The 230,182-nt window shown below is 50.3% G+C and carries 215 protein-coding genes, 8 tRNA genes, 1 pseudogene and 1 riboswitch (2 of these 225 only partly in view); of the genes and pseudogenes, 123 read left to right on the forward strand and 101 right to left on the reverse strand.

What is annotated here, in order from left to right; all coding sequences use genetic code 11:
• A protein-coding gene (locus tag QYE77_RS00255) for a hypothetical protein (RefSeq protein WP_315623126.1) crosses the window boundary here: on the reverse strand, positions 1-305 show its start. The gene continues 769 nt to the left of window position 1, outside the view; 305 of the gene's 1,074 nt are visible here — the first part of the coding sequence; it begins with the start codon at positions 303-305; the stop codon falls past the left edge of the window.
• 514 nt (positions 306-819) lie between these two features.
• Here QYE77_RS00255 and QYE77_RS00260 point away from each other — a divergent pair.
• The 6 genes from QYE77_RS00260 to bcp are packed head-to-tail and all read left to right on the forward strand — an operon-like array spanning position 820 to position 7,225.
• On the forward strand, positions 820-1,779 hold the full coding sequence (locus QYE77_RS00260; RefSeq protein WP_315623128.1) for a proline dehydrogenase family protein: 960 nt from the start codon (positions 820-822) through the stop codon (positions 1,777-1,779).
• 9 nt (positions 1,780-1,788) lie between these two features.
• Positions 1,789-2,523 carry an SDR family NAD(P)-dependent oxidoreductase gene (locus QYE77_RS00265; protein ID WP_315623130.1) on the forward strand — a complete coding sequence of 245 codons (735 nt, stop codon included), beginning with the start codon at positions 1,789-1,791 and terminating at the stop codon, positions 2,521-2,523.
• A gap of 9 nt (positions 2,524-2,532) precedes the next feature.
• Positions 2,533-3,480, forward strand: coding sequence for a prenyltransferase (locus QYE77_RS00270; protein WP_315623132.1), 948 nt, complete (start codon positions 2,533-2,535; stop codon positions 3,478-3,480).
• Positions 3,481-3,483: 3 nt separating this feature from the next.
• On the forward strand, positions 3,484-4,719 hold the full coding sequence (locus QYE77_RS00275) for a molybdopterin-binding protein (protein WP_315623134.1): 1,236 nt from the start codon (positions 3,484-3,486) through the stop codon (positions 4,717-4,719).
• 30 nt (positions 4,720-4,749) lie between these two features.
• On the forward strand, positions 4,750-6,720 hold the full coding sequence (locus QYE77_RS00280) for a molybdopterin biosynthesis protein (protein WP_315623136.1): 1,971 nt from the start codon (positions 4,750-4,752) through the stop codon (positions 6,718-6,720).
• Positions 6,721-6,763: 43 nt separating this feature from the next.
• Positions 6,764-7,225, forward strand: a complete 462-nt coding sequence (gene bcp / locus QYE77_RS00285) for a thioredoxin-dependent thiol peroxidase (RefSeq protein WP_315623138.1) — start codon at positions 6,764-6,766, stop codon at positions 7,223-7,225.
• Between the two features lie 84 nt (positions 7,226-7,309).
• Here the strand turns inward: bcp and QYE77_RS00290 are convergent, their stop codons facing one another.
• Positions 7,310-7,786: an RrF2 family transcriptional regulator gene (locus QYE77_RS00290; protein ID WP_315623139.1), complete on the reverse strand. Its 477-nt coding sequence runs from the start codon at positions 7,784-7,786 to the stop codon at positions 7,310-7,312.
• Positions 7,787-8,003: 217 nt separating this feature from the next.
• Here QYE77_RS00290 and QYE77_RS00295 point away from each other — a divergent pair, with 217 nt between their 5' ends.
• From QYE77_RS00295 to QYE77_RS00345, 11 genes are all read left to right on the forward strand, one after another.
• Positions 8,004-8,438, forward strand: coding sequence for a c-type cytochrome (locus QYE77_RS00295; protein WP_315623140.1), 435 nt, complete (start codon positions 8,004-8,006; stop codon positions 8,436-8,438).
• A gap of 100 nt (positions 8,439-8,538) precedes the next feature.
• Positions 8,539-10,344 carry a sensor histidine kinase gene (locus QYE77_RS00300; protein ID WP_315623141.1) on the forward strand — a complete coding sequence of 602 codons (1,806 nt, stop codon included), beginning with the start codon at positions 8,539-8,541 and terminating at the stop codon, positions 10,342-10,344.
• Entirely contained in the window at positions 10,341-10,997 is a 657-nt protein-coding gene (locus QYE77_RS00305) for a response regulator transcription factor (protein WP_315623143.1), read from the forward strand. The genes QYE77_RS00300 and QYE77_RS00305 overlap by 4 nt, the downstream gene beginning before the upstream one ends.
• A 166-nt stretch (positions 10,998-11,163) precedes the next feature.
• On the forward strand, positions 11,164-12,588 hold the full coding sequence (coxB, locus tag QYE77_RS00310; protein ID WP_315623145.1) for a cytochrome c oxidase subunit II: 1,425 nt from the start codon (positions 11,164-11,166) through the stop codon (positions 12,586-12,588).
• Between the two features lie 24 nt (positions 12,589-12,612).
• Positions 12,613-14,460: a cytochrome c oxidase subunit I gene (locus tag QYE77_RS00315; RefSeq protein WP_315623147.1), complete on the forward strand. Its 1,848-nt coding sequence runs from the start codon at positions 12,613-12,615 to the stop codon at positions 14,458-14,460.
• An 11-nt stretch (positions 14,461-14,471) separates the two neighbouring features.
• A complete protein-coding gene (locus QYE77_RS00320) occupies positions 14,472-14,681 on the forward strand; it encodes a cytochrome C oxidase subunit IV family protein (RefSeq protein WP_315623149.1) in 210 nt (69 codons plus the stop codon).
• On the forward strand, positions 14,681-15,250 hold the full coding sequence (locus tag QYE77_RS00325; RefSeq protein WP_315623150.1) for a cytochrome c oxidase subunit 3: 570 nt from the start codon (positions 14,681-14,683) through the stop codon (positions 15,248-15,250). The genes QYE77_RS00320 and QYE77_RS00325 overlap by 1 nt, the downstream gene beginning before the upstream one ends.
• A 7-nt stretch (positions 15,251-15,257) precedes the next feature.
• Positions 15,258-15,860 (forward strand): SCO family protein, encoded by a 603-nt coding sequence (locus QYE77_RS00330; protein WP_315623152.1) that lies wholly within the window; start codon positions 15,258-15,260, stop codon positions 15,858-15,860.
• A gap of 3 nt (positions 15,861-15,863) precedes the next feature.
• The gene (locus QYE77_RS00335; RefSeq protein WP_315623154.1) at positions 15,864-16,388 is read left to right on the forward strand and encodes a hypothetical protein; all 525 of its coding nucleotides are present in this window, start codon (positions 15,864-15,866) and stop codon (positions 16,386-16,388) included.
• Between the two features lie 7 nt (positions 16,389-16,395).
• Positions 16,396-17,178, forward strand: coding sequence for an SURF1 family protein (locus QYE77_RS00340; protein WP_315623156.1), 783 nt, complete (start codon positions 16,396-16,398; stop codon positions 17,176-17,178).
• Positions 17,175-18,953 carry a heme o synthase gene (locus tag QYE77_RS00345; RefSeq protein WP_315623158.1) on the forward strand — a complete coding sequence of 593 codons (1,779 nt, stop codon included), beginning with the start codon at positions 17,175-17,177 and terminating at the stop codon, positions 18,951-18,953. The genes QYE77_RS00340 and QYE77_RS00345 overlap by 4 nt, the downstream gene beginning before the upstream one ends.
• A 66-nt stretch (positions 18,954-19,019) precedes the next feature.
• On the opposite strand, the gene QYE77_RS00350 is transcribed toward QYE77_RS00345, so the two are convergent.
• From QYE77_RS00350 to QYE77_RS00360, 3 genes are read right to left on the reverse strand one after another with little or no spacing between them, the layout of a single operon-like run.
• The gene (locus QYE77_RS00350; RefSeq protein ID WP_315623160.1) at positions 19,020-20,261 is read right to left on the reverse strand and encodes a Xaa-Pro peptidase family protein; all 1,242 of its coding nucleotides are present in this window, start codon (positions 20,259-20,261) and stop codon (positions 19,020-19,022) included.
• Between the two features lie 28 nt (positions 20,262-20,289).
• Positions 20,290-21,666, reverse strand: a complete 1,377-nt coding sequence (gene selA / locus QYE77_RS00355) for an L-seryl-tRNA(Sec) selenium transferase (protein WP_315623162.1) — start codon at positions 21,664-21,666, stop codon at positions 20,290-20,292.
• Complete coding sequence (locus tag QYE77_RS00360; protein ID WP_315623164.1) at positions 21,656-22,075, reverse strand: hypothetical protein; 420 nt, start codon at positions 22,073-22,075, stop codon at positions 21,656-21,658. Before QYE77_RS00360 ends, selA begins: the two co-directional genes overlap by 11 nt.
• Positions 22,076-22,196: 121 nt before the next feature.
• Positions 22,197-22,314, forward strand: a riboswitch (SAM riboswitch).
• 65 nt (positions 22,315-22,379) lie between these two features.
• Here QYE77_RS00360 and metH point away from each other — a divergent pair.
• The 6 genes from metH (at position 22,380) to QYE77_RS00390 (ending at position 31,573) form a co-directional block, all read left to right on the forward strand.
• Positions 22,380-25,919, forward strand: a complete 3,540-nt coding sequence (gene metH / locus QYE77_RS00365) for a methionine synthase (protein WP_315623165.1) — start codon at positions 22,380-22,382, stop codon at positions 25,917-25,919.
• 7 nt (positions 25,920-25,926) lie between these two features.
• Positions 25,927-27,798, forward strand: a complete 1,872-nt coding sequence (locus QYE77_RS00370; RefSeq protein ID WP_315623166.1) for a bifunctional homocysteine S-methyltransferase/methylenetetrahydrofolate reductase — start codon at positions 25,927-25,929, stop codon at positions 27,796-27,798.
• 8 nt (positions 27,799-27,806) lie between these two features.
• On the forward strand, positions 27,807-28,583 hold the full coding sequence (locus QYE77_RS00375) for a type III pantothenate kinase (RefSeq protein WP_315623167.1): 777 nt from the start codon (positions 27,807-27,809) through the stop codon (positions 28,581-28,583).
• Positions 28,576-29,790 (forward strand): bifunctional phosphopantothenoylcysteine decarboxylase/phosphopantothenate--cysteine ligase CoaBC, encoded by a 1,215-nt coding sequence (gene coaBC / locus QYE77_RS00380; protein ID WP_315623169.1) that lies wholly within the window; start codon positions 28,576-28,578, stop codon positions 29,788-29,790. Before QYE77_RS00375 ends, coaBC begins: the two co-directional genes overlap by 8 nt.
• A gap of 19 nt (positions 29,791-29,809) precedes the next feature.
• The gene (locus QYE77_RS00385; RefSeq protein WP_315623171.1) at positions 29,810-30,532 is read left to right on the forward strand and encodes a metallophosphoesterase family protein; all 723 of its coding nucleotides are present in this window, start codon (positions 29,810-29,812) and stop codon (positions 30,530-30,532) included.
• A 69-nt stretch (positions 30,533-30,601) separates the two neighbouring features.
• On the forward strand, positions 30,602-31,573 hold the full coding sequence (locus tag QYE77_RS00390) for a DUF4349 domain-containing protein (RefSeq protein ID WP_315623172.1): 972 nt from the start codon (positions 30,602-30,604) through the stop codon (positions 31,571-31,573).
• A gap of 71 nt (positions 31,574-31,644) precedes the next feature.
• Here QYE77_RS00390 and QYE77_RS00395 read toward each other — a convergent pair whose 3' ends face one another.
• From QYE77_RS00395 to ftcD, 3 genes are read right to left on the reverse strand one after another with little or no spacing between them, the layout of a single operon-like run.
• Positions 31,645-34,002 (reverse strand): glycoside hydrolase family 36 protein, encoded by a 2,358-nt coding sequence (locus tag QYE77_RS00395; protein WP_315623173.1) that lies wholly within the window; start codon positions 34,000-34,002, stop codon positions 31,645-31,647.
• A 24-nt stretch (positions 34,003-34,026) separates the two neighbouring features.
• Positions 34,027-34,581, reverse strand: a complete 555-nt coding sequence (dcd, locus tag QYE77_RS00400; RefSeq protein WP_315623174.1) for a dCTP deaminase — start codon at positions 34,579-34,581, stop codon at positions 34,027-34,029.
• A 56-nt stretch (positions 34,582-34,637) separates the two neighbouring features.
• Positions 34,638-36,188: a glutamate formimidoyltransferase gene (gene ftcD, locus QYE77_RS00405; RefSeq protein ID WP_315623175.1), complete on the reverse strand. Its 1,551-nt coding sequence runs from the start codon at positions 36,186-36,188 to the stop codon at positions 34,638-34,640.
• An 80-nt stretch (positions 36,189-36,268) separates the two neighbouring features.
• Here ftcD and QYE77_RS00410 point away from each other — a divergent pair, with 80 nt between their 5' ends.
• Positions 36,269-36,943, forward strand: a complete 675-nt coding sequence (locus tag QYE77_RS00410; RefSeq protein WP_315623177.1) for an SOS response-associated peptidase — start codon at positions 36,269-36,271, stop codon at positions 36,941-36,943.
• Between the two features lie 60 nt (positions 36,944-37,003).
• Positions 37,004-37,079 (forward strand) — tRNA-Glu (locus tag QYE77_RS00415).
• Between the two features lie 22 nt (positions 37,080-37,101).
• Here QYE77_RS00415 and rsmI read toward each other — a convergent pair.
• Positions 37,102-37,788 (reverse strand): 16S rRNA (cytidine(1402)-2'-O)-methyltransferase, encoded by a 687-nt coding sequence (gene rsmI, locus QYE77_RS00420; RefSeq protein ID WP_315623179.1) that lies wholly within the window; start codon positions 37,786-37,788, stop codon positions 37,102-37,104.
• Positions 37,789-37,874: 86 nt separating this feature from the next.
• On the opposite strand from rsmI, the gene QYE77_RS00425 reads away from it, so the two are divergent.
• The 4 genes from QYE77_RS00425 to QYE77_RS00440 are packed head-to-tail and all read left to right on the forward strand — an operon-like array spanning position 37,875 to position 41,856.
• Complete coding sequence (locus tag QYE77_RS00425) at positions 37,875-38,690, forward strand: ZIP family metal transporter (RefSeq protein WP_315623181.1); 816 nt, start codon at positions 37,875-37,877, stop codon at positions 38,688-38,690.
• Positions 38,691-38,699: 9 nt separating this feature from the next.
• Positions 38,700-40,235, forward strand: a complete 1,536-nt coding sequence (gene murJ / locus QYE77_RS00430; RefSeq protein WP_315623183.1) for a murein biosynthesis integral membrane protein MurJ — start codon at positions 38,700-38,702, stop codon at positions 40,233-40,235.
• Between the two features lie 32 nt (positions 40,236-40,267).
• A complete protein-coding gene (locus QYE77_RS00435) occupies positions 40,268-41,341 on the forward strand; it encodes a hypothetical protein (protein WP_315623185.1) in 1,074 nt (357 codons plus the stop codon).
• A complete protein-coding gene (locus tag QYE77_RS00440) occupies positions 41,338-41,856 on the forward strand; it encodes a hypothetical protein (protein WP_315623187.1) in 519 nt (172 codons plus the stop codon). Before QYE77_RS00435 ends, QYE77_RS00440 begins: the two co-directional genes overlap by 4 nt.
• Before the next feature lie 4 nt (positions 41,857-41,860).
• Here the strand turns inward: QYE77_RS00440 and QYE77_RS00445 are convergent, their stop codons facing one another.
• The 4 genes from QYE77_RS00445 to rplI all read right to left on the reverse strand — a co-directional run bounded on the left by QYE77_RS00445 (position 41,861) and on the right by rplI (position 46,726).
• A complete protein-coding gene (locus QYE77_RS00445) occupies positions 41,861-43,393 on the reverse strand; it encodes a hypothetical protein (RefSeq protein ID WP_315623189.1) in 1,533 nt (510 codons plus the stop codon).
• A gap of 15 nt (positions 43,394-43,408) precedes the next feature.
• Entirely contained in the window at positions 43,409-44,737 is a 1,329-nt protein-coding gene (gene rimO, locus QYE77_RS00450; protein ID WP_315623191.1) for a 30S ribosomal protein S12 methylthiotransferase RimO, read from the reverse strand.
• Positions 44,734-46,116 (reverse strand): RodZ domain-containing protein, encoded by a 1,383-nt coding sequence (locus QYE77_RS00455; RefSeq protein ID WP_315623193.1) that lies wholly within the window; start codon positions 46,114-46,116, stop codon positions 44,734-44,736. The genes rimO and QYE77_RS00455 overlap by 4 nt, the downstream gene beginning before the upstream one ends.
• A gap of 91 nt (positions 46,117-46,207) precedes the next feature.
• Complete coding sequence (rplI, locus tag QYE77_RS00460; protein ID WP_315623195.1) at positions 46,208-46,726, reverse strand: 50S ribosomal protein L9; 519 nt, start codon at positions 46,724-46,726, stop codon at positions 46,208-46,210.
• Between the two features lie 191 nt (positions 46,727-46,917).
• On the opposite strand from rplI, the gene QYE77_RS00465 reads away from it, so the two are divergent.
• Both QYE77_RS00465 and QYE77_RS00470 read left to right on the forward strand, forming a co-directional pair.
• Entirely contained in the window at positions 46,918-47,274 is a 357-nt protein-coding gene (locus QYE77_RS00465; RefSeq protein ID WP_315623197.1) for a hypothetical protein, read from the forward strand.
• Between the two features lie 9 nt (positions 47,275-47,283).
• Positions 47,284-47,829, forward strand: a complete 546-nt coding sequence (locus tag QYE77_RS00470) for a polyhydroxyalkanoate synthesis regulator DNA-binding domain-containing protein (protein WP_315623199.1) — start codon at positions 47,284-47,286, stop codon at positions 47,827-47,829.
• A 27-nt stretch (positions 47,830-47,856) separates the two neighbouring features.
• Here QYE77_RS00470 and QYE77_RS00475 read toward each other — a convergent pair whose 3' ends face one another.
• Positions 47,857-49,539 (reverse strand): ABC transporter substrate-binding protein, encoded by a 1,683-nt coding sequence (locus QYE77_RS00475; protein WP_315623201.1) that lies wholly within the window; start codon positions 49,537-49,539, stop codon positions 47,857-47,859.
• Positions 49,540-49,722: 183 nt separating this feature from the next.
• Between QYE77_RS00475 and QYE77_RS00480 the strand changes: the two genes are divergently transcribed.
• Positions 49,723-50,271 (forward strand): phosphatase PAP2 family protein, encoded by a 549-nt coding sequence (locus tag QYE77_RS00480; protein ID WP_315623202.1) that lies wholly within the window; start codon positions 49,723-49,725, stop codon positions 50,269-50,271.
• A 61-nt stretch (positions 50,272-50,332) separates the two neighbouring features.
• On the opposite strand, the gene QYE77_RS00485 is transcribed toward QYE77_RS00480, so the two are convergent.
• Positions 50,333-51,535, reverse strand: a complete 1,203-nt coding sequence (locus tag QYE77_RS00485) for a D-alanine--D-alanine ligase family protein (RefSeq protein ID WP_315623204.1) — start codon at positions 51,533-51,535, stop codon at positions 50,333-50,335.
• Positions 51,536-51,634: 99 nt separating this feature from the next.
• Here QYE77_RS00485 and QYE77_RS00490 point away from each other — a divergent pair, with 99 nt between their 5' ends.
• The 5 genes from QYE77_RS00490 to QYE77_RS00510 all read left to right on the forward strand — a co-directional run bounded on the left by QYE77_RS00490 (position 51,635) and on the right by QYE77_RS00510 (position 55,277).
• Positions 51,635-52,333, forward strand: a complete 699-nt coding sequence (locus QYE77_RS00490; protein WP_315623206.1) for a uracil-DNA glycosylase — start codon at positions 51,635-51,637, stop codon at positions 52,331-52,333.
• A 90-nt stretch (positions 52,334-52,423) separates the two neighbouring features.
• Positions 52,424-53,179: an alpha/beta family hydrolase gene (locus tag QYE77_RS00495; protein ID WP_315623208.1), complete on the forward strand. Its 756-nt coding sequence runs from the start codon at positions 52,424-52,426 to the stop codon at positions 53,177-53,179.
• The gene (locus QYE77_RS00500; RefSeq protein WP_315623210.1) at positions 53,176-54,186 is read left to right on the forward strand and encodes an alpha/beta fold hydrolase; all 1,011 of its coding nucleotides are present in this window, start codon (positions 53,176-53,178) and stop codon (positions 54,184-54,186) included. Before QYE77_RS00495 ends, QYE77_RS00500 begins: the two co-directional genes overlap by 4 nt.
• Entirely contained in the window at positions 54,171-54,632 is a 462-nt protein-coding gene (locus tag QYE77_RS00505) for a peroxiredoxin family protein (RefSeq protein ID WP_315623211.1), read from the forward strand. The genes QYE77_RS00500 and QYE77_RS00505 overlap by 16 nt, the downstream gene beginning before the upstream one ends.
• A 9-nt stretch (positions 54,633-54,641) precedes the next feature.
• On the forward strand, positions 54,642-55,277 hold the full coding sequence (locus tag QYE77_RS00510; protein WP_315623213.1) for an SDR family NAD(P)-dependent oxidoreductase: 636 nt from the start codon (positions 54,642-54,644) through the stop codon (positions 55,275-55,277).
• 74 nt (positions 55,278-55,351) lie between these two features.
• Here the strand turns inward: QYE77_RS00510 and eno are convergent, their stop codons facing one another.
• The 3 genes from eno to QYE77_RS00525 all read right to left on the reverse strand — a co-directional run bounded on the left by eno (position 55,352) and on the right by QYE77_RS00525 (position 59,571).
• A complete protein-coding gene (gene eno / locus QYE77_RS00515; protein ID WP_315623215.1) occupies positions 55,352-56,644 on the reverse strand; it encodes a phosphopyruvate hydratase in 1,293 nt (430 codons plus the stop codon).
• Between the two features lie 105 nt (positions 56,645-56,749).
• Positions 56,750-58,390 (reverse strand): CTP synthase, encoded by a 1,641-nt coding sequence (locus tag QYE77_RS00520; RefSeq protein WP_315623217.1) that lies wholly within the window; start codon positions 58,388-58,390, stop codon positions 56,750-56,752.
• 281 nt (positions 58,391-58,671) lie between these two features.
• Complete coding sequence (locus tag QYE77_RS00525) at positions 58,672-59,571, reverse strand: S1 RNA-binding domain-containing protein (RefSeq protein ID WP_315623219.1); 900 nt, start codon at positions 59,569-59,571, stop codon at positions 58,672-58,674.
• A gap of 106 nt (positions 59,572-59,677) precedes the next feature.
• Between QYE77_RS00525 and QYE77_RS00530 the strand changes: the two genes are divergently transcribed.
• Positions 59,678-60,958 (forward strand): hypothetical protein, encoded by a 1,281-nt coding sequence (locus tag QYE77_RS00530; protein ID WP_315623221.1) that lies wholly within the window; start codon positions 59,678-59,680, stop codon positions 60,956-60,958.
• A complete protein-coding gene (locus QYE77_RS00535; protein ID WP_315623223.1) occupies positions 60,951-61,169 on the forward strand; it encodes a hypothetical protein in 219 nt (72 codons plus the stop codon). Before QYE77_RS00530 ends, QYE77_RS00535 begins: the two co-directional genes overlap by 8 nt.
• A 17-nt stretch (positions 61,170-61,186) precedes the next feature.
• Here QYE77_RS00535 and QYE77_RS00540 read toward each other — a convergent pair whose 3' ends face one another.
• The 3 genes from QYE77_RS00540 to QYE77_RS00550 all read right to left on the reverse strand — a co-directional run bounded on the left by QYE77_RS00540 (position 61,187) and on the right by QYE77_RS00550 (position 64,537).
• Entirely contained in the window at positions 61,187-62,332 is a 1,146-nt protein-coding gene (locus tag QYE77_RS00540; protein ID WP_315623225.1) for a S1C family serine protease, read from the reverse strand.
• A gap of 4 nt (positions 62,333-62,336) precedes the next feature.
• Positions 62,337-63,578, reverse strand: coding sequence for a S41 family peptidase (locus QYE77_RS00545; protein ID WP_315623227.1), 1,242 nt, complete (start codon positions 63,576-63,578; stop codon positions 62,337-62,339).
• 299 nt (positions 63,579-63,877) lie between these two features.
• The gene (locus QYE77_RS00550; RefSeq protein ID WP_315623228.1) at positions 63,878-64,537 is read right to left on the reverse strand and encodes a pyrimidine 5'-nucleotidase; all 660 of its coding nucleotides are present in this window, start codon (positions 64,535-64,537) and stop codon (positions 63,878-63,880) included.
• Between the two features lie 146 nt (positions 64,538-64,683).
• Between QYE77_RS00550 and mutL the strand changes: the two genes are divergently transcribed.
• Both mutL and QYE77_RS00560 read left to right on the forward strand, forming a co-directional pair.
• Positions 64,684-66,450, forward strand: coding sequence for a DNA mismatch repair endonuclease MutL (mutL, locus tag QYE77_RS00555; RefSeq protein ID WP_315623230.1), 1,767 nt, complete (start codon positions 64,684-64,686; stop codon positions 66,448-66,450).
• A gap of 29 nt (positions 66,451-66,479) precedes the next feature.
• The gene (locus tag QYE77_RS00560) at positions 66,480-67,340 is read left to right on the forward strand and encodes a DegV family protein (RefSeq protein WP_315623231.1); all 861 of its coding nucleotides are present in this window, start codon (positions 66,480-66,482) and stop codon (positions 67,338-67,340) included.
• Here the strand turns inward: QYE77_RS00560 and QYE77_RS00565 are convergent.
• Both QYE77_RS00565 and QYE77_RS00570 read right to left on the reverse strand, forming a co-directional pair.
• Positions 67,337-68,113: an SIR2 family NAD-dependent protein deacylase gene (locus tag QYE77_RS00565; RefSeq protein WP_315623232.1), complete on the reverse strand. Its 777-nt coding sequence runs from the start codon at positions 68,111-68,113 to the stop codon at positions 67,337-67,339. The two genes, QYE77_RS00560 and QYE77_RS00565, sit on opposite strands and share 4 nt — an antisense overlap.
• Before the next feature lie 5 nt (positions 68,114-68,118).
• Positions 68,119-69,270, reverse strand: coding sequence for a response regulator (locus QYE77_RS00570; RefSeq protein ID WP_315623234.1), 1,152 nt, complete (start codon positions 69,268-69,270; stop codon positions 68,119-68,121).
• Between the two features lie 152 nt (positions 69,271-69,422).
• On the opposite strand from QYE77_RS00570, the gene tilS reads away from it, so the two are divergent.
• Positions 69,423-70,862 (forward strand): tRNA lysidine(34) synthetase TilS, encoded by a 1,440-nt coding sequence (tilS, locus tag QYE77_RS00575; protein WP_315623236.1) that lies wholly within the window; start codon positions 69,423-69,425, stop codon positions 70,860-70,862.
• Here tilS and QYE77_RS00580 read toward each other — a convergent pair.
• Both QYE77_RS00580 and QYE77_RS00585 read right to left on the reverse strand, forming a co-directional pair.
• The gene (locus QYE77_RS00580) at positions 70,850-71,761 is read right to left on the reverse strand and encodes a tyrosine-type recombinase/integrase (protein WP_315623238.1); all 912 of its coding nucleotides are present in this window, start codon (positions 71,759-71,761) and stop codon (positions 70,850-70,852) included. The genes tilS and QYE77_RS00580 overlap by 13 nt on opposite strands.
• A gap of 112 nt (positions 71,762-71,873) precedes the next feature.
• Positions 71,874-72,902, reverse strand: coding sequence for an LCP family glycopolymer transferase (locus QYE77_RS00585; protein WP_315623240.1), 1,029 nt, complete (start codon positions 72,900-72,902; stop codon positions 71,874-71,876).
• Between the two features lie 72 nt (positions 72,903-72,974).
• Between QYE77_RS00585 and QYE77_RS00590 the strand changes: the two genes are divergently transcribed.
• On the forward strand, positions 72,975-73,205 hold the full coding sequence (locus QYE77_RS00590; protein WP_315623242.1) for a hypothetical protein: 231 nt from the start codon (positions 72,975-72,977) through the stop codon (positions 73,203-73,205).
• A 619-nt stretch (positions 73,206-73,824) separates the two neighbouring features.
• Here the strand turns inward: QYE77_RS00590 and QYE77_RS00595 are convergent.
• Positions 73,825-76,188 carry a GAF domain-containing protein gene (locus QYE77_RS00595; protein ID WP_315623244.1) on the reverse strand — a complete coding sequence of 788 codons (2,364 nt, stop codon included), beginning with the start codon at positions 76,186-76,188 and terminating at the stop codon, positions 73,825-73,827.
• A 198-nt stretch (positions 76,189-76,386) separates the two neighbouring features.
• Here QYE77_RS00595 and QYE77_RS00600 point away from each other — a divergent pair.
• Both QYE77_RS00600 and QYE77_RS00605 read left to right on the forward strand, forming a co-directional pair.
• A tRNA-Leu gene (locus tag QYE77_RS00600) sits at positions 76,387-76,471 on the forward strand.
• Between the two features lie 72 nt (positions 76,472-76,543).
• On the forward strand, positions 76,544-76,921 hold the full coding sequence (locus QYE77_RS00605; RefSeq protein WP_315623246.1) for a septum formation initiator family protein: 378 nt from the start codon (positions 76,544-76,546) through the stop codon (positions 76,919-76,921).
• Positions 76,922-76,923: 2 nt separating this feature from the next.
• Here QYE77_RS00605 and QYE77_RS00610 read toward each other — a convergent pair whose 3' ends face one another.
• Genes QYE77_RS00610 through QYE77_RS00620 form a run of 3 tightly spaced genes read right to left on the reverse strand, consistent with a single transcriptional unit; the run spans position 76,924 to position 81,508 of the window.
• On the reverse strand, positions 76,924-80,727 hold the full coding sequence (locus QYE77_RS00610; RefSeq protein WP_315623248.1) for a GAF domain-containing protein: 3,804 nt from the start codon (positions 80,725-80,727) through the stop codon (positions 76,924-76,926).
• An 18-nt stretch (positions 80,728-80,745) separates the two neighbouring features.
• Positions 80,746-81,153 carry an ATP-binding protein gene (locus QYE77_RS00615; protein ID WP_315623250.1) on the reverse strand — a complete coding sequence of 136 codons (408 nt, stop codon included), beginning with the start codon at positions 81,151-81,153 and terminating at the stop codon, positions 80,746-80,748.
• A 19-nt stretch (positions 81,154-81,172) separates the two neighbouring features.
• Positions 81,173-81,508 (reverse strand): STAS domain-containing protein, encoded by a 336-nt coding sequence (locus tag QYE77_RS00620; protein ID WP_315623252.1) that lies wholly within the window; start codon positions 81,506-81,508, stop codon positions 81,173-81,175.
• A 198-nt stretch (positions 81,509-81,706) separates the two neighbouring features.
• Between QYE77_RS00620 and QYE77_RS00625 the strand changes: the two genes are divergently transcribed.
• Together QYE77_RS00625 and QYE77_RS00630 are read left to right on the forward strand one after the other, a co-directional pair.
• A complete protein-coding gene (locus QYE77_RS00625) occupies positions 81,707-82,450 on the forward strand; it encodes a LysM peptidoglycan-binding domain-containing protein (RefSeq protein ID WP_315623254.1) in 744 nt (247 codons plus the stop codon).
• A gap of 382 nt (positions 82,451-82,832) precedes the next feature.
• The gene (locus QYE77_RS00630) at positions 82,833-84,002 is read left to right on the forward strand and encodes a TolB-like translocation protein (protein ID WP_315623256.1); all 1,170 of its coding nucleotides are present in this window, start codon (positions 82,833-82,835) and stop codon (positions 84,000-84,002) included.
• On the opposite strand, the gene QYE77_RS00635 is transcribed toward QYE77_RS00630, so the two are convergent.
• The 5 genes from QYE77_RS00635 to QYE77_RS00655 all read right to left on the reverse strand — a co-directional run bounded on the left by QYE77_RS00635 (position 83,994) and on the right by QYE77_RS00655 (position 89,527).
• Positions 83,994-85,262 (reverse strand): MFS transporter, encoded by a 1,269-nt coding sequence (locus QYE77_RS00635; RefSeq protein WP_315623258.1) that lies wholly within the window; start codon positions 85,260-85,262, stop codon positions 83,994-83,996. The two genes, QYE77_RS00630 and QYE77_RS00635, sit on opposite strands and share 9 nt — an antisense overlap.
• Positions 85,263-85,356: 94 nt before the next feature.
• On the reverse strand, positions 85,357-85,590 hold the full coding sequence (locus QYE77_RS00640) for a hypothetical protein (RefSeq protein ID WP_315623260.1): 234 nt from the start codon (positions 85,588-85,590) through the stop codon (positions 85,357-85,359).
• A 30-nt stretch (positions 85,591-85,620) separates the two neighbouring features.
• Complete coding sequence (locus QYE77_RS00645) at positions 85,621-86,040, reverse strand: vitamin K epoxide reductase family protein (protein ID WP_315623262.1); 420 nt, start codon at positions 86,038-86,040, stop codon at positions 85,621-85,623.
• 10 nt (positions 86,041-86,050) lie between these two features.
• Complete coding sequence (locus QYE77_RS00650; RefSeq protein ID WP_315623264.1) at positions 86,051-87,301, reverse strand: molybdopterin molybdotransferase MoeA; 1,251 nt, start codon at positions 87,299-87,301, stop codon at positions 86,051-86,053.
• Between the two features lie 30 nt (positions 87,302-87,331).
• A complete protein-coding gene (locus QYE77_RS00655) occupies positions 87,332-89,527 on the reverse strand; it encodes a RelA/SpoT family protein (RefSeq protein WP_315623266.1) in 2,196 nt (731 codons plus the stop codon).
• A 250-nt stretch (positions 89,528-89,777) separates the two neighbouring features.
• On the opposite strand from QYE77_RS00655, the gene pfkA reads away from it, so the two are divergent.
• Positions 89,778-90,746 (forward strand): 6-phosphofructokinase, encoded by a 969-nt coding sequence (gene pfkA, locus QYE77_RS00660; RefSeq protein WP_315623268.1) that lies wholly within the window; start codon positions 89,778-89,780, stop codon positions 90,744-90,746.
• Between the two features lie 37 nt (positions 90,747-90,783).
• Here pfkA and prfB read toward each other — a convergent pair.
• From prfB to QYE77_RS00700, 8 genes are all read right to left on the reverse strand, one after another.
• Positions 90,784-91,894 (reverse strand): peptide chain release factor 2 gene (gene prfB / locus QYE77_RS00665; protein WP_315623270.1). Its coding sequence is split into 2 segments (ribosomal slippage): positions 90,784-91,827 and positions 91,829-91,894, totalling 1,110 coding nucleotides; the frame shifts between segments, so codons are not numbered across the junction.
• A 15-nt stretch (positions 91,895-91,909) separates the two neighbouring features.
• Positions 91,910-92,821, reverse strand: coding sequence for a signal recognition particle-docking protein FtsY (ftsY, locus tag QYE77_RS00670; RefSeq protein ID WP_315623272.1), 912 nt, complete (start codon positions 92,819-92,821; stop codon positions 91,910-91,912).
• Between the two features lie 21 nt (positions 92,822-92,842).
• On the reverse strand, positions 92,843-93,910 hold the full coding sequence (rlmN, locus tag QYE77_RS00675) for a dual-specificity RNA methyltransferase RlmN (RefSeq protein WP_315623274.1): 1,068 nt from the start codon (positions 93,908-93,910) through the stop codon (positions 92,843-92,845).
• Entirely contained in the window at positions 93,907-94,704 is a 798-nt protein-coding gene (locus QYE77_RS00680; RefSeq protein WP_315623276.1) for an HAD-IIA family hydrolase, read from the reverse strand. Before QYE77_RS00680 ends, rlmN begins: the two co-directional genes overlap by 4 nt.
• Positions 94,705-94,801: 97 nt before the next feature.
• On the reverse strand, positions 94,802-95,407 hold the full coding sequence (locus QYE77_RS00685; RefSeq protein ID WP_299028337.1) for an ATP-dependent Clp protease proteolytic subunit: 606 nt from the start codon (positions 95,405-95,407) through the stop codon (positions 94,802-94,804).
• 25 nt (positions 95,408-95,432) lie between these two features.
• Positions 95,433-96,935, reverse strand: coding sequence for a trigger factor (gene tig, locus QYE77_RS00690; RefSeq protein ID WP_315623279.1), 1,503 nt, complete (start codon positions 96,933-96,935; stop codon positions 95,433-95,435).
• A 37-nt stretch (positions 96,936-96,972) separates the two neighbouring features.
• A tRNA-Leu gene (locus QYE77_RS00695) sits at positions 96,973-97,054 on the reverse strand.
• A 220-nt stretch (positions 97,055-97,274) separates the two neighbouring features.
• Positions 97,275-97,991, reverse strand: coding sequence for a hypothetical protein (locus QYE77_RS00700; protein ID WP_315623281.1), 717 nt, complete (start codon positions 97,989-97,991; stop codon positions 97,275-97,277).
• Between the two features lie 135 nt (positions 97,992-98,126).
• Here QYE77_RS00700 and QYE77_RS00705 point away from each other — a divergent pair, with 135 nt between their 5' ends.
• The 8 genes from QYE77_RS00705 to QYE77_RS00740 all read left to right on the forward strand — a co-directional run bounded on the left by QYE77_RS00705 (position 98,127) and on the right by QYE77_RS00740 (position 102,987).
• On the forward strand, positions 98,127-98,318 hold the full coding sequence (locus QYE77_RS00705; RefSeq protein ID WP_315623283.1) for a hypothetical protein: 192 nt from the start codon (positions 98,127-98,129) through the stop codon (positions 98,316-98,318).
• On the forward strand, positions 98,302-98,691 hold the full coding sequence (locus QYE77_RS00710; RefSeq protein WP_315623285.1) for an HTH domain-containing protein: 390 nt from the start codon (positions 98,302-98,304) through the stop codon (positions 98,689-98,691). Before QYE77_RS00705 ends, QYE77_RS00710 begins: the two co-directional genes overlap by 17 nt.
• Positions 98,669-100,819 carry a phage/plasmid primase, P4 family gene (locus QYE77_RS00715; protein ID WP_315623287.1) on the forward strand — a complete coding sequence of 717 codons (2,151 nt, stop codon included), beginning with the start codon at positions 98,669-98,671 and terminating at the stop codon, positions 100,817-100,819. Before QYE77_RS00710 ends, QYE77_RS00715 begins: the two co-directional genes overlap by 23 nt.
• 131 nt (positions 100,820-100,950) lie before the next feature.
• Positions 100,951-101,331 (forward strand): hypothetical protein, encoded by a 381-nt coding sequence (locus QYE77_RS00720; protein ID WP_315623289.1) that lies wholly within the window; start codon positions 100,951-100,953, stop codon positions 101,329-101,331.
• Positions 101,321-101,584 carry a hypothetical protein gene (locus QYE77_RS00725; RefSeq protein ID WP_315623291.1) on the forward strand — a complete coding sequence of 88 codons (264 nt, stop codon included), beginning with the start codon at positions 101,321-101,323 and terminating at the stop codon, positions 101,582-101,584. Before QYE77_RS00720 ends, QYE77_RS00725 begins: the two co-directional genes overlap by 11 nt.
• A 51-nt stretch (positions 101,585-101,635) precedes the next feature.
• Positions 101,636-102,304, forward strand: a complete 669-nt coding sequence (locus QYE77_RS00730; RefSeq protein WP_315623293.1) for a hypothetical protein — start codon at positions 101,636-101,638, stop codon at positions 102,302-102,304.
• Between the two features lie 56 nt (positions 102,305-102,360).
• Positions 102,361-102,582, forward strand: a complete 222-nt coding sequence (locus QYE77_RS00735) for a hypothetical protein (protein ID WP_315623295.1) — start codon at positions 102,361-102,363, stop codon at positions 102,580-102,582.
• 6 nt (positions 102,583-102,588) lie between these two features.
• Positions 102,589-102,987, forward strand: a complete 399-nt coding sequence (locus QYE77_RS00740; protein ID WP_315623297.1) for a phBC6A51 family helix-turn-helix protein — start codon at positions 102,589-102,591, stop codon at positions 102,985-102,987.
• 159 nt (positions 102,988-103,146) lie between these two features.
• Here the strand turns inward: QYE77_RS00740 and QYE77_RS00745 are convergent, their stop codons facing one another.
• Positions 103,147-104,103: a tyrosine-type recombinase/integrase gene (locus QYE77_RS00745; RefSeq protein WP_315623299.1), complete on the reverse strand. Its 957-nt coding sequence runs from the start codon at positions 104,101-104,103 to the stop codon at positions 103,147-103,149.
• Between the two features lie 304 nt (positions 104,104-104,407).
• On the opposite strand from QYE77_RS00745, the gene QYE77_RS00750 reads away from it, so the two are divergent.
• The gene (locus QYE77_RS00750) at positions 104,408-104,842 is read left to right on the forward strand and encodes a hypothetical protein (RefSeq protein ID WP_315623301.1); all 435 of its coding nucleotides are present in this window, start codon (positions 104,408-104,410) and stop codon (positions 104,840-104,842) included.
• A gap of 53 nt (positions 104,843-104,895) precedes the next feature.
• On the opposite strand, the gene ftsH is transcribed toward QYE77_RS00750, so the two are convergent.
• The gene (gene ftsH / locus QYE77_RS00755; RefSeq protein WP_315623303.1) at positions 104,896-106,755 is read right to left on the reverse strand and encodes an ATP-dependent zinc metalloprotease FtsH; all 1,860 of its coding nucleotides are present in this window, start codon (positions 106,753-106,755) and stop codon (positions 104,896-104,898) included.
• 198 nt (positions 106,756-106,953) lie between these two features.
• Here ftsH and QYE77_RS00760 point away from each other — a divergent pair, with 198 nt between their 5' ends.
• Entirely contained in the window at positions 106,954-107,892 is a 939-nt protein-coding gene (locus QYE77_RS00760) for a hypothetical protein (RefSeq protein ID WP_315623304.1), read from the forward strand.
• Here the strand turns inward: QYE77_RS00760 and QYE77_RS00765 are convergent.
• From QYE77_RS00765 to QYE77_RS00810, 11 genes and pseudogenes are all read right to left on the reverse strand, one after another.
• On the reverse strand, positions 107,889-109,109 hold the full coding sequence (locus QYE77_RS00765; RefSeq protein ID WP_315623306.1) for a DinB family protein: 1,221 nt from the start codon (positions 109,107-109,109) through the stop codon (positions 107,889-107,891). The two genes, QYE77_RS00760 and QYE77_RS00765, sit on opposite strands and share 4 nt — an antisense overlap.
• Before the next feature lie 363 nt (positions 109,110-109,472).
• The gene (gene efp / locus QYE77_RS00770) at positions 109,473-110,036 is read right to left on the reverse strand and encodes an elongation factor P (protein WP_315623308.1); all 564 of its coding nucleotides are present in this window, start codon (positions 110,034-110,036) and stop codon (positions 109,473-109,475) included.
• Positions 110,037-110,167: 131 nt separating this feature from the next.
• A complete protein-coding gene (hpf, locus tag QYE77_RS00775; protein ID WP_315623310.1) occupies positions 110,168-110,743 on the reverse strand; it encodes a ribosome hibernation-promoting factor, HPF/YfiA family in 576 nt (191 codons plus the stop codon).
• A gap of 59 nt (positions 110,744-110,802) precedes the next feature.
• Positions 110,803-111,321 (reverse strand): ComF family protein, encoded by a 519-nt coding sequence (locus QYE77_RS00780; protein ID WP_315623312.1) that lies wholly within the window; start codon positions 111,319-111,321, stop codon positions 110,803-110,805.
• Between the two features lie 21 nt (positions 111,322-111,342).
• Positions 111,343-111,567 (reverse strand): annotated as a pseudogene (locus tag QYE77_RS15300) (double zinc ribbon domain-containing protein); the annotation flags it as partial.
• 11 nt (positions 111,568-111,578) lie between these two features.
• Positions 111,579-112,529 (reverse strand): type II secretion system F family protein, encoded by a 951-nt coding sequence (locus tag QYE77_RS00785; protein WP_315623314.1) that lies wholly within the window; start codon positions 112,527-112,529, stop codon positions 111,579-111,581.
• Positions 112,530-112,548: 19 nt separating this feature from the next.
• Positions 112,549-113,517 (reverse strand): type II secretion system F family protein, encoded by a 969-nt coding sequence (locus QYE77_RS00790; protein ID WP_315623316.1) that lies wholly within the window; start codon positions 113,515-113,517, stop codon positions 112,549-112,551.
• Between the two features lie 31 nt (positions 113,518-113,548).
• Positions 113,549-114,946: a CpaF family protein gene (locus QYE77_RS00795; protein WP_315623318.1), complete on the reverse strand. Its 1,398-nt coding sequence runs from the start codon at positions 114,944-114,946 to the stop codon at positions 113,549-113,551.
• A gap of 3 nt (positions 114,947-114,949) precedes the next feature.
• Positions 114,950-116,191, reverse strand: coding sequence for a response regulator (locus tag QYE77_RS00800; protein WP_315623319.1), 1,242 nt, complete (start codon positions 116,189-116,191; stop codon positions 114,950-114,952).
• A gap of 35 nt (positions 116,192-116,226) precedes the next feature.
• The gene (locus QYE77_RS00805) at positions 116,227-117,318 is read right to left on the reverse strand and encodes an SAF domain-containing protein (RefSeq protein ID WP_315623320.1); all 1,092 of its coding nucleotides are present in this window, start codon (positions 117,316-117,318) and stop codon (positions 116,227-116,229) included.
• Between the two features lie 190 nt (positions 117,319-117,508).
• Positions 117,509-117,655 (reverse strand): Flp family type IVb pilin, encoded by a 147-nt coding sequence (locus tag QYE77_RS00810; protein WP_299028289.1) that lies wholly within the window; start codon positions 117,653-117,655, stop codon positions 117,509-117,511.
• A 539-nt stretch (positions 117,656-118,194) separates the two neighbouring features.
• Here QYE77_RS00810 and QYE77_RS00815 point away from each other — a divergent pair.
• From QYE77_RS00815 to sucD, 4 genes are all read left to right on the forward strand, one after another.
• Positions 118,195-118,737 (forward strand): hypothetical protein, encoded by a 543-nt coding sequence (locus tag QYE77_RS00815; RefSeq protein ID WP_315623324.1) that lies wholly within the window; start codon positions 118,195-118,197, stop codon positions 118,735-118,737.
• A gap of 42 nt (positions 118,738-118,779) precedes the next feature.
• The gene (locus tag QYE77_RS00820) at positions 118,780-119,814 is read left to right on the forward strand and encodes an SPFH domain-containing protein (protein WP_315623326.1); all 1,035 of its coding nucleotides are present in this window, start codon (positions 118,780-118,782) and stop codon (positions 119,812-119,814) included.
• A 126-nt stretch (positions 119,815-119,940) separates the two neighbouring features.
• The gene (gene sucC / locus QYE77_RS00825; protein WP_315623328.1) at positions 119,941-121,098 is read left to right on the forward strand and encodes an ADP-forming succinate--CoA ligase subunit beta; all 1,158 of its coding nucleotides are present in this window, start codon (positions 119,941-119,943) and stop codon (positions 121,096-121,098) included.
• Positions 121,082-121,960, forward strand: a complete 879-nt coding sequence (sucD, locus tag QYE77_RS00830; protein ID WP_315623330.1) for a succinate--CoA ligase subunit alpha — start codon at positions 121,082-121,084, stop codon at positions 121,958-121,960. Before sucC ends, sucD begins: the two co-directional genes overlap by 17 nt.
• 64 nt (positions 121,961-122,024) lie before the next feature.
• Here the strand turns inward: sucD and acpP are convergent, their stop codons facing one another.
• Positions 122,025-122,264: an acyl carrier protein gene (gene acpP, locus QYE77_RS00835; protein WP_315623332.1), complete on the reverse strand. Its 240-nt coding sequence runs from the start codon at positions 122,262-122,264 to the stop codon at positions 122,025-122,027.
• A gap of 197 nt (positions 122,265-122,461) precedes the next feature.
• Between acpP and fni the strand changes: the two genes are divergently transcribed.
• From fni to folE, 3 genes are read left to right on the forward strand one after another with little or no spacing between them, the layout of a single operon-like run.
• Complete coding sequence (fni, locus tag QYE77_RS00840) at positions 122,462-123,502, forward strand: type 2 isopentenyl-diphosphate Delta-isomerase (RefSeq protein WP_315623333.1); 1,041 nt, start codon at positions 122,462-122,464, stop codon at positions 123,500-123,502.
• Positions 123,499-124,518 carry a polyprenyl synthetase family protein gene (locus tag QYE77_RS00845; RefSeq protein ID WP_315623334.1) on the forward strand — a complete coding sequence of 340 codons (1,020 nt, stop codon included), beginning with the start codon at positions 123,499-123,501 and terminating at the stop codon, positions 124,516-124,518. The genes fni and QYE77_RS00845 overlap by 4 nt, the downstream gene beginning before the upstream one ends.
• A 44-nt stretch (positions 124,519-124,562) precedes the next feature.
• The gene (gene folE, locus QYE77_RS00850; RefSeq protein ID WP_315624906.1) at positions 124,563-125,189 is read left to right on the forward strand and encodes a GTP cyclohydrolase I FolE; all 627 of its coding nucleotides are present in this window, start codon (positions 124,563-124,565) and stop codon (positions 125,187-125,189) included.
• On the opposite strand, the gene folK is transcribed toward folE, so the two are convergent.
• From folK to QYE77_RS00870, 4 genes are read right to left on the reverse strand one after another with little or no spacing between them, the layout of a single operon-like run.
• Entirely contained in the window at positions 125,186-126,037 is an 852-nt protein-coding gene (gene folK / locus QYE77_RS00855; protein ID WP_315623335.1) for a 2-amino-4-hydroxy-6-hydroxymethyldihydropteridine diphosphokinase, read from the reverse strand. The genes folE and folK overlap by 4 nt on opposite strands.
• Positions 126,038-126,048: 11 nt before the next feature.
• Positions 126,049-126,774: an SDR family oxidoreductase gene (locus QYE77_RS00860; RefSeq protein WP_315623337.1), complete on the reverse strand. Its 726-nt coding sequence runs from the start codon at positions 126,772-126,774 to the stop codon at positions 126,049-126,051.
• Positions 126,775-126,777: 3 nt separating this feature from the next.
• Positions 126,778-127,512 carry a prolipoprotein diacylglyceryl transferase gene (locus QYE77_RS00865; RefSeq protein WP_315623339.1) on the reverse strand — a complete coding sequence of 245 codons (735 nt, stop codon included), beginning with the start codon at positions 127,510-127,512 and terminating at the stop codon, positions 126,778-126,780.
• 15 nt (positions 127,513-127,527) lie between these two features.
• Positions 127,528-128,079 carry a TlpA family protein disulfide reductase gene (locus QYE77_RS00870; RefSeq protein ID WP_315623341.1) on the reverse strand — a complete coding sequence of 184 codons (552 nt, stop codon included), beginning with the start codon at positions 128,077-128,079 and terminating at the stop codon, positions 127,528-127,530.
• Between the two features lie 179 nt (positions 128,080-128,258).
• Between QYE77_RS00870 and QYE77_RS00875 the strand changes: the two genes are divergently transcribed.
• From QYE77_RS00875 to QYE77_RS00900, 6 genes are all read left to right on the forward strand, one after another.
• Complete coding sequence (locus QYE77_RS00875) at positions 128,259-128,540, forward strand: metal-sensitive transcriptional regulator (RefSeq protein ID WP_315623343.1); 282 nt, start codon at positions 128,259-128,261, stop codon at positions 128,538-128,540.
• A gap of 5 nt (positions 128,541-128,545) precedes the next feature.
• Positions 128,546-128,755, forward strand: a complete 210-nt coding sequence (locus QYE77_RS00880; RefSeq protein ID WP_315623345.1) for a heavy-metal-associated domain-containing protein — start codon at positions 128,546-128,548, stop codon at positions 128,753-128,755.
• A 63-nt stretch (positions 128,756-128,818) separates the two neighbouring features.
• Positions 128,819-131,251, forward strand: coding sequence for a heavy metal translocating P-type ATPase (locus tag QYE77_RS00885; protein WP_315623347.1), 2,433 nt, complete (start codon positions 128,819-128,821; stop codon positions 131,249-131,251).
• Positions 131,252-131,388: 137 nt separating this feature from the next.
• The gene (tkt, locus tag QYE77_RS00890; protein WP_315623349.1) at positions 131,389-133,404 is read left to right on the forward strand and encodes a transketolase; all 2,016 of its coding nucleotides are present in this window, start codon (positions 131,389-131,391) and stop codon (positions 133,402-133,404) included.
• A gap of 15 nt (positions 133,405-133,419) precedes the next feature.
• A complete protein-coding gene (gene rpiB, locus QYE77_RS00895) occupies positions 133,420-133,875 on the forward strand; it encodes a ribose 5-phosphate isomerase B (RefSeq protein ID WP_315623351.1) in 456 nt (151 codons plus the stop codon).
• 21 nt (positions 133,876-133,896) lie between these two features.
• Entirely contained in the window at positions 133,897-136,680 is a 2,784-nt protein-coding gene (locus QYE77_RS00900; protein WP_315623353.1) for a bifunctional transaldolase/phosoglucose isomerase, read from the forward strand.
• 57 nt (positions 136,681-136,737) lie between these two features.
• On the opposite strand, the gene QYE77_RS00905 is transcribed toward QYE77_RS00900, so the two are convergent.
• A complete protein-coding gene (locus QYE77_RS00905; protein ID WP_315623354.1) occupies positions 136,738-137,739 on the reverse strand; it encodes a hypothetical protein in 1,002 nt (333 codons plus the stop codon).
• A 33-nt stretch (positions 137,740-137,772) separates the two neighbouring features.
• On the reverse strand, positions 137,773-138,672 hold the full coding sequence (locus QYE77_RS00910; RefSeq protein ID WP_315623356.1) for an ROK family protein: 900 nt from the start codon (positions 138,670-138,672) through the stop codon (positions 137,773-137,775).
• A gap of 203 nt (positions 138,673-138,875) precedes the next feature.
• On the opposite strand from QYE77_RS00910, the gene QYE77_RS00915 reads away from it, so the two are divergent.
• Entirely contained in the window at positions 138,876-140,054 is a 1,179-nt protein-coding gene (locus QYE77_RS00915; protein ID WP_315623358.1) for an aminotransferase class I/II-fold pyridoxal phosphate-dependent enzyme, read from the forward strand.
• Between the two features lie 45 nt (positions 140,055-140,099).
• Here the strand turns inward: QYE77_RS00915 and QYE77_RS00920 are convergent, their stop codons facing one another.
• Positions 140,100-140,951 (reverse strand): DegV family protein, encoded by an 852-nt coding sequence (locus tag QYE77_RS00920; RefSeq protein ID WP_315623360.1) that lies wholly within the window; start codon positions 140,949-140,951, stop codon positions 140,100-140,102.
• Between the two features lie 72 nt (positions 140,952-141,023).
• Between QYE77_RS00920 and QYE77_RS00925 the strand changes: the two genes are divergently transcribed.
• Complete coding sequence (locus tag QYE77_RS00925; RefSeq protein WP_315623362.1) at positions 141,024-142,292, forward strand: hypothetical protein; 1,269 nt, start codon at positions 141,024-141,026, stop codon at positions 142,290-142,292.
• On the opposite strand, the gene QYE77_RS00930 is transcribed toward QYE77_RS00925, so the two are convergent.
• On the reverse strand, positions 142,250-142,984 hold the full coding sequence (locus QYE77_RS00930; protein WP_315623364.1) for a hypothetical protein: 735 nt from the start codon (positions 142,982-142,984) through the stop codon (positions 142,250-142,252). The two genes, QYE77_RS00925 and QYE77_RS00930, sit on opposite strands and share 43 nt — an antisense overlap.
• Before the next feature lie 103 nt (positions 142,985-143,087).
• On the opposite strand from QYE77_RS00930, the gene QYE77_RS00935 reads away from it, so the two are divergent.
• Positions 143,088-143,651, forward strand: a complete 564-nt coding sequence (locus QYE77_RS00935) for a class I SAM-dependent methyltransferase (protein WP_315623366.1) — start codon at positions 143,088-143,090, stop codon at positions 143,649-143,651.
• A 16-nt stretch (positions 143,652-143,667) separates the two neighbouring features.
• Complete coding sequence (locus QYE77_RS00940) at positions 143,668-144,033, forward strand: SCP2 sterol-binding domain-containing protein (RefSeq protein WP_315623368.1); 366 nt, start codon at positions 143,668-143,670, stop codon at positions 144,031-144,033.
• Here QYE77_RS00940 and QYE77_RS00945 read toward each other — a convergent pair.
• Together QYE77_RS00945 and QYE77_RS00950 are read right to left on the reverse strand one after the other, a co-directional pair.
• Positions 144,027-144,380: a metal-sulfur cluster assembly factor gene (locus tag QYE77_RS00945; protein WP_315623370.1), complete on the reverse strand. Its 354-nt coding sequence runs from the start codon at positions 144,378-144,380 to the stop codon at positions 144,027-144,029. The two genes, QYE77_RS00940 and QYE77_RS00945, sit on opposite strands and share 7 nt — an antisense overlap.
• Entirely contained in the window at positions 144,331-145,002 is a 672-nt protein-coding gene (locus tag QYE77_RS00950; protein ID WP_315623372.1) for a helix-turn-helix transcriptional regulator, read from the reverse strand. Before QYE77_RS00950 ends, QYE77_RS00945 begins: the two co-directional genes overlap by 50 nt.
• A gap of 184 nt (positions 145,003-145,186) precedes the next feature.
• On the opposite strand from QYE77_RS00950, the gene sufC reads away from it, so the two are divergent.
• From sufC to QYE77_RS00985, 7 genes are all read left to right on the forward strand, one after another.
• Positions 145,187-145,969: a Fe-S cluster assembly ATPase SufC gene (sufC, locus tag QYE77_RS00955; protein ID WP_315623374.1), complete on the forward strand. Its 783-nt coding sequence runs from the start codon at positions 145,187-145,189 to the stop codon at positions 145,967-145,969.
• A gap of 37 nt (positions 145,970-146,006) precedes the next feature.
• Positions 146,007-147,422, forward strand: coding sequence for a Fe-S cluster assembly protein SufB (gene sufB / locus QYE77_RS00960; protein ID WP_315623376.1), 1,416 nt, complete (start codon positions 146,007-146,009; stop codon positions 147,420-147,422).
• Positions 147,423-147,466: 44 nt separating this feature from the next.
• Positions 147,467-148,831 (forward strand): Fe-S cluster assembly protein SufD, encoded by a 1,365-nt coding sequence (gene sufD / locus QYE77_RS00965; RefSeq protein WP_315623378.1) that lies wholly within the window; start codon positions 147,467-147,469, stop codon positions 148,829-148,831.
• 167 nt (positions 148,832-148,998) lie between these two features.
• Positions 148,999-149,295, forward strand: coding sequence for a hypothetical protein (locus QYE77_RS00970; RefSeq protein ID WP_315623380.1), 297 nt, complete (start codon positions 148,999-149,001; stop codon positions 149,293-149,295).
• A 28-nt stretch (positions 149,296-149,323) separates the two neighbouring features.
• On the forward strand, positions 149,324-150,586 hold the full coding sequence (locus tag QYE77_RS00975) for a cysteine desulfurase (RefSeq protein WP_399389105.1): 1,263 nt from the start codon (positions 149,324-149,326) through the stop codon (positions 150,584-150,586).
• A 22-nt stretch (positions 150,587-150,608) separates the two neighbouring features.
• Positions 150,609-151,016 (forward strand): iron-sulfur cluster assembly scaffold protein, encoded by a 408-nt coding sequence (locus QYE77_RS00980; protein WP_315623382.1) that lies wholly within the window; start codon positions 150,609-150,611, stop codon positions 151,014-151,016.
• A 6-nt stretch (positions 151,017-151,022) separates the two neighbouring features.
• On the forward strand, positions 151,023-151,352 hold the full coding sequence (locus tag QYE77_RS00985; protein ID WP_315623384.1) for a non-heme iron oxygenase ferredoxin subunit: 330 nt from the start codon (positions 151,023-151,025) through the stop codon (positions 151,350-151,352).
• An 86-nt stretch (positions 151,353-151,438) separates the two neighbouring features.
• Here the strand turns inward: QYE77_RS00985 and QYE77_RS00990 are convergent, their stop codons facing one another.
• Together QYE77_RS00990 and QYE77_RS00995 are read right to left on the reverse strand one after the other, a co-directional pair.
• Positions 151,439-152,092, reverse strand: a complete 654-nt coding sequence (locus QYE77_RS00990) for a PIG-L deacetylase family protein (protein WP_315623386.1) — start codon at positions 152,090-152,092, stop codon at positions 151,439-151,441.
• A gap of 5 nt (positions 152,093-152,097) precedes the next feature.
• Positions 152,098-152,898: a class I SAM-dependent methyltransferase gene (locus QYE77_RS00995; protein WP_315623388.1), complete on the reverse strand. Its 801-nt coding sequence runs from the start codon at positions 152,896-152,898 to the stop codon at positions 152,098-152,100.
• 157 nt (positions 152,899-153,055) lie between these two features.
• Here QYE77_RS00995 and QYE77_RS01000 point away from each other — a divergent pair, with 157 nt between their 5' ends.
• Genes QYE77_RS01000 through QYE77_RS01010 form a run of 3 tightly spaced genes read left to right on the forward strand, consistent with a single transcriptional unit; the run spans position 153,056 to position 156,680 of the window.
• Positions 153,056-153,757: a FadR/GntR family transcriptional regulator gene (locus QYE77_RS01000; protein ID WP_315623390.1), complete on the forward strand. Its 702-nt coding sequence runs from the start codon at positions 153,056-153,058 to the stop codon at positions 153,755-153,757.
• 23 nt (positions 153,758-153,780) lie between these two features.
• Positions 153,781-155,631: a 2-oxoacid:acceptor oxidoreductase subunit alpha gene (locus QYE77_RS01005; protein ID WP_315623392.1), complete on the forward strand. Its 1,851-nt coding sequence runs from the start codon at positions 153,781-153,783 to the stop codon at positions 155,629-155,631.
• Positions 155,628-156,680, forward strand: coding sequence for a 2-oxoacid:ferredoxin oxidoreductase subunit beta (locus QYE77_RS01010; RefSeq protein ID WP_399389110.1), 1,053 nt, complete (start codon positions 155,628-155,630; stop codon positions 156,678-156,680). Before QYE77_RS01005 ends, QYE77_RS01010 begins: the two co-directional genes overlap by 4 nt.
• A gap of 50 nt (positions 156,681-156,730) precedes the next feature.
• Here QYE77_RS01010 and QYE77_RS01015 read toward each other — a convergent pair whose 3' ends face one another.
• From QYE77_RS01015 to QYE77_RS01025, 3 genes are read right to left on the reverse strand one after another with little or no spacing between them, the layout of a single operon-like run.
• Positions 156,731-157,585, reverse strand: coding sequence for a sulfurtransferase (locus QYE77_RS01015; RefSeq protein WP_315623396.1), 855 nt, complete (start codon positions 157,583-157,585; stop codon positions 156,731-156,733).
• A 12-nt stretch (positions 157,586-157,597) separates the two neighbouring features.
• Entirely contained in the window at positions 157,598-158,245 is a 648-nt protein-coding gene (locus QYE77_RS01020) for a nitroreductase family protein (protein ID WP_315623398.1), read from the reverse strand.
• Positions 158,246-158,256: 11 nt separating this feature from the next.
• Positions 158,257-159,264: a P1 family peptidase gene (locus QYE77_RS01025; RefSeq protein WP_315623399.1), complete on the reverse strand. Its 1,008-nt coding sequence runs from the start codon at positions 159,262-159,264 to the stop codon at positions 158,257-158,259.
• A gap of 100 nt (positions 159,265-159,364) precedes the next feature.
• Here QYE77_RS01025 and zwf point away from each other — a divergent pair, with 100 nt between their 5' ends.
• Positions 159,365-160,864: a glucose-6-phosphate dehydrogenase gene (gene zwf, locus QYE77_RS01030; protein WP_315623401.1), complete on the forward strand. Its 1,500-nt coding sequence runs from the start codon at positions 159,365-159,367 to the stop codon at positions 160,862-160,864.
• Between the two features lie 78 nt (positions 160,865-160,942).
• Here zwf and QYE77_RS01035 read toward each other — a convergent pair whose 3' ends face one another.
• The gene (locus QYE77_RS01035; RefSeq protein WP_315623403.1) at positions 160,943-161,461 is read right to left on the reverse strand and encodes a zinc ribbon domain-containing protein; all 519 of its coding nucleotides are present in this window, start codon (positions 161,459-161,461) and stop codon (positions 160,943-160,945) included.
• A 60-nt stretch (positions 161,462-161,521) separates the two neighbouring features.
• Here QYE77_RS01035 and QYE77_RS01040 point away from each other — a divergent pair, with 60 nt between their 5' ends.
• On the forward strand, positions 161,522-162,145 hold the full coding sequence (locus QYE77_RS01040; protein WP_315623405.1) for an SH3 domain-containing protein: 624 nt from the start codon (positions 161,522-161,524) through the stop codon (positions 162,143-162,145).
• 6 nt (positions 162,146-162,151) lie between these two features.
• Here the strand turns inward: QYE77_RS01040 and QYE77_RS01045 are convergent, their stop codons facing one another.
• Both QYE77_RS01045 and QYE77_RS01050 read right to left on the reverse strand, forming a co-directional pair.
• Positions 162,152-162,832, reverse strand: a complete 681-nt coding sequence (locus QYE77_RS01045) for an alpha/beta hydrolase (protein WP_315623407.1) — start codon at positions 162,830-162,832, stop codon at positions 162,152-162,154.
• A 215-nt stretch (positions 162,833-163,047) separates the two neighbouring features.
• Complete coding sequence (locus tag QYE77_RS01050; RefSeq protein ID WP_315623409.1) at positions 163,048-163,965, reverse strand: patatin-like phospholipase family protein; 918 nt, start codon at positions 163,963-163,965, stop codon at positions 163,048-163,050.
• 173 nt (positions 163,966-164,138) lie between these two features.
• Between QYE77_RS01050 and QYE77_RS01055 the strand changes: the two genes are divergently transcribed.
• The 12 genes from QYE77_RS01055 to QYE77_RS01110 all read left to right on the forward strand — a co-directional run bounded on the left by QYE77_RS01055 (position 164,139) and on the right by QYE77_RS01110 (position 173,800).
• Positions 164,139-165,392, forward strand: coding sequence for an MFS transporter (locus tag QYE77_RS01055; protein ID WP_315623411.1), 1,254 nt, complete (start codon positions 164,139-164,141; stop codon positions 165,390-165,392).
• 18 nt (positions 165,393-165,410) lie between these two features.
• On the forward strand, positions 165,411-165,869 hold the full coding sequence (smpB, locus tag QYE77_RS01060; RefSeq protein WP_315623413.1) for an SsrA-binding protein SmpB: 459 nt from the start codon (positions 165,411-165,413) through the stop codon (positions 165,867-165,869).
• A gap of 20 nt (positions 165,870-165,889) precedes the next feature.
• Positions 165,890-166,600, forward strand: a complete 711-nt coding sequence (locus tag QYE77_RS01065; RefSeq protein ID WP_315623415.1) for a diacylglycerol/polyprenol kinase family protein — start codon at positions 165,890-165,892, stop codon at positions 166,598-166,600.
• A gap of 7 nt (positions 166,601-166,607) precedes the next feature.
• Positions 166,608-168,140: a histidine ammonia-lyase gene (gene hutH, locus QYE77_RS01070; protein WP_315623417.1), complete on the forward strand. Its 1,533-nt coding sequence runs from the start codon at positions 166,608-166,610 to the stop codon at positions 168,138-168,140.
• Positions 168,141-168,191: 51 nt separating this feature from the next.
• Complete coding sequence (locus tag QYE77_RS01075) at positions 168,192-169,307, forward strand: L,D-transpeptidase (protein ID WP_315623419.1); 1,116 nt, start codon at positions 168,192-168,194, stop codon at positions 169,305-169,307.
• Positions 169,308-169,332: 25 nt separating this feature from the next.
• Positions 169,333-170,052: a cytochrome c biogenesis CcdA family protein gene (locus QYE77_RS01080; protein ID WP_315623421.1), complete on the forward strand. Its 720-nt coding sequence runs from the start codon at positions 169,333-169,335 to the stop codon at positions 170,050-170,052.
• 126 nt (positions 170,053-170,178) lie between these two features.
• Positions 170,179-170,595: a TlpA family protein disulfide reductase gene (locus tag QYE77_RS01085; RefSeq protein WP_315624908.1), complete on the forward strand. Its 417-nt coding sequence runs from the start codon at positions 170,179-170,181 to the stop codon at positions 170,593-170,595.
• Positions 170,592-171,620, forward strand: a complete 1,029-nt coding sequence (locus QYE77_RS01090) for a DUF2085 domain-containing protein (protein WP_315623423.1) — start codon at positions 170,592-170,594, stop codon at positions 171,618-171,620. Before QYE77_RS01085 ends, QYE77_RS01090 begins: the two co-directional genes overlap by 4 nt.
• 31 nt (positions 171,621-171,651) lie before the next feature.
• A complete protein-coding gene (gene pgeF, locus QYE77_RS01095) occupies positions 171,652-172,434 on the forward strand; it encodes a peptidoglycan editing factor PgeF (RefSeq protein ID WP_315623426.1) in 783 nt (260 codons plus the stop codon).
• A 14-nt stretch (positions 172,435-172,448) separates the two neighbouring features.
• Complete coding sequence (locus tag QYE77_RS01100) at positions 172,449-173,174, forward strand: YggS family pyridoxal phosphate-dependent enzyme (RefSeq protein ID WP_315623428.1); 726 nt, start codon at positions 172,449-172,451, stop codon at positions 173,172-173,174.
• Positions 173,175-173,194: 20 nt separating this feature from the next.
• The gene (locus QYE77_RS01105; RefSeq protein ID WP_315623430.1) at positions 173,195-173,464 is read left to right on the forward strand and encodes a YggT family protein; all 270 of its coding nucleotides are present in this window, start codon (positions 173,195-173,197) and stop codon (positions 173,462-173,464) included.
• 6 nt (positions 173,465-173,470) lie between these two features.
• Positions 173,471-173,800: a DUF167 domain-containing protein gene (locus QYE77_RS01110; RefSeq protein WP_315623432.1), complete on the forward strand. Its 330-nt coding sequence runs from the start codon at positions 173,471-173,473 to the stop codon at positions 173,798-173,800.
• Here the strand turns inward: QYE77_RS01110 and QYE77_RS01115 are convergent.
• Both QYE77_RS01115 and QYE77_RS01120 read right to left on the reverse strand, forming a co-directional pair.
• Positions 173,790-176,270, reverse strand: coding sequence for a HEAT repeat domain-containing protein (locus tag QYE77_RS01115; protein ID WP_315623435.1), 2,481 nt, complete (start codon positions 176,268-176,270; stop codon positions 173,790-173,792). The two genes, QYE77_RS01110 and QYE77_RS01115, sit on opposite strands and share 11 nt — an antisense overlap.
• A 3-nt stretch (positions 176,271-176,273) precedes the next feature.
• Positions 176,274-176,975: a zinc ribbon domain-containing protein gene (locus QYE77_RS01120; RefSeq protein ID WP_315623437.1), complete on the reverse strand. Its 702-nt coding sequence runs from the start codon at positions 176,973-176,975 to the stop codon at positions 176,274-176,276.
• A gap of 29 nt (positions 176,976-177,004) precedes the next feature.
• Here QYE77_RS01120 and QYE77_RS01125 point away from each other — a divergent pair, with 29 nt between their 5' ends.
• From QYE77_RS01125 to QYE77_RS01145, 5 genes are all read left to right on the forward strand, one after another.
• Complete coding sequence (locus QYE77_RS01125) at positions 177,005-178,582, forward strand: hypothetical protein (protein WP_315623439.1); 1,578 nt, start codon at positions 177,005-177,007, stop codon at positions 178,580-178,582.
• A 335-nt stretch (positions 178,583-178,917) separates the two neighbouring features.
• The gene (locus tag QYE77_RS01130; protein ID WP_315623441.1) at positions 178,918-180,741 is read left to right on the forward strand and encodes a YfhO family protein; all 1,824 of its coding nucleotides are present in this window, start codon (positions 178,918-178,920) and stop codon (positions 180,739-180,741) included.
• A 112-nt stretch (positions 180,742-180,853) separates the two neighbouring features.
• Positions 180,854-183,103 carry a hypothetical protein gene (locus tag QYE77_RS01135; RefSeq protein WP_315623443.1) on the forward strand — a complete coding sequence of 750 codons (2,250 nt, stop codon included), beginning with the start codon at positions 180,854-180,856 and terminating at the stop codon, positions 183,101-183,103.
• A gap of 27 nt (positions 183,104-183,130) precedes the next feature.
• A complete protein-coding gene (locus tag QYE77_RS01140) occupies positions 183,131-184,102 on the forward strand; it encodes an AAA family ATPase (protein WP_399389866.1) in 972 nt (323 codons plus the stop codon).
• Entirely contained in the window at positions 184,099-185,406 is a 1,308-nt protein-coding gene (locus QYE77_RS01145) for a DUF58 domain-containing protein (protein WP_315623447.1), read from the forward strand. The genes QYE77_RS01140 and QYE77_RS01145 overlap by 4 nt, the downstream gene beginning before the upstream one ends.
• Here QYE77_RS01145 and QYE77_RS01150 read toward each other — a convergent pair.
• From QYE77_RS01150 to QYE77_RS01235, 18 genes are all read right to left on the reverse strand, one after another.
• Complete coding sequence (locus tag QYE77_RS01150) at positions 185,403-185,609, reverse strand: CDGSH iron-sulfur domain-containing protein (protein WP_315623449.1); 207 nt, start codon at positions 185,607-185,609, stop codon at positions 185,403-185,405. The two genes, QYE77_RS01145 and QYE77_RS01150, sit on opposite strands and share 4 nt — an antisense overlap.
• A gap of 26 nt (positions 185,610-185,635) precedes the next feature.
• Complete coding sequence (locus tag QYE77_RS01155; protein WP_315623451.1) at positions 185,636-186,145, reverse strand: MogA/MoaB family molybdenum cofactor biosynthesis protein; 510 nt, start codon at positions 186,143-186,145, stop codon at positions 185,636-185,638.
• Positions 186,146-186,148: 3 nt separating this feature from the next.
• Positions 186,149-186,520, reverse strand: a complete 372-nt coding sequence (locus tag QYE77_RS01160; protein ID WP_315623453.1) for a response regulator transcription factor — start codon at positions 186,518-186,520, stop codon at positions 186,149-186,151.
• Positions 186,521-186,528: 8 nt separating this feature from the next.
• Complete coding sequence (gene lon / locus QYE77_RS01165; RefSeq protein ID WP_315623455.1) at positions 186,529-189,096, reverse strand: endopeptidase La; 2,568 nt, start codon at positions 189,094-189,096, stop codon at positions 186,529-186,531.
• A 6-nt stretch (positions 189,097-189,102) separates the two neighbouring features.
• Positions 189,103-189,531, reverse strand: coding sequence for an Hsp20/alpha crystallin family protein (locus tag QYE77_RS01170; RefSeq protein ID WP_315623457.1), 429 nt, complete (start codon positions 189,529-189,531; stop codon positions 189,103-189,105).
• Positions 189,532-189,558: 27 nt separating this feature from the next.
• Positions 189,559-190,101 (reverse strand): thiol peroxidase, encoded by a 543-nt coding sequence (tpx, locus tag QYE77_RS01175; protein ID WP_315623459.1) that lies wholly within the window; start codon positions 190,099-190,101, stop codon positions 189,559-189,561.
• A 31-nt stretch (positions 190,102-190,132) separates the two neighbouring features.
• Positions 190,133-190,205, reverse strand: a tRNA-Arg gene (locus QYE77_RS01180).
• A gap of 120 nt (positions 190,206-190,325) precedes the next feature.
• Positions 190,326-191,309, reverse strand: coding sequence for an ABC transporter permease (locus tag QYE77_RS01185; protein WP_315623461.1), 984 nt, complete (start codon positions 191,307-191,309; stop codon positions 190,326-190,328).
• Positions 191,296-192,240: an ABC transporter ATP-binding protein gene (locus QYE77_RS01190; RefSeq protein ID WP_315623463.1), complete on the reverse strand. Its 945-nt coding sequence runs from the start codon at positions 192,238-192,240 to the stop codon at positions 191,296-191,298. Before QYE77_RS01190 ends, QYE77_RS01185 begins: the two co-directional genes overlap by 14 nt.
• A gap of 19 nt (positions 192,241-192,259) precedes the next feature.
• Positions 192,260-193,444: a COG1470 family protein gene (locus QYE77_RS01195; protein WP_315623465.1), complete on the reverse strand. Its 1,185-nt coding sequence runs from the start codon at positions 193,442-193,444 to the stop codon at positions 192,260-192,262.
• Positions 193,445-193,597: 153 nt separating this feature from the next.
• Entirely contained in the window at positions 193,598-194,260 is a 663-nt protein-coding gene (locus tag QYE77_RS01200) for a hypothetical protein (RefSeq protein WP_315623467.1), read from the reverse strand.
• A gap of 3 nt (positions 194,261-194,263) precedes the next feature.
• Positions 194,264-195,367 carry a hypothetical protein gene (locus QYE77_RS01205; protein ID WP_315623469.1) on the reverse strand — a complete coding sequence of 368 codons (1,104 nt, stop codon included), beginning with the start codon at positions 195,365-195,367 and terminating at the stop codon, positions 194,264-194,266.
• A gap of 10 nt (positions 195,368-195,377) precedes the next feature.
• Positions 195,378-195,590 carry a hypothetical protein gene (locus QYE77_RS01210; protein WP_315623471.1) on the reverse strand — a complete coding sequence of 71 codons (213 nt, stop codon included), beginning with the start codon at positions 195,588-195,590 and terminating at the stop codon, positions 195,378-195,380.
• A 15-nt stretch (positions 195,591-195,605) separates the two neighbouring features.
• Positions 195,606-195,824: a hypothetical protein gene (locus tag QYE77_RS01215; protein ID WP_315623473.1), complete on the reverse strand. Its 219-nt coding sequence runs from the start codon at positions 195,822-195,824 to the stop codon at positions 195,606-195,608.
• A gap of 9 nt (positions 195,825-195,833) precedes the next feature.
• On the reverse strand, positions 195,834-196,982 hold the full coding sequence (ftsZ, locus tag QYE77_RS01220) for a cell division protein FtsZ (protein WP_315623475.1): 1,149 nt from the start codon (positions 196,980-196,982) through the stop codon (positions 195,834-195,836).
• 11 nt (positions 196,983-196,993) lie between these two features.
• Entirely contained in the window at positions 196,994-198,328 is a 1,335-nt protein-coding gene (locus tag QYE77_RS01225) for a hypothetical protein (RefSeq protein ID WP_315623477.1), read from the reverse strand.
• Positions 198,315-198,632 carry a hypothetical protein gene (locus tag QYE77_RS01230; RefSeq protein WP_315623479.1) on the reverse strand — a complete coding sequence of 106 codons (318 nt, stop codon included), beginning with the start codon at positions 198,630-198,632 and terminating at the stop codon, positions 198,315-198,317. Before QYE77_RS01230 ends, QYE77_RS01225 begins: the two co-directional genes overlap by 14 nt.
• Positions 198,625-199,905 carry a hypothetical protein gene (locus tag QYE77_RS01235; protein WP_315623481.1) on the reverse strand — a complete coding sequence of 427 codons (1,281 nt, stop codon included), beginning with the start codon at positions 199,903-199,905 and terminating at the stop codon, positions 198,625-198,627. Before QYE77_RS01235 ends, QYE77_RS01230 begins: the two co-directional genes overlap by 8 nt.
• Before the next feature lie 82 nt (positions 199,906-199,987).
• On the opposite strand from QYE77_RS01235, the gene QYE77_RS01240 reads away from it, so the two are divergent.
• The 13 genes from QYE77_RS01240 (at position 199,988) to QYE77_RS01300 (ending at position 214,776) form a co-directional block, all read left to right on the forward strand.
• Positions 199,988-200,063 (forward strand) — tRNA-Ala (locus tag QYE77_RS01240).
• Between the two features lie 29 nt (positions 200,064-200,092).
• Positions 200,093-200,165 (forward strand) — tRNA-Ala (locus QYE77_RS01245).
• Positions 200,166-200,509: 344 nt separating this feature from the next.
• Entirely contained in the window at positions 200,510-202,981 is a 2,472-nt protein-coding gene (gene leuS / locus QYE77_RS01250; RefSeq protein WP_315623483.1) for a leucine--tRNA ligase, read from the forward strand.
• A gap of 71 nt (positions 202,982-203,052) precedes the next feature.
• Entirely contained in the window at positions 203,053-203,745 is a 693-nt protein-coding gene (locus QYE77_RS01255; RefSeq protein ID WP_315623485.1) for a creatininase family protein, read from the forward strand.
• Positions 203,746-204,137: 392 nt separating this feature from the next.
• Positions 204,138-204,779, forward strand: a complete 642-nt coding sequence (locus QYE77_RS01260) for a regulatory protein RecX (RefSeq protein WP_315623486.1) — start codon at positions 204,138-204,140, stop codon at positions 204,777-204,779.
• A 13-nt stretch (positions 204,780-204,792) separates the two neighbouring features.
• Positions 204,793-206,337: a ribonuclease Y gene (gene rny, locus QYE77_RS01265; RefSeq protein WP_315623488.1), complete on the forward strand. Its 1,545-nt coding sequence runs from the start codon at positions 204,793-204,795 to the stop codon at positions 206,335-206,337.
• 3 nt (positions 206,338-206,340) lie between these two features.
• On the forward strand, positions 206,341-208,494 hold the full coding sequence (locus QYE77_RS01270) for a bi-domain-containing oxidoreductase (protein ID WP_315623490.1): 2,154 nt from the start codon (positions 206,341-206,343) through the stop codon (positions 208,492-208,494).
• 59 nt (positions 208,495-208,553) lie between these two features.
• Positions 208,554-210,488 (forward strand): alginate lyase family protein, encoded by a 1,935-nt coding sequence (locus QYE77_RS01275; protein ID WP_315623492.1) that lies wholly within the window; start codon positions 208,554-208,556, stop codon positions 210,486-210,488.
• An 11-nt stretch (positions 210,489-210,499) separates the two neighbouring features.
• Positions 210,500-211,720: a glycosyltransferase family 4 protein gene (locus QYE77_RS01280; protein WP_315623495.1), complete on the forward strand. Its 1,221-nt coding sequence runs from the start codon at positions 210,500-210,502 to the stop codon at positions 211,718-211,720.
• On the forward strand, positions 211,713-212,426 hold the full coding sequence (locus QYE77_RS01285; RefSeq protein ID WP_315623497.1) for a response regulator transcription factor: 714 nt from the start codon (positions 211,713-211,715) through the stop codon (positions 212,424-212,426). Before QYE77_RS01280 ends, QYE77_RS01285 begins: the two co-directional genes overlap by 8 nt.
• Positions 212,427-214,190: a sensor histidine kinase gene (locus tag QYE77_RS01290; RefSeq protein ID WP_315623499.1), complete on the forward strand. Its 1,764-nt coding sequence runs from the start codon at positions 212,427-212,429 to the stop codon at positions 214,188-214,190.
• Between the two features lie 43 nt (positions 214,191-214,233).
• Positions 214,234-214,659: an SRPBCC domain-containing protein gene (locus QYE77_RS01295; RefSeq protein WP_315623501.1), complete on the forward strand. Its 426-nt coding sequence runs from the start codon at positions 214,234-214,236 to the stop codon at positions 214,657-214,659.
• A gap of 43 nt (positions 214,660-214,702) precedes the next feature.
• Positions 214,703-214,776: transfer RNA gene (locus QYE77_RS01300), tRNA-Val, on the forward strand.
• A 417-nt stretch (positions 214,777-215,193) separates the two neighbouring features.
• Here the strand turns inward: QYE77_RS01300 and QYE77_RS01305 are convergent.
• A complete protein-coding gene (locus QYE77_RS01305) occupies positions 215,194-216,126 on the reverse strand; it encodes a magnesium transporter CorA family protein (RefSeq protein ID WP_315623503.1) in 933 nt (310 codons plus the stop codon).
• A gap of 187 nt (positions 216,127-216,313) precedes the next feature.
• Between QYE77_RS01305 and QYE77_RS01310 the strand changes: the two genes are divergently transcribed.
• Positions 216,314-217,303 (forward strand): carbohydrate kinase family protein, encoded by a 990-nt coding sequence (locus tag QYE77_RS01310; RefSeq protein WP_315623505.1) that lies wholly within the window; start codon positions 216,314-216,316, stop codon positions 217,301-217,303.
• Positions 217,300-218,559, forward strand: a complete 1,260-nt coding sequence (ahcY, locus tag QYE77_RS01315; RefSeq protein ID WP_315623507.1) for an adenosylhomocysteinase — start codon at positions 217,300-217,302, stop codon at positions 218,557-218,559. Before QYE77_RS01310 ends, ahcY begins: the two co-directional genes overlap by 4 nt.
• A 63-nt stretch (positions 218,560-218,622) precedes the next feature.
• Here the strand turns inward: ahcY and QYE77_RS01320 are convergent, their stop codons facing one another.
• Both QYE77_RS01320 and recA read right to left on the reverse strand, forming a co-directional pair.
• Entirely contained in the window at positions 218,623-219,165 is a 543-nt protein-coding gene (locus QYE77_RS01320) for an NBR1-Ig-like domain-containing protein (RefSeq protein ID WP_315623509.1), read from the reverse strand.
• Between the two features lie 28 nt (positions 219,166-219,193).
• On the reverse strand, positions 219,194-220,237 hold the full coding sequence (gene recA / locus QYE77_RS01325; protein ID WP_399389869.1) for a recombinase RecA: 1,044 nt from the start codon (positions 220,235-220,237) through the stop codon (positions 219,194-219,196).
• A 232-nt stretch (positions 220,238-220,469) separates the two neighbouring features.
• On the opposite strand from recA, the gene QYE77_RS01330 reads away from it, so the two are divergent.
• Positions 220,470-220,544, forward strand: a tRNA-Pro gene (locus QYE77_RS01330).
• A gap of 172 nt (positions 220,545-220,716) precedes the next feature.
• On the opposite strand, the gene QYE77_RS01335 is transcribed toward QYE77_RS01330, so the two are convergent.
• Together QYE77_RS01335 and QYE77_RS01340 are read right to left on the reverse strand one after the other, a co-directional pair.
• Positions 220,717-221,133: a GNAT family N-acetyltransferase gene (locus tag QYE77_RS01335; RefSeq protein WP_315623513.1), complete on the reverse strand. Its 417-nt coding sequence runs from the start codon at positions 221,131-221,133 to the stop codon at positions 220,717-220,719.
• Between the two features lie 14 nt (positions 221,134-221,147).
• Positions 221,148-221,681, reverse strand: coding sequence for a protein-tyrosine phosphatase family protein (locus tag QYE77_RS01340; protein ID WP_315623514.1), 534 nt, complete (start codon positions 221,679-221,681; stop codon positions 221,148-221,150).
• Positions 221,682-221,797: 116 nt separating this feature from the next.
• On the opposite strand from QYE77_RS01340, the gene QYE77_RS01345 reads away from it, so the two are divergent.
• Together QYE77_RS01345 and surE are read left to right on the forward strand one after the other, a co-directional pair.
• Entirely contained in the window at positions 221,798-225,250 is a 3,453-nt protein-coding gene (locus tag QYE77_RS01345; protein WP_315623515.1) for a flippase activity-associated protein Agl23, read from the forward strand.
• 131 nt (positions 225,251-225,381) lie between these two features.
• Positions 225,382-226,266, forward strand: coding sequence for a 5'/3'-nucleotidase SurE (gene surE / locus QYE77_RS01350; protein WP_315623516.1), 885 nt, complete (start codon positions 225,382-225,384; stop codon positions 226,264-226,266).
• A 27-nt stretch (positions 226,267-226,293) separates the two neighbouring features.
• Here surE and QYE77_RS01355 read toward each other — a convergent pair whose 3' ends face one another.
• Together QYE77_RS01355 and QYE77_RS01360 are read right to left on the reverse strand one after the other, a co-directional pair.
• Entirely contained in the window at positions 226,294-226,671 is a 378-nt protein-coding gene (locus QYE77_RS01355) for a phage holin family protein (protein ID WP_315623518.1), read from the reverse strand.
• A gap of 33 nt (positions 226,672-226,704) precedes the next feature.
• Positions 226,705-227,625, reverse strand: a complete 921-nt coding sequence (locus tag QYE77_RS01360; protein ID WP_315623520.1) for a GNAT family N-acetyltransferase — start codon at positions 227,623-227,625, stop codon at positions 226,705-226,707.
• 167 nt (positions 227,626-227,792) lie between these two features.
• Between QYE77_RS01360 and QYE77_RS01365 the strand changes: the two genes are divergently transcribed.
• Positions 227,793-230,182, forward strand: partial view of an ATP-dependent Clp protease ATP-binding subunit gene (locus QYE77_RS01365; RefSeq protein ID WP_399389872.1) — the 5' portion only. 97 nt of this gene lie beyond the right edge of the window; 2,390 of the gene's 2,487 nt are visible here — the first part of the coding sequence; its start codon is at positions 227,793-227,795; its stop codon lies off the right edge, out of view.

The raw sequence follows: 230,182 nt of genomic DNA on the forward strand, positions 1-230,182 counted from the left end.
AAGCCCGGACGAGTATCGAGGCGGAAAATCACCTCAATTTGGGGAATTATTTCGAAGTTATCTCGTGTAACGGCGCGCGTTTCATTGCTGCGGCGTACACGGCTTTCGTATTCTGCCTGGCTTTCTTCTGGCCGACGAGGGGCAAAAGGATCTTCATTAGGTCTAGGGCCAATTATTTGACTGCAGAGCCGCAAATCTACCACATCGGCAATTTGTTCTCCAGGTTGAGTGAAAACTACGCCAGGACCCACTGCCCGAGTAAAACGCTGGTTTGTACGTAAAAGTGCTGCACTGGCCGTATCCAATACCAACAATCCAGGGCCATCGGACGTTTTGGAAATCGGCCGAGGATTTTGGCCGTTTTCAATAAATGCAAATGGACCATGAGTACCAGTAACATAGTAAATGAGGTGCAGAAAGGCATTGATTCGGTCTTGGAGACCCCGGACAGGGAGCATAAATTGAGAGAAGAAAGCCAGCCAAAGAGCTGTTCCTATCCCTAAAAGGGTTAGGTTAAAAATAAATCTCAATGACCTCTGTATAAGACCTTCAGGGGCAAGTAGAAATGACCCAAGCAGAATTACGAGTCCCAAAATTACGGGTAAAAAAATAGTTTTATAGCGTTTGAATCCGCTTCTCATGCTCTATCCCTGTCTTTGATATAGATTTTATCAAATTAGAATTGAACAGGCGGTTCAAAAACCGAGGAATTTTGTCACTGGGCAGCGATAAGAATTGGTCATACAATGATAAAGGCAACGCTTAACAAAATTTGCTTCACCATCAAAATGAATTCCTAATAGAAAAGAGGATCAATGTATGCTGCGTGCATTGTTGATTTCCCTTTCGAAAGCCGAATGGGCCAAACGCCTGGTGACACGTTGGAAAGTGGCTTGGAAGGTTGCTTCTCGCTTTATTGCGGGGGAGACCCTGGAAGAAGCCATGCAGGTTATCCAGAACCTCAATGCAGCAGGGCTCAACGCAACGGTAGATTACTTGGGAGAGCATACAACGGATGCCGAAGAGGCTCACCGAGCGACCGAAGCGACGCTAGCCATCCTCGAGGACATTGCCCGCAGGAATTTGCACGCTAATGTATCGGTCAAGTTGAGCGCCATCGGTCTGACGGTTGATCGGGCTCTCTGCCGTCAAAACCTAGAGCGTATTGTTTCCCACGCCAGGTCTTTAGGGAATTTTGTGCGCGTTGATATGGAAGATTCTTCCTTGGTGGATGCCACACTCGACCTGATCCATTGGTGCTATGATCAAGGATATACCAATGTGGGAGTAGCCATTCAGTCCTATCTTTATCGCAGTGAACGGGATACCCGACGCTTAGTTGAAAGGCGGGTTCCCATTCGTTTGGTCAAAGGGGCCTATAAAGAGCCTCCCGAAATTGCCTATCCACGTAAACAGGATGTGGATGCTAATTTCGATCGTTTAACCGATGTGTTACTTCAGGGTGTTGTGGAAGCAGGTGTTCCTCAAATCAGTGCCGATGGGCGCATTCCTCCCATTCCAGCACTGGCTACCCATGATGAAGCACGAATTCGCTATGCTCAACAGCGCGCGGAACGCCTGGGATTACCTAAAACCGCTTTGGAATTTCAAATGCTTTATGGCATTCGGCGTGATTTGCAACAGGAATTGGTCCGCGCAGGTTACCCGGTGCGCATTTATGTGCCCTTTGGTACCCATTGGTATCCCTATTTTATGCGCCGATTGGCTGAGCGACCGGCTAACTTATGGTTTTTTGTCTCTAACTTCTTCCGCCGCTGAGGCAACGATATGGCGGTGCCATCGTCTTACCCTTTAGCCTTGATCTTAGGGGCTTCGGGAACCCTGGGGAGGACAATTGCGCAGACATTGGCGGAACATGGGTATGCGATGGGGCTGCATTATTTTCGTTCTCAGGAAAACGCATCGGCGTTGGCCACCCAAATTGAGAAACAGGGGCGGCCAGTTTTTTTGGTCTCGGCCGACCTTAGAGAGGAAGAGCAAATTGGATTGTTGTTTGAACGGGTGCAGTCTTGGGGATATCCGTTGCAAGTCTTGGTTTACGCCGCTGGCCTTATTTCGCGGGGAACGCTATTAGAAACCTCTTGCGAAATCTGGGAGGATGTGTTTTCGCTTAACTTGCGCGGCGCATGGCTATGTGCTCGCGCAGCAGTTCCATTGATGCAAGCATCGGGTGGGGTTATTATTAACCTTACTGATTGTGGCGCACAACGCTTGTGGACGACATATGCGGCGTATGTGCTCTCCAAAGGTGCTTTAGATCACCTCACTCGATTGCTGGCCAAAACTCTGGCACCAACGATAAGGGTCAATGCGGTTGCACCTGGAATGATTACACCTGGAGTTGAGATGTCCAGTGAGGAATGGGATCGGTTGAAGCAACGTTTACCCTTGGGTCAGCCTGTTCGTCCGGAGGCCGTAGCGCAGGCTGTATTGTTTTTAATCGAGAATCCGCAAATCACAGGCCAAACCTTATATGTAGATGGCGGCTACCATTTGATTTAAAGGGCACCCATGCGCAGATTCCTCGCTTCTCCGTTATGGCAATGGATTCGTGTTGTTAATCCTCTCACCTTACTGGCGGGGATTTTATTCTTTGCGTTGGGTGCCGGGATCGTTGATTTTCGTAACCAGCCCTTTTCGGGGATAGATTATTGGTTGGGTCAGGCCTGCATCACGTTACTGCAGATGAGCAGTGCCTTATTGAAGGCATTTTATGATCGAGCCGGAGAGAACGAGTCGTTACTCTCATCTCGAAAACCTGAAAACGAAAAGGAAAGTGAAGAAGAGCGAGAGAAGACCCCGCGGGAGGTTGTATTGCCCCGGTCGGTTTTCTTGCAAACTGGATTAACGACCCTCAGTATCGGGGCGGCAATAACCGTTTTGCTCTTAACGCGGGGAGCTCTTAATGTCTCGGCCATGCTACTTCTGGGGATGGCGTTTGGGATAACATTCTTTTACGGTGTTCCCCCTTTACGTCTGGCATACAGCGGGTATGGGGAATTGTTGATGGCTTTTTTTCTGGCCAATCTTACCCCGGCGTTTGCATTTGCCTTACTTTCAGGCGAGATAGATGCGCATTTACTGGGTTTGCTTACCTTCCCTCTAACGCTATTGTGTCTAGCCATGATGATGGCACTATCGCTGGAACACTATTACCGCGATCTAAAGCAGGGCCATACGACTATGATGGTGCGGTTAGGATGGGAACGAGGTATGTTGGTGCATAATATCTTGGTGCCGTTAGCCTATCTCTTATTGGGAATCTCTGCCTTGATGGGCCTTTCCTGGTCGGTGCTTTGGCCTGCCATGCTGACTTTGCCATTGGGTGCCTTTCAGGTATGGCAGATGTGGCAGATTGGCAATGGAGCACCGACGCGTTGGCCTTTACTGCGACTCACCGCCTATGCGACGGTGGGCTTGACGGTTTACTTATTGACCTTTTCACTTTGGATGGGGTAACCGATGCGTGAGTTTCTCACCCTGCTTTCCCCTCAGGCTGCACTGGAACGCTGGTTGAACGCTCTTTCTGACTCCGAACCGGATGGAGAAGACATTCCATCCATAGAGGCTTTGGGTCGGGTGACTATCGCTGGCATTCGTGCGCCAGAGCCGATGCCGTCTTTTCCGCGTAGCACTGTGGATGGGTATGCGGTGCGCGCGGCGGATACCTTTGGGGCGAGCGATAGCCTGCCGGCCTACCTGAGGCTGGTGGGTGAAGTGGGGATGGGAAAGGCGCCTGATTTTATCCTACAGCCTGGGCAAGCCGCCTTGATTTATACCGGGGGAATGTTGCCGGAAGGGGCGGATGCAGTAGTCATGCTTGAGCATACCCAAGTGACACTACCGGGGGAGATCGAGGTCTTGCGCGCAGTGGCGGTGGGGGAAAATGTGCTCAAAGTGGGCGAAGATGTTCAGGTAGGCGACGAGGTGATCCCGGCGGGGGTGCGTTTACGCCCGGCGGAAATTGGTGGCCTGATGGGGTTGGGAATCACAAAATTGCGCGTAGCCAAGAGACCTCGGGTGGGAATTATTTCTAGTGGCGATGAGGTAATCCCGCCCGATCAACCTCTGGGTATGGCACAGGTACGAGATATCAATAGCTATTCTATCGGTGCCTTGGTAGACATGCTGGGAGGAATTCCCCAGCGCTATGGTATCGTCCCTGATCGCGAAGAAGCGTTGCGGGAGGTATTGACCCGTGCTCTCAGCGAAAGTCAAATGGTCATCATCTCCGCGGGCTCTTCTATTAGTACGCGTGACCTGACCGCACGGGTGATGGATGAAATGGGGCCGCCGGGGGTTTTAGTCCACGGTATCAATATCCGGCCCGGAAAGCCCACGATATTAGCCGTCTGCAACGGGAAGCCTGTGCTGGGACTGTCTGGCAATCCGGTTAGTGCCTTAGTCGTGGCCAGTTTATTTCTTCCGGCGGTATTGGATAAATTGTCGGGGGTTAAACTACAACGACCGCGAGCTCGGGTGCAGGCTCGGTTGACCATTAACCTTCCCTCTCAAGCCGGGAGAGAGGATTATGTCCCGGTGCGGTTGATGGAAACTCAGGAAGGTTATCTGGCCGAACCCATTTTTTATAAAAGCAACTTAATTTTCTCCCTCGTGCGCGCAGATGGGGTGCTGCGTATCCCCGCGGATGCCACTGGGTTGGGGTTGGGTGCTACCGCTGAGGTGTGGTTGTTATAAGTTTGTATTTTATAGATGAGGAACTTTGCGATGGCAGTCTATCTTCATGATATTCCATTAGCCGAAGCCCAAAGGCGTATTCGTGAGGCTCTCCAATCGGCAGGATTGTGGGGGGTCTTGGGGAAGGAAACTTTGCCTATATCCGAAGCCCTGGTAGGGCGAGTAACTGCTGAACCCATTTGGGCGCGCCTTTCCTCACCTCATTATCATTCCGCAGCCATGGATGGGTTTGCCATTCGTGCCGAAGACACTGCCGGGGCTATGCCAACAGCACCGATTACCTTGCTGGTTAGTTCCCAAGCCGCTTATGTGGATACGGGAGACGTTTTACCGCAATGGGCGAATGCGGTGGTACCGATTGAGCAGGTGGAAGCCTTAAACAGCGCGGGGCAGCCGGCAGATGATCCACGTCATCCTTATATGATCCGTCTTAGGGCTGCCCTGACACCCTGGAGCCACGTGCGCCCGATGGGTGAGGATATTGTAGCAACTCAGTTGGTCCTTCCAGCCGGGCATGTTTTACGAGCGGTAGATTTAGGGGCAATTGCTGCGTGTGGGCATACAGAGGTCACCGTTACCCGCAAACCACGAGTTGCGATTATTCCAACCGGGGATGAACTCATCCCGATTGGGCAGCCGGTGAAGCCGGGTGACATTATTGAGTTTAATTCCTTGGTTTTGGCTGCTCAGGTGACCACCTGGGGAGGGGAGCCAATTCGTTTTCCGATCACTCCGGATGAAGAGGAATTGATCCTGGAACAAGTGCAGGAAGCGGCTCGTGAGAGTGATTTGATTTTGCTCAATGCGGGTTCTTCGGCGGGTTCGGAGGATTTCTCGGCGCGGGTAATTGAACGGTTGGGGGAATTGCTTTTCCATGGTGTAGCCGTACGTCCCGGTCATCCGGTGATTTTCGGCATTCTCTCTCGCCCCGGCGCGCCACCGGGAGATAAAGTCCCAATTTTTGGTGTGCCTGGCTATCCGGTCTCAGCGGCTCTGACGGGTGAAATCTTCATTGAACCGCTGCTTGCTTTATGGACGGGGCGTTCCCCTGCCCAACCTGAAGAGATTGAAGCCATATTGACACGAAAGATTACCTCCCCGGCAGGTGATGAGGACTATGTGCGCGTGGTTGTTGGCGAGGTTGGGGGACGAGTCGTGGCGGCACCGTTAGCACGAGGGGCTGGTGTTATCACCTCATTGGTACGCGCCGACGGTATACTGGTGATACCATCAGGTGTTCAAGGCATCGAGGCGGGAGAAAAAGTGCGAGTACGGTTATACACCAGTAGCCGTAATCTGAATCGCACCCTTTTTGCGATCGGCTCTCATGATATGTCGCTTGATCTCTTAGCCCAGTTTTTAGCCGAGCGAGGGTTGCGACTGGTCTCGGCCAATGTGGGCAGTCTGGGCGGGTTGGTGGCTTTGCGGCGCGGCGAAGCCCATCTGGCTGGTTCTCATTTATTAGATCCAGAGACGGGGATTTATAACATACGTTATGTGCAACAATATTTACCGAATGAGAAGGTGATGATTGTGCGGTGGGTGGAACGCGAGCAGGGGTTGATCGTACAATCGGGCAATCCCAAGGGCATCCGGGGTTTAGAAGACTTAACGCGCCCCGATGTGACGTTTGTCAATCGGCAACGCGGGGCAGGGACGCGTGTGTTACTAGACTATCATTTAGGTCGTCTTGGGATCAATCCCGAGGTTATTAGGGGCTACCAGCAAGAAGAATATACTCACCTGGCGGTGGCTGCCGCCGTGGCTTCGGGACGTGCAGATTGTGGATTAGGGGTAACGGCAGCGGCAAAAGCGCTGGATTTAGATTTCATTCCCTTATTCCAAGAAGCCTATGATTTGATTATCCTGTGCAAGTATGCCGAGGAAGAGCGTATTCGCGCTGTTTTCGATTTAATGGCAGATTCACGTTTCCGCCATGCCGTAGCCCAATTGCCCGGTTACGACGTTGGACAAATGGGTGTCATTGTGCAAACCTGCTGATATGATTACTTCAATCAGCCTACAATCTTGATGGAGGTGTTTGATGACTATAGATGTGAACATGCCCGCGCCCGATTTTACATTACCGGATGAGACGGGAACGCCACGTTCACTCCATGAATTCCGTGGGAAACCGGTGGTGCTCTATTTCTACCCAAAAGATGATACCCCGGGGTGCACCAAGGAAGCCTGTTCTTTTCGAGATGATTATCAGGTCTATGTCGAGGCAGGGGTTGTGATCCTAGGGGTAAGCCCGGATTCGCCGGCTTCCCATGCCCGGTTCAAGCAAAAATATAACCTGCCCTTTACACTGCTTTCTGACGAGGATCACCAAGTGTCCCGTTTGTACGGGGTCTGGGGAAAGAAAAAGTTTATGGGGCGAGAATACGAAGGCGTCCTTCGCACCACGTTTCTGATTGATGAGAACGGTCTCATTAAGAAAATCTTTCCCAATGTAAAGCCCGAAGGACACAGCGCCGAGGTTCTCGCTGCTCTACGTGCCTGAGCATTGGTAAATCACCCGGAAAATATATGGCAGGCTCTCTTAAGGATTAGAGCCTGCCATAATTTCATGCCATTGCAAATCCATTTATACGACCGTGGTGGGTTGACAGGTCCCGACCGAGACGTTAAGGATTTGCATCTCACCCAGGAGGCTCTGAGGTGTATGTCCGGCGAGATTATCCAGAGTTAGACCTTCTAGAGTTTCGTTGATGGTTTTTTGTAGACTTGCCCAAATTGGCATGAACACGCAGGTGTCTTGGCGTGGACACGCCGAGGGGTCTTCCAGGCAAGGGGACAGTCGAATAGGCCCTTCCAAGGCTTCCATAATTTCACGCACCGAGATTGTGCCGGGGTCTCGGTTCAAGCGAATGCCGCCGCGCGGGCCGGGGGTGGTTCGAATGAGCCCCTTTTGCATCAACGTATGGATAATCTGGTGCAAGAATGGAAGAGGAATATCTAATTGCCGAGAAAGGGTAGCCGTGGCAACGGGCTGATCAGCCGTTGAAACCAATGCCAGCATGACCTGTAAACCATAATCAAAACGTCGGCTAATTTTAAGCATGTTCGATCCTCTAAGTAGAATTTATCATAAATCTTTATCAAAATAGTATGTTTTGCGGGTTTGAGGTAGTGACGAATTCACAAATTTGACACGAATAATGTCTTAATCATGATTAAGGTTGATCTAGAATTCACCCTTTCTCTCATCTTTTTCTTAATTGAACAAAGGATATAATCAATATGCAAGTGAAATCGTTCACCTGTCCAAAGGAGGACCTATGAAAAAAATTGCTTTTGTGGTGATCCTGTTGATGTTCAGTGCGCTTGTATTGGCAGCTTGCGGTAGCAGCGGGGGTGGCGGGGAAGCACAGGAGAGTCGTCCAACGCCTCCGCCCGAGTATGCCGGAAAAACCAGCCCCTATACTACCAATGATGCTAACGCAGTGGCGGCGGGAAAGACCATCTATGAGCAGCGCTGTACTTCTTGCCATGGTGAGAAAGGGCTAGGGGATGGACCTGCGGGGCAGGCTCTGGATCCACATCCCGGCAATTTGGCCGAATTGGTCAAGGTGGCTAAGGATGATTACATGTTCTGGCGCATTTCAGAGGGTGGCGCAATGGCGCCCTTTAATTCATCTATGCCGGCCCAGAAAGGCATCTTGACCGAAGACGAAATCTGGCAGGTTATTACTTACATCAAGACCTTCAAATAAACAAGAGTTCTTTACGAGAGTTAGCCCGGCATGCTATCATGCCGGGCTAACTTTATATGAAGGATCGTCAGAATACTATAAGTGGGGTTAAAATAGAAGCATGTCAAATCTAGGCAAGAGGACTATATTAGTCCGATTACGCCAAAATACATGGATTGGCTGGTTTGTCTTAGGTGCGTTTCTGATCGCCCTAAGTCTTCTGAGTTTGTTGGGGTTTCTTGAAGTACCAACGGTAGGTTTGTTGCTGGGGGTGGGTTTGGGTGTTGTGTCGTTATGGTTTTGGCGGCATCGCGAGAAGAGTCCAAATTTGAGTTCTAGGGATGATGAAGTTCAATTAAAGACGTTTGAAAATTTTCTACAGAATATAAATCACCTGCTCAGTTTGGAGGATGAAGAGCGTTTTGTTCGTTACGCATTAGAACAGGCAACTGCGCTCAGTGGGGCTAGAGGCGCAACGTTTATTCCGCTGGATGAATGGAATCACCCGCTGCGTGTTTATGCTGTTGGAATAGAAACGGAACAAGAACGGGAGACCTGGGAAAAGTCTCTGGCTCGGGGGCAGATCCGTGTCACTTGTAAACAGTGTCAGGTATATCGAGCAGGATTGGAACAAGGGTGTTTCCTGCTCCAAGGGGGAGTATCCGGAGCCAAGGTGGTTGAGTGTATTCCTTTGAAGCAAAATGGACGGATGGTAGCGGTTGTCAACCTATATATGCCGGAAGCAATCTCTGAGGTATCGGAGAGTTTGAAACATTGGCTGGAAGGCCTTTTTGCTATTGTGATGACTGGTTTGGAGTTGCGCCGCCTGAAAGCCCGTGAAGCAGCTGTCTATGCTCAGGTTCTCGGTTCCCGAGTGGGTCATCCCGATTTGGAGAGTGTGCTTAGGCCGATTTTATGGCGCGTGATGCAGGCGGCGGAATGTGAAGGTGTTGCCCTCCACCTCGGCCAGGGCGGGCTGCCAACATTTCCTGTTTTTCTCAGTGTGGGACAGTTACCATTTACAGTCCCCGAGGTTATGAGTCGAATCCATGCTCAAGTACATAGTAATACTTTGGAAGCACCTAATTATCTTCAACCAATAGCTTTCGATATAAAAGGAACTTCTGGATGGGCGCTCCCACTTGTTGGCTCAGAGGGGAAAGGAATTGGAACATTGCTACTTTACCCTGCTAAGGATCCTTCTTGGGATCCGTCCATCAATCAGGTGATGGAACTCTTATTGGACACTTTGGTTCGCATCATTGAGAACGAGCGATTGCATTACGATCTGGCGTTTCGGGTTGTGATGATGGAGCGTTCACGTCTGGCGCGAGAGATCCATGATGGTTTAGCCCAAACCTTGGCCTATCTCAAACTAAATACGGCGCAGATGCTCAACCTATTGAATCGCGAAGACTTTACGCGCTTAGAAACCGTGCTTCAGCAGCATTACCAAGCTCTAGCCGAGATTTATCTTGAGACTCGACAAGTCATGGATAACCTGCGCTTTAACCCGCAAGATGATATGAACGCTTGGATTCGTCAAGTGGCGATCAGTATGGCCGAGCGTTCTAATCTTCAAATTGAATGTTATCTTCCCGAGGAGTCCCCTGAACTTCCGCTGGAAGTCCAGGCGCAACTCTTACGAATCATTCAAGAGGCTTTGAATAATATTCGCAAGCACGCTCATGCCTCGCGGGCTTGGATCTCGCTTAGCCCCTGGAATCATGAGTGGATTTTAGAAATCGGAGATAATGGGATCGGGTTTTCCCCGGATGAGGTTCCTCATTTTTCACAGCATGGGTTGCGAGGTATGCGCGAACGGGCAGAATTGATTGGGGCTGATTTTCAGATTATCAGTCGGCCTTATCAAGGCACCGTTATTCGTTTACAGGTACCATCTCGAGTAGAGGAGTCTCTGGTATGAGTACGCGAGCAGTTCGTGTTGTAGTTGTGGATGATCATGCGCTTTTCCGGCGTGGGTTAATTGAGCTTTTACGCGATATGCCGGAACTGAAAGTCGTAGGTGAAGCCGGCAATGGGCAGGAGGCGCTCGAAGTTATTCGCCACGCCATGCCAGATGTCGTTCTACTGGATATTAATATGCCCCATATGGATGGCTTACGCACATTGGAGGTGATTCGCAAATTTCCATCTTCGCCGAAAGTCCTGATGCTAACGGTTTCACAGCATGAGGAAGACCTTATGCAAGCCATCCGCAGTGGTGCAGATGGATATTTGCTCAAGAATGTGGAACCGGAAGAATTGCGTAAGGCGATTTTGCGTGTTTATCAGGGAGAAGGTGCTCTTTCTCCTGAAGTTACTGCGCCGGTGCTCCGTGCAATCGCCTATCAATCCGAGATCGCGAATCGCCAGATCCTCAGCGATAGAGAACTGGAAGTGCTGGAATGCCTGGCAGATGGTCAAACGACGGGTCAGATAGCAGCCAAACTGTATATTTCGGATAACACGGTAAAGACTCACGTTCGTCATATCTTAGAGAAACTTGAGGCGTCTAATCGCACCGAGGCGGTGAGTAAAGCCATCGCGTTGGGTTTGATCCGCCGCCGCGAGGGCTAAATCAAAACCCGTATTTGAGTCGTAAGCGGTGATAAGAATATCCCCCATTTAGGGGGATATTTTTAACCCACTTTAATGTCTATCAAATCTCGACAATAATGGGTGAAATTGTGTATTTTATTATGTGGGCAGGTACAAAAGGTTCGGGTTAGAGGTCTTCGGAGTAATGAGTTTTCATCAGGTAGATGGAGTGCGCAGGGTATTGATTGCTTCAGCCAATCCGCTCTTCGGGCGGGGGTTAGAACGCCTGATTCATCAACAGTGGAAGGGTCGCCAATTTGAGATTCGGGTTGTGGCAACAATGGAGGAAACTCTGCTTCTTCTCGAGTCTTGGTTGCCTGACCTAGTTATCCTTGACTACGATGACCGCTCGCTTGACCGCAAACGCTTTATGGATCTATTTATCAGTGGCAACCGGGCGATGCAGGTGATGTTGGTTTCATTGCACGAGAGCGGATCGGTCGTTGTTTATGATCGCCGCATCCTTACCCCTTCCCAGGCAGAAAATTGGCTTTCGTTACCAGGTAGTCTAGACTCACAGCCTCGAACTTCAGGAAAGGAGCGCGTTTCGACGATGAAACATTTCGCGATTGCCGGGTTTTTGGTCATTGTATCTACATTCGTGGTGAATTACTTGTTAAACACGATTCGCATTCTCCCTCTCCAGGCCAGTGCCCAGGCTCAACCAATTGATCGCCTCTTCAATTTGCAGTTCATGCTCATTGCTTTCTTCTTTTCGCTGATTGTGGTTTTCCTGGGCTACAGTTTGGTAGTGTTCCGCCAACGGAGTAAAGAGGGTGAAGAGGAAGGGGCTTATATCAAGGGCTCTACCGGCCTGGAAGTGGTGTGGACAATTATCCCGATTGGAATCGTGATTTACCTCTCTTATCTTGGTTCTCTGGCATTGGCCGAAACGCGACGGGTGGATCCGCAAGCTGTTGAGGTTAAAGTGGTGGCCGGCCAATGGTTTTGGCGCTTTGAGTATCCGCAATATGGTATTGTCTCCAATGCATTGTACTTACCGGTTAATCGTCAGGCGCATTTACGTTTGACCTCGTTGGATGTCATTCACTCATTTTGGGTACCCGAATTTCGGGTGAAGCAGGATGCGCTTCCTGGCGAGAACCTTGAACGGGAATTGCGTGTTACCCCAACGATGATCGGCGAGTTCAAGGTGCGTTGTGCAGAACTTTGTGGCACCTCGCACGCTTACATGGAAAGCCCGGTCGTAGTGGTTTCCCAAGCGGATTTTGAGGCTTGGATCAGTGAACAATTGGCTGCTATTGGCACCGACCCGGCGACACGCGGGGCAAAGTGGGCGCAAACCAATGGCTGTCTTTCATGTCATTCGGTGGACGGATCACCAGGGGTTGGGCCTACCTGGAAAGGACTTTTTGGCCGTACCGATCATGAATTAGCGGATGGCTCCGTGGTTGCCGTGGATGAGGCTTATCTGAAAACTGCTATTGTCAATCCCAATGCGCAAATTGTTAAAGGATTCCCGGCAAATGTCATGCCAGGCAACTATCAGTCACTCCTTTCCGAACAACAGATCAACGACATTATTGAATATATCAAGACACTGCGCTGATTTCGACACTTGATGGAGGTCATTATGAGACGTTTATGGGCAATTGGGCTCGTTCGAGGGTTAGTTGGTCAGGTGATAGGCTTTCTTCTTGGTATCGGATTACTGAGTGCCGTGCGGATGGCATTAGGGTTGCCGTGGAAGGCTGAACCGGCCTGGGTAGTAGGCGGATTTGGAGGCGTTTTGGGCTTCATGATTGCACTTGGCGCCTTTAGGGATTGGTATGCCTGGGCTTTGGGACGCGAAACACCTGATATCGAGGATATTGAAGAGACTCCGGGCTGGCAACGTTACCTGGGCTATAGTTTGGATCATAAGGTGATTGGAGTTCAGTATGGTGTGCTCTCTCTGCTATTACTTGCGATTGGGGGTACATTTGCGCTGATCTTTCGTACCGAATTGGCTCAATCCGGGATGCAGTTTCTCTCGCTGGATTTCTTCAACACCCTGATCGGGATGCACGGTATGGTGCTGATCATCTCGATCTTACTAGGTTTCGCGGCCATGGCCAACTTCTTAGTACCGCTCTTGATTGGGGCTAGGGATATGGCCTTTCCGCGTCTGAATGCTTTCTCTTTTTGGATCGCGGTTCCGGCATCTATTACGTTGCTGAGTGCCATTTTCTTGGGGGGTTTTGATACTGGTTGGACAGCTTACCCTCCGCTGAGTATTCGGGCTCCGTTGGGGATGCAGATGTTTTTTGTTGGCGTGTTCTTCAACGGTTGGTCATCCATTTTGGGAGCTTTGAATCTGATTACTACGATCATCTGGTTGCGTGCGCCGGGGATGTCTCTCTTTCGGATGCCTATTTTCGCCTGGGCGACCCTGGCCACATCAATTATCGCGCTGACGGCGACGCAGTTGATTGGCCTTTCATTTCAGATGGTGATGTTTGAGCGTTTGTTTGGGATGGGATTCTTTGAACCAGCCAAAGGTGGAAATCCGATTTTGTTCCAACACCTCTTCTGGTTTTACTCTCATCCAGCGGTATATATCTTTGTATTGCCGGGACTGGGGGTAATCAGCGAGTTACTGCCAGTCTTTGTGCGTAAGCCGCTCTTCGGTTACCGTTGGGTGGCGATGTCTTCGTTAGGGATTGCCTTGGTGGGCTTTCTGGTATGGGGGCACCATATGTTCACCTCTGGCATGGAAGAGTACCTGCGGGTGCCGTTTATGTACAGTACGCTTTTGGTCGCCGTACCCACCGGAATCAAGTTTTTCAGTTGGGTGGCTACCTTATGGCAGGGGCGGATTCGCACGCCGGTACCAATGCTGTTTGTCCTGGGTGCAATTGTCGTGTTCCTCATGGGGGGATTGAGTGGCCCGCCTAATGGGGTAGTCGCGACCGATTTGCACTTGCATGACACCTATTTCGTGGTCGGCCATTTTCACGACACGATGTTTGGAGGGTATATCTTCCCTCTGTTTGCAGCGATCTATTATTGGTTCCCTAAGGTGAGTGGGCGCAAATTAAACGAGACACTGGGGCGGCTGCATTTTTGGTTGATGACGCCTTCGTTTCTGGTTATGACATTTGGTCAAATGTGGGTGGGTATGTTGGGCATGCGCCGCCGCATTGCCGATTATGACCCGGCACAAGGGTTTGATACCGCACATTTAGTGATCACAATTGCCGGTTTTTTGATTGGCTTATCGGTGTTGATTTTCTTTATCAACTTGGTGATTAGTCTGCGCCGCGGAGAAGTAGCGGTAGGAAATATTTGGCAATCGCGTTCACCGGAATGGCAGTTATTACCCTCGCCGGCACCGATGCACAATTACCCTCAGCCGTTCCGGGTGGTGGGCGACCCTTACGACTATGGTCTGAAGGGGTCGCGTTATGTTGAACCCTTGACGCAACCGGCAGGAGATTGAGGAGGTTGACGATGAAAACATCTTCAAAGGCAATGTCTGAAGTACGACGCGGTGTGGTGGTGTTCATCGTTTTGGCCGTCTTAACCGGTATTGAGTATTATGTTGGAATTCACGAAGCACCGAGCGTTATTCTGTGGGCTATTGCCCTGCTCAAAGCGGCGGTGGTGATTCAGTTCTACATGCATCTAATGCGCATTTTCCGCTCACAGGAGGAGCACTGATGAGCACCCATGAAATGAGCCTTGAGGCTTATCGGCAACGTGTTGCCACTAACCGCATCGGTTTATGGCTGTTTATCATTTCGGATGCTTTCATGTTCGGCGCGTTACTCGTTACTCGGTTCTATTTGCTGGGAGGTCGTCGTCCCGAACTGGATCAGACATTGGGCTTAATCGTGACCTCGGTGCTGTTAACCAGCAGTTTCTTTATGAATCGGGCTGAAGCGATGATTGCGGCCGGAAATCGGCGTGGTTTCCTGTCCAGTACCTTGATCACTATGGTGCTGGGAATAGCGTTTTTAGTAGGTGTAATTGGGTTTGAATGGCGTCTAGCTCCATTTGGGCCGGCAGATGGCGCCGAAGGTGCAGTCTTCTATATGATGACCGGAATGCATGCTTTCCATGTTTTGACCGGCGTCATCTTTCTGTTCGTTGTTTTTCGAAATGGCTTAAAAGGGCATTACTCTCCCGAACGCCACTGGGCGGTAGAAGCGTGCGCTAACTACTGGCACTTTGTCGACGTGGTTTGGATTTTCTTTTATCCCGCTCTCTACCTGATGGGAACGCTCTAGGTGGGGCATGCGCCAATATAGTCTCTTGATAGGGATTGGCATTGTAGCGGTGGCCTTGGTTGCTGTGGGGCTTTTGCTCCGCCCCCAAGGTCAGTTCCGCGGATCATTGCTTGATCCCCCGATTCCTGCGCCTGATTTTTCTCTCACTCAGGCGAATGGGAAAACCTTTACTTTAAGTGCGCAAAAAGAAAAAGTGGTTTTGCTGTTCTTTGGTTACACCTATTGCCCTGACGTTTGTCCAACGACGTTAGCTGATCTTGCTCAGGTTATGAAACGCCTTGGTCGGCAGTCAGAGCGGGTCAGGGTGGTCTTTATTTCGGTTGATCCCCAGCGAGACACCCCGGAACGTGCTCAGTCCTATGCTGCTGCATTTGACCCGTCTTTTATTGGGCTTTCAGGCACTGAAGCCGACCTGCAACCAGTATGGAATGCCTATGGTGTTTATCGGTTGGTGCGGGACAGTGAAAGTCGTGGAAGCGATTATTTAGTGGATCACTCGGCCCGGGTTTACCTGATAGATGGCAAGGGAAATTTACGCTTGACATATTCCTTTGGCACTCCGGTGGAAGATCTGGAAAATGACTTGCGTCTCATCTTGAGGGAGAAATAACGTATGACCGCGACAACCAAAGCGGTACTTGTTCGCCTTGGGGTTACTCTTCTGTTGGGATTACTGGTAGGTGTTTTGGTCGGTGAGGGGGCCTACTGGTTGTTGCGCGGAGAAAGCGAGAATGAACCGCGTGTTATTGAAATTGTCATTCCTGCCGGTACGGCGCGACAAATTGCTATGGGGGGGCCAGGCCCGGCCCTCCCCTCCATGATTTTCACCGCGGGTGATGTTTTGATGGTGCGGAATGAAGACGAGGTTAGTCATCAGTTGGGGCCGCTGTGGATTCCACCCGGAAGCACTGCCTCGCTTAATCTGGATCGTCCTAATGCGTATAGCATGGCATGTACGTTTCAATCTTCACAGGTATTAGGGTTGGATGTGCGTCCACGCATCCGTCCGATAGACCGTGTGCAGGGAATCCTGGCAGTGATGATCCCAACGTGGATGTTGTTGTGGGTCTACTCATTGGTGGCAGTTCCCCTACCGGAAAGCGGTCCAACTGCTTCGTCAATCCACCATCGGTCTTGAGAGCAATATGCGCACGCGAGGGTTTTTACATTGGGTCTTGACCACGCTGTTTGTACTGGCGGCGATGGCCGTGATGGTTCGCCTTGGTTTCTGGCAGTTAGATCGCTTGGCGCAGCGGCGAGCGTTTAACGCTCGCGTTCTGGCGGCTCAGGCTATGCCAGTCTTGAACTTAAATGAGAACGTACCTCTAAGCGATCTCGAGACCATGGAATATCGTGAGGTGATTGTCGAAGGGACGTATTTATTTGAGGAGGAGGTACTTCTGCGTAACCAGGTTTGGGAGGGACGATTGGGGTTTCATGTGTTGACGCCGTTGCAAATTCGGGGCTCGACCTGGGCGGTGCTGGTAGATCGCGGCTGGATACCTTTTGAAGAAGCCCAACTTCCGGCCCGCCTTGCCTTTCAGGAGCAGGGGAGGGTGACCGTAAGGGGGATCATTCGTCGCGGTCAGGAACACCCAGATTTTGGCGGTGTACCTGATCCTACGTTGACGCCTGGACAAACCCGCTTAGAGGCGTGGAACCTGGTCAATATTCCGCGCATTCAACAGCAAACCCGCGCTTCCCTGTTGCCAATCTATATACAGCAGGCGCCAGATCCGGCGTGGCAAGGACTACCTTATCGGGCGTTACCAGAAGTCGAAATTAGTGAAGGCCCGCATTTGGGCTATGCCATTCAATGGTTTACGTTTGCGGCAATTTTAGGGATTGGTTATCCATTTTACGTTAAACGGCAATTGCATAAGGCTGGCGGATATCCTGCAAAGCCATTGGAGGATGGGGACGAATGAAACAAAAAACCTTGAAGCAAATTTACGGCAGTGTGGTCGTTCTTCTGCTTTTGGCGGTGTACAGCGGCTATGTGGTCCGCTTTTTGGATCCTTCCGAGTTCTGCGCTCCGATTACGAAGTGCGTTTTCGTATTGGGGCGTCCGGAGACTTGGCTACCCTGGATTGCGGCGATGCATCCAAGCCTCGCATTCGTGGCCGGGCTTTTAGGAATTAGTGTGGGTTTGTGGCGATTAATTAGGGAGAGGTCTCTTTCTCCGATTGAACGGTGGGGATTAATAACTGGGATAACCACGTTGCTGCTCCAAGGCTTACAAACGTTCTGGTTTGGAAATAAACTTCGGGATTATTCTGATTTGACTCATCTTTCATTGGGGTTGCTTGCCCTAACAGCATTTACGGTGGCAGGGCTTTCTGTCCTTCCTTCATTCCAAGTCCTTTCGGATGCTCGATCCTCAAAGCGCAAATATGTGAGATTTCTGGGGATGGGACTTCTGTGGGTCACATTTCTTTTGCTTATCAGCGGTTATGCACAGGGATTAGATCCATACAGCCCGGCCTGTGGTGGTTGGCCTTTTTGTTCTAGCGGCTGGGCGTTCAGTCAGTGGGGGTGGCATATACTCTTGCATCGGTTGCTAAGTCTTCTCGCCTTAGGTGGGGTCACCGGGATGCTCATCATAACCTGGCGAGGTTATTCGCAAGACATCATAGTCCTTCCGGCAGCCACAGCCCTGGCGATCCTTTTTCTGGGTCAGGTCGGATTAGGGGGTGTCATGGTCAACCGCGGCTACCGGCAGGATCTGGTGGCTTTGCACGCTTTCAATATTGTGGCATTGTGGCTGACATTAAGCGTATTGGTTTTCAGGGTGTGGGTACGGTCACCTCATTCCGAAAGACAATCCATAGCCACAGTCTCATGGCAGACACGTTTGAAGGCTTATTTTCTCCTAAACAAACCGGTAATTGTGGCGCTTCTTTTGGTCACAACGTATACGGGCATGGTGTTAGCTGCAAAAGGGATACCGGACGCTCGTTTGACCTTCTGGACCCTTTTTGGGGGAGCGCTGGCGGCAGGGGGAGCGAGCGCCATCAACCAATATATTGATCGCGAAGCCGATAAGCGGATGCAGCGAACGGCCAAGCGTCCAATACCAGCCGGCATTATTACCCCAGCCCAAGGTCTGGCCTATGGGATAGCGGCCTGTTGGGTTGCCTTTTTTATGTTAGCGATTATGGTTAATCTGCTTACCGCGCTTTTAGCGTTGGCAGGGATGATCTACTATGTGGGGATTTACAGCCTTTGGTTGAAACCTGCTACACCTCAGAATATTGTGATCGGTGGCGGGGCTGGCGCTATTCCACCGCTAGTAGGATGGGCTGCGGTAGCGAACGATCTTCAGGTGCCGGCGCTTTTTTTGTTCGCGATTATCTTCCTTTGGACGCCGCCACATTTCTGGGCATTGGCACTGGTGCGGCGGAAGGATTATGCCCGGGCTGGGATTCCGATGTTACCAGTAGTACTGGGCGAGCAAACAACGCGACGGCAGATTTTCATCTACACTTTACAATTGGTGGCCTTGACGTTGTTGATGCCCCTTTTAAACCTGACTGGTCACCTTTTTTTGTTGATTGCATTGGTTCTAGGGGGAGGATTGATTTACGCCGCTTGGCGGGTTTTGCGCATGCCCGGCAATCGCCCGGCTTACCAGATGTATCGCATGTCTAGCATGTACCTTGCATTAATCTTTTTGGCATTGGTTGTGGATGTCCTGGTTTAGAGGGAAAGGGGCGCTCAGGACCAGGATCCGCTATCTTGAGCGCCCCAAGAACTCGCTCTCTTCCCGTCACGCTTCTTGAATTGGAATGACCAGGTCAAGAGGATATTCGGCTAATCGGGTGATTTCACCGTTAGGTAGTACAGCGTAGGTATCTTCTAAGCGAACTCCCATCTCCTTTTCTGGGTAATATAGCCCCGGCTCAATGGTGAAGACCGTCCCGGGGACAAGAATATCGCGCGATTCTTTGGCATAAGCACCACTAACCGGATACTCATGCACGTGTAATCCCAGCCCATGACCGAGACTGTGGACATAGCCTTTCTGGGTGGTCGGATCGGTGCGCACGGTGGGGTGCCCCATGGCTTCAAACAATTCGCATGTGCGATCATGATAGGTCTTGAAGAACGTATTGGGTTTCAGTTCCTGAGTAATCTGGTGATATACCGAGAGTACTTGCTCATAAAGTTTCAGAGCTTCGTCGGTTGCGTATCCCAAGCACCAGGTGCGAGTGAAATCATAATAGTAACCGCCACCAGCCTCACAAGGGAAAATATCAAAGACAATGGTCTCGCCCAGGCGAAGCACGTCATCAGGGTTACCGGTGCTGTGAGGGACTGCCGCGTCGCGTCCAATAGCAAAAATGGTGCCTTCGGGGTTGTCCACACCCTGTTCAGCCAACCATAGATTGATCTTCCGCTTAACCTCGCCGATGGTCAATGGGTTGCCGTCCGGTTTGATCAAAACGCCGTTTTTAGCGCGATGATGGGAAAGAAAATCGGCGGTTTGGGCAACGACCCATGTGGTGATCTGGCCCATACGCTCGATTCGCTTGATCTCATTTTCGTCCTTCGTCATCATGGCCGAAAGCAGAATGGGATCTTCAGAGAAGCCAAGGAATTCTACCGCGGGCAACAATTGTTGTAAGCGTTGGGTTAAATCGAACTGCGGCCCGAACTCAATCTTCCCATATAAGGCAATGCGACCATGGTCTAAGCCGAGGTCGGTTAAGATTTTTTGGAAACGCAAAGCCGATGCCTGGGCAACATCTCCACTGGCCTGCTCATAGAATGTCTTGTAAGGATACTCATCATAGCAACGAGTGGTTAGACCCGACTTAGCCGCCTCATCACGCTCCATTGAGCGATAGAAAAGCAAGGGCGGCTGGTCGCGCCGCTTGAACAGATCAGTGCTGGTGAGCGAGGCGTCACCGGTGAAATAGCGCATGGCGGGGTTGTGTGTGGTTGGCCCCATGATCCACAGCGCATCTACCTGGTAGGCATGCATCAATTGATCGAGGTCGCGCTTCATGGTAGTCTCCTGAGATTGTAGGTTTGGGTTATAACGATGGCTTTATCTGCGTCAGCAATTGACGTAATTCACGCAATAGAATGTCTTCCTGTTCTTCCAATACTGTGCGGGGGTCTAAAACGATATGGTCATTTTCAATGCGTGCGACAATAGGATAAGGGCGATGGCGTAGCCATTTGAGAGCCTGAGAAGGAGACTTCACTCCAAGCGCAAGCACATATGTGGGCAGGGTTTCGCCGGGGAGACTGCCCCCGCCAATCGTAGAACGACTCTCAATTACGCTCCCTACCTGTAGAGCGGCTTGCCAGCGATTGGCTCTGGCCTTAAGGGTTTCGGCGGATTGGGCAATCATGTGCCAGACGGGGATGGCTTGCTCCCAATCACCCTTTAAATAGTGCAGCAGGGTCGCAGAGAGAGCAACCAGTGTGATCTTGTCAGCCCGTACCGCGCGCGCGAGGGGATGGCGTTTGATTTTTTCGAGCAAATCTTTGCGTCCCAGGATGATCCCGGCTTGGGGCCCGCCAAGCAGTTTATCACCCGAAAAGCACACCAAATCGGCGTTGGCAGCCAGGGATTCTTGAACCATAGGTTCATGTGTCAGATCATATTTGGCGGTATCCACCAAGGCGCCAGATCCCAGGTCATCTACAAGCGGGATCTGATAACGGTGGGCCAGATTCGCTAACTCAGTTAGGTCGGGTTCTTCGGTGAAACCGATGATTCGAAAGTTGGAGTGATGAGCCCTAAGGATTAAGGCGGCCCCACTCTCTTGCAACGCTCTTTCGAAGTCCTCAATCCTAGTGCGGTTAGTAGTACCGACCTCAATCAAGCGCGCTCGGGATTGGTGTAGAATTTCGGGGATGCGAAAGCCACCTCCAATTTCGATAAGTTGGGAGCGGGCGACGAGAACATTCCGCCGTGCTGCTAATGCGCTGAGCACGAGCAAAACGGCAGCCGCGTTGTTGTTGACCACCAGAGCGTCTTCTGCACCGGTCAGTTGAATTAGCAATTGGGTGGCATGGAGGTTTCGCGATCCCCGGCGTCCGGTCTCGAGGTCAAATTCCAGGTTGCAGTATCCCGGTGCAATATGGGAGATGGCTTGCAGGGCGCTGGGACTTAGAGGGGCACGTCCCAAATTTGTGTGCAGGATGACTCCGGTAGCATTGATCACCGGCTTGAGCGAGAGGGTAAACCAGGTATTGAGCAAGTTCTGGGCCTGGGTTAGGATGGACTCAGGGGTGAGATCAACGATTTTCCCATGGATAAGATTATTACGCAGGGTGTTTAGCGTCTCCCGCAGGGCTTTTAAGGTCATCGTGCGACCGAACGATTCGATAAGCCAAGCGGTTGTAGATAAATGGAGCAATTGATCTACAGAAGGAATTTGGCGTGGGTCAGGAGTCATGTGGGGTATCATGAGGGCGCCATTGCGCGCGTTCAATAAGGCGGAGCGAGAATTCAAGAATGAAAACACCTAAGAATAAGATCATGCCTAACGTGAGGGTAAGAACCCGTTCCAATTGCAACCAGGCGAGTAAATCAAAGATAATGCCCATCCACAGGGCCTCGCGGACGAGAGTACCTGTTGAGGGTAGTGAGTTGCTTGAGGAAAAGCGCCAATTCAGAAAATAGACGATGGGAAGTGCAATTCCGGTGACCCCCAGAGTGCTCAAGAAAAAGAATAACCACCGCGGTAGTAGTGTGGGTAACGTTTGGGTGATCACCAGGGTTAATCCACCTAATCCTAACGCGCCTAAGATAAGAAAAGGTACGAAAATCTCAGAGAAAGGGGGGAATTGTTGACTTCGATTCACGTCTTAAACTCCTTCTCCGAAAAGATTATAACGCACTTCGAGTTAACGTTTAGACCTTGCAAATAAGGAGTTTTGTAGTAGAATTCGCTGCAACAATTAAATAGCCAGAGCCGTTCTCTGGCGCTCATCCAGAGAGGTGGAGGGACCGGCCCGATGAAGCCTCGGCAACCGCTGAAGATCTCAGCAGGTGCCAATTCCGGCAGAGCCCGCGAGATCGCGGCAACTCTGGAAGATGAGAGCCTGTTTCTTGCCATCAAGGCCTCTCTTATCCAGAGAGGCTTTTTTATTAGCGTGAGGAGTTCCTATGAACGAACAACACACACATCGCAAGTTCACAAATCGGCGTTATCTGGATGCTCTGGGCGAGCGGGTGCTGATTTATGATGGTGCTATGGGCACCAATTTGCAAAAAATGAACCTGACCCCAGAGCACTTTGGGGGTGAACGGTATTTTGGGTGTAACGATTACCTGGTGATTACCTACCCACAAGCGGTGGAGCAGGTTCATAGGTCATTTTTGGATGTAGGTGTGGACGTCATTGAAACCTGCACGTTCCGTTCAAATCGGATAACCCTGGCAGAATATGGATTGCAAGATAAAGTGATCGAAATCAATCAACGAGCGGCTCAACTGGCCCGACGGCTTGCTGATGAGTATAGTACCGAGGGGTATCCGCGCTTTGTGGCCGGCTCGATGGGACCGACGGGAAAATTGCCCTCGATGGATGACCCCGAACTTTCCAACATTAGTTTTGACGAATTGGTGGATGTGTTTCGAGAGCAGGCTGTTGGGTTGATCCGTGGCGGGGTGGATGTACTTTTGATCGAGACCTCTCAGGACATTCTGGAGGTTAAGGCGGCCATTTTGGGGATTCAGAAAGCGTTTGAGGAAACCGGCATTTATCTCCCGATTCAAGCCCAGGTGACGTTAGATACCACCGGGCGCATGTTGTTAGGGACAGATATCTCTGCTGTACTGGCAATTCTGGAAGGTTTAGCGGTGGACGTGATTGGTCTCAATTGCTCCACCGGGCCGGATTATATGCGTGAGCCTATCCGTTATTTGGGGGAACATTCCAGCCTACCGGTTTCGTGTATCCCGAATGCGGGCTTGCCGCTTAATGTGGACGGCCAGGCGGTTTACCCGCTGGAGCCAGAGCATTTTGCCGAGGAACTGGCCGAATTTGTCGAAAAGTATCACATCAACGTTGTCGGCGGTTGTTGCGGCACGACCCCCGCGCACCTCAAGCGTTTGATAGAGCGTCTGGGACGGCGTCCGGCGCCTCCACGCCCAATCTTGAACATTCCTCAGTTGGCCTCGGCGATCCAGGCAATGCCAATGCTCCAGGAGCCCAAACCCTTTCTGATCGGGGAACGCCTGAACACGCAGGGGAGTCAGAAATTCAAGCAATTGATTCTTGAGGAGCGTTATGACGAAATTTTGACTTTGGCGCGCCAGCAAGTCAACAGCGGGGCACATGCGCTAGACATTTGTGTTGCCCTTACCGAGCGCGGCGATGAGGCAGAGACGATGCGCAAGGTGATCAAACGCCTTGCTCCGCTTGTGCGGGTGCCGTTGGTGATTGATACCACCGAGCCTGAAGTCATGGAAGTGGCGCTTAAAACCGCCCCCGGACGGTGTATGTTGAACTCGACGCATCTGGAAGGGGGGCGAGCAAAGGCAGATCGCGTCTTTGAGTTAGCCAAGCGCTATAATGCCGCCGTGATCGTCCTGACCATAGATGAGAACGGCATGGCAAAGACCGCTGAAAACAAACTGGCCGTGGCTAAGCGCATTTACCAGATCGCCGTTGAGGAGCACGGCTTACGTCCGCAGGATTTGGTGTTTGATGCGCTGACCTTCACGTTGGCAACGGGGGATCCGGAGTTTGCCCGTTCGGCGATTGAAACCCTTGAAGGTATTCGTCTCATCAAGGCCGAACTTCCTGGTGTGTTAACATCCTTGGGGATCAGTAATGTGTCCTTTGGCTTAGCGCCGCGAGCGCGCGCGGTGTTGAATAGCGTGATGCTTTATCATGCCGTGCAGGCTGGGTTGGATATGGCAATTGTCAATCCGGCTCACATCAAGCCTTATGCTGAGATACCGGAGGAAGAACGCCGGCTGGCTGAGGATGTGATCTTCAATCGTCATCCGGAAGCCTTGCAGCGTTTTATTAGCTTTATGGAGAGCACTGCTGCCGAGGGGACCGAAAAGCGCGAGAGCGAACAAAGTGCACTAGGGGAGAAAACTCCCGAGCAACGCTTGCATTGGCGTATTTTGCATCGTCAAAAAGAGGGGGTTGAACAGGATATTGATGAGATCATTCAGCGAGAGGCGCCGCGCTCACAGCATGAGGTTGCTGTGCAGATTTTGAATCAGGTGCTTTTACCCGCGATGAAAGAAGTGGGGGACAAATTTGGAAGTGGCGAATTGATCCTGCCGTTTGTGTTGCAGTCAGCAGAGGTGATGAAAAAAGCAGTTTCTCATCTAGAGCGTTATTTGGAACGCAAAGAGGGTGTCAGTAAGGGGCGCATGGTTCTGGCGACTGTTTACGGTGATGTCCATGATATCGGTAAAAACCTGGTTAAGACCATTTTATCCAATAACGGCTATGAGGTGATTGATCTGGGCAAACAGGTGCCGGCTGAAACGATCATTTCTAAGGCCGTAGAAGTTCAAGCCGATGCTATTGGCCTAAGTGCTTTGTTGGTTTCTACCAGTCGGCAGATGCCCTTGATCGTCAATGAACTTCATCGCCGCGGCTTGAAGTTCCCGGTGCTGATCGGCGGGGCGGCGATTAACCCGCGCTTCGGACGGCGCATCTTGCAGACCGAGAGCGGTGAGTTTTATGAGCCGGGCGTCTTTTACTGTAAAGATGCCTTTGAGGGTCTGGAAACCATGGATGCACTAATGGAACCCGAAGCGCGCCAGCGTCTGCTTGCACGTATTCGCGCCGAGGCAGAGATGGAACTGGGACGGCAAGTACCATCCACAGCACGGGCTGGTGTGCGCCGTTCGAATGTGCCACTGATTGAACGCATTCCGCGCCCGCCCACTTGGGGTGTACGGGTGGTGCGTCAAATGCCCTTGGAAAGCGTCTTCCAATGCTTATCAAAAAACGAATTGTTCCGGCTTTCATGGGGAGCGAAGAACACCCACGGTGAAGCCTGGGAACGCCTGTTGGCGGACTATGAAGCCAGATTAGACGCAATGCGCCGCGAGGCTCTGGTCGAAGGCTGGCTTAAACCCCAGGGGATTTATGGCTACTGGCCAGCTCAAGCGGATGGAAACGATTTGATCATTTATGATCCGGCCAGCGTGCAAGCCGGCTCGCCCGAAGAAATGATGCGTTTCACCTTCCCACGCCAAAGTATGGGTGAATTTCTTTGCCTGGCGGATTATTTTGCGCCGGTGGATTCTGGGATTATGGACGTTGTTGCATTCCAAATCGTTACCGTGGGACAAATGGCTACTGAGCGAGTTGAACGACTGCAATCCCAGGGGCTTTATACAGAGGCGTATTTTACTCACGGCTTAGCTGTGCAGATGGCAGAAGCAACGGCGGAATACCTCCATCGCCATATTCGGCGCGAGTTAGGATTGGCTCCGGATCAAGGAAAGCGGTATTCATGGGGATATCCGGCGATCCCCGATTTAGCCGATCATCGCAAAGTGTTTGAATTGCTTCCGGCAGAAACAGAACTAGGGATGAGTCTAACGGCGGCGTATCAACTGGTGCCAGAGCAGTCCACGGCTGCCATTATTGTCCACCATCCTCAGGCTAAATATTTCAATATCGGTGAGAGCCGTATTGAGCAATTGATGCGGGCTCAAGAGGGGTAGGTTGCGGATGAGACGAGAGGCGTTTTTTGAATGGCTTTCTTCCCAAGGACGCCCGATTCTAGCCGATGGGGCGATGGGAACATTACTCAATCAGCGAGGGGTCAAATTTGAGGAATGCTTTGATCTGCTAAATCTACAAAAGCCGAATTTGGTAGCTGATATTCATCGCGAGTATGTGGAAGCAGGTGCTCAGATTATTCTCACCAACACCTTTGGTGCCAACCGTTATAAACTGGCCCAGCATGGTTTAGAGGGCCAGGTTTCACGCCTAAATAAGGCGGCGGTTGATATTGCGCGGCAGGTGATTTCATCGTCCTCACATCAGGTGTTGATCGCCGGGGATGTGGGGCCATTAGGGGTACGCTTAGCGCCATTCGGGCGGGTGCAACCCGAACAAGCGCGGACGGCATTTCGGGAGCAGATTGAAGCCCTGGTTGCGGCAGGGGTGGATTTTATCGTTATTGAGACTATGGCTGATCTTTATGAGGTGCGTGAAGCAGTGCTGGCGGCGCGAGAGATTGACCCTGAAGTGCCGGTGGTGGCTTCGGTCACCTTTACCCGCGATGATCGCACCTTGTTGGGTGATGACCCGATACGAGTCGCCCGATATATTCACGAATCCGGCGCCGATGTGATCGGGATCAATTGCTCGGGAGGTCCCAATCAGTTGCTTCGCATCCTCAAACAGATGCGCTCTGCCGTTCCCGAAGGACGATATTGGGTTAAACCTAATGCGGGGTGGCCGGAACGCATGGGGGATCGCATCATGTACCCAGCGGCTCCCGACTATTTCGGCGATTATGCAGTAGCCTTTTGGAAGGCTGGGGCTGCGGTAGTGGGTGGGTGCTGTGGAACAACGCCCGAGCACATTGCAGCCATGAATAAGAAATTGCAGGAAACAGATCTCACCACTTACGAGAACGGTCTCAGTATTACCATTGTCGAACGCGAGGAAGGCATCGGAGGGGTGCAACAACCAACGCGGTTGGCCCAACGTCTGGCAGAGGGAAAATTTGTCATTGCTGCCGAGGTGGACCCTCCGCGCGGGCTTTCCACACAAAAATTGCTCGCTGGGGTGCGGTTGTTGAATGAAGCCGGTGTGGATGTCATCAATGTAGCGGATAGCCCAATGGCGCGGATGCGGATGAGCCCTTGGGCTGTTTGCCGTCTTATTCAAGAAGAGGTGGGTGTAGAAACCGTCTTGCACTTTCCTACCCGTGGGCGGAATCTCCTCCGTGTTCAAGGGGACCTGTTGGCAGCCCATGCGTTAGGGGTACGTAATGTGTTTGTAGTCATGGGTGACCCAACGGCGATTGGGGATTATCCCAACGCCATGGATAACTACGATTTGGTGCCCTCAGGGCTAATTAAGTTGATCAAACAAGGTTTTAATACCGGTGTTGATCATGCGGGCATGGATATCGGCCAACCCACATCGTTCTTTGTGGGCTGTGCACTCAATCTAAATCCTCCAGACCCAGAGGCAGAAATAAAAAATCTGCGGCGAAAACTGCGTGCGGGAGCCGACTTTATCATGACCCAACCCATTTTTGATCCTGAAGCTGCGCGCGCGTTTCTGGGGTATATTCATGAGGTGTTAGGCGGGCTGAATGTACCTGTTTTAATCGGGATTCTGCCCCTGGTGAGTGAGCGACATGCGGCCTTCCTACATCATGAGGTGCCAGGTATCACTATTCCGCATGCGATCCGACAACGTGTGGCAAACGGAGGGGAGAAAGCCGCTCGTGTCGGGATAGAAATTGCGATAGAATTAGCCTTAGCGGCGAAATCTTTTGCGCAAGGCATTTACCTGATGCCGGCGTTCAATCGTTTTGACTATGCCGCCGAAATCATTGAAAACGTACGGAAAGGTGGTTGATCCCTTTTATGCTCCTGACCATTGACGTCGGCAACACTAATCTCACCATTGGTCTTTTTGAGGGCACAAAATTAGGGGCACGATGGCGTCTGGCTACAGACCATGAACGTATGCCAGACGAATATGGGCTTCAAATGTTGGGGCTTTTACAACATGGTGGGTGTTCACCGGCACAATTAGATGGCATTTGCGTGGCTTCGGTGGTGCCGCCATTAACCCCGCGAATCTTGCAGGCTTGTCGCAACTACCTTAGTGAGGATATATTGGTGATTGATGAGACCGTTGAGACGGGGATCAAAATCTTGTATGAAGACCCTCGTGCTGTTGGGGCGGATCGTATTGCCGACGCTGTTGCAGTTTGCGCCTTATATGGTGGACCGGCCTGTGTAGTAGACTTTGGTACGGCGACGACTTTTGATGCGATCACCGCCGAAGGTGAATACCTGGGCGGGGCGATTGCACCCGGTATCGGGATTGCAGCAGAAGCGCTATTCATGCGGACGGCCAAATTGCCGCGGGTAGATATTCAGGCGCCGCCGTCGGTTGTCGGGCGCAACACCGTGCATGCGATCCAGTCGGGATTAGTCTATGGCTATGTGGCTTTGGTGGAGGGGATGGTCGAGCGTTTTCGGCGAGAATTGGGGCCGGACATGAAGGTTATCGCCACAGGAGGGTTGGCTGAAGTGATCGCAAACCACACCAATGTGATTCATCATTTTGCTCCCTGGTTAACCCTGGAAGGGTTGCGTATCTTATGGGAGAGAAATCGCTCGCGCCATGAGTAATCCCGTATCTAATCGCCGCATTGTTTTGGGGGTAACAGGTTCTATTGCCGCATATAAAGCCGGAGAGATTGCATCTCGGTTAACTCAATGGGGCGCCCAGGTGGATGTTATCTTAACCTCAGGAGCCCTACATTTTATAACGCCGCTGACATTTCAGTCCCTAACCTCGCGTAAGGCTTATACCGATGATGATCTATGGGGAGGCGAAGGCCATGTGACCCACGTGGGATTGGGGCGTGGTGCTGAACTAATTGTGATTGCCCCGGCTACAGCCAATACTCTCTCCAAGTTGGCGTACGGTATTGCTGACAATCTCTTGGTGTTGACCGTACTTGCTTCTCAATGCCCTTTGCTAGTAGCGCCAGCGATGGATGCCGGGATGTTTCAGCATCCGGCCACTCAGGAAGCTGTTAGGATTTTGGAACAACGTGGCGTGATGTTTATCGGGCCAGCAGAGGGACGTTTGGCCTCTGGTCTGGTTGGGCGTGGGCGCATGGTAGAGCCGGCCGAGGTACTGGCGGCTATCCGTTGGCGGTTAGGACGTTCAGGACCTTTAGCAGGTCGCAAGGTGGTTGTCACTGCTGGCGGTACCCAGGAACCGATAGATGCGGTGCGGGTGATCACCAATCGTTCTTCGGGCAAACAGGGGTACGCACTTGCCCAGGCAGCGCTAGATGTGGGGGCTGAGGTTGTTTTAATCACAACCTCAACAGCACTAACACCACCTTATGGGGCTCGGGTGATCATGGTGCGAACCGCTGCTGATATGCTGGAAGCGGTACTCCGTGAAATCCAGGATGCCGAAGCCTTGCTAATGGCTGCCGCCGTGGCTGATTTTCGCCCACGAGTTGTCCACGGACAAAAGATAAAGAAGGAAGACGGCATCCCCGCATTGGAATTGGAGGCAACCCCCGACATCCTAATGGCCGTTGCCGAGCAGCGGGCTCAGTTGGGTTACCCGCGGCGGGTGATCGGCTTTGCTGCCGAAAGTGATGATCTCTTAATTCATGCTCAGGAAAAACTCCAACGCAAGCGCTTAGATATGATTGTGGCTAACGATATTTCAGCTACGGATGCTGGCTTTGAGGTGGATACAAATCGGGTAACTCTATTGTTTGCTGATGGACGCATACAGGCACTGCCACTGATGAGTAAGGAAGCCGTAGCGGAAGCCATTATCCAGCAACTGGTGGCTATGCTTACATAAATTATTGGGGTGTTCATCCATGCGAGTATTAATTATTTCAGACGTTCATGCTAACCTCCCTGCTTTGGAAGCCGTGCTCAAGGACGCCGGTTCGGTGGATGCGGTTTGGTGTTTAGGGGATTTAGTGGATTACGGGCCAGATCCGAACGAATGTGTAGATCTTGTTCGACAGCAACCTCATCTAGTGTGTTTACTGGGTAACCATGATGCGGCGGTGTTGGGGAGACTGGATCTTTCGTTTTTTAACCGCGAGGCCTTAATTTCGGTGCAGTGGACACAACAAGCTCTGAGCGAGGACACGCGACAATTTTTAGAGCAATTGCCGGACCGCATTGTGGTGGAGCCTTGCACCTTGGTTCATGGTAGCCCACGTAATCCGCTATGGGAGTATTTACTGGATTTGAGCGTCGTGGCAGCTAATTTCGCTCATTTTGATACAACGTATTGCTTGGTTGGGCATACGCACATTCCGGTGATCTTTCACTACAATGGTGAATGGATTGAATGGGTAATACCCAAAGATGGAGAAACGGTGTCTTTGAAAACGCCAGCGATTGCTAATCCCGGTTCAGTGGGGCAACCACGAGATCATGATCCTCGTGCGGCATATGCCATTTTTGATCCCGAGATTGGAACATGGGAATTCCATCGGGTTGAGTATCCGATTGACCAGGTTCAAGAGCGCATTATCAAAGCCGGATTACCTACCTATCATGCGCGCCGGTTGAGTGAAGGCGTTTGAAGTAGGGAACTTTGGGCGCTAAAAAACGTCTAGTAAGTAGCCACCCTACTTGGAAGAGGAGAAGATGAGATGAAAGCACAAATGCGCCCAATTCCAATGGTTGTCTTGATCTTAGGGCTGTTTGTTTTGTTGGCGTGTGCTCCAAAGAGTGTTGCTCCACTTGAAAGTGTCGCGCCAGGAGAGCGCGGTGCGGCCAACGCCGGGAGCATTGCAGCACAGCCCACAATGGCGCCGCTAGCAATGGATAAGATGGCTTACCAGGGAGCGGTAGAAGTAGCTCCAGAAAGCCCGGCTGGTGACCGAATGGTTATCCGCTCAGCAGAACTCTCAATTGTGGTGGGAAATCCTGCCCAGGCAATGGAGTCCATCATTCGTCTGGCGAGTGAAATGAAAGGGTTTGTGGTCAGTTCTAGTTTGTATCAGACCCAAACTCCAGAAGGGGCTCAGGTGCAAGAGGGAACCATTACCATTCGTGTCCCTGCTGAACGGCTGGATGAGGCGCTTGGGCGCATTCGTGCCTTGGTTGAAAACCCCGACACCGATATTCTCTCTCAGAACATTTATGGCCAGGATGTCACTAAAGAATACACCGATTTGCAATCACGGTTACGTAACCTGGAAGATGCGGCAGAACAACTGCGAAAGATCATGGATACGGCGACCAAGCCCGAGGAAGTACTTCAGATCTATAATGAACTGCGCCAGGTTAATGAGCAAATTGAGGTTCTGAAGGGCCAGATCAAGTATTATGAGGAATCAGCGGCAATGTCAGCGATCACCGTAACCCTGCGCGCTAAGGAAGCCGTTGCGCCGATCACCATCGGTACCTGGAAGCCTGAGGGGGTGGCACGGGACGCTATCCGCGCCTTAATTCGCGCTTATCAAGCGCTGGTCAGTGGTGCCATCTGGCTCGTGCTCTTCTGCCTGCCGGTGGCTTTACCGATTGCGATTGTTGGATGGTTGATCTGGCAGGGATTCCGCCGCTGGCGACGGACGCGAAAACAGATGCCAAAATCCGAGGCTAAACCGCCTGAGTCATAAATCATTCGATCCGGTGAGAAGGTCGTGATTGCCCGGCAATAGAATAAGCCGGGCAATCCTTTTGAGGCTGATTACCAAGCCATTGTCAGGGTTACGCCAGAAGTAGAAAGGCGAACTGGAAAACCATAAATATGAGGCAAAATTTTCCGCCCCTGGAGAGGGGTCTCATCTAATCGAACTTGCCAAGGAGACAAGGGTAGGTAAAAATAGGCGTTGCCTTCGGCTTCGTGGTGGATATCAATACGACAGGTTAGGAAAGAGGTTTCCACCTCCCAGGTTTTGACCTCAAGACCCTGACTAATGTGAAGTGTACTTCCAACCCAGGCTGGTTGTTCGGAGCGAAAAGGATATGCAGCCAAGAGGGCAATGCCATGGGGTGGGAGCAGGGGAAGCGTAAGGGAAGAATTGTCTTTCCATTCGTAGTGGCGGTCGTTCCAAAAATCATGTACCAGGTAGGTTTGTTGGGGATCTAGGTGATAACGCTGGTGTGTGAATTCAGGTGTGATGGGTTGATCATCCCAATTGATGAACGCCAATAGGTGCCATTCACCGAGGGCACCTTTCAAATCCAGGCGGAGGTGGGCAGGATATTCGTTCTCTAGCAGGTCTATTACCTCAGGGGATGCTTCGATTAATGGCAAGAGCGCTTGGGCAATCTTGAGCCGTTCAGGCGGAAGAGTGGTCAGGTTATCTGAAATTAGGAATGAACCGCCGCTGAGGGCTATCACGCTGGCTAGAGTTTGTACTTCCGCCAGGCTCAATTTAGTTGGGCCAAGGATTAAGCAATCAGGGTCATTGATCCACCAACGGCGGTGCAGGGGAGCGCGGGTAAGGGTGTTGCGGATGGCGTTGACCGCGGCGGGCATATGGGGTTCGCCGCGGAAAAACCATCGGTGTCCAAGATACTCGGGTTGCCAGGATCCGCTGATATCGGCACCAATGCGCGTGGCGTTAACAAGCCCAAGTACGGATCCCAATGGAGCTCCGCAGCCTAAGAGAAACGTCTCATCGCCAGCGGCTTGGCGTAAGGTCTCCATGCCGCGGCGTAATACCTGCGCGCGGGTTAGGGTGGGATTGCGATAGCGACCGGGTAGGGCGGCGGCGTAGAGAAAATCGAGTTTAAGGTAGGGGAATCCCCACTTGTGAACTGCAGTATCTATAATTTGGGCGGCGTAATCCAGTGCTTCAGGAACAGTGAGATCGAGTGCGGTGGCAAAGGTGTTCCAAACAAAGCCGGCATTCACTGGGCGGCCTGATGAGCGACGCAGAAGCCATTCTGGATGCTGACGAGCCAGTTGTGATCTGGGATGGACGATGAACGGGGCCAGCCATAATCCGGGTCTCAATCCCGCACCTTTGATCTCTTGAGCCAGTGGGGCGACACCTTGAGGAAACGAGGCCTTGAACGTTGTCCAGTCCCCGACCTGCGTCTCAAAACCGTCATCAATCTGAACCAGTTCAAGTGGTAATTGGGTCTGCCAAGCCTGAATCTGTCTCAGATTTTGGAAAATGTCCTCGGCTGAAAGTTTCGTGTAGTAATAATACCACGAGCACCAACCCCGCGGACTGGATGGAAATTGCTCTATCTGATGAAAAGAGGCAACGGCCTCGAGATAAGGGGAGAGGGGTAACTCGTGGTCGGTGGTAAAGGGATATAGCATAAACCAATCGGTTTCCATGCTTTTCCCGGGATCCAGGCGAGTGTGATCGCCGTTTGCCCAAACCTGCAAGTGTGGTTGAGGGGTGATTGAGAAAGCCAGACTACCAAAGTGGTGTTGTTGGGAAAGAAACCCCGCCACTAATCCCAGATTGTCCTTAGGGGAGAATAAAACGGTAAAGAAATCGCTACTAAAATGCCCGGATTGGCGAAAGAGGGGTGTGCCCGGATTGACCACCATGGGATTCTGGAAAGGCCCTAAGCGTGAACGCGGCATGGTTGATGTGGCACTTAATGCCGCAGTGTATGACCAGGATTGCCAGCCGTTGAGATAGAAACGTAGATCTTGAGGGGAAGAACCAAGAATAAATTGGCGTTTGGGGTTATCGTTACCCAAATCGAGCAATCTAATTTGGTCTATCCAGATGGGTTCACGACCTTGGTTGTGTAAACTGAGATGCCAAAGGGCCCAATACCCATGATTGGCTTGAGCCAGCACGAGTATGGCTTGAAGTCCCGCAGGTGGAAACGATGCGACGAGTGTCTCTATAATTTCACTGTCTACTCCTGGAAGATCAGGAGGGTCGTTGAGAGTAGGTACAGAGCGAAAATTTTGAGGCGCCCAGAGGTGTGATTTCCCATTCCATTGGAAGTAAATTTTTAGTCTGACGTTTTTTAGTTGAAAAAAGGGCTCATCCTGGGTACGAAGGGAAAAATACCCCTCGCGCGGCACAATCTCCCAGGTCAAGCGTCCTGGATACAATCCCGGCATGAGATGCTCCTGCTTTAGTTTAGGTCATAAGCGGGGGAGGTAAATTCCGCTCTGTTTTTGGTACTTGCCTTTTTTATCCGCGTAAGAAACCTCGCACACTTCATCGGCCTCAAAGAAAAGCACCTGGGCAATGCCTTCATTGGCATAAATTTTAGCCGGGAGGGGGGTGGTGTTCGAAATTTCCAGGGTGACATATCCCTCCCATTCGGGTTCAAAGGGGGTCACATTAACGATAATGCCACACCGGGCATAGGTGCTTTTCCCCAGACACACAGTGAGCACATTCCGTGGGATGCGAAAATATTCCACAGTTCGCCCCAAGGCAAAAGAGTTCGGGGGGATGACACATACCTCCCCTTTGAAGTCCACCATGGATTTGGGATCAAAGTCCTTGGGATCCACCATGGCACTGAAGACATTCGTAAAAATTTTGAACTCATCAGCCACCCGAATGTCATACCCATAGGAAGAGAGGCCGTAGGAAATGACCCCTGAGCGCACTTGGTGATCCACAAATGGCTCAATCATGCCATGTTCGAGAGCCATCTTGCGAATCCAATGATCTGGTTTAAGCCCCATCGGTGTACTCCTCTCACGTATAGATTTTTAACCCCGAGTGGTCGAGGGGAAGTGCCTTAATCTGGGATTTGAAGCCCTCCGCGATCGCGTAGTAAAGCGCGGACTTTCTTCAGGCTTTCTGCGGCTTGGTTTTCTATCGCGCCAATTTGGTCGAGTAAAGGTTGTGAAAGCGAGAGATCTAGGCCACTCAAGTTAATGCGGACATTGTACCCGGCGCACGTGATGGCACTGTGCGCGAGGGTTGCGGCTGATGCGGCGTCGGTAATGGCATTAAGGTTGCCCAAAGCAGCGACCTGATAGGCTAGTTCCATGACTGAAAAAGTGGTCTGGGCTACCTTTAGAGGTACTTCGGCAGCATGAAGATTGGCTTTCTGAAGTGCTTCTTGCTGAGCAGATTCCTGCTCGGGCGTTTCTTTAGGCAGTTTTAGCGCTGCCATGACGGTTTCAAAAGCCTGTGCATCTTCCTCGACGGCTTCAAGGAGGGTATGGCGTAAAGCCTCGGCTTCTTCTAAAATTTGCCACATTTGAGGCTTGACGTGCTCATATTTTTTCTTGCTGAGAGTTAGGCGTGCCACCATGGCCACCAACGCGGCCGCCATCGCGCCAGTAAATGCCGCAGCCGATCCGCCGCCGGGGGTGGGGGTAGGTGCGGCTAGGGCTTCGAGAAAACTGGTTTCCTGTGGCGGTGCTGTCTCGCTGCTTTGGGTTCGCATGACCTCGCTAAGGCGATTTTCTAAAATCTGTGACGGTTCAAATCCGTCTAATTGGAGATACCAGATTGCGGAGTCATTGAGCGCTTCCTGGGGGATAAGGCCGACGAGTTCACTATGGTGTACGGCTACCCCATAACGTTCACACTCGCGACGAATCATTTCCATAACACGGAAGACCGGCGTTTGACGGAAGTTGGTAAGATTCATGGATACCTGGGCTTTGCCCTCTACCATTACCCCCATTGCCTTGACGTAGCGTAAACCGCCATTTGAAAATCGAATCGCACGGGCGATCTTTTGGGCAATAGAAACATCACTTGTGTTTAGATAGACATTAAATGCAATCAGGGGATGACGAGCACCAATAACCGTAGCACCGGCAGGTCCCACACGGCGAGGTCCAAAATCCGGTTCTCGTTCGGGGTCGGTAGCGATTTCCTCTTTCAGAGCCTCATATTGACCGCGCCGGATATTTTCGAGATTAACTCGTTCAGGTCGGGAAGCGGCTTCTTCGTATAGGTAAACTGGAATCTGAAGCTCTTCTCCTACCCGTTTACCGAGCCGGCGTGCCATTTCGACGCATTCCTGCATGGTGATATCCTGGATCGGGACAAAGGGGACTACGTCGGTCGCGCCGATTCGGGGATGAGCGCCGGTATGTTTGTCAAGATCAATCAGTTCGGCAGCGCGAGCGATAGCACGGAAAGCAGCTTCTTCCACGGCTTGTGGTGAGCCGACAAACGTGATGACAGTGCGGTTGTGGTCAAAATCGGAGTGGCGGTCTAGGATATATACATTGGGGACGGAATTGATGGCTTGGATAATGGCTTCGACAACTTCGGGTCGGCGGGCTTCGGAGAAGTTGGGGATGCATTCGACGAGGGGCTGGGTCATAGGCATGCCTCGGGAAAGGGGATTGGATATATTATAATCGTCGTTGAGGTCACTAACGGCTTAAGAAAGGTTGGTGAGAAATGTGCGGTCGTTTTACACTAACGGTGGACGCTGAGCAATTGGTGCTGTCCTTTGGGCTAAAGGGGATCCCAACGGATTGGCGACCCCGTTACAACATTGCACCCACCCAGCCGGTTTTGGGGTTACGCGACGGCGAAATGCGCCAAGCAGAGTGGTTTCGATGGGGATTGATCCCCTCCTGGGCAAAGGATCCTGCCATCGGGAATAGGCTGATTAATGCCCGTGCCGAGACCTTGGATGAGAAGCCAGCGTTTCGATCTGCTTTTGCTTCCCGGCGTTGCCTTATTCTGGCGGATGGTTTCTATGAATGGCAATCTGCTGAGGGAAAACGGTCGCCCTCAAATCCTTATCTCTTTCGTCTAAAAGACGGTTCACCATTTGCCTTGGCAGGGTTGTGGGATACATGGTGGAATGAAGCCGGTGAAACAGTTATCTCATGCACGATTATCACTTGTCCAGCCAATGAACTGGTGGGAAAGATTCATTCTCGGATGCCGGTTATTCTGGATCGCACTCAATGCTGGGGATGGCTCGAGACACGTGGTCTCTCGGATTTAAAGGCGCTCTTAAAACCCTATCCGGCGGAGAATATGATGGCCTATCCCGTTGAGCGTGCTGTAAATAATCCTGCTGTGGATGACCCCGTTTGTATCCAGCCGGCAGAGAGAGGATGAATATTACGTCCCATTTGGCTTGACCCAATGCCTATCCTTGTGGTAGAATTTGTCCGCGCTGCCCCCATCGTCTAGGGGACTAGGACGCAGCCCTTTCAAGGCTAAAACGGGGGTTCGAATCCCCCTGGGGGCACCAGATGATCACGCAAATGGCGTGATCATTTTGTTTTAGAGACGTGAACGATAAGAACGAATTCAGCCTTGCGAGTTTTCAGGGTGTTGATGACGCTGCTCACCGAGCCGCGGAGAATGGTTTCTTGAGGCAAGGTAAGGTCTAGGGCTAGGGTGATGGGTATTTGATCGCCGAAAACCTGTGCGATTTCTTGTAACAAGGTAATCAGACGGTAAGGGGTATCCATGAGTATAATGGGCATGCCTATGGTTTTGAGTCTTTTTAAGGCCTGACGACGTTCTTCAGGCTTGCGAGGTAGGAAGCCCCCGAACACAAATTGCTCCAGGGGGACATCGAGCACGGATAAAGCTGCCATGAGCGATGAGGGACCGGGGACGGGGATAACTCGAACCCCGGACGCAACAGTCTGATGAATTAAAAGCGCACCAGGATCAGAAAAGACTGGGGTGCCGCAATCTGAAATAAGTGCAAAGCGTTTCCCGCTTTTTAACTGATCCACCAGGGCAGGTGTTTGTTGGGCTTCGTTATGTTCATTGAGCGGGTAGAGGGGTTTTTCGGGTAAATTCAACTGACGCAACAATCGCCTGGCGTTACGAATGTCCTCACAAATAATGCCATCTGCCTGGGAAAGAATCTCGATCGCCCGCAGCGTTATGTCTTTGGGGTGACCCAACGGTGTGGCTACGACATAAAGGATGCCCGCTTCCTGCATGATTTCGATTATACCCGTTGCCTTCGTCAGAGATGTGAAAACATGTTATATTTGGTGACGTTATCCTACAAAGTGAGGAATACGCGATGACACTGGCTTTCATGGAAGACCTAAATCCTGTCGTGCAAGCCTTGTTGGCAACGCTGTTCACTTGGGGGATTACCGCCTTAGGGGCTGCGGGTGTTTTCTTGAAACGCGAGTTAAATCGTAGACTGCTGGATGGAATGTTAGGGTTTGCCTCTGGGGTAATGATTGCGGCAAGTTTTTTCTCGCTCTTGAAGCCTGCGATTGAGATGTCACATGATATGGGAGTGCCCGGTTGGTTACCAGCGGTGATCGGTTTTCTTCTTGGTGGGGCATTTCTTTATTTAGTGGATCGTCTTTTACCCCATTTACATATTGGCATGGCGATGAATTCCGCAGAGGGGCTGAAGACGTCCTGGCAGCGGAGCGTATTGTTGGTGTTGGCAATTACTCTCCACAATTTTCCCGAAGGACTAGCTGTAGGAGTAGCCTTCGGCGCTGCCGCAGCGGGGATTCAAGAGGCAACCTTGGCGGGTGCTGTGGCGTTGGCGGTTGGGATTGGGCTCCAAAATTTTCCCGAGGGGTTGGCGGTTTCAGCCCCCTTGCGGCGAGAAGGTATATCGCGATGGAAAAGTTTTTTCCTGGGACAACTTTCTGGCATTGTGGAGCCTCTGGCGGGTATCATCGGGGCACTGGCAGTGTTTATGGTGCGTCCATTGTTACCTTATGCCTTAGCGTTTGCTGCCGGAGCGATGATTTACGTCTGCGTTGAGGAATTAATCCCTGAAGGCCATTCCGGAGGGCATTCTGACGTGGTTACCATTGGGGTGATGTTGGGCTTTGCGCTCATGATGATGCTGGATGTTGCGCTGGGGTGAGGCGTGCTTATGCGTTTAAGCCGGGTCACACGGAATACATTGTTAGTAGGCGGATTTTTCGCTTTAGATAAGGTGGCCGCGTTCATCCGTCAGGTGGTGATTGCGCGCCAGTTTGGCCTATCTGAAGCTTTGGACGCCTTTAATGTGGCTAATAATGTGCCTGATTTGTTATTTGCCTTAATCTCAGGTGGGGCTCTGGCAATGGCTTTCATCCCTGTGCTAACCGAAACCCTTACTCAACACGGAGAACGACAAACCTGGCAATTATTCAGCCGTATTGCCAATTTGGCGTTTATCGTTACCGGGTTACTGGGCGTATTAGTGGGTGTTTTTGCACACCCTTTGGTCACTTGGGAACTGGGTATTGCGCCTGGTTTTGGTGCGGAGCAACAGCGTCTTGTAATTACCCTGATGCGGCTCAATCTAATTGCTACAGTGATTTTCTCACTGAGTGGGTTAGTCATGGCCGCGTTGCAGGCTCACCAGCATTTCCTGCTACCAGCGATGGCACCACTTTTTTATAATCTGGGTCAAATTTTTGGTGCTGTGATATTAGCACCGGAACATGGTATGTCTCTGGGAGGGATGACCCTTCCGGCTCTGGGCTTGGGGGTACACGGTTTGGTTTATGGTGTGATCCTGGGGGCTTTGCTCCATTTAGGTATTCAAGTGCCAGGTTTGATACGATACCAATTTCGCTGGCAGGCTGGATTGGGATTGGGGAGCCCCGAGGTGCGCAAGGTGCTACGGTTGATGGGACCGCGTTTACTTACGGTCTTATGCATTCAATTGATCTTTATCGTGCGCGATAATTTGGCGTCTCGGTTAGCGACAGGTGCAGTTACTGCCCTCACATATGGTTGGATGATTTTTCAAGTGCCAGAAACATTGATCGGGACGGCTTTGGGTACCGCCCTTTTGCCCGCCCTCTCTGAACAGATGGCACGAGATCAGAGCGAGCGTTTCCGCGATAGCATCCAGAGAGCAGTGCGGGTTTTAGTGGCATTGACCCTCCCTTTAACGGTAGTCTTGGGCTTGGGAATGCGCCCTGTTTTAGAGATGGTGTTTGGCTTTGGTAAAGAAGGTACGGACTTGCTATGGCGAGTTTCGCAAGCCTACTTGCTGGGGTTATTGGGGCAATGCATCGTAGAAATTATGGTGCGGGCTTTCTATGCACGGCAAAATGCATGGGTTCCATTGGCTGGGGCAGGAATTACCTTGGGTGTCTACGTCCTGGCTGGGACGCAATTCTATCGCTGGTTAGGGGCACCGGGGATCAGTCTTGCTGATGCGCTGGCCTTTTCGATAGAGGCGCTCATCCTGACCCTGTGGTTGACCCGGACCTTAAATCATCGCATCATGGTTACGCCAGTGGTTCTGAGAGCGGTTATAGCAGCGTTTGTTGGTGGGGGTGCTGTTCTTTTTGGACAAAGTTTGGTTCAGGTAGGGAATTCTCTGTGGGGGGCGATAGCTCTAATGGGAGTGGGAGGGATATTGGCTTCGCCCTGGATATGGCAAGAATTGCGGTTGTTAATTCACTTGTGAGCGCAGTTTAACCCTACGGTATAATATAGGCCATGATGACAGCGCACAGTGACGAGAACATTAATAAAAACGCACGTGAAGTAAATGAAGTGGCAGAAGAACCAATAAGCCAGCGTAGAACCCGATGGTGGGTCTGGGTTTTACTGACATTGGGAGTAATTGTTGTATCTGGCCTGCTAGGCGGATGGTTGGGCTACCAGGCCAGTTTACAAGACCGGTTGGCAGAAGAGGAAAATCAGAAAGCCGTTGTCGCTGCTACACAATATCAATTGGGTGTGGCAGATCTGGCGGCTGGTCGTTTTGATTCAGCACGTAAACGCTTTGAATATGTCCTCTCGCTCAAGCCAGATTTTCCAGGCGCGATGGAAGGCCTGGCTCAGGCGATGATGGGACTGACCTTGCAAATGACCCCTACCGCTACCCCCACTCCCACTCAAGAACCCACGCCGGATACGCGTAAGGAAGAAGAACTATTTGCTCAAATTCAACAAGCCCTCTTAAACAAGGACTGGCAAACGGCGATTGACACGATCGAAGTGCTGCGCAAATTGAATCTCACCTATCGAGCGGTAGATGTAGACGGCATGTATTATCTAGCCTTGCGCAATTTGGGGGTGAAGAATATTTTAGAAGACGGATTATTAGAGGTGGGAATTTATAATCTCACCCTGGCAGAACGATTTGCGCCGCTGGATGTAGATGCTCAAAACTATCGCATTTGGGCGCGGCAGTATCTCTCCGCTGCAAGTTTTTGGGGGGTGGATTGGGCGCGGGTGGTAAATTATTTCTCTCAAATTTATCCCGCTTTGCCTAATTTACGCGATGGTTCGGGCATGACAGCTACAGAGCGTTTTAGGATTGCTTCGATAAAATATGCGGATCAGTTGGCAGCCCAAGGTCAATACTGCGAGGCGCAACTACACTATGAGAACGCCCTCGCCATTGCGCCCGACCCTCAGGTGCAGCCCACGCTTGAGGCAGTGAGAAATTGGTGTGCCAATCCCCCCGGTGTGGAACCGACTCCAACCGAAACCCCTACACCTGGAACCGCGACTTTACCGGTTCCTTCGGATACACCTACCCCTGAAACAACTCCCACATCATGAGTGCAGAAATTCCCTCCTGGGCTTTGACCTTCACCTATTGGTTGCATATGGTGGCGACGGTGGTTTGGATCGGGGGAATAGTGGCGATTAATCTTATTGTTGTGCCTTTGTCGCGGTCTATGCTCACAGAAACCGCTTACTTTTCGTTTTATGAGCGGTTATTACAGCGTTTGCAAAGCATTGGATGGGTTGCCATAGCGATCTTGACTGCTACCGGATTGTTTCAAATGAGCGCTCATCCGGCCTATCAGGGCTTTCTGGTAATTGAGAATACCTGGGCAGTGGCAATTTTCCTGAAACACATCGCCGTGGCGGGCATGGTTTTCGTGAGCATAGGGATGACCTGGGGAGTGATGCCCCAATGGAAACGATTGAATTATTTGCTTTCCATGGGGAGAATAGTGGATGAGGCGAGTAGAGAGCAATTATACCGTCGCCAGACCCGGCTTTGGCGGCTTAATTTAGCGTTCTCGGTCCTGGTGTTATTGCTCACCGCCTGGGCGAGGGTATCTTGAAGATCTAAGGAAAATCGGAAGGACGGGGGGCGGTGTAAAAAGCATAGGGGGCGTCTGGGTAATAGTGCCAGATTTTTCGCGCGGAAAATTCGTGTGCTAAGGCGTTATCGGTTTCTTCGCCGCGACTAATGGTGAAAAGGAAAGGGCTGTCCATAAAGGGGCTGCTTAGGGTCAGAAGTGTCCCGTATTCACGCCAAGATTCGCGAATGTGGACGATCACCAGCGCCGGTGTGAGGGCTTGAGCGGAGGGGGATTCAAATGGGGCGAGTTGTGATCGCGAGGCACCGTAGAGTCCGTGTAATTGCCCCAATCTCTGGGGGAGGTAAAACCATAAGTTTGCAAGGATTAATCCCATGACCAGGGCTGTGACAGTGCTAAACCGCAAGTATCCCAGCACACGTGTTCGCAAGGGTTGTAATAGGCTGGGAAGTTTACCAGCCAAAGCAGTGATTCCAGCCGACGTAAGCAGAGTGGCACCGATCATGCCTTCATAGTAATAACGCGGCCCTAACACCCAGGCACCAATCCAGTAAAAACCATAAGCCAAAATTAGGCTTATTCCGAGGGCGATAAGCAACCAAGCGGAACGATTCTTGCGTAAAGCGAATGCACCGATTGGCATAAAAAGCCACGAGAGCCGTCCCCAGCCGAAAAGATCGCTGCTGCCGGCGCGCAGACTAAATTTTGTGTTAACCCAAGCGTAGTAGATTTGATGACCATCAGGGTGTAAGCCGATTCCGGGGCCAAAACCAACCCGATCATAGGGCCACCACAGGGTGTAGGGATTCAGCCAGGGGTTGCCTGTAAGGGCGTATTGCCATAGGAATAAGAGCGAGGCAATTCCCCCGGCTGTAGCGCCAATGATCAGGACACGTCGGCGTAGTACTCCCTTTCCCCGAATGAGGAGCCATAAACCGTGGGCAATGAATGGCACGGCAATACCTAAAGCGGTTAACGGACGGGTCAGGGCAAGCAGTCCCAAACTGAGCCCGGCCAGGGGGACGGTTAAAATCGCTGAGCGAGAGGATGGGACGGTTGCATCCAACCAGGCAGAGACAAAGGTTAAGGTGAGGAAGAAAGAAAAAGTATGTGAGAGCAGGGAGCCAGCATTCATCAGGAAAAAGGGGGACGTGGCTGTTAGCAATGCTGCTAGCAACCCTTCTATCGGGGTCGTAATTTTACTCACCAGCCGAAAGGTTAACCACGTGCAGGCCATAGCCAAGAATACATTCAGCGTGGTTAAGGACCCTAAGCGCAGGGCAAGGGAAAGCGCGGCAGGCCACCCGGGTGGATACTTGCCAAAACGGAATCCATTGTAATCTACTACAAAGGGGACCAAAAAACAGCGCGGGTATGAAGGCGAAGGTACTTTGATTTCACCTCGTGCCATGACCTGCGCTTCCCACAAGTACGCATATTCATCTTCAAGATGGGGAACGCCCTCAAAAGTATTGGTGGTTACCGCCAAGGTTAGACCACCTGCTAGTAACGCGGTGCCAAGCGCCAGAACAAGGATCCAACGTGAGTGGGCACGCATAACTCGTTTGAGAGGCTAGGAAGCAGGATGTGCAATCAAGTCATTGGGCAATGCGCTATCTACTGTAACCCTTATCATTTCGCCGGGTTTGAACTGTCCGGGGATCAACACCAGCCCGTCAACTTCGGGCGCGTCACGATACGACCGTCCAACGGAAAGGTCTTGGTTGGCGCCCTCTATCAGCACTTCCAAGTGCTTGCCGATCAGAGATTGATGAATACTAAGAGAAATCTGTGATTGAAGTTCCATCAGCCGGTTATAACGCGCTTGTTTGACCTCAGGGGGAACAGGGTCGCCTAAGGGCTCACTGGCTGTACCGGGTTCAAACGAGAATGTGAAGGCACCGACTCGATCCAACCGCACCTCGGCCAGGAAATCGAGCAAGGTCTGAAATTCGGCCTCGGTCTCTCCAGGGTAACCAACAATAAAGGTGCTACGAATGGCCAGGTCAGGCATAGCGCGGCGCATTTTTTCTAAGGTGCGATAAACCCAATCAATATTCGCTGGACGGCGCATTTTGCGTAAGATATCCGGATGGGCGTGTTGAAGAGGGATATCCAGGTAATGTACGATTTGGGGCTGGGACGCCATCAATTCAATCAACCGGTCGGAGATTGCGCCAGGGTAGGTGTAGAGAAGGCGGATCCAGGGAATGTCGGGTACGGTTTTGACCAAATTTTCGAGCAGTAACGCTAGCCCGTCTTGTAATCCTAGGTCGTGGCCGTAATCGGTGGTGTCTTGAGCGATTAAAATCAGTTCTTTGACCCCGGCGGCCTGAAGTTGACGCGCTTCTTCGAGGATCACGTCCATCGGGCGACTAACCAAGGTGCCTTTGATCAACGGTATAGCACAAAAGGCGCATGGACGCCGACAACCATCGGCGATTTTAAGATAAGCGCTGGTGCCTTGTATCGCGGCTCGTAATACGCCACGTTCGTCACGACCTACAGTAGGGGTGTCAGGTAAATGGTAAAGCGGTTGTGGAGGATGGGCATTTAAGCGTTCGACCAGGTCTAAAATATCCATCCAGCGCCGTGTGCCGAGCATGCCATCAAGACCGGGCACATCGCGGGCAACTTGTTCGCGGTAGCGCTGAGTCAGGCACCCCGTCGCAATGAGGTATTGTCCCTTACGCTTTTTTCGGGCTAGCATGGTAAGAGTTTTAATAGATTCCTCTCGGGCGGGCTGGATGAATCCACAAGTATTCACAATGAGGAATTGGGCTTGGCGGGGATTGTCCACGGCTTCATAACCAGCGCGCTGGAGCAGTGCGGCCATGGAGTGCGAGTCCACGGTATTTTTGGCGCAACCTAGGGATACTAGATAAAACGTTTTTTCGCTCATGGGATCAAAGGAGTAATGGAAGGCGTTGGTTGAAGGGGTGTGGGTGTAGGAGTGGACGTCGGTGAAGGAGTAAAAGTTGGTGAGGCTGTAATTTGTGGGGTAGGGGTTACAAGCCCCTCTGCGGTGAAAATCCAGCGTATTGGCTCTCCCATGGCACCTGGGTTTCCAAGGTCGGATTGATTGAAAACAAGTCGAACGCCGGCGCCGTTACCACAATTAAATTCGATACGCTGTTTGGCGCCAAAAGCGTAGGCTTGCCCAGGGATCGTACGCCCCTCGAATACGATTTTGTCATCGGCAACCACTCGCATCCAGACCCGCAGTTGGGCGATCACGTTGAGTTGAAGTGGCGCGTTGCTAATGGCGGTAGGTAGGGCATTGGTAGGGGTGGTTTCGACTGCAACCAGGGCTTCGGTATTTTCAGGAACGACCGCCGTAATCTCTGTGGTCGGGCTTGGGGAGGGTGATTGAGCCAGGGTAGTTGGTACTTGGGCTAAAACCTCGGCAATGGCCGGTGGGGTGGACTGGGTGCGGGCTTTTTGAGCGGCGGAGATGCGCAAGGCTCCCCAAATTGTAAACCCAAGCAATGAGAGAATGAAGAACAATCCCATGATTAAGTCAGGGGAGAGAATGCGTCGCCAAGGAAGATCTCCTTCGCGGGGTTTAGTCTCAGCGTGTGGATTTTCATGAGTAATCGGTTCTTGAGGATGTTTTCCGGTTCGCTCCAAACGCCGCACTTGCAAAGCCTCGGCGAAACGCAAAAGGATCTGATCCTCGTTCACGCCCAGAAAGTTGGCATAATTTTGAAGCAAACCCCTGGCGTGGACCAGTGAGGGTAATTGGTCCATTTGGCCGCTTTCAAGTGCGGCGAGGTGGCGGGAGCGAATATGCGTGGCGGAGGCAACTTCTTCGAGGGTTAGGCCTAAACGCTCCCGTTGGTCTTGCAAAGCGCGCCCGATCTCGCGAAAGATTTGTTGGGATAATGATTCTGGTTGAAGATTCTCCGTCTTTATTTGGTTAGGTTCTGAAGTGGGGGTTGAAAGAGGCGGTGCTTCCGGTTGGGAGGTTTCTACAATAGTAATCGAGGGTAAAACTTGCTCGGATTCAAGCGGATACAGAGAAGAGTTCGAATTAGACGCAGGGGTTTCGGTTTTTCCTTCCCAAAGGTCGAGCAGGGGTTGTACGGGGATCTTTAAATAATTGGCATAAAGGCGCAAAAAGCCCCGGGCTTGGACCAGGGATGGGAGACGATCTAGATGATCGCTCTCCAAGGCCTCTAAATAAGCCAAACGAATGTGGGTTGCCTGAGATACTTGTTCCAGCGAGATGTTGCGCTCAGTCCGCGCCTTTTTTAGAAGTGACCCAACCGAATCGGTCATAGAATCCTGTTCTTCAAGTCCAAAAAAAGACCGGCCTGACAGCACAGAGCTGGTTCTGGCCGGTTAGGTGTGTTACTACAACTCATGAGAATTAAGCAGCGGTTTGATCAGCTGTTTGAGGAGCACTTTCTTCGGTAGTGGTTTCTGATTCGAGGGCGACAACCTCACCTTCACGATGGACGATGATGCGCACCTCGGGCAAAAGGTCTACCGTGAGGCGCACACGGGCAAAATGTTCGCCCAGGGTGCGGATGGGTTCGGTTTCTACCTGGTGGCGATTAATCTGGGTGCCCAACTTTTGATTGATGGCTTCAGCGATCATCTGAGGCGTGACTGAACCGTATAATTTGCCAGTTTCACTAGCGCGGGCGGCAAATGTCAGCACTAAGCCATTGATACGCTGGGCGACACCGCTCAATTCGTTATTCAACGCCTCGCGTCGCGCTGCTGCCTGAGCCCGGATGGTCTCGGCTCGTTTGAGCGCGCCCGGTGTGGCCAGGACTGCCAGCCCTTGCGGGATTAGGTAGTTTCTGGCGTAGCCGTCGGCTACTTTTTTAACGTCACCTGCACGACCTAATTTGTAAACATCCTTGATCAACAATACCTTCATGTTTTCGAGCCCTTTCTGTAAATGGATTTGTATGCCTGAATGGCAGCCCGCGGTGAAGGGTACAACACCCGGTGCAGGCGGATTTTACCAGAAGGTTGGTGATTCGTCAAATTTCAAGGCTTGACAGTTATGACGCAATGCGTTATATTATCAATAACGCATTGCGTTATACGCAAAAACGGAGGTGATTTATGGCACGGACAAGAGCGGAAACCCAGTCTGAGACCGAACGTGAGAGCACACCGACGTGGTATGAACTTTCCCGTAAAATCTTGCTGGCCAGCATTGGCGCTGCGGCTCTGGCAAAAGATGAGATTATTCAATTCATCAACCGATTGGTTGAGAAGGGGGAACTTGTGGAGCGTGATGCTCGTCGCCTAATCCAGGAGGTTTTGGAGGAACGCGAACGCTTGGAACGGGAGCGCAAGGCGAAACAGGCGGAGACGGGTGCGACCAGCCCTGTAACCAAGGCAGATATTGAAGCCTTAAATGCAAAGATTACCGAATTACAGAAGCGCATCGAAGAATTACGTAAGCAGCAGGGATAAACAAGCAACATGGGAGAGATACAGATCAAGCGCTACAACAACCGTAAACTTTACGATACTGTCAATCGTTGTTATGTGACGCTTGAGGATATTGCTGGTTATATTGCCAATGGAGACGCTGTTAGGGTTGTGGATCATGAAAGTGGCCAGGATTTAACCACAATGACTCTAGCGCAAGTTATTGTGGATCAGGAACGGCGATTGGGAGGATTGATTCCTAGAGCATTGCTGACACGTTTGATCCGCATCGGGGAGGCGCGGTTAGAAGACCTTGGTGAAAGTTTACAGGCTTTCTTGGCGCCTCAGGAATTTGTTAACCGCCACATACGCCTCCGACTTGAACGGCTTAAGGCGCGAGGGGCTCTAAGCGAAGAAGAGTTCGAACAGTGGCTGATCAGTTTGCTGGATCCTGACATTGCGAATCCCGTTGAGGTAAGTCATGAAACTGCCTTGTCCTTACCAGAAAAGCATGGTGCCGAAATTGAGCACTTGTGGCGTGAATTAGAAGCCTTGGAGAGGGCGGTGGATGCTCTCGCCTGCTCTCCCAAGGCTTAGTGTTTAGAAGGTCTTAATGTCCTCTAATTAGTGTTGTGCTTGAGGAATGAAGGCACCAAAAAAGCGCTGGAATATTTCAAACCGTCCACTACGCCCTACATGATTGGGGTTACTTTCCTCCCACATGGCACTAAGCGTAGCGACAACATCATTGGCATCTAGCGTTGAACCGTCCACAAAGCGAACACCTGAACGGAGGTAAAAAGTCCACTCGGTGGCTTCGGGGTTGGCCTCCCAGGCTTCGGCTAATCCGGGGCGGATATTGGTACCACCTGGTTCATACTCCACTAGATTGCTGTAAAGCAAGCGCGTAACCCGGAGAGTGTTGGGATCACTTTCATCTGCGGGCCATAATGAGGCCGGTTCGCGTGTCTGGGTGATTCGGATCTGGCCGTTAACGGACCGCATTTCCTCATAATTTTCGTTAATCGGTCCAATGCGTTGTCCTTGAATAGTATTCCGGAAGGCAAAAATCCCGTTGGTATGAGCAATAGGTATCGCCGGGACTAATTTGATAATCGTTTCGTTTATTTGATCATACAACTTCTGGCGTTCTTGAGGATCAGATGTTTGTGCTGCTTGTTGGATTAACCCGGTCAGTTCGGGATAAGGATCTCCCAGGGAAGTTGCCTCATGAATAAAGACACGGGAGAAAAAATCATCGGGGTCGGCATAAGTGGCGCTCCAGGTGGCTAAAAAGAGGGGAGCGTTTCCATTACGCAACACCTGGCTATAGGCTGCTGAATCGAGTGCTAAAAGTTTGACTTTTAGCCCTAATGAGTTGAGTTGTAACTTTATCTGTTGGGCCAGCATTTCTACATAAGGGGCATCCAAAGATGGGTTTGAGGGGTAAACCAAAACCAGTTCTTGATTCCAATCAAAGTTGGCTTGCTTTAGCCAGTCTTGGGCTTCCTTGGGGCTGTAATCCAGCCAATTCAAACCAGGCGTGTATCCAAGGTTCATGGCGGGAGGGAGGAATTGATTGGCTAGTATTGAATCTGAGGCTAAACCATAGGCAAGCAGGCGGGGGCGATTCAGGCTAAGGGCGATTCCGGTGCGCACTCGCACATCGTTGAAAGGTGGCATACGATTATTAAATCCCAGGTAAGTGACGTTTAGGGCCGATTGGTAGATCGGAGATATATCCGTGAAGGTTTCGAGGGTAGGTAGAAAATTGGCGCCTAGGCTGTCAATAGCATCGGTTTGCCCATTGCGCAGTAAAACGATCCGTGATATCACGGATTCGTACCAATTGATGGTAATCTTTTGACTTTTAGGCGGTACACCCCAATAATCAGGATTACGTTCCAAAATGATTTGCTGCCCGGGATCATAGCGTAAGAGGCGGTAGGGACCGCTGGCATTGGGAACTCGACTTAATTCAAGTGAATTTCCTTTGTAATGGTTCAAATAGTCGCTATCCTGAATAGCAAAAACCGGATAAGCCAGTTTGGCTGGGAGGGCGGCGTCGGGGCGACACAAGGTGATACGCACGGTAGAGAGATCTAGGGCCTCAATGGATTTAATCAACCCGCCGTAAGAACAATCGTTGGTATAGGTTCGTAAAAGTTCGGGAGGAGCTGCACCTTGAACAATCTGAAAAGTTCCATTTTGGCATGCGGTTAGTAGAAATGTAAATAATGAAACCGCTATAAAGGAGAGGAATTTCCACGATCCTGATCGTCGGCAGTGATTAGAGACATGCTTCATAGGTGTTTATCCTGGGAGAGAAATCGAAGCCGTTGGAAAAATTTACATTTTGATTATAAGGGATTGCATCATTCTTGCACCTGACAGATTGGTAAGGTGATAAAAAGGTACACCCTTGTCTATGCGTTTGGATTGTGGAATAATCATACCATTGCTCAACCATAGCATGAATTTAATGTTAGCATGAAGCCGATCCAGCGCATTCTGGAACTGGACGTTTTGCTCTCTTGTGCCTTAACTCAATGGGCTAACCGACATGGCTTGCAAAAGTTTGCCCGGTTCATCTCGCATTCGGCGGATTCTTGGGTTTGGTTGGGCATTTTTCTCTTGGTAGGGGTTCTGGTGCCGTCACAACGGTGTTGGGCGGGGATAGGATTTGGTGCCACGTTTTTGCTAGCGTCATTGGTGTTTGTGCTCAAGGTATTAATCCGGCGTGAGCGTCCACAGCCCGCGAATGATTGGATTTACGCACTCACAGATGAACATTCCTTTCCCTCTGGTCATGCGGCGCGTGGTGTTTTTATCACTATGTTTGCTCTTCATCTTGGGCGCCCTGAGATCTTCTTGGGATTACTCGTCTGGGCAATTTGGGTCAGCCTGTCACGCTTGGTGCTAGGGGTGCATTATGTTTTAGATGTTTTGATTGGAATATTTATAGGGGGTATTTGGGGAGGGATTCTTCTGAATACTTGGCCAATATTGATTTCTTTTTGTGGAATTCTGGGTTCTTAAGACGATTGAGGTGCAACCCTTATCGTGGTTGCACCTCTCTTTTTCACTCGAAAGGGATACTTTATTTGATCAGGCTTGCAGTGATCGTGGTGGCGTGAATGGGTACCCGTTGTTTGAATTGTACCAGGCGTGGAGGTTGAGCGTTTAGAAGCCCATAGCGGGCTGCTCCAAGGTAGAGGATTTCCAAAATTAAATCCCGGTAGGTTATCCCTTCAGCGGCTGCAATCATGCACAAATCACTATATCCAGGTGAGAGACCGGGCAGAGTGTTGATCTCCATTAGGTAAGGTTTGCCATCCGAGCCAAGGCGAATATCTACCCGTGAGATATCAAGGGCGCCAATAGCCTTATGGGCACGAATGGCCAAATCATTTAGTTGTTCTGCTAGGGCTTCATCTATAGCCGCGGGACAGAGATACAGCGGTGCTCCCTCTTCACCAGGGTATCGTTGTTTGGCTTCATGGCCGTAGATTCCCGGTGTTACCGAGGTCTGATGGTAGATTTCCATAATCGGGAAGCGATGAAAGCCATCTTCTGCGTACCATTCGGGGTGGCGGCTGTATTGGCGGGCATGGGGACCACCCATGACGGCAACGGTAAACTCGCGTCCGGAGAGATACGTCTCCACCAGAGCGGGCTGGTGATAAGTCTCAATAACCCACCTGACACGTTGCCGGAGTTGGAGTTCATCGAAGACCACCGAATGTTCATCGGTACCCATACCGGTACCTTCCCGAACTGGCTTGACGAAAAGTGGGTAGTGCAGGTCGGGCGAGATAGGATCATCAGGGGTCTCAAACTCCTGGAAGGCTGCTGTGGGTAGATGGTGGTCGCGCCAGATGCGCTTTGTCAGTGTTTTCTCAAGCGAAATCGCACTGGTTACGACCCGGGAGGCGGTATAGGGAATTTTGAGCATTTCCAAGAGTGCAGGCACTTGGGCTTCCCGACCGTCACCTCCAAGTCCTTCTGCGATATTAAAGCAAATATCCGGGCAATATTCGTGAAGGGCTTGTGGTAGGTTGCTATCGGCTTGCAAAAAGACGGTGGTATGTCCGTCAGATTCGATGGCCTCTCGGATGGCCTGGATCGTTCTGGGGCTGTCGAACTCCGCGCCGGCGTCAGGTGGCGCATCCTCGGGTATCGGCGTTTCCCCCTTGATATTCGCGATGACCGCTACCCGCCACGGACGCACTGGGCGCGGACGAATATCAGGAGGCTTGTCGTCTTCTGCGCTTTCCTGGTTATAATGCTTGTTAGTGGTCATGGTTCTCCCTCGACTAGAAATATTTGGGTTTATGGCTGGGCAGAGTATATCGCACTTGTCCCAAAATGCAAGAGGTAAATTAGAGGATTTTAGGAAATCATGATGACCCTAACGGACATTGTTGATTGGGAGACGTTTGAAAGGGTGCTGGTCCAGTGTCGACGTTGTGAGCGATTGGTGGCTTGGCGGGAGCGAGTAGCTCAGGAAAAGCGTAAGTCCTATCGGGATTGGGATTATTGGGGGCGACCCGTGCCAGGTTTTGGTGATCGCAATGCCCGGGTGTGGATTGTTGGACTGGCACCAGGGGCTCATGGTGCCAACCGAACGGGGCGAATGTTCACTGGAGATAGTTCGGGTGATTTTCTATATTCAGCCTTGTATCGGGCAGGATTCACCAACCAACCTATCGCCCGCCATCGTGATGATGGTCTGATTTTAAGAGAGGTCTATGTTTCGGCGGTTTGCCGTTGTGCGCCGCCCCAGAATCGCCCGACTCATGAAGAATTGATCAATTGCTTTCCCTTTCTCGTGTGGGAGTTTCGTCATCTCGCTCATCTAGAGGGGATAGTGGCATTAGGACACATTGCTTTAAAGGGGGTATTACAGCTGCTTCGCATTTCAGGCTGTCCGGAGATTGCTCTGCCCTTTGAGCATGGGGCTTTTTTACCACCGGATCAGAAGCGTCCTTGGATTCTGGCCTCCTATCACCCCAGCCGCCAGAACACTCAAACCGGACGGCTGACGGTTGAAATGTTTGATGCTATTTGGCAACGGGTGCGCGGACTGTTGGGAGAATAGGTTTGTATAGTCTTTTAGCGCATGTATGCTTGTGGGAAATAAAGGGGGTCATTACAATTCAATAAGTGAAAGGTTACTTAGAGTCTGAAGATGTCACGCAGGTTTCGAATTTTCCTGGCAGGTATCCTGGCTTTATTATTCATTGGACTGGGGGGCTTTCTAGCCTGGGCGCTTACTCCTTTGGGCCCAATGCCTGAAGTGCAGGCTGCTCTTATATCGGATACCCGAATTGAGGTTGAACAGAGTCAGTGGTTGGCTTTTGTGCCTCGTGCTAACTCACCTCGTCTGGGGGTGATCTTTTATCCTGGGGGCCGGGTGGATTACCGTAGTTATGCACCATTAATGCGGGCAGTCGCCGAGCACGGCTATCTAACAATTATTTCTCCCATGCCACTTAATTTGGCCGTCTTATCACCGGAGGAGGCTCAAAAAGTGATTGCGGCATACCCTCAAATTTCCACCTGGGTGATAGGAGGACACTCGTTGGGAGGAGCCATGGCAGCGACTTTCGTTTCTCGGCATCCTCACGAGGCGCAAGGGTTAATCCTGGTGGCTGCTTATCCGGCGAACAATGCGTCACTGCATTCTTTTCAAATTCCAGTTCTGTCTATCTCTGCCACGGCCGATGGATTGGCTAATCCTCAGAAGATTGCTGATTCACGGCCTTTGCTTCCTGAAACCACCCAATGGGTTGTGATCCAGGGTGGCAACCATAGTGGCTTTGGTTGGTATGGGGATCAACCCGGAGATGGTCAGGCTACGATTTCTCGCACAGTCCAGCGACAACAAACCGTAGAGGCCATAATCCGCTTCTTACGTGCTGTTGAAGGAATGGGTGAACAATGAAGATTTTTCGTCTTTTGATCGTGATATTTTCTGGACTTATGGCGGTAATTGTCATCGTTCCACTTCTCATTCCTATTCCTCCCTTGCCTGAGGGAGTAGATGAAGAATCCTTGGCATGGCCGGATAGCCAATTTATTGAGATTCACGGCCTCAAGGTTCATTATCAACGTTATGGAAAAGGGAATCCGGCCATGATTCTATTGCATGGCTTCGGGGCCAGCACATTTTCGTGGCGTGAGGTGATCAAGCCGTTAGGTGCTCATGGCACGGCTATTGCTTTTGATCGCCCCGGCTTTGGCTTGACGGAACGTCCTCTTCCGCAGACCTGGGAGGGCAAAAATCCTTATACCTTGGATTTCCAAGCCGATTTGGTAATTGGGCTCATGGATGCTCTGGATATCCCGCGCGCTTTTTTGATTGGTAATTCGGCCGGCGGAACAGTTGCGTTCTACACAGCACTAAAATACCCTCAAAGGGTCGAGGGTTTGGTTTTGGTAGATGCAGCTATCTATCGAGGTGGTGGCGCACCGGCTTGGATCCGTCCGCTTTTGGATACCCCTCAAATGAATCGCCTTGGGCCCTGGTTCGTTCGTTCACTCGCTGGGGAACAGGGATTAGCCTTCCTGCGTTCAGCATGGCATGATCCAAGTAAAATCACGGATGAGATCATTGCGGGTTATCGTAAGCCACTCCAAACTAAAAATTGGGATCGCGCGTTGTGGGAATTAACCAAAGCCAGTCAAGCTTCTGACCTGGCTAAACATCTCAGTGAGGTTAGTCACCCCGTTTTGGTCATCACCGGTGATGATGATCGCATCGTTCCCACCGAAGAAAGCATTCGTTTGGCTCAGGAGCTACCAAATGCGCGCTTGGTAGTTATTCCTGATTGCGGACACGTCCCGCAAGAGGAATGCCCGGCGGAGTTCTTGCACGCGGTTCTACCTTTTGTGATAAGCGAGGAAAGAAATACCAAAGACAAAGAGGTGAAGGCATGGGTAAACAATTGAGGGTTGGGGATGAAGCCCCAGATTTTGAATTAATGGATACTCAGGGTCATCAGGTAAAGTTATCTGACTTTCGAGGCCGGCGGGTGGTACTTGTCTTCAATCGTGGTTTTATGTGACCCTACTGCCTCAGGCATATGGCGCAGTTGCGTCAGGATGAAGAATCATTTGCAAAACGTAATGTGGCTGTTCTCATTATTGGCCCCGATGGACCACGGGCCTTTAAGCGCTTCTGGGAAGAACAAAACATGCCGTTTATTGGATTGGCGGATATTGGCTCCAAGGTGAGCGATCTTTACCAACAGGAAGTTAATATTCTAAAGTTGGGACGCATGCCAGCGGTTTTTGTAGTTGATGAAGAGGGTAAAATCCGGTTTATCCATTATGCTCAACATATGGCGGATATTCCCTCGAATGCTCAAATTTTGGCGGTGTTGGATTCCTGGTGAGGTTGGGCGATGACAAAAACAGCTTTGGTTTGGGGCGCGAGCGGTGGCATAGGATTGGCTTTAGTTAGCCTATTGACCGCTAATGGTTGGCAGGTGGTGGCTGTCGCTCGCAGAACAAAAAGTCTAGTGGGGCTTACTTCGCATGTCTATGAGGTGGATTTCAGTTTTCCGACTTCATTGCAGTCTATTACAACCCAAATGTTCCAGGAGGGTTTGCAGGTTGATTGGTGGATCTATGCCGCTGGTGACATTATGGTCGCGCCATTGATACAAATGAGTTTGGAACAATGGCAGCAGATCCTCAATGCAAACCTTACTGGTGTTTATTTGGCCTTACATTATAGTAGTCCGTTACTTCGTCCTGAGGCTCCTGTTTATTTTTTAGGTGCAATAAGTGAACGAATACGATTACCAGGACTTTCGGCTTATGCCGCGGCAAAGGCGGGATTGGAGGCACTAGCGGAGGTTGCGCGTAAAGAACTTAAGCGGCCGGTAGTGGTGGTAAGACCGATGGCGGTTAACACTCCCCTGTGGCAGAAAGTACCGTTCAAAATACCACCGAACGCAGTCGAGCCAGATGTGGTAGCGGCTAAGATGTTAGAAGCCTATCATTCAAATTATTCGGGTTTCCTAGATATCGCTTAACTGCGAGACCCAAGATGATAAAAGCCGCTCTTGTGTCAAGAGCGGCTTTCTTTACCTGAAACCATCCCAATTGTTTAGGCGCGCTTGAGGGCATTCCAACCGGCGTAAACAGCCGTATCGCCGAGTTCGGCCTCGATGCGCAGCAACTGGTTGTACTTGGCGACGCGGTCGGTGCGCGCAGGAGCGCCGGTCTTAATTTGCCCCATGTTTAAGGCCACGACCAGGTCGGCAATGGTGGTATCCTCGGTTTCGCCTGAACGGTGCGAGGTGACGGCACGCCAACCTGCTCGATGACAGAGTTCGACTGCCTCGATCGTTTCAGTCAGGGTGCCAATCTGATTGAGTTTGACCAGGAGGGCGTTACAGGCTTTCTCTTGAATCGCTCGGCGTACGCGTTCAGGATTGGTCACCAGCAGGTCATCACCTACGAGTTGGATACGGTGACCGAGTTCGGCAGTGAGCATCTTCCAGCCCTCCCAGTCATCTTCGGCCAGCCCATCTTCGAGGGAGACAATAGGATATTGATCAATCCAGGACTTCCAGAAGGCAATCAGTTCTTCGTTTGTCATTTGCTTGCCTTCGCGACGCATGTTGTAACGTTTGGTCTCAGGGTCGTAGAGCTCCGAGGCGGCAGGATCGAGCGCGATGGCGATTTGCTCACCAGGTTTGTAGCCTGCTTTCTCAATGGCTTCCAAAATTACCTCAACCGCTTCTGCATTAGCCTTAAGCGCAGGGGCATACCCCCCTTCGTCACCGACGAGTGTTGCATACCCTTTTGCTTTCAAGACGCTTTTCAGCGCGTGATAGACCTCGGCACCCCAACGCAATGCTTCAGAAAAGGTAGGAGCACCCAACGGGGCGATCATGAATTCTTGGGCATCAGTGGATTGCCATCCGGTATGAACACCACCGTTGAGAATGTTCATCAGCGGAACGGGCAACACGTGGGCGTACACGCCACCGATATAACGGTACAAGGGTAAGCCCAGAGCATTGGCGGCAGCTTTTGCCACTGCCAAACTTACACCCAAGATTGCATTGGCGCCTAGTTTAGACTTGTTGGGGGTGCCATCCAGCTCGATGAGTAGTTGATCAATTGCCTTTTGCTCTACGGCGTCCCAACCAACCAGGGCTTCCGCAATCTCATTATTGACGTTATCAACAGCTTTGCGCACGCCCTTGCCCAAGTAGCGTGCCTTATCACCGTCGCGGAGTTCAAGGGCTTCGTGGACACCGGTTGAAGCGCCCGATGGGACAGCAGCGCGTCCCCAACTACCATCGGCTAGCACAACTTCGACTTCAACCGTGGGATTGCCACGTGAATCAAGGATTTCTAATGCGGTAATGGATTCAATTGTCGTGTCCATAGAGTCCTCCTCAGAGTAAGAATTGAAAACAAACTTGCTTTTCATTAGTCAAAGTTAGTATAACTCAAATATTTTAGATCATGTTGTGATATTTGTCACAATTCGTTAGATGGCTTCCATTTCAAAGGGTTGTACGGTTACCCCGGCGTATTCGCAGGCAGCCTTAACGAATGCCTTGAAAAGAGGGTGTGGACGGGTGGGACGGGATAGGAATTCAGGATGAAATTGAGTTCCAAGCATAAATGGATGATCAGCCAGTTCGGCAATTTCTACCAGGCGGCCATCCGGAGAAAGTCCAGAAAAAACCATTCCAGCGTTCTCAAATATCTCACGGTAGGCGTTGTTGAATTCAAAGCGATGCCGATGGCGCTCCTGGACCAGCGTTTCTTGGTAGGCTTGGGCGGCTTTGGTACCTGGCTTAAGTTGACAAGGATAAAGCCCCAATCGCATTGTGCCGCCCATTTCAGTGATTTGTTGCTGCTCGGGGAGTAAATCAATCACGGGGTAAGGTGTGGTTCGATCAAACTCAGTTGAATTGGCGCGTTCATCGTTGAAGACATAACGGGCGAATTCAACGACCATTAATTGCATGCCTAAGCAGAGGCCAAGGTAAGGTACCTTGTGGGTGCGAGCATAGCGGGCTGCCAGGATCTTGCCCTCGATTCCACGAGACCCGAACCCGCCAGGCACCAGGATACCATGAGCCTCTTCGAGAATTTCCAATGAACGTCCCCGTTCAAGATCAGTGGCATGGATCCATAAAATTTCTACCTCGACACCAAGATGAAGAGCAGCGTGTTTTAGGGCTTCGCGGACGCTCATGTAGGCATCGTGTAATTCTACATATTTTCCTACGAGGGCAATTTTTACCTTTGGCTTTTCGCGGCGTACCTGAGCCACAAGGCGTCGCCACAAATTCCAATCGGGCTGGCGGCGCCCCTCTAAGCCCAGTCGTTCAAGGATGAAGTCAGCAACTCCGGCTTCTTCCAGCAGTAGAGGTACCTCGTAAAGCACAGGGGTCGTCGTCATTGGCACCACGGCCCGGCGATCAACGTCACAATATAATGAGATCTTGTCTAAAAGGCTGCGATCAACCGGATAGTCAGAACGAGCAATGATCATATCGGGATTGATCCCGATTGAGCGTAGCTCGCTCACAGAGTGTTGAGTGGGCTTGGTCTTAAGTTCACCCGTGGCGCCAATGTATGGGAGCCATGTCACGTGAATATACATGGTATTTTCGCGTCCCAACTCTCGTCTTAACTGGCGCAGAGATTCTAAAAAGGGTTGGCTCTCAATATCGCCGACCGTGCCACCCACTTCAACCAAAACGATTTCTGCATTGGTAGTTTTGGCAACTAGCGTAATGCGTCGTTTTATTTCGTTCGTAATATGAGGGATCACTTGAATCGTACCGCCGAGAAAGTCACCCCGACGTTCCTTGCTAATGATTTCAGCGTAAATTTGTCCGGTGGTGGTATTGCAGACACGGTTGAGGCGAACGTCCATAAAGCGTTCGTAATGTCCAAGGTCGAGGTCGGTTTCTGCGCCATCGTCCAAGACATAGACCTCCCCGTGTTGATATGGGCTCATGGTACCCGGATCAACATTTAGGTAGGGATCCAACTTTTGAGCGGTCACGGCGAATCCCCGTTCCTTCAAAGTTCGCCCGATAGCCGCTGCGGTTACCCCTTTACCAACAGATGAGACGACGCCTCCGGTGAAAAAGATATATTTTGTTGGCACGGATTTCATCCTCCCAAAGAAATCACCAGATGGGATAAGTTAATAAGTGGAGAGGGAGGGTCGTTGATCCGACTCCTCCCTCGATTGGGTTTGGGAAGTGCTCTCTGGCTTGATTATTGCGAGAATAATACCAGAGGTTCCTGTTATAGTGGTCAAGCACATTCATTGGTGCTAAGTTTACCACAACAAAAAAGAGATGGCCGGCTTTTTTAAGGAGCGAATTTTTTGTGAATTAAGCAAAAAAGGCGGGACAAATCCCGCCCTTTTTACCGTATCTTTGCTTAGGATTGGCTGATGTTAGAACGATGTTCAAGTGTACGGCTGAGGATAGCTTCTTGTTCGGCAGACAAGGTTTTAGCCTTTTTGGCTTTTGCGGCTTCTTTTCGTTGTTTGGCGCGCTCCATGGCCTCTCGTAATGCCAATTCCATCACGGTGGGCTCGGCCTCAGTTGGTTGCGATTCCTCTACCGTACTGATCAGTTCATCCAAATTGAAGATGTTTTCATCTGTGCTTCCTCGCGCTCGCTTGCGCCGTTTTTCGCGCCCTTTTTCACGCGATTTTTCTTTGCTGGCTGCTGGCTCGTGGGTTTGTGGCTCTCTCTTTTCTACGGGAGTGTGTTTCTTTTCTTCGGCTGGCTGAGGGCGTGGTTCCTGAATTGGCTCGGGTTGAAGGGCCTTCAGACTTAATTTAATTTGTTTCTTTTTGCGAATCACTTCAATGATTTTGACCTCGACCTCATCCCCTTCCTGAACAACTTCAGTAGGGGTTTTAACATAGCCATGGGAGAGTTCACTAATGTGGATTAGCCCCGGACGCTCGGCACCGATATCTACAAATGCGCCAAAGGGTTCAATACGAACCACTTTGCCCTTAACCACCATGTCGGGCTTTATATCCTTCCATTCAAGGTCAAGGGGTTTCTTAAGGGTAAGTTCTATGCGGTCCCCTTTGACCCGGCGCACCCAAACATCTAGGGTTTGCCCCTCTTGGAGCACTTCGCGAATATGCTTTATGGGCTGACCAGGCGTGGGAGAGGGGATCTGTGAGATGTGTAAGACCCCTTTGGCCACACCTAAATCTATAACAGCACCAGCGAGGTTTAATTTGATCACCTTACCGGTAAATTTCATTTTTGGTTTGATTTCGATGTGGTTCGCCTCCGCGATAACCATATTTTCCATTAGATCACACTCCCGTTTCCAATCTCAATCAGCGAAAGGGGATTATACCCCCGCTGGTACCAACTGTCAAATCGCCGCGTTCTATCAAATAAAATGTTACCGAGGTATGATCGTTCACTCAAAAGAAAATGTTACCGGAGTGAACGAGATGGCCGAAACCGATCCAATGACCGTAGATGAGCGTCGCAAGTACTTACACAAGATACGGCTGCGGTACTGGCGGGCGGAAGGGCGCAAAGAGCGCAGCCGTCTGCTGGATGAAGCCCAGGCCGTGACCGGGCTGCACCGCAAATCGCTGATCCGTTTGCTGAATGGGGAGCTAGGACGCAAGCGGCGTAAGCGGGAGCGCGGCAAGAGGTATGGGCCGGAGGTAGATGCGGCGATTGCGGTGATCGCTCGCAGTCTGGATTATCCCTGTGCCGAACGTCTGCAACCGAACCTGGTCTGGATGGCCAGGCACTTGCAAGCGCACGGTGAATTGCTCCTGAGCGAGACAACGCTGGAATTGCTGGGAAAGATCAGCATTTCCAGTGTGCGGCGGCGCTTGCCGGCTTCGCAACGGGCTGCCCAGCGCCTGGCGCATCGGGTGGGACGCCCGGCCCCGACTTCCAGCGTGAAGTCGTTCATCCCGATGCGGCGCATTGCCTGGGAGGAACGTCAGCCCGGGCACCTGGAAGTCGACCTGGTGCACCACTGCGGCTTAAGCTCCCAGGGACAATACGTCCACACCCTGCAACTGGTGGACGTGGCCAGTGGCTGGAGTGAGTGTGTGGCAGTGCTGGGACGCTCCTGGCTGGTCATGCAGGACGGCTTTGAGCGCATTCGCCAGCGTTTACCCTTCGCAATCCGCGAATTGCACCCGGATAACGGCAGCGAGTTCCTGAACGCCCATCTCCTGCGGTACTGGAAGGACAGAGTGAAAGCAGACGTTTCGCGCAGCCGTCCCTTTCACAAGAACGACAATCGCTTTGTGGAAGAAAACAACTTCTCGCTGGTGCGCGCCTATGTCGGCTATGGTCGGCTGGACACGGTGGAACAGACCCATTTGCTCAACCAACTCTATGACAAACTCTGGCTATACCATAACTTCTTCCAGCCCGTCCTGCGCCTGCAAGAAAAACGCATCCGCTCCGAACAAACGCCTGCCAAAGTCAAACGCATGTACGCTCCTGCCATCCCGCCTCTCGAACGGCTCATCCAGGCCGGTGCACTCTCCCCGGAGAAACAGGCGGCCTGCCTGGCCCTGCGTGAGCAAACCAATCCCATGCGCTTGCGTGAAGAGATCCAGGCGCTGGTTGACCGCCTCGCCCACCTGCCCTGTGCTCCAGAGGGTCAGGTGGAGGATGTCCGCCTGACCTTACAACAGCCAGAGCATTCACATGTCTGATCGGCTGGTCGTTGGCTATCAGCGCTTGTGTGGCACCCCCGAAGGCCAACTGGCCAGATTGTTCTTTGACATTCAGCTTTTCCATCCCACCTTCCCTGAAAGGAGTGGCCGCTTGGGTAACATTATCTTTTGGCAGAACAATAGCCGTTCGGTAACATTATCTTTTGGCTTGACACGATCGCCAGAGAGTGAAATTTGGCACAATATCTAAAATTAGGTAATTTTAGATTAGCGCGATTCCCCTAATGTGAGTGTGACCTGAAGAACGCGCGAGCGCCGAACCAACTCAACGGTCACTTCGTCGCCCGGTTTGAAATTGAATAGCACATTGATGAAGGGATGATTGGCATCAATGGGTAAATTCCCAATACGGGTAATAATGTCACCGGGGCGGATGCCAGCAGCCTCTGCGGGACTCCCCTCGATTACTTCAGCCACATAGATTCCCCACTCTACAGGCAAATTGTACTGTTGGGCCAAAGTGGGATTGATGGGTTGCCAGCGTACTCCAAGGTATGGGCGCGACACATAACCCTTTTCGATAATTTGTGTGGCCACGGCATGAACCGTGTTTGAGGGGATGGCGAATCCCAAACCCTCTACAGTGACACCGGTGCTTGAGGTGCGTACAATAAGCGTGTTTACCCCAACAACTTCTCCTGCCAGGTTGACCAAAGGCCCACCCGAGTTACCTTGATTGATAGCCGCATCGGTTTGGAGTAAACCTTCCAAATAATACCCCTCACCCGTGTCAATGGTACGTCCGGTGGCGCTGATTACACCGACAGTGACCGAATTTTTAAAATCCCCCAAAGGTGATCCAATCGCGATGACGGTTTCGCCGGGGCGCAGGGCATCTGAGTTGCCCAATGTGACTATGGCGGGTACATCACCTTCTATCTTCAAAACCGCTAAATCGGAAAAGCGATCCGTTCCGACCACCTGGGCAGGGCGCTCTTCTCCTGAAAGCAAAAGCACCTTTACCGACTCGGCGCCTTCAACAACGTGGTTGTTGGTAATAACGTATCCTTCGCGGGAGATAATAAAACCACTACCACTAGAGGTTCCGCCAGGAATGACCCCGAAGAATCCCATCTGATCAGGCATCTTTGCGACCACGGTTACCACGGCAGGGCTGACTTTTTCTACTACCTGGGTGATGGTGGTTTCAATCTGGGTAGTTTGAACGAAAAGATGCGCAACAGGTGTGGCTTCGGTTGTTGGAACGGGCGAGGTTATTGTGAGGGGCGGCATCGAGGTTGTCTTTTGATTTTGAAGCAGATAATAAGCTGTCAGCCCACCCCCGATCGCTCCACACAAGGTGGCCAATAGGAGCATTCCAATCAAGAGCAGAAGGGAAAACGGACGCTTCATCGCTTTATTCCTGGAGCAACAATTGAATAGCCCGATCAAGTTGTGGGTCTCGCCCGGCTTTGAGATCCTCTTCGGTTAGGGGCACCTCGACATCCGGAGTGAGCCCAACGCCGTTAATCTGGCGTTCCTGAGGAGTTAACCAGCGAGCAATCGTAATGCGGACTGCACCCTCATTATTGACCAGAGGAGTCCATGATTGCACTGAGCCTTTACCGAACGTTTTTGTTCCGACTAATTTTCCTTGTTGATAATCCTGGATTGCTCCGGCGGTAATTTCAGAGGCCGATGCCGTTCCTTCATTTACCACTACCACCAGGGGAATATCTGTGGCAATACCATTTCCTTTGGCGCGATAGGAGATTTTTCGCCCATCCCCGTAAACCTCATACATGATCACCCCATCTTTAATGAATTCTGAACTGACGTCTATGGCTGCGTTCAGGTAACCACCGCCGTTATTTCTTAGATCCAGAATGATTCCTACTGGTTTCTGATCCAACAAATCGGTCAGGGTGCGCCTGAGATCAGAGGCGGTTTTTTCACCGAAGGTAAAGAGACGGACATAGGCAATGTGCTGATCCAGCATTTTGCCTTCCACAGAGGGAATAGTAATCTTCTGGCGCACAATTCGCACTTCAAATGGCGATGGCTCCCCCTCGCGTTGAATAGTGAGGGTAACTGTTGAGCCGGCTGGGCCTAGAACTCGGCGTAGAACCAGGCTTGGGTCAACGCCGGTCATATCTTCGCCATCAACGGCAATGATTTTATCTCCGGCTTTGAGTCCCGCTTTTTCGGCTGGTGAATCGGGCATGGGGCTGATAATCGTTAAAAACTCACCACTGGTATCTACCCACGCCCCTATCCCTTCATATTCTCCTTCTAGTGGTGCATTGGCTTGCTGGAATTCAAAGGGATCCATGTAACCGGTATGAGGATCGTTGAGGGCTTCGAGCATGCCGCGGATCGCGCCACGCATGAGGGCTTCGTCGTCAACGGGCTGATCAACGTACTGCTCGTGAACCAGATCCCACGCTTGCCAAAATGGTTTAAATAGCGTTTCCAAGGAAGTACCAGGAGTGGCTGCGGGGGTGGGGATTAGTGGGAGTTGCTCTAAAACACGATTTATGAAGGCCGAAGTGGTCGCCGGTGCCCTCAAACCTACAACCAAACCAGAACCGAAACATCCTAGAGAAAAACTTAGGGCGAGTAGTACAAGTAAGGCGATGCGTACCGGTTTGGAAGACATGAGATGTGCTCCAATAATCAGGTTTTTTATAGTTGAGAATTTACCTCGTGATGGTGTGAAGGTGATGTGGTATCTGCAAGTGGCAGTTTACGTACAGCCTGCGCAAGTTGTTCCCACTCCGCCTCCTCATTGTGGCGAAGCTCACCTAAGGAAAACCTGGAGTGTACCCTGGGTCTGCCGTGGTGCGGAGGATTATGGCGCTGTCGCCACAAAGAAACCAAGGTAAGGTTTGTAGCCAGTGTGAACGCGCAGAGTAAAAGGATGATCAACCAGGCCCCAGGCGAGTCATTGTTCATCTTTTATTCCCACTCATCTTCAAACAAACTTCCTTGAGCGAGCACATAAGGGAGGTCTTCAATACGTCGAATATGAAAATGGCCTTGGTGAGGGTGACCGTTTTCGCTCACATGGACGGTCCAGAAACCTAAGCGCCGCGCAGTATGCAGGTTTGCAGGCAAATCGTCAATGAAAAGACAAGCGCTAGGGTCGGGATTGTGAAGTTTTTGCAATAGGGTCTGAAAGGCTTCCGGAAACGGCTTGCAAGAGGGTAACATATCCCAAATGTCAATGATTTGGGTAAAGCAACCCTCCAGATCCAACCTTTGCAGGACACGGTTGGCGTGATTTTTATCGGAATTAGTGAAGATGACTTTAGAGTAAGGCAGCACTTTGAGCAACGTTCTTAATTCGGGATTGGGTTGGAGATAGTGTTCCAGAGGAATGTCATGGACAAATGCTAAATATTCGGCTGAATCTATGTGATATTGCAGATAAAGGCCGCGCAGCGTTGTCCCATAGGTGCGGAATAAAGTCTTCCTAAAGGGTTCAACGTCTTCGTAGGGAAGCGCTAGTTTTTGGTGAATGAACAGATCAATTCGTTTGCCAATGGCTTCCCATACCCCTGAGGAAGCCGGATATAACGTGTCATCAAGATCGAAAATCAAAATTCTTGGCTTCATGCTTTGCAGTATAACGAGTTTGTGAAGGGATGAGAAGAGGTAAACTTTTATTTGGAGGATACCTTGTGTTTTCTCTTGATGGGGAAGGGAGAATTTCATAGATATAATTAGATCAACCCGGTGATCATTGGTAGTCCAGGTGAACGATGCCGATACAAGTTTTGTCTGAAGAGGTGGCCGCAAAAATTGCGGCGGGTGAAGTTGTTGAACGACCGGTTTCGGTCATTAAGGAATTGGTTGAAAACGCCCTAGACGCAAAGGCAACCGAGATCATCATTGAAACCGGCGAGGCGGGGAAGCGCCTAATCGAGGTTGCGGATAATGGATGTGGCATTTCTTACGAAGAGTTGCCCCTGGCTATTGCGCGCTTTGCGACCAGCAAATTGAAAACAGCAGAAGATTTGTTCAATATTCGCACCCTTGGATTTCGCGGGGAGGCTTTGGCTTCCATTGCAGCCGTCTCGCGGTTGACGTTGATCTCTTGCCCCCCTCATGCCGAACATGGTGGAAAAATTGTTGTGCAAGGGGGGAAAGTTGAAACCTATGAGCCAGCGGGTGTGCCACCAGGAACGGTTGTGCGGGTGGAGGATTTGTTCTATAACGTTCCGGCGCGGCTTAAGTTCCTCAAACAGGATTCAACGGAACGGAATTTGATCAACGCACTGATCAGCCGATATGCCGTTGCTTACCCCGAGGTGCGGTTTCGTTTAGTCCACGATGGCAAAGTATTTTTACAGACTTATGGGCACGGGGATCGGCGCGAAATTTTAGCCACGTATTATGGGGTAGATGTGGCGCGCCAGATGCTCGAGGTCATATTAGAAGAGCCTGATTTATCCATCCAGGGGTTCACCAGCCCGATCGCGCTTACCCGTTCTAATCGCAGAGATATCACCTTTTTTGTCAATGGACGGTGGATTCAAGATGTTGCGCTTACCTCTGCGTTACTTCAAGCCTATCATACCATGCTGATGGTGGGACGCTACCCTATCTCGATGTTGTTCATCTGGTTGGATCCTGAGACGGTGGACGTCAACGTTCATCCAACTAAAGCCGAGGTACGATTTCGTCAGCCCGAACGAGTCTTTTCAGCCGTTCAGCGTGCAGTGCGGCGGGCATTGCTCGCTCAGCCTGTCGGCATCCATATTGCACCTTCCGTTTGGTCGTCAGGAACGTCTCATCAGATGATAGATCCTGCCTGGCAAATGGCTGCTGATCTGAAAGGTGGAACTGCACCAAACAACGCTCAAGAAGTTCCTTCACCCTCGGAACCTAATACTTCGTTCCCCGCATCTCCGCCACTCAAACAGACCCTATTACCTGAGTCTCGCATTCCTTTGCTACGTTTAGTTGGACAAGTAGGGGCAACGTATTTGGTAGCCGAAGGTCCAGATGGGCTCTATCTGATTGATCAGCATGCTGCCCACGAACGGGTGCTGTTTGAGCGAATGTGGCGTGAACGAGAACAGGGGTTGGCGGTTCAGCCTTTATTGAATCCGCAACCCATTCGGGTACCGGGGGTTAGAGTAGATGAATTTCAACACTATGTACCGATGTTGCGACAATGGGGTTTTGAGGTCGAGCCTTTTGGAGGGGATACCTTCTTGATACGATCTGTTCCGGCTATTTTAAGAAATAGTGATCCGGTTGTGATATTGCAGTCCCTCTTGGATTCCTTTGAGGAAGACGAATCCCTGTTAGAAAAAGAAACGGAAGCAAGACTGATTGCACGGATTTGCAAACGGGCCGCGGTCAAAGGCGGACAAGTGCTCTCGCGTGAGGAACAGGAAGCCTTACTGAGAGATTTGGAGGCGTGCGAATCACCACGGACTTGCCCACATGGGCGGCCCACGATGATCCATCTCTCTGTGGAAGTGTTGGAACGTCAGTTCGGACGACGGGGAAGTCGTTAACCAATGCCAAAGAGGAGTATCGGAGATCTATGCTGGTAGTCACAGACAGCGCTGCAGATTTTGCCCCCGAGCAATTAGAGGGATTGAAAATTCATGTGGTGCCGTTATATGTGATATTTGGGGAAACCACCTATCGGAGTGGTGTGGATATCAGCCATGAGAATTTTTATCTTCGTTTGCGTGGGGGAGAAATGCCTCGAACATCTCAACCCTCGGTGGGTGAGTTTGTTTCGGTTTACCGTGAACTGGCAAAACAAGATCCGGAGATCCTTTCAATTCATTTATCCTCTGCACTCAGTGGTACGCTCAGCGCGGCCCGCACGGCTGCCGCGATGGTGCCTGAAGCGAGGGTCACTTTTTTTGATACCGGTGGCGTTTCGGTCATTGTGGGGTGGTGTGCAGAGATGGCAGCCAAAGCAGTTCAGGCTGGTTGGTCATTGGAGCGTATTCTTCAACTATTGAACCGAATCCGAGACAAAATGTTCGGTATCTTTATGCTACCAACGCTCAAGTATATTGTTGCAGGAGGCAGGGTAGGGCACCTCAAGGGATTAGTAGGTTCTCTAATGAATATTAAACCTATCATGGCGTTTGATTTGAAAGCGGGGACTATTATCGAATTGGGTAAGGAATTTTCACTGCGGCGAGCGATCTTGGCGCAAGCCGACTACATTGCCAAGCGATTTTCTCCCGGAAGCCCCTTGAGAATTCAAATTGCGCATAGCCAAAATTTGGAAGGTGTGACAATTCTGACCGAACGCCTCAAGTCGTTGTTTAAGTGTCACTTCTTACCACCGGCTACGATTGGGCCGGTGCTAGGTGCTCATGGGGGGGAAGGCATTGTGGGGGTTGGAGTAGCGCCTATGGAGATATTCGAGGATTTGGCTTAGACAGAGTTACCCAATATGAGAGTTGCGATTGGTGGAATGACTTCCAGAACATCACGGTGAAGGACGAGGGTCGCTTCGTGATCCAGATAGGTGGGGGAGAGAGTAATAATCGCCACCTTACCGCCCTTCTCGAGGGTAAAGATTGGCAGTTGAGCAGCGGGGATTACTTCAAGTGAGCTGCCGATCACCAGTAAAAGATCGGCGTTTTCACAATGTTGTTGTGCCTCTTCCCAGGCTTCGACAGGAAGCATCTCTTCAAAGAGCACAATATTGGGCTTAAGAAAAGCGCGACAATTGGGACAGCGAGGTGGAATACCTTGCGTGAGAAAGGGTTCAATGAAATTCTCCGCTTTATACTGGCGTTGGCAGTTCAGGCACGAGAGGGTGCGTAATGAGCCATGAAGTTCAATGACTTGAGTAGCGCCGGCGCGCTGATGCAGATTATCAATATTCTGGGTGATAATGGCTTTTAAGTAGCCTGCTTTCTGAAGTTCAGCCAGCGCTTTGTGAGCCGCGTTTGGTTGGGCGTACCATGATTTTTCGGCAAGTGGTCGCAGCCACTCAAAAAAACGGTGGGGGTGATGGCGAAATGCGCGCCAGGAGGCGACCTCTAAAGGATTGTCACGTTTCCAAAGGCCGGTTTGAGGGGAACGGAAATCGGGGATTCCGGAGGGGGTGGAGATACCGGCACCGGTTAGAGCCACCACATGGCGTCCGTTGCGTATCCATTCGGCTAACGTATGGATGGATTTTTCCAGTTGTGGGTCAGACATAACGGTTAGACCCGTGTGCGTTCAACATACTGGGATGCCAGCTGCATAATTTGTTGGGCGTAAAGCCCTTCAGGTTGTATGTGTAAAAGAGGCACTGAGCGCAAAGCCGCATGATAGGCTAGTTCAGGTACCGGGGATATCGTTGCACTCACAGCGTGTTCCAGAGTGTCCTGTACTTGAGTGATTGTGTATTGAAGATCAGCCCGCATGCGGTTATTGAGCACAATAGACATGATTTTAGATTTTCCAAAGCCATATCTTTCAAGATCGGTGATCAAACGGCGGGTGAGTCTTAGGGTAAAAGGTTGAGATTCGGTAACGACCATGACCTCGTCACATTGGTTGAGGATATCTATATAACCGGGGAGAAACGGGGTACCAATATCTAGGATGATCAGTGATGCTAATGTGGCCAGGTGACGAGTAATGGCAACCAATTTTTCGCCCATTCCGGAGAAGAGAGGGGTGTAACCTTCTACCTGGCGTGGGGACAATAATAATCGCACCCCCAATGTTGTGCGCAGGAGTTGATTATCCACCGTAGCACGCGTGATTTCGTGAAGAGGAAGACTGAGCAGTGCTTTCAGGGCTTGATCATCATGGAGACTTAGCATTTCAGCCCATATTCCTTCGCCAAGGCGAAGTTCAGCCAGTACGACTTCACTTTTACTACGTTGGTAGCATGCCAACCCCAGATTTAGGGCTAGGGTTGAAAGTCCTATACCCCCCTTAGCCGCGGTAAGGCCAAGGACGTATCCTCGGGGTAGAGCGGCTTCCCGGCGGGCCCGACTTCGCCCGAGTAGGGCTTTGATATGAGCAATCAACTCGGCCGGGTGAATCGGTTTAGTGAGATAATCATCGGCGCCCGCCTCGTAACCCTCAACCTTGTCTTCTACTTGAGATTTTGCGGTGAAGATTAGGATGGGAATTGAACTGGTTTCCGGATTTTGACGCAGTCGGCGAGTAACTTCAAAGCCATCCAGGCCTGGCATCATCACGTCAAGAAGAATAAGATCAGGTTGTTCGCGCAAGGCAACCTGTATCCCTTCTTCTCCTGAGGCGGCGGTGAGAATATGATAACCTTGCTTTTGCAGCATCAACCCAACCAGCCGTAAGGTTTCCAGATCATCATCAATGACTAAGATTTTTTCTGCCATGTGGAAGTCACTCCCAGATTCATCGTTCCCTTGCAGTCTAGCATAATCTTAAAAGCGAGACAAGTCCGAAGGCTTTGTAAAACTCAACACCAGCCGAAACATGAGGTCGGTAAGAAGGATTTATAATCCACTTTTAGGAGAGAGGACAAAGGATGCGGTTAGTAGACGAGTCCTTACTGTGTGAGATTTGTGGGCTGAATAAAAATTCGCCAATTTTAGTAGGCGTTTCAGGAGGTCCAGACAGTGTCTTTTTGTGGCATCGCTTGCTAGAATTGGGGTTTCCGGTTGTGATTGCTCACTTTGATCATGGCTTGCGTCCAGATTCCCGGGCAGATGCCGAGTGGGTGAAGGAACAGGCAAGTCGTCTTAATTGTCGCTTCATTCTAGGGCAGGGTGACGTTGAAACGTATGCGAAGCAATCCGGACTTTCACTCGAGGCCGCTGCTCGACAAATGCGGTATCACTTTCTCTTCGAGGCAGCGGAGGCAAATAAGTGCCAGGCAGTGGCGGTTGGGCATACCGCGGATGATCAGGTGGAAACCGTTCTGTTACACCTTTTGCGAGGAAGCGGGCTTAAGGGACTATGTGGTATGCGTTTCCGCATGATCATAGCAGAATTTTCAGCCAGTATCCCGCTTGTACGTCCACTTTTGGGGGTGTGGCGGAGGGATATCGAGGTGTATCTGGCACAAAACAAGATTGCCTTTCGTCAGGATACAACGAATCGTGATCCACGGTTCCTGCGCAATCGGGTACGTCATGAACTTCTTCCGATCTTAGACACCTATAATCCCCAAATTCGGCGTCATTTGTGGCAGATGTCTTTCAGTTTGCAGGCTGATTATCAAATTGTAGATCACGTGGTACAAAATGCCTGGCAGCGGTGCCTGGGGGAAGAAAGGCCGGATTATTTAACTTTCAAACGGGCTGAGTTTTGTGCCGAGGCTGAAGGCGTGCGGGCCAATCTAATTAAAGAAGCGGCTGGTCGGTTCTCACGCGACCTATATGGGAGTAATTTCGTTTCGATTACTCGGGTGATGCGGTTTATTCAAGATGGACAGCCAGGGCAGGTTGAAATGGAAGGTGGCGTTCAGGTAGTTCTTGACCATTCTTTGATTTATTTCTTTCCGCGTGGAAACTGGCCGGTCATACCTCAGTGGCCATTAGTTTCACCTGGGGCATTAATCGAGATTGATGTCCCAGGGAGTTTAATTCTAAATGAAGGATGGATCTTGGAGACCTCTTTGGCTCAATCCCAGGAAATCACTGTATCAGGTGGACAAGACCCTTTTACAGCCTATCTAGACTATGCCACTCTACGCCCACCGCTTCTATTAAGGACAAGAAAACCAGGTGATCGCTTTTGGCCATATGGCATGTCAGGGCCGATGCGCCTCTCGGATTTTATGGTTAACGTTCATTTGCCACGCTGGGTGCGCGATCGTTGGCCGCTCGTCTTCTCAGGAGATTCGCTGGTATGGGTTCCGGGTTTCCGCATTGCTCATCCCCATCGGCTTACACCGTTCACCCGTGAAGTGTTGAAATTGAGAATGTATCGTCAGAACAAGTCTTCTAGTGATCATTGCTGTTGAGTAACTTCATTTGCCAACCGCTGTAACTTCATTCCGATTTCCCGCCATTGAATCTTTGAGACCCCTAATTTTTGGCGAATCTGCTCACGATCCATGCCTGAAAGCCAGTCTCGAAGCGCACATGTCCAGCGACACATGTCGAAAGAAAGGTGCTTGGTAAGACCGGCCTCTTCACCTAGGTCTTCAAGCAAGTACTCCAAGCGCCGCGCAGACCAAGGAAATAATGTTTCTCTGGGTTGGTATTGTTCCAGATATTCGTGATAGGCCTCAATCCAGCTCGGGGTGAGAGAGAGTTTGCGTTCTTTATAGCGGTTACGAGGATGGCTATAGCGGACGAAGAGGAAAGGAGCCTCAGGATTAGAGGTATCAATGTGATTTAGATGAATATTGAGGCATTCCCCTTTCTTAATACCGGTTTGGAGGAGCAAACTCACCAGGGTAAAAGGACGTGCATCAGGTTTGCGGGCGTGCCGGTAAGACTCGGCAACCTCCAAAATCTTTTGCTCTTCCTCGAGGGTAAGTACTTGGGGTAGGGGGCTAATGGCAGAATATTGGATGACTTTTTCAGCCGGGTCGGTAGCAATTCGCCCATTTTGATAGAGCCAGCGGAAAAAGGCCTTGATGGCGGTGATCCGGCGGGCAAGGCTTTTCGGGCTGCAAGGGACACCGCGCCCGTATTGTAACCAACTTAAGAAATTGTTTAATTCCCGGGTGGTGACTTCCCCAACTGCGCGATCCGGAGGAAGATAACTTGCTAGCAATGAGAGGTCACTGATAAAAGATTTGATCGTGTATGGGGATTTACCCTGATCCTGAAGATATATTTCCCAAGCACGGATAATCGGGATTATAGGGGTCTGAGCCGTGATGTGAGGAGGGATTTCAAAATGTTCATTCATGAAAGGTCTCCAGGTTTTCGCATAGGTGAATTAATTATAGGAGTCTTTGACAAAATTGACCAGACCTTCCGAAAATGAGGGTCTGGTCAATTTTTTTGTTTAGGTGATAGGGTTATTGAGCGTTCAGGGCTTGGCGTAATATTTCGCGGATAGCTTCGACATTAGGAATAAGTACATAGGCGCCACTTTCGGTTGTGGTTGGCGTAACAAGGCCAGGACCGATGGTGTAACGCTGGATGCGGGAGGGGTCGGCCAGCAATTGAGGAGCGAGGGGCGCTAATGAGAGGGCGACATCAAGAGGAAGATTGGTCTCTACACTTGAGCGGTAATATTCGTAGAGTTCTGGGGCACGGGCAATCGCATTTAGGCTCATCAACTTATTGAACAATGCAATTAGGACTTCCTGCTCGCGACGTGTGCGGTCAAAGTCACTGGTGCTATAACGCGAACGGACATACCACAGGGCAGTTTGTCCGTCCATGTGAATCAAACCCGGACCAACGGAACAATAGCCGTTTTGAGCCTGAGGAAGTTTGCACTGATCCGTGAGATTCTTGGCGGCGTAGACATCAATGCCACCTAAACTATCAACGATGTTTACAAACCCCTGAAAATTGGTGAGTATGTAATAGTCAATCGTGATCCCAAAGTTCTGCTGGAAAGTAGCTACGGTCAGCGGGAACCCACCAGCTGGGTGGGCGGTGTTGATGCGGTTTTTACCTCGTCCCGGAATATCCACATAGAGATCACGGGGGAACGAGACCAGGCTGGCCGTTCCTAATTTAGGGTTGAGCGAGACTAGAAGAATAACGTCAGTGCGGTATCCGGCTCCAGGGCGCCAATCTGAGCCTAACACAAGAATATTGACCTGTCCTTCGGCGGGGGTAATCTCCCAGGGAATGCTCGTTGCGGTCGGCTCTTGGGTGGGTTGGGATAACTCCGGCGTGTTCATTACTTCGGGGGTAATGGTTTGGGGAAGGAATGGGGTCGGGGTGGCTGTGGCATCAGGAGCAACCGTAACCCATTGCTGTGCAATAGGAATCGCACCACTTTGACCGGTAATTTGGGCGGGCAAATTACAAGCCAAAATTAATGTGAAAATTATCAAAGGTAGGGCGAGAAGTAGCAAGAGTCTTTTCATAATCTGAACGCTTATAGGTGGTTGGGTTTATTATAAGACGTTTGTGGCAACTTAAAAGTTTCACCCCATTCGGTGCCACCAATTACCATCGTGGTTTCTGTTGGAGTAGGTGTCTCTGTAGGAGTAGATGTAGGTGTCTCTGTAGAAGTAGATGAAGGGGTAATAGATGCTGTTGGGGTGGGTGTGAGCGATTCTGTTGGGACCGGCGAAGAGGATGGGGTCAGAGTAGCCGTTGGTATTACTACGGTAAAAGTCGCTGTAGGGGGCATGGGGGTGCTGCTTGGGAATGTGACCTCGGGTTGAGGCGACGTTGTCGGTGTGAACGTACGTGTGGCAACGTTGGGTACTCGCAAGTATTGACCGGTAATAATTACATCGGTTTCTAGGCAATTGGCTTGTTTTAGCCACCATACACTGATTCCATATAACCCACTTATGCGCGTTAAGGTGTCTCCACGCTGAACCCGGTAAAAAATCCAGCCAGGAGGCGCCGTGCATTCCGTAGTAGTTGCACTAATCAGGTTTGAGGCTGAGGGCGTAATCATAGGAGGAGGTAGGTATAGAACGGTGCCTGGCAGAAGACTTTGGCTGATCAGGCAATTACTCGTTGTTAGTTGCTCAATGGAGATCCCTGCTTGAAGGGCGAGGTCCTGCAGCGTTTCTCCGGGTTGTACTAAGTGCGGCACCCAATTGCCTGGAATGGGGCAAGTTAGCTCGGTGTATGGGGTGTCGGTAGTCGTGGCAATCGGGAGATTCGTGCCAATGGGGAGGAGGATTGGGGTCAAATTGGGGGTTGGTAATACAGTAGGTGGGTTTGAAATAGTTGTTTTCAAATCGCTACTCGCGAGGAAGAATGCCCCAATCACGAGGAGCGTGGAAAGGATACCCCATCCCAGTCCCGGCCAAAGCATTGACCATTTTCTCATGAGATCTTATCTGCCGTATAAGTTGTTGCAACAGGTAAAAGGATATTTACAACTGTGGCATGGGTAAACGTATCGTTGTCAACATACACTCTGCCACCGTTGGCTTCAATGAGGGCTTTGACGAGACCAAGATTTAGTTCTTCTTTACCGATTTGCGCCTGTGGTTCCTCAATGGAAGAGATGCCATACAATATCCGACGCGATAAGTTCTTTTCATTTTCCCAGGAAGCAATTGAAATCTGGAAAACAAGGAAGGGTGATGCATTAGATCCCATATCAGTTAGGGCACGCACAGTGAGCTCACTTTCAGCGGACATATTCTTTGTTATTTGTTGTAAAAGTTGAATAAGGATCTGATAAAGGTTATCCGGGTTTAGACGTACTTTGGGTAATTCTGATGGGAGATCCAGGCGAATACTGATTTCATATTGCTGGAATTGGGGCGCAAGGTCATTAAGGACTTGATCAATGATCGGGCCAACTTCAGTTGTTGCACTCATAACTTCAATAGAGTGTTGAGTAAGGGAGGAAATAACCTCTAGGAGTTGTTCGAGTAAATCCCGACTTTTAATTGTGGCGACGCGGGTGCGCTCAAGAAATTTGCGTTGAAGAGCGCTTAAGATACCAATAGTTTCTCCCATCAGGAGATCCACATAGCCAAGAATAGAAGAAAGCGGTTGTCGCATTTCTTGGATCAAAGAGATCAGTACTTCTTGCTGTGCAGAAGGCAATCCATAAGGTTGTTTGGCGCTTTGCTGGAGTTTAAGGATTTGAATGTTGGCTTCTGCCAGAGCGTTTTGCAGGCGGGCAACTTCTTCGAGCGTAGAGCGGAGCTCGTTTTCGAGGTGCTCAATTTCAATGCTAGAAGGGACTTTTTGCTGGCTCTCGGCAAGCATTTCTTTGAGCGCGCGATTTTCGGCTTGGAGGGCTTCAATGGTGTCTTGAGATGTACGTTGTAAATTAAGAAGCACCTCTAAGTCATTTGCGGGAACGGCTAAAGAAGCCTGTGTCACATCAAAAGATTTACGAAGGGCTTCGTTTTCCTTCTGAAGGCGATCCAATTTATCTTGGAGCGCTTGCAACTGTTGTTCGATGAGGGCGGCGTTATCTTTTAGATAACGATATTCTGAGTCCAGGTTGAGAATGGCAGTAATTTTTTGGCTCAGCAATTGTAAGCGAGTCAATTCCTCGGGTGTCCAAGTGTGGTTAGAATAAGGGGTAAGCAAAACCACCAATCCATTGTCCGAGCCGGTGAATTGGAAAGGAACGGCGAGCATCGAGCCAATATGCTCCAAACCAAGTAGGGTGGCTAGGGCTTGGTCCTCATCCCAGGAGGAATCGCTTGGAATCAGTAAGGGTTTCTTGAGGTTTAGGGCATTGGATAATTTGGGGAAGCGCGCAGCCGGAGCGTAATTTTGCCCTATAGGCTCATCTCGTACTAAATCGTAGCCTGCCTCTAACCTCAAGCGTCCGGGATTTTCCATGTCCTGACGCAAGAGGAGGGAAAGATCCGCTTGGAAGGTGTGAGCAATTGCACGGGACAATTCCTGGAGAAGGTTGTTCTTCCCGATTTTGCAAGCCACATCACCCCAATAAAAGATGCTTTGGATGGAGGGTTTGGGTGCTGAGGTCGGGGGAGTAGCGGTTTGGTTGGGTGTTTCAGCAGAAAAAGAGGAGGCATTTAACCGCATGATACGCTGGATCAGAGCGGGTAAAAGCGGGAATGCGCACAACTGAGCCAAGCGTAAATAAGCCGGTGCATCTGACTGACGTGGATCAAGTGCAAAGAAAAGAAGTCCTCCAAGCAGAATAAGCCCCATAAAGGCGAATCCCTCACTTGCAGGGTTGTCGTTGGGGCGTATAAAAGCGACAATAAGGCTCATACCAGCAAGTGTAACGATGAGGCCGGTCCAAATTTGATCAAATCGGGAAATGGTGTAAGCCGATGATACTTTTAAGGATTGGGTGAGTAAGGTCTCGATCAAGAAAAGGAGCAGGAGGAGTATCGTGAGCGCTAAGGAGAGCCGATTTGCACGAAGGTTAGGCAATGGAAAAAGCCAAAGCCGCCCTAGCCAGAGTAACGTGATGGCTAAAACCGTTCGTTCTAGGGAGGGAAGGATAAAACGAATTGGAATTAAGTTTTGCCAGGCTAATGCAGCACTAACAAAAAGAACAATTTGACCGGCGAGGATGATGATTAGCCCGTGGTTAAGGCTCCGACGCGCAGCAGGGATCAGTTCAAGTGGCCAGGAGACAACGCTCTGAAAGGCGAACAGAACGGAAAAAGCCAGAACAAGGTGGAAGAGGAGATTGCCAGGCGGTGTGATAATGAGTGAGAGCAACTGATTAAGCGAGTTCATTGGGCTGAGAGTGAGACCTTTTTCTAGGTGAAAGATGATGCAATATTTTTGCCAATTGTAAGACTAATGTTATTTTACTATGGTAGGCTCAGGATGGTGTGAGTTGGGTTGTGTAATTGGGAAAGCAGACAAGGTCAGTTAACTTTGGGTTGACAAATTTCAGGGGCTGCCTTAAAATTTTGTCGGAAACGCCAAAGAGCCGAAGTGGCGGAACTGGCAGACGCGCTACGTTCAGGGCGTAGTGGGCATTACGCCCGTGAGGGTTCAAATCCCTCCTTCGGCACTCCCAAACAGCCCATAAAAAGTGGGCTGTTTTATCTTGTGATGGTCTCCCCTTTGGGCTATGATATAAAATATGAAATCATCTTATTGGAAACCACGCCAATTTCTTATTTTAGGCATTCTCGTTCTTCTCTTCCTTTTCTTAGTTGACTTAAATCAACGCTTGGTTCAACTAAACCGCCTTACTCAAAAACGGGATCAGATCCAGGCAGAAGTTACCGCATTGCAACAAACTATTGAGGCGCTTGGGACTCAAAAGGCATATGCAACCTCAGAAGCCGCCGTAGAAGCCTATGCACGAAACCAGGCCAATATGGTCAAGCCCGGCGAGAATCCGATCATTCTTGTCCCGCTTCGTACCGCTCCGGAGTCCGCGGGCAGCAACCCAACCCCGACTCCATCGCCCGTGCCTCCCTGGGAAGTGTGGTGGGCGCTATTTTTCGGTCGTTGAGGTTAGACTCCAGCACCGCTCTTCCGATGGATTACTAACAACGTTGAATCATCGGATGGAGGAAGAGATCCTCTGAAGTCTTCAATCGCGGTGTTTATGTGCTCGATAAGTGCCTCGGCGCTGGAACGGGGGGCGTTTTTTACAGTGTATATAAACCGCGTTTCGCCGTACACTTCCCCTTTTTCTGAAAACATCTCAGTTATGCCATCGGTATATAACAATAGGAAATCACCTGGTAAAAGGAAAGCCGTCTGATTTTCTAAGCGTATTTGTGACAAAATGCCAAGCGCTGTTCCACTTGACGCGAGGGCTTCAACATCGCCGTTTGCGCGGATAATGAGCGGCCAGTTATGTCCTGCGTTTGCAAACTCAACTCTGCCATCTTCAAGGTGGAGGATAGCATATATTGCGGTAACATATAGGCCATCAGGCGAATCAAAGAACAAGGAACGGTTGACTCTCTGCAGAACTCTTGCCGGTGATGGTTGACCCGAAAGAGCGAAGGCGCGAATAAGAGTCCTTGCAACCGTCATATACAATGCTGCTGGCACCCCTTTATCGGACACATCGCCAACGACTAATCCCCAACGGTGCTGGGGGAGGCGAATAATATCGTAAAAATCTCCACCAACCTGACGGGCTGTTTCCCAATAAACATGGACATCCCACTCGGGGTGGGTTGGAAGTCGGGTTGGAAGAAACGTTTTCTGAATCTGACGGGCAACTTGAACTTCGCGTTCTAAGCGTTCCCGCTTTAGCATTTCGCGATTCAGATGCTCATTTTGAATAGCCAGAGCCACTTGTTGAGCTATGCCCGTGATAATCTCCAAACGGCGCTCTTGGGATCTTGTTGGGTGGAGGGCATCCCGGACAAGAATTGCCCCATACCGTTCCCCCTTCATGGAAAGAGGAATGCCTAGTAGCCTAAAAGAAGCGTTGGTTTCCGTTTCTTCATCGGCCACAAGGGGATGCTTCGCCCAGTCAGCGATGGGTAAATCGTTGTGGTGAAGTGGGCAGACCACCAATGTATCATACTGGAGGAGAAAATCCAATAGCGGGGCTTCTCCCTGGGCATACCGTGTGCCTTCTACTTCGCTCAAATGATGATGATTTTGATCAAAGGCCTTAACAAGGTGATATTCCTTATGCTCTGCGTCCCACAGATAGATGGCACAGGCCTCGGTTCCAACCAGGATGGGGATGAGGTGAACCGTGGTATCCAATATGTCTTCCAGGTTGGACTGACTTACAATAGCCTGGGCCACTTGTAAAAGGGCAGCAGTAACGTAGGCTTCCTCCTGACGGGCTTCGAGGAGGCGAATGTTTTCTAACGCCATAGCGGCTTGTTGAGCAATACCTTGAAGAATGGCAAATAATTGGGGATCTATGCGGTAGTCATTAGAGACACGCTCGGGGTAGTAACCGATGAGCAGAGCACCAAGGATCTCTTCCCGACTGAGAAGGGGCAACACCAAATAAGTTCCTTGGCCGGTTTCCAAGTCAATGCCTAAAAAGGCCAATTCTTTGGCTGGGTCCTGGATAAAAATCGGGCTGTGAGTTTCAAGTAAGCGCGCCACAGCCGGAATCCGGCTGTCAAATGGAACTTGGAAATATGATGATGAGGAAAGGCCATGCTCTGCGATCAAGAGAAAGGCGCGGCGTGCTTCATCCCACAAAAAAATAGCACACTGTTTAACACCAACCAACAGTGGAATCAAGCGCGTTAAGGTCTCAGCCAACTCTTCCGCCGAACGTAGGGCCTGGCTGGTTTCGGCCACCTGAAGCAGGATGGTGGAGATCCAGGCCTGTTCTTGAGCCGAGGTGAACAGGCGATTGTTTTGTATAGCCACCGCGGCATAACTTGCCAATGTGGCGGCGATAAGAAGCGCCTCGCTCCCATAGCGACCCGCTGTATGATGACCAAGAAGGAGTAGTCCCAGAGGTTGGCCTCCTGCCCTTAACGGAGCAAGTATAGCGGAATAATCGGAGGGGAACTTTAAGGCCAACCCTAAGGGATCGTAGGGATCAAGTGGGCGGCGAATTTTCGGCTCAGTTTGGGACAAGGCGCTTCTCAGCCAAATCTGCATCTCTTCTTGAGCGGTGATCCGTTCAAGTTGCTGAGATGGAATACCATGAACCGCAGCCAATCGGATGGCGGGTGGATTTAGGGCTTCTGGCCGGTAAGGTTCTTCTAATAGCCAAATGGCTGCTGCTTCACAAGGTAAGTTACGCTCTAATTCAGCCAGAATGCGCTCGAGCAATTCATCTAAATTGATGTTCTCGGAAATCAACCCCGCGATATCACGGAAGGAGTCAGCAACCTGGCGCCGCCATGATTCGGTGCGGTATAACATGGCGTTGCGCATTGCGATCGCTATGCTGGCGCCCAGTGCCTCGAGGTAAGGGAGGTCCTCAGGGTCAAAGGCGTTGCGGTGATCGGATTGGAGGTCTAATACCCCAAGTACTTCGCCCCCATAAGCCAGGGGAATGGCCAGTTCAGATTGTGTTGTTTCGGGGGGGAGCGGTGAGGGACGGAACAAGGGATCTGACTCAACATCGTTTGCTAGGTAAAGTTTCCCCTCACGGGCTACCCAGGGAATGATACCAGTTGGGTCATCCAGATCATAACTTACCTGGTGCTCTTCAAAAGCCTTACTGCGTGCTCCGCTACCAGCTTCATAAAAAATCTTTCGTCGCCCTTGATGGACGCTAAATAAATGGACATATGGGTAACCGAACCAGCGCTGAATTGCTTCAACGACTTCCCCTAAAAGACGGTCCAGATCCAGGATGGATGTGAGTGCATGGCTGATTTCAAGCAGGGCGGAAATGCGGTCGGCACGATGGGCCAGGGTTTGGTAAAGCTTGATGCTTTCGAACGCAATTGCGATAGTATCGGCAAGGGATCGGAATAATACCAAGTCATATTCGTGAAATGCATTAGGACGCTCACTTTGTAGATCTAAAACTCCGAGTAGATGGTCACCATGCTTAATAGGGAAAGCCGCTTCGGAGAGTGTTTGAGGTAGAGCCGGGCTAAAACGATAGCGGGGTTCCAATTGGACATTTCGGGCCACTATTTCCTGGCCGGTTTGAGCCACGGTCCCCACAATGCCCTGGCCGAGGTGAATGGTGTCGTAGTCTTGATGATATTTTGGGGTATCTTTGCCGGCGCTCGCACAGAAACGCAATGCTCCTTGAACCTCATCCATCTCAAAGAGGCCTACATAGTAAAAATCGAACGTTTCTTGGATTTGGTGAGCGATTTGTTGGCATAAGGACATTACATCGGTAAAGCGTGTGATCTGAGCAGTAATCGCTCGCACCAGGCTCAGTTGCTCGGTACGCCAGATCTTAATGCGCTCTTGGCGGAAGGCCTGAAAGACCAGCGCAAGGTGTGCAGAGAGAAATTCCAGGAACCGGATTTCGTTTTGCTGGAAGGGATATTCACGGATTACAGACAGAACCCCTAAAAGGGTACCTCGTAGGCTCAGTGGAAGCGCAATGGCGTGGGGCTCAGAGGTTGGTGTGGTCGTCTCAAAGTCGGCGGCGAGTATTGGAAGCCGTAATTGAGCACAGTGTTGGATTAGAGGAGGTGTGCTTGGATCACTCAGAAGCGGAATTTCGGGTTCCCCAGGCAGGGGATACTGTGGTTGGGCAAACCAAAAAGCACATCGTCCTCCAATTTTATCTTGAAGATACCGGCCAATGGTTTCAATTTGGGCAAGGGTGTTAGGAAGTCCCAAAAGATTTTCCCCGAGGCGGATGACCTCTTCGAAGGTTAATGCTCTCTCGGGCTTGGCCATAGGATGCCCCAAGGACTTCTATTTCTTTCGTTTAACCATGGTGAGGGTATTGGTGCCCTCACCGAATTCAAAGCGAACGTCATCCATCCATTGGTAGATGAAGTAAAGTCCTAAACCATGGTTGCGGCGACGTTTCAATGGAGCCTTCTTATTGGGAGGGCGAATTTTTTGGGGATTGAAGGGCTTGCCATGATCCCGCAGCGTTATGATAAGGGCATCGGCTTCAATTCGATATTCCAATTCAATTTCACCTTGTCCTTCACCACCATAAGCGTGTTCGATGATATTCGTGCAGGCTTCATCAACGGCCATTTCGACCGTATATGAGTCTAAAGAACTTAGCCCCAATTCTTGAGTTGCTTGGCGAATCAGAGAGGCGATTTGGGCGAGGCTTTCATAACGCCCTGGAAAAGTGAATTTAGGCATTAGCGCATCGGCATGAGACTTAAACATTGGCTACGGCCGACACTACGTCGGGGTAGATCTTGAATAGCGTGGTAAATCCAGCTAAATCGAGCGCGGCCTTGATGTTTTCTGGTACGTTGGTCAATACAACTTCACCCCGATTATAACGACGACAAACCTTTTGGGCGCTGATCAGGGCACGAAGCCCGGCACTGGAGATGAATTGGAGGTCTCCCATGTCAATAACGATACGATAACGCCCCGAATTGGTTATTTGTTTGAGTTTCTCGTCGAATTCGGGTGCGCTGGCACTATCTAAGCGACCTTTAACCTTGACGAGATCACAACGTCTGTAAGTAATGTGCTCAATTTCCATCGCGAGGCCTCCAAATTTTGTCTGGGTAAATTTCTTACAGAGATTATAACATGGGCAATCCAGTGACCTGGTTTTGATTGAGGAGATGTGAGCCTTGGGTTTTTTGGTAGAATCAAGTCAGTTGACAAAATGGGTTTTACTATCTCTCTAACACGGGTGTTTCATCCATAACCTAGCACGAGGAAAAGGAAAAAAATCATGGCTGGAAAACAATCTCCCCAAAACGTCATCGAGGCTTATCGCCGTCGTCAGCAAATGATGCCGTTTATCATTTGGGGACTGGCAATCCTTCTGGTCGTTGTTGGGGTGATCATTCTCGTTGTCTCGCTGACGGGTCCCAACCGCGGTAGTCTATTGGCGCTGTTCGCCTCGCCGACCCCGTCGGCGACTGCAACGGCAACACCAAGTCCGACCCAACCCACACCTACACCTTCCAACACCCCCACAGTTACTGAAACCCCATTACCTACCGAAACTCCAACTCCCAATGCGCCTTTTGAGTACACAGTGCAGGAAGGGGATACCTGCTACGATTTAGCCATTAAGTACAATGTTGATTTGTTGGTACTGTTGGCGATTAACAACTTCCCCCTCGATCAGTGCCCAATTCGGGTAGGGGATAAAATCCTGATCCCGATTCCTGGTCAAACTTTACCCACGGCCACGCCATTGCCAACCAATTTGCCCCGAGGAACACGGATTGAGTATTATGTGGTAGCCAATGATACACTGGACCTCATTGCAGCCCGCTTTAACAGCACTGTGGATGCGATTATGCGGGAAAATAAACTCGAGGATAAAAATAAGATATTTGTGGGGCAGAAGTTAATCATCCCCGTAAATATTGTTACGCCTACGCCAACCCGCGCTCCTACCAACACCCCGTCGGGTATTACATCTCCCACCTCAACTGTGACGCCTTCTGCTACGCCTTCGCCTTAAAAAGTAATTGGAGTCTTGGTGTGGGTAGATTGTCCTATGTAACTGTCGTCATAGGCGCTTGACACGCCCTCAATTGAATAAGGTGCCAATAATGGCCTAGAAGAAGCCTTTTGGGCAAATCACGTTGGGGCTGGCCTGATAGAATTGGGCTATTTGCCCCACAACATTTTTAGGACTTGAGATAGGGTTACACGCTACAATGTTGAAACAGGTTCGCTGGTTTTGGGTGACTTTGACCATTCTTATAGGAGGATGGATCAGTTTTGGGCTTTACAGGGCCAGTGCGGATTTTCTTCCTTCTCTTCGCTTGCCTGATGATGGAAGTATTGGGGAAATGGGCCCCATTATTTTGGAGTTTCCCGGATCCGTAGAGAGATCCAAAGTGGAGGCGGCCTGGTACCTTGAGCCTTCGGTTAATGGGCGTTTTGAGTGGCATGGACGGCAGTTATGGTTTTGGCCACAGACCGGATTGCAGCCCGACCGGGTGTATACTCTGAGCCTACAAGCGGGTTGGAAGAAAGACCAAAGAGGGTCGCCGATCCAGGAAGTCCGTTTCACCATAAATGTTCGCGCACCGCGCCTACTTTATTTGGGGGCTCCCAACGAGTCCCCTGAAATTTATAGCGTTACCCTTGATGGGGGCGATGTTAAACAATTGACACATACGGGGGGACAAGTGTTGGAATTTGCCGTTTCCCGCGACGGTAAATATATTGCGTTCAGTATGCGCAATGCTCAGGGTGGGACGGATATCGGCATTGTCAGTCGTGGGGGACAAGATCAGCGCATTCTCTCATCTTGTGGGCGGGATAGTTGCCGTTATCCTGTTTGGTCTCCAGATGGCAGATGGGTAACATTTATACGCATGACTCTAGCCGGGGGCGAAAAACGCTCAGTATTGTGGAGTTACGACTTTGATGATCGCCGCTTAATTCAAGTGCTGGATGCTCCCAATGTTGTGCCGACCCAACCCACATGGTCTCCCGATGGAAATTATCTGGCCGTTTATGATGAACAAGCGCAAGGTATTCGGATTGTTGGGCAAGAAGGACGGGAAAATGCGCTCATCCCCACGAACGTGAGCCAACAGCCGCGGTGGTCTTGGAATAGCCAACGTTTGTTTTTTACTGTTGAAAATAATACTGGATTAATTCCATATCACGAGGCTTATGTGGCCGATTTAGAAAATCGGTCTACACGCCGCCTATTTGCTAATGTACCTCAAACCTTGGATGTCAGCATTCCTGCCGAATCACCAGATGGACAGTGGCTTGTGGTTGGGATGCGCATCCTCAACGGCCCGGTGAACAAGCAACTATGGTTATTCCCCGTTGAATCACTCGATACGATAGCAGAGGGGGTGCCGATCATGGCTGAGGCGATGATCAACGCTGCCGCATATCAATGGGAACCTGCAGGGCGTGCGCTAGTTTATCAACAAATTGATCTAACCTCTTCCGATGCCCAGCCCCAAATTGTCGTGTGGTGGCGGGATGACGACCAGGTTAGAGTCATCGCCAATGAGGCTGCATTTCCTACTTGGCTACCCTGAGGTGGCAGATACAGAGGCTTGACGTTCGCGTTCTGGGGAGCGGACAAAGAAGTGGAGCACGATCAGAGCCCCGAAACCCAAGAAGGCAGATGCGGCAAAGGTAGCCAAATAGCCGAATTGATCGGCTAACCATCCCCCTACAAGTGGTGATAGTGCTGCTGCCGGGGCAATCAGGGTGTTGGCGAGTCCAACATACGTGGGACGTTGATCCTCCGGCCCAAATTCCAGCGTAATGGCTAAACCAATGGCCCAGAAAACGGTGTTTGCGATACCGGTTAGGATCATTACGAAATAGAACCAGGTCAAAGATGGCGCCAGCCAGGCCAAAAGGGCGCTTAGAACAACCGCGAGGGCACCAAGTTCCAGAACCGGCTGACGCTTCCATCGGTCTGCCAACCATCCCAAAAGGGGATTGGCAATGACCTGGGTGACAAACAAAACGCTGGTCATGATACCGGCTTCAAATTTTCCGAGACCACGTTCCTGGACGGCATAAACAATATAAAAGGCGAACGCCATCATCGAAAACTGAAAGATGATTCGTCCCACCAGAAACCAGGTAAAGGACTTATCCTGCCTAAGGATAGAACGTACCTCAGACCAAAAGGTCTTGGAGTCCTGTATAGGGGCTTCGATGGTATGAGGGGGTTCGCGCGTTAGGCTGATGAAGAAAAATGAAAGTCCCATCATTATCGAAGCCAAAAGAAAGCACAAGGCGAAGTTCCCTGGAAACATCAAGCGTTCCAGGATTAAACCGGCAATGGCGGCGCCAGCGCTCCCCAAGAGGTTGGCAGCAGCTGACTGGAGGCCAAAGAACGTAGCCCGATATTCAGGTGGGATAATTTTCCCGATCATGTTTTGCCAGGCATTGGCGGTGAATCCTCCTCCTAAGCCTTGCCAGGTAAGGGCTAGGAAGGAAAGCCAAAGGGCGGTGTTCTTCCCCAATAGCGGGCTGAACCAGGCAATCAGACTCAAGAAGAGAAAGGGTATCCTCTCATGCACGGTCATGAAGAGTACCCAGGGCTTAAAGCGATTTAGAGCCCGCACTTTCTGAGCCGTAAAGAGTTGAGGTAACTGCCAACCTACGGTGTGAATTGCAGGTACTAAGCCAACCAGGAGCGCCGAATCACTCATTGTGGCAATGTAAAGGGGCAGCACTGTGGAGAGGGAGGCAAAGCCGAAGGCAAAGCCAAAAAAGCCCCCATCGAGCAGGTTGACCCAAAAATTGAAGCGAAAGTGCTTGCGGATCTCGTTATCCATAGAGTGGCTACACTTTTATACACCAAAAACCCCGGCATGGATCCCGGGGCTTGGGAGGGAAGGGGTATTTTACTTGGAAGATGTCAGGAGTGGTTTAGTACTCTTCCTCTTCATCATCCAGCCACTCTTCTTCCTCTTCTTCTAAATCTTCCAGGTCTTCCCATTCTTCCTCGAGTTCTTCCTCTTCCCATTCTTCCTCTACCGGAGTTTCGGTAGTGGGAGAGTAAGTCATGCATCCCGAGTCTGGATCAAGTTCAATGAGTGCCGCGCTGCAGTATCCATCATCCAGGAATGCGCAATCAATGTAATGGCAGCGAATCTTGGGCATGTATTTTTTCCTCCTCTATAGTGTTGCCCTTTATGCCTTGAACAGTCGGGTAGTTGCGATGATGAATAATAACCCCATAACGATTGCCGAAAGCAGGCAGAACGGGCAAATCGCTTTTATAATCGCAAATTCCAGGTAAGTCAAGTAACCTGAATAACCTGTTCCGGCTAAAGTTAAACCGAATAACGCCAGATTGGCAAGTTCCTTTCCCGAAGGATACCGCCATCCAATCCCAAGTACCAATAAAATGGTCAAGTAAGCTGCAACACCTAGCGCAGCGACAGGGATGCCCATGATCTCGGCGTAGCGACTGTTATTGACGATGTCACAATTCCCGATTCCTGGCAGACATAAGGCCTCAGTATGGCTAATCTTGATCCAGGTAAGGTAAAGTGAGTCTATTAATCCGATAAGGGCGAGAACAAGGATAAAAAGGCCTGAACGCTTCAAGGTTGCCCCTCTATATCAAAGAATCATCCAAAGGCCAGATATCTACCTCGTGGCCCGTGGGCAAGGATTTTACACCTGCCGGGACGATAAGTAAAGCATTTGCTTGGCTCAATCCAAACAAGTTCCCGGATCCCTGGTGTCCAGTGAGGCGAGCCAAACGCTGCCCATTCGTATAACTTACAATCGCTCGCAGATAACTCTCGCGCCCGTCGGACTCGATTGGGTGTTCGAGAATTGCTTTGAGACGAAGAGGCGGAACGAATGGAAGCCCTGCTAGGCGATATATAGCAGGGCGAACAAACACCCAAAACCCAACGAAGGCAGATACCGGATTACCGGGCAGAGAAAGGATAGGCATCTCATGATATCGCCCAAACAGAATGGGTTTCCCGGGGCGCATGTTCACTCGCCAGAGATGGCGTTCGCCTTCCTGCTCGATTAGGTGACGCACGACATCAAATACCCCAACGCTGACCCCGCCTGAGGTAAGAACAAGATCAACATTGTTGCGACGTGCGGTATCCAGGGCTGAACGGACGTTGTCTAGTGTATCGGTGACGATGCCTAAGTCTATGACCTCACCACCCGCTTGCTCAATCAGCATTTTTAACATCAGGCGATTAGAGTCGTAAATTTTTCCCGGGATAGGTGCTGTGCCAAGGGGAATGAGTTCGTCACCGGTGGAAAAAATGCCAAGCCGTGGCTGGCGATAGACCTCAATGTGGGAGATTCCCAATGCTGCCAGAAGACCGATATCCTGGGGGCGTAAACGATGCCCAGGTTCAAAGACAGGGTGACCACGAAGAATATCCTGCCCGCGAGGACGAACGTTATCACCGGGGTTCACTGGGTTAAAGACTTGCACGGAATAGGGGGGCTGGGTGGCTTTGTCATGGAATGACAGATTGGTGTTCTCTATTGGCACCACGGCGTCGGCGCCATTTGGCAAAGGGGCGCCCGTCATGATGCGGGCGGCATGCCCCGGCGGAAGTGTAAAGTGGGGCGAGAACCCGGCAGGGATATCAGCGAACACCTTCAATTCAATCGGATGTAATTGAGAAGCCCCTTTGACATCCAAGGCTCGAACGGCAAAGCCATCTACACTACTGTTAGTAAAGGGAGGAAGGTCAGAGGGTGCAAGAATGGGCGTTGCCAATACTCGCCGAAAGGCTTGCTCCAAGGATATGGTTTCGACAGGGAGAGGACTGAGTTGTGATAGGATGTAATGACGAACCTCATCTACCGATAATAAGGTGCTCACGCCTTAATCCTCCAGAATTGGATAGGTATACTATTCGATCAGGCGGCGCGCTTCCATGATATTGGGAAGATTCTCAATACGATTGAGAACACGACTTAGATGAACAATGTCTCTAATTTCGATGATGGCGCGAATAGATGCAAGATTGTGGGTGACGCGGGTGCTTAGGTTCAAGACATTGGCCTTCTCGTCGCCAAAAATCTTGGAAATGTCGCTGAGTAGCCCCTGGCGATCATAGGCCTTAATTTCGATCGTCACCGGGTAGGTGCGTTGCGTCTCGCCCCAAGTTACCTTAACAATTCGCTCCCGTTCCTGTATGCGTAGGAAGTTCGGACAATCACGACGATGCACTGTAACACCCCGCCCGCGGGTAATATAACCCATGATTTCATCGCCGGGCAGGGGCTTGCAACAGCGAGCAAAGTTAATCAGTAGTCCCTTTACGCCCAAGACCGAGATTTCGGCTCCGCCATCGGAAGGCTTGGGTTCACGGCTGGGTACCTGAACCAGCAGAGGGTCTTTTTTAGGGGCAATATCGCTAATGCGGTTAATCACTCGTCCCAGGGGAATATCGCCACACCCGATGGCTACATAAAGATCATCTGCATTGCGGAAGTCAAACGATTGGGCTAGATTTTCAATGTCTACGTCTTTGATGCCCAAGCGGGTGAGTTCTTTCTCCAGCATTGCCCGCCCCTGGTGGATGTTCTGCTCACGATCTTGGTGCTTGAACCAGGCGCGGATTTTGGAGATAGCCCGCTGGGTTTTGACTAACCCCAGAGCGGGGTTCAACCAGTCGCGGCTGGGGCCTCCCTGTTTGGCGGTAAGGATTTCGACTTGATCACCAGTTTTTAGGGTGTAATCCAACGAGACCAGCTTCCCGTTGACCTTTGCTCCACGGCAGCGGTGGCCGATTTCGGTGTGAATGTAGTAAGCGAAGTCAATGGGTGTAGAACCAGCCGGTAAGTCCACAATATCGCCCCGCGGCGTGAATACGTATACCCGATCCTGGAAGATATCGCTCTTAAGCCCATCCACAAATTCTTGGGCATCCATGACTTCCTGGCGCCACTCGCTCAGAGTCTTGCGTAGCCAGTTAATGCGCTGCTCGTAAAGTTCATCGCGAGGACTACGTTCTTTATAGCGCCAGTGGGCAGCAATACCATACTCCGCGTTCTGATGCATTTCGTAGGTGCGAATCTGGACTTCAAGCGGTTTACCATCATCATAGATGACCGCGGTGTGGAGAGATTGGTAGAAGTTATCTTTAGGGGCGGCGATGTAGTCATCAAACTCTTGGGGAATGGGGCGCCAGTGTCCATGGATAACGCCCAGGGCGGCGTAGCAAGTGGCTTTATCTTCGACCAGCAAGCGCACCCCACGCAAGTCGCGCACCATGTCAAAGGTTTTGCCACGATCTACCATCTTGCGGTAGATCGAATAAATGTGTTTGGGACGCCCGGTGACTTCGGCTTTTATTCCGTTTTCCTCAAGCACCTTTTTCAGGCGAACGATAATCTGCTGGATCTCGCGTTCGCGATCCTCGCGCCGCTCGGCCAGTTTTTCAGCGATCTCGCGATATTTTTCTGGATTGACATAGCGAAACGCCAGATCCTCCAGTTCCCATTTGATCTGCCAAATCCCCAGGCGGTTGGCGAGCGGAGCAAAGATATCCAGCGTCTGTTGCGCAATGCGGCGACGTTCCTCCTCTGGTAAGTAGCCCAGGGTGCGCATGTTATGCAGACGATCTGCCAGTTTTATCAGCACAATGCGAATATCGTCCCCCATTGCCAGAAAAACTTTGCGCAGCGTCTCGTTCGTCAAATCGCTCTTCTTAGGGCGGGGGTAAGTGCTGATATCCGCCGTGGTTTCACCATCGCGGGTGGGTTTCTCATCGGGTGAGATGCGAGGAAGATTAGAGAGTTTGGTTACACCATCTACCAGGTGCGCGACTTCATCACCGAATTCTCGCCGGAGGTCTTCAAGTGTGACATGGGTATCTTCAACCGTATCATGGAGCAGTGCGGCTATGATCATGACCGGCGGTACCTGTAATTCGGCCAAGATGGCGGCAACTTCTACACAGTGCGTGATATAGGGTTCCCCTGAGGCGCGCTTTTGGCCCCGATGGGCTTCTTCGGCGAAGCGATAGGCCCGCATTATGAGTTCACGTTCCACTAACGTGTAACTCTGTGGCAGTCGTTCCATCAGGGACTCAATTTTCATATCTAATTCTTCCGCACCCATTGTTCTACCGATCATACCTTTAATCGCCTGTTCTAAAAGTAAGGTCTAAATTTTCGTACCAATTCGATTTTTGATCTGCGTGATAGTATACTCCATACAAGATCAAAAGCAAGAGAGTCATCCGTAAGACATATAATTTGTTCAGACCTGAGCGTTATCTTTAGACTGACTTGAGATTTTTGTGTGTTAAAATCTACGCCGTTATGTGATTTTTTTTTCGGAGGGACTTATGAAACGGATTGCAGTACTGACAAGTGGGGGGGATGCGCCGGGGATGAATGCGGCGATCCGAGCGGTAGTGCGAACTGGGATATACCGCGGTTGGGAAGTCTATGGGGTACAGTTGGGTTACCAAGGTCTAATTGACGGTAAGGTGATCCCGCTAACTGCGCGAGATGTGGGTGGAATTATCCAACGCGGGGGCACCATCCTTGGCAGTGCGCGGTCACTGGAATTTAAGACCAAAGCGGGACAACTTAAAGCGATCCGGACGCTAAATCAACATGGCATTGAAGCGCTGGTTGTCATTGGTGGTAACGGCTCTCAAACCGGATCGTATGCGCTGCACAGTTTGGGATTTCCGGTGGTAGGGGTAGCCTCGACCATTGATAATGATCTCTATGGTTCAGATATTACCATTGGAGTGGATACCGCCCTCAACATTGCTCTGGAAGCCATTGACCGATTAAAGACAACCGCATCTTCGCATCAGCGGGCGTTTCTGGTTGAAGTGATGGGAAGAGACTGCGGCTATCTGGCGCTGATGTCGGCCATTGCCGGAGGCGCTGAAGCGGTGGTGATACCCGAGGTGGAAGTGGATCCAGAGGAAATTGCTCAGCGCCTGATTCGCGCTTATGAACGTGGTAAAGCGCATGCGTTGGTTGTGGTGGCCGAAGGTGCGCGTTACAACGCGGAAGGTTTGGCCGAATACTTCAAGCAACATCATGAGCGCTTGGGTTTTGACTTGCGGGTGACCATTCTTGGCCATGTGCAACGCGGAGGCAATCCAAGCGCCTATGATCGCATACTCGCCAGCCGCTTGGGGGCTGCAGCCACCGAAGCCATTGAACGAGGTGAGACGGGAGTATTGGTGGGATTAATTCGCGGCGAAGTGACAACAACCCCACTCGAAGAGGTGGTCAATAATAAAAAGCCAATTGACCTGCGCTTGTTTGAACTGGCTAAAGTGTTAGATTAGCAAAATCGGGCGCCGTTTTCCAGGCGCCCGATTTAGTTCACTGCGTGGTAGAAACGTAACGCGACCGTGCACTTTGGCGTAAGTAGGCTTCAATTAAGCCATCAAGGTCACCATCCAACACGGCTTGCGTGTTACCCACTTCATAATCTGTACGATGATCCTTAACCATTTGATACGGATGGAGAACGTAGGAACGAATTTGATTACCCCATTCGGCTTTTTTGTACTCGCCTTTCAGTTCCGCCAATTTACGCTCTTGTTCCTCTTGTTTTAACGCCGCTAATCGAGCGCGCAAGACGCGCATTGCATTCTCGCGGTTTTGTAATTGGGAACGTTCATTCTGACACGATACCACAATGCCGGTTGGCAGGTGAGTAATTCGGACGGCTGTGGCGTTTTTCTGAACATTCTGTCCGCCAGCGCTGGACGAGCGGAAAATATCGATACGTAGGTCATTGGGGTTAATGACGATTTCCTCACTGTCTGAGGCAATCTCCGGTAGGACTTCAACCAGAGCAAATGAGGTGTGGCGGCGGTGAGCGGCATCAAACGGCGAGAGTCTTACCAGACGGTGAACTCCTTTTTCGGCTTTTAAGTACCCATAGGCATTTCGTCCGGCGATAACCATGGTGACACTTTTAATACCGGCTTCTTCTCCCTCGGAATAATCCAGAATCTCAACCTCGTAGCCATGACGTTCTGCCCATCGCAGATACATACGCTGCAGCATGGCAGCCCAATCTTGGGCATCCACGCCGCCAGCACCAGCATGAATGGCTAAAATGGCATTGCCACGATCGTAAGGACCCGAGAGTAAAATATCCAGTTCGCGCTGTTCGAGGTCATGCTCAATATCTTCGACCTCTTGCTCAATTTCGGTGCGGAGGGATTCGTCCTCAAGTTGTGCCAAGTCTAAAAGGTCTTGAACCCGCAAGGTTAGACGATCCCAGGACTCGAGTTCTTCTTTAACCTCCGCCAGGCGTTTCATGACTTGTTGTGCATGGCTTGGGTCGTCCCAAAGCTTGGGGTCCTCGCTTATTTTTTGCAGGGCTTCGAGGTCGGCACGTTTTTTATCCAAGTCAAAGATGCACCTGTAAATCGTGGATATGTCGTTTTATGTTCTCGAGACGTTCAATCAAATCCTGCATAAAACCCTCCCTAAACTAACCTTCTAAAATTCCTTGGACAAAGGCTTCCGGGTCAAAAATTTCCAAATCGCTTGGGGTTTCTCCTAGCCCGACAAAAAGGATGGGGATACCCAGAACGCTTTGGATGGCAAAAGCCATTCCCCCACGGGCGGAGGAATCGAGTTTAGCCAGAATAATCCCGTTCACATTAACCGCCTCTTTAAAAGCGCGCGCCTGCTGAAGAGCGTTTTGCCCGGTAGTGGCATCTAAAACTAACCATACTGCATGCGGCGCTCCGGGGAGAGCCTTGCCCGCCACGCGGTGGACCTTTTTGAGTTCCTCCATAAGATTATATCGGGTGTGCAGACGTCCGGCTGTATCTATTAAGACGATATCCGTTTTTCGTGCCAGGGCAGCCTGAATACCATCGAACGTGACGGCACCTGGATCGGCATTGGGTTGGCCGGCTACAATCGGGAGATTGAGGCGTTCTGCCCAAACTTGTAACTGATCTACAGCGGCAGCACGAAATGTATCAGCCGCAACCAAAAGAACTTTCTTGTTTTGGTTTCTGAACCATTGAGCCAATTTAGCAATGGTAGTGGTCTTGCCGGAGCCATTGACCCCTACGACAAGGATAACTGCAGGTTGATGCGAGTCAAGGTCCAGGATAGGGGGAGTATCTAAACGTTTAAGCAATTCCTCACGCAAGGCTTGTTTGAGTTCGCCCGCCTTGGTTAATCCTTCCCGCTGCACGCGCTGACGTAAAGACTGCAAAATTTCTTGGGTCGTTTCTACTCCTAGATCAGATTGAAGAAGAAGTGCCTCAAGATCTTCCCAAGTGCTATCGTCAATTTCACTGACACCCAAAAGGGCTGCCAGACGACCAAAGGTGGCTTTGCGTGTGCGTTCAAGTCCTTGTTTCCATTTATTGATCAGGTCAATCATAGCGCGTAGATTATATCACTCCTATGAGTTCGAATTGTGTAATGTGGCCAATTGTCCGCATCCGGCTTGGATATCTATGCCGCGGCGAATACGCACGGTGCAGGGAATACCATGCCGTTCCAACTCTGCCTTAAATGCATTAGCACGCTCGCGAGTGCTTCCTGTCCCGGAGTAGCGGTGGGTTGGATTCAGGGGAATGACATTGACATGGCACAGTAACCCTTTGAGCAATGTTGCCAATTCTCGTGCCGTTTCTACCGAATCGTTCACGCCCTGAATAAGCGCCCATTCAAAGGTAATGCGCCGTCCCGTTTGTGCCACATAATCGCGACAGGCTGCTAAGAGATCTTGAATGGGATATTTACGGTTGATGGGGAGCAGGCTATTTCGTAATTCATCTCGGGTGGCATGCAGGCTGATGGCAAGGTTGACTTGCCGTTTTTCAGCGGCAAAACGCCGAATGGCCGGAACTAAGCCAACTGTGGAAATGGTGAAACGTCTGGCGCCTAGGTTCATGCCCAAAGGATGGTTAAGAATATCTATCGCTTTCATCGTAGCATCGTAATTGTGAAAAGGCTCTCCCATGCCCATGACAACAATATTGGTGACCTCTTCGTTTTCCTGGCGCAGTAGGCGGGCATAATACAGAACTTGTTCCACAATTTCCCCGGGTGAGAGATGGCGCTTAAAACCCATTTGTCCGGTAGCACAGAAAACACAGCCCATCGCACAGCCCACTTGGGTGGAGATGCAGAGCGTATTGCGACGTTCATACCGCATAAGAACGGCTTCAATAGCCAATCCATCAGGTAATTGGAACAGGGTCTTGGTGGTATTGCCGTCGCTAGAGCGCAATGAAGTTACCGGCTTAAGGTACCTGAATGTAAATGCTTCACCCAACTTCTGGCGCAGACTTTTGGGTAAGGTGGTAAATTGATCTGGCGAGGTCCATAGTTGTTGATAAATGCCCCGCCAGATTTGCTCGGCACGGTAGGGAGGTTCACCCCATTCTCGAAGGACAAGGTCCAATTCTGAGAACGAGAGGTCGAGAATAAACCGGCTTGGAGGGTTTAGATCTTTGGCTATCATTTTGCTTTTATACCTAATAGATGGGCAAGAGTGGGTGCGACAAGAACAGGCGGAGGTGACCAGCGACTGGCTTCCTCGGCAGTAGTAACCCCACTTAACACTAAAGCCGCTCGCAGACCTGCCTGTTGAGCCCCCTGAATATCGGTATCTAATCGGTCCCCAACAACCAGCGTTTCATGGGAATCGCAATTCAAACGTTCCAGAGCTACTTGGAACAAAAAAGGAAAAGGTTTGCCAATAATGGTGGGTTGCACATCACTGGCAGCCTCTAGGGCAGCCAATACGGTGCCTGCACCGGGCACCAATCCTTCTGGGCTTGGATAGGTGCGATCAGGATTGGTGCCAATAAAAGGAATTCCTTGGCGAATGAGAAGAGTGGCTTTGCGCAGTTTTTCATAGGTGAGTTGGCGATCCAGGCCAGCGACCACAGCGAGGACTTGCCCATCCTCAACCGGATAAAAACCGTATTCAGCGAGTGCCTTTCGAAGTCCTTCTTCGCCAATTATGTAAACCGGGCCGCCGTGTGGGAATTGCTGATGTAAGTAATATGCTGTGGCATCGGCAGACGTAACGATAAAGTGAGGATCAAATGTGACTCCAAATTTTAGGAGCTTTTGGGCGTATTGCTCAGCCGTACGGGTAGCGTTATTGGTGGCTAAGGCCACGCGCAAGCCTTGTGTTTGGATGGCCTCGAAAATGGCCGGCAGATTCCCAATGGGTTGATCGCCTCGCCAGAGGACACCATCCATGTCGAGGATCAAAGCGCGTACCGGGGGTGTGAGGTTTTGGATCATCGTTCTCTCCGATAGAGCAAGCCGGACAGCAAGGGCTATCCGGCTCGCAGTGGGCTACATAGGTGTAAAGATAACGGCAGAGCAGGTCTGTAATGCCTTACTTTTCCGGAGGTGTCAGCACCTGATCTACAATGCCGTATTCGACAGCCTGATAAGCATCCAGGTAGAAATCGCGCTCGGTATCCCGCTCGATAACTTCTAGCGGCTGTCCGGTGCACTCTGCCAGAATCTGGTTAAGTTGAGATTTGAGGCGAAGGATCTCTCGCGCCTGGATTTCGATATCCGATGCCTGCCCTTGTGCACCACCTAACGGCTGATGCATGTGAATCGTGGCATGAGGCAGGGCGTAGCGCTGACCCTTGGTACCCGCTGCAAGGAGCACGGTGCCAAAAGATGCAGTTACTCCGACCGCCACCGTGCTGATTTTGTTGGGAATCATCTTCATAGTATCATAGATGGCCAAGCCAGCGTAGATCTGTCCACCGGGGGAATTAATATACATCTGGATGCCCTTTTCAGGATCTTCTCGACTCAGATAAAGCAATTGGGCAACGATCAGATTGGCGACCTGGTCATCAATCGGGGTACCCACAAAGATAATCCGCTCTTTGAGCAGGAGCGAATAGATATCATAGGCACGCTCACCCCGCGCCGAGGATTCGATGACCATTGGAATGATTAAGTCAAAGTTATTCAAACTCATAAAATCCCTTCACTTTCCTAATCTTCTAGGTTTCAGACGCTTCGGACGTCTCTGGATTAGATTCTACTGTATTTGGCTCAACTTGGACAGCCTCTGTAGTATCTTCTCTCTCTGGTGATGATTCAGGAGTGGGTGGCTCAACCTTCTCAGAAACAGTTTCAGCGCTTGGGAGGCCTTCATTTTCGGCTTGGGCTGAGATTTGGTCGAGTTGCCCATTTGCAATCGCTTTGAGGCGCTCAATCAGTTCTCCAACCAACTCATTGGTGAGACGACGCTCCAGTTCTGCCGAGATACGGCGATTATCTAGCCGCTTTTGCTCTCGTTTGGGGAGTTGGGAGAGTTCTCCGGCCAGGCTTTCGAGCGCTCGTTGGTAGGATTCTTGCGAGAGTTGAATATTTTCTTGGGCGATAAGTTTGTCAATTAACAGCCGGCGCTCTAAGGCTTTAATCGCTTCAGGGCGTACGGTTTCGTTGACGAACGTTTGAGCGTCTTTGTTTGTGATTCGGAGATAGGAATCGAGGTTAAGGCCGTATTTCTGCAATTCGCTTTCCCATCGGGCTAGCTGGCGCTGGATCTCTTCGTCAATGAGTTGAGGGGGGTACTTGAAGGTGGCTCGTTCGTGAATGCGCGCCAGCATCTTCTCAGCCAGGTCGGCATCTGCCCGTGCGCGTTGATTGGACTCGAGCACGGTGCGGACGCGGGCTCGGAATTCATCCACTGAGTTGAGATCGGTGAAGGTGGACTTCACAAAATCATCGGTAAGCTCGGGGATGTGTAATTCTTTCACACTTTGCACGGTAATTTTGTAAGCCACCTTTTTTCCACGCAGGGTTTCATCTTCCCAATCGGCAGGGTAGTCGTGAACAATAGTGACTTCCTGATCGGCGGTCAAACCAATGAGGTGTTGGGAAAAACCAGGGAAAGGACGTTCTGTTTCAGTCTTTCGGCCCACAATATACTCGGCAGACTCGGGAGCCGAGAATTCAGCCGATTGGTTGTCACTTTCGAGGATCGCCCATTGGTACTTGACGTAAACCACATCACCTTCTTGAACTGGCCGTTCTACGGGTTCGGCTATCGAATTAGCCAATAATACGTTTTCGATGTAGTCTTCAATCTCTTCCTCAGAGACTGTTGGGGTTTCAGATTCAATTCGAATGCTGCGGTAATCACCCAGTTCAACCACTGGCTCTAGGGGTACCGTGAAAGCCAAGCGTAAGGGATCGCGACTTATAATGTCTTCTAGGCGACCCGGTGCACCGGGTGATACTTCGGCTGCAGTGAGGACATTGCCATACTCTTCGTCAACAAGCAATTCAATAGCAAGTTCTTCAACCGCCTCGTTGCCGACCACCCTGCGTACCATCTCTAATGGGGCTTTACCCGGTCGAAATCCGGGGATGCGAACCCTTTCACCCAATTTTTTTGTGGCTTTTCGTTTATAGTTTTCCCAAACCTCGGGCTCGAATTCGGCTACGATGTAAGCCTGATGATCTTCACGCAGTGTTTTTTCGATGATGGTCACCACCTAAGTTATCCTTTCACTCAAGAGTTTTTCGCATTAGTGGGGAAGGCGGGACTCGAACCCGCACGCCTTGCGGCACGTGATCCTAAGTCACGCCTGTCTGCCAATTCCAGCACTTCCCCGCATTTTGGCTTAGTGGGCGATTTTGCCCATTGTAAGCCATATATGGCGGTGCATTTTTGCCACCCGCCACCCGCAAAATGGGCTAATCATGTGCCGTAAAAGCCCATTTTTGCGGTTGTTTTTTTTAAGATTGGGTGTAAATAACCCGTTGACGCTAGCACAATTATAGCGGGTTGTCACAATGTGACAAGGGTAAGTTTTGGGTGTTTTGATCGGATACTACTCATTGCGGCTGTTTTTGGCTGGCTGCCGTTTTTCTCGGAAGCGTCTTATTCTTGCCCGGTTGGAGCAACGGCTGGAGCAATATTCCTGATTGCCATGCTCGACCTTGAAAATCCTTCCGCATTCGGTGCATGAAGCAAGCGGGGTTTTCAGGTTTATGGTTTGTGCTAGTTGATAGTAAATATATTGAAGCAAGTTATCGGGATAAACGACCCAAAGGAAATTACCCGGCGAACCGCTGACGCCGTCCGCTTCGAATGCCGCTTCAGAGATAAGACCGTGAGGAATGTCCGCAAGTTTTTCGTTGATAGTCCATGCTACAAGCACGGAGGCTTGAGCCAATAACTCATCATCATTCTTTGGTACGGCTTCAAACAATTTAGCAAAATCCGAAATATCCCAAATATCACGCAAAAAATGAATATCTCCCCTGCGGATGGCAATCACCATTTGGAACAAAAGCCTTACTGCCGCCGCTTCCGCCAAAATGTCCGTGACTTTTTCAAGCCCTTCAGTACGTTTCAAAAGTCCGTACTGGCCGACAAAAGCGGTAACGTCCTTTGGCGTCCGTAAGCCGGAAAAGTCAAATACCAGATTGGCACATTCGTAAGGCTGATACTCTTCAGGCTGGCTGATGGTGATGTAATCACCTTTCAATGTGGGCTTGCCGCGTGTCCAGGAACGGGGATAAACCAGTTGAGCATGTCCTTGCATGGGAAATCTCCAATTTTTTAAGGTTTATGTAACGGCAAAAAAATGATAACAGATTTTTTTATTGTTGTCAATCGTTGTAATATATCGTATTATAGTAACGGTAAATCAAATAATTACCGTTTTAGGAGGTGACCTATGTCCCAAAAAATTTTTGCAATTCGGCTTCCTGGCTGGCTTTGGGAAGAAGTCCAGCGCCGGGCTGAAACCGAATTCCTAACGCCTTCGGCGGTCATTCGCCGGGAACTTTCAAAGTCGTTTCAAAAAAGCAAAGAGAAAACCAAAGAAAACGCAAGCGGGGCTAAGGTGGAACATGGCAAAACCAATTGACAAAACAAAACCCGCCGTTAGTGGCGGCGGGCATGGAACGCGGGGCAGCGTTCGCTTCCTTGATTATACACTTATGAACATTTTGCGTCAATTGCCCTCTGGCCAGCGGATCAGCATGAGCAACCTTGCCGCAGCGCGGGGCTGTACGGAGCGGGAACTTCGCGCAAGGATTGAAGCCCTACGCCGGGCAGGATACCCGATTTTATCAAGCACGGCGAAGGGGGGAAGCGGCTACTGGCTTGACCCTGCGCCGGAAGCGGTGAAGCAATGGAAAGCGCGAACCGTCCGCCGGGCGGTGAAGATTATCGGTTTGGCAAATGCGGTGCAATTAGAACTTTGGGAAGGCGACGATGAAAACAATCTCGATATCTGAACTTGTGACGTATTCCTTGCGCGGATGGCGCGTTTTTCCGGTGCATTCGGTGCAAAATGGGCGCTGTACCTGTGGCAACCCTAATTGTCAATCACCTGGCAAGCACCCGATCGGCGCGCTTGTCCCGCGTGGCTTCAAGGATGCCACCATTGATCTTGACCAAATCGCGGCCTGGTGGACGATGCAACCTGAAGCCAACGTGGGCATTGCGACCGGGCGCGAAAGTGGGCTGGTGGTGCTGGATGTTGACCCGCGTCATGACGGGGACGCAACCTTGCTTGACCTTGAAGCCAAATTCGGGCGGTTACCTGCCACCCTTGAAGTCTTGACCGGCGGCGGTGGGCGGCACTTGTACTTCAAATACCCGGCGGGTGTTCAATACCTAAAATCTTCCAACGGTGCGCTTGGTCCCGGTTTGGACATTCGCGCCGACGGCGGTTTTGTGGTTGCGCCGCCGGCAACTCACATAAGTGGGAATGCCTACCTTTGGGAGGCGTCCAGCGACCCGGAAAATGACGAACCCGCCGACCTGCCCGGATGGTTGCTGAACCTGCTTACCGCCGGGCAAAGCACGCCGAACGGACACAAGCCACAGGGGCAGCAGGCACAGGGCGGAAAGGTGTTACAAGGGCAACGGAACACCTGGCTGACCAGTGAGGCCGGGCGGATGCGCCGGGCGGGGATGGATGAACCCGCGATTTTGGCAGCATTGAGGGTACTTAATCAGGCACAGTGCCAGCCGCCGCTGGATGATGCCGAAGTCACCCGGATTGCTCAATCGGTATGCCGCTATCAGCCAGGCTATGCCTTGACCGATGCCGGCAATGGTGAATTTTTTGCCGACCGATACGAAAAACAAATCTGCTACCGGCATGATACCCGCCGCTGGTATGTCTTTCGTTCGCCGGTGTGGGTGACAGATGACGATGGTGCGGTTGAGCGTTTGGCGCTGGAAGCCATCCGTGAGCGGCAGGCACAGGCGTTTGGCATTCAAGATGCCGACTTGCGGAAGAAAACGATGACGTTTTTACTGAATTCAGAAAACGGCTACCGCCTGCGTTCGATGCTGGAGATTGCCAAGAGCCGCCCGAACCTGGCCAAAAGCGGCAGGGAATTTGATCAAAAACCTTTACTGCTGGCCGTAAAAAATGGCGTGATTGACCTGGAAACGGGGGACTTTCGGGAAGGTCAGCCGGAGGATTACCTGACCCAATGCGCCGGGACGCATTACGACCCGCAAGCCAAAGCGCCGCGTTGGGAGCAGTTTTTGATGGAAGTCTTCCTGGATGACCAGGAAATGATTACCTTCATCCAACGGGCGGTTGGTTATACCCTAACCGGCCTTACCCGTGAACAGGTGTTTTTCTTCTGTCACGGGGCGCGGGGGCTGAACGGGAAATCTACGTTGCTTGATACCCTGCGCGCCTTGTTGGGTGACTATGCCAAAAGCACAAGTTTTTCAACCTTTACCACTGACCCGAACAAAGGCGGCCACCAGGAAAGCCTGATGGCGTTGGAGGGCGCGCGGCTGGTGGTTGCTGTAGAAACTTCAACGGTTGGCACACTGAATGAGGCGGTTTTGAAACTGGTTACCGGTCAAGACCCGGTAACGGGATCGCGAAAGCACGAACACGAGAGAACCTATATGCCGCAGTTTAAATTGTGGCTGGCGGCGAACGACCTGCCAAAGGTGCGGGACGTTTCACCTGCGTTCTGGCGGCGGGTGGTGCTGATCCCATTCCTTGCGCGCTTTGAGGGACAAAATCAAGACAAGAACCTGAGGGCAAAACTTCAAGCCGAACTGCCCGGTATCCTGAATTGGGCATTGGAAGGCTGTCTGGCTTACCAGCGGGAAGGACTGAACCCGCCGCCGCAGTGCGTTCAAGCCGCCGAAGCCTGGCGCGCGGACAGCGACCCACTGGCCGATTTTCTGGCGACCTGTAAACTCGACCCGCGACTTGAGACAAAGGCAAGCGACCTATTCGCCGCCTATGAGCAGCACTGCCGTTTGAACGGCGTCCCGCAGGCGGTGAAGTCCATTCAGTTATTCTCAAAACTCATGGTGGCACATGGTTTTGAACGCGAAGTGAGAAAGAACGGAAAGTTTTTCAAAGGGATCGGAGTATAACGGTTACGAGAGGTGACGAGAAAAGGCCACTTTTCAAGTTTTCTTTCTTAAGTGACCACTTAAGGGGGAAAAATCAAAAAACGCCATTTTCTCGTCACCCTTCGTCACCAAGTCAAGATCGGAGGTTAGGAATGACCACACTACGCGGCAAATACAAACAAATCTTTGAGCAAGCCTGCGAAACTGGCTACATCGTTGCGCGGGAAGGCACGCCTTTGCCGGTTTTGAACGCTTTTTACCAATATTGCAAGGCAAACCGGATGCCCTACTTGCGGGTTACGGCGCGGCGGAAATATGCTCGTATCCACTTTGACACCTTTCCGGCCGGCAGGTATTTTTCCGATGCCGAACAGGAGGCTTTGCGGGCCATTGGGTGCAGGTATCTGAAGCACGGCAAGTTTTATATGTTTGGCCGGGATGGGATCACGCTGCCCGCTGTGCCGCTGGCGGATGTTCCAGCGGTGGCTGATGAACTCTTACGGCTGGTAAGGGAGCGAACAAATGGCCGGTGACTACTGCCCACCTTTGATATTGCTGCCTGCGATTGAGCTAGACCGGCGTCAAGTTGAGCGTCTTCATCCGCTGTATCGAGCATTTTATCGGCTAGATGCCGTTGACCAGAGCGTTATCCTTGACCAGGTGCGGCGGCTTCAGGCGGCTGTACCTGGCCTGAGCGAAGGCGATTGCCTTGAACTTCTGGCGAAAATTGGGCCGTATACGGAGGTGACCCGTCCAAAAACGGCTGACGACCAAAACGTGCTATAATGGGTATAGAACACCCGTTCTGAACAATTTTTCTATATTTGGAGGGCTAAAATGGCTACTTTTGACTTTAGCACTTTGCAAGGCATTCCTGAGCAGGTGGGCAACCTGCTGTTCGGCGTGTATCCGACATACACGGAGATTGAGTTGAACTCGGCCTTGACCCGTGAAGGCAAAAACCAGGCGCATGACCAATTGATTGGCAAAGTCATCGCCGAACTCGACCGGCTTCAGCAAGTAGCGGAAAGTGAGGCCGAGCGCATTCAGAAGCAGGCCGAGAAAATTCTGAACGGCGCACAACCCGACCCGCAAACTGCCGTTCTGAACGAACTCAAGGCACAACGGGCTTGGGGGCGCATTCGGCGCAAACTGGACGCTTTCTCTGAGCCTTCCTCTCTCTTGCGTGGTATCGAAGACTTGATTGACCAGACCGCGCGAAACGGTGACCGCTTCACCCTTGCGCTGTTGCGCGAGGAACTGCCCGATTACCTGGCTGCCCGTCGTGTGAATGCGCCGCAAGTCTTCGATTGGCTTGACCAGGCCGAAGTACCGTTGTTGACGCCTGAGCAGAGAGAGGCGCGTAAGGCCCTTGCTGTCCTTGAGGAGAATTACCCCCGTGTCCAGGCGGCGATTGACATGGGCCGTCGGGCGGCACAAATGAAGTCCTTCAAGGTTGCTGCCCTGCCTGGCTGGGACGACCAGACCCTGCACTTGAACTGGTAACGGCGGAGCGGCGGATGGCTGACCGCCTGATGCCGCTCCACCCATAAGGTGACGCAATGAACCTTTGGAACTTGCCAATCGAGCAGGCACTTGAGGCCATGCCGCCAGAGCAAAGACAGTGGTTTGAGCAATACCGAGAGGCCCCCCACCTGGCGGACGCTTCGGACGCCGAGATTTTCATGATGATTTTCGTCATCGGCTATCTGCGCATGGTGCTTGATGGGAAAATACCCTTTTCTCATGAGGCCCTGCGGGACGTTTTAAACTTTGGCGGATGAGACACAATGCGTCAAAAGGCGACGATTACGGCTAAACAAAGACGCTTGATTGAGGCCTTACTTGCTGGCCAGTCGGTGACGGCCGCTACCAGGCAGTTAGGGATAAACCGCGCCACATTCTACCGCTGGGCGAAGCAGGACGCTTTTAAGGCTGCCCTTGCGGATGCGGAAGCCGAACTGCTTGCAAACGCCATGCGGAGGCTGCTCAGTATGCAGAGTGGCGCACTCGATGCGTTATCCGACCTGGTCAGCGACCGCCGCCTGCCAGGCGCACGGCTTGCGGCTGCTAAAACGGTACTGGATGCCGTCTTGCGTTTTCGGAATGCGGTTGAACTTGAAGCCCGCCTGGCGGAACTTGAACGCAAGGTTGAGGCTGCGCAGGCCGAGATGCCGCCTTCGGACTAGGTTTAGGAAAACGTCAGTTTTTTAGTTTAGTGGCCATGTCTGCCATACTGAGCAGCCAAAGCCTGAGATTTGCCCGTAGCCAGGAAAGCCCGTTCTTTGGCAAACCACTGCAAGCAGAACGGGCTTTCTAGGCTTTATGTAGGGAAAATTCAGGCTGTTTTATCCTTTCCTGGTCAAATTTTCTACAGGGCTAAACCGCTGATGGGCTTGCTGTAAGTCGTTTTCGTTCTGTGCAAGATACCGGCGCAAGACGGTTAGATCACTGTGTCCCATGAGCCGCTGAAGGGTGAACACGTCGCACCCCGATCGTAGCATATTCAGGGCAAAAGCCCGGCGAAAATCATGCGCACTGGGTGGGTTGGTGATACCGGCTTGTTTGGCACGCAAGCGTAAGGTTTTATCCAGCCCGTAGCGGGTAAGGCGTTCGCCTTTCTCGTTGACCCACAGGGCAGGATGATCATCTTCACGGCTTTTGAGGTAAGCGGTGATGGCGCGGCGGGTATTCCTGCCAAAGTAGACCATGCGGGATTTATTCCCTTTGCCTTTGCGGATCAGGACGCCGCCGGTGGCAAAGTCCACATCGGCAAGGTCAATGGCAAGGGCTTCGCTGGCGCGTGTTCCGGTATCCAGCAAGAAAAGCAGAAGGGCTTTATCCCGTAAATCGGTAAAGCGGTTGCCCTTGCATGCGTCAATCATCCGCTGAACGTCATCCAGGCTGACACCTTCGATAATCTCTTTTGGCACTTTAGGCGGTTTGACCTTGCGGATGGGGGCGCGGTAAGTATCTTCGCCTAATTCAGACTCAAGCCAAAACATGAAGGCCCGCAAAGTGCGATAATGTGCGTGGCGACCGCTGGGATTGTGGCCGTTCTGTTCCAGCCACAAAAGATAAGCCCGGATGGTATCCGGTGCGACCTGGTCAATTTGGGTGATTGCCTGGCTATCGCAAAACTGAATAAATCGCCTGAGGCAGTTTCGATAAAACTGGATGGTATTGGGAGATAGTCCGCTGGATTGCCTATCTATGATGAAGGCTTCAACGGCGGTGCTGAGGTGATCCAAACCGAAGGTAAAAACATGATTGCGGGTAATGTGCCGTATTTTTGAAGAAGACATAAGCCACCCTCCAAAATGCCGTATCTGTGTGGGTGGCTATTCGTTGTACCGCCATATTTGCGGAAGAGTGGTTGCTTGACCAGTTGACGTGATCCTAAGTCACGCCTGTCTGCCAATTCCAGCACTTCCCCTAGCAGGCGGAATTATAAGCAGAACTATCCTTAACGTCAATGACCGTGGGATGAAGGATCCCTCCTGGACAAATAAGCATGGGACGGTTTGATTACAGCCGTTTGTTTAATAATGCCAACCAATATAGGCTATAATTTGGGCAATTAAATCCTGTATCCGCATAGGAGGACCTTTGAGCCGCGTTATCCAAACCGAGGGCGTAGGAAAGCAACGCCAGACATTGATGAGAGCGTTGGCGTTAGCCGTGCGCGAATTGATGCACAGAGGGGTGATTGATGCCCAAACGCGCGATCTGGTTGCCTTTCTCGTACTTGCGCTAGAAGATATTACCCAAAATATCGATGATACCGTAAAAGCGTGGGAAAAACGGGGGTACTGGTTAAAGGCGGATCGTTTTAGACTCGATTGGGAATGGACTCAAACAATAAGCCAGAACTTAAGGAAGGCTATCACCGAGGAGGATTGGGACTTGGTTGCTCAATTGGTCGGAGATATTGCAGGAAAAGTGTCTCATGTCGAAGTTCCCGCGCGACATCGTTTGGGGACTCCCTGGAGTGGTGCCTGGGAAAAACTAAAATTGAAGTCATTTACAAAAGAAAGGGAATGAGAAGAAAAAAGAGCGCCTTTCAGGGCGCTCTTTCAATGTCAGGGGGCTTTAACTCAGTTATTAGAAACCATGCTGGGAATACCGCTATGCTTCGGCACCGGTGGTGGAAAGATGGCTTCAAATTCTTCTCGGGAGAGCGTTTCAACCTCTAACAAGCGCTGAGCCACAGCATCCAGTTTGTCGCGATATTGAATCAGCAACTGGCGTGCCTTTTGATAGGCTTCATTGACAAGGCGACGAACTTCGCGGTCAATCTGTTCGGCCACGGCTTCAGAGTAATCTCGTTGTTCAGCAATTTCACGCCCAAGGAAGATCAATTCTTCTTTCTGGCCGTAAACCATTGGCCCGAGTTCTTCGCTCATGCCTAAGCGAGTAACCATAGTTCGTGCCAGTTGGGTAACGCGTTCCAGATCGTTGCCGGCACCTGATGTGATGTCGTCAAAGACTAATTCCTCAGCAGCACGTCCTCCCAGTAGCCCTACCATCTCAGCAATAAGTTTCTTGCGCGGCATGAGGGTGCGATCCTCCTGGGGTAACGAGAGGGTATAACCTGCAGCCATACCGCGCGCGATAATCGAGACCTTTTGCACTGGGTCGGCCTCGGGAAGGGCGTTCATCACTACAGCGTGCCCGGCTTCATGATAGGCAATAATGCGTTTTTCTTCCTGGCTAATCAGGCGGCTCTTGCGCTCTGGCCCGGCGATAACGCGTTCAATCGCTTCCTCAAACTCGGCCATGGAAATGCTTTTGCGGTTGCGACGCGCGGCGAGGATGGCGGCTTCGTTAACGAGATTTTCGAGATCAGCACCGACAAAACCAGGGGTGGCGCGTGCCAGTATGGAAAGATCTACATCGCTATCTAAGGGTTTCCCTTTCACATGGACGCGTAATATTGCTTCGCGTCCTCGGACATCGGGACGATCCAGAACGACCCGGCGATCAAAACGCCCTGGGCGTAGCAGAGCGGGATCCAGGATATCTGGACGGTTTGTGGCGGCCATGATAATAATGTTTGTGTCGGTGTCAAAGCCATCCATTTCGACCAGCAATTGGTTCAAAGTCTGCTCCCGTTCATCATGACTACCGCCCAGTCCGGCACCACGCTGACGTCCAACCGCGTCTATTTCGTCTACGAAAACAATGCAGGGCGAGTGTCGCTTGGCCTGGTCAAAGAGGTCGCGTACCCGGCTGGCACCAACACCTACGAACATTTCCACAAACTCAGAACCGGAAATTGAGAAGAAAGGTACACCGGCTTCTCCCGAAACGGCTTTTGCCAGCAATGTTTTTCCCGTGCCTGGGGGACCAACCAGAAGCACACCCTTGGGGATACGCGCACCCAGAGCGATAAATTTTTGCGGCTCGCGCAGGAATTCCACGACTTCTCTGAGTTCTTCTTTGGCTTCGTCTACGCCAGCCACATCGGCAAAGGTTACCGTCGGATGGTCCCCGGTGAACATTCGCGCCCGCGATTTTCCAAATGACATGGCTGCGTTGTTAGTGCCTTGGGCTTGGCGAAAGATAAAGAAGAACGCCCCGATGAGAATGAGGAAAGGCAATATGTACCCCAAGGCTGTAATTACACCTAACCAGGGGCTTGGGGGTTTGATGATGATGCTAATATTGTTCGGATGAAGTTGCTCTTGGGTCACACCCAAATTGAGCAATTGCTCAACCAGGGTGGCATCAGCTTCCTTCGTAGAGATTGCTTCTGTCAGGTCCTTGTATACAACGCGCAGACGATTTTCATTCTCTTCGATTTTACTGACGCGCCCTTGTTTGATATCTTCAGCCAGTTGATTGATTGAAACCTCTGACGTACTTCCCCGCTGGCTGAAATTGTAGACCACCATGACAATGATGGCTACGAACAGCAGCAGGTAGATGATGTAAGATTGGTTGCGTGAATTCACACTGACCTCCGTCAGTTATTAACCTGTAAATTTTCTCCTTGCTTTCTCTAGGGAGGAATTATACCAATCTAAACACCAAGATACCAGGATAAATAAAAACTGCTTGGTGGCTCGTACAGCCTTCTTAATCCTTTCCTCGTTTGACAGCCCAATTTGGCGTGGATATACTCAAAATATCCTCAGAATAAGGAGGAAGAGATGTCCGATCAAGAGGCAAAATCAAACACAGCTGCGGCAGAGGGTATTGTTAATATTGTTTCTGGTGCCGTCATGGATCCAGTAACCTCGGAAGAAAATCCGATCGGCTCTGTGGCTTCAGAGGCTGCTAATTCTAATCCGCCTGCAACGCCAGCACCTCATTCCTCGCTCGGGGAATCGTCAACCGCTGAGGAATCTGAAAGGCAAGCAGCATTTCCACATATTTTTAGCCAACGGGTAGAGAAAGTGCGACTCAAAATCAAAACCGAACTCAACAATGCCGGAAAAGCAATGGCTTATCTCAATTTGTTAGAACAGGCCCAAAATCTGGTTAGCCAGGGAAGTTCCTACTATGAAGAAGCGGAACGTCTTTTAAGCGAAGTGGAGTATCATTTAGCCTTTCGTGAGCGGATGGCCAGAGCCTCGCGAAGGGTTGGAATACCTCTGTTTTTCTATGAGGTGATTTGGTTCATTATTCTTATCTGGATACTGATCCAGATCAACACAGTACCTACTTATGAAATAATTCGCAATTCTAGCCCGATCACTGAAGTTAACCTGGTTCATTTGTTGAGCAGTCTAATTTGGGGAGGGCTAGGTGGGGTGGTTGGAGCCCTCTATGCGTTGTGGAAGCATATCGCGAAAGAGCAGGATTTTGATCCTCAATACGCATTGTGGTATCTCACCAATCCGGTACTGGGGGTAATGTTAGGTGGATTTATCTTTCTGGTCATTCAGGCCGGCTTTTTCTCGCTTACTGCGGGGGTTGAACCCGGTTTAAATATTCGTTCGGCCTTTGTGATCTACGTTCTAGCGTGGATATCTGGCTTTAAGCAGAATGTGGTCTACGAGATTGTGCGCCGCATTTTGGATGTGTTTCGCGTTGAAACATCCCCTACGTCTTCTGGAGCCAGTGCTGAGACTGGGACAGAGCGTTAGTCCGAAGGGCTCATGCGCACTTGATCAATGGTGTTTCCGATTTGACGAATGTGTGTTTGGTCATGGGTTGCGACAAAGCCCATGAGCTCTTGCAGGGAGGTGTGACCAAAGATAGCGTGACGGGCTGTCCGTTGCCAATCGTTTGGTGTTAGGGGCTCTAATTGGTTAAGAATGAGCATTCGTGTAGCCATAAAGGAACGGAGAGCCTCGGTGCCATCCTGAGCGTGGTAGTTGCGTGCTTCCGCCCAATTGTCGGTGTCTATTCCGGCGATAAAAGGATTGTCACTGGATAAAATGGCCGATAGGCGGGGTAAATTGACTTCGGCATCTACATCCCGTAGATGACAAATAATTTCATTCACTGCCCATTCCTGCGGGGCAGGACGAACCATCCAGAGGACAGGGGGTAAGTCACGGGTCAGGTTTTCTATAGCGGCTGGTGTGACAGCCAGAACGGCTAGAATTGCGGCAGGTGTTTTTAACTCGATACCACCAGTATTGTTTTCAATCGTGCTTAACCAAGCCCCAACCCCAGAAAGGGGGCCTTGGGAACTTAGAGGATGCCTTTGGTCGGTAGGGGACTGAAAGGTCTCGTTGACCCAGTAGGTAGGTAAACCAAGAGCCTCTGCAGGGAGGATGTCTTCATCTAAACTGTTGCCGATCATTACCGCAGGATCCTCGGGCCAGCGTAATGTCGCTAGTATCTCGGCTAGAAAGGCGGGATGGGGCTTGCAGAAGTGAAACGTTTCATAATCTGGTATCAACGTAAAGGGATAGGTGTCGGGTGGTAGGTTTGCCCATCGTAACCTTTCTAAAATTGCAACCCGAGGGAATAGGGGATTGGTTGCAATAACTACCCGATGACCATGAGATAAAGCCGTTTGAATTAAGTCAATGGCTTCGAGGCGTGGTTGAGTGTAACAACTTAGAGTTGGAAAAATTTGTATATAGAATTCATCTATAAGTGGTTGTAATAAAGAAGGGGAAACCCCAAGGGCGGGATAGAAATGGGCATCGAAGGTCTCTTTTAATGTGCCCTGCGGGGTTTTCTTTTTATACATGGCACGGGTTGCGGATAAGAGTTGAGATATCAATTTCTCTGGCGGAACATATGACTTGAGATGTTCAGCCAGAGCCTTCAAGTAAATCTCTTGAAATAAATTGGCATTGTTAATTAGTAAGGTATCATCAAGGTCAATCAATATGGTTAGAGTCATCGGTGGCGCTCAAGAAAGATGGAGGTAAGGGGTGGCACTCGCCGCAACCAATTTCGGGTTGAGCAACCCCATGTTGAACTTTCTGACAGAAGGCAGTTACCTTAACATGTTTTCGCAACCCCAGCCACTGACGCTCTACGCGTGCCTGAAGAATAAGATAGGGGCAAGCATTTGCCTGAACGATTCGAGGAACAGGACACGTAGAGCATAAAGCAGGAGTCCAATGATTAGGTGGACGAGCCGGACCGATAAGGCGACATTCTTCCTGGGTTCGACCTCGAAAATAGTTCCCATAAAAGAATGGGCATTCGGTTCCGGCTGGGGTGCGCATGAGAATCACATGGTTGGGCAATAACACTTGGTTTAGGCTTGGACGCGCGTTACATACTCCCCGGTTCGGGTATCCACGCGGATGATATCACCGACTTCAACAAATGCCGGAACCTGGATCTGCATTCCAGTTTCAACGGTCACGGTTTTGGTCACACCTGTGGCCGTATCTCCCTTGACGGCAACCTCGGCCTGGACGACTTCAAGATCTACGGTAGTAGGAAGTTCAATGTCTAAAGGTTCATTATTGTAGAAAGTTAATTTCACTTCCAGATTTTCTTTTAGAAAGCCAGCCGATTCGCCCAGAATCTCGGCGCGGATAGGGTATTGCTCGAAAGTTTCGGTGTCCATAAAATAGTACGTGTCCCCATCATTGTATAGGTATTGCGCCGTATGATAATCCAGGCGAATATCCTGCACCCGTTCGCCGGACACAAAGGTTTTCTCTATGGTAGCCCCAGAGCGGAGGTTACGTGCCTTAATGCGGATAATGGCATTTCCTCGCCCGGGTTTATGATGATGATATTCCAGCACCTTATACAGATTGCCATCAAGTTCAAAGGTTACGCCTTTCCGGAGATCACTAACGTCAATCATGATAAAAACTCCTTCTTTGCCTGTTAGAGTTGCAGGGCGGATTATAGCGCATGGGTTACGGCTTGGCAAGTCAAACTCTGACGCGTGGCAAAAAATTCCCCCTCAATATTGAGGGGGATACGCTTGTGATTTTAACCTATTTTGGGCTCAATAAGCCCGTATGTGCCATCCCTTCTGCGATAAAGGACGTTGATAGCATTGGTGTTGGCATTATAAAACACAAAGAAGTTCTCGTGTCCCAAGAGTTTCATCTGTTCAATGGCTTCCATTTCGTCCATAGGAGCCAACGTAAACGTTTTGCGACGAGCAATGATCGGCATTTCCTCTTCTTCAGTCTCTTGTGCCTCGGCGGGTGATACTACTGCGGCTACTGCTGAGGCGGGTGTACCATCTCCGCGTCCACGATAGTGCTTTCCTTTATAGCGGGAGATTTGGCGTTGCATTTTATCAATAGCCTCATCGATGGCAGCAAAAAGATCATCAGAACGTTCTTCAACCCGCAGGATGAATCCCGGGCCGCGTAAAGTGATTTGAGCAACCTGACGATCTGCGGCATTGCGAGCCGATTTGACATAAGCCAGATCCACGCGCGTTTCTTCAGCTTCATTAATCAAACGCTCGAGTTTGGAAACCTTTTTATGAACATACTCTTTAATACGGTCGTTCAAGTCCAAATTGCGGGTAAATATTTCAATATTCATGCTCATAAGTCGTCCTCCAAAGTTTTTGCGCCCGCAGTATTTTCGGGGCCTAATTCAAGTATATCTTAAAGTTGGTCATCTGAATGCGATAAGGCTCGTGCTAAAGTAAGGCCATAAACAGAATGGGCACCCGCGTTGAGCAAGGCTTCGGCACATGCGCTCATTGTTGCGCCAGTGGTGACAACATCGTCAACCAATAGAATGCTGCGACCGGATACAAATCGGGGATGGGCGAAGAAGGCATTTTTGACGTTCTCCTGGCGTTCATTTGCGGAACGCCCTACTTGAGAGGGCGTTTCGCGGTTTTTAATAAGTGCGTGTGAAATTAAGGGTTTATGAATAGCCAGTGCTAATGGGAAGGCCAGAATTTCAGCCTGGTTATAGCCACGCTGACGTCGGCGATTGGGGCTGAGGGGCACGGGAATTATGAGATCAATATTCCAATTTTGTGCCGCGAGTACCTGAATCAATGCTGGAGCAAAGTAATCACCTAGGGCTAAGTTGCGATGGTATTTTAGCCCATGGATCGCTTTACGTAATGGCCCCTGATATATCGCCCATGAGCGGATTGGGGGAATTGGCACTGAGGTCTCCTGACATGCAGGGCATAACGTATCTGAAAGCGGATCAGTGGGAAAATAAGGGATACCGCACCGAGAACAAATCTGATTAAGATCAATGGATTTAATTTGTTCGCGGCAGTTTGGACAAAGACGATATCCTGCGGTACCGCACCCCACACACACGGGTGGGAAAACCCAATCTATTACGCTCCAAAACGCGTGGGATAGGGTAAAAGTTATAGGAAACGATAGGCTTTCTATTCTCAAAATTGATTCGTTTAGCGGAAGATGCCAGCCAAAGCGGAATGCATTAAACGCAGAGCCGCTGGGGTAAGCAGCACGATCATTAGTGACGGAAAGATTAATAGAGCCATTGGAATAAGCATTTTCAATGGGGCTTTGTGTGCTTCTTCCTCTGCGCGTTGTCGGCGTCGGATTCGCATTTGCTCGGACTGAATGCGTAGAACTTTTGCCAGACTTACACCTAACATTTCACTTTGTATCACGGCGGCAACGAACGAAGTCATCTCGGGAATTCCGATACGCTCAGCCATGGTACGCAGAGCTTCTCGGCGTGTTTTTCCTAATTGAATTTCCTGAATGGCGCGGGCAAACGCTAGTGAGAGTTCGCTTTGCCATTTTTCGCTTACTTTTTGCATAGCAGCATCGAATCCTAATCCGGCTTCTACACAGATAGTCAAGAGGTCTAATGCGTCAGGCATAGCTTTGCGAATCTCACGTTGCCGGCGAGAGATACGGCTGGAGAGCAGCATGATAGGGAAAACAAAACCCAATAGGGCAAAGACAAAAGAGAAAAGGAGAGCAGTTCCAAGCGGTTGGCGGTTGGGTCCGAGGGTGAAGAGAAGAAATATCAAACCGCCGAACACAACGGCAAGCAGCCCTTGTGATACTAGGATGAGACCACCATCCCAAAAGCCGGTAACGCCAGCCAATTCTAGACGCTTATTGTAATTTTGAATAATATTAGCGGGCGTAAAGCGAGATGCAAACTCGCCTAATTTTCGCGCAAGAGGGAAGATAACGCGTTCTGTGAAAGGTTGAGAGAGTTCTAGTTTGCGTAAATCTACTGGTTCTCCGGTGCGGCTGAACTCTTCGAGGCGGGCCTGGAGAGCGCGTTCGCTGGCTAATTCGGGGTTGCGTAACCCAATGACCGTTAAGATGATGACACCAACGATAATAAACACAAACAGAGCAATTACCAAACCCATACCTCACCTCCGAGATCGATTACACCTCGATGTTCCCTAATTTGTTCATTACGAAATAACCTGTAACGATCAGAAAAAGGGCTACTCCAAGTGCGATCAATCCACAAGGGAAATTTTCGGCTTTAAAGAATTCCATAATATAAGGGCGATTTATCAAATAAAGAACGGCGATCAGAATAATGGGTAGCAATGCAAGAAATCGCCCCGAATACATTACCTGAGTGGTTAAAACTCGGATCTCACCTTTTATGCGAACACGTTCGCGAATAGTGAATGAAATAGAGTCTAAGATTTCGGCTAGATTACCTCCAACTTCTCGCTGAACGTTCATGGCTGTGATGACTAGATCTAAATCGTCGCTAGGAATGCGTTGAAGCAGGTTATTCAATGCGCGATCCATCGGAACGCCTAACTGAATCTCTTGGACGACACGTCGAAACTCGTCTGAAATAGGGCTGGGCATTTCACGACTAACTGACTCCATGGCTTGAAGGGTGGAAAAACCTGCGCGTAAACCATTTACCATGAGATTTAACATATCCGGAAGTTGTTCGTTGAATTTGATCAGTCGCTTACGCTGTTGTGTCTTAACATAGAACCGAGGAATCTGACTACCAATTATGGTGCCAAGAATCGCCATAACAATCGAGCGATCACCGATATTCCAGAAAATTAACCCCACAAGAGCAGTGCAGACTATGATGATCAGGATATATTCCCCCGATTTAAGTTTGAGATCTGCGCGAGCCAGTTCGCGTGAAAGACGGTCTCCATAGGATGTGCGTTCAACTTGGCGATTTAGCCAATCAACCAAAGGGCGTGCTCTTTCTTTCTCGCTCAGAGGTTGGACGCGTTGAAGTTCCACATAACGCCCTAAGCGCTGCTCAACCAGTGCACGTTCACTGGTGATTGAAACGACAATTCCTATGAGCAAGAGGAGAAATGCTAGCCCTCCCCCGATCATCAAAACTACAAGTGGCTCGATCATAGTTCCTTATCCTAAAACCGAATGATCATTTCTACCGGCGCCTTTCCATCATTCCAAAAATCGAGGGTGGCAGGTGGATCCCGGCAGATTCAATCTTTTCCATAAACTTTGGACGTAAGCCGGTTGGGCGTAAACGTCCTATAACTTTGCCGTTTTCGTAACCGGTTTGCTCAAAGACAAAGAGATCAGTCATGGTGATCACTTCGCCTTCCATACCCGTAATTTCGGAGATGCTTACCACTTTGCGTGTACCATCACGCATGCGTTCTTGATGGATAACCAAATCAATTGCTGACGCAATTTGCTCACGAATAGCTCGACTGGGGAGATCCATACCGGCCATCATGGTCATCGTTTCAATGCGCGCCAAGGTATCACGTGGGCTGTTGGAGTGACAGGTGGTCATAGAGCCATCATGACCGGTGTTCATTGCTTGCAACATATCCAAGGCGGCTTCATCGCGAATTTCACCTACGATAATGCGATCAGGTCGCATACGGAGAGCGTTAATCACCAATTGCCGGATGGTGATCTCACCACGTCCTTCGATATTGGGCGGTCTCGACTCAAGAGTAACAACATGCTCCTGGCGCAATTGCAATTCGGCTGCGTTCTCAATGGTGATAATCCGTTCATCGGGGGGAATAAAGCCAGAGAGAACATTGAGTAGAGTGGTTTTACCGGAACCGGTACCTCCTGAGATCACGATATTAATTCGCGCTTTGACACATGCATCTAAAAATTGGATCGCCTCGGGAGTTATAGAGCCGAATTGAATAAGTTGATCAACGGTGATAGGATTGCGGGCAAACTTGCGGATGGTTATAACTGGCCCAACCAGAGAGATGGGGGGAATAACGATGTTGACGCGCGAGCCATCGGGAAGGCGGGCATCTACGTAGGGTGAGGATTCATCCACCCGCCGCCCGAGTGGTGCAACGATACGTTCAATAATGCGCATCACATGATCGTTATCCTCAAAAGAAAGTGGAACACGCTGGATCTTCCCACGTCGCTCAACATAGATGTTACGCGCCCCGTTTACCATGATTTCTGTAATAGTATCATCCTCAAGGAGGGGTTGAAGCGGGCCAAATCCCAATATCTCCGCAACAATCTGTTCGTACATTCTAGCGCGCTCTGGGCGTGAGAGGACAATATTTTCTTCATTCAGAATTTGTTCGAATAATTCCTGAATTGTCCGCCGCACCTCAGCGACTTTGGTAACGTCCATAGAAGGATCAAGCGTGGAGAGAAGTTTAGCCTGAACCCGGCTTTTTAAGTCTTGATAGGTATCGGTTCCCGTGGGTTGTACGGGAGTAGGGACTCGTTTGACAGGGGTAGAGGGGGAACGTAACATCCCCGCTCCACCATCTTGGTGATTATTGGGCGTTGAGACTTCACCAGATAAACGCTTTAATAGAGACATGGCTTATACTCCCCATTTTTTACCAACAGTTTCACGCTCTTGGGATGTCTCGTGCTGTGCAATTTTGCGTGGAATGAGCTCGGCTAAACTTAGGATGGCTTTTGAGAGAGCACTTGACCGGTCTTCTAATATGAAGGGTCGTCCTTTCAGGATGGATTGAATAACGGTACGTTCATCAAGGGGGATGACAACCTCTACGGGGTGTTTGAGGCTGTTATTAATTCTTTCGGCGTCGAGATTGATCCGTTTGTCGTATCGGTTGAGAATTAGGATAATGCGGTCTCGCTGAATGTTTGAAGCGTCCGCTAAAGTGAGGAACAGACTAACGTTCTTAAGTGAGGGCAATTCTTGAGTCGTAACCAGCACGATGTAATCAGCGGTATCTAGAATTGCCTGGGTTGTGTCGCTAAGGTAGGAGGATGTATCTACTATCACAAAGCGATAAAGGGTGGTCAAGAATTGAAGCAGTGTGGCAAATTGCTCTCCATTTACCTGGAGGGCCATTTCTGGTTTGGAAGGGGCCACCAAAATAGGGAGCTTGGTCTCACGATGGGTAACAACAACGCCTTCAACGACCTCAGCATCTAGTTCATTGGCGCGAATGGCTAGATCTACGACGCTGTTCTTGCCCCGCTCATTAAGAATAACGGCAATATCTCCAAATTGAAGGTCTCCATCTACTAATATGGACTTATGGCCTTGAATCTGCAAGGCAATTGCGAGGTTCGTCGCAAGGATCGTTTTACCGGTCCCTCCTTTTGGTCCGTAGATGGCGATGATTTTCCCCTTTGAAGTACCGCCAAGCCCACTGCTACTTGTTCCACTTTCTGTTCCGGTTAAGATAGTGCTACGTTTTTCTTCCAGCGCCATGGCCCCGGCGCGTTTTACCGCCGCTATTAACTCGTCAATATCTGGTGGTTTAGAGAGGAAATCGCGCGCACCGGCCAGCATGGCGCGCCGCATATATCCGGGGTCATTTTGCACCGAGAGAATCACAACTTGGGTATATGGAACTTTTCGGCGAATGGCTTCTGTGGCTGTAATGCCGTCCATGTCTGGCATGTTGATGTCCATAATCACTACATCGGGGCGGCTTTCATGAATCAACTCGATAGCTTCTTGACCATTTCTAGCCACTCCGACGATTTCGACACTGGGTTCGAGCTGAAGCGCGCGCCGAATCGTTTCCCTTGTTTCTAGGATGTCGTCAACGATAACAACCTTGATCTTATCAGTGCTTGCCATGAATGCTCCTAATAGAGCGCCAATTTAGAGTCGCTTTATGGCATTGGCGTGGGTGTGGCCTGGCTTTGCAATTGAGGAAATTCTAAGTGGTCCACCCGTGGTTCAACCGCGTAAGGCAATTTGGCCGGCAGGGGGATATTTTTCTGGTCCATCAGATATTGAAGGGTTACTGCATCGGTGACAATCGGCTTGGTGTCGGTTGGGTTGCGGAGGGCCAGATTGATCTTGATCCCTTCTAACATCATAAAATTCAAAATCACAGCATCCTCGGGGCTGACGACGAGAGTCACAACACTGGGAGTTGTTGTGGTAGTTGTCGTTGAAGTGGTTTCTCCAGGTTGAGGGGTTGGAGCAGGTTGCTGGGCGACGCTTGAGGTCTCTTGAGAAAACATTCCCATCCTTAGCACAACAGCATCTTGAATTATGGTTTGGCAGACTAAGCGGGGGCGCTGTGGTTCAGATGGAACGGCATAGAGTGGTTGATTAAGGGTGGGATCAAATTCGGCGCGTCCTTGGTCGGTTAAAGTAGAACTGTCTAGGAAGCCAGGGGTTAACGACTCGGGTTCATTAACCAACCCCGGCTTAATGACCTGAGGAAGCTTGTTGGGGAGTTTAGATTGAAATTGTTGATCCACATCTACTAGCAACATACACCCAATGACCATAACGTGGTCGCCGGGTTGAAGGGCGTAAGAAACGGATGTGAGGCTTGAGATGGGTACGGATAGTGCAACGTATTCTTTGGGAATATCAAACGAGACCACTGAGCCGGCGCCGGGTTCCAAGAGGACACCTGGGGTAAGGGGGATGCCTCGTTCTAAGTCATATTTAGCGCGTTTACCATAAACGGATTGAAGATCGGTGATGAAAGTGCCGGCAACAAGTTTATCACGTGGATAAGGGATTGTCGTTACTGCGCCTTCGACGATCTCTGATCCTCGGGCAATGAATTGTGTGGTCACAACAATATCTACAAGGTCTTGGGGGGCTTGAGTAGGTAAGGGTTGAGCCTGCCCCGGCAAGCCACCTTGCATTTGAAGCCACAGGTATGCGGCTCCGACCAATAAAAGAAGGATGAGTGCCACTACAATAATTAAGAGACCACCTCGCCTACTTCGACCGGCCATCTTTTATAACCTCCCAATTCTTGAAAAGTGAGGGGCTGAGAAGATACCAATGATGCATAGATAACATTATTATAAGGCAAAATGAGTAGAAAAGTATCTCTTCAAAATTGTTAGTTTATTGTCGTTATTCACGAAATAGACCCTGCCAAGCAGGGTCTATTTCGTGTTCGTGCAATGAGCGGCGGTGTATTTAGATGCTCTGCATAATTCGGCTGAAGACGTTGCCGATGGCGGGGCCGAGGAGGGCAAGGACGACAATAACAACGACTGCAACCAGAACAAGGATCAATGCATATTCGACCAGACCCTGGCCCTTCTCTTTAGGTGCAAACAACATCGCGATTCACCTCCTTTCGGTTTATGAATGGTCTTGACTATATTATATAAGTTTGCTCCCTAAAAACAATGGGGTTGACATTACAGAATGCTTACAAAATTGTCTCCAGAATATATCCCTCTATAGGTCCGCCCAGTTGTTTTTCTTGTGCCTGTTATTATGTAGAGATCCTTCTGAAACTTGTTGGTTTTTAGATGCTCTGCATAATTCGGCTGAAGACGTTGCCGATGGCGGGGCCGAGGAGAGCGAGGACGACAATAACAACGACTGCAACCAGAACAAGGATCAATGCATATTCGACCAGACCCTAGCCCTTCTCTTTAGGTGCAAACAACATCGCGATTCACCTCCTTTCGCGAAAAGTGGGGATAAGAACATGTTGATATTATAAATAAGGTCACCTGTAATGCAAATTTTTAGAGCATAATTATGAAAAGTTCAATTTGCTTTATTAAAAGCAATTGTCTCTCTCACCTTTTAGACCTATAATCAAAATGATGATGAAGTCCCATGAGTAACACCAAGGGAAAGGAGACAAGATGAGCGATATTTATGATCGCGTTAAGGGCGATCAAAACATTTTCAACCAATTGTTGAGCCGTGTTCCGGGTTTTTCCGGTTATGTGGAACGGGCTCAACGCAGAGTGGCTGATAAGATGCTGCGCGAAGCCCTTGCAAACCGCTTCGAAGCGCTGTGGCAACGGGTTTCTGCTGTTCAGCGGGCGTTGTTAGGGGAGGGCGAATTGGAACTGGTGGACGATATTGAGCAGGCCTCATTGAAACTTCGCCAATTCATTGATCGGCTCAAAACAGCGGCCTATGGCTATACCGGGTTCTTTGATGCGGTGCGCATTCGCCCCGAGGACTTGGAACGGGTATACGCCTATGATTTGGCGTTGGTGAACTTGGAGGACGAAGTCGCGCGTGCACTTGATCATGTCGAGGCTTCCATTGGCGGCGAGGGAATGGGGGCGGCCGTGCGTCATCTTATCTCCGTGGCACAATCGTGTCTGGATGCTTTTGAGAAACGGACCGAAGTTTTGATGGGGATTTCCCCTGCAACAGCGGAATCCACCCAGTAGGTTCGTCCAATTGCTTAAAAGAACGTAAGAAGGAGAAATCAGATGGCAAGAATATTTGATGTCGTTGAATATCCCAGCGAAATGGTAGACGAAATCGTGCATCGCTTTCCAGAAGAAGGAGTGGCCGATCTGCGCATAGGATCACAGGTCATTGTGCGCGAATCGCAACGCGCAGTGTTCTTCCGTGATGGACGGGCTTTGGATTCCTTCGGTCCGGGGCGGCATACGATAACCACCGCTAACATCCCTTTGCTAATTGATTTCCTGGGGAAGGCGTTTAATAACCGCACCCCGTTTACCGCTGAGGTCTATTTTGTCTCCATGCGTGAATTTGTGGATCGAAAGTGGGGCACACCCCAACCGATTCTGGTGCGCAATCCAGGTATGGGGTTGGGGGTGGCGCTTCTCCAGGGGTTTGGTACCTACTCATTCCAGGTAAGAGATGCCCAGCAGTTTGTAACCCAAGTCGTAGGGGCACAAAAAGTTTATCGCATGTCCGATATTGAGGATCGTTTGCGTGCGATCCTTCTCTCTAAATTGCAGGATTTGCTGGGTGAAACTGCGGCTAAACGTCCAGTTACCGATCTAATCGGGTTAACCGAGGAGATTGGTGCTGGCGTTAGGGCCAAGGCTCAAGATGATTTTTCTGCCCTGGGTCTAACCCTCAAGACATTTTATATTGCTAATCTGAAACCCTCTGAAAAGTCGGCCGAAGAATTACGAGCAATGGGGGTATTGGACCTGCAAACTTACACGCAATTACAAGCCGCAGATGCCCTGCGGGATGCCGCACAAAATCCAAGCGGTGGCGCGGGGTTAACAGCCGGGATTGGAGCCGGTGTGGGTTTGGGTAATGTGATTTCACAATCCCTTCAGGGCGCCGGAAAAAGCAGTGGAGAGGGAGAGAAGGCTACCGGGATCCCCGAAGTGATGACCCCGGCAGAGGCGGCAACGATCCTGCGCGTCTCGGAAGAGGATGTTTTGGCTGCGATTCAATCGGGAGAACTAAAAGCGAAAAAGATCGGTAATGCCTATCGGATCAGCCGCCAAGCCTTGGAAGATTTTCTCAAAGGGTGATTGGTTGCCTTCTGAGTTTATAAGACCTAGCCCGGCGATGCAGTCTTTTGCCGGGCTAATTAGCATTTAGGAAAGATGAGGATATAATGGTCTCGTCAATTCATGCTTAATGGGGTCAATGGATCTATGAATCTACACGAGTATCAATCCAAGCAAATCTTTGCACGCTTTGGCATTCCTATTCCCAAGGGTAAAGTCGCGCTGAACTCAACTGAGGCCAAGCACATTGCTGAAGAATTGGGTGGAAAGGTAGTCATTAAATCCCAGGTATTGGTGGGAGGACGAGGCAAAGCAGGTGGAATTCGGTTGGCACGATCCCCTGAAGAAGCGGAGGAACTGGCAACGCTGATTTTGGGGATGGAGATCAAGGGTTTACCAGTGCGCAAAGTATTGGTTGATGAGGCGGTAAGTATCGAACGTGAACTTTATCTAGGAATCACGAACGACCGAACACGGCGATGCCCGGTCATGATGGCTTCGGCGGAGGGAGGGGTGGACATCGAAGAAATTGCCCGCCGTTCTCCAGAAAAAATAATTAAGGTGCACATTGACCCTTTAATCGGATTACGCGATTACCAATCTCGCGACATTGCCGTAGCCATGGATCTACCACGGGAGTATTGGAAGACCTTTAGCGGAATTGCGGAAGGTTTATGGCGAGTGTATACCGCTCATGATGCAACCCTGGTGGAAATCAATCCTCTGGTCATTACTGCAGATAAGCGCATGTTAGCCTTAGATGGGAAGATGAGCATTGATGATAATGCGCTTTTCCGCCATCCCGACTTGGCTGAGATGCGTGACCCTGATGTAGAGGCGCCGGCAGAAGTTGAAGCCCGTAAATACGGCCTTTCTTATATCAAACTCGAAGGAGAGATTGGGTGCATGGTCAATGGTGCCGGCCTAGCCATGGCAACCATGGATATTATCAAACTACATGGGGGAGAGCCGGCCAATTTTTTGGATATAGGCGGAGGGGCCGGTGCGGATAAAGTGGCAGCGGCATTGCGGATTATCCTTTCAGATCCAAAGGTTAAGGTAGTGCTTATCAATATATTCGGAGGAATTACCCGTTGCGACGAAGTAGCACGAGGTATCCTGAGTGCTTTATCAGAGGTCAAGCCAAGAGTCCCCATGGTGATACGTTTAGTCGGTACCAATGCAGAAGAAGGGCGCAGGATGCTTGCAGATGCCCGTATGATCACTGCGGAAACTTTGGTGGAAGCCGCCCAAAAAGCCGTAGCCGTTAGCAAAGGAGATTTGATCTATGAGCATCTTGATTAACCGAAAATCTCGGGTTTTGGTCCAAGGCATTACAGGGCATGAGGGGTCCTTTCATACTCAGCAAATGTTTTCTTATGGAACAAATGTGGTGGCAGGAGTTACGCCGGGTAAAGGTGGGGAGTGGGTGTTAGATGGCAAGATTCCCGTATTTGACTCGGTCAAAGTCGCCGTAGAGGCAACAGGAGCCGATGTGAGCGTGATCTTTGTACCGGCTCGCTTTGCGCCGGATGCCATTTTTGAGGCAGCCGATGCTGGGATCGGCCTTATTTTCTGTATTACCGAGGGTATTCCAATCCAAGATATGATGCGTGTAACACGCTATTTGGAGCAAAAACAGGTGCGTTTGATTGGACCGAATTGCCCTGGTGCACTGACTCCGGGTGAATCCAAAGTGGGGATTATCCCCGGAAATATTGCATTACCGGGAAGCGTAGGGGTGGTTTCGCGTTCGGGTACATTGACCTACGAAGTGCTCTACGCTTTGAAAATGAAAGGTGTGGGGGTGAGCACGTGTGTGGGTATCGGCGGTGATCCTGTGCGTGGGACGGATTTTATTGATATTTTGTCATTGTTTGAAGCCGACCCTTACACGGAAGCGATAGTGTTAATTGGGGAAATTGGGGGCAACGATGAGGAACGCGCTGCGGAGTATATTGCCCGCCATGTTACTAAGCCTGTGATAGGGTTTGTTGCTGGTCGCACTGCCCCGCCCGGTAAGCGCATGGGACATGCAGGAGCGATTATCGAAGGAGGATCAGGTACAGCAGATCGAAAAATCGCTGCATTAGAGGCAGCGGGGGTACGTATTGCCCAACATCCCGAACAGGTGGCCGATTTGGTTGCGCCTTATTTAGGAAAATAATGTGATCTCTGAGATGAAGGATGCTAGGCACGGAAGAAATGATTCTGCTTCCGTGCCATTTTACTTATTGCTTTTTGTGAGTCTCGATATAACGCACGGCATCGGCCACGGTCTTGATTTGTCGTGCGTCTTCATCCGAGATGGCCAAATCGAACTTTTGGCTGAGACCATCAATTAGGAAGAATTGGTCCATAGAATCGGCTTTGAGGTCTTCGATGATGCGCGTCTCGGGGGTGATTTCGCTGGGATCAATTTTCAACACATCAGCGATCACCGCTTTGACCTCTTCAAATACATCGCTCATTGCAACCTCCCGGGTCTCTAAGGTTGCAGTAATTGTAATTCGGGATTAGAAGGTGTCAAGATAATTGTCCCTACCTCCTACCCCAATAAAAAGGGAGGGAGAACTTGGTCTGGATGTACAATCTTTGCCTAAGCAGGATGTGTTCCCTAACCCCTTTCCTTTGGTATACTCAAACACACACGCTCTGGTAGGTGAATATGCAGGGACATGATCCTGAATTACAGCCCCGAAAAACTGACCATATACGGATCAACCTTGAAAAGGACGTCCAATCGGGCTTGAACAATGGTTTGGATGCCTATACGTTTGAGCATATGGCCTTGCCCGAACTGGATTTTGAAACTATAGACTTAAGAAGCGAATTTTTTGGGAAACCTCTGGGGGCACCGCTCTTAATCTCTTCCATGACTGGAGGCACCTCCGAAGCCGAGGTGATCAATTTGCGCTTGGCTGAGGTAGCGGAACATTTTGGTTTGGCGATGGGTGTAGGCTCCCAAAGAACAGCGTTTCAGCATCCTGAGAGTGTCGAGACTTTCCGGGTTCGGCGTGTTGCGCCTTCCATTCTCTTGTTTGCCAATTTGGGTGCGGTGCAACTTAATTATGGTTTCACCTCCGAGGATTGCCGCAGAGCGGTTGAGATGATTGAGGCGGATGCCTTGATTTTGCACCTTAATCCGCTTCAGGAGGCACTCCAGCCGGAGGGCAATACGCGATTTAGCGGCCTGTTAAGAAAGATAGAGATCGTCTGTAAGGAAGTAGGGGTACCAGTGGTAGTGAAAGAGGTGGGATGGGGTATCTCTGGCCGGGTAGCTCGGCGCCTGGCTGATGTTGGTGTGGCGGCGATTGATGTTGCAGGGGCTGGGGGAACCTCGTGGTCGCAGGTTGAGATGTATCGCATGTCGGACGAGCGACGTGCACGGGTGGCAGCCTTGTTTCGTGATTGGGGCATACCCACAGCGCAGGCTTTGACCACGGTGCGCAATGTTGTGCCCGAACTTCCTTTGATCGCTTCAGGTGGCATTCGTCACGGACTCGATGTGGCAAAATGTATTGCATTAGGCGCTTCTCTGGTTGGCATGGCGGGCCCTTTCCTAAGGGCAGCAGCGCATTCCTTGGATGAGTTAATGGGCTTGGTGGAAGAAATTCTACTGGCATTACGTATCGCGATGTTTGGGGTTGGGGCGGGCACGATTTCAGCCCTTCGTTCTACACCTCTGATCAAAAAGGGGTTTTCATGATGAGCACATTTACGCCTTTCTTCTCACGCTATCGTCCCCAGTTAGAGGCTTTGTTACAAGAGATTCTGGATTATCCAATCCTAAAAGACTATCCTGGTATGGCGGCGATATTACGCTATCACATGGGATGGGAAGGAGAAGGTGCGGGTCAGGCGGCACAGGGAAAACGCCTTCGTCCCATGTTGTTGCTCCTGGTAACCGAGGCGGTGGGTGGGGATTGGGGAAAGGCTCTACCAGCGGCGGCAGCGGTTGAACTGCTACATAACTTTTCCCTCATCCATGATGATATTGAAGATCGAAGTCCCATGCGGCGTGGTCGCCCGACAGTTTGGGCCCGATGGGGTGAGGCGCAAGCCATCAATGCCGGTGATGCCATGTTTGCAGCCGCCTTCATGGCTTTATCCAGATTACAACAAACTCTGAGCCCAAACGCGTATTTTCGTTCCCAAGCCCTGTTTATTGAAACCTGCTTGCGACTAACCGGGGGGCAGCATCTTGATATTGCCTTTGAGCAGGATCGCGAAATCTCATTTGAACACTATTGGACTATGATTGCTGGAAAGACGGCGGCGTTAATCCAAACATGTGCCCATTTGGGCGCGCTCATTGGGGGTGCGGAAGAATCCGTGCAACACGCCTTTGCAAGTTATGGAAATGCTTTGGGCTTGTGTTTCCAGGTTGTGGATGATTGGCTGGGAATTTGGGGCAGTGCGGCACTGACCGGAAAGTCCACTGAGAGCGATCTGGTGAGCGGGAAAAAGACCCTTCCGGTTGTGTTGGGTTTGGCTCGCAATGGGCGCTTTGCTCAGCGCTGGCGAGAAGGACAAATTCAACCACATGAAGCCTCTGTACTGGCTCAATGGCTGATTGAAGAAGGTGTTCAACATCAAACGGAACTCGAAGCCGATAGACTCACTCGTGAGGCTTTGGAATGGCTGGAAAGAACCGAGTTAGAGAACGAGGTTATGGTTGCCCTAAGGGAGTTGACACATTCCTTGCTGAGTCGTCAGCAATAATACTTTTTAGATCGTAAAATGTAAGTTGAGGAGGAAAATTTATGATGAACGCTAATGTCTATGCCGCGGCCGATCTTTTAGATGGTGATGGAATTGATACTCAATCCATTCAAGAAAGTGTGCGCCGGATGTTAATCGCTTTTGGTGAAGATCCAAATCGCCAAGGCTTGCTACGGACCCCTGAACGAGTAGCAAAAATGTATGAGGAATTACTCGCCGGTTACCGTATAGATCCGGTTGAACTGATTAATGATGCCATCTTTGATGTCAATTATGACGAAATGGTCGTGGTACGAGATATAGAGTTTTATAGTTTATGCGAGCATCACATGTTGCCTTTTATCGGCCGCGCTCATGTGGCGTATATCCCCAAGGGCAAGGTGATCGGTCTTTCCAAGATTCCGCGAGTTGTGGACATGTTTGCTCGGCGGTTACAGGTTCAGGAGCGCATGACGCGCCAAATTGCGGACTTCCTAAATGAGGTTTTGCATCCTATGGGGGTCGCGGTGGTGGTCGAGGCTATTCATATGTGCGCGATGATTCGGGGCGTCAAGAAGCACAACTCGCGAATGACGACTTCAACCATGCTGGGCGCATTTCGCACGAGCATGGCAACGCGGATGGAGTTTTTGGATAATATCTCGCGCAGTGCCGAGCCCCTGCATATTTAACGCAGGCGACTCAGATGTTGCAAATCGCTACGTACAAAAGCAGAGGAGGTTGAACGGAGCCGTTGGGCGATTTCAGCCAGGCTTTCGCTGTTGGTGGAATGGCTGAGATCTGGACGTAATTCTGCCAGTGGCAGCGCGATAAAATCGCGTTGCCAAATATTGCTATCCAGGACTCGATCATCAAAGATAAGCACATCTAAATCTATGGTGCGGGGAGCGTTCTTATCGGGTGTTCGAACCCGTCCCAAGGCTTGTTCAATGGGCGCCAGGATTTGCTTTTTTAAGGCTTCCAAATCGAGGGGGGTTGAGAGCCAAACGACAGCATTTAAAAAGCGCGGACCGGGCGAGCCCACGGCCTCGGTCTCCCAAATACTGGAAATGGCGTTAATGACACAGGATTCCTTCAGACGGTGAATGGCTGCAGCGATATTGACCTCAGGCTCGATGTTGCTGCCTAAGAGGATATAAGCCTGATGCATGGCTGGGGTAGTTTTTGAATCCCGAAAACGCTCGATTTCTACCCCCACGGACCGGGCAAAACGGACGGCGCCTGGTTTTTCGACCCTCACCCGCACGCCTATAACATTGGGTTCTTCCAAGGATAAACGTGCAATATCGGCAGCGAGGGCTTCAACGGTGTAGCGCTCGGCGCGCTCAACGTAAGCCGTGATTTTCTTGGCAATGGTTCGATAGTTGATGCAGTCTTCAATGCGGTCTGTTTGGGCGGCTTTACTAACATCCCCAAATAGTACCAGGTTTATGAGGATGTCTTGAGGTTGCGAGCGCTCACGGTCACTAATACCTATGACACCGCGGACTAACAAGTCTTGGATGAAAGTAATGTCCATAGACCCTCTCCTTAGACAAGATGACGCCCACCATCAAGGTGAATAATCTCGCCAGTGATATACATTGGTGCGCTTAGGAGAAAAATGAGTGTTTGCTCTACTTCCTCTATGGAAGCCCAGCGTTGCGCGGGGACAGAGTGAAGCAAATCTTCCTCTACATGACCATCGCTAGGGGGGAGGATGGCTCCCAAGGCTATTCCATTGACCACGATGCGCGGGGCTAAAGCCAATGCCAAACTACGCGTTAGCGCCGCCAGTGCTGCCTTGCTGATGGTATAGGCAAAATGGTCACTTCCCGGTCTCAAAGCACGCCAATCGAGGATATTGATAATGCGGCCACTTTGGGGTGTGGGGAGAAGCATCGCAAAATGACGGCTGAGAAGAAAGGGGGCGGTTAGGTTGATATTCAGGTGGCGTTGCCAAGTTTCCAGGTCCGTCTCCCAGAGATCGCGAGGTTCAAAAATGGCAGCATTATTCACCAGTCCGTCGAGAGGTGCCAATCTCCAGGCTTGGTCGAGGAGCGATTCTGCGTTGGCGGGATTGGAAAGATCACTCTCAAGCACCCAGGCTTTAACCCCCATTTGTTGGGCGAATTCAGCCACCTCGTGTGCTTCGGCGGGAGAATGTCCATGATGGATAATAATGTTCCCTCCTTCTTTGGCGATAGCCAAGGCAAAGACCCGTCCTAAACGACGCGCCGCCCCCGTGACCAGGAAAGTTTTACCCAAAAGGTGCATGGATTACTCCTTAGGAATGGGTTTAATCCGTTTGGAGATCTGAAACAGGCTAATGAGCAGGACCAACCAAGCGATGATTTGAGCCTGACGGAAGATTCCAAATAAAATCACCGAGTCGCCTCGAAATGGTTCGATAATCAACCGGGCTAAGGCGCTCAACCCAATAAAAACCCAGAATTGAAACCCTGCGGGGAAGTTGTAGCGCGCTGTGTACAAAATAAAAATTACAATTCCCAAAGCCAGAATAAAGGCATAGACTTGAGTAGGATGACGACACTCACTCCAAAGATGAACACACCAAGGTAGTTGGGTGGGGGCCCCATAGGCGTTGCCTGAAGCCAAGTTGGCGAGATGAATGGTGCTGACAAAAACTGCGGCCGGAGCCGTTAGTTGATCGAGTGTATTCCAGAATTTCAGGCTGTGGCGGTAGCCGTAAACCAGCCCCGCCAGGAAGGCGACCAAAATCCCTGCAGGAGGATCTAGCATAATTGGGGACGGAGTTATTAGGGCAATGGGATTGTTGATGAAAGCAGAGATGTGTTGAGCCGCATAACCCAAACGAGCACCGATAATGCCCGCGAGTATTGCTATTAACACCAAGGTTTCGTAAGGAGAGGAAGAGTGCGCGAAGGTTGGGTTTTGCTTTACTCCCACCCAAAGCGCTATCCACAGACCAGCAAGAAGGATCAGAATAGACGTATTGATTGAAAGGGGACCGACATGGAGGACTGGGAACATTGAGGTAAATCAATACTAATGGTGCAGGATTTGCTCAATTTCGGAGCGCAGCCAGGCGGCTAAAACAGGACCACCGATCATCATACTGCGAATGCTCTTGTCACGCGCTAATAAGAACGTTGTGGGAAAGGCTTGAATTTGGTAAGCGCGGCTCACCTTTCCATCAAAATCGAGCACAACGGGGAAAGTAATGTTGTTCTCTCTCATAAATTGATGGATGTTGGAGAGATTGTCTTGGAAAGTCGCATTAACGCCGATAAAGAGTACCTGGTCTGGTTCAAATTCATGACTAAGGCGCTCGAATGTGGGCATTTCGGCGCGGCAGGGCGGGCACCAGGTGGCCCAAAAATTGAGGATAACAACCTGGGCTTGGATTTGGGCAAGATCAAGAGTCTCTCCGTTGAGTGTGGTGAGTTCGAAATGGGGGGCAATAAATCCGGTTTTGGGCGCCATGTACCGGTCGTTATGAGGAGGAAACCAGTAGGTTGAGAAGCCCAGCCACAGCAGGCTTAAAAGCGCAGTAATAACACTAATAAATCTCCACCGCTTTTGTAGACAAACTAACATACCATAATGCTATGGGTAAATTATGGGGTTGTCAAGGCGAAGGTTCGGCATTGGTTAATGTGTTTGCAAACGAGAATTGAAGGGGTGATACGAGGTTGCGGACTTGGGGTCTTGAAAATTTGGAGTAATATGGTAAAATATGATTACCCCCTCCCACCGGGGAGGGGTGGGAGTAAATTATGATACGCAACCCAGATGTTATCACCCGGTTAAAAACTGCCGAGGGTCACCTGCGTGGAATTCAGCGCATGGTGGAAGAAGGTGTTTATTGCATTGATATCATTCGTCAAATTCAGGCGGTGCAGGCTGCTTTAGATAAGGTGAGCGCGATGATTTTGGAAGATCACCTTCATTCCTGTGTTACTTTGGCCATTCAGGGCGAAGATCCTCAGGAGCGGGAGCGCGTCCTGAAAGAGATTGTTGAGGTCTTTAACGCTACTAATCTTTCCCAACGGAGGTAAATCTCATGGCAGAAGTTGAATTTTTTGTTCCAGCAATCCACTGTGCTCACTGTGTTCACACCATCAAAATGGAATTGCAGGAATTGAATGGCGTTCAAGGGGTTGAGGCTGATGTGACGAGCAAAAAGGTTCGCGTCAAGTACGAAGCTCCGGCATCCCCGGAGAGCATTGCTAAACTGCTCGAGGAGATAAATTATCCTCCCCAAAGGATTTAGGATTTGAGGCTTTACAACCTCGGGGCGTGAAAAGCGCCCTGAGGTTGCTTACTGGAGGCTGTTATGGAAAAAACACAACAGGTGGTGTTACCCATCACTGGAATGACGTGTGCCAATTGTGTCGCCACCATCGAACGCAATTTGAAGAAAGAAAAAGGAGTAAACCACGTCGCTGTCAACCTTGCTTCGGAGCGCGCTACTGTGATCTTTGATCCAACCCTAACCCGCTGGGAGGATTTGGTTGCACGCGTGGAACGGGCTGGTTATGGTGTTGCGACTGCAGACGTTCAATGGCCGATTGAAGGATTGAGCGATGATAACGATGCCCGCCGTATGGAACGCACCTTAGCACAATTGGTTGGGGTACGCGAAGTTCATGTGCTTTACCCGGCACGGCAGGTGATTATCCGTTATATACCCACCTTGATCAGTCAGCAGGAAATTCGCCACATCATTCGTCAGGCGGGTTTCGACATAGTTGAAACTACGGGGGAGTTTCAGGACGCTGAGGCTGAAGCCCGCCGAAGGGAAGTTGCGCACCAAAAGCGTTTGCTGGTTATTGGGGTGGCGTTTACTCTACCCCTTTTCCTGTTGGCCATGGGGCGTGATTTGGGAATGTTGCCGCTGACGTGGGCCCATTCTCCGAGACTGGATTGGCTTCTATGGGCGCTGGCGACCCCGGTTCAATTTTATGTGGGCTGGCAGTATTATCGGAATGGGTATAAAGCCTTGCGAAATGGGGCTGCCAATATGGACGTCTTAATCGCAATGGGGTCCTCGGTGGCTTATCTCTATTCGGTGGCAGTAGTATTTGGATGGCTCAAAGGACATGTATATTTTGAAACCGCGGCCGTGATTATCACTTTGGTGCGGCTGGGCAAGTATTTGGAAGCCCGCGCCCGTGGGTTGACCGGGGAAGCTATTCGCAAATTAATGGGATTGCAATCCCGGACGGCGCGCGTCCTCCGGGAAGGACATGAACTCGAGATTCCTATTGAAGAGGTTCAAATTGGCGACATTGTGCTGGTGCGGCCAGGTGAACGTATTCCGGTGGACGGGGTGGTTATCGAAGGACATTCAACGGTAGATGAATCTATGTTGACGGGGGAGTCTTTACCAGTGGTAAAAAAACCGGGGGACAACGTGATTGGAGGGACGCTCAATAAACAAGGTTTCCTGCGATTTGAGGCTACACGGATCGGAAAAGATACCGTTCTGGCCCAAATTGTGCGTTTGGTGCAAGAAGCCCAAGCGAGTAAAGCCCCCATCCAGCGTTTGGCAGATCGTATCGCGGCGGTATTTGTCCCTCTCGTTATCTTGATCGCAGTGATAACATTTGGCATCTGGTATTTCTTTGTACCCATTCCGGGTGATCCAAATGCAACATTTGCACGCGCTTTGATCCACATGGTGGCGGTATTGGTGATCGCCTGCCCATGTGCTCTGGGGTTGGCGACACCTACAGCGGTCATGGTTGGCACTGGCAAAGGGGCAGAACTGGGCATATTATTTCGCAACAGCGAAGCCTTGGAGCGAGCCGGGCAGGTTGATGTGGTCGTTCTGGATAAGACGGGAACGCTAACCCGAGGGCAACCTCAGGTTACCCAAATTTTTCTTGCTCCAGAAAGCCCTTTAGGTAAAGATGAAAACCGTCTTCTTCAGTTAGCAGCCAGCGTGGAACAGGTCAGTGGTCACCCATTGGGTGAAGCCATTTTAGCCGAAGCGAATGCGCGTGGTTTGCGACTGGAAAGTCCAGCTAGTTTTACGGCAGATATTGGGCAAGGTGTCGAAGCGGAAATCCAAGGTCACCGAGTAATGATAGGAAGTCCGGGAATGTTTCAGCGGCGCGGGCTTTCTCTTGATGGGCTCGAGTCGGTTGTGGAAAAAATTAAGGCAGAGGCTCAAACGCCTGTATTGGTCGCCGTGGATGGCGTTCTCAGCGGTGTAATTGGGATTGCCGATACCTTACAGGAAGGGGCTTACGACGGAGTGCGTGCGCTGCGTGATCTGGGTTTACGAGTGATAATGTTAACGGGGGATCAGCGTCCAACAGCCTTGGCGATTGCGGCACAGGTGGGTATCGAAGAAGTTATCGCCGAGGTTTTACCCCAACACAAGGCCGATGCGGTTAAATCATTACAGCAACAAGGGCATATTGTGGCCATGGTGGGGGATGGAATTAATGACGCACCTGCTTTGGCACAGGCTGATGTGGGGATTGCGATTGGCACAGGCACGGATATCGCCATGGCAACGGCACCGGTCACGTTGATCGGGAGTGATTTACGCGGCGTAGCAAGGGCGATTCTCCTTTCTCGAAAAACACTGCGCACGATTCGCCAAAACCTCTTTTGGGCCTTTTTCTACAATGTGATTCTCATTCCCGCGGCGGCGATGGGCTATCTAAATCCGATCCTGGCGGCTTTGGCCATGGCATTCAGCAGTGTTTTTGTGGTGACCAATAGCCTACGATTGCGGCGTGTGCACATAATATGAAAATCCAGATGAAAATAAAGGGCTTGCACAGACGTGTAAGCCCTTTATTTTTTTTGAGGATGGTGTGTGATTGATGGTAGAATTTTGGCAATTAGGAGTTGCCTCTTATCTTGTCATCATCCCAAGGAGCACATCCCATGATTGTCACACCTGAATTTGAATCACGTGCAATTAATACCCTGCGCTTTCTTTCGGCGGATGCAGTGCAGAACGCGAATTCAGGGCATCCGGGTCTGCCGATGGGGGCTGCAGCGATTGCCTATACTATCTGGACGCGCCACCTCAGGCATAGCCCGCGCAATCCCCATTGGCCGAATCGAGATCGCTTTATCCTTTCGGGTGGACACGGCTGTGCCTTGCTGTATTCCTTGCTTCATTTGACGGGTTACGACCTGCCTTTAGAAGAACTCAAGCGCTTTCGTCAGTGGGGGAGTAAGACCCCAGGTCATCCCGAATACGGCTTGACCCCGGGCGTAGAGACGACCACCGGTCCCTTAGGGCAGGGCTTTGCCAATGGGGTCGGTATGGCAATTGCTGAAGCCCATCTGGCAGCGGAATTCAACCGCCCTGGGTTTAACATTGTGGATCACTATATCTACGCCCTGGTCACGGATGGGGACTTGATGGAAGGAGTAGCGTCCGAAGCCGCATCGCTAGCAGGTCACCTGCGGCTGGGCAAGTTGATTTATCTTTATGATGACAACCGCATCTCGATTGACGGTTCAACGGATCTGACCTTTACCGAAGACCGTGCGCGCCGATTTGAAGCCTACGGCTGGCAAGTGTTACACGTGGCGGATGGCAATAATGTCGCTGCCCTTGACGCCGCCATCCGTGAGGCGAAAGCCGATCCGCGGCCCTCGTTGATTATCTGCCGCACCCAAATTGGGTACGGCTTACCCACGCGCCAGGGTACGGCCAAAGCCCATGGGGAACCGCCGGGTGAAGAAGAATTACGTAGTGCTAAAGAACGCCTGGGGTGGCCCTTGGAGCCGATGTTCTATATTCCCGAGGATGTGTTGGCTTTTTACCGGCAAGCTGTGGAACAGGGAGAAATGGCCGAAAAGGCATGGCAAGAGCAGTTTGAAGCCTATCGCCAGGCGTATCCAGACCTGGCGGCTGAGTTTGAGCGGCGCATGCAGGGGCGTTTACCAACCGATTGGGACAAAGACTTGCCGGAATTTGCCCCGGATTCGAAGGGGATGGCGACACGGGCAGCTTCGGGGAAAGTCTTGAATGTCTTGGCCACACGGCTGCCGGAATTGATGGGTGGATCGGCTGACCTGACGCCTTCGAACAACACCTGGATGAACTGCACCACGGCCTTTCAGGCGGATAATCCGCTGGGGCGCTATCTCCATTTTGGGGTACGTGAGCATGGTATGGGGGCGGTGGTCAATGGAATGGCCTACTATCGGGGCGTTATCCCGTTCGGTGCGACCTTCCTGGTCTTTTCGGATTATATGCGACCAGCGATCCGCCTTTCGGCCCTTTCACACCTCGGGAGCATCTGGATCTTTACCCACGATTCGATCGGTTTGGGTGAAGATGGGCCGACCCATCAACCCATTGAACAGTTACCCTCTCTGCGGGCGATCCCCAATCTGGTCGTCATTCGCCCTGCTGATGCCAATGAGGTGCGTGAAGCGTGGAAGGTAGCGATTGAGCGTCGGGATGGGCCAACGGCACTGGTATTGAGCCGGCAGGCCATTCCGGTGTTGGATCGTTCGGTATTCGCCCCGGCCAGTGGGTTGCGCCGTGGGGCGTATGTGTTGGCTGATCTGGGGGGCGGGCGCCCGCAGATCATTCTCATGGCGAGCGGCTCGGAGGTAAGCCTTATTGTTGAAGCGGGATATGCCCTGGCGGCGGAGGGATATAATGTCCGCTTGGTGTCCTTCCCGAGTTGGGAGTTATTTGAAGCGCAGGAACCAGGTTATCAGGACGAGGTGTTGCCGCCCTCCGTTGAGCGGCGCTTGGCCGTGGAGGCGGCCCGCCCTTTGGGTTGGGAGCGCTGGGTAGGGAGCAAAGGACGAATCCTGGGGATCAACCGGTTTGGGGCATCGGCACCGTACAAAATAATCTATGAGCAGTTTGGTTTGACGGTAAGCGAAATTGTGCGTGAAGCCCATGGATTGTTGGGCGTTGGTGAATAGGGAGTGGAGGCTAAAATGCGTGTAGCCATTGCGTGTGATCACGGAGGTTTTCCTCTCAAAGCGCATGTCATCGAGGCTGTGCGTTCCTTGGGGCATGAGGTGGTGGATTTTGGGGTTTTCAGCGAGGAACGAGTGGACTATCCGGATTTTGCAGAAAAAGCAGGTCGGGCGCTTCAACGCGGGGAGGTAGAAAGAGCCATTCTGATCTGCGCTTCGGGCATTGGAGTCAACATTGCGGCGAATAAAATGCGCGGCGTCTATGCCGGAGTCTGCCATGATACCTATTCTGCCCATCAAGGGGTAGAACATGACAATATGAATGCGCTGTGCCTAGGTGGGCGGATTATTGGTCCCGAGTTAGCCAAGGAAATTGTGCGCGCCTTTTTAAATGCCAAATTCTTGGGTGAAGATCGCTACCAACGTCGCTTTGAAAAGGTACAAGCCTTAGAGGAAGAGGCAAAACGTCGTTAAGTTGTTTGGGGAGAGGTAAAGATGGGCAACGAGGCTATTCAAAAGTTACATGCGTTGGGTCAATCGCTTTGGTATGACAATATTCAGCGGCGGCTTCTGGAAAACGGTGAATTGGCCAGAATGATTGCTGAGGGGCTGATCCGAGGGGTTACCTCGAATCCGACTATCTTTCATCAAGCAATTGCGCGTTCCCACGATTATGATTCCGCCATTCAGCCGATGGCTTGGGCAGGATGGTCGGCGCTACAAATTTATGATCAACTGACGGTGGAAGACATCCAGAAGGCGGCCGACTTGTTCCTGCCCGTTTATGAGGCTACCCAGGGCGAAGATGGCTATGTCAGTCTGGAAGTTGCTCCCACATTAGCCTATGATACTGAAGGTACTGTGGCAGAGGCAAAGCGCCTTTGGACGTTAGTATCCCGACCTAACTTGATGATCAAGATTCCTGCCACCGCGCCCGGAGTACCGGCCATCCGTCGAGCGATATATGAAGGAATTAACGTCAATGTGACGTTGATTTTCTCGCTGGAGCGCTATGCGCAGGTCATTGACGCGTATTTGAGCGGATTGGAAGACCGTTTGGAAACCGGATTGCCGATTGACCGCATTGCCTCAGTAGCCTCGTTCTTTGTCTCGCGTGTGGATACGAAGGTTGATAGGTTATTGGAAGAAATTATTCGACAAGAGGGCCCCGATGCTGAACAGGCTCGTTCGTTATTAGGTAAGGCGGCTATTGCAAATGCGCGTCTGGCTTATGCTCAATTCTTAGACGCATTTAAGAGTGAGCGATTTCATGCTCTTGCGCAACACGGTGCCCGAGTGCAGCGCCCGTTGTGGGCTTCGACGAGCACTAAAAATCCTGCGTATAGCGATGTGCTCTATGTAGAAGCCTTGATTGGGCCACAAACGGTCAACACGGTACCCCCTCAAACCCTGGCAGCGTTCGCTGATCATGGGAAGGCGACCTTGACCCTGAGTGCCGATGTCAATGCTGAGAAAGAGGTCATTTCAGCACTTGAGCGCCTGGGCATTTCCATGGCACGCGTCACCCAAGAACTTGAAGAAGAAGGGGTGAAGGCGTTTGCCGATGCCTTTGATGCTTTGTTGAAGACTATTGAAGAACGGCGCTCGGTGGCGGTTGCCGAATTAGGGCCGTTGGCACATCTCTTACCGGCTCAAATTGAGCGGGCCGATCATGAGCGCTACGTCCAACGCTTGTTTGAGGCTGATGCCAGTTTGTGGACTGAGAATGCTGCTGGGCAGGCCGAGATTCGTCAACGATTGGGGTGGCTGATTGCCCCGCAAAAGAGTCGTCCTTTGGTTTCTGCATGGTTCAACCTGGCTCAACAAATCGCTCAAGAGGGCTATCGGCAAGCGGTATTATTGGGGATGGGGGGATCATCCTTAGCCCCTGAGGTGTTTGCCTCGATTTTTGGGGTAGGACAACTTGGTCAATGGCCGGGTTTGAGCCTTACCGTTCTCGATAGTACGGATCCTGATCAGATTTCTGCGGTAGCACGTGATCTTGAATGGAAAGAAACTCTGTTCATCGTTTCCAGCAAATCCGGAACAACGGTTGAAGTCCACGCTTTGATGGATTACTTCTGGACCTGGGTGAAAACCCAAGGCGAACCAAACCCTGGACGTCATTTTGTGGCTATTACCGACCCAGGGACTCCGCTGGCCAAATTGGCCGAAGAGCGTGGCTTTCGCGAAGTCATTTATGGCGATCCCCATGTAGGGGGCCGTTATTCGGCGTTGACGGTGTTTGGCTTGTTTCCGGCAACTTTGTTGGGAATGAATATCGAAACCCTATTATCCCGGGCTGACCGCATGTTCGCGCAATCTTTACCCACCCAACCCGCCGGTCGCAATCCGGGTTTGGTGTTGGGGGTTCTATTGGGTGTGGCAGCCGCTCAAGGGCGGGATAAATTGACCTTCCTTGCCGATCCTGAATTATTGCCCTTAGGAGCGTGGTTGGAGCAATTGGTAGCCGAATCGAGCGGCAAAGAAGGGCGGGGAATTATTCCGGTGGATCTTGAGCCGGAGATAGACCCTAAAGATTATGGCCAAGATCGGCTGTTTGTGTATTTTCACCTTAGTGGGGCAAAGGAAGAAAGAGCAAGCGCTTTATTAGCCGCTGGTCATCCAGTGATCACTCTGCGCTTGGAAGATGTATATGATCTTGGTGCCGAAATGTATCGGTGGGAAGTAGCGATCGCCATTGCCTGTGCATTTTTACGCATAAATGCCTTTGACCAACCGGATGTTGAAGATAGTAAAATCCGCGCACGAGCCTTGCTGGCTGCTTTTCAAAACCAAGGGAAGTTGCCTTCCGAATCGCCGTGTTGGGAAGATGAACGTGTTGCAGTCTTTACCTCTCAGGATACGGGGATAGAGGGTTCGGAGCTAGCAGAGTTAATCGAACAATGGATCTCCCGAGCAGAGCCGGGGGATTACATCGCAATCAATGCCTACTTGCCCCGCAATGCTCAGATGCTGGAGCGATTACAGGCTCTACGGCGGAGAATCCTTGAAATGACACACTGTGCCACAACTCTGGGCTTTGGACCGCGATTCTTACACTCAACGGGGCAATTGCATAAGGGTGGACCGAACCGGGGACTATTTATTCAAATCACACGTGAGCCCGAAACTGATTTGGACATTCCTGGCCAATCACTACGCTTTGGGACGTTAGAACGGGCCCAGGCGATGGGTGACTTTGAGGCATTAAAGTCGCGTGGACGCCGTGTGCTCTATCTTCATTCTAAGACCCCATTCATTGAGAATATCTTATGAGATAAACAATCGTGTGAGTTAAAGCGATTACTACGAGGAGAGCCCACGGGTTCGGGGCTATTTCCGGCGGCTTCTTGAAAGCAATGCCTGAAGAATAAACACCGCGATAAAAAACACCCAGGGGTGCGAAAGCCCCCAAAGGGCTCGTCGTCCCCACCGCCGCCAGTGCTCGATTTTTTCAGCGGCTCGTAGCGGAAGCGCAGGCTTTTGTTGCCAGTCCATTTCGCGAATCAAGGGAAGAAACCCCTGGTGCACGCAGCCTTCAAGGCTGAAGATGTAAATGTAATTCGTGTGTTGATAAGCCAGTAAGAGATCACGTTGTAACTCTGCCCAACTGAGGGGCCTAGTATTGGCTACACCTTCTAAATCTACTCCCCCACCAGTACTGCCAACCCCAATGGCTTGAGCGTCAAAGGCATAACTCCATAAATAACCATCTCCCATAGGCCGAACGAAACTGGAATAAAGCATAAGGACTTCACGGTCAACGGTTAAATCCACGATCCCCAATAAACGTTGAATTAGCGACGAGTGGGCACGACGTTCATCAACAATCAGGGGAATTTGATACGATTCCACTTGGTAACCATCACGGTGGATGCGGTTAACGAGCAGTTGGTAGGCTTGGCGCCCGTAACTGCCGCGCCGACGATTGAAGGCTTGCCGAGCGAGGTACCATGCCCCGTACCAGGTACCATGCCGAAGATATTCGATGACGCGGTAATCGGGTTCGATATCCAATCCAATCGCTTCCCACTGCAAATCGTATTCCCGGCTCCAGGCCTGGAATTGCTCGTAACGTTGGTAGGCTTGGTCAACATTATCTAAATTAAACCAATACCCCTGATCTTTAGGAAGCAAGAGCCATGCATGAACCGGAATATTTTCCCTGTTTAAGCGTCTGACAATATCCGCACGCTCAGGGCTCAGGTCGAGGATGCCAAGACTGACGTGAGCGTTTAGAGTCTTTAGTTCGGGTATGAGTTCAGAAGTTTCAAACAATTTTTGTAGAGGATTATTTTCAAGTTCACAAAAGAAGGTGAGTACAGGTTTATTCATTATCGCCTCGATGAGAAGCACAGATTGGGAAGGTTAGTTTTCCGACGCTTGTTGTGCTAAGGCAATCGCACCTAGAACGCCCGTTAAACTGCCCAATTTGGGGGGGACGATGTAAGAATCCGTCTCTTCAAGGAGCGCCCTGGCCTGGATATAGCCATTTAACAAGGTGCGAGTGAGGTCTCGAATCCTGGGGAAGAGGTGGGTTTGCTGCATAACCCCACCCCCCAAGATTATCCGTTGGGGAGAAACGACACAAATAATGGTTTGTAAAGCCAAAGCAATATAGTTTGCTTCCAGATCCCAAATGGGATGATTAGAGGGCACGGTTTCTGGATTTTGTCCCAAGCGCGCTTGCAGGGCTGGGCCGCTGGCTAAACCCTCAAAGCAATCGCCGTGAAAAGGGCAAATGCCGGGAAAGGGATCTTTCGTTAAATCGTGAGGGAGGGGTATGTGCCCCATTTCAGGGTGTAATAGGCCGTGAAACGGACGTCCCTGAACGATCAGACCACCCCCAATTCCAGTGCCAACGGTAATATAAACGTAATCTGAAAGTCCTGTAGCACTTCCCCAGATACCTTCGGCTAATGCGGCGCCGTTTACGTCGGTATCAATGACCACCGGACATCCGGTACGGGCAAGGAGTACATCTCGGATAGCGACATTTTGCCAGCCAGGTTTAGGCGTGGAGGTAATAAATCCATACGTGGGTGAGTGGGGATCAAGGTCTAAGGGGCCAAAACTGGCAATTCCAATGCCATGGAGACGGGTTTGGGTTTGAACCATAAATTGGTTGAAGAATTCAGCAGCGCGGGTGAGCGTTTCTTCGGGGGTTGTGGTGGGGAAGCGCGCTTGTGCTAGGAGTTCGTCGGGGCCGGAACCTACTGCACAAATGAATTTGGTGCCACCGGCTTCGATACCACCGAAAAGGGGCATAGATCACCTCATCTAAAGAGATTGGATGAGAGAATTGCCTGCCGTAAAGGATGGGGAGAAGGGATAAACCCCAAAGGTTGGACTATTGGTATAACAGCGGGGAGCTCTTGTCCAGCCAGGCACGAGAGCATTCGAGTTGCCTTTCAGGGTAGGGCTTGTTTCAATCTTATCATAAAAATCAAAGCAGAAAGTGTGAGGGATCCATGGATATTTTTGCCAAATGTTACGACTTTACGATTGCAAAGCAAGCCATTGAGCAGGGGATTTATCCTTATTTCATCCCAATGGCGGAAAATGAGGGGACAGAAGTCGTCTTTGAAGGTAAACGTCTGATCATGTGTGGGTCAAATAACTATCTGGGGTTAACAACTGACCCGCGGGTGAAAAAAGCAGCATGTGAGGCGATTGAACGGTTTGGCACCAGTTGCACCGGATCGCGTTTTCTCAACGGCACCTTGGCATTGCATGAACAACTTGAGCGTGAGTTAGCCGATTGGGTGGGAAAAGAAGCCGCATTGGTATTTTCTACCGGTATGCAAACCAACCTGGGCACAATCAGCGCTTTGGTTGGCCGCAATGATGTGGTGATTCTGGATAAAGATGACCATGCCAGTATCGTTGATGGCGCGCGTTTGGGATTTGGGAAAATTGAACGCTTCCGCCATAATGATGTTGAGCATTTAGAGCGCGTTCTTCGCTCCCTTCCCGAAGAAAGCGGTAAATTAATCGTAGTTGATGGCTTGTTCAGCATGGGAGGAGACATAGCTCCCTTGCCTGATATTGTGGCAGTTGCACGCAAGTATGGTGCGCGAGTTATGGTGGATGATGCCCATGGCATGGGAGTTTTGGGCGGCGGACGTGGTACAGCGGCACACTTTGGAGTAACCGATGAAGTGGATTTGATCATGTCAACTTTCAGTAAGTCCTTTGCTTCATTGGGGGGCTTTGTGGCGGGTGATGAGCAGGTCATTCACTATGTCAAGCACCATGCGCGCGCACTCATATTTAGCGCCAGCATTCCGGCCTCTAATGCGATAGCGGCCTTAACGGCTTTACGCATTATGCGTGAAGAGCCCGAGCGGATTGAGCGAGTCAATAAAATTGGTGAACGCATGCGGAATGCGTTCCGCGAAATGGGATTCAATATCGGTAATTCTCAATCCCCAATCGTTCCTATTATTATAGGGGATGATGAAAAAACGTTTCTCACGTGGCGTTTGCTATTTGAAAATGGAGTCTTTGTCAATCCGGTCATCAGTCCGGCGGTTCCACCAGGAATGCAGTTATTGCGCACCAGTTATATGGCGACACACACGGATGAGCAGTTGGACCGGGTTTTAGAAATTTTCTACAGAGTTGGAAAAATGGTTGGGTTAATTTGAGTCGTTGCCCAATTGACACAAACGATAAGGAGGCGTAGGGGTTTCCTACGCCTCGGTTGTTAAGTGAGGGTCGGCAATGAAAAGAATACCGATAGTATCGGGACCACAATGACTGGAAATGGTCGCTCCGGCTTGGGTGATACAGATTTCTTCAATTGGGGCCATAGACTGAACTGCCTTGGCCAGGTAATTGGCATCCTCATCACACCCGGTATGAGTTACAAACACGCGATGAGAATCTAGGTAAGGCAGGTGAGAGCGAAAATCTTCAAGCATGGAATCTAAGGCTTTCCGACGCGTTCCGCGGATTTTAGCCTTGACGCCAAGGGTGCCATCAGGGCGTACCTCGATAATGGGGCGAATCTTCAATACACTGCCTACAATGGCCTGCAAGGCTGTACAGCGTCCGCCTTTGTAGAGGTATTCCATGGTCTCTATGACAAAGGAGGTATGGACGCGAGGCACCGTAGCCTGAATCTCTCGGACTATATCGTCGGCTGTCCAGCCCTGATTGCGCAGTTCCGCCGCTTTAAGAACCAGTAGCCCAATACCGGTTGAAAGATTTTTGGAGTCAATTATGTGAATGCGTTTTTGAGGTAGTTGGTGAGCGGCTAAAATCCCATTGGGTAGTGTCGCTGAGAGTTTTGAGGAAATCCCAATATAAATAATCTCATCTGCGGGCTCAAAAAATTCCAAAAATTCCTTAATCGAAGGGGCAGAGGTTTTTGGGAGTTCTCCGGTTTTCGATACCAGATTAAAGAGTTCTTGTGGAGAAATTGAGCCATCAGGTATGGTACGGTTATCTATAAAGACTTGCAGGGGAAGCACCCGGATATTAAACCTAGAAATTAATTCGGGGCTCAGATCAGCACAACTGTCGGTTACAATATCCACCATATAAAAACACCCTCCCTGAGGATTTCGGGCTAATTATAGTCTATGTTGGAAAATGGGTTGAGGAGAGTTGTGATGAACGAGGAATTATCTATCTATCTTTTTGACCTGGATGGGGTTTTGATTCAACCCGGGGGCTACCGCCGTGCTTTGAGAGATACGATCAATGATTGGGCTGGCCGCATGGGGATAACGCACGATGTTGCGCCAAATGAAGAGGACATTGCGTTATTAGAAGCGCAAGGTGTTACCAGTGAATGGGATATGATCCCTTTTTCATTGGCGTTGACTATTGAGTCCTGGTGGAATAGTCATCCTGAGATCATGCTTCCTGAAGATTTGAACCAGGCTATATCTGTGATGAGCCAAGCCTCTCGTAATGAAGTACCTCGGCCTAGATACAATTGGGCTTTTATGGAATTGGGCAAGCAACGGGTTTCGGGTTATCCATTAGTTGAAGGTTTGGGGTTGAAAAAAGAAGAAGAGTGGATGAAAGAGAGATTTCCGCGCTTATCCCGACACCCGTTATTGGATACGTTGTTCTCGTCAACCCGCGATATTTTACGGCATCTCCCTAATCGAGATTTTCAGGTACGCGTCTTAGGAAGTGAGATTTTTGAGTCCACATATCAGATGGCAGCGCCTTTTATGACGCATTCCTACCTGGCAACTTGGGATCGTCCGTTAGTGGAGAAGGGTCTTCTGACTGAGGTATTTAAGAGAGGTAATAGTTGGGGTGCAGTAATTACTGCACGACCCTCCCGCTCTCCTTTACCTTCCCCAAACCGCCTAGTGGGGTATAGTCCTGAGGCTGAAATCGCAGTGGGATTAATCGAACTGGACGGGATACCGGTGGTTGGCCATGGTGCGCTGACCTACATTGCTGAGCATTTGGAAATCCACGCGGAGCAATTGCTTAAGCCCTCGCCCTTCCAGGCCCTGGCGGCTATCATGGCGGCTCTAAGTGGTGATGCGTTAATAGGGCTATTATGGGCATACCAAGTTTATGCCAAGCCGTCCTGGGGCACTAATAGTTATCTGGACCTGCTGGTAGATAAATATCGCTCGCGGTTTCCACAGTTACCTTCTGGTTTAACGGTGCATGTTTTTGAGGATTCGCCTATTGGCATCCAGGCAAGCCGGCGATCAACCCAATTTTTAGGCAAGTTGGGTTGTTGGGTTGATCTTCACGCCTGGGGGATCTCACGCCAGCCCGCTAAAATTCAAGCCTTGGTGGAGCAAGGGGCGCAGGTCTTTCCCGATGTAAACCAGGCTTTGGAGGCTGTGCTGGCCCGCCAAAATCACAGAAAACGAGCACCGGTTGAGGAGGTAGACTCAACCTGAGCATCTTCATCCACATAAACAGGTTCGCGGTGTGACGGTGTGGCCTGAACCGGGGGCTTATATCGAAAAGATGCGCTTGAGGTTATTGGTACCGCAGTACGTTGAGTGTTTGCATTGGGCATGCGCTCATGTGCACGAGAACCTACCTGGGGGTGTATTGGCTTGGGGAATGACGGTTGACTTGCCAAGAGACGCTGGCCAGCGAGCGTGAGTGTGCCAATGAGGAGGATCCGGGTTACCCAAACCAAGATGGCAATAAACAACGGCACCACCTGGATCAGCAGATCAGCGTTAATGAATGCACTAGCACGGGGAGTATGTTCAACCAAAGCCAGTGAGACGCTCCACCAAGTTAGAACGGCATTCATGGTTGCCGCCAGTAGCCAAGCACCGAAGAGGAACCAGATACCCCGATTCTGAGCAACGTCGTCATCTGGGAGAAACAAACGGGCGATGCCGGCGAAGTCAATGCTGCAGAAAGCGACGGCGAGGATCATTGCCCAGGAAAGTGGCCCAAAAGAAAGGTCACCTAAGAGATCATGCAACGCTACAAAAGTAGTGCTGTAGTTAAATAGTTCAAAACCTATCAGCGCCACCAACAGCAAAACCCCAAAGAAAATCCCTCGGTGGCGGTGAAATACGGTGGGAAGGCTTTCGAACCAAGTGTTAATCGTGTGAGTCAAGAGGGTCATCTTTACTCACCTCCAAATGATCCTGTTTTTTGCAATTATAGAATATACGTTCTATTTCGTCAAGCGGTTAAAAAATATTCATTTGCAAGTACAATAAAGAGGCATGAGGGAAAATGTCCATTTTGAATGGCTAGCGCCATGGTATGAAAAAATCTTCAAGCCACCCCCTCGGGAAGAGATTGAACGTCTTTTACAATTGCCTACATCGGGTTGGTTGTTGGATGTGGGAGGGGGAACGGGGCGGGTTACTTCCTCATTGGTGGCTGTTGCTCGAAGGGTTATAGTTTTGGATTTATCTATGGGAATGTTACGTCAGGCGAGGCTTAAACCCGCTCTTTTACCAGTGCGGGCCCAAGCTGAATTTCTACCCTTTCAAGCCCATACCTTTGACCGAATTTTGATGGTAGATACCTTTCATCATCTCGCGGACCAAAGAAGAGCCCTGGAGGAGCTGTTGCGTATATTGGCCTTTGGCGGCGTGCTGATGATTGAAGAGCCGAATTATCATCACCCCTTGGTTAAACTCATTGCTCTTTTTGAGCGCGTGATGGGAATGAATAGCCATTTTGTTTATGGTGAAAATATTGAAAGCGCACTCAGGCAAATGGGTTACGCACCGGAGTACCGTATAGATGGGGCTATAATCCGAATAGTGGTGAGAACGTGAAACAAAAGGAGGGCCTATGGATGAGATTACAATTCGCGATATAATGCTGAATCTCCCTCGAGCTTTCTCCCCGGAAAACGCCCAGGATGTTCGCGCTGTTGTTCAGTTGCATGTTACTGGTGACGAGCCCGGCGATTGGGTTATTCGCATTCAGGAAGGCCAATGTGAAGTGAACGAAGGACAGGTTGCAGGTGCGGACCTTGTTTTTACAGCAGAAGCCCGCGACCTGTTGGAAATGCTGCATGGTCGGCTGAATCCCTTAAGTGCTTATATGATGGGGCGCCTTGATTTTAGGGGGAACAGCACATTAGCCATGAAATTGCCATCTCTTTTTGCCAAGGGGATGGCATATCTTAAGCAACAGCGTGGCCAGGATCAATAAAGACCCCACCCTAAGTCAATCCCTTCTTCCATCATGGAGAAGTCCCACATTTCCATGCCGAGTTCAATGAAGGTGGGAAGCCCTAATGCTTCTTCGGCTTTTTGGCGAGTCATTTCGATCAAAGCGGGGCCATAGGGGCAGAAGGGTGTCGTTAAGATCATGCGAATCATCACTTGGTCGGGTTCGATCCGAACATTACGAATCAACCCCAATTGAATAACATTTAGACCGATTTCGGGGTCAATAATCTCGCGCAGTGCATCACGTAATTTATTGCAGGCTTCAGGATGGGTGGCTTCAGCGTCCCACACGGGACGATTCGTTCCGGGTTGAGAGGGATTTTCCATGTTCTTTCTCCGATTTTATGATGTAGACACAACGTTGGTCTTTTTGAACGATACACGTGACTTTGTCAGCAGGGTGAGCCAGCAACGTTGAGATTAAGGATTGGTCAACCGAGCAGACTTCAGGATATTGCTGACTTAAGTAGTAATAGGGGCAGTTAACCTCTCGGATACGATACGTATCACCATCTTTTTCCCACTCAACTAAAAAACCTTCCTCGGCGAGGATTTTACGCAAAAATTCTAATCGTTCTTCAGTGCTCATCTTTTCTACAACGGCTTGGTAGCCTGTGGCGATTTCCTCACCGATTTGGGCAAATATTTCGCTCATAACCTGTGGGGAAAGGGTGCCTTTTAGTTGGTTTAAGAGCCGTGTTGTCAAACGAACGTAACGGGTGGGAAAGCGTTCCAAACCCGCCTCGGTCAGGTAGTAAACCAATCGCGGACGCCCGACACCATGCCGTTCCTCCTCGCTGGCTACCAAACCCTCGGCAAGTAATGAGTTCAAATGGTGGCGAACCGATATTGGGCTGATCCCAACCGCCTGAGCCAGTTCGTTAATGGTACAGCGAGGGTTAGCAAGTAACGTTTGTAGGATGCGTTCGCGGGTGCTTTTTGTGTTCATTAATTATTCCCGTTAGAAGCCACAAGTATGAAGGCCCATGATTTCTGATGAAAGTATAACAAAGGTCAATCAAATTGTCAATATATTAGAATATTATCATAAATATTGACCAGATCACAAAAACATGCTATAATGCGCTCAACTTGATCCAAAGAGGTATATTTCCTAGGAGGTAACGAAATTCATGACCGACGCATTAGTGATTCGCAACCTAAAAGTGCGTGTGGAGGGTAAGGAGATTCTAAAGGGAGTTAACCTGACCTTACCCAAGGGTGAGGTGCATGCGATTATGGGACCCAATGGTACCGGGAAATCTACTCTGGCTTATACCCTGATGGGGCACCCGGGCTACGAGGTTGTTGAGGGCGAAGTATGGTTTAAAGGTCAGAATATTTTAGAACTGGAACCGGATGAACGAGCTCATTTGGGTATCTTCTTGGCTTTTCAATATCCGGTGTCCATTCCGGGGGTAACTGTGGCTAATTTCCTGCGAACCGCGCTCAATGCCCAACGCCGCGCCCACAACCCGGAAGATAAAGGTATCCCAATTACCGAATTCCGTAAATTGCTGAAAGAGAAGATGGCTTTGCTCAATATGGATCCGTCCTTTGGGGGACGATATTTGAATGATGGTTTCTCCGGCGGTGAAAAGAAGCGTGCTGAAATTTTACAGATGGCGGTCTTGCAACCCGAGATTGCTATTCTGGACGAGACAGACTCGGGGCTTGATATTGACGCGCTGCGCATCGTTGCCCAGGGTGTCAATGCCTTGAGGGGGCCCAATCTGGGAGTGTTGGTCATCACTCATTACCAACGCATCTTGAATTACATCAAACCGGATGTGGTTCATGTGATGATGGATGGCCGGATTGTTGAAACCGGTGGCCCTGACTTAGCCTTGCACCTTGAGGAAAAAGGTTACAGTTGGGTGCGCGAGAAATTGGAAGGCGATTCGGTTCTGGCGTAACCCCGATGATTAGTGGTGAGTTTGAGCGGAGGGCAAAATGGTAGCAAAACCTCAGCAGGAAGAATTCCTGGAGCAATTAGGTGAGTACCGTTATGGTTTCGCCGCTCCAGATGTGTCGGTGTTCAAGGTTCGCAAAGGGCTTGATGAGGAGGTTGTAAAGCAGATTTCCTGGATGAAGGGTGAGCCCCAATGGATGCTTGAGTTCCGTTTACGGGCTCTGGAGCATTTCCGCAAGCGCCCTATGCCTATGTGGGGGGCTGACCTTTCTGGGCTTAACCTGGATGATATTTACTATTATGTCAAGCCCACGGATAAAGAGGGGCGTTCTTGGGATGACATCCCTGACCCGATCAAAGAAACCTTTGAGCGATTAGGTATTCCTGAGGCGGAACGGCGGTTTCTGGCTGGCTTGGGCGCTCAATATGAGTCCGAGATGGTCTATCACAGCATCCAGGAACACCTGGCCAAGCAAGGGGTGATCTTTGTTAGCATTGAGGATGGCTTGCGTCATTACCCCGATCTGTTCCGTGAATATTTCGGTAAAGTGATCCCGATTGAGGATAACAAATTCGCGGCGCTTAATAGCGCGGTGTGGTCAGGGGGGTCGTTCGTCTATGTGCCCAAGGGTGTCAAGGTTGATCTGCCCTTGCAAGCCTACTTTCGCTTGAATGTGGCCAACATTGGCCAATTCGAACGTACTCTGATCATTGCAGACGAAGGTGCGCAGGTGCACTATGTTGAGGGATGCACGGCGCCTATCTACTCAACCGATTCGTTCCACAGCGGTGTGATCGAAATTGTGGTCAAGAAAGGGGCTCGAGTGCGTTACACCACCATCCAAAATTGGTCTACCAATGTGTATAACCTGGTCACTCAGCGGGCTATTGTGGAAGAAGAGGGGACCATGGAGTGGGTGGACTGCAACTTGGGCTCAAAAATCACCATGAAATACCCATCGTGCTATTTGATGGGTCCGGGAGCCCATGGTGAAATCCTTTCTATGGCATTTGCTGGGCCTGGTCAGTGGCAAGATGCGGGCGGTAAGGTGATTCATTTCGCGCCGCACACCAGTAGCAAGATCACCTCAAAGTCCATCAGTAAGGGCGGCGGACGGGCGTCCTATCGCGGCCTCTTGAAGGTGCACAAAGGCGCCTACGATGCCCGTTCGAATGTTGTCTGTGATGCTTTGTTGTTAGATCCGAAGTCGCGATCAGATACCTATCCGTATATTGAGATTGACGAAGAGGACGTAACCATCGGTCATGAGGCTTCGGTCTCAAAAGTGGGCGAGGAACAACTATTCTACCTGATGAGCCGCGGTCTGAGCGAAGAAGAGGCGACAACCATGGTGGTTTCTGGGTTTATCGAGCCGTTGGTCAAAGAACTGCCTATGGAATACGCAGTTGAAATGAATCGGCTTATCCAATTGCAGATGGAAGGCTCGATTGGTTAATCATTGTACATCGAAGATATTGGATAGAAGAGGATGTGGAGGCTATGACGAAGGAAACCCCTGAGATTGTCATTCGAGGTCGGCGGCGCGAATCACAAGCGCCGGTTAAGACCTTTTCCTTTCAACGGTCCATGATTCGGGTGGACGGCCTGAGTTCGGGTATTCAAGCTTTTCGTGAGCGGGCTTGGAATCTCTTTGAAAATTTGCCCATGCCTGATCCCAAGGATGAGGCTTGGCGACGTACCGATATCAGCGGGCTTCAGGCCGATCTTTTTCGTCTACCTGAAACGGATGCCTATCTAGATCTTGCTCCACTAGATGAGAGTTTGCTAAGCCCTTTGGCAGGGGAGGCTCATGCCGGTCAGGTAATTCTATTGCCCGGTGGAGCGCGAACTACTCTGGATGAAAACCTTCGTGCTCAAGGTGTGGTTTTCACCGATTTGCGCACAGCGGAACAGAATTACGCAGAACTATTAGAAACCCGATTAGGGAAAATCGTTTCCCCGGAAGAAGGTAAGTTTGCAGCGTTGGCATCTGCACTGGCGCAGACCGGAGTGTTCCTCTATGTACCGAAGGGGGTTGTTATTGAACAACCACTTCACAGTTTGCTGTGGGGGCCGGGAATAGGTTTAGCCCATATATCCCACGTAGTCGTATGGTTAGAAGAAGGCGCTTCGGTGACGTATGTTCACGAATATGCTTCACCAACCGAAACCGGTGGGCAAACGCTTCACGCCGGGTTAGTTGAAGTGTTTGTGGGGGAAGGCGCGTCCCTGCGATTCGTTGAATTGCAATCCTGGGGTGAGCATGTCTGGAACTTTACCCACGAGCGGGTCCGCGTTGGCCGCCAAGGTAATGTGGACTGGGTCTTCGGTGCCATGGGAGGGCATTTGACCAAGAATTTTGCCGAGTTGGATCTGGTGGGTGAAGGAAGCAGTGGTCGTATGTCGGGATTTTACTTCACCGATGGCGATCAGCACCTCGATTATGACTCCCAGCAGAACCATCTGGCACCCCATACAACCAGCGATTTGTTATTCAAAGGGGCGTTGCTGGATCGAAGTCGGGTCGTTTGGCAAGGGATGATCTACGTTGCACCAGGGGCCTTCAAAACCGATGGTTACCAGGCCAACCGTAATCTAGTGCTCAGTCGTCAGGCGCGGGCGGACTCCATTCCCGGCCTGGAGATATTGGCAGACGATGTGCGCTGCACACACGGGGCCACAGTGGGCAAAATTGATCCTGAGCAGATTTTTTATCTGCGTACCCGCGGTATCCCTGATGTGGAGGCAAAGCGGTTAATCGTTGAGGGATTCTTTGACCCGATCATGCAGCGCATTCCGTTTGAGGGTGTACGGGCGCGCTTCCAAGAGGCGATTCAACGAAAGATGTTAAACTTTAAAGGCTGAACATCCTTGACCTTTCCCCTGGGTTGCTCTGGCAATGATTTCAGAACAATCCGGGGGATTTACACCATTTATTATAGGGTTACTCGATAGGGCACGTTCGATTCTAACTATAGATGTGCTAAAATTATATGATGTTTGTTCCAAGATCATGCGTATTGGAGGTGGATATGGCAGGTGTACCTTATATGCGTCCACCTGAGCCGGAAAAGGGCTTTGATGTAGGCGATGTGGTGGAAGTCTATTGCGATCACGAGAAAAACGGTCAGCGGGTACGCGGCTGGGTGAAGGGAATTGTGGTGCAGGTGGACTCGAAAATGGTTGCGGTGCAGTTCCGCACCAACGTCTACCTGACCGACGGTTGGATGGTGCCTGATCATATTTTATGGTTCCCAGTCAATTCGCCGCATATCCGTGTACCCCAAAAACGTTCCTCGTCTCGGGTCGAACCAGTGGGCTCGAATTAGCCTAAGGGATGAATCCGGCGAGGTAGTTATGGAGCGTGATATTTACATGCGTGCTAACCATTTAAAGGTTATTAGTGTTGAAAAGATTCGGGCGGATTTCCCGATACTCCAACGGGAAGTTCGTCCGGGGGTTAAATTGGTTTATCTCGACTCCACGGCGACGGCTCAAAAGCCGCTGGCCGTGATTGAAGCCATGGATAAATATTATCGTTGGTCGAATGCCAACATTCATCGTGGAGTGCATACCTTAGGCGAGGAGGCTACCGCGCTGTATGAAGCGGCCCGCCAGCGCGTAGCCCGTTTTATTAATGCCCGCAAGACGCGGGAAATTGTTTTTACCCGCAATACCACCGAAGCAATCAACCTGGTTGCCTATTCGTGGGGACGAAGCCAATTACACCCTGGCGATCTCATTGTACTTACCGAGATGGAGCATCATTCCAATCTTGTCCCTTGGCAAATCCTGGGGGCTGAAAAGGGTCTCCGTTTAGAGTTTGTGCCGGTAACGGATGATGGTTACCTCGACTTAATAGCCTATCAGCAGTTATTGGAACAGCGTCCTCGGTTAGTGGCCTTTACACATATGTCAAACGTGTTGGGTACCATAAATCCGGTTACCCAAATGATAGAACTAGCGCATCAGGCAGGAGCAATGGTGCTTTTAGATGGGGCTCAATCTGTACCCCACTTGCGCGTAGATGTGCAGGCGTTAGGAGTTGATTTCTTAGCCTTCTCGGCGCACAAGATGTTGGGCCCTACCGGTATTGGAGTTCTGTATGCTCGAGAAGATTTGCTTGAACATATGCCTCCGTTTTTAGGGGGCGGGGACATGATCAAGAAAGTTCAGTTGAGGTCATTTGTCCCAAACGAAATTCCCTATAAATTTGAGGCCGGAACACCTGCGATTGCAGAGGCGGTTGGCTTTGCAGCCGCAATTGATTACCTGGAAAATGTGGGCATGGAAGCCATTGCCGCTTATGAGCATGAGCTGGTTGCTTATGCACTAGAGCGTCTTGCGACTATTCCGGGATTGAAGGTTTTTGGCCCACCTGCTGAACATAGAGGGGGGGTGGTGTCCTTTTCTATTGAAGGTGTGCATCCCCATGATGTAGCCCAAATTCTTGATCGGGAGGGGATTGCCGTGAGGGCTGGACATCACTGTGCGATGCCGCTACATGAAAAATTAGGGGTTGCGGCAACAACACGGGCTTCGTTTTATCTTTATAACACCTTTGACGAAGTGGATCGTTTGGTCGAGGCGTTGCAAAAGGTACAAACTATTTTTGGCTGAAAGGCAGGCATCTAGAATTTTCATGGATGACCTTTATCGTGAACTGATTATCGAACGGTATAAAATGCCTCATCATCGAGGCCAATTAGATCCGCATGATATTTCTTATGAGGATGAAAATCCTCTCTGTGGGGATCACATCCGCATTGATTTGCGTGTAGCGGAGGATGGCACGATTACCGAAGCGGCTTTTAGTGGTCACGGTTGTGCGATTTCGCAGGCTGCGGCAGATTTACTTATGGAAGCGATCATTGGTAAGCACCTCGACGATATTAAAGGTTTAGGACGCCAGGATGTATTAAATCTCTTGGGGTTTGAAGAATTGGGTCCGGTTCGAATTAAGTGTGCTCTATTGCCACTTAAAGTATTGAAAGCCGGTGTATATGGTTTGGGTCAATCTGGGATAAAAATTGGTGATGAGGAGCTATAGAAAGCAATGAGTAATGAGGACTATGTTTTTCTAAAAGTGGCCACACGGGATGAGATTCCGGTGGGAGAGCGCTTATTTCTTGAGATCAATAATGAACCGATTGTCATTATTAATTTAGCCGGTACATTTTTCGCTGTTGGCGATGTGTGTACGCATGATGAAGGCCCACTTGGCGATGGTGAGATTGATGGTTATCAAATTATCTGCCCCCGCCACGGTGCCCGGTTTGACTTGCGAACGGGTAAAGCGCTTACTTTGCCCGCAGTGGTGGATATTCCGGTTTATCCCGTTCGCATCGAGGGCAATGACGTTTTCATCGGGATTAAACGAGCCTGAAAGAACACTGAAATGGACTTTATGATAAAAAGCGATTGCCCAATGGCAATCGCTTTTTATCAGTGGGAAATTTCCCATGCAAGCCATTATGAGTCGCTACAGCGAAATGCGCCCACAATACGCAGGATGTCAAATCCTTCCGCATATGGGCGTTCACAGATAGCACCGTTGCGAATGAGGGTAGCCCGCGTGATTTTGGGATCAAAGTAGTAGCGATTCGAGTAAGTCTTATACTCTGCCAAAGCCGCGATTTTCTTTTCGACGTCTTCCTCGGTAACCTCGACCAAGAAACTGGGGAAGAATCCGTAACTAGAGCGAATAACATCGAAGCCCAGCACAGTTGTGCCTCGAAAGGCTCGTAAGGCTTCCTCGGTTACGGTGGCGTGGTCTTGATGGATATCGGCTTTGGTGTGCACAAAAACCAGATCGGGTTGAAATGTTCGGTTGATTTGGATCAGATATTCCAAAATCTCCTGTCGCGCGTGAGGAAACCGTCGGGTTTCAAATTGGCCCAGGATGACACGATCCTTAGGCACCCCAAGCACAGCCATACTTCGGTAGTGCTCCTCAACCAGATTCTTGAGTTCGGGATTTTTTTGATTATCCGAGAGTGTTACACACAGGATCTCGGTTTGATTCACAATGTGGGCAATTAAGGCACCACAGCCCAGTTCAATATCATCAGGGTGTGCACCAATGAAGCACACCCGGCGACCGTAGAAATACATGTCTTGTCCCATAGGCGCTACTTTGTGGCAAGAATTCCACCTACAACTTTGGTCATGACCAATTTGCCCTCTTGCTCTAAGCGGCGAGAAGCAACCTGGGCGATCTGGTCCATAACACGCTGAAAATCATCTTTGCCCTCAAAAAGCCCTTTCCATAGGCGGCGATCCTCGGAAAGCGAAGCCCGTGTATATTCAAGGAAAGGCTCAACGGTTTCAAAGGTCAAAGGATTCTCGAAGATAAAAAGTTCAACTTTAGAGAACTGACGCTGTATGGTGGAGTAAATCTCTGAGGCATAGCGGGAACTACCGGGCATAGGAGGAATAGGCTTCTGGGTGGCCTCTTTAATAATGTCATAGAAAAGTTGTTTGTTGTTGGGCATAGGCCCGGTGGTGAAGAGATGACCACCAGGTTTTAGGACGCGGTGCATTTCGGAAATTGTGAAAGGAATGTCCTCGGCGTAATAAATGGCGAAACAGCATGAGAGCACGTCAAAGTTGTTATCCGGGTAAGGGAAATGACGGTTGAAGTCCAAGTATGAGAACTGAATAGTTGTCCCGCGTTTCTGATTCTCCTGGCGGGCTTGGGTGAGAAGTTCCTCGTTGACATCACCACCGATAATTTCGGCGTTACCTTCCAAATGTCTGTAAAAAACAAAACACTGTTTACCGGCGCCACAGCCTACATCGAGGATGCGGTCACCCTTTTTCAGCGGCAACACTTCGAGCATCCACTGGTCAATGTCACGACTGCCGTAGCGGGTGTGGATATCAATCCGGGTTAATAGATCACGGGATGTTTCCTGATAATCGTACTTCATGGTTGGGTCTCCTTTTAGGTCTGCATTGGGGGTAAGTATAAAGATTTGGGGCGAGTTGTCAAGGAATCACCCGCTGAACGGCTTGACGCCGATATTTTGAACGTGTTATACTGATTATGATGAATAATCAGATTAATCAGAATGATTGAGGTGTGCGGTGCTTCTAGAACGTGTAACAAACCATCACCTCTCGGAGTTTCTGCGTTACCTGGCTACTGAAGCCTGTCAAGAAAATGAGCACTTACCCTCCTTAACCGAATTAAGCGCTCATCTCGGCATTAGTATCTCGGTCTTGAGGGAACAACTAGAAGTGGCACGGGCTTTGGGTTTGGTAGAGGTGAAGCCACGCACCGGCATTCGTCGTTTGCCCTACTCGTTTCGACCGACCGTTGTTCAGAGCCTGGCTTACGCTCTTGCCCTTAATCCCGAGTATTTTAGTGCTTTTTCCGATTTGCGCAACCATATCGAAGCCGCTTATTGGTTTGAAGCCACCAGCCGTCTTAATGAGGAGGATTGTGAAAATCTCTCTCGTTTGATCGAGCGAGCATTCCAAAAACTCCAAGCCAATCCCATCCAGATTCCGCACCCGGAACATCGCGAGTTACACCTTACCATTTATCGCCGACTGAATAATCCGTTTGTTGAGGGCATCTTGGAGGCCTACTGGGAACTCTACGAGGCTTCAGGTTTGGATCTGTATGCCGATTTGGCATATCTAGAACGGGTTTGGAATTACCACCGAAAGATGGTGGAGAGTGTGTGCCAGCGTAACTATCAGGCAGGCTATGAGGCATTAATTGAGCATATGGGTTTGATCCATCAGCGGAGCAAACCCATGCCATTCCAACGCTTTGAGTGAGGTTTCTTCGGACGAGGTAACCTATGACTTCCCCTCAAATTTCTTCCCCCTTAAAAGAGCACGAGGCCCGATCTACCATCATCAATGATTTTTGTATCACAGTAGCCACGATTAATGGCTCGGGAAGCGCAACGGCGAACGGGATTTTGCTACGTGCCCTGTTCACGATGGGCATTCCAGTTTCGGGAAAGAATATCTTCCCTTCCAACATTCAGGGCTTGCCAACTTGGTATTCCATCCGCCTCAGCCGTAAGGGGTATCTAGGACGGATAGAGACGGACGATGTGATTGTCGCCATGAACCCCGCCACCTTTTTGCAAGACCTGAATTACCTCGTACCCGGCGGGGTTCTTTTTTACGACGATAGCATCAAAATGGCCATACCCCGTGAGGATATCGTGGTTTACCCAATGCCGGTCAAACAAATTGTGCGCCAGGCGGATGTACCGGCGAATATGCGCGACTATGTCGCCAACATGGTATACGTGGGTGTAGTGGCCCAAATGCTGAATATTGATTTGGGGGCCATTCAACGAGCACTAGCGGTCCACTTCAAAGGTAAACAGAAGGCCATTGATTCGAATTGGGCGATCATCAAGGCGGCGGCAGATTGGGCCGCAGGTAACCTGGAAAAACGCGATCCCTATCGCGTGGAACCTATGCCTGCACCGGAGGATCGGATCCTGATTGACGGGAATACTGCTGGGGCTTTAGGGGCAATTTACGGTGGTTTTCAATTGGCTGCTTGGTATCCGATCACCCCGGCTTCATCTTTTGCCGAAGCGTTAGGTGAGTATGCTCCCGAGTTGCGCAAAGATCCGGTCTCGGGTAAGCATACGTTTGCCATCATTCAAGCCGAGGACGAATTGGCGGCAGCAGGGATGGCCATCGGAGCCGGGTGGGCGGGGTTACGAGCAATGGCTTCAACTTCGGGGCCCGGCTTCAGTCTGATGGCAGAATACCTGGGATTGGCCTACTACGCTGAAGTTCCAGTGGTGATTTGGGATATCCAACGGGTTGGCCCGAGTACTGGTCTCCCCACACGCACCGCGCAGGGTGATTTAACCTTTGCCTATTTTCTCGGTCACGGGGACACACAATACGTGATTTTGTTGCCCGGTAATGTTAATGAATGCTTTGAAATGGGATGGCGGGCTTTCGATATCGCCGAACGTTTGCAGACGCCGGTACTGGTGCTTTCGGATCTGGACCTGGGCATGAACATGCATATTGGTCAACCTTTTGAGTACCCGAATTTGCCGATGGATCGCGGCAAGGTGCTATGGGAGGAGGATCTGGAGCGGTTCTTAAACGAACACCAGGGGCAATGGGGACGGTACCTGGATGTAGATGGAGATGGAATCCCGTATCGTACCTTACCGGGCAATACTCATCCTCGCAGTGCTTACTTTGCCCGTGGCACTGGCCACGATGAGTTTGCGCGCTACAGCGAAGAGCCCGAGGTGTGGGAACGTGTTCTGAACCGGATTGCGCGAAAGATGGAAAACGCGCGAAATTTAGTGCCGAAACCGGTGCTTCACACTTATCCGGGTGCCGAAATCGGAATCATCGCCTATGGTTCGACGGAACCGGCTATTCAAGAGGCGCGTGATTTACTCGCTGAAAAAGGGTTGGCTACGGACTTTCTGCGTTTGCGCGCCTTGCCCTTTACCGATGAAACGGCTGAGTTCTTACGAGACCATTCGCACATTTATGTCGTTGAACTAAACCGCGATGGACAAATGCGCCAATTGCTGGCGATGAATTATCCTGAATATGCCACAAAGTTGCGCCCGGTGGCCCATGTTGATGGCCTACCTCTAACGGCGCGGTGGGTAACGGAACGGATTGCGGTGATGGAGGGTTTGCAATGATCACTCAAGAGGTATCTTCACCAAAAGTTCAGGTCAATCGAGTTGGACTAAGCCGTTCGGATTATCGTGGATTGCCCAGCACCTTGTGTCAGGGATGTGGGCATAATGCCATTGCTAACCAAATTATCAGCACCATGTTTGAACTGGACGTTGTACCGGAAAAGGTGGTGAAGTTTAGTGGTATTGGTTGCTCGAGCAAAAGCCCTACTTATTTCTTGAACCGGTCCTTCGGTTTTAATGGTTTGCATGGACGAATGCCTTCTTTAGCGTTAGGCGCACTTTTTGCCGATACCACGTTGAAGGGAATTGGGGTAAGTGGCGATGGTGATACCGCCAGCATTGGTATGGGGCAATTCAAACATTTAGTGCGTCGCAATCTCCCCATGGTTTACATTGTCGAAAATAACGGTGTCTACGGGTTGACCAAAGGGCAGTTTTCGGCTACTGCCGAGAAGGGCTTAACCCTCAAACGCCAGGGAACGAACCCTTATATGCCGATAGATATTTGCCTGGAAGCGCTGGTTGCTAATGCGACTTTTGTTGCACGTTCTTTTGCGGGTGACCCTAAACAGGTTAAGGAGATTCTCAAAGCGGCGTTTAGCCATCGCGGTATAGCCGTTATTGACATTATCAGTCCTTGCGTTACCTTCCATAACCAGGAAGATTCACTTCACTCATACGCGTGGGGCAAAGATCACGAAATGCCGTTGCATGATATTACCTTTGTTCCACCGCGCGATGAAATTTATATTGAAGATTTTGAGGAAGGAACCGTTCGTGAGGTTCAACTCCATGATGGTTCAATTGTTATCTTAAAGAAATTGGATCATGATTATGATCCCACCAATCTGTTTGAAGCCTTGCGGGTTCTAGAGGAGGCAAAACAGAACAATTGGTTGATCACCGGGATTATTTATGTGAATCCTGATGCACCCACTATGTTTGATGCTTATGATTTACCGGAAGAACCGCTTAACCGCTTGAGCCAAGATCGCTTGCGTCCACCAAAGGAGACTCTGGAACGGTTGAATCGTGGGTTTGGCGTGTGACCGGTGTAACCGTTCTAGTATTTGCGAATAAGCCCCGTCCATTCCGGGGCTTATTCTGTTCCAAAAGCGATAGGACGGTTGGGGTCGCGAATCCATTCGCTCCACGAACCGACGTACAGGCGAGCCCCATGCAGCCCTGCAATTTCCATTGCCAGTATGTGGTGGCATGAGGTTACCCCAGAACCGCAGTAAACGACTACCTGCTCAGGGGGTGTGCTGCCAAGCAGTGCAGTGAATTCTTCTCGTAGTGTCACAGGAGATTTGAAGGTGCCATCTGGGTTCAGGTTGTTTTGGTGAAAGCGGTTAACGGCACCGGGGATGTGACCGGCAACTGGATCAATGGGTTCAGTTTCACCGCGATAACGTTCGGGGGCTCGCGCATCAATGAGTAAAAAGCGAGGTTGTTGGAGGTGTTGTTCAATCTCGGCAGTAGTGACAAAAAAGGACGGCTTCGGTTGAGCACGGAAAATGGACGGTGAGTTGGTGTGTACGCCTTTTTCAACCGGGAACCCTTGACGTACCCAATGATCGAAACCACCATCCAGGATGGCTACTGCCTCGTGATAGAAGAATCGCAATAACCACCACAACCGAGCGGCAAAAGCCCCGCCAACCGTATCATAGACCACGACTTGTTTGGTAGGATCAATTCCCCACTGGCTGAGCCGTCGGCAAAATACATCCGGATCCGGTAGCGGATGGCGTCCGGTCAGGGGAGTGCGAGGTCCTGAAAGGTCACGATCCAAATCGGCATAAACCGCCCCGGGGATATGACCTTCCTGATAAGAAAGAAATCCCCAATCTGGTTGCATCAGGTCAAAGCGACAATCTACAATAACCCAATCTTGGCGGTGTAGGTTGGATAGAACATCCTGCGGAGAAATGAGCGCGGTGTAGATTGCCATATGGTAAACCCTTCAATTGGATGGAGAAGTTGGAGGAATGGGATGCGTTGTGGCGGTAAATACTGAGGTCGGATACGGGTTGTCCCATGAGGTGAGGAATGCAATAGAGGAAAGCGGCAGACGCAGGCGGGGAGAATGTTCCTTTTCCAGGATATCCGCAGGGAACCCATCCGTATCTTCGGCCGGATATCCCACGGCCAACATTACCACCGGGGTATAACCGGGGGGAATGTTGAAGTAATTACGCGCTTTTTCGGCGTCAAAACCTCCCATGGGTCGAATGTTCAAACCTAGGGCAATAGCCTGGAGGATAAGATTTTCGTTAGCCATGCCTAAGTCGTGGAGGGCTTTCGGGTTGGGGCGCCCATCAGGTCGGATTTCCTCAGCAACTGCGAGGATTAATAAGGGGGCGTGATTAGCCCATTTCTGATTTCCGGGGGTTAGGCATTCGCGTGCTTTATTGAGTGCTTCTGGATTGCGTTCATCAAAGATGAGGTAGCGCCAGGGTTGCAAATTGTTGCTAGAAGGAGCAGACCGTGCAGCTTCCAGCATTAATTGAACCTTCCAGGGTTCGATTGGACGCTGTGAGTCCATCAGTCGTGAGGAACGACGCTGAGCAATTAGCGGGTGAAGTTCAGGGTGAGGCTGATAAATTTCCATAGGACGCTCTCCTATGCTTGGAGTGATGCTGCGGAGGGTAATCCTGCGGCGGGCTCGGCATATCGTACTGCGTTTAGGATGGCTTCGGCCACAACTTGGGCTGCGAAGGCACCTATAATATTAACATCGGCATTACGCTCCCCGGTGGCAAGGGCAAAAATCGTATCCCCATCAAACATGGTATGGGCGGGCCGAATGGTTTGGGCAAGTCCATCCTGAGCCATTTGGGCCACTCGAGTAACCTGCTCTTTATTCAAGCGCGCATTCGTGGCAACGACCCCGATGACGGTGTTTTGACGCGTGGCAAACTGAAATGCAGTTCGACCAACCAGGCTGCGCATCACATGTAGCGTATTGGCAAATGTTTCGGTTTCACCAATGCGTTTTGGGCCGATATAAAGTGGGCGGGCACCAGCAAGAATTTGACCGTTTGCGGGGTTGATCACGTCGCCCAAAGCGTTAACGGCAACGATAGCTCCGACGATAACGCCGCGTCCTATCTCGACGCTGGCTGTACCCAAGCCGGATTTCATGGCTTGCCGAATACCCAAAATTTTTCCAACGGTGGCGCCCATACCGGCCCCTACGTTCCCTTGGGCTGTATTTGGTGTCGTAGCATTCAAGCAGGCTTGGTATCCCATGGCTGCATCCGGGCGGACTTTGGGGTTACCCACATCTAAGTCAAAAAGAATGGCGGCGGGGACAATAGGGACGCGGGTTACACCGACATCGAAACCGATTTGGCGTTCTTCCAAGTAGCGCATCACGCCACTGGCGGCGTCTAAGCCAAATGCTGAACCTCCCGCCAACACTATGGCGTGCACTTTTTCGACCAAATGCACCGGGTGGAGTAAATCTGTTTCACGTGTGCCTGGCGCGCCGCCGCGTTGGTCAACCCCTGCAGTTGCCCCTTTGGGACAGAGAATGACGGTGCAGCCGGTCAGTGCTTCTTTGTCATGGGCATGTCCTACTAGAATTCCGGGAATATCGGTAATAGAGTGGTGAATGTGGCTCGACATTGTCAATCTTTGCACTATAATTTGGGTTTATATAGTTAATCTCATTATAATAGCCCGATTATTTTCTGAGGATGAGACATGCAATGTTTTGGAGGTAATAATGAAACCTGCACGCAATGAAGAGCCTACTAGCGGAGCCATTGCCTTTGTCGTTTTTGGGGTAACTGGCGACCTAACCCGACGGAAGTTAATCCCGGCGCTTTATGAACTGGCTTTAAGTGGCCGTTTACCTCAGCCGCTATACATCCTTGGTTTTGCCCGCCGGGATTGGTCGGATGAGTTTTTGCGTGAAACACTGCGTGAGGCGGTTGTGTCCTATGCGCGTACCCAGCCGATTAGCCAGCCAGCGCTAGAACGTCTAATGGCAAATGCTTATTATATCCGCTCGACATTCGAAGATCTCGAAGGGTATCACCGTTTGGCAGCGCTTCTCAAATCATTACGAATAGATCATGTTTTATATTATTTGGCTACTCCCCCCGAAGAATATGTGACGATTGTGCGGCGTATCGGTGAAGCACGTTTGAACAAACGGGGTAATGGTTGGACACGCATTGTCATTGAAAAGCCTTACGGCAATGATCTTGAGTCGGCACAGGCGTTGGAGGCGGAGGTACATAACGTTTTCTCCGAAAAACAAGTCTATCGGATTGACCATTATTTGGGAAAAGAAACCGTCCAAAATATCCTGGTGTTGCGCTTTGCCAACGCTATTTTTGAGCCTCTATGGAATCACAAGTACGTGGATCATGTCCAAATCACCGTTGCCGAAACAGATGGTATAGGTACCCGTGCGGGTTACTATGATCGTGCTGGTGTAATCCGTGATATGTTTCAAAATCATTTATTGCAGTTGTTGACCCTAACGGCCATGGAAGCCCCCTGGGCATTCAATGCCGACGCGGTGCGGGATGAAAAGGTCAAGGTGCTGAAAGCCTTGCGCCCCTTGCGTGGAAAAGAGGCGTTGGCGAATACATTCCGGGCTCAGTATGTCTCTGGGTTTATTGAGGGTCAGCGTGTGCCGGGCTACAAAGATGAACCAGGGGTGCCTGCGAATTCGATCACGGAAACGTATTTAGCGGTACGTCTTTTTGTTGATAATTGGCGCTGGGCGGGTGTACCGTTTTATCTGCGTTCAGGTAAACGCCTTCCGGTGCGGTGCACGGAAATTGTGATCCAGTTCCGCCAAATGCCGCTTTCGCTGTTTAACTGGCATAATGTTGCTGGCGAGGCCCCGAATGCACTGGTGCTGCGCCTTCAACCCAATGAGGGTATTGCGCTGGAGTTCGGTGCAAAGGCACCTGGGCCGGTCAACCAAATCACACCGGTTAAATTGGAGTTCAGTTATCAAGAAACGTTTGGAGTGCATCCCCCCGAAGCCTACGAGCGATTGCTTTTAGATGCTCTTCTGGGTGATGCAACATTATTCACCCGTTCCGATGAAGTGCTAGCCCAATGGGCATTTACTTCGGAGATTCTAAAAGCATGGCAGGAATACCCGGTGCGCAATCTCCCGGTTTATGAGTCGGGAACATGGGGGCCTCCGGGGGCGGATGATTTTATCCGTCAAGATGGTCGAGCATGGCGTAATTTGGTCTAAATTGCATAATTCAGAATGTGCTCGACGTTGAGGGCATACAGCGGCCTGGGGGAGAGAGTAGCCAGCCTCACAATTGAATCATGGGGGTGAGAAGGTCGCTGGTAAAGGAGCACCACAGGCTACGCAATGAGTGTTTTCGGGTGGATTAGGCGTTCGACAGTATTCGCAGACAAGGCGGCTAAGGGCTTGGCTGATCTGCTCGCTGGCACGATGAAAATGTGCGGTGGCTTCAATCGTTTCCCAGATTTCTTGCGTTAATTGCAAAGATTCAATGTCTTGAGCCAAATCATCAATGCGTTCTAGCAATCGCCAGGGATTGCGCAGCAGGCTGAGTACCGTAACCCCCAAACTGGCCGCCACATCCCATATGGCTTGTTTACCCACCTGAACGATCACACCCTTGGCGATCCTTTCAAGGGTAACACCGATAGCCGTTTGGCCTCCCGATCGCGAGTCTTCGCGGGTGGTGATTTGCAATGCGATTTTGGGGCCATCGCCAATCTGGTACACACGATAACCGCCTCGATCAAAGCGTATTCTCAAGGCTTCGGCGATGTCTTGAGGGGTAATTTCTCCATAGTAAACCCGCTGTTCCATGATTGAATTGATTATAATCGGACACAGATCAATTTGGAGTCAGGTTTAAAGAGGAATTGCATGAGAGTAAAACATTTTTGGGCACTGATAACCCTGATTATCGCAGGGGTGATGTTTTTTCAACCCGCTTTTTCCGGTTTGAGCGTACAGGCACAAATTCCTACTGTAGATATTCCGACCGTAACCAGCACGCCGAGCGGCCCCATGGTTACGGTCAAACCCGGTTTAGGTGAAGATTTTGTCAATGTGCGTTCAGGCCCAGGAGGTGTTTACCCACGGATCGGGGTTCTATTATTGGGGCAAAAGGTACCCGCCAAAGGACGTTCGCCGGGCGGAGAATGGATTATGATCGAATATCCAGGGGTTCCGGGAGGCGTGGGATGGGTCTATGCCCCGCGTGTGGATGTGACACCAGGGTTTGAATTGCCGGTAGTTGAACCGCCTCCCACAGTGACCCCGCAGATTACACCAACCATTGATCCTACCCTGGCGGCCCAGTTTGTGTTTACACCCCAACCGACCCGTCTGCCAACGTTTACCCCAGCCCCCTCGCTGGTGGTGCCAACCTTTACCGATGCCGGTGCTTCGGGTAGCGCAGTAGGGATTCCGGCAGGTTTGGTCATTGTGATTTTGCTCTCGGTGGGAATTTTGCTGGGAATTTTCGCCTTTTTACAAGGGCGTTAGGAACTCTCAGGTTATTCTAGAAGGGGTACTAGCATCAAGAAATTCGCGCATGGCTTGCAGGCAATTGGCGCTGACGCGGTGTCCAACATGGTCTAAGCAAGCCTGGATATCGGCTCCGGCGATTTCGAGCCATTTCAAGCATTCTTGGGCTCGCTCGAAAGGGACGATGTCATCATTGTAACCGTGGGCAAGAAAAATGGGTTTTCCGGAGAGCAAGCCCGGGCGGAGGGCGTTTGTCCCGCCTCGAGGTAGGAAGCCGGAAAGTAGGATCAGCCGATTGACCTGCTTTGGAAACAAAATGGTGAACGTAAGAGCCATTGCTGCCCCTTGACTGAACCCCATAATGTCGAACGGTGCTTTGGGGAAAGAAAAATACTCCCACCAGTTTTCCAGATCATCTCTTAATTTTAAGGCAGATTGTGCAAATACCTCCCAGGAGGCAGGTCTTTCAGGGGTGGGTGGAACCCAGGCGTATCCTCCAGGTTCTGCCGGGAATGGAGCGCGAGGTGCTAATATCCAGCGAGTGGCAGGTAGGCGACGGATGAAAATGTCCATGGAATGCTCATCCCCTGTCCAACCGTGGAGAGCCAACAAGGGCGGGGCTGGGTGATCATCGGACTGGGGTGGAAAGACTTTGAGGATTCGATCTTCAAACTGATAGAGACGAGCGTTTTCAAGAGCGACCATGTTTTACAATCCAATCCCAGATTGCAAGAGTTAGTAGGATCATTCCTATCGGCATCAATGCAACTAAAAGGCATAACAAGCCAAAACCGGCTGCAGGAAGTCCATACCGCCAGGCAATTAGACCCAAGCCGATAATAAACAAGATGAACAGCCCGCCAAGGATCAAGCGAAATGTTGTTTGCCGGGCGTAGTGTCTTAGATCTCGCATTTGAGCATTACTCTTCCAGGGGATGAATGATCTCAGGTGGGGGTGGGCTTTGGAAGCGACGCAGTAGGCCATGGGGCCAGGAAAGCGCATGATGAATGGCATCTAGTGAATTTTCTACGGCTTCTTCACCGGCCTTAAGTAAAACACCTGGCTCCACTTTATCCAGAATCCCAAATTGGTTGACATCAGGACGTAAGATCACATCGGGCTTTTCAACTTGCATACGAAGTTCTGCTAACATGCGTGAAGTAATATCTATGGCTTGAATATAAATGCGAAATGCTTGACTGAGACGCAAGTTAGATATTTGGCTCAAAAGAGGAGGAGGGAGCGGAGGGGTGGGGATAGGGGTGAAATCGGGTAATTCCTGCCATTTTTCTGGTACCGGTGAAAGACATACGGCGATGATTGGAAGTTTGGGGGCTAGCCAACGGGCTACAGCTACCGGGACTGGGTCAAGCACGCCTCCATCTACTAATTCGGCCGGTCCGATTTTCTGAGGGGGGAAGATACCGGGAATGGCAATTGTGGCTAATACGGCGTCTAGAACCGAACCTCGGTTTAGCACGTATTCTTGCTTCGTATGCAGATCAACCGCCGTGCAGGCGAAGGGGATAAGTAAGCGCTCGAAGGTTAAACCGGCCAGAAAACGCTCCAAAAATGGAGCAACCTGACCTAAACCCAACAATGATGGGCCGTCTTTAGGACGACGTGCAAAGTAATTAATGCGGTTTAAGTCGGCAAGAGCTTCGGTCAGTTGGCTGACAGAATAACCAGCGGCGTACAAAGCACCCACGACTCCCCCAGCACTGGTCCCGGCAATGGCCTTGATTTTGATCCCTTCTTGCTCTAAACGATGGATGACTCCCAAATGGGCAATTCCTTTAACCCCTCCGCCCCCTAACGCCAATGCAATTTCGCTCATCGCAATTACCTCCCTATGCTTTTTGACCGTCTTTGTATGCTAAGGTCATTATAATCCCAACGGTTAAGAGATATGAAAGGTGCTTGAGAGAGGGTAAAGTCCCCAAAGAGCGAGTAGAATTGAACGGTTGATTTTCAATGGAAGCGGGTAAGGTCATGAGGGGTCGTCTGTCCATGTTTCGCTGGTTGAATTTGGGAGTGCTCCCCGCAGAATATCGGGGCAATTTTAGTCATCTGATTGCCGATATTGCCTGGTATGGGGTTCTAAACGGGAGTTCCCTTTCTTTTCTCACCATTTATGCCGCTCGGGTTGGGGCTACGGCAGAGCAAATTGGATGGATCAACGCGGCACCAGCCCTAATGAGTCTACTTTTCGCCCTGCCAGCAGGTGCATTACTTGAACAACGTTTTGTGCATCCAATGGTTGTTCGAACGGCGGTTATACATCGCTTGTTATATTTGATCCTTGTCTTCCTGCCGCTCTGGGCATCAACCTCAATCCAACCTTCTGTATTAATCGGACTGATCTTTCTCTTTTACATACCTGGTGCTGCACTTTCAGTTAGTTTCAATGCCTTGTTTGCAGAAACCGTTCCAGCAAATTGGCGGGCATGGGTGGCGGGGATGCGAAATGCGGCATTTGCCATCGCTACCATTGTTTCCTCGCTGATTTGTGGTTACATTTTGAATATTTCCCCCTTTCCGACGGGGTACGTGTGGGTTTTTCTGATCGGGGTCATTGGAGCGGCAATGAGCACCGTGCATTTGTATTTTGTGCGCGTGGGAACGAAGGAAAACCATAAAGTGCCGAGAGAGAACCCCCGTCCATTGGTGGCCACTTTTTTGGGGATCATTGCTGATTACAAGCGGGTATTCCATTTTGAGATTCTTCACACCCCATTTCGTCACATCTTGTTGATTATGTTGGGATTTCACCTGGCCCAGTATTTACCTGTTCCGCTCTTTCCAATCTATACTGTCAAGGTGCTGGGAATTTCGGACCAATTTATTAGTCTGGGGAATGCGCTTTTTTTCTTCAGTGTGTTTGTGGGTTCGACCCAACTCGTGCGAATTACCCGGGTTATGGGCAACCGTGGCACTACTGGGTTTGGTTTGATGCTCCTGAGTGGGTTCCCGGCATTACTGAGTATTGCACATTCACCGGCAGTTTATCTATTGGCTAACTTCATTGGGGGGGCTGCTTGGTCATTGGCGGGTGGAGCTTTGTTTAACTATCTGCTCGATCGTGTACCGGAAGAAGCGCGAGGGCCTTCGCTGGCCTGGTTTAATGTGGTTGCTAATGCTGGTGTATTGGTCGGATCTCTGGTGGGCCCGTTAGTCGGTCTATGGTTGGGATTACCTCTGGCGCTCTTGATCTTGGCCGGAGTGCGTTTTTTGATGGGGTGGGTGATCATTCGCTGGGGCTAGATGTGTTAAAATGCAGGTATGAGTATCAAGATTGTAGCGACCAACCGCAAAGCAAAATTTGAGTACTTCCTGTTGGAACGTTACGAGGCAGGAATTGCCTTACAGGGTAGCGAGATCAAGTCTGTGCGAGCCGGGCAGGTCAACCTGACCGATTCCTATGTGCAGGTAGATGGGCGCGAAGCCTGGTTGGTCAACGCTCACATTGCCCCTTACGACAAAGCCAGTCGGTTCAATCATGACCCCAAACGACCGCGGCGGTTGCTTCTCCACCGGCGCGAAATCCTGGAACTCTGGAATGCCGTTCGTCAAAAGGGAGTGACCATCATCCCAGTTCAAATGTATCTTAAGGACGGATTGGCTAAGGTGGAAATCGCTATTGCCAAAGGCAAGAAACTTTATGATAAACGCCATGATATAGCTAAGCGTGATGAAGAACGCGAACTGGCTCGAGAAGAGAGTCGTCGCTACCGATTTTAATAATTCTCCCATTGATGATTATGCTCCATAGCAGTTTTTCGGCCTTCCTAATCACACTTTTATTGGCATTGGCTTGGTTAAGATTGAATAACTTTATGGCAGCATGGGGTTGGGTGAGCGGCCCGGTGAGTCGTAAAATCATTCATATCGGTACCGGGCCAATTTTTGTTTTGTGCTGGCTTTTGTTTCCGGAGTCCTATTCGTCGCGCTTTTGGGCCGCACTGATCCCTTTGGGAATTACGGTTCAGTTTCTATTGGTAGGACTAGGGTTGCTAAAGGATGAAGCGGCAGTAGTCGCCATGACCCGGCACGGGTTGGCGCGCGAAATTTTACGTGGTCCGCTCTTTTATGGAATCGTGTTTGTTCTAGTAACAATCTTGTACTGGTATGATACACCTATTGGCATAGTTGCCCTTATGCTTCTTTGTGGTGGAGATGGGTTAGCCGACCTTGTCGGCAAGCGCTTGCCCAGTTCCTCGTTACCCTGGTCGCGGTCGAAGACGGTGGCAGGTTCATTGGCGATGTTAGTTGGCGGTTGGGGTATAGCGGCTTTTGTTTGGGGAGTTTTCATCCTAGTGGGGGCGATTGATTCCTCCGCATCGGATCTGTTTGGTCCTTTGTTGGCCATTGCCTCCGTGGCAGCGGCGATTGAATCTTTACCCTTTCCGGACATTGATAATCTCACAGTGCCGGCAGCCGCAATTTTGGCGGGACACCTTCTTTTGAGTTGAGGTTAGCATGATCGAAATTGATGGTCATCATTTGACAATCTCGGATGTGGTAGCCGTTGCGCGTCGAAAAGAGCCGGTTTCACTTTCAACGGCAGGGAAGGAGGCCATTTTGCGGTCTCGCGGTTGGCTGGAGCAGATCTTACGGGAAGACAAACCGGTTTATGGTATCAACACGGGTTTTGGAATCTTTGCCGAACAGCGCATTAAACCTGAAGCCAGCGATCGTTTGAGCCGAAACTTAATTCTCAGTCACGCCGTTGCAACTGGAACTCCGTTTCCGGATGATATTGTGCGTGCGGCGATGCTGATCCGAGCAAATACTTTAGCCCGTGGCCACTCAGGGGTTCGTGTTGAAGTGGTTGACACTCTACTTGAGATGCTTAATCGGGATGTTGTTCCTGTTGTGCCCGAACAAGGATCATTGGGATCCTCAGGCGATCTTGCTCTACTCTCTCATTTGGCACTGGTGTTTACTACCGATCCCGAAGATCGTGCGGAAGATTCAGGGTGGGCTCGTTTCAAAGGTGAAATCCTGCGGGGAAAAGACGCAATGGAAGCGGCAGGACTGAAGCGCTTAGTTTTAGGAGCAAAGGAAGGATTAGCCATCAATAACGGGGCCACTTTTTCGGCGGCAATTGCGGCTTTAGCCCTTTATGATACCCAAAACCTTTTACGAACGGCTGAGGTGGCTTTGGCCATGAGCCTGGAAGCGATTATGGGTTGTATTGAAGCGTTTGATGTCCGGATTCATGCAGTACGTGGACATCCAGGGCAGGAGAAAGTAGCCGAGCACATATGCCATCTGACCGCCGGATCTACGCTGCTAGGTCGTGCGCAACGGGTTCAGGATGCCTATTCACTACGCTGTGCTCCTCAAGTGCAGGGGATGGCATGGGATACGTTTGATTTTGTGACTCAAATTATCGAACGTGAGATAAATGCTGCAACAGATAACCCGCTTCTTTTTGAGGGTGGAGCCGTGCTCTCAGGAGGTAACTTTCATGGGGAACCGGTGGGTATGGCGATGGATTTTTTGGGTGTCGCTATGGCGGAAGTTGCGGCGATTTCTGAACGTCGTATCTTCCGGTTGACCGATGGAAAACTCAACGGCGGTCTTCCACCCATGCTGGTGGACTTTCCAGACGCAGCGGGGTTGAATTCCGGGTTGATGATGCCTCAATATACAGCCGCCTCGTTAGTGTTGGAGAATCAGACCCTGGCCCATCCGGATAGTGTGCACTCACTCCCAACCTCAGGCGAACAGGAAGATCATAATGCGAATGCGACCACAGCTGCTCGACATGCGCGGCAAATCGTTCTCAATACCGCTCACGTGATTGCCATTGAACTCTATACTGCGGCCAGGGCGCTCGACCTTCGCCTGCGTCAATACCCCGATGCCCGGTTGGGTCAAGGAACCCAAGAGGCGTATAGCCTTCTGCGCAAATACGTGCCTTATCAGGCTGGGGATGCCTGGTGGGGGCCAGAAATTGAAAAGGTGCGACTACTGGTTGAAGAAGGCATTTTTGCGCAGTTCTAACCGCGTTTTAACCCTGGAAATTTGACAAAACCTCTAAGCCGGGGTATCTTTATGGGCATGAATTTCTGGTATCAGCCAATCTCACGACGGGATTTCTTGAAGTTAGGGGTGCTGACCCTGGGATCGCTGGCATTTCGGCCGTGGATAGAGTGGCAGCAGTTGGCTGCAGATTGGCCGGATGCAGAACGCTTAGGGCGGATTTGCGTTGGGAAAGTAGATATTCGCGCCCGACCTTCAGCAGATAGCCCTTCTGTAGGTGTGCTATATGAAGATGCGGTTGTTGTATGGTTGCGCGAAGTGGTGGGAGAGGTCCCGGCAGGGCGTCAAAGTCGCCGTTGGGTTGAAACGCCAGATGGGTATATCTATGCACCTAGCGTTCAGCCGGTGCGAAATTTACCGAACACACCGGTAAATGAATTGCCTCAAACCAGTCTGGGCAAGGGGATGTGGGTTGAGGTTACCGTTCCTCATGTTCAGATTTTCCTCGAGAATCGCGAACCTGCATCCCCATGGTTAAAGTATGTGGTTGAGCATGGGCTTATTCCGCGCTTGTATTACAGCCAAATCCTATGGGTAGATGGCATGACGACGAATTCCCAAGGTCAAGTCCTCTATCGCATTAATGAACGCTATGGCCCTGGTGATGTTTTCTGGGCTGCAGCGGAAGCGTTCCGCCCCTTGACGGTTGAGGAACTAACCCCAATTAGTCCGGAAGTTGAGGATAAACGCGTTGTGGTGGATGTAACGCCAACGCGTCAAATGCTTTATTGTTATGAGGGAAAAACTGAGGTGTATGCGTGTCAAATTTCTTCCGGCGCTAAGTGGGATGCGGCAGGAAATCTGGTTGAGAAATGGGGTACGCCGTTGGGGCCGCATCCTATTTGGCGTAAAGCCATCTCGATTCATATGAGTGGAGGGCAAACTGGCACCGGGTATGATCTGCCGGGTGTGGCATGGACAACGCTGTTTACCGGTGAAGGTGTAGCTATTCATTCCACATTCTGGCACAATGATTTTGGCACCCCGCGCTCTCACGGATGTGTAAACTGCGCCCCGGAGGATGCTAAATTTGTCTTTCGCTGGACAAAACCGATTGTCCCGTATGACCCTGGCGATGTAACCGTCAGTATGCCTGGGGGGACGATTGTTGAGGTTATTGAGGCTTAAAAATCAACCGGTTTTGAGGTGTTCGATGACAGAGGTGAGTGCAGGATTAGCGTTTTTGGCTGGATTGGCTTCTTTCCTATCTCCCTGTGTGTTTGGTCTTATCCCAGCATATGTGGGCTATCTCAGCGGGCGATCGGTTGCGAGGATTCAACAAGAGGGGGTGCCCAATCGCTTGGAAACGTTTTTACACGGTGTAGCCTTTGTTTTTGGGTTTAGTTTAGTGTTTCTTACCCTGGGTTTAGCCCTTTCTGCAGTAGGAAGTTTGTTATATGACTTACGGGTATGGATTGCTCGTTTAGGTGGGATCATTGTGATATTGCTGGGACTACATATGACGGGGTTGTTACGTATCCAATGGCTCGAGTATGACCTTCGACCGCGAACACCACTTGATCAGCGACGGAGTCTACTTTCTTCCATTTTTCTGGGGATTTCGTTTTCTGCCGGTTGGTCACCTTGCATCGGCCCTGTTCTAGGGATGATATTGACCCTGGCAATTAATCAGGGGTCGGTAGTAAATGGATTGTTCCTGTTAGCGATGTATTCATTGGGATTGGCTATTCCATTTCTAGTGGCAGCGTTGGGGATTGGGTGGGTGGTTACCATCCTCCGCCGTTACCGAAAGGTGATGCATTACGTTGAGATCGCGATGGGGGTAATTATGATTGGCGTGGGAGTTTTGCTTTTCTTGGGAATTTTTAACCAACTGGCGCAATTTGGCTTTTTTGTTGATTTAGGGTTGTGAATTGTGAACCGCCTTGTGTCTTCACGGTTATGGTTGGGGTTGGTAATAGGGTTGGCCTTAGGAGCGTTGGTGGGTGGGGAGATTTTTGGGCGCCCGGTCTATTCGTTCGCATCTGACAGAATCGAGGTGGGTTACTCCGTTCCGGATTTTAAATTATCCTCCTTGGATGGTAAGGCTACAAGCCTTATAGATTTTAGAGGACATCCGCTAATTTTGAACTTTTGGGCTTCTTGGTGCGATCCTTGCCGCGAGGAAATGCCCTTGCTTCAGCAGGTGTATGAAGATTTAGGGGATAGAATTTTCGTAGTAGGGATTAATTACGCTGAGTCGTCTTCACACGTCTTATCTTTTACCCACACCATAGAGGTGACCTTTCCTATTCTCTTGGATTCCAAGGGTGAGGTCACCGAACGCTATCAAATCGCGGGTTTTCCAACTACCTTCTTTGTGAGTTCAGAAGGAAAACTGGTGGCTTATCATTTGGGGGAACTAACCTCGGATGCACTAAGCTCTTACTTACAGATGTTAGGGGTAGAACCATGATTACTGTTACTGTGTATCGCACGTCGTCATGTCCCATGTGTGATGAGGTACAAAGGGTTTTGGAAGATCTTAGGGAGACATTTGACCTGCAAATTACGGTTATTAATGTGGATAATAGCGAGGGTTTACGCTCCCTGATGGGTGAAATTTACCCAATTGTAGAAATTGGCCCTTACCGATTGCGTCCCCCGATTGATCGCCAATCTCTTGAAATTGCACTTGGTGCAGCCCGTGATCGCCAATCTCAACTGCAACAACTGGGAGTGGGGGATAGACAAAACCAGGTGAACATGTCAACCCGATGGAGTGCTGCAGATGCCCTCTCGCTCTGGTTGAGTCACCATTACCTCGCTGTTTTCAATTTCTTTTTGCTTCTTTATGTCGGTATCCCGTTTCTTGCTCCTCTGTCTCTTAGGTTAGGTTGGAACCGTTTAGCCAATGCGATTTATACGGTTTACAGTCCCTTGTGCCATCAACTGGCGTTTCGTTCTTGGTTCTTTTTCGGTTTGCAACCCTATTATCCGCGTGAAGCAGCACATTTGGACAATATGGTTTCATATGAAGCGATTACAGGGATCAGTAGTTTGGATTTGAGGCGGGCACGGGCTCTTACGGGAGGTGAATCTTTAGGGTACGGGGTGGCTCCATTAGGCTTCAAAGTGGCACTTTGTCAGCGTGATGTGGCGATTTACGGTTCGATGCTGCTCTTTGGTCTGGTATTTGGGCTCACCGGGAGACGATGGAGGCGCCTTCCCTGGTATCTTTGGGTCCTGTTCGGTTTAGTGCCAATTGCACTGGATGGGGTTTCACAATTACCGGGTTTGATTCCCTATCTCTCCCAGTGGTCGCTCGTGCGTGAGAGCACACCGTTGTTGCGCACGATCACCGGGTTTCTATTTGGCTGGATGACGATGTGGTATCTTTATCCTATTATTGAGGAGAACATGCGAGAAACGCATGCCATTCTGCAAGGCAAGAAGAGGCTTGTGGCTCAAACAATGCAGCACGAGTCCATTTCCACATAAGAGTCTATTTCTATATTGGGTGGATAAGACGATGGGCTTTGTTCGTCAAAATGGTCTGGTCTATTATCAATTTGATATTTTTCCGCCCGCGGTTGTTCATGGGGTTTTTACCCGCCTGGGAGGTGTTAGCCCGGTACCGTGGGCCAGCCTTAACTTGGGGGGGAATCTTGGAGATACCCGTGAAAATATCATCGAAAACCGGCGGCGCATCTTTGAAGTCGTCAATCGTAAGGTCGAGACGATTTTTGATGTATGGCAAGTACATAGCGATATTGTCGTTTGCACGGATCAACCGCGTCCCTTGGATACACCGCATTCCCGAGCGGATGCGATTTTGACCCAGAACCCCAACGTGACTTTATTTATGCGTTTTGCCGATTGCGTCCCAATCTTTTTGTACGATCCCGAAAATAACGTCGTAGGATTAGTGCACGCGGGGTGGAAAGGCACACTTGCGGCGGTTACATACAAAGCAATTGAGGTTATGCGGACGAAATACGGTAGCGTTCCGTCAAATATCCTGGCTGCTATCGGTCCTTCTATCGGGCCAGATCACTATGTGGTTGGGCCCGAGGTTATTGAAGGTGTTAAGCAGACCTTTCAAGAAGACTCGGAAGCCTTGCTAATTCAGCGAAATGGGCGAACGTATTTCGACTTGTGGCAGGCAAATACACTGTGGCTGAGTAAAGCCGGAGTCGCTCAGGTGGAAATAGCAGGTTTATGCACAGCATGTGATACCCATCATTGGTACTCCCATCGCGGTGAAGCGGGCCGAACTGGTCGCTTTGGTGCATTGATTGCGTTAAATTCCTGATGGAGGCATTGAGGATGACCTTGGAGGCCGGTGTTATTCGTGAGAACTATTTCAGGGTTTTAGAGCAAATTCACCAAGCTGCAAATCGAAGTGGCCGTGATCCCACACAAATCCGTTTAATCGTTGTTACCAAAGGTCAGCCGGTTGAAGTTATCCGTGCAGTGGTGGAAGCCGGGGCAAAGGATTTGGGTGAGAATTATCCAGAAGAAGCCCTTCCAAAAATAGAGGCTCTTCAGGGTTATTTTCTTAAGTGGCATATGATCGGTCATTTGCAGAGCCGGAAAGCCAAACTTGTTGCTCAATATTTTGATTGGTTTCAGGCGCTGGATAGCCTTCGCCTGGCTCAGAAATTAGAGCGAGTGTTGACTGAACAGGGGCGACGATTACCGGTTTTGCTTGAATTTAATGTTGGGGGAGAAGAGAGCAAATCAGGGTGGCGAGCTGAAAATCCTGATTCTTGGCCAGAGTTATTACCAGAGATTGAACAGATTTTGGTTACATGTCCTCATCTTGAGGTCCGAGGTATCATGACCATGCCCCCGTTGACTGATAATGCCGATCAGACACGGCGATATTTTGCCCATTCACGACGACTGCGCGATTTTCTGGCGCGGGCGTTTCCAAGTGTGTCCTGGAATGAGATATCCATGGGAACCAGTGCAGATTTTCCGTTGGCGATTGAAGAAGGGGCAACAATGGTGCGAATTGGACAGGCAATACTAGGCCCACGGCCTGAATAAAAATATTGCGAGAGGATTAAATGATGATTTGGTTGCTAATACAATTGATCCAAGCCCTTTCCACACTTCTGGTGATTGTGGTAATTGTGGATGTTGTGCTTTCTTATTTTCTCTCCCCTTTCCATCCAATCCGTTCTGCACTTGATCGCATTGTAGAACCCTTATTGACACCAATCCGTCGTATTGTTCCACCAGTCCAGATGATTGATTTTAGTCCAATAATTCTCGTCATTCTTATCCAAGTAGTTGAGTGGATACTCGTTGGCGTGCTAAGTAATATGCTCAGGTGATGCCCGATGGGAAAGAAGGAAAAACCTCGCTTTTCTCAGCCCAAACGTGGGGCTGCGCTTACTTTATGGGTAAAAGGTGGTGCAGGTCGGGATTGCGTTGAACATATCACCGATGAGGGGGTCGTGGTTGTCGCCTTACACGCTTCAGCCACTCGGTCCGATCAATTGAATGAGGCTCTGTTGGCGTTCTTGAGCAGTGTTTTGGGGGTAAAGCGGGCTGAGTTGGAAATTGTCGCTGGCTTTGAAAGTGAGCAAAAACTCGTTGCCGTCTTTGGTAAGGAACCTGAAAAGGTAGATCAGGCGCTAAGGAGGGCACTGCAAAAACCTAGTTTGTGATCTCTGCTTTAGGTTCGGAAAGGGAAAGCACCCACAAGGTATAGTTTGCCGTATGGCGCACTTCGGGATTATCGTGGTGTAAAAGAGTTTTTAAAGGTTGGACGTAAATTAAACGGGGTTGGGCGCGAATCATGGCCATCGCAGAAAGTTTTTCATTATCATTGCCCTGAATTAGGGCTTGCTGAAGTAGCGAATCTACAGGTTCTCCGGGCGTAATGCCTTGTCCTAATTTAGCGGCAAATGCAATCAGCCATGGTGCGTCATGGGGTGGGATTGTAGATGGATGCAAATATAAATGGGCTTGGTGAAGGCTTTCTAAAGCCTGGGTGGCAGCATTTCGTACAACCCACTGGCTGTCTTCTACGGCAATACGTTCCAATTCTTCCGCGACCCAGGGAGCTGGTAAATTTGCAATACCAATAACGGCTGCCCGCCGCGTGAGCAGATCTTCAGCAGATAAGGCTTCTTTAAGATGTTCTTCACCGCTAGGGATAATGTTGGCTAATGCTTCAGCCGCGGCGAGACGGAGGGCTTCATCTCCGAAGGTAAGGGCGCGTAACACGGCTTCTTCAGCCAAAGGGTCCCGGTATTGAGCCAACGCAAAACAAGCCCCCACCCGGACCATATCTTCAGGATCATTCAATAAGACTATGAGATCCTTCAACGCCCCTGTATCCCGTAAAAAACCACACCCTAAAGCAGCGTAAAGACGATGAGCGGATGTGTGGGCTTTCAGCCATTGGCGGAATAAGAGGGTCAAGGATGGATCATTTGTAGTAGCACAGGCAGCCAATCCCTCAAAGCCCACTTCGGGATTTTCTGGTTCGCTTTGCAAAGTAGGAAGGATGCGCTTCATCAGAAATGAGCGAATAGGGGCATTGCGTGGGGTTAAGCGTGCCCAGTAAAAAGCACGGTACAAGGTGTAGGCTGAATCCCCGTTTATCCATTTCTCGAACCAAGGCGTCTCGGGATGAAGAGCAGCGAAATGATAAATCAGCGTATCTTCAGCGCTCCAAAGAGGTAGCCCGGGTGTTTCCGGTAGCACCACAAGGTGACGTGCAGCCAAGAATGCCATGATATAAGGATGAGAAAAGGCGAGCCGTTCATTGCTGTGTTCGCGGAGAAGCCCTGCATCCAAAAGTGCCAGCAGGATTCGATTGCCGGGGCGAGCGGATCTGACCGTGGATGTGGAAGTCGGGCTCTTGACGATTTGCTCTTGATCATTGGATGAAGAAGCCACGCTTGGGATTTGCAGTTCGGAAACCGCCTGTTCAATTTCGCGCGGAGTGAGAGCGGGTTTACGGCTCTCGATAAAAGTATGCGCAATTGTGCTCAATGAGGTGACTGGGAGGCTGGGGCCACAAAGGCGGTTGATGTAGGCGTCAATCGCATCTGGAACTGTGCTCGATAGGTTGCCGGCTAGAAGCGCCCAGATGAAAAGCGTCCACTCTAATGGAGAATAGGTGGGGGTCGTGTCTACCCAACCTCGAACCAGAAGATCATCTAGAGGGACAATATTTGTTTTCTGTGAGGTGGGGATACCGATATGCTGATTCCACAACCGGCTCCAGCGGTTTACAAACGCTTCTACTTGATCATGCGTCCAGGCGGCTAGGGGCAAAGGCTCTATCCCGAGCTCAATTAGACCATCCAGATATAAATCAGAAGCACTCAGCAAAAGTCGGGTATATGGGTAATTGGTAAGCAGAGATTGGAGGTAAGAGGTCGCAGTATTAAGCATCTCTGGAGGGAGTTCATCTAGACCATCAAGAAGGAGCACCGCATCTCCGTCCATGAAGGCGCTTTTCAAAAAACTGAGCAGACGGGGTTGTGAGGTCAGAGGTAAGAAGCGAGTCAAAGCCCGATAGATGGGGTCTAAGGGGTCTACGGTTGGGGATATAAAAGGCTCTATATCAAGATAATGTAGAAAAATTGGGGTAAGGTTGGTGGCAAAACTCGGGAGATCTTCACGGCGCGCCAAAATTGAAGCAAGATGGGCTAATGCAACAGTCTTGCCGCTCCCGGGTTTTCCCACAATAGCAATTCGCTGCCATTGACTGAGTGCTTGAATGAGAGATAATGTGGTAGCCCCGAAACGTGAAATGAATTCAGGCCATTGAGGTAAGGGGGGAAACAGTTGCTCGTGGATGCGGGGTAATCTGGTGTCGGATTCACCCGTGGGCGGTTGGGGTGGAGCCAGTAATCGCGGCGGGATAATGACCTCGTCCAATGCGAATAAGTTGGCGGCGAGGTGGTTGCGTTGGGCACGGCGCAAGGCATCTTGGCGAATCGCGAATTCGGTACCAGCAAGTTGGCGCTGTTTGAAATGTTTAAACCACTGTTTTAATCCTTCGCGCAGATTAGGCCATTCTTTTCCTAACCGTGAGAGGACGAACCAGAACAGCGTTCCAGTTAAGAATCCGATCCAAAACGAGAGACGGTCGAGTTGTAATCCTAAAAAGCTGCGCATAGCCTACCCCGCGTAAAGGATTCGTCCACATGAACTGCAAAACACCAGTTGATGGGGAAATCGTGCCGCTTGTCGTTCGGCAGGTGTTAGGGTAGAACCGCAGGCAGAACAGGAATCATCTTCTACGGTCGCGACAGCGATTCCACGCTTACGTTCGCGCAATTGCTGATAGATGGCTTGGTTGTTGGGTTCAATTTGGTTGAGAATCACCTCACGTTCACGCCGCAGCCGTTCGCGATTACGAAGAAGGTTTTCCAATTCACCGCGCAGACTGGCATGTTGTTCGGTTTCTGTGGCAAGAGCATGCTGCAACTGGAGTTCAGCCTGGCGATATTCGGCTTCGGCTTGTTCGAGTTCGATCATGGCCTCCAGTTGGCGGTCTTCGAGGGCGCTCAGAGCACGTTTTAGGGCTTGTACCTCATTTTCTAGATCACGTAATTCTTTGGGGATTTTGACCCTTCCTGAATAAAGGTTTTCTTCGCTTTGTTCCAATTTTATCCGTTTGGACTGTGCTTCTTGTTCAATTTTTCTGAGCATCTGTTGTTTTTGTTTGAAGACAGCCTCAGCTTCCTGAAGAAGGCGTTGGGCTGCCTCAACTTCAGAATGGTTGGATAATAGGGCATTTATTTCCTGAGCCCGGGTTTCGATCTGGTCAAGTTGCGAGTCAATTTTCTGCAGTTGGAGAAGGTGGAACGCTTGGCTCATAGGACATTTTCCGAACCTTTAGGGTGATCATGATGAAGCGTTTGCCTCGCCAAGTTCATTTTAGTATACTTCATAACATGGGCGTACGTCGTTTCCCATGGATAGGCAGTTTACTTGTTTGGGGTTTGACCGGACTGCCTTATATTTTAGCAGCCCTCATTTCATCCGAAGAATGTATTTTTACAGGCTTTTTGTTTAATCCTATTGATGGTTATTCCTATTTAGCCAAGATGTACCAAGGATTTCAGGGGGAATGGTTATTCCGTCTGCCGTATACTGCTGAAGCGACCCCTTCAGGATATCTTTTTGTCTTCTACATTGCATTAGGGCATTTAGCCAGGCTGCTGAATCTTCCTCTGATTGGGGTGTTTCACGGTGCCCGTTTGTTATCAGCATGTGTTCTCATGCTGGCATTGTGGCAATTCCTAAACGTAGTTTTACAAGACACAACCAGAATAAGTTGGGTGTATTACTGGATTTTATTAGGAACAGGGTTGGGATGGTTAGCGACCTTGTGGGGAGGTTTCACGCCGGATTTTTGGCTGGCTGAGGCTTTTCCGTTTCTCTCTATGTTTGCGAATCCCCATTTCCCTTTGGGGCTAGGATTGCTTTTGTTTTATTTTTCGGTCTTTCTCCAATCCTCAGGTAGATGGGGGTTTATTGTGTCCCTATTATTGGGGGCGAGTTTGGGGGTTATTTTGCCTTTTGGGGTTGTTGTCGGCGGTGTTGTGAGCGCTGGCTATAGTATGTGGTTGTGGTTGCGCCGTCAACGTATTAGGGTAAGTACCTTACTTGGTTTTTGTTTAGGTGGTGGAATACTTCTCTTATATCAATATATAACGGTATTGCAGGATCCATGGCTGCGAGGATGGAATGCTCAAAACCTTACCCCCTCTCCCCCTCTATGGGATTACCTCATTGCCTTTTCTCCGGCTCTTGTGTTAGCAATATTAGGGGCCGTTAAGTCAAAACTTGAATCCCAAGTAAACCTTCCTTTCCTGTTGGTGTGGTTTGCTGCCGGTTGGCTCATGGCGTACAGCCCATGGGCGCTGCAGCGACGCCTTTTGGTCGGGTTCTACATTCCAATTGTGATTCTTGCGGGGCGTGGGAGTGTGTGGCTTGAGCAATGGAACAAGAGGGTAGGAAAAATACTGGGAAGGGCGGTATTTGCACTCTCTTTACCGACGACGGTAATCATTATTGTTTCAGGGCTTATGGCAGTTGCTAATGCCCATCCTTTATTGACGCTGGATAAGAATGAATATCGTGCTCTAAGGTGGATTGAAACTCACACGCCTCCAGAGGCGCTTGTCTTTGCTGCCCCCGAAACAGGGTTAATCATTCCGGCTTTTACCGGAAGACGTGTCGTATATGGCCATCCTTTTGAGACGGTGGATGCCAAAGTAGTGGGGAGTTGGGTGGTTGCTACACTTAAGACCACAGGTTCAGACTCGGATTTCATTCAGCACCTACAGGAACGTGGAGTGGATTACATTTTTTGGGGAACGCGGGAGCGTGATATGGCCAAACTAAACGCCCTCTCTTCGGTGCCTATTGTGGCTCAGTTTGGTGAGATTTATGTGTATGCGGTGCCGACTAAACCATGAGAGCAAGAATTAGACGCGGACTGCTAATCGGTGGAATATTATTGATCCCGCTTCTTCCTTGGTTACCTCAACTGGGGAAATGGCCTTTTCCTCCAGAGTCGACCTATACAGATGCGCTAATTGCACATTATCCTGGCGCTTGGGAGATTGCGAATTCGTTGCGCAAATGGGGTGAGATCCCTCTATGGTCAAACGCGTTTTTGGGCGGATATCCCTTGGTAGCGGATCCCCTTAGCAGTCTTTGGTACCCCCCCGCTTGGTTGAGTCTGTTGTTCCCCTCTCCATGGAGTTTTAACATCACTCTTGTTCTCCACCTTCTCTTTCTAGGACTGGGCATGTATCGCTGGTTAAGGCTGGAAGGGTATAACCGGTATGCCTCGCTGTTAGGGGGGTGGACCTTGATGTTGCTTCCCAAAGTTTTTGCTCACTGGGGAGCAGGGCATTACACTTTAATCTACGCTTTTTCATGGACGCCCTGGGTTTTAGTGGCAGAAAAGTTACGTCAGTTTTATGCGAAACAGGTATGGCCAGCATTCTTTTTCCCGGGATTGGTTTTAGGTTTGGGATGGCTGGCCGACTTGCGGTGGGGAGTTGTGTTATCCGGGTTGTGGTTGGGGTATGCAGTCTTAGGGGGGCTAAAATTATTACAAAGAAAGAACATCCCCCAGATTGGAACTTTTATTATCCAATTGATATGGGGTTTCATGGTTGCGGCACCTTTGCTTTTGCCTTTGCTAGAATGGTTACCTTTAACCACGCGAAATGAATTAAACCCCTCTGAGGCGTTGACGTATTCATTACCCCCTCATTATTTAATTGGGCTGCTATTTCCCGGCTTTGGGCGGGCGCATGAATGGGTGACGTATTTGGGGATAGTCCCAATTAGCATGTTGGTGTTAGTAATTGCAGTGCCCACCTTAAGACACTCACTCAGAGGTTGGCTCATTTTGGGGGGATTGGCCATGCTTGCGGCGCTCGGGGCTTATTTTCCAGGGGTGGATCTAATCATGCATCTACCCGTGACAAATTTGCTCCGGGTTCCCGCACGCTTCTGGTTCATAGTCGGTTTTGTGGCTTCGCTTTCTACTGCGGCTGGGGTGAATTGGCTCATGGCGTCACCCCGCGTGCTACGTCCTGATATTATCCTTTGGTTGAGCGGTTTACTGGGATTTATTGTATTTTTGACTCTGGGGTGGCGTCTTCTCTTTGGGGAGATGCCTCTTTTATTGCTCTTTGGAATAGTCCTGTTAGCCGTGTTGGTACTAACTGTTGCCCTGTGGGAACGTCAGCGGTTAAAGAGGGACATAGGATGGACAATATTGGCTTTATTGTTACTTGTAGATTTGGAAATCGTCAACAGGACTTGGATCGTTTTTCACCCTGAAGATGAAATTAGGGAGAAGACATCGAATTTGGTCACCTTTTTCCGTCAGGACAATGGGATTTTCCGTATCTATTCACCCTCTTTTTCATTGCCGCAGTATATTGCCGTACGAAACCAACTGGAATTGGCAGATGGGGTTCATCCCTTACAGTTGAAAACCTATGTAAGGTACATGAGCATGGCTACTGGCGTTCCGCAGGAGGGTTACTCGGTTACTTTGCCCCCATTTGTAAGCGGTGACCCTCAGATAGACAATCGTTTTTACTTTCCCCGTGCGGATTGGTTGGGATGGTGGAATGTTAAGTATGTGGTTTCGGCTTTTCCCTTACAGGTAACTGGACTGGAATTGATTACCCAAATTGATGGTCAACTCATTTATTTGAACCGTCGTGCTTTCCCACGCGCATGGATTCAGTCTGGTCTTTTCTGGCCGCCTCGGATTGAGGGGGAGGCTGAGATCATTCGACGATCACCCAATGAATGGAAGATCAGGGCACAAGGGCCAGGATGGTTGATTTTAGCCGAGGTGGCATATCCTGGTTGGGAGGCCTCTCTGGATGGCCAGCCGAGAATGGTGCAATCCCTTCAGGGGCTTTTTCGAGCAATTGAGGTTCCCGTGGGAGACCATGTGATTTCTCTTAGGTATAAACCTCGGCTCCCGATTTTAGGAATAGCGCTTGCGGTTTTTGCCTGGGGTGTGGTTCTAATGACTCCCGTCGTGAAGCATATCTTTATGCGTGGGGCAAGAGTAGAACACCTTAGAATCAATAAGTGATAAAGGCTCATCATTAAAAAATTCGTATAGTCAATGTAACACGATGAGAATTCCCAAACCCTCTTATTTGATCATTTTCTTGTTACTCCCGTTACCTCTAGTTGGAGGGGCGTTGCTCCAGGGAAAAGTGCTGTATTGGGGACTGCCAGTCCTGCAGTTTATCCCCTGGCGCGCTCTGGCATATGAACAGGTCTTTAGAGGCGAACTTTTTCCGCTTTGGAACCCATTGAATGGCATGGGGGCACCGCTTCTGGCTAATTATCAATTAGCCTGGTTTTATCCGCCTTCCTGGGTTTTAGGGCTTTTTTATTGGTTGGGGGGCGCTCCGTTATTGGCCTGGGGATTTACACTTCTCACTGCATTACATCTAACATGGGCAGGATGGGGGATGGGACGGTTAATGAAACGACTGGGATGTGGTGTATTAGGTCAAGTCGTGGCTGGGGTTGCCTTTAGTTATAGCCAGTATTTCATCGCGCGGATTAATTTCTTTAGCATGATTTGGACCGGGGCATGGCTGCCATGGGTGGTGAATAATGTTGATGAGATGTTCATGACCTCTTCCGAGGAAAAACCAATCAGGGCAAAAGTTCTATCGCTGGCTTTGGTATTAGCCATACAGTTGCTGGCTGGTCATGCTCAATTGACCTGGTACACTTGGCTATTGGCTATGGCGTGGGGGTTGATTCGATGGCTGTGGATGAGAGATAAGAAAATTGGTCCGTTTGCCGGGGGATTTGTAGCACTTTTATGGGCGGTAGGATTATCGCTGGTTCAGTTATTACCGACTGCCGAATATTTATTAAACTCTCAACGGGCAACTCAGGTGGATTATGAACAGGCTATGACCTATTCCTTATGGCCATGGCGATTAACTGGCTTTTTAACTCCAAATCTATTTGGAAACCCGGGTTTAGATGGTTACTGGGGTTACGCTAATTATTGGGAGGACGCGGTATATATTGGCATCCTTCCTTTGATTATGGCTTTGGCCACTTTAAAAAAGGCCTTTCGAGTTTGGAGGAAAGGAGAAGTTTCGACGTCTGAAAGGCTGATTGTTTTTCTATGGGGAATTGTTGCTGTGGGCATTCTTTTAGCCCTAGGTAAAAACACCCCCCTTTACAGCTGGTTATATCGGTATGTACCCACATTTGATATGTTCCAAGCGCCTTCACGCTGGTTGATATGGACGGTTTTTGGCCTTGCTGTTTTGAGCGGCTTAGGGATCGAGACTTGGCGGAAGCCTGAAGGGCGGGTGGTGTATGGACTGCGATTAAGCGTTGCTGGTTCGCTGGCAGTTATGCTCTCGGCGTGGTGGGCGTCTCATCTACTCTCGGATCTAAAATCATCCTTTGCGAATGCTACGTTTCAGTTCGGTTGGATTACCTTAGGGGCTGTGGTGGTATTGCTTCTCACTCCAGCAGAGTCATCATCCACGAGGCTTCGATTGAGTTGGGGATGGTTATTTTTGATATGGGTGGTGGTAGATATTCTCGTGTCCTCTAGAGGATTGATCCCTGTTGCAAGCATGGAAATTTATCGCCCGGTGGATCTTCCTCATGAATTACAACCAGTGATTCAACAAGGGCGTCTTTATTTGCCACCTCCAGATGAATATGAACTCAAATTCAAACGCTTTTTTCGATTTGACCGTTATCAAAAGAGTGGAGAGTACGTTGGGGCGTTACGGGCTTCGTTGTTGCCCAATCTTAATTTGCTAGCGTCAGTGCCGTCCCTAAATAACTTTGATCCTCTTCAGCCCGGTTGTTATAACAGGCTAATCACTTTTGTTGAATCCCAACCCGAATCCCTAAAAGCGGCTTGGCTAGAAAATCTCAATGTGGCGGTGGTTGAATATCATGATTTCCCATCTTCTCTGGGAATAACATATCATCTTCTTAATCCGAAAGAGCGTTGGCAATGGTTTACGTGCCTTGAAGTTGAACCCTCATTGTCTTTGGCGTTGATGAGATTAGGAGATGTGATAAACTCTGAATCGCGGTGCTTGATTCTTATAGGGACTCAGGGTGAAACAGAGAGAGTAGAAATGCCTTTGTCAACCGCCAGTATTTTGTCGGTGAGTGAGAATTTCAACAGGGTTGTTTTAGAGGTGGAAACCACCGGTTCGGGCTGGTTGCGGATGACTGATTTATGGTATCCTGGTTGGAAGGTTATAGTGGATGGGCATTTGCAACCGTTGCTGCAGGTAGATGGATGTTTACGAGCCGTGTTTCTTACGGCAGGAAAACACATGGTTCAGTTTGTTTATAAGCCGGTCTCTATTTCTATTGGTGCGATAGTCAGCTTTTTGGCATGGTTAGCCTGGCTAGGAATTGCTTGGGTAGAATGGATTAAGCGGTGAGAGAGAAGGGAGACCTAAATTATGGACATGGTTGCAGTAAAAGTCCAGCAATTCGCTGATAAATTATTGGCAAACCTTGAAAAGGTTATTGTTGGAAAACGTCAAACGCTGGAACTAGTCGTCATCGGACTGCTTTGTCAAGGACACCTGCTGATTGATGATGTTCCGGGGGTAGGAAAGACGATTCTGGCACGCAGTCTGGCCAAATCGCTTGGATGTGCATTCAGCCGCATTCAATTCACCCCAGATATGCTGCCCAGTGATGTTACTGGAGTATCAATTTTCAATCAGGCAACACGAGAGTTTGAGTTTCGCCCTGGACCAATTGTGGCGCAGGTAGTATTGGCCGACGAAATCAATCGGGCGACGCCAAAGACACAATCGGCTTTGCTAGAAGCAATGGAAGAGCGCCAAATCACCGTAGATGGTATTACTCACCCCCTCCCTCAACCATTTATTGTGTTGGGGACGCAAAACCCGATTGAATATGAGGGCACTTTTCCGCTACCCGAGGCGCAGTTGGATCGTTTCTTGATGAGGATACGTATAGGATATCCGGAACTTGCCGATGAAATCCGCATATTAGAATTGCAACAACTGCGACACCCGTTGTTGGACTTACAACCAGTTGCCACCGCAGAAGAGGTGCTGGAAGCTCAAGAAGCCATTAAGACCGTCTATGTTTCTCCAGCAGTGGAACGGTACATCGTAGAATTGGTGCGTGCAACGCGTGATCATAGCGATGTTTATCTCGGTGCCAGTCCACGTGGGAGTTTGGGGTTATATCGCGCCGGACAGGCACGTGCGGCGATCAAAGGACGCGATTATGTTCTTCCAGATGACATCAAGGTGCTAGCCGAGCATGTCCTGGCCCATAGAATTATTATCCAGCCAGCGGCGCGATTGAAAGATCTAACGGCAGAGCAAATCTTGCGCGAAATCTTGATGACCCTTCCGGTGCCGGGGGGAAGTGTGGTACAGAAACTACAAAGCGAATGATTATCCGCCGAACTTCGTTATTTTTTATTGGAGCATTAGCCTTCGTTGTCGTTGCCCTTTTCCTAGGGGGAGGGGCGACTACACGTGTTTACCTTCGTTTGGCCTATGGCATCGCATTGCTCATAGTGTTCTCATGGCTATGGACGTCGCAAATTCTACGCCATGTACAGGTTGAACGGCAAGCTCGCGGGTTTCGTTATCAAGTTGGTCAGATATTCGAAGAGCGCTTTGAGATTCGGAATACAGGATATCTCAACATAATTTGGTTAGAGGTTCGAGATCTTTCCCCTTTACCTGAGAAACACTTCTCACGCGTTCTTTCAGAAATTGGCCGAGGCGAAGAGCGGTTCTTCGTGACTCGCACGATATTGCATCGACGAGGGGCTTTCCCTTTGGGGCCAACGATTTTGGTCTCTGGGGATCCGTTTGGCCTGTTTGCAGTGCGACGAGAAGTGCCAGCCTCGAAAACCTTGTTGGTTCTCCCTTACATGGTAGATATACATTCTTTCCCGGCGCCGCTTGGCCGGCTGCCCGGCGGAAGAGCCCTTCATCGGCGTAGCACAGAGGTGACCCCCTATGCAGCAGGGGTACGGGAGTATTTTCCGGGCGATCCCCTTAACCGTATCCACTGGCGAAGCACGGCCCGGCATGACCGGTTCATGGTTAAGGAATTTGAGCAGGATCCTTATGCGGATGTTTGGCTGTTTTTAGATGCGCACATGAGCGCTCATGTCTCACAAGAAGATACGGTGGCTGCTCACGGACAGCCTGTTTGGATCTGGATGCAGAAATCAGCTCCGATCTTACCGCCGAGCACCTTTGAGTATGCTATTTCGGCGGCGGCGTCTATCGGCCGATATTATTTACGCCACGGCCGCGCGTTGGGCTTTGCTTGTGTTGGTCCCAATTTAAGCATTTTGCCGGCAGAACGCGGCGAACGGCAACTGGATAAATTTTTAGAAATCTTGGCCTTTGTCCAACCCAATGGTCATCTTCCCCTCTTAGGGTTAGTTCAAAGTCAGGCTGGTTATTTGGTACGTGGAACAACGGTTATTCTGGTGACCGCAGTCAGCGGTCAGGAGGTGGTTTTAGCAGTTGAGGAACTACTTCGACGCGACCTTAATCCCATTTTGGTTTTAGTAGATCGAAGTTCATTTGGCGGAAGAGGTGATGTGGCCGTTACACGGGAGCAAATCCAAGCATTAGGGGTACCTGTGTTTACCCTTCGCCGCGATGAAGATCTTCGCACTGCACTGGAAACTCAAACGTTACCAGGTAATTTGGGGAACAGGATGGTATCCTAATTGTTCCCTTCATCAGCCTGAGGCTCTTTGGGCGCATGTACAACAACCGGGCCCACTTCGCTGTCTAAGGTTTTATGGGTTCCATCGCAAAAGGGGAATTGTTTGGATTTAAAGCAGCGGCAAAGCGCTACCACTTCCCCATATTCCAGATGAACCGTGGTGCGCAGGTGACCGGCGCGATTTTCAGTTGTGTGTTCGGCCATAATTGTCAACCTCCATCATCCAATGTTTATGTTTGAAGGTGATGTCCCTTTTCGGCTTCGGGACTTTCGCGCAAAAGAGCAACAGCGTGGGGAAGAGCCGGGAGGATGATTTGGAGATTTTCAATAGCCCCTTTGGGGCTCCCGGGAAGGTTAATGATTAGGGTACGTTTTCGAAGCCCGGCAGTGGCGCGTGAAAGCATGGCGTGTGGAGTGATTTTAAGGCTAGCAGCACGCATGGCTTCTGGTATTCCTGGAAGTGGGCGCTCGATAATACTTTGGGTGGCTTCGGGGGTGATATCTCGAGGACTTACCCCAGTGCCACCCGTTGTCAAAATAAGATCTGTGATATCCTCCTCACACCATTGGAGGAGTTGTTGGCGAATCATCTCTTCCTCATCGGGAACGATTGCCGTTGCCACAACTTTCCACCCCTGTTCAGTGAGAAATTTCTCAAGCAGAGGACCTGAACTGTCGGGTCGTTCGCCACGGAAGGACCGGTCCGATACGGTTAGAATTGCCACACGTAAAGACGTCATGGGTTACGAGCCTTGTGGAATAGCCAGACTTTTGATAAGGTTGAGCAATTTTTCAGGAGCAAAGGGTTTTAGCAGAAAGGCATCTGCACCTGCCCTGTACGACTCCACGCCTAGGTCTTCACCTGAGGTCAATATCACTTTGGGTTGGAACTCGAGAGAAGATTTACGCAAGGAAGCAAGGATTTCAAAACCGCTGAATTCACGCAGATGCGCATCGAGAATGACGATTGCAGGATGTTGCTCATGTATGAGCCCCACAATCTTTTGTGGGTCGGGTAATGAAGGGGTGATAACCTGATACCCTTCTAGTTCCAACAGTGTTCTCAACAACTGTTGAGTATGCGCATGGTCTTCGATGAGGAAAATTTTGATCATACACCCTCTTAAGGGGCAGGTGATGATGCTGGTTCGGAGACAGGTTGTTCGAGGGCATTCTGAAGCACCTCATCCACAGTTTCGACGAGGACGAAGTTAATGGCTTGGCGTATCTCGTCGCTCAGGTCTTCCAGATCGCCTTCGTTATCCTTGGGGAGAATCACTGTTTTAAGCCCGGCGCGATGGGCAGCTAAAACTTTCTCTTTAATCCCACCTACTGGCAGTACCTGGCCGCGCAAGGTGATTTCGCCTGTCATTCCTACATCATGACGGACTAACCGACCGGTGAGCAGGGAGACCAGTGCGGTAGCAATGGTGACACCTGCCGATGGCCCATCTTTGGGTTGTGCTCCGGCGGGGACGTGCAGGTGGATGTCAGACTTCTCGAAAATCTCGGGGTCAATGCCTAACTCAACCGCGTGGGCACGTACGTAAGAAAGCGCTGCTTGAGCGGATTCTTGCATCACTTTACCGACCGATCCAGTCGTAATAAAGCCCTTATTGCCCGGCATACGGGTGGCTTCCACAAACAGAATCTCGCCACCGACCGGGGTCCAGGCCAAGCCGATAGCGACGCCGGGAATCTCCGTGCGGCGAATAATTTCCTGTGTAGCCAGGTACTTGGGGCGTCCCAAGTACTCGCGCACCTTTTCAACATCCACGTGGACCTGGGTGGCTTTGCCTTCAGTAATTTGTACGGCAACTTTGCGGCAGACGCCCCCGATTTCTCGCTCTAAATTGCGAACCCCGGCTTCACGGGTGTAATGGCGGATTATATTTAAAATGGCTTCATCGGTGAATTCAACTTCCTCAGTCTTTAAGCCATTTTCACGAATCTGGCGTGGGATTAAGTAATACCGGGCAATCTTTAATTTTTCGTTCTCAGTGTATCCTGATAACTGGATCACCTCCATACGATCCAGCAAGGGGGCTGGAATGGTCTCAAGGGTATTGGCTGTAGTGATGAACATGACTTGGGAAAGGTCAAAGGCGACCTCAATGTAATTGTCACGGAACTCTGCGTTTTGTTCAGGGTCAAGAACTTCAAGTAGTGCCGACGCCGGATCACCACGGAAATCGACCCCAAGTTTATCTATTTCATCCAGCATGAAGACGGGGTTGCGCGATTCCACGCGGCGTAAGGCTTGAATTATCCGTCCGGGCATTGCTCCAATGTAAGTGCGACGATGGCCGCGGATTTCAGCCTCATCGCGCATCCCACCCAAGGATATGCGCACAAATTTTCGCCCTAGTGCGCGTGCAATAGATTGTCCAAGAGACGTTTTCCCTACACCAGGCGGTCCAACGAAGCAAAGAATGACACCTTCCCGCTCGCGTCGAATACGGTCGCTAGTGGTTTGGGTTTGTAAAAGTTCTTTGCGTTCCTGCCGCAATTTGCGCACGGCCAGAAATTCTAAGATACGTTCTTTGATATCCTCAAGGCCGTAGTGATCTTCGTCTAAAACGCGCCGGGCGTTTTGAATATCCAGGTTATCCGGTGTGGTAATGGACCAAGGGAGCGAGACTAACCAATCCAAATAGGTGCGAATGACGCCGTATTCGGCGGCGGCTGTAGGGAGTTTGGCCAAACGATCCAATTCGCGACGGGCTTGTTTTTCAGCCTCTTCGGGCATTTTGGCGGCTTCAATGCGTTTGCGGAATTCCTCGATCTCTGCGGCTTGCTCGTCTCCCTCGCCTAATTCGCGTTGAATGGCTTTGAGCTGCTCGCGTAAAAAGTATTCTCGCTGGACCTTGTCTATTTCGGAGCGGGCTTCTTTCTGAATTTTTTGGCTTAATTCAAGAACCTCAATTTCACGGGCCAGGATGGTTACCAGCTTTTGAAGTTTTTCGCTAATGCGATTGAGTTCTAGGATCTCCTGAGCATCGTTGATGTCCATGCGCTGGATGTTGGCGATGTTGTAGACCAGTTGTAAGGGATCAGGTATAGCCGCAATGGTGGCAACCAATTCCCGCGGCATAGATGGAATCAATTCGGCCATGTGGATGAATTGCTCGCGGACGTTGCGTTCCAGCGCCTCCACTTGAAGTCCTGTTTCCAGGATCTCAGGAAGGACCTCAACCCTGGCCATCAGGTAAGGTTCGGTTGCAGTGAACTCAATAATGCGAAAACGGACAAGCCCTTGTACTAAGAGGCGGATAGTGCCATCAGGCGCCCGGAACATGCGATGAATAACTGCGGCAGTACCAACGCGAAAGAGATGTTCCGGACCAGGGGTTTCAATTTCAAACACTTTAGATGCCACCAGACCAAAAAGTCGTTCGCCTGCAACCACATCATCCACCAAACGAATGCTACGCGGTTGCCCTATGGTCAGCGGCACCATGGTTTGAGGATAAACGACAAGGCCGCGTAAAGGAAGAATGGGCAGAATTTCAGGGAGTTTGATCAATCCTTCGTTACTGCTTTGGGATTGGGGTTCAGCCGGATTTTGGGGGGCTTCATTGATAGGATTGACCTCTTCAGGGGGTAAAAGAACCTCCTGGAGTTCTTCTTCAGCATTGGTATCAAGTGGAAATTCCCACGGCTTGAGAACAGGCCAGCGATAGGCTCCCATAATAATTTACCCCTCCGTTGAAATCTCGATGGATTTGGGTTGACGCTTAGGTAACTCGACCCGTAGGAAGCCATTTTCATAGGTGGCTGTTACCTTATCAAGGTCAATAGGGACAGAAATGTCGAGTTCGAGGGCAAATTCGCCAAAAGGAATTTCCATTTGATGCACAGCTCGACGTTCATCCAAGGGTTGAGAACGTACCCCCGAAATACTCAGCCGGTTGCGATCCAGGGAGACGATAAAATCTTTTTCATGCATCCCGGCTATTTCGACCAACACGATGATTTTATCTTCCGTTTCGTAAATGTCGGTAGGGGGACGCCAAACGCGGGAGTGAACGGTGAAGTGGTAGGATACTCCCCGTGTAATAAGCAAGAGGGTCTCGCTTTCGGTAGAGGATTTATGCGAACCTGAGCGAAATACGATTGGGATCATGGGCACATCCTTTCTTGCATCATACTCCTATTGTGCCATTAGCGCATTTTTGGCGGCTTGGATGACGGCGAGATAATCCGGTTCCTGACCCTGTTCTGGCATGTAAGCCGCGTAGGTGATTTTGTCTTTTCGATCCACGACAAAAACAGAGCGCCGCAGGATGCGTCGTTCTTTGATTAAACAGCCGTATTTCTTGCCGAAGTCGGCATCCATATGGTCGGATACCACCAGCACCCGATCTACGCCAGCAGCACCACACCATTGTTTTTGGGCATAAGGGAGATCCATGCTAATAACAATAATAACGATGTCTTCACTTAAGGCCGAGGCTTCTTCATTGAAACGGCGAGCCTCTCGGTCGCAAACTGTAGTGTTGAGCGAAGGTACAGCTGCCAGAATACGCACTTTGCCTTTGGTTGAGGCTAAAATCGGAATGGATTGCCAATCCTGGGTTTGGGCAATGAATTCAGGGGCTTGGTCACCAATTCGGACTTCGTTACCAATAAGGGTTACATCCTGACCGGCGATTTGGAAAACCCCTTTTCTTTCTGGCCAATGTTGATTGTTCATAAACACCTCTAAAAAGATTGGTTTCGGTCAATGCCCCTGGTGCGACTCGAACGCACAACCAACGGATTAGAAGTCCGCTGCTCTGTCCTTTGAGCTACAGGGGCCAAACATAATCCCCTTATGATTATTCTACTGCAAGGGGAGGGCAGCAGGCAAGTTTTTGTCGCGAACCACCCGTTATTACCAGGAGGGGAAAAATCTGCCCCTCCTGGTTTATTCAAAGTCTAGGCCCGAATTTCTTGGCGCTGGAATAGAACATAAGCGAGGGCAAACAAGAGGAGAGTCGCTGCGATCAGGCCGGTTAAGTGCGGCCAGATGAGCAGCACACTTTGGTGTAGAGGCAGGGGTGATCCAAGAATTGCGCCTTCAAGTTGGAATGGCAGTACGAAACCCAAAGAGCGTACAGTTGGATTCAACAGTGCAATGGCAATCTCTGCATATAGGGTGTTAGGAGAGATACGCGTAAGGGCAAGTTCTAGCTCGGCTTGAGCCAAGGCTTCTTGAAGCAATCCATACTGTACAGGGCGTAGGGATTGGGCGATTAGACTGGCCAGGATGTTCCAGAAGACGGTGAAAAATAACCAAGTGGCAATGGCCGCAAGAGCAGCGGTTGCCGGTTGGCGAAATACGACCGAGAACATTTGGGCGAGAACTAACCAGATGCCACCATAGAAAATGGTAGCCACTAAGAACCACAGCAAACGCCCGACCTCTTCACCATTGGGAGCCACTCCCAGCCCAATGAGCCCCATGCCAAAAATAAGCAGCCAAATGGCTGAAAAGACCAAACTAAGAGTGAAAAGCCCTGCTAGAAATTTACCGAATAGTAACGCATCGCGATAAATCGGTTGGGATAGAATTCGAGATAGGGTCTTGCGGTTAAATTCACCATTAACCGCATCAAAACCTAAGGCAATAGCAATCAGGGGAACCAGGAAACCCAGAAAGCCGATCAACGAGGGAAGCGGGTCCTGAGAGAGGGTGAACAGTTTCAAATAAATAAAGCGGTCGCTGCCAATTGAAGCGCGAATCTGTTGCATAGCCACATAAACGGTGCCACCTGCTGTGAGCAGAATCAAGAGTTCTAGAATGCGCATACGGGCACTGGTCAAATGGTCAGCCATTTCCTTGGCGACCACGGCCCAAAGACCCGTCCAGGGAGAACCTTCACGCATGGATTGCGCTTCAACTCGTTCAAGCACGGACATGTTCCACCTCCTGGAAGTACTGAGCGTAGATCTCATCGAGGCTCTGGGCTTCCATGCTTAAACCCCGTAATTGACCACCAGCAGCGATGAGCGCTTTGGCTGCTTCATGACGGATATCTGAGGTCGCTTCAATCTCAAGCATGGTTGCATTAAGAGGGCGCACATTAACGGAACCAGGGATCTGTTTTAGGGCTTCAAGGATAGCGGGCGTTATGTCGGGTGTTTCCAAGTAGATGCGGAAGGCTTTTCCAAGCACTTTGCGTCCCAGTTCATCCACGGTGCCGACCAGCATCATTTTGCCTCGGTGGAAAAGGCCAACCCGATCACAAACCGCCTGAACTTGATGTAGAAGATGTGAAGAAAGCAAAATGGTAATGCCTTCTGAACGTAAATTGCGGATGATGTCCAGAAATTCTCGTGCCCCTTCAGGATCTAGTCCTTGGGTTGGCTCGTCCATAATGATGATCTGAGGTTGTTTGATCAAAATTTCGGCTACCCCTAATCGCTGGCGCATCCCGCGAGAGAATGTGGCGACGGGCTTATCCCGCATCTCGCTTAGATTAACTTTCCTTAATGCTTCTTCTATCCTTCGGTTGGCTTCCTCGCGGGATAAGCCGTTGAGTTTGGCAATATAAATCAGGTTCTCATACGCTGTAAGTTCGTCATAAAACCCAACCTGATCGGGGAGATACCCTACATGTGCCTTGACGGTTAGCGGCTGGCGAGTGGGGTCATAACCTAACACTCGGATGCTTCCCGAGGTTGGTTCAGTCAGCCCCAAGATCATTAGAATGGTGGTGGTCTTCCCGGCACCGTTGGGGCCGAGAAGACCAAACACCTCGCCTTTCCGAACAGTTAGATTCAAATGGTCAACAGCAACAAAGTCGCCATATTTCTTGGTTAAGTCCTTGGTTACGATGACCTCGCTCATATCCGAGCCTCCTGTGAGATCACCGACGACCAAAGCGGGTAACGGCTAGCATCACAACACCAACAGCAACCGCAATTAGGATAACACCGGTAATGCCCCACAAGGTAGAAGTCAGCACGGTAATTCGAAAGTCTACCGACTTGGAAGCTCCCTGTGAAGGGGTGGCCCGCAGGGTGAGCATATAATCGCCTGCGATTGCGTTATCGGCGGGTTTTACCTTAATAGTGACCTCGGCCTGTCCATTAGCAGCGATTTCCTCCACTACTTCAGGATCAAAGGTGACCGTCCAGCCGCTGGGGGCACTGGCAGATAGCTTTACCCCTTGGGCGGGGGCACTTCCCGTGTTCTGAACCACCAATTTAATGGATGTTTCGCGTCCGGTGTAAACCTGACCCGAAAGACGACCATCGGGGGTGGTGATGCTCAAAGAAGGTTGCCCGGTCACCTCGGCGGTGAGATCAAGCGAAGCCTGAACATCATTACCCTGGGCTATGATCGTAATGGGGTAACTTCCGGCAGTAATATCTACCAGGGGTTGAGCCTCAACGGTAATGGATTTGCTCTCTTTTGCGCCTAAAGGTAACGAGGTAACATCCTGTCCACCATAGCGGAAATTGACCTGAAAGCCACGTGGGGCGTTAGCGCTTAGGTTCACGGTGATTTCGTCATCTCCCTCATTTTTGAGAGTGACACTATAACGGAAGGTGGTGCTAGGTGAACCGCGCAATACGGGCAGGTCAACGTCAAATGTTAGACGTGAGGGTTGCTTCTCCTTGATCGTAATTTCGATAGGGAGTTGGGCGCTGGCATTGGCTGTACGAGCCGTGACTACAACCCGATAAGTACCCGCTGTTATGGTTTTCGGCTGGTCTAAACGTAAATCTAGGTTTACCTCGCTATCGGCTTGAACATAGACGGCTTGCACGGTTTTGCCACCCCCACGGAGCGTTGCTGTCCAACCTTCGGGTACTTCGGTAACCTCAAGATGCACTACCTCGGGTTGGGAGGCAACACGGACATGAACATCAACCGAGACGGTTTCTCCTGGTCCAACTACAATGCTTGGATAGGACGTATAGAGGGTTAAGTTAGATGAGTTGCTATTGGGAGAAAGGTCTTGGGCTAAGGCAGGAAAAACGACGGAGACTGTACTCAAGAGGGCTAACCCGAGAGCAAGGAAGAGGTTCACGATATGGCGTTTCATCGGATCTCGCCTCCATGAAAGATTAGAGTATGAGGTTGAGTAAGGGTTTTGTTTTCCTTTCAACGAAAAGATCACGCGGGTTTGGTTAAACCAGCGCCTAATATAGCACGGTTATATAAGAGGATTATTAAAACCGTGTTTAGAAGTGGTTTATCAAGGCTGGAAGACCACGCATTCTAGCGGGTTATTGTTTTCTAAATCAAGTCTATGGCGAATTTCTAACGCTGTTTCAAGTGAGAGGCTAGAATGGAAATGATCGGGAAGGTGAATTTGTTGCTCGATGAGGTTCGATAAGGCCTCTCCCGAGCCTTGGATGCGCTGACATATCTGGGTGAATACATCTCTGGCGGCAAGTTCTTGGCCAGTGTCTGTTCCTTGATCAGAGTTTAATGACCATTGGCTTAATTGCCTCAACGCGGTACTGTCTAAAACCAAATAGTCCTGCCAGGGTATCTGGTAAACCCGTGTGGCTTGATCCATAAAAAGGGGGGATAGCTTGTTCTCTACATCCCAAATTTGGGTGAACTTGGGAAATTTATGATCGGGTAGTGGTGTAGGTGATAAGGGTTGAAAGATCAGTTTGCGTTGCGGGTAGTAAATGATGAGAGCCCAGAGGTCTTTTACCTCTGGGCTAGAAAGGGCAAAATCGTTGATGACAAGGATCAGAAGATTGCGTTGGTTAGGAAGTGTCGGTAACGGAGTGGCGGTTAATTGGGACTTATTAGAAGCATTAGTAATGTAGCGATTAGTCAGGTAACCTAAAAATGCACAGATGAAAAAAACGAGAAAAATCAGCATGCCAATTCGTTTGCCCATTTTTCAAGGTCGGTCGCGATTTTTTATTAGGGCTTGGTCCTTAGGACGGCCGAGTTGTGCTCCGACAGGGCTGTTTTGTTGGAGCACCCATTTGATAAGAGGGTAAAGTGGGTGCCGTTCACTTTTTCCAAGAATTAGACTTCTGGTCTCTAAGCCAGTTTGAGATGGGTTAAGGTCATAAATAAAGACATTGCCAATATACAATTGAGAACGAATTTGCGCCAGCGCCTGACGCAACCACTTGATCTCTTGCTCAGTTGCTAGATAAACCTTGTCCTCGGGATTTATTTTACCATCGGGAACGCTCAAACGCGTGATCCAAATTACACCATTCTCGTGGTGAGAAGAAAGCATCATTTGGCGTATGGACTCATAATGACGTAAACCCCATGGAGCCTTTGATGAAGGGGGCTTTAAAGGGTCGCCGCTTAATGGGCTGAGGTGTAGGCTTAAGATGGGCATGTCCTGAGCCATGCCCTGTTGGTAAAGTCCTTCTAGAAAGTAAAGATCATCCAATGCCCCCGTGGAAATTTGATTCGGTGTGGGGGGTTGTAAACCACCAGCCACCAGGTAAAGAGATGGAACTTGTTCTTGAACCCGGCGTTTGACCTCACGATATAGAGAGGCGTAATGGTCTGGATTGGGGGTGCTTCCCCAACCCTCTGGAGTATTGGCAGCCGGGAAAAGTTCCACTGCGCGAAGGGCACCAGGGTAACGCTGGGCAAGCGAAAGGATAAATTGAGCTGTCAACACCGGGTCAGGTCCAGAGGGCGATAACGCCCAGGATGGCGCCTGGGTCAGGCTGACCATCACGGGTATGTTTTCGCGCGTGGCTAGTTGCATAAGGGGGGTAAGTTGGTTAAAGTTCAGACGTGTATCAGGGGTGGGCTGAAGTTCTTGCCAGGATAGAGAAACGCTAACCCAATTGGGTTTCAAATCCGCGAGGTTTTGAAGCGCAATGTCTGATAGCGGTCCACCGGGGTAGAAGTGCACTCCAATAGCAAGATCAGATGAACCCGGTGTGCCTGGCGCGGCAGATCCAGGCTGTGTTAGTAGCAGTCCTAATCCAAGGCCAATGATTACAGCCAAGACCATCCAATGTTTCATAGGACTCCCGTCATCGTACTGTGAATTGGGCTATGATCATACCGGTCAAGAAACCTCCAACAGCCGCAAGGAGCAGAAACTTCAGATACATGTCCAATGAGTAGCGTTTCCATAAGCGATATAGATAGCGCAGTATTTGTTGAAGAGGCGTGATGTGAGTAAGGCTTGCGATGAAAAAATCCCACCATGCAATTTCAATGCGTTGGAGAAATGAGTGAAACATGGATGCCCTCCTTAACTAGCGTGAAAGACTGGTTTTAAGGATTTTTCCGTTCTTGGTAACCGTAGCCCGCACAATTTGATGGTGAGATTTGCCGTCAGCAGAGGTGGCGCGGCTTTCAAATATTAGAAGGAAAATCTCCTCGGTTTGGGGCTTGATTTTGGGTTTTTGCCCCTCTACTTGAGGAAAACGATTGTAAATCTGACGACAGACCTTATGTAGAGTTTGTGCGTCCATAAGCAACCCTTAGCGTGCACGCCGACGCAGGAAAGCCGGGATGTCAAGGTTATTTACGGGCGAAATATCGTCATCTACTTGGGATACAGAAACAGGAATTGCCGTCGTAGAGGCAGTTATTGCTTCTGCAGTTTTCGGGGTTGAGATTCTCTCTTTTTTGGGCATTTCGACAGGTGTTGCTCCAAGGCCGGTAATTACCATAATGACCTGAACCCGATCCTCCATGGCGGGATTCGTAACTACTCCGGGGATAATTTCAATGCGATTATTGGTGCGGGCTTGAAGGTCATTAAGAGCCTCTACGACTTCCATGAAGGTCAAATCAGGGCCGGCTGTGAAATTGACAATAACCGCAGAGGCATTTTCAAGGTTGATCGAATCCAACAAGGGATGATGCAATGCCTGTTCAATGGCTTTTTGGGCTTTCCCTTCACCTTGACCAAAACCAATTGAAAGTACGGAACCACCTCCTGATTGCATGACCTGGCGGATATGAGCAAAGTCAATGTTGATCAAGCCCGGTTCGGTGATTAATTCCGAGATGCCTTGGATACCTTGACGTAAGACATCATCCGCTAATCGGAAGGCCAGTTCTAGGGGGAGGTTCTCGGGGGCAATGGCCAGCAAGCGGTCGTTGGGTATGGTGATCAGGGTGTCGGTATAGGGGCGAAGGCGCGCTAACCCTTCTGAAGCGTTCGTTTGGCGACGGCCCACTTCCCACATGAAAGGCAACGTAACCACGGCAACGGTGACAGCCCCTAACGAACGGGCAACCCGAGCGGCGATGGGAATAGCCCCGGTACCTGTTCCGCCGCCCATGCCAGCAGTGAGAAATACCATATCGGCGCCGCAAAGGGCATCATTCAATTCGCGGTAACTTTCCTCTGCCGCGGCTTCGCCAACGCTGGGATTTCCTCCCGCTCCCAAGCCACGCGTAAGACGGGGCCCAAGTTGAATTTTGACCGGCGCCAGTGATTGTTGCAGAATTTGGGCGTCAGTATTCGCGGCAATAAACTCGACGCCGCTAATTCCTAACTCAATCATGCGATTAACCGCATTACATCCTGCTCCGCCCAACCCAATGACTTTTAAGACGGGTTTGGGGGCGTTTATTTCGGTCGTTTTAGGGGAGGGTGTTTCAAACAAACGCAAGTTCATGGCGCACCTCACTATTCTGAAAATTGGGAACTGGGAGCCAATTGGACACTTTGAACCTCACATCCATTGGCTTTTAATTGGATGAAAATTTCAGGGGGGTGTTGTTCGGGATCTACCACGGTAACGCACTGGGCAAACATGGCTTCAGTCAACGACGTACCAAAAGTGGGTTGATCTCCAGCTGGAATCTGAGTAAGTAGAAAAGAAATAGTTTCTGGGTGAATATGCCAAGTGGGGGGCAAAAGGATGTAATGCCGAATAGGGCGCCCCATGCGCTCCAGCACGTCTGAAATTTCTGGTGAGCCTTTTAAACTCGAGTGCACCAAAGCGGGTTCTAACCATTGGGTTAGTGTTGGGGTGAGCGGTTTTCCCTCTTGAAACCAAGCCTGGGCTTCAAATGGACTGTCCGCCGCTGCGGCTAGCAACCAGAAGTTGCAGGAAGCTAAATAGGGAGGGTAGTCATTGGGTACAGGCGACGAGATCGAGGAAAGAGAGAAAAACACCTCTCGTGTGGCAGGAAATTCGGTTGGATGACATGAATTGGGGCGGTGGATCAAGTCTAGAGGGTCACCGGGTAGCCCCACCTGATAAATGTGGATGGGCAGTGAACGTTCTAAGACGGCTTGTGCAATGGCTTCATACCATTCAAAAATACGAAACCCTCGATGATCTTGTGTTTGAGCGTTTTGATCATAGGGGCGGGCTTCGGGCCAGGCTAATGGTCCTCCTTGTCCCCACTCAAGGGGATGATTGTGGGTCCAGGCATAGGCAGAGAGATGTAAATTATCCGCAATGTCATATTGATGTCGGCGTTCTAGAATGACAAGGACATTTTGGAGGAAGGCTGTATCCCAGTAATCGCCTCCAGGATAAAGGGGAGCAAGGATCGGGTTGCCTCCACATTTCACAATCCACTGTGCCCAGGGCAAAAAGGCATCTACAAATGCTTCGGTCAAGTCAGGGTGGGTCCAGTAAGACATCCCCCAGGTGGATTTGAGATTAGGGCGATCAAAAATTTGAATGTAGCGACAACCCCATTTGATATAGGCTTCCATGATAGGAGCAACTTCTTTGAAGGCGGGTGGGGCAGATGGCGAGAATGGGAATTGGATCAGGGGAGTAATACCCTGATGAATCAGGCCACGGATAAATTCTTCCGGAATGGCTCGTGCGGGTGAGGACTCCAACACCAGCCAGCCCACCTTGAGGCGCATGAGCAGTGGCAACCAAGTTTGAAGATCGTGGGCAGTATAATGCAGTGTATCGGGAAAATAATGAAACCCCAAACGACTAGGGGAGAGTAGGGGGTTTGAGGATTGGAATTGGTGCGTTTCAGATCGTCTCATGGTACTCGCAGAGTCTAAGGGGATTGCCATATATAAATGCAAGAACTGTGCCAATCTCTAGATGGACTACTCTTAGATTGGGAGATGGGAAACAATAAGTTTGCGAAGAAATGCGTTCCCGTGTCAAGCCAAAAGATAATGTTACCGAACGGCTATTGTTCTGCCAAAAGATAATGTTACCCAAGCGGCCACTCCTTTCAGGGAAGGTGGGATGGAAAAGCTGAATGTCAAAGAACAATCTGGCCAGTTGGCCTTCGGGGGTGCCACACAAGCGCTGATAGCCAACGACCAGCCGATCAGACATGTGAATGCTCTGGCTGTTGTAAGGTCAGGCGGACATCCTCCACCTGACCCTCTGGAGCACAGGGCAGGTGGGCGAGGCGGTCAACCAGCGCCTGGATCTCTTCACGCAAGCGCATGGGATTGGTTTGCTCACGCAGGGCCAGGCAGGCCGCCTGTTTCTCCGGGGAGAGTGCACCGGCCTGGATGAGCCGTTCGAGAGGCGGGATGGCAGGGGCGTACATGCGTTTGACTTTGGCAGGCGTCTGTTCGGAGCGGATACGTTTTTCTTGCAGGCGCAGGACGGGCTGGAAGAAGTTATGGTATAGCCAGAGTTTGTCATAGAGTTGGTTGAGCAAATGGGTCTGTTCCACCGTGTCCAGCCGACCATAGCCGACATAGGCGCGCACCAGCGAGAAGTTGTTTTCTTCCACAAAGCGATTGTCGTTCTTGTGAAAGGGACGGCTGCGCGAAACGTCTGCTTTCACTTTGTCCTTCCAGTAACGCAGGAGATGGGCGTTCAGGAACTCGCTGCCGTTATCCGGGTGCAATTCGCGGATTGCGAAGGGTAAACGCTGGCGAATGCGCTCAAAGCCGTCTTGCATGACCAGCCAGGAGCGTCCCAGCACTGCCACACACTCACTCCAGCCACTGGCCACGTCCACCAGTTGCAGGGTGTGGACGTATTGTCCCTGGGAGCTTAAGCCGCAGTGGTGCACCAGGTCGACTTCCAGGTGCCCGGGCTGACGTTCCTCCCAGGCAATGCGCCGCATCGGGATGAACGACCTCACGCTGGAAGTCGGGGCCGGGCGTCCCACCCGATGCGCCAGGCGCTGGGCAGCCCGTTGCGAAGCCGGCAAGCGCCGCCGCACACTGGAAATGCTGATCTTTCCCAGCAATTCCAGCGTTGTCTCGCTCAGGAGCAATTCACCGTGCGCTTGCAAGTGCCTGGCCATCCAGACCAGGTTCGGTTGCAGACGTTCGGCACAGGGATAATCCAGACTGCGAGCGATCACCGCAATCGCCGCATCTACCTCCGGCCCATACCTCTTGCCGCGCTCCCGCTTACGCCGCTTGCGTCCTAGCTCCCCATTCAGCAAACGGATCAGCGATTTGCGGTGCAGCCCGGTCACGGCCTGGGCTTCATCCAGCAGACGGCTGCGCTCTTTGCGCCCTTCCGCCCGCCAGTACCGCAGCCGTATCTTGTGTAAGTACTTGCGACGCTCATCTACGGTCATTGGATCGGTTTCGGCCATCTCGTTCACTCCGGTAACATTTTCTTTTGAGTGAACGATCATATCTCGGTAACATTTTATTTGATAGAACGCGGTTCCTTGACAGCATAAAGCCTTCCGATTAGAATTTGATTACCCTTGATGAGGGCCTGTAGCGCAGTTGGGAGCGCGCTTCAATCGCACTGAAGAGGTCAGGGGTTCGAATCCCCTCAGGTCCACCAGGCGCAAGCCGAACCTTAAAAAGGCATATGGGCCCATAGCGCAGTTGGGAGCGCGTCTCAATGGCATTGAGAAGGTCGGGGGTTCGAATCCCCCTGGGTCCACACGAGATGTGAGCCAGGAGCCATCTCCCGGCTCACTTTGTAAGACCAGGGCAGGAGTAGTAGATCATCCGCCAGAGAGTCGGGGAGGGTGGAAACCCGGCAAGGCCTTTGCGGAGGGCCAACAAGATCGAACTCGCCTGCCGCCTCGATGTTCGAGGCAAGTCGCCCGGGTGAACAAGAGTAGCCAGGGACGGGTGATGCCCGTTAGCGCATCAAAGAGTGGTCCGAGCGCTGTAGATCGGCTCGGGCAATCGGGGTGGTACCGCGGAGAACAACCTTCGTCCCTGTCGTGGCGAAGGTTGTTTTATTTTGAACCAAGATTGCTAATTCAGGAGAGATCGAGGATGAATATCTCGGTTCCAACGTATAACCCAACTGAAATTGAACGCAAATGGCAAGAAAAATGGGAGGCGGATGGTTTATATCATGCCGATATTGATTACAGCCGCCCCAAACATTACGCATTGACCATGTTGCCGTATCCCTCAGGGGATTTGCATATTGGTCACTGGTATGCCATGACGCCCTCAGATGCGCGGGCGCGTTTTATGCGTATGCAAGGTTACAACGTGCTTTTCCCGATGGGGTTTGATGCCTTCGGCTTGCCCGCAGAAAACGCCGCGATCAAACATAACATTCATCCTAAAGAATGGACTTACCGCAACATTGAACGAATGCGCAAGCAACTCAAGAGTATGGGGGCGATGTTTGACTGGCGGCGTGAAGCCATAAGTTCGGATCCTGAGTATTATCGTTGGACACAATGGTTCTTTGTGCAATTCTACAAAAATGGTTTGGCTTACCGCAAAGGCGGAATGGTAGATTGGTGTCCATCTTGCAATACAACTTTGGCCCGAGAGCAAGTCGTAGGCGAGGATCGTGTTTGTGAACGTTGTGGCACACCAGTGATCAAGAAAAACCTGGAGCAGTGGTTCTTCCGCCTGACAAAGTATGCCGAAGAGTTGCTCTCATTCGAGGGAATTGACTGGCCAGAGCGGGTGCGTACACTGCAAATTAATTGGATCGGGCGTTCTGAGGGAGCGGCGGTAACATTTCGAACTGAACAAGGGGATCCTATCGAGGTCTTCACCACGCGCCCGGATACGCTATGGGGAGCGACGTTTATGGTACTCGCTCCAGAGCACCCGTTGGTCGAGAAGGTGACCACCCTCGAACAGAAAGCGGCAGTTGAAGCCTACATTTACCAAGCTCTCCGCCAATCGGATATTCAACGTGAAGCCGCCGATCGAGAAAAAACGGGGGTGTTTACTGGTGGGTATGCCATCAACCCGGTTAATGGTGAGCGTATCCCAATTTGGATTGCGGATTACGTACTGATGAGTTATGGCACCGGTGCCATTATGGCGGTTCCGGCCCACGACGAACGTGACTTCGCCTTTGCTCGTAAATATGGCTTGCGCATTATTCCCGTTATTCAACCCGAAGGGATGGTGTTGGATGGTGACACGATGGAGCAAGCCTACACCGGGCCAGGATACATGATTAATAGCGGGCCGTTGAACGGCACTTATGTCAATGGTAAAGGACATAATGATCCGGGCATTCGCAAGGTTATTGAATACCTAGAAGCCCATGGATTAGGGCGGGCTGAAGTTTCCTACAAACTCCGTGACTGGCTGATTTCGCGGCAGCGTTATTGGGGCGCGCCTATTCCTATTATTTATTGCCCGAAATGCGGTACTGTGCCCGTTCCTGAAGATCAATTGCCAGTGCTGTTGCCAGACGATGTGGAATGGCGGCCCACAGGTGAGAGCCCGCTAAAGTTACATCCCACCTGGCGATTCACCACGTGTCCGACCTGTGGAGGGCCAGCCGAGCGAGAGACGGACACTATGGATACGTTTATGTGTTCGTCATGGTATCACCTGCGTTATTTGAGCCCTCATTATGATCAATGGCCCTTTGATCCTCGCGAGTATGATTACTGGATGCCGGTGGATACCTATACTGGGGGCATTGAGCATGCAACGATGCACTTGATTTACACACGCTTTTTCCATAAAGCATGCCGGGACATTGGGATTACAAAAGGCAATGAACCCATGTTGCAACTGCGCAATCAAGGAATGGTCTTGGGCGAAGATTCAGAGAAAATGTCCAAGAGCCGTGGAAATGTGATTGCCCCGGATGATTTGGTAGCGCGCTATGGGGCGGATACGGTACGCGCATACTTGATGTTCTTTGCCCGGTGGGATCAGGGTGGGCCGTGGAACAGTGGTGGTATTGAAGGCGTGCATCGTTGGTTGAGGCGTGTATGGTCAGTGATCTTAGAGCCGGTTAATGAACAGAATCAAGCCGATGAGGCAACCTTGCGCCAGTTGCGTCGCAAAGTTCATCAGACTTTGCGCTCGGTGACGCGTGACTTTCGCGAGTTTGAGTTCAATACCATTGTGTCCTCACTCATGGAATTGCTGAATGAGATGAGCAAAGCCAAACAAAATGGTGCCTGGGGCAGTATGGCCTGGGATGAGGCAGTGGATATTTATCTGCGCATGCTGGCGCCGGTATGCCCACACATCAGCGAGGAAATCTGGGCATTACTGGGTAAGCCCTACTCGATCCATGCCCAAGCATGGCCACAGGTAGATGAAGAGGCGGCTAAAGAAGAAATGATCACCATTGTGGTCCAGATAAACGGAAAAGTACGCGATCGTTTAACAGTGAATGCAGAAATCAGTGATGAAGAAGTAAAAGCACTGGCCTTGCAAAGTGAAGTCGTCCAGCGTTATTTGGGTGGAAAACCACCACAGCAAATCATCTACGTGCCACGGCGATTGGTCAGCATTGTGGTTTAAGCCTGATGGGGTGCTGCTCAATAGATATAGGCAGCGCCCTTTTTATTTATCTTTCGTAAGGGAGGATCTCCATGCGCTTTGAAGAACTTAACTGGATGGATATTGAACGCTACTTAGAACGGGATAATCGAATTATGGTGGTCTTAGGGGCTTGTGAACAACATGGCTATCTAAGCCTTTTGACCGATGTGAAAATTCCATTGGCATTGGCCGATGCCGCCAGTCGCCAGAGTGGGGTGTTGGTATCACCCCCGTTGAATTTTGGTGTATCACCGTATTTTCTGACCTATCCAGGTACGATTTCCCTGCGCACTGAGACGTTTATCCGAGTGGTTGAAGATGTGGTAACCAGTTTATATGAACAGGGGTTTCGGCGTTTTCTGGTGCTGAACGGCCATGGAGGGAACATCGCTGCCCAGAACGTGCTGGTTGAACTGGCGAATCGTAAACCAGGCATGAAAGTTGCGTGGTACGCCTGGTGGCAATCTCACAGTGTTGAGGCTGTGGCAGCCCGCTATGGGATTAAGATTTATCATGCGGGATGGGCAGAGGCGTTCCCGTTTACCCGGGTAACGGAGCTGCCCCAAGGCGAGAAACATGTGCAGGGCTACCAAGGGTTGCTTAATGCCGAGGAAACACGGGCCATATTTGGTGATGGTGTATTTGGAGGGGATTATCAGGTTGAAGAAACAATCCTCCAGGACGTGTTTGATGCAGCGCTTAAAGATGTGTTGACTTTGCTGAATTTTGATGAATTGGCCTAAATAGGGAAATAACTGTTACCAAATTACTTCTATTGTTTGTTAAAGGATCGTGTATAATTGATTAACAAATTCTGATATTTCCTTCGCTGCTATGCCTAGTCAAGATGGCTCTGTGTGCCGCGAAAGGCAACACAGTTGAGTATTGGGATATTGATTATTATGACTATAGAAAAATGCTCACCGACCAGAAAATCACGACGGATGGGTAGCCTGAAGACTGATTCAGAGAAAAGGATTCCTGGATTGGCTGGGGTTATCAAGTGTTGTGGACCGGGTGATTGATCATCGCGATACCCCGTTCTTTTGCCCATTCATTCCATTCTGGTCATCCCGTAAGAGGGACGTGAGCGAGCCGAAAAGACGGGCGAAGCAGCGCATTGAAATTTGACAAAATGGAGCACAAAATCACGGCGCTGCGCGTTCAAAAACGTAACCCGAATCGGGTTAATGTCTACCTCGACGGATCATTTGCCTTTGGCCTATCACGCATTGTCGCAGCCTGGCTGCAGGTTGGTCAAACCCTAAGCGATGAGAAGATCGCCAGTCTCCAGGCCGAAGAAACGCGTGAGGCGGCCTATCAGGCAGCACTTCGTTATTTAAACTTCCGCCCTCGGTCCGAGGCCGAGTTGCGGAATAAACTTGAGGGCAAAGGATTCGATGCCTCGGTCATTGATGCCACTCTTCAACGTCTAACTGAAGAAGGGCTGGTGCGTGATGATCGTTTTGCCCGCTCATGGGCGGAAAGTCGGAGTCTGAGCCGTCCGCGCAGCCGACGCCTAATTGCTTTTGAACTTCGCCAGAAGGGAATATCAGAAGAAAATATTCAACAAGCGGTGGCTGATCTCGAGGATACTGAACTGGCCTTTCGGGCTGGTTTGCGTTACGCACGACGCTTGAAAAACTTGGATTTTGCAACGTTCCAGCGGCGACTGGCTGGCTTCTTACAGCGGCGGGGCTTTGCCTATGGAACGGTTGTGACAACCGTGCGGCGCATCTGGGATGAGATTCAGGCCACCCACGACACTATGACATGAATGAGGTTTAAAGATGGGTGCAAATGGAAATTTCTGGTTAATGACGTTGTTGCTTTTACTTGGGGATGCGATTTTAGTGGGGGTGGTCATTTACTTCTTACGGCGTTCTTTGGTGGCTCGAATTCAACGCGAGCAGAAAGAGATTGCTGACAGCATTATCGCCAGTGCCACAGAACAAGCCAAGTTAATCGAGATTGAGGCGCGTGACAAAGCGCTTAAGATCCTCCAAGAAACCGAAGCCGAGGTCAATCGTCGGCGTTCGGAGATTGCCCGAGAAGAGGACCGCTTACAAAAGCGCCGCCTTGAATTGGATAATCGCATTGAGCGCTTGGAACAGCGTGAGCAAGCGCTCAATAAACGCCAATCCTCCCTGGATAAACGGGCTAATGAGATTGAGCGCTTGTATGAGCAACAAATGGCAGAACTCCAACGCGTTGCTCAGATGACGGTGGAAGAAGCGCGTAGTTTGCTGTTGGCAGAGGTTGAGAAGGAAGCGCGAGCGGATATGGCGCGTGTGATCCGGCAGATTGAATCCGAAGCCCGCGCAGAAGGTGAGAAACGTGCTCGTGAATTAATCGCTGAGGCCATCCAACGCGTGGCATCAGATCACGTTTCCAGTGTTACCACTTCGGTGATCTCGCTGCCCAACGAAGAAATGAAAGGACGCATTGTGGGTAGGAACGGTCGGAATATCCGCGCTTTTGAGCAGGCGGCAGGGGTAGATGTCATCGTTGATGACACGCCGGAGACGGTGACGATTTCCTGTTTTGATCCCATCCGACGTGAAATTGCACGACGCTCATTAGAGCGCTTGATCAGTGACGGTCGTATTCACCCGGCTCAAATTGAGAAAATATTGAGCGAAGAACAGCGCGAGGTTGAGAAAGCCATAGTTGAAGCGGGCGAACAGGCTGCTTACGATGCCGGAGTCACCGGATTGCATCCTGAGATTATCAAAGTGTTAGGGCGTCTCAAATATCGCACGTCGTATGGGCAGAATCAATTGGCGCACGCTGTTGAAGTTGCCAAATTGGCGGCTGTCCTGGCGGCGGAACTAGGCGCGGACGTAGAAGCCGCTCGTATGGGTGGTCTGCTTCATGACCTGGGCAAGGCGATGGATCATAATACCGATGGCACCCATGCGATGATCGGTGCCGAATTTGCCCGCCGTTATGGTGTGCCATCCAAAGTTGTGAACATTATTGCATCTCATCACCACGAGGTGGAGCAAGAGAGCATTGAAGCGGTCATTGTGGAAGCAGCGGATGCGATCTCAGGGGCTCGTCCGGGTGCACGGCGCGAGGATCTTGAGCAATACATCAAGCGCCTGCGTGCACTTGAAGAAATTGCTAATTCCTTCAAAGGAGTTAGCCAGAGTTATGCCATTCAGGCCGGTCGGGAAATTCGCATCATCGTGCGCCCTGAAGAAATTGACGATTTGGCGGCATTGCGTTTAGCGCGAGATGTGGCCAAGAAGATCGAAGAAACCATGCAGTACCCGGGACAAATAAAAGTCACCGTGATCCGCGAAACCCGAGCGGTAGATTACGCCAAATAACCCATGAAACAAGTATTGAAGAACCTGCGGGATGGGCGCACAATCGTAGCGGATGTACCGGTGCCTACACCTGGCCCGGGGATGGTGTTGGTGCGCAATTTTGCATCGCTGGTTTCGGTAGGCACGGAGCGAATGCTAGTTTCATTTGCTGAGAAGAGCCTGCTGGGAAAAGCACGCGCCCGACCGGACTTGATGCGTCAGGTGTGGGAGAAGGTACGTCGTGAAGGTGTGGTCACGGCATTGGAGACGGCATTAAATCGTTTGGACCAACCCATCGCCCTGGGGTATTCATCGGCGGGAATCGTGGTGGAAGTAGGGGAAGGCGTTCGTGATCTTCATCCGGGCGACCCCGTGGCATGTGCGGGTGGTGGATATGCCGTGCATGCAGAATATGTGGTGGTGCCTCGTTTACTGGTCACGCGTCTCCCAGAGGGTGTTGATTTTGAAAGTGGTGCTTTTGTGACTCTAGGGGCGATTGCATTGCACGGTTTCCGCCTGGCAGATACCCAACTCGGTGAGACAGTGGCAGTTATTGGATTGGGGGTTTTGGGTTTGTTGACATTACAGATAGCCAAAGCCAGTGGATGCCAGGGGCTAGGGATTGATGTGGATCCCTGGCGTGTGGAGAAGGGGCGCATGCTTGGCTTAATGGCCGTGCCCCGCACTGACGCTGAGTCAACCGGTCGTGCCTTGACGCAAGGTCGGGGATTTGATGCAGTTATTATTTGTGCCGATACCCCATCCAATGATCCGGTTGAATTAGCAGGACATTTAGCACGGGATCGGGGACGGGTGGTAGCCGTGGGTGCGGTGGGTTTGGAATTACCGCGTAAACTCTACTATGAGAAAGAATTATCGTTTGTTGTATCACGATCCTATGGACCTGGGCGTTATGATCCCGCCTATGAGGAAAAAGGTCAGGATTATCCACTGGGCTATGTGCGTTGGACCGAGGGGCGCAACCTTGAGGCTGTGGCTAATTTGATCGGTGCAGGCCTCTTAGATGTGAAATCGCTAATCACACACCGCTTCCCGATAGATGCCGCTGACCAAGCATATACGCTAATTACTACGAAAGGGGCAGACCCGAGTCTGGGTGTACTGATTACTTACCCACAATCGGAACAATTCTTACCCTCAACCAAACGGATTAATTTGAGACCACCGAAGGAACCTTTGGTTTCAAAGGTTAGATTAGGGGTACTGGGGGCGGGGAATTACGCCACGGCGGTGTTTCTCCCGATGATTCGATCTTTCAATGAGGTTGAAAAGGTAGGGATTGTTTCGATGAGCGGTTTGCATGCGCGACATGCTGCCGAGAAATTTGGTTTTGCCTTTGCAAGTTCGGATGAGAACGAGATTTGGCAGGATGCAACCATCAATACAGTTGCCATTCTAACCCGCCATAATCATCACGCGCGTCAGGTTGAACAGGCATTAACCCACGGAAAGCATACTTTTTGTGAGAAACCTCTGGCCATAACCTGGGAAGAGGTAGAGCGGCTGGAGGCGTTGCTTTGTTCAGAGGATTTGCCCTTGTTAACTGTAGGCTTCAATCGCCGCTTTGCGCCCTTGGCGGAACGCCTAAAGGCATTCCTCGCCAACCGTGGTCAACCGATGCATGTTTACTACCGCGTTAACGCCGGGTATTTACCACCTAATCACTGGTTGCACGATCTTCACCAGGGAGGTGGGCGTCTCATTGGTGAAGGATGCCATTTCGTTGACTTCCTGATTTATCTTATTGGGAATTCGCCCACAAGCGTTGAAGCCGTATCATTGCCCGATAACGGCGTCTATCGTGAAGATAATTTTACGCTCATGTATGAGTTTGCGGATGGTTCGGTGGGTCTTGTATCTTATCTTGCTAATGGACACAAATCGTATCCCAAAGAACGAATCGAGGTCTTTTGTGAAGGGAAGATTGCCATTTTGGATGATTTTCGAACATTGGAAATAGTGGTGGAGGGTCGTCGCCAGGTATTCCGACAACCGATGCGCCAGGATAAGGGACATCGTGGCTTATGGGGGGCCTTTATGCAGGCGATTACGACCACAGGCCAACCCCCTATTCCATACGACCAGATCCTTGGAGTTACAAAGGCCACTTTGGCTGCCCGGGAGGCGCTAAGAACTCGCCGCCGAACTGAAATTTAGGGATAAGGAACTTGGGTTAGTGATCCGTGAACCCGTGGGAAAAGGTCTGGAAAACACTCATGACCGTAGGGGCTGGTCAGGTTGCCCTTTTTCTCATCTATCGGTTAGGGTTGAAGGTAGGGTGGTGGCGACGAGTCACTCAAAATCTTGGGGTTGATCCTGATAAGGTTCCAGAATTAAGGGGGGAGTTATTTGTTATTCCCTCTCCAGACCACTTGAAAAACCTTTTAGGCGCTGAAGAAACTGACAGGGTTTTAGCATTAGCGGACGAGATTTGCCAGGGAATGTTTCGCCCCTTTGGCGGTGACCCTGCACCTTTGGTTTTAGATCCTCCCTGCCCACTGAAGCCTTGGGATGTTTATCGGGACAATTTGGCGGGTGAGGATATCAAAATGGTATGGGAACCAGCACGGTTGGGATGGGTCTTTACCCTGGGACGGGCTTACATCTTGAGCCGGGAAGAGCGGTATGCCCAAACCTGTTTGAGCCATCTTAAGCGCTTTTTACAGGCTAACCCACCGGGATATGGACCAAACTGGGCTTCGGGTCAAGAAGTGGCTTTACGCATCCCTGCCTTATTGTTTGTCCTGCAGGTATTCCAATCTTCATCCTCTTGGTTAAACGAGGATCGGCGCTTTCTCATCTCCTCCATTCTTACCCATGCCCGACGCATTCCACCAACGTTTATCTACGCTCGTGCCCAGAACAATAATCATTTGATAAGCGAAGCCTTGGGGTTGTATCTGGTAGGTGTTTTGTTGCCCGAGTGGCCAGAATCTAAACGGTGGCGAGATATTGGCTGGCGCTGGCTGAATTGGGCTTTTCAGCATCAAATAACTTCATCGGGCTGTTATGTCCAAAATAGCCATAACTACCATCGCTTGATGCTTCAACTTGCTTTACTTTTCGTCCGTGCCTCCGCAATTGAGGGATGTGACCTACCTGATCTAACACGGGAACGGTTGAAAATGGCAGTGCATTGGCTTTGGGAACGGATGGATGCACGGTCTGGAGGAGTGCCAAACTACGGGCATAATGATGGGAGTAATATCTTGCCTTTTGGCAGTCGTAGTTTTATAGATTATCGCCCCACATTGCAGGCTGCAGGTCAATGTTTTGGACAAGGGCGTCCCTTGCCCTCTGGTCCATGGGATGAACTCAGTTTGTGGTTAGGGGTAAAAGAAGGCCCTTCTCAAGACTTCCCCCGTATCACCTTATCACCGGGGATTGTTAAACCATCGGGGCAATCATCTTGGGCTATGATGTATGGAGGTTCATGCAAGGGACGCATCGCTCATGCTGATTTTCTCCACGTGGATTTGTGGTCTCATGGGATTAACTTGCTACTTGATGCAGGAACCTATGCCTACAACCTTCCCTCTCCCTGGAATAACGGTCTGGCAAGGACGCTGGTCCATAATACGTTAGTGGTTGATGGTCAAGATCAACTACAACACTTGAGCAAGTTTCTTTGGAGCAAGGGCGGGAAAGTGCGATTTCTCGGACACCTTTCCGTTCCGGAGCAGCGTTGGACGGCTTTTCATGATGGGTATACAAGATTTGGCGTGGTGCACCGTCGTTCATTGGTGTGGTTGGGAGAAGGACAATGGGAGGTTACAGATGAGATCTTACCGGTGAATAGAAGGGGATCAGCACAGCAACAACATCAATTTGAATTACACTGGCTGATACGTGATGGGGAATGGGAAATTGATATTACACAATTGAAGATCAAATATTCCCAATTCGGATTAGAGATGAGGCTGTGCTGGAATTTTGACGGGGACAACGTAACCTTTGTCCCCATAACCGTTCGGCTTATACGCCAAGGAAAAGCCATTTTTGGCCCGGCGGGTAATTTTGAGTGCTTAGGCTGGTATTCTCCCACTTATTATCATCGTGTTCCTGCTTTATCGCTTTTGCTGACCTGGAAAGACGCAGTGCCATGCAAGATTGTGACCTCAATTGTGGTTGAGAGAGCGGGAAATTGTTAAAATAAGGTCTGATGCATATTTTATTAATCCATCAAGCCTATGCTTCTTTGAATGAACCGGGTGGGACTCGCCACGAGGAGATGGCGCGTTATTTGGTTGCCCGAGGACATCGGGTTACTGTGATTGCCAGCCCGGTTAACTATCTAAGTGGAAAGCCTAATCCTTCCGAAAGGCGCTGGGTTAGTCGAAGGGAAATTGAACCCGGCTTAACCATTTTGCGATGTTATACCTATCCGGCGTTTCACCGCAGTTTCTTTCATCGCACATTGGCGTTCATGAGTTTTATGATCTCATCGTTTTGGGTTGGGTTAGGTGTACCTGACGTAAATGTGGTGTGGGGAACTTCTCCCCCTATTTTTCAAGCCGCGACAGCTTGGCTATTGGCATTTTTTAAACGAGTGCCTTTCATTTTTGAGGTGCGGGATTTGTGGCCCGAGTTTGCTGTCGCGGTGGGGGTTCTGCGCAATCCCGTGCTTATTAAAGCCTCCGAGGGATTGGAACGGTTTCTCTATCGTCGGGCTAAACGAGTGGTGGTAAATTCACCCGGATTTATCTCTCATGTTCAAACTCGCGGGGCTAAGTGGGTTGAATTGGTGCCCAATGGTGCAGACCCTCAAATGTTCGATCCAACCCTTAGCGGTGAAAGTTTTCGTCGCCGTTATGGCCTAGACCAGTCCTTTGTGGTTCTCTATGCTGGGGCTCATGGGCTTTCAAACGATCTGGGGGTAGTGTTGGACGCAGCTGACTTTCTGCGTGATCATCCTCAGATTCGATTTGTGTTTGTGGGTGACGGGAAGGAGAAATCAGCCCTGATGCGCGAGACTGAGGCGAAAGGCCTGAAAAACGTGTTATTTCTCCCTCCCTTTTCCAAACGTGAGATGCCTGAAGTATTAGCAGCAGCCGATGTCTGCGTTGCTATTCTTAAGCCGTTAGAGGTTTATAAAACTACTTATCCCAATAAGGTGTTTGATTACATGGCAGCGGGACGAGCGGTGGTCCTAGCAATTGATGGCGTTGTTCGCCAGGTTGTGGAAGAAGCGGGTGCGGGTATCGCTGTTCCGCCGGGCGATGCGCAGGCTCTGGCGAAAGCCATTTTATATTTGGCTGAGAATAGGGAATTAACTAAGCGAATGGGTATGGCAGGACGCCATTGTATCGAAGAGAATTTTCGCCGCGATCAAATGGCATGGCGAATGATGAAAATTTTTGAGGAGGTGGCGAAGGATGGGTGAGAAAATTTTGATTGTTGAGGATGAGACAACGTTACAGGAGGCACTTGCCTATAACCTGCGTCGTCAAGGCTATGATGTCGAATTGGCGGGTGATGGACAGGCTGCTTTGAATGTTGCGCGCCGTATTCGCCCTGATCTTATCATCCTGGATATTATGTTACCGGGAATGGACGGGTTTGAGGTTTGTCGCATTTTGCGCCAGGAGATGACCACACCGGTGCTCATGTTGACGGCACGGGATGATGAGATTGACCGGGTGGTTGGTCTGGAAGTGGGCGCTGATGATTACTTAACTAAACCCTTTTCAATGCGCGAATTACTAGCGCGGGTAAAGGCTCTTTTGCGTCGCGTACGAATGGTGCGGGAAGAGATTGGTGTGGGACATGGTCAAGTTGAATCTCCACAACCAGTTATCCAACATGGAAATCTGGTGATTAATAATGCGCGCCGTGAAGCCCTGTTAGATGGTCATCCGCTCCCGCTGAAGCCCAAAGAGTATGATCTTTTGCTTTATTTAGCCCAGCACCGGGGGCAGGTACTTACTCGAGAGCAGATTCTTGAGCGAGTTTGGGGATGGGAATACATTGGAGATTCTCGCACCGTGGATGTTCATATTCGATGGTTGCGGGAAAAGATCGAACCTGACCCCGCCAACCCGCGCCGAATTGTAACGGTACGAGGAGCAGGATATCGTTTTGAGGGTTAGATGCGTCCATCATTGATTTGGCGAATTACGCTGCCTGTTATGGCTTGGGCAATCTTAGTGGCAGCGGTTGGGGGGATAACCGTACGATTATCATTTGAACATCTGTTGTTACAGCAGCACGAAAGATATTTGCTATCCCAAGCGCAGATATTCGCTCGTCAGTTAGAGGATCTGCGACGAGAAGGGAATCAGGAAAAGACTCAATCCGCTCTATTGGAATTCTCCCGTTCTATGGAGGCATGGGGGGCTATTTGCGATCCAAATGGCGTCATAAAGGTGGAAGGATGGGGGGAATCATGGACCTTTCCAAGGGTTGATCGTGTGCGTGCTATTGTCCAATCTGGCGCTATTTCAGATGAAGCGGGGGTTAAGTTTGTCAACAGTTCACTGGGATGGTTAGGAATAGTCACCATTCCATTGCGGAACGGTGCGAATGCCTTAACGATCGAGTATTTGCGTGTAGCCATTTTTTTGGATGAGGCAGATCAAGCCCTTAAATCAATCACATATTTAATGGTCCTACTGGGTGGGGTAATGGTGATCACTGCGCTAGGGGTAACGCTTCTCGTCTCGAGATGGGTTACCGGACCACTGCAATATCTCACGGAACGCATTCGCAATTGGCAAGGCAACGAAACCTCCCTAGATTCGATTCAGAGCCGAAAGGACGAGATTGGCTTATTGGCTCAAGCATTTTCGACTATGGCCAACGAATTGCGTTCTCAGATTGAGGCTTTGGCCACGGAACGAGTTCAGTTTGACGCAGTTTTGGAATATATGACAGATGGGGTCGTGATTGTTGATGCCGAGGGCAAGGTGCGCTTAATGAATCCGGCTGCAGAACGGCTTTTTGAGGGCCGTCCGGGAGGATCGGTAGGAAAATCGTTGATTGAGGTCGTGCGCCACCATCAATTAGTGGATCTGTGGCAAAAATCTCTCAACAACGATCGCCAGTACAATTTGACCTTGGAAATGACACCCAATCGTTCGTTTGTCCAGGCGATAGCAACACCACTCGGGGGAACACTAAAAGGTAACGTGCTTTTGGTTATTCAGGATTTAACCCGAGTGAGGCGATTAGAAACGGTGCGTAGAGATTTTATCAGCAATGTTTCCCACGAATTACGTACTCCACTGGCAACATTGAAAGCACTCACCGAGACGTTGCAAGAAGGGGCATTGGAAGATCCTCTCATGGCGCGGCGTTTCCTAGAGCAAATGGATAAGGAAATTGATAATATGACCCAATTGGTACGGGAGTTGCTGGAACTTTCACGCATTGAATCGGGTAAAGTGCCGCTTAATCGGCAACCGATTTCTCCATCGGTCCTATTGGAAAATGCAGCATCTCGCATGCGCTTACAAGCCGAACGGGTAGGGTTAACCTTAGAAGTACTAACAAATCCCGAATTACCAATGGTGTTGGCAGATCGGGAACGAATTGAACAAGTATTGATTAATTTGCTCCACAATGCCATTAAATTCACACCACCTGGTGGCCGGATTGAACTTGGGGCTCAGCGTCGAGATGGTGAGGTTGTTTTTTACGTAAAAGATACTGGTGTAGGGATTAGTCCTGAGGCTTTACCCCGCATCTTTGAGCGTTTCTACAAAGCCGATCAGTCACGTTCGGGAGGTGGAACGGGTTTGGGCCTTTCAATCGCGCGTCATACCGTTGAGGCTCATGGCGGAAGGATTTGGGCTGAGAGCGAGGTTAACCGAGGAAGTACTTTCTTCTTTTCGCTTCCTTTGGCTAATCCATAGTTTTAGGAGACAAATAGTTAAAGGTCATAAAGGACGGTGTACAATGTTTGCAACCATTGAGTTAGCGGTTGAAGTGCCAGTGTATCCGGAACGAGTGTTTCGGGCTTGGTTAGATGGTTTTGAGTTCGCCAAAATTACCCGTCAACCAGCGCGCATCGTCCCTCAAGTTGGAGGGAATTTGTGGCTGCTCGGCGGAGAGGTCACAGGAATATTCCGTCGTTTAGTTCCTTATAACCATTTGGAGATGACCTGGCAGATTCGTGGCAAAACCTCTTCACATGCCTCGCAGGTCGAAATCCGCATTGAACCCACCTGCACCGGTAGCCTGTTTCGAGTTTGGCATCATGGCGTGGATTTGAGTGAGGTTCAAAATGTGTTGAAATGGTGGGAAGAAAACTTTCTGCGTCCCTTGCAGGCTCACTTTGAGAACTTGGTGGGCGATTACGTGGCGGATCTAAGCGATGGGTAGCAGGCTTGATCCTTGAAATTGAGTTATAATTGGAAGCGCTATTGGGCGGATAGCTCAGTAGGTTAGAGCGCCTCCCTTACAAGGAGGAGGTCATGGGTTCGAGTCCCGTTCCGCCCACAAAGTTTTCACCTGCTTTTTCCTTCTCAATTATGCGGTGGCTAATATCTATCTACCTGGGATGAATAAGTAAGGCGGTTGCCTTCAGCATCCCCTGAGGTGTTGGTTTCATCCTTTTAGAAAATTTCTTTAAGGTCTCCAAGGCATGTAGGGTTCGCACCCGCAATAAAATCTATTTCCAGGCAGGCGCACTAAAACCGAACCCTTCCGCGGACTTAAAGTGGGTTCGAAATGGCTTCAACACCACTTTCTTCACTGGGTAAACATAAGGATATTAGGTTCCCGATCAGGGGTTTATTTTTTTGAAAGATGCTTTGCTTTCGAATCAACATGCCGAATAATTTCACACAAGTAATCAGTCAGAATTCACCAGTAATCAGTCAGAATTCACCTGGAAAAGATTTATCGGAGTAACTTCTAAAACCAGCGCCTGCGGGAGAAATAAATTGCTGTGATTGCGATCATGGCAACGCAGATAACTAAAATGACTTGCCAGGCGAATGCATACTCTTGAAGGGGGAGATCTACATTCATACCGTAAAACCCAGTAACAATAACTGGAAGATTGAGTAGAATTGTCACTGAAGTGAGGAATTTCATTACAACATTGAGGTTATTCGAGATAATCGAAGCAAAGGCATCCATCATACTGGTGAGAATGCTGCTGGAGATGTTCGCCATTTCGATGGCTTGCTGGTTTTCAGTGATGACATCTTCAAGCAAATCTTCGTCATCGGGGTACATGCGAAACAATTGCGCTCGTTGTAGGCGTTCGAGTAAAAGTTCATTGGATTTTAGGGCGGTGGTGAAGTAAACCAGGCTTTTTTGATATTTTAAGAGTTCCATTACTTCGCGATTTTGCATAGATAGTTGTAATTGGTCTTCGACCGCTTCAACGGTGCGGTTTATCTCGCGCAAGTAAGCAAGGTAGAGATTGGCGGTGCTTAGCAAAATGCGCAACACAAAGCGGATCCGTTTAGCAGTGGAAAGATGGCGAATGCGACTTGAGGTGAATTCATTGATCACCTCATTGGGGTATCGGCATACGGTAACAATAAATTGGTCGGTAAGAATGATTCCCAGTGGGATTGTAATATAGGGCACATCCACCATTTGGCTTTGGAAATAAGGAATACGAAGCAGGATGAGCATCTTGCCATCGTCTTCCCGTTCGGTGCGAGAGCGTTCATCTAAATCAAGTGGATAAGTGAGAAAATCCTGGGGAATCCCTTCACAAACCAGTCTTTCAATCTCATCACTGGTGGGATCAATTACGTTTATCCAACATCCGCTAACAATGTCGGGAACAGTTTCAAGAACACCTTCTCGGCTGCGATAAATGGTGATCATCGTTCCTCTCCCCGGTGAGGATTTATTAGGTGTTTGGATTTTACTCCCTATCCGCTGATCCGCAAACCCTCATTCCATAAGCCTGTTCTATAACAGTGGCATTCATAATACTATGAACCTAAATGGGGTATAATTGCCACGCCTAAGACAGTGGGCAATCAAAATTTTTTCGCCTAACCGTGAGAAGATGAAAACCATTTGCACTGGTTCAATCGCCTACGATTATCTAATGACGTTTCCGGGCCATTTCCGCGAACACATTGTGCCTGATCGGTTGGATTCCATTAGTCTTTCTTTTCTGGTAGATTCGATGGTACGCCAACGGGGGGGTGTAGCTACGAATATCGCCTACACCATGGCTCTGTTGGGGGATCGTCCCATTGTTTTCGGTACTGTAGGGGAGGATTTTGAGGAGTATCGTCAGTTTTTGGAGAGCGTTGGTGTGGATACGCGTTATATTCGGGTTGTCCCCGGGGTATTTACCGCCTCATTTTTTGCCAATACCGATTTGGACAACAATCAGATCTGTTCATTTTACCCGGGTGCAATGACCTATGCGCGTGATTTCAGCCTTATGGAATTCAGAGAAGGGATTCCGGATTTGGTGATTATCTCGCCTAACGATCCGGTAGCTATGGATCGCTATGTTGAGGAATGTAAGGCGTTGGGAGTGCGGTATTTCTATGATCCCAGCCAACAGGTTGTGCGCGTCAGTGGCGAAGAATTACGCCGCGGTGTGGAAGGAGCCTTTGGACTCTTTGTCAATGAGTATGAGTTTGAACTGCTCCAAAAACACACCGGATTAACCGCCGCGGCCATTTGCGCGAGCGTTCCTTTAGTCGTGGTAACCTTGGGGGCAAAGGGCGCTGTTATTTATGCTGAGGGTAAGGAATTTCGGATTCAAGCGGTTAAACCCACTCACATTGCGGATCCAACCGGTGTGGGGGATGCCTTTCGCGCCGGATTTATTCGTGGCTTTCAACTTGGGTTGGATTGGATGACGTGTGGGCAAATGGGGGCTCTGGCAGCGGCATACTGCCTGGAACGAAAAGGTCCTCAAAGCCACGCCTTTACCCGTGAGGAATTTGTCCAGCGCTTTCGCCAAAACTTTGGGGATAATGATGCGTTGGTCATCCTGCTTGAAGATTCTATTAATATGACGCGGAGGAATACATGATCAAATACGATGTTAAGGATTTGAAACTTGCTGAGGGGGGACGTCGGCGCATTGAATGGGCGGCCCGCGAAATGCCGGTATTGGCCTCAATCCGTGAGCGGTTTGCAAAGGAACAACCTCTCAAAGGATTACGCATCTCAGCCTGTCTTCACGTCACCACAGAAACGGCCAACCTTATGCATACCCTTCAGGTTGGAGGGGCGGATATTGTCCTTACGGCTTCGAATCCCCTCTCAACTCAAGATGATGTTGCGGCCTGCTTGGTCACCCATTACGAAATTCCCGTCTTTGCTATTAAGGGCGAGGACAATGTTGTGTATTACAAACACATTCATGCGGCGCTGGATCACAAACCTCACCTAACCATGGACGATGGGGCTGATCTCGTAAGCACATTGCATAAAGAGCGGCGGGATTTGCTGGACAACATTATCGGTGGAACCGAGGAAACCACAACCGGTGTCATTCGATTGCGCGCAATGGCGGCGGATGGGGCATTGGCTTATCCCATTATTGCGGTCAATGATGCTTTGACCAAGCATTTATTTGATAACCGCTATGGCACGGGGCAATCTACGATTGATGGGATTATCCGGGCAACAAATATCCTTTTGGCTGGAAAGAACTTCGTGGTTGCTGGTTACGGTTGGTGTGGTCGCGGCTTGGCTATGCGAGCGCGCGGTATGGGTGCCAATGTGATCGTAACTGAGGTGGATCCGCTCAAAGCCCTAGAAGCCGTTATGGATGGTTACCGGGTGATGCCAATGATTGAGGCTGCCAAGATTGGCGATATCTTTTGTACTGTAACCGGGGACATTAACGTCATTGATCGGCATCATCTCGAAGTGATGAAAGATGGCGCTGTATTGGCGAATTCGGGTCACTTCAATGTGGAGATCAATATTCCTGCGCTTGAGGAAATGGCAGTTAATAAACGGCTTGTGCGTCCATTTGTCGAGCAATATGAATTAAAGGATGGGCGTTCGATCTTTTTGCTGGGTGAAGGGCGCTTAATAAATCTGGCAGCAGCAGAGGGCCATCCGGCTAGTGTGATGGACATGTCCTTTGCGAATCAAGCGCTGAGCCTGGAGTATCTGGTTAAGAACGCAGCAAAAATGGAACGAAAAGTGTATAGCGTGCCTGAAGAAATTGATCGTGAAATCGCTCGACTAAAACTGGCGGCTATGGGAGTTGAAATTGATACATTGACACCACAACAAATAGCCTATTTGAGTTCATGGGAGGAAGGAACCTAATTCAATCCTCTGAAACGAAAAAAAGCCTCTGCACTTATGTAATTTAAGTGCAGAGGCTTTTTATTATGGTGTTGGAGGTGCGGAAACGACCTCAATGTCAATGAAAATAGGATCACCGAAAGGAAGGTCGTTAGGATCAAACGCCTGCCAGGCACTACGATAGCGTCCTTCTTCGGATGGGGCCTGAAAGAAAATCCGCAATACGGCACGGCCACCACTGCGGGCGGGAAAAAGCGGTTGTTCAGAAGCGTTCGCGCCTAGAAGGGAGCCAGCAATTAGACGCAAATGGTAGCGGTGATCCCAATCACAGGTCCCGCTATTGATGACTTCCCATCTTTTATCAATGATGGCATTGGCTGGGACTTGTGATCCATCAGGGATGGTAAGATCGCTGATAAATGAGAGATTGTTTTCGCATTGACTTGTTGGTGTTGGCTCGATAGCGGGATTGTTCAATTGGGCTGGATTGGTCGGAATGATGGGCGGAATGAATGGGGTTGAGAGAGAATAATCAACGACGGAACGTTGCGGTGCAAGGTTTTTGCAACCTGTTAGAATCCCGCCCAGGAGGGCTAACAACAGGTAGAGCCGGTGGAGGTTGGGCATCGAAACCGTCTCGGATGACTGTTAGTGTTCACAATTCCTCAAGGTCAGCTTCCTCGGCCCCGCCTGCCAAAGATAGTGGAATCTCACCGCTCAGAGCCCGTTGACGGATGGCGATCTCGATCTCTTGGCATAATTCGCTATTTTGGCGTAAGAATTCTTTGGCGTTCTCACGTCCTTGACCGATGCGCATGTCGCCGTAGGAATAAAAGGCACCGCGTTTCTGGATAATGCCGTATTCAGTAGCCAAATCAAGAATATCACCAAACTTGGAGATACCCTCGTTGTACATGATGTCGAACTCGGCGGTTCGGAAAGGTGGCGCCACTTTGTTTTTAACGACACGAGCGCGGACACGGTTGCCGATTACCTCGGCGCCAACTTTAATGGATTGGATGCGGCGGATATCTAAGCGCACTGACGCATAGAATTTCAGGGCTAACCCTCCAGGAGTGGTTTCAGGATTGCCGAACATAACGCCGATTTTTTGGCGCAACTGATTGGTAAACACCACCGCCGTTTTTGTTTGGTTAATGGCGCCAGAAAGTTTACGCAGTGCCTGGGACATAAGGCGGGCTTGCATTCCCATGGTCGCATCGCCCATATCCCCTTCAATTTCGGAGCGGGGAACCAAAGCGGCTACTGAGTCAATGACGACCAGGTCTACTGCACCGGAGCGCACCAGTGTTTCAGCAATTTCCAATGCCTGCTCGCCAGTATCGGGCTGTGAAATGAGCAGATCCTCAATATTGACACCCACCCGTGCGGCATAACTGGGATCTAGCGCATGTTCCATGTCAATGTAAGCCGCTGTGCCGCCCATACGTTGGGTTTCGGCGACCAGATGCAGGCATAAGGTCGTCTTTCCCGAGGCTTCAGGGCCAAAGATTTCAGTGATCCGCCCGCGTGGGATTCCTCCCACACCCAATGCGATATCAAGTGACAGGGAGCCCGTTGGGATGACTTCCACGGTTAAGTGCTGGGCTTCACCCATGCGCATAATAGCGCCGTCTCCATAGCGCTTAATAATCTCGCTCAATGCCTTATCCAAAACGGCACGTTTAGCCTCGTCCATACCCGGATTGGAGTCAGAGTGACTGGGAAGGGGCTGAGCGGGGGGAACAGGTTTGCGCGGCATATCAATATATCTCCTCTCACAATGGATGGAATAATTATAAGCGTACTCGCCTAAACAGGGTTGCTTACATTATAGCACTTATGTTCGATTAGTGGTGAATCTATTTACCCAAAAACGAGGGAAAAAGGTTGCGGTTTAGAGTATTTGCGGTATAATCATAATCAATCCACGGGGCGTGGCTCAGCCCGGCTAGAGCGCTGCGTTCGGGTCGCAGAGGTCCCCGGTTCAAATCCGGGCGCCCCGACTGAAAAGGTATGAACCAATATGACGTAGCCCCTGCTTGAATCACCCGGCAGGGGATTTGTTTTTGGGTGCTTGAGGTGAGGAACCACTAGGTGAATGGGTTGGTTCTCAAACGAGATTAACCTATTCAACCTTTTTGGGGTTGCAATGGAGTGGATTGTTGAATGTCAGGTTTAGAGATTGTAAGACATGATGAGAAGTTCATTGCGGGGATACCAGCCGAGGGATGTCCAGAATGCAATCCCATCAGTGTTGTCCGTATAGACGAAAAGATGGGCTTTCTCGACCCCCATATTTTTTAGGGCATCTAGACAACGGGTTACTAAGGCTGAGCCAATGCCTTGACGGCGATATTCGGGATGGACCGCTACATGATACAAATAAGCGCGCCGTCCATCGAAACCACATAGCAATGTACCTACAACTTTACTTTTGTCTTTCGCAATCCAATTCAGGCCTGGATTGCGTTCTAGAAAATGGGCTAAGGATTGGGGGGTGTCGGTATGACTTAAGCCAACCCCAGGACTCGTTTTCCACAATGCGATAGCTTCTTCGCAATCTTCTGGTTGGAATGGGAGAATGGAGATCATGAGCGTTTTCCTATTTATTCCCCAATTTGCCATGAGAGTATCATCGCCCGTTGCTCATCAGTTTCTGGTGAAGAACGCCACCACTTTGCGGTTTCTCGGCGAAGGATTTGCAAACGTTCGAGGGCTGCAGGTCCGCTAAGGCCATGGCGTACCAGGTAACAGCCCACCACGGTTCCGGTGCGACCAACCCCGCCCCAGCAGTGTACGTATAGCCTTTTTCCGTTTGAGATCACATGGTCTATATGATCAAGAATTGCTCGCATTGTAACTCGGGTAGGTATACCGAGGTCAGGGATTGGATAGCGAGTGTAGCCTACTTCAAAGTTTCTCTTCTTGGCTTCTTGATAAAGCAGATTATGATAAGGCTCGAGCTCACCCTCCCAGGTCAGGTCTATGAATTCCCGAATCCCTATATCCAACAAGGCAATTAGGCGTTGCTGCGCGCGATTGAGATCTAGGTCACCCGGATATTCACCGGCGAGAAACTTATCAGGGATAACCCAATAGGCGTCAGGTAGAAAAGGCGTGAATAGAAAGTGAGTGGTCATCGGGATAGGTGGGATTTAGGAAGTAGATGAGAGTATAATTTCGCTAGTTTGGGCAGCCATATGTAGACCTACTTTGGAATTCTACCTCAAACCTGCAATCTGAGGATCGCACAAAGATGAACGCTCAACCTACTGACAATGTTCACTGGTTAGACCGGCCGGTATGGAAAGCCTTCCCCAAAATCCGTTGGGAGACGCTTCTAATAATTGTAATTCTGGGTTTGGCTCTCTTCACACGTTTTTACCATCTGGGTGACCGGGTGATGAGTCATGATGAGGTTAATCACGTTGTCCCTTCTTGGGAACTCTACATGGGGAGGGGGTATCGGCATGATCCGATTACCCATGGGCCTTTTCAGTTTCATGTCGTTGCTCTTTCCTATTTCTTGTTTGGAGATAATGATTTTACGTCCCGTATACCGGCGGCCCTTTTTAGCGTGGCAACCATTATGACGGTGATATTGGGGTTCCGACGTTATCTCGGACGAAATGGTGCCATCATTGCAGGGGTTCTCTTTCTGATCTCCCCTTATATGCTTTTTTATGGCCGTTACACGCGCAATGAGGCGTTTGTTGCCTTTTGGGGGGGTGTCACCTTACTTGCGGTTTTAAAATACCTGGAAGCCGGGGAAAGACGTTGGCTATACATTTTAACTGTAGTAACTGCGTTACAGTTTGCGACCAAAGAAACAGCCTTTATTTATACCGCCCAATTGCTTCTCTTCTTGGCAATCCTATTCATGTTAAGAAGTGTACGCTTCCCCTGGCCGGAAGCACGCAAACACTTTTTGTTTAATTTGGCTCTAGCCGGGGCTTTGTTTGTCCTCGTTCTGGCAATCGTTTTAGCCGGGTGGAATGCCATTGCGAATCGTTCTGGTGTGCCAGCAGAGGCGGGTGGGGTAAACCCGCTTCAGATCATCGAAGCCGGTTTAGCGGTAGTGGCGGTGGTTTTAGGGGGTATGGCCGGAGTTATTTTGCTGCGCGAGGTGGGATGGGAATTTTTGAAGCAAGAACGAAGCCTGGATATGCTTCTCTTGATCGGTACGTTGATTTTGCCTCAATTGACGGCCTTTCCGGTCAAGATTTTTGGGGTACTTTTAGGGCAAAATTGGAATCCCCTGGATTACTCATCGGTAGGGATTCTGCGTAGTGGCATTGTGTTACTGATTTTAACCTTGGTCGCTTTGAGCATAGGCCTGGTGTGGAAACCGCGGCTTTGGTTAACGAATTTCGTTCTATTTTATGGCATATTTACTGTGCTCTACACCACGGTGTTTACCAATGGATTTGGATTCTTTACAGGAATTGTGGGTTCACTTGGATACTGGTTAGAGCAACAGGGAGTAAATCGGGGTACACAACCGTGGTATTATTACGCCTTTTTGCAAATTCCCATGTATGAATATGTCGCGGCACTGGGAACACTGCTTGCGATTTACTTCGGTTGGCGGTATCACCGTTTCAGCCAGTTGCCAGGGGACTCCCCTATAACAATTGAAGTACCTTTTACTGAAAATCCGCAATTAACTTTAGATGTAAATCAGGTTCCCAAGGTTTCTGAAGATGTTGAAAAGGTTGAATTTACAAAACCACCCGTCGAGGAAAGACTACCTGTTCTTGGTTTGTTGGTCTTTTGGGGAATAACCAGTCTAGGGGCTTATTCTCTGGCGGGCGAAAAGATGCCTTGGCTGACCGTTCATATTGCTCTGCCCTTGTTACTAAGTGCAGGATGGGGATTAGGGGCGTTAGTAGATCGTATACCTTGGTCACTTTTGAAGCAGAGTAGCGCATGGGTGGGCTTATTACTAATACCAGTTTTTCTTAGCGCAATTGTCGGGGCACTTATGGCATGGCTCGGACCGGTGGTGCCTTTTAGCGGTTATACGTTGGAATACCTTCAGGTGACAACGACATTTTTATTTGCAAGTGTGACGGCTTTACTAAGTGGATGGGGAATATTTTACGTTTTCCGCGGTTGGCGCAAGGTTGATTGGATCAAGTTAATTGTCTTTTATACCTTTGGTTTCTTAGGGGTGCTTACCTTTCGAACCGCGGCAACGGCAGCTTATATCAACTATGATACGGCAAAAGAATTTCTGGTTTATGCTCATGCAGCCAGCGGACCTAAAGAGATCCTGGCGCAGGTAGAAGAAATCTCACGTCGTCTTACGCGTGGATTGGATATTCAGGTCGCTTATGATAATGATGCCCTTTATCCCTACTGGTGGTATTTCCGGGATTATCCCAACAAACGCTATTTTGCAGATAACCCCACGCGGGATTTGCGCGATGTGCCAATCATCATCGCAGGTAACAGTGCCAATTGGAGCAAGTTGGATGCGATTACCAAAGGTGAATTTGTTCAGTTTGAGTATATGCGCCTGTGGTGGCCCATGCAGGATTACTACAACCTAACTTGGGATCGTATTTGGGGGGCTATCCGCGATCCCAAGATGCGCGCTGCAGTTTTCCAGATCTGGCTAAACCGGGATTATACGGCTTACGCGCAATTAACCGGAAATCAGAACCTGACATTGGAGAAATGGGAACCAAGCGCTAAATTGCGATTTTATGTCCGCAAGGATGTTGTGGCTCAGATGTGGAATTATGGGGTACTGCCAGAGCAGGTTCCTACGGTCGAGGTGGACCCCTATCAAAAGGGAATGGTGCAACTTACGCCAGACCTGGTAATAGGACAAGTAGGTTTGGCAGGAAATCAGCCTGGGCAGTTCCAGAATCCGAGAGGCATTGCCATTGCACCAGATGGTTCAATTTATGTCGCCGATTCGCGTAACCATCGCATTCAGCATCTTAGCGCGAGAGGTGAGGTTTTGCAGGTTTGGGGAAGTTTTGCGGATAGTTCTACCGGAGAAGCACCGGGTGGCACGTTCAATGAGCCTTGGGGTGTAGCTGTTGGACCGGACGGGAGCGTTTACGTTGCTGATACCTGGAATCACCGCATTCAAAAGTTCACCTCGGACGGTCAATTCGTAACTATGTGGGGTTATTTTGGCCAGGCTGAGCGTCCTGATGCTTTCTGGGGGCCACGGGATGTGGCTGTGGATGCACAAGGACGAGTCTACGTAACAGATACAGGAAATAAGCGAGTTGTCATCTTCACGTCAGAGGGACAGTATATTGCCCAATTTGGCGGTGCAGGGGTAGAAGCCGGCAAGTTTGATGAACCGGTAGGTATTGACGTGGATACGGAAGGAAACATTTACATAGCAGATACCTGGAATCAACGCGTCCAAGTCATTACGCCTGATTTTTCAAATAACCTCTTTATCCCGGTTCGCGAATGGGAGATTTCGGGGTGGTATGGTCAATCGCTCGACAATAAACCTTTTATTTCAATATCTCCCTTAGGGCATGTGTTTGTAACGGACCCTGAGGGTTATCGAGTGCTCGAATTTGATGCACAGGGCAATTTTGTGCGGGGATGGGGGGACTACAGCACGGGCACGGATGGTTTTGGTCTACCTTCCGGAATAGCAGTGGATTCCCAGGGGCGAGTTTGGGTCAGCGATGCCGGGAACCATGTGCTTTTACGTTTTGTGTTGCCCTGATCAAACCTTGTGAGTTTGACCACCTAACTTTTTGATCAAATTTTATCTATTCGTTTATTTAGCCTTAACACCCCCTCAAAGGGGCGTTAAGGCTTTAAGGGTATGCTATTGAGTAAAGAGGTAAATATAAGATGAGTGAGCAAAGTCGAAAACGTCCCCATATATTAGTAACCAATGACGACGGTGTGTTTGCGCCAGGGTTATTGGCTCTTGTTCAGGCTATGCAACCTCTAGGGGAGGTAAGTGTTTTAGCACCAGAACGCAATTGGTCAGGGGGAGGACATGTAAAGACTCTTGATCGCCCTTTGCGGGTTAGAGAGTACCGGTTGATAGATGGTGCTTTGGCCTACGCCAGCGATGGTGCACCCTCTGACTGCGTGTCCTTAGCACTTCTGGGGTTCTTCAAAAAACCCATAGACTTGGTCGTATCGGGAATCAATCAGGGCGCCAATCTTGGACATGATGTTACTTACTCCGGCACAGTAACCGCTGCCATGGAAGCGGTTATTGCTGGAGTGCCGGCGGTGGCATTTTCGCTAGAGGTTTATGAAAATGGCAGGACTACCGTAGACTACCAACCGGCGGCTCAATTTGCCTTTAAGATTGTGGCTCAAGTCCTCAAATATGGTATTTCATCAGACATCTTATTGAACGTAAATGTCCCGGCCCTACCTGTTGACAAAATTCGGGGTATTCGAGTGACCCGGCAGGGATTGCGCGTTTATCATAATCGTTTGGATGAACGGATTGATCCGCGCGGTAAGCCGTATTATTGGATTGGCGGGGATATTCCAACAGGTGTGCCAGAACCAGGGACGGACGTAGGGGCTTTGACAGAGGGTTACGTGTCTGTGACCCCTTTACACCTTGACCTGACTGCTTATCGCGTCTTGTCGGATCTTTATACCTGGACGTGGGATGCGGCTCTAACGATAAATGAAAAAGAAAAACCAGTATCCCATTCTGATCCAGAAACCGCAACCATCCAATGCCTGGCTGATGTGCTGGATAAATGAACAGTTGTGAACCCCCTTCTAGAGGGTTTACTTTTTGCGCATGTCCTCGATAAAGAACTGACTAACAAAGAGAATAAGGCTGACGATCAACGAGCCGAGGAAGGCGCCCCAAAACCCACTGACCGTAAAGCCAACTCCAAATTGGTTCCCAACCCAGCCGGCTAGGGCGAACAAAGCCGTATTGATCACCAGAATTCCAAGCCCTAAGGTCAGGATGATAAAAGGGCAACCTAAAACCACCAGGATGGGACGGACGACGGCATTGATAATACCAAAGATCAATGCTAACCAAATAAAGCTCAACCAGTTATCGGATGAGGGCTGGATATATTGGGGGCTGAGCAGGGCGACGGCGACATAAAAGGCTAAGGCGGTCACCAGCAAGCGAACAATGAAACGTTTCATTGCCATTTCCTCCAAAAAAGTTTTCTGGGGTGATTATAAGGGTAATTCCATCCAAATGAGTGTTTGTTGGGGGTAAAATCCGCAGTCTAAAAAAGTTTCATCAAATTCACCCGCCGGAAAATTAATGGATAGAGGACGCCGCCGACCAAATTTCTGGCGCATTGAAGGAAGCAATACACATAGCGCTTGGGGTGTTTTTTGAGGGTTAGGGGCAATCCATAACCAATCGGCGTAATGAGATGTGGCTTCCCAGGTGCAGAATCCAAGATACTCCTGCTGCTCGAACGCTGTAAAATGCCATAAAGGTAATTCCCCTAGTAGATTGCGCAAGGCATTGAGAAAGCGGGGTCGAAAGCGCTCAAAATCCAACGGTAGATTCCATGCGACCTGTTCGGGATAAATGTGGTTTAACCACGTAGAATGCAAAGGCCACTCATGGGCACGGCGTGGTCTAATGGATGAGAAAGAAAAGTTTGTTTGCGATATGGTCGAGGGATTAGTGACCCATGTAGTGCGCCGAGCACGCTCTTGAAAGCCCAATCTTTCATAAAGGCGTAGCGCTGCAAGATTATCGGCGCGAACTTGTAGCCAAACGGCAGGATAGTTCCAGGATTTTAAATAGTGGATGGCCTTTTCCGTCAGACGGCGGGCAATGCCGCGACGTCGGTAGTTGGGGTGAACAGCAACATTGACGATAAGCGGATAACGTGAAGTTGTCTTGGGAAGAATGATCTCCAAATTGCCTACAATACGCCCATCCTCTTCCCAAACAAAACCACTCATGGAAGGACCGGGGCTTCCATTGGGTAGGGCTCCCCAAGCACGCATGCGCCTCAAATATTCCCAGCCATCGGGGTCCATGGTATCGGCAAAGCAGATCTCAATTAAATCAGCAACGGCTTGAGTATCCTGGGGTAAGCGCAGAGGGCGAAGGTGAGTTCTCTCGTTGTTCATGCTTCCGATCATAAGGGTATTTTACTCCTGCTCCAGTCAACCCCCTCGTTTATCGTTTGTTTCGTATATAAATTTCTTATGCAAGGCTTCTATTTTGTTAATCGAGAGGTGCTATAATCCTCTCAGGACAATTTTACTCTGGCTATTAGAAGGATGTTACGCCTATGATGCGATTTGACCGATTTACCGAACGAGCCCAAGAAGCGGCGCAGCGCGCGGCTGAGATTATTCAGCGCTATGGCCATAACCAGATTGACACCGAGCACATTCTGTTAGCGCTGATTGAACAGCCGCAGGGTGTGATCCCACAAATTTTAGAAATTCTTAAGGTGGATGCCAGCATGCTGGCAGACCGCCTGGATTATATCTTACGCACCAGCCCTAAAGCCAGCATTTTTGGGGGTGGAGCGGGCCAAATTTTTATCACGCCTCGGGTGAAACGCATAATTGACCAGGCCAACGAAGAGGCCAATCGGCTTAAAGATGAGTATATCTCTACGGAGCACATCTTTTTGGCCATCCTGAGTGAACGCAATACACCCGCGGCGCGTTTGCTGGAGGGGGCTGGAATTACCCGCGAGCGTGTCTTAGATGCCATCATGCAGATTCGCGGGGGACAGCGGGTGACAGATCCGCAGGCCGAGACGCGTTATCGAACATTGGAGAAGTACTCGCGGGATTTGACCGCATTAGCACGCGAGGGTAAACTGGATCCGGTGATCGGGCGTGACCAGGAAATCTTACGGGTGATGCAGATTCTCTCCCGCCGTACCAAAAACAATCCGGTTTTGATCGGTGAAGCCGGTGTGGGTAAAACGGCCATTGTGGAAGGTCTAGCCCAGAAAATTGCGGCAAACGATGTGCCGGAAATCTTAATGGGTAAGCGGGTAGTGCAACTCGATCTGGGGGCAATGATTGCCGGAAGCCGCTTCCGTGGCGAATTCGAGGAACGTTTAAAGGCCGCAATCGAAGAAGTTCAACGTTCCGAGGGCGAGATTATTCTATTTATTGATGAACTCCACACCGTAGTTGGGGCCGGAGCGGCTCAGGGCGCTATGGATGCCTCGAACATGCTCAAGCCGGCATTAGCACGGGGAGAACTGCAATGCATTGGGGCGACCACTCTGGATGAGTACCACAAGTATATTGAGAAAGATGCAGCGCTAGAGCGTCGTTTTGCTCCCGTCTATGTGGACGAACCCTCGATTGAGGAAACGATTGAGATGTTACGCGGCTTGCGTGATCGGTATGAGGCACATCATAAGGTGCGTTTTTCCGATGAGGCTTTGGTAGCGGCCGCGCGTCTTTCGGCTCAATATGTGACCGAACGCCATTTGCCAGACAAGGCCATTGATCTTATTGATGAAGCCGCCGCAAAATTGCGAGTGGCCTTGTATTCGCTTCCTCCGGAGTTGAAGAAAATGAAATCCGAAATTGACCGTCTTCAGGCTGAGGAGGAACAGGCTGGGCTAGAGCGAGATTATGAACGTGCGGCGCGCAAGAAGGCGGAACGGTTACGCCTGCAGGAACAGTTTGAAATGTTGCGAGATCAATGGGAAGCCGAACACAAGCTGGATGAAGTGGTGGATGTGAACGATATTGCCGAGGTTGTGGCTCAGTGGACGGGAATCCCGGTCAGCCAAATGATGGAATCGGAAGCGGATCGGTTGGTGCACATGGAGGAACGGCTGTCCGAACGGGTTATTGGACAGGAAGAAGCGATCAAAGCCATTGCCGATGCCATCCGCCGTGCCCGGGCCGGGCTTAAAGATCCCCGTCGTCCGATTGGGTCTTTCATCTTCATTGGCCCTTCCGGCGTTGGGAAAACCGAATTGGCCAAGGCATTAGCTGAGTTTCTGTTTGGCGATGAAGATGCCCTGGTACGCCTGGATATGAGTGAATATCGAGAACAGCATACCGTATCGCGCCTTTTCGGTGCTCCACCGGGCTATGTCGGCTATGAGGAAGGTGGCCAGTTAACCGAAGCCGTGCGACGGCGACCTTACCGGGTGATACTCTTCGATGAAATTGAGAAGGCTCATCCTGAAGTGTGGAATGCTCTGCTGCAGATTTTGGACGAGGGTCGCCTGACAGATGGGCAGGGCCACGTGGTTGATTTCCGCAACACCGTGCTCATAATGACCAGCAATCTCGGCACTGAATTTGTGCGGCGGGGTGGCACACTGGGCTTTTTGCCCGAAAGTCACAATGATGAAGATCGGTTGAATCAGGAAAAAATTCAGAAAGCGCTCAAGAGCACCTTCCGGCCCGAGTTTCTCAACCGAATTGATGAGATCATCATGTTCTCGCCGCTGACACAGGAGCACATGTATAAGATTGTGGATCTTCAGATGAAAGAGGTGCGTCAGCGGTTATTAGAACACGGGTTGGATGTTGAACTCACTCCAGCAGCACGGCGTTGGTTGGCAGAGATTGGGTACGATCCAAGTTTTGGGGCTCGACCTTTGAGGCGAGCGATTCAGAAATACATCGAGAGTCCGCTTTCAGTGAGCATCCTCTCCGGCCAGTTCCGGGTTGGGGATAAGATTATCGTGGA

This window comes from Thermanaerothrix solaris, assembly GCF_032334255.1.
Lineage (GTDB): Bacteria > Chloroflexota > Anaerolineae > Anaerolineales > Anaerolineaceae > Thermanaerothrix > Thermanaerothrix solaris.

Excerpts from the sequence above, each read along its gene's own strand:
- QYE77_RS01055 (WP_315623411.1), top strand. The coding sequence starts at position 164,139 with ATGTTTCGCTGGTTGAATTTGGGAGTGCTCCCCGCAGAATATCGGGGC.
- QYE77_RS00465 (WP_315623197.1), top strand. The coding sequence starts at position 46,918 with ATGGCACGGACAAGAGCGGAAACCCAGTCTGAGACCGAACGTGAGAGC.
- QYE77_RS00350 (WP_315623160.1), bottom strand. The coding sequence starts at position 20,261 with ATGAAGCGCGACCTCGATCAATTGATGCATGCCTACCAGGTAGATGCG.
- smpB (WP_315623413.1), top strand. The coding sequence starts at position 165,411 with ATGAGTATCAAGATTGTAGCGACCAACCGCAAAGCAAAATTTGAGTAC.
- QYE77_RS00880 (WP_315623345.1), top strand. The coding sequence starts at position 128,546 with ATGGCAGAAGTTGAATTTTTTGTTCCAGCAATCCACTGTGCTCACTGT.
- QYE77_RS01025 (WP_315623399.1), bottom strand. The coding sequence starts at position 159,264 with ATGTCGAGCCACATTCACCACTCTATTACCGATATTCCCGGAATTCTA.
- QYE77_RS00435 (WP_315623185.1), top strand. The coding sequence starts at position 40,268 with ATGATGACAGCGCACAGTGACGAGAACATTAATAAAAACGCACGTGAA.
- hutH (WP_315623417.1), top strand. The coding sequence starts at position 166,608 with ATGATCGAAATTGATGGTCATCATTTGACAATCTCGGATGTGGTAGCC.
- sufD (WP_315623378.1), top strand. The coding sequence starts at position 147,467 with ATGACGAAGGAAACCCCTGAGATTGTCATTCGAGGTCGGCGGCGCGAA.
- QYE77_RS00820 (WP_315623326.1), top strand. The coding sequence starts at position 118,780 with ATGGCAAGAATATTTGATGTCGTTGAATATCCCAGCGAAATGGTAGAC.
- QYE77_RS01215 (WP_315623473.1), bottom strand. The coding sequence starts at position 195,824 with ATGGACGCACAAACTCTACATAAGGTCTGTCGTCAGATTTACAATCGT.
- QYE77_RS00765 (WP_315623306.1), bottom strand. The coding sequence starts at position 109,109 with ATGACTCTAACCATATTGATTGACCTTGATGATACCTTACTAATTAAC.
- QYE77_RS01195 (WP_315623465.1), bottom strand. The coding sequence starts at position 193,444 with ATGAAACGCCATATCGTGAACCTCTTCCTTGCTCTCGGGTTAGCCCTC.
- QYE77_RS00995 (WP_315623388.1), bottom strand. The coding sequence starts at position 152,898 with ATGAAGTACGATTATCAGGAAACATCCCGTGATCTATTAACCCGGATT.
- ftsY (WP_315623272.1), bottom strand. The coding sequence starts at position 92,821 with ATGATTGACCTGATCAATAAATGGAAACAAGGACTTGAACGCACACGC.
- QYE77_RS01050 (WP_315623409.1), bottom strand. The coding sequence starts at position 163,965 with ATGAGCGAAATTGCATTGGCGTTAGGGGGCGGAGGGGTTAAAGGAATT.
- metH (WP_315623165.1), top strand. The coding sequence starts at position 22,380 with ATGAACGAACAACACACACATCGCAAGTTCACAAATCGGCGTTATCTG.
- bcp (WP_315623138.1), top strand. The coding sequence starts at position 6,764 with ATGACTATAGATGTGAACATGCCCGCGCCCGATTTTACATTACCGGAT.
- QYE77_RS00975 (WP_399389105.1), top strand. The coding sequence starts at position 149,324 with ATGGAGCGTGATATTTACATGCGTGCTAACCATTTAAAGGTTATTAGT.
- QYE77_RS00580 (WP_315623238.1), bottom strand. The coding sequence starts at position 71,761 with ATGAATGAACATTTTGAAATCCCTCCTCACATCACGGCTCAGACCCCT.
- QYE77_RS01010 (WP_399389110.1), top strand. The coding sequence starts at position 155,628 with ATGATCACTCAAGAGGTATCTTCACCAAAAGTTCAGGTCAATCGAGTT.
- QYE77_RS01345 (WP_315623515.1), top strand. The coding sequence starts at position 221,798 with ATGAACGCTCAACCTACTGACAATGTTCACTGGTTAGACCGGCCGGTA.
- lon (WP_315623455.1), bottom strand. The coding sequence starts at position 189,096 with ATGGGAGCCTATCGCTGGCCTGTTCTCAAGCCGTGGGAATTTCCACTT.
- QYE77_RS00680 (WP_315623276.1), bottom strand. The coding sequence starts at position 94,704 with ATGATCCAAAACCTCACACCCCCGGTACGCGCTTTGATCCTCGACATG.
- QYE77_RS01270 (WP_315623490.1), top strand. The coding sequence starts at position 206,341 with ATGAAACAAGTATTGAAGAACCTGCGGGATGGGCGCACAATCGTAGCG.
- QYE77_RS01305 (WP_315623503.1), bottom strand. The coding sequence starts at position 216,126 with ATGATCACCATTTATCGCAGCCGAGAAGGTGTTCTTGAAACTGTTCCC.
- rsmI (WP_315623179.1), bottom strand. The coding sequence starts at position 37,788 with ATGCAGGAAGCGGGCATCCTTTATGTCGTAGCCACACCGTTGGGTCAC.
- ftcD (WP_315623175.1), bottom strand. The coding sequence starts at position 36,188 with ATGACCCAGCCCCTCGTCGAATGCATCCCCAACTTCTCCGAAGCCCGC.
- QYE77_RS00270 (WP_315623132.1), top strand. The coding sequence starts at position 2,533 with ATGCGCAGATTCCTCGCTTCTCCGTTATGGCAATGGATTCGTGTTGTT.
- QYE77_RS00790 (WP_315623316.1), bottom strand. The coding sequence starts at position 113,517 with ATGATCGAGCCACTTGTAGTTTTGATGATCGGGGGAGGGCTAGCATTT.
- ftsZ (WP_315623475.1), bottom strand. The coding sequence starts at position 196,982 with ATGAACTTGCGTTTGTTTGAAACACCCTCCCCTAAAACGACCGAAATA.
- QYE77_RS00935 (WP_315623366.1), top strand. The coding sequence starts at position 143,088 with ATGAGGGAAAATGTCCATTTTGAATGGCTAGCGCCATGGTATGAAAAA.
- leuS (WP_315623483.1), top strand. The coding sequence starts at position 200,510 with ATGAATATCTCGGTTCCAACGTATAACCCAACTGAAATTGAACGCAAA.
- rplI (WP_315623195.1), bottom strand. The coding sequence starts at position 46,726 with ATGAAGGTATTGTTGATCAAGGATGTTTACAAATTAGGTCGTGCAGGT.
- QYE77_RS00915 (WP_315623358.1), top strand. The coding sequence starts at position 138,876 with ATGGATATTTTTGCCAAATGTTACGACTTTACGATTGCAAAGCAAGCC.
- QYE77_RS00745 (WP_315623299.1), bottom strand. The coding sequence starts at position 104,103 with ATGTCTTCTTCAAAAATACGGCACATTACCCGCAATCATGTTTTTACC.
- QYE77_RS01295 (WP_315623501.1), top strand. The coding sequence starts at position 214,234 with ATGTTTGCAACCATTGAGTTAGCGGTTGAAGTGCCAGTGTATCCGGAA.
- QYE77_RS00620 (WP_315623252.1), bottom strand. The coding sequence starts at position 81,508 with ATGGAAATTGAGCACATTACTTACAGACGTTGTGATCTCGTCAAGGTT.
- QYE77_RS00410 (WP_315623177.1), top strand. The coding sequence starts at position 36,269 with ATGTGCGGTCGTTTTACACTAACGGTGGACGCTGAGCAATTGGTGCTG.
- coaBC (WP_315623169.1), top strand. The coding sequence starts at position 28,576 with ATGAGTAATCCCGTATCTAATCGCCGCATTGTTTTGGGGGTAACAGGT.
- QYE77_RS00490 (WP_315623206.1), top strand. The coding sequence starts at position 51,635 with ATGATGACCCTAACGGACATTGTTGATTGGGAGACGTTTGAAAGGGTG.
- QYE77_RS01075 (WP_315623419.1), top strand. The coding sequence starts at position 168,192 with ATGGGCATGAATTTCTGGTATCAGCCAATCTCACGACGGGATTTCTTG.
- QYE77_RS00315 (WP_315623147.1), top strand. The coding sequence starts at position 12,613 with ATGAGACGTTTATGGGCAATTGGGCTCGTTCGAGGGTTAGTTGGTCAG.
- QYE77_RS01035 (WP_315623403.1), bottom strand. The coding sequence starts at position 161,461 with ATGGAACAGCGGGTTTACTATGGAGAAATTACCCCTCAAGACATCGCC.
- QYE77_RS00295 (WP_315623140.1), top strand. The coding sequence starts at position 8,004 with ATGAAAAAAATTGCTTTTGTGGTGATCCTGTTGATGTTCAGTGCGCTT.
- QYE77_RS00730 (WP_315623293.1), top strand. The coding sequence starts at position 101,636 with ATGGCTACTTTTGACTTTAGCACTTTGCAAGGCATTCCTGAGCAGGTG.
- QYE77_RS00920 (WP_315623360.1), bottom strand. The coding sequence starts at position 140,951 with ATGGTGGATATTGTAACCGACAGTTGTGCTGATCTGAGCCCCGAATTA.
- QYE77_RS00705 (WP_315623283.1), top strand. The coding sequence starts at position 98,127 with ATGTCCCAAAAAATTTTTGCAATTCGGCTTCCTGGCTGGCTTTGGGAA.
- eno (WP_315623215.1), bottom strand. The coding sequence starts at position 56,644 with ATGGACACGACAATTGAATCCATTACCGCATTAGAAATCCTTGATTCA.
- QYE77_RS00445 (WP_315623189.1), bottom strand. The coding sequence starts at position 43,393 with ATGCGTGCCCACTCACGTTGGATCCTTGTTCTGGCGCTTGGCACCGCG.
- QYE77_RS00565 (WP_315623232.1), bottom strand. The coding sequence starts at position 68,113 with ATGTCTGACCCACAACTGGAAAAATCCATCCATACGTTAGCCGAATGG.
- QYE77_RS00735 (WP_315623295.1), top strand. The coding sequence starts at position 102,361 with ATGAACCTTTGGAACTTGCCAATCGAGCAGGCACTTGAGGCCATGCCG.
- QYE77_RS01230 (WP_315623479.1), bottom strand. The coding sequence starts at position 198,632 with ATGTCTGATCGGCTGGTCGTTGGCTATCAGCGCTTGTGTGGCACCCCC.
- rlmN (WP_315623274.1), bottom strand. The coding sequence starts at position 93,910 with ATGATAGCCAAAGATCTAAACCCTCCAAGCCGGTTTATTCTCGACCTC.
- QYE77_RS00910 (WP_315623356.1), bottom strand. The coding sequence starts at position 138,672 with ATGCCCCTTTTCGGTGGTATCGAAGCCGGTGGCACCAAATTCATTTGT.
- QYE77_RS00685 (WP_299028337.1), bottom strand. The coding sequence starts at position 95,407 with ATGAGTTTGAATAACTTTGACTTAATCATTCCAATGGTCATCGAATCC.
- hpf (WP_315623310.1), bottom strand. The coding sequence starts at position 110,743 with ATGAGCATGAATATTGAAATATTTACCCGCAATTTGGACTTGAACGAC.
- QYE77_RS00280 (WP_315623136.1), top strand. The coding sequence starts at position 4,750 with ATGGCAGTCTATCTTCATGATATTCCATTAGCCGAAGCCCAAAGGCGT.
- sucC (WP_315623328.1), top strand. The coding sequence starts at position 119,941 with ATGAATCTACACGAGTATCAATCCAAGCAAATCTTTGCACGCTTTGGC.
- QYE77_RS01005 (WP_315623392.1), top strand. The coding sequence starts at position 153,781 with ATGACTTCCCCTCAAATTTCTTCCCCCTTAAAAGAGCACGAGGCCCGA.
- QYE77_RS00800 (WP_315623319.1), bottom strand. The coding sequence starts at position 116,191 with ATGGCAAGCACTGATAAGATCAAGGTTGTTATCGTTGACGACATCCTA.
- QYE77_RS01335 (WP_315623513.1), bottom strand. The coding sequence starts at position 221,133 with ATGATCTCCATTCTCCCATTCCAACCAGAAGATTGCGAAGAAGCTATC.
- QYE77_RS00740 (WP_315623297.1), top strand. The coding sequence starts at position 102,589 with ATGCGTCAAAAGGCGACGATTACGGCTAAACAAAGACGCTTGATTGAG.
- acpP (WP_315623332.1), bottom strand. The coding sequence starts at position 122,264 with ATGAGCGATGTATTTGAAGAGGTCAAAGCGGTGATCGCTGATGTGTTG.
- QYE77_RS00625 (WP_315623254.1), top strand. The coding sequence starts at position 81,707 with ATGGCTGGAAAACAATCTCCCCAAAACGTCATCGAGGCTTATCGCCGT.
- QYE77_RS01105 (WP_315623430.1), top strand. The coding sequence starts at position 173,195 with ATGATGATTTGGTTGCTAATACAATTGATCCAAGCCCTTTCCACACTT.
- QYE77_RS00905 (WP_315623354.1), bottom strand. The coding sequence starts at position 137,739 with ATGAATAAACCTGTACTCACCTTCTTTTGTGAACTTGAAAATAATCCT.
- QYE77_RS00550 (WP_315623228.1), bottom strand. The coding sequence starts at position 64,537 with ATGAAGCCAAGAATTTTGATTTTCGATCTTGATGACACGTTATATCCG.
- QYE77_RS01360 (WP_315623520.1), bottom strand. The coding sequence starts at position 227,625 with ATGAACAACGAGAGAACTCACCTTCGCCCTCTGCGCTTACCCCAGGAT.
- QYE77_RS00540 (WP_315623225.1), bottom strand. The coding sequence starts at position 62,332 with ATGAAGCGTCCGTTTTCCCTTCTGCTCTTGATTGGAATGCTCCTATTG.
- QYE77_RS01160 (WP_315623453.1), bottom strand. The coding sequence starts at position 186,520 with ATGATCAAAATTTTCCTCATCGAAGACCATGCGCATACTCAACAGTTG.
- QYE77_RS00610 (WP_315623248.1), bottom strand. The coding sequence starts at position 80,727 with ATGGCCAAGCCCGAGAGAGCATTAACCTTCGAAGAGGTCATCCGCCTC.
- QYE77_RS00330 (WP_315623152.1), top strand. The coding sequence starts at position 15,258 with ATGCGCCAATATAGTCTCTTGATAGGGATTGGCATTGTAGCGGTGGCC.
- QYE77_RS01255 (WP_315623485.1), top strand. The coding sequence starts at position 203,053 with ATGCGCTTTGAAGAACTTAACTGGATGGATATTGAACGCTACTTAGAA.
- QYE77_RS01200 (WP_315623467.1), bottom strand. The coding sequence starts at position 194,260 with ATGGGCAAACGAATTGGCATGCTGATTTTTCTCGTTTTTTTCATCTGT.
- folK (WP_315623335.1), bottom strand. The coding sequence starts at position 126,037 with ATGGACATTACTTTCATCCAAGACTTGTTAGTCCGCGGTGTCATAGGT.
- QYE77_RS00320 (WP_315623149.1), top strand. The coding sequence starts at position 14,472 with ATGAAAACATCTTCAAAGGCAATGTCTGAAGTACGACGCGGTGTGGTG.
- QYE77_RS00470 (WP_315623199.1), top strand. The coding sequence starts at position 47,284 with ATGGGAGAGATACAGATCAAGCGCTACAACAACCGTAAACTTTACGAT.
- QYE77_RS01235 (WP_315623481.1), bottom strand. The coding sequence starts at position 199,905 with ATGATCGTTCACTCAAAAGAAAATGTTACCGGAGTGAACGAGATGGCC.
- QYE77_RS00720 (WP_315623289.1), top strand. The coding sequence starts at position 100,951 with ATGACCACACTACGCGGCAAATACAAACAAATCTTTGAGCAAGCCTGC.
- QYE77_RS00290 (WP_315623139.1), bottom strand. The coding sequence starts at position 7,786 with ATGCTTAAAATTAGCCGACGTTTTGATTATGGTTTACAGGTCATGCTG.
- QYE77_RS00560 (WP_315623231.1), top strand. The coding sequence starts at position 66,480 with ATGCTGGTAGTCACAGACAGCGCTGCAGATTTTGCCCCCGAGCAATTA.
- QYE77_RS00900 (WP_315623353.1), top strand. The coding sequence starts at position 133,897 with ATGGGCAACGAGGCTATTCAAAAGTTACATGCGTTGGGTCAATCGCTT.
- QYE77_RS01210 (WP_315623471.1), bottom strand. The coding sequence starts at position 195,590 with ATGTTTCACTCATTTCTCCAACGCATTGAAATTGCATGGTGGGATTTT.
- QYE77_RS00760 (WP_315623304.1), top strand. The coding sequence starts at position 106,954 with ATGTCCGATCAAGAGGCAAAATCAAACACAGCTGCGGCAGAGGGTATT.
- QYE77_RS00970 (WP_315623380.1), top strand. The coding sequence starts at position 148,999 with ATGGCAGGTGTACCTTATATGCGTCCACCTGAGCCGGAAAAGGGCTTT.
- QYE77_RS00305 (WP_315623143.1), top strand. The coding sequence starts at position 10,341 with ATGAGTACGCGAGCAGTTCGTGTTGTAGTTGTGGATGATCATGCGCTT.
- QYE77_RS01260 (WP_315623486.1), top strand. The coding sequence starts at position 204,138 with ATGGAGCACAAAATCACGGCGCTGCGCGTTCAAAAACGTAACCCGAAT.
- QYE77_RS00480 (WP_315623202.1), top strand. The coding sequence starts at position 49,723 with ATGAAGCCGATCCAGCGCATTCTGGAACTGGACGTTTTGCTCTCTTGT.
- surE (WP_315623516.1), top strand. The coding sequence starts at position 225,382 with ATGAGTGAGCAAAGTCGAAAACGTCCCCATATATTAGTAACCAATGAC.
- folE (WP_315624906.1), top strand. The coding sequence starts at position 124,563 with ATGAACGCTAATGTCTATGCCGCGGCCGATCTTTTAGATGGTGATGGA.
- QYE77_RS00810 (WP_299028289.1), bottom strand. The coding sequence starts at position 117,655 with ATGTTGTTTGCACCTAAAGAGAAGGGCCAGGGTCTGGTCGAATATGCA.
- mutL (WP_315623230.1), top strand. The coding sequence starts at position 64,684 with ATGCCGATACAAGTTTTGTCTGAAGAGGTGGCCGCAAAAATTGCGGCG.
- rpiB (WP_315623351.1), top strand. The coding sequence starts at position 133,420 with ATGCGTGTAGCCATTGCGTGTGATCACGGAGGTTTTCCTCTCAAAGCG.
- QYE77_RS00940 (WP_315623368.1), top strand. The coding sequence starts at position 143,668 with ATGGATGAGATTACAATTCGCGATATAATGCTGAATCTCCCTCGAGCT.
- QYE77_RS00425 (WP_315623181.1), top strand. The coding sequence starts at position 37,875 with ATGACACTGGCTTTCATGGAAGACCTAAATCCTGTCGTGCAAGCCTTG.
- QYE77_RS01130 (WP_315623441.1), top strand. The coding sequence starts at position 178,918 with ATGTATCGCTGGTTAAGGCTGGAAGGGTATAACCGGTATGCCTCGCTG.
- QYE77_RS01225 (WP_315623477.1), bottom strand. The coding sequence starts at position 198,328 with ATGAGACGATCTGAAACGCACCAATTCCAATCCTCAAACCCCCTACTC.
- QYE77_RS01045 (WP_315623407.1), bottom strand. The coding sequence starts at position 162,832 with ATGGTCGCTCTTGAAAACGCTCGTCTCTATCAGTTTGAAGATCGAATC.
- QYE77_RS00925 (WP_315623362.1), top strand. The coding sequence starts at position 141,024 with ATGAACGAGGAATTATCTATCTATCTTTTTGACCTGGATGGGGTTTTG.
- QYE77_RS00395 (WP_315623173.1), bottom strand. The coding sequence starts at position 34,002 with ATGCCGGGATTGTATCCAGGACGCTTGACCTGGGAGATTGTGCCGCGC.
- rimO (WP_315623191.1), bottom strand. The coding sequence starts at position 44,737 with ATGAGCGAAAAAACGTTTTATCTAGTATCCCTAGGTTGCGCCAAAAAT.
- QYE77_RS00980 (WP_315623382.1), top strand. The coding sequence starts at position 150,609 with ATGGATGACCTTTATCGTGAACTGATTATCGAACGGTATAAAATGCCT.
- QYE77_RS01185 (WP_315623461.1), bottom strand. The coding sequence starts at position 191,309 with ATGTCCGTGCTTGAACGAGTTGAAGCGCAATCCATGCGTGAAGGTTCT.
- QYE77_RS00990 (WP_315623386.1), bottom strand. The coding sequence starts at position 152,092 with ATGGGACAAGACATGTATTTCTACGGTCGCCGGGTGTGCTTCATTGGT.
- efp (WP_315623308.1), bottom strand. The coding sequence starts at position 110,036 with ATGATTGACGTTAGTGATCTCCGGAAAGGCGTAACCTTTGAACTTGAT.
- pfkA (WP_315623268.1), top strand. The coding sequence starts at position 89,778 with ATGAAACGGATTGCAGTACTGACAAGTGGGGGGGATGCGCCGGGGATG.
- QYE77_RS01080 (WP_315623421.1), top strand. The coding sequence starts at position 169,333 with ATGACAGAGGTGAGTGCAGGATTAGCGTTTTTGGCTGGATTGGCTTCT.
- zwf (WP_315623401.1), top strand. The coding sequence starts at position 159,365 with ATGAAACCTGCACGCAATGAAGAGCCTACTAGCGGAGCCATTGCCTTT.
- QYE77_RS01280 (WP_315623495.1), top strand. The coding sequence starts at position 210,500 with ATGCATATTTTATTAATCCATCAAGCCTATGCTTCTTTGAATGAACCG.
- QYE77_RS00985 (WP_315623384.1), top strand. The coding sequence starts at position 151,023 with ATGAGTAATGAGGACTATGTTTTTCTAAAAGTGGCCACACGGGATGAG.
- QYE77_RS00795 (WP_315623318.1), bottom strand. The coding sequence starts at position 114,946 with ATGTCTCTATTAAAGCGTTTATCTGGTGAAGTCTCAACGCCCAATAAT.
- QYE77_RS00265 (WP_315623130.1), top strand. The coding sequence starts at position 1,789 with ATGGCGGTGCCATCGTCTTACCCTTTAGCCTTGATCTTAGGGGCTTCG.
- QYE77_RS00455 (WP_315623193.1), bottom strand. The coding sequence starts at position 46,116 with ATGACCGATTCGGTTGGGTCACTTCTAAAAAAGGCGCGGACTGAGCGC.
- QYE77_RS00865 (WP_315623339.1), bottom strand. The coding sequence starts at position 127,512 with ATGTTCCCAGTCCTCCATGTCGGTCCCCTTTCAATCAATACGTCTATT.
- QYE77_RS01285 (WP_315623497.1), top strand. The coding sequence starts at position 211,713 with ATGGGTGAGAAAATTTTGATTGTTGAGGATGAGACAACGTTACAGGAG.
- QYE77_RS00510 (WP_315623213.1), top strand. The coding sequence starts at position 54,642 with ATGACAAAAACAGCTTTGGTTTGGGGCGCGAGCGGTGGCATAGGATTG.
- QYE77_RS00815 (WP_315623324.1), top strand. The coding sequence starts at position 118,195 with ATGAGCGATATTTATGATCGCGTTAAGGGCGATCAAAACATTTTCAAC.
- QYE77_RS01155 (WP_315623451.1), bottom strand. The coding sequence starts at position 186,145 with ATGACGTCTTTACGTGTGGCAATTCTAACCGTATCGGACCGGTCCTTC.
- QYE77_RS00845 (WP_315623334.1), top strand. The coding sequence starts at position 123,499 with ATGATGAGCACATTTACGCCTTTCTTCTCACGCTATCGTCCCCAGTTA.
- tilS (WP_315623236.1), top strand. The coding sequence starts at position 69,423 with ATGCGGTTAGTAGACGAGTCCTTACTGTGTGAGATTTGTGGGCTGAAT.
- QYE77_RS01205 (WP_315623469.1), bottom strand. The coding sequence starts at position 195,367 with ATGAAACATTGGATGGTCTTGGCTGTAATCATTGGCCTTGGATTAGGA.
- QYE77_RS00585 (WP_315623240.1), bottom strand. The coding sequence starts at position 72,902 with ATGAAAAGACTCTTGCTACTTCTCGCCCTACCTTTGATAATTTTCACA.
- QYE77_RS00710 (WP_315623285.1), top strand. The coding sequence starts at position 98,302 with ATGGCAAAACCAATTGACAAAACAAAACCCGCCGTTAGTGGCGGCGGG.
- sufB (WP_315623376.1), top strand. The coding sequence starts at position 146,007 with ATGGTAGCAAAACCTCAGCAGGAAGAATTCCTGGAGCAATTAGGTGAG.
- QYE77_RS00615 (WP_315623250.1), bottom strand. The coding sequence starts at position 81,153 with ATGCCTAAATTCACTTTTCCAGGGCGTTATGAAAGCCTCGCCCAAATC.
- QYE77_RS00805 (WP_315623320.1), bottom strand. The coding sequence starts at position 117,318 with ATGGCCGGTCGAAGTAGGCGAGGTGGTCTCTTAATTATTGTAGTGGCA.
- QYE77_RS00325 (WP_315623150.1), top strand. The coding sequence starts at position 14,681 with ATGAGCACCCATGAAATGAGCCTTGAGGCTTATCGGCAACGTGTTGCC.
- QYE77_RS01145 (WP_315623447.1), top strand. The coding sequence starts at position 184,099 with ATGATTATCCGCCGAACTTCGTTATTTTTTATTGGAGCATTAGCCTTC.
- QYE77_RS00860 (WP_315623337.1), bottom strand. The coding sequence starts at position 126,774 with ATGCACCTTTTGGGTAAAACTTTCCTGGTCACGGGGGCGGCGCGTCGT.
- QYE77_RS00485 (WP_315623204.1), bottom strand. The coding sequence starts at position 51,535 with ATGACCACTAACAAGCATTATAACCAGGAAAGCGCAGAAGACGACAAG.
- QYE77_RS01140 (WP_399389866.1), top strand. The coding sequence starts at position 183,131 with ATGGTTGCAGTAAAAGTCCAGCAATTCGCTGATAAATTATTGGCAAAC.
- QYE77_RS00440 (WP_315623187.1), top strand. The coding sequence starts at position 41,338 with ATGAGTGCAGAAATTCCCTCCTGGGCTTTGACCTTCACCTATTGGTTG.
- QYE77_RS01115 (WP_315623435.1), bottom strand. The coding sequence starts at position 176,270 with ATGCGCAGCTTTTTAGGATTACAACTCGACCGTCTCTCGTTTTGGATC.
- coxB (WP_315623145.1), top strand. The coding sequence starts at position 11,164 with ATGAGTTTTCATCAGGTAGATGGAGTGCGCAGGGTATTGATTGCTTCA.
- QYE77_RS00605 (WP_315623246.1), top strand. The coding sequence starts at position 76,544 with ATGAAATCATCTTATTGGAAACCACGCCAATTTCTTATTTTAGGCATT.
- rny (WP_315623488.1), top strand. The coding sequence starts at position 204,793 with ATGGGTGCAAATGGAAATTTCTGGTTAATGACGTTGTTGCTTTTACTT.
- QYE77_RS01290 (WP_315623499.1), top strand. The coding sequence starts at position 212,427 with ATGCGTCCATCATTGATTTGGCGAATTACGCTGCCTGTTATGGCTTGG.
- QYE77_RS00345 (WP_315623158.1), top strand. The coding sequence starts at position 17,175 with ATGAAACAAAAAACCTTGAAGCAAATTTACGGCAGTGTGGTCGTTCTT.
- QYE77_RS00785 (WP_315623314.1), bottom strand. The coding sequence starts at position 112,529 with ATGGGTTTGGTAATTGCTCTGTTTGTGTTTATTATCGTTGGTGTCATC.
- QYE77_RS00950 (WP_315623372.1), bottom strand. The coding sequence starts at position 145,002 with ATGAACACAAAAAGCACCCGCGAACGCATCCTACAAACGTTACTTGCT.
- sufC (WP_315623374.1), top strand. The coding sequence starts at position 145,187 with ATGACCGACGCATTAGTGATTCGCAACCTAAAAGTGCGTGTGGAGGGT.
- QYE77_RS01120 (WP_315623437.1), bottom strand. The coding sequence starts at position 176,975 with ATGAGCCAAGCGTTCCACCTTCTCCAACTGCAGAAAATTGACTCGCAA.
- QYE77_RS00945 (WP_315623370.1), bottom strand. The coding sequence starts at position 144,380 with ATGGAAAATCCCTCTCAACCCGGAACGAATCGTCCCGTGTGGGACGCT.
- QYE77_RS01090 (WP_315623423.1), top strand. The coding sequence starts at position 170,592 with ATGATTACTGTTACTGTGTATCGCACGTCGTCATGTCCCATGTGTGAT.
- QYE77_RS01310 (WP_315623505.1), top strand. The coding sequence starts at position 216,314 with ATGAAAACCATTTGCACTGGTTCAATCGCCTACGATTATCTAATGACG.
- QYE77_RS00870 (WP_315623341.1), bottom strand. The coding sequence starts at position 128,079 with ATGTTAGTTTGTCTACAAAAGCGGTGGAGATTTATTAGTGTTATTACT.
- QYE77_RS01355 (WP_315623518.1), bottom strand. The coding sequence starts at position 226,671 with ATGAAACGTTTCATTGTTCGCTTGCTGGTGACCGCCTTAGCCTTTTAT.
- QYE77_RS01150 (WP_315623449.1), bottom strand. The coding sequence starts at position 185,609 with ATGGCCGAACACACAACTGAAAATCGCGCCGGTCACCTGCGCACCACG.
- QYE77_RS00635 (WP_315623258.1), bottom strand. The coding sequence starts at position 85,262 with ATGGATAACGAGATCCGCAAGCACTTTCGCTTCAATTTTTGGGTCAAC.
- QYE77_RS00370 (WP_315623166.1), top strand. The coding sequence starts at position 25,927 with ATGAGACGAGAGGCGTTTTTTGAATGGCTTTCTTCCCAAGGACGCCCG.
- QYE77_RS01340 (WP_315623514.1), bottom strand. The coding sequence starts at position 221,681 with ATGACCACTCACTTTCTATTCACGCCTTTTCTACCTGACGCCTATTGG.
- QYE77_RS00375 (WP_315623167.1), top strand. The coding sequence starts at position 27,807 with ATGCTCCTGACCATTGACGTCGGCAACACTAATCTCACCATTGGTCTT.
- selA (WP_315623162.1), bottom strand. The coding sequence starts at position 21,666 with ATGACTCCTGACCCACGCCAAATTCCTTCTGTAGATCAATTGCTCCAT.
- QYE77_RS00385 (WP_315623171.1), top strand. The coding sequence starts at position 29,810 with ATGCGAGTATTAATTATTTCAGACGTTCATGCTAACCTCCCTGCTTTG.
- QYE77_RS00300 (WP_315623141.1), top strand. The coding sequence starts at position 8,539 with ATGTCAAATCTAGGCAAGAGGACTATATTAGTCCGATTACGCCAAAAT.
- QYE77_RS00595 (WP_315623244.1), bottom strand. The coding sequence starts at position 76,188 with ATGAACTCGCTTAATCAGTTGCTCTCACTCATTATCACACCGCCTGGC.
- QYE77_RS00700 (WP_315623281.1), bottom strand. The coding sequence starts at position 97,991 with ATGCAAGGACATGCTCAACTGGTTTATCCCCGTTCCTGGACACGCGGC.
- murJ (WP_315623183.1), top strand. The coding sequence starts at position 38,700 with ATGCGTTTAAGCCGGGTCACACGGAATACATTGTTAGTAGGCGGATTT.
- QYE77_RS01015 (WP_315623396.1), bottom strand. The coding sequence starts at position 157,585 with ATGGCAATCTACACCGCGCTCATTTCTCCGCAGGATGTTCTATCCAAC.
- recA (WP_399389869.1), bottom strand. The coding sequence starts at position 220,237 with ATGGACGAGGCTAAACGTGCCGTTTTGGATAAGGCATTGAGCGAGATT.
- QYE77_RS00335 (WP_315623154.1), top strand. The coding sequence starts at position 15,864 with ATGACCGCGACAACCAAAGCGGTACTTGTTCGCCTTGGGGTTACTCTT.
- QYE77_RS00495 (WP_315623208.1), top strand. The coding sequence starts at position 52,424 with ATGTCACGCAGGTTTCGAATTTTCCTGGCAGGTATCCTGGCTTTATTA.
- QYE77_RS00885 (WP_315623347.1), top strand. The coding sequence starts at position 128,819 with ATGGAAAAAACACAACAGGTGGTGTTACCCATCACTGGAATGACGTGT.
- QYE77_RS00640 (WP_315623260.1), bottom strand. The coding sequence starts at position 85,590 with ATGCCCAAGATTCGCTGCCATTACATTGATTGCGCATTCCTGGATGAT.
- QYE77_RS00390 (WP_315623172.1), top strand. The coding sequence starts at position 30,602 with ATGAAAGCACAAATGCGCCCAATTCCAATGGTTGTCTTGATCTTAGGG.
- tpx (WP_315623459.1), bottom strand. The coding sequence starts at position 190,101 with ATGAACAATCAACATTGGCCAGAAAGAAAAGGGGTTTTCCAAATCGCC.
- QYE77_RS00545 (WP_315623227.1), bottom strand. The coding sequence starts at position 63,578 with ATGTCTTCCAAACCGGTACGCATCGCCTTACTTGTACTACTCGCCCTA.
- QYE77_RS00500 (WP_315623210.1), top strand. The coding sequence starts at position 53,176 with ATGAAGATTTTTCGTCTTTTGATCGTGATATTTTCTGGACTTATGGCG.
- fni (WP_315623333.1), top strand. The coding sequence starts at position 122,462 with ATGCAGGGACATGATCCTGAATTACAGCCCCGAAAAACTGACCATATA.
- QYE77_RS01110 (WP_315623432.1), top strand. The coding sequence starts at position 173,471 with ATGGGAAAGAAGGAAAAACCTCGCTTTTCTCAGCCCAAACGTGGGGCT.
- ahcY (WP_315623507.1), top strand. The coding sequence starts at position 217,300 with ATGATCAAATACGATGTTAAGGATTTGAAACTTGCTGAGGGGGGACGT.
- QYE77_RS00725 (WP_315623291.1), top strand. The coding sequence starts at position 101,321 with ATGGCCGGTGACTACTGCCCACCTTTGATATTGCTGCCTGCGATTGAG.
- QYE77_RS00530 (WP_315623221.1), top strand. The coding sequence starts at position 59,678 with ATGATCGTTCACTCAAAAGAAAATGTTACCGGAGTGAACGAGATGGCC.
- QYE77_RS01125 (WP_315623439.1), top strand. The coding sequence starts at position 177,005 with ATGATGAAGCGTTTGCCTCGCCAAGTTCATTTTAGTATACTTCATAAC.
- pgeF (WP_315623426.1), top strand. The coding sequence starts at position 171,652 with ATGGGCTTTGTTCGTCAAAATGGTCTGGTCTATTATCAATTTGATATT.
- dcd (WP_315623174.1), bottom strand. The coding sequence starts at position 34,581 with ATGGGGCTTAAACCAGATCATTGGATTCGCAAGATGGCTCTCGAACAT.
- QYE77_RS00475 (WP_315623201.1), bottom strand. The coding sequence starts at position 49,539 with ATGAAGCATGTCTCTAATCACTGCCGACGATCAGGATCGTGGAAATTC.
- QYE77_RS01275 (WP_315623492.1), top strand. The coding sequence starts at position 208,554 with ATGACCGTAGGGGCTGGTCAGGTTGCCCTTTTTCTCATCTATCGGTTA.
- QYE77_RS00655 (WP_315623266.1), bottom strand. The coding sequence starts at position 89,527 with ATGAAAATTGAGTCCCTGATGGAACGACTGCCACAGAGTTACACGTTA.
- QYE77_RS01170 (WP_315623457.1), bottom strand. The coding sequence starts at position 189,531 with ATGATCCCAATCGTATTTCGCTCAGGTTCGCATAAATCCTCTACCGAA.
- QYE77_RS00875 (WP_315623343.1), top strand. The coding sequence starts at position 128,259 with ATGATACGCAACCCAGATGTTATCACCCGGTTAAAAACTGCCGAGGGT.
- QYE77_RS01020 (WP_315623398.1), bottom strand. The coding sequence starts at position 158,245 with ATGGAAATTTATCAGCCTCACCCTGAACTTCACCCGCTAATTGCTCAG.
- QYE77_RS00275 (WP_315623134.1), top strand. The coding sequence starts at position 3,484 with ATGCGTGAGTTTCTCACCCTGCTTTCCCCTCAGGCTGCACTGGAACGC.
- QYE77_RS00930 (WP_315623364.1), bottom strand. The coding sequence starts at position 142,984 with ATGACCCTCTTGACTCACACGATTAACACTTGGTTCGAAAGCCTTCCC.
- QYE77_RS01100 (WP_315623428.1), top strand. The coding sequence starts at position 172,449 with ATGACCTTGGAGGCCGGTGTTATTCGTGAGAACTATTTCAGGGTTTTA.
- QYE77_RS01190 (WP_315623463.1), bottom strand. The coding sequence starts at position 192,240 with ATGAGCGAGGTCATCGTAACCAAGGACTTAACCAAGAAATATGGCGAC.
- QYE77_RS01040 (WP_315623405.1), top strand. The coding sequence starts at position 161,522 with ATGAGAGTAAAACATTTTTGGGCACTGATAACCCTGATTATCGCAGGG.
- QYE77_RS00570 (WP_315623234.1), bottom strand. The coding sequence starts at position 69,270 with ATGGCAGAAAAAATCTTAGTCATTGATGATGATCTGGAAACCTTACGG.
- QYE77_RS00260 (WP_315623128.1), top strand. The coding sequence starts at position 820 with ATGCTGCGTGCATTGTTGATTTCCCTTTCGAAAGCCGAATGGGCCAAA.
- QYE77_RS01065 (WP_315623415.1), top strand. The coding sequence starts at position 165,890 with ATGCTCCATAGCAGTTTTTCGGCCTTCCTAATCACACTTTTATTGGCA.
- sucD (WP_315623330.1), top strand. The coding sequence starts at position 121,082 with ATGAGCATCTTGATTAACCGAAAATCTCGGGTTTTGGTCCAAGGCATT.
- QYE77_RS00340 (WP_315623156.1), top strand. The coding sequence starts at position 16,396 with ATGCGCACGCGAGGGTTTTTACATTGGGTCTTGACCACGCTGTTTGTA.
- QYE77_RS00525 (WP_315623219.1), bottom strand. The coding sequence starts at position 59,571 with ATGGAAAATATGGTTATCGCGGAGGCGAACCACATCGAAATCAAACCA.
- tkt (WP_315623349.1), top strand. The coding sequence starts at position 131,389 with ATGATTGTCACACCTGAATTTGAATCACGTGCAATTAATACCCTGCGC.
- QYE77_RS00535 (WP_315623223.1), top strand. The coding sequence starts at position 60,951 with ATGTCTGATCGGCTGGTCGTTGGCTATCAGCGCTTGTGTGGCACCCCC.
- QYE77_RS00715 (WP_315623287.1), top strand. The coding sequence starts at position 98,669 with ATGAAAACAATCTCGATATCTGAACTTGTGACGTATTCCTTGCGCGGA.
- QYE77_RS01320 (WP_315623509.1), bottom strand. The coding sequence starts at position 219,165 with ATGCCCAACCTCCACCGGCTCTACCTGTTGTTAGCCCTCCTGGGCGGG.